This window comes from Bacillus pretiosus, from assembly GCF_051294775.1.
Classification (GTDB): domain Bacteria; phylum Bacillota; class Bacilli; order Bacillales; family Bacillaceae_G; genus Bacillus_A; species Bacillus_A wiedmannii.
Genome location: NZ_JBPPHF010000004.1, coordinates 57,672 through 288,357 on the forward strand (window position 1 = coordinate 57,672; position 230,686 = coordinate 288,357).

Consider the following 230,686-nt stretch of genomic DNA (forward strand, 5'->3'; position numbering starts at 1 on the left):
GATACACTTGTAATTTTGGAAAAGAAGTTGCCACAAGCAAGTTTTATGCGTGTCCATCGTAGTTTTATTGCAAATATTAATCATATTACGGAAATACAACCATGGTTCAATTCTACATATAATTTAATTATGAAAGAAGGATCAAAAGTACCTGTTAGCCGTACATATGCAAAAGAACTCAAAAAGCTACTTCGTATTTAAGAAGTAGCTTTTTGCATTTCATCTGCCTATTTTTGTAACTAATTTTGTATATTTGACGTTCCACTATGAAAACGCTTACAGTTTTGTTTTTATCTTATACAATAAAGGTACCAAATCGAAAGAGGTGGCCAAAATGAGTACGAACAAAGTATATAGTTTCTTATCACAAGCATTCATATTTTCAGCTATTATGTTAGTTTCTAATATTATTGCAACGCATTTACCAATTCCGATGCCTTCATCGGTGATCGGATTAGTTATTTTATTTAGCCTATTATGTTTAAAAGTTATTAAATTGGAACAAGTTGAATCACTCGGAACGGCTTTAACAGGTATTATCGGATTCCTTTTCGTTCCATCAGGTATTTCGGTTATTAATTCTCTCGGTGTAATGGGACAATATTTTGTACAAATTTTAACTGTAATTGTTGTCGCAACAATTATTTTACTCGCTGTAACAGGATTATTTGCACAATTTATTTTAGGAAAAGACGATAAAGAAATAGAAGATACGAAAGAATTGAAAGTAGTAAATAAAGGACGCAAGCACGGAAAAGTTGCGTAACCAATTTAGTATATATTGCTAGGAGGGAATGAACATGGCAAGCACAATGACTCCATATTTCGGAATCGTCGTTTCATTAATCGCATACGGAATCGGAACATTATTATTTAAGCATTCAAAAGGATTCTTCTTATTCACACCATTATTCGTAGCGATGGTATTAGGGATTGTCTTTCTAAAAGTAGGTAACTTTACTTTTGAAGAATATAATACTGGCGGAAAAATGATTAGCTTCTTCTTAGAACCAGCAACAATCGCGTTTGCAATTCCATTATATAAACAAGTGGATAAGTTAAAAAAATATTGGTGGCAAATTTTATCGGCTATCGTGGTTGGATCTATTTGCTCAGTAATTGTCGTGTTCATTGTTGCAAAAGCAATTGGTCTAGATACAGCAGTAATGAATTCAATGTTACCACAAGCAGCAACAACAGCAATTGCGTTACCGATCTCTGAAAGTATTGGTGGTATACCAGCAATTACATCGTTTGCAGTTATTTTTAACGCAGTTATTGTATACGCATTAGGAGCATTATTCTTAAAAACATTTAGAGTAAAGCATCCAATTGCAAAAGGTTTAGCACTTGGAACAGCAGGTCACGCATTAGGAGTGGCAGTAGGAATTGAAATGGGTGAAGTAGAGGCAGCTATGGCAAGTATTGCTGTAACAGTAGTTGGGGTTGTAACTGTAGTTGTCATACCGATGTTTATGCCATTCATTGGATAGTAAAACTTACTTAAAAAAACGAGAAAAGCAAGCTATTTGTAGGACAGATTTCTACTGATAGCTTGCTTTTTATGTTACAGTAGTGGTAAGACCTATGTTAATAAAATGTAAGTTTCCTTAAATCTTCATTAATACTGTGTAGAATACGTTTTGAATTAGGTCATTGTATTGTAAAATAAGAAGTAAGCTACTATAGGATCTGCTAAGAGAGATCTATAATAAGCTTATAAAAATCTTTATATGAATGAATAATTAAAGGTAGAGAAGAGAGAAAAAATCTACTTATTAACGTTTTACTTTATAGGACAGGAGAGAGTACTCGTCGATTATGCAAATAAAAAACCTGTTTCAAAGCAAAGGATTTCAGAGGTTTCTCGTATTAGTAATACTTGCTCTCGTGTTATACGGGCTGCAAAGTATGTTGAATTTAATTTTAATTACGTTTATTCTCACATATTTAATGGATCGATTCCAAAAGTTTATTTCTCGCAAATTAGATCATTTCATGCCCATTAACCGAAAAATTATTATAGCGTTTCTATATGTAATGTTAATTGGTGGAATTGCTATTACGCTATTTAAATATTTACCAGTATTGACGATACAAATTTCACAATTGATTTATCAATTTAACGTATTTTTAAGAAACCCACCGGATAGTGAATTAATTAAGTATGCAGTTAATGCTGTCAATCATATGGAACTTTCGAAATATGTAGGACAAGGCGTTGACATTTTGTATAAATCGATTACGAATGTTGGGAAATTTGGCCTTCAAGTGTTACTTTCTTTAATTTTAAGTTTATTTTTCTTATTGGAGAAAGCTCGGATCGTTGCTTTTACTGCAAAATTTAAAGAAAGCCGACTTGCAATTTTCTATACTGAAATTGAGTACTTCGGTAAGAAATTTGCACGTTCATTCGGAAAAGTAATCGAAGCACAATTTTTAATTGCAGTTGTTAACTGTGTTTTATCCGTTATTGCACTATGGATATTAGGATTCCCGCAATTATTAGGTTTAGCGTTAATGATCTTCTTACTCGGTTTAATTCCAGTAGCTGGGGTTATCATTTCGTTATTCCCGCTTTGTATGATTGCTTACAATATTGGCGGTATTATGTACGTTGTTTATATTTTAATTATCGTAACAGTAATTCATGCGCTTGAAAGTTACGTGTTAAATCCGAAGTTCATGTCGCAAAAAACAAACTTACCGATCTTCTATACATTTATGGTATTAATCTTCTCAGAACACTTCTTAGGTGTATGGGGATTAATTATCGGTATTCCAATTTTCATTTTCTTATTAGATGTCTTAGATGTGACAAGTGATGAAATGGAGAATGAAGCCAAAAAAATAAGGTGAAGTAAAGAAAAAGCATCGATGTTCGATGCTTTTTCTTTTATAACATGATGTTTTTTATGCCATACTGTAAGCAGAAGATAGAATAGGGGTGAAATAATGGCTGTAAATGAAAAGGTAGAGTTAGCTACATTTGCTGGAGGGTGCTTCTGGTGTATGGTTTCGCCATTTGAAGAGATGGAAGGAATTATAAAGGTTATTTCTGGTTATACAGGTGGTCATAAAGAGAGTCCAACATATAAAGAAGTATGTTCAGAAACGACGGGACATTATGAGGCAGTACAAATTACATTTGATGCAAATAAAATGCCATATGAAGAGTTATTAAATATATATTGGAGACAAATTGATCCGACTGATATAGGAGGACAATTTCACGATCGTGGACAGTCTTACGAAACAGTAATTTTTTATCACAATGAAGAACAACATAAAAAAGCAGAGGCTTCAAAAGAAGAGCTTGCAAAGAGTGGACGCTTTTCAAAACCAATTGCTACAAAAATATTACCAGCAGCTACGTTTTATCCAGCTGAAGACTATCACCAAGGATATCATAAGAAAAATACATTCCGCTATGAGTTATACCGTAAAGGATCGGGAAGAGATGCTTTTATTAAACAACATTGGCCAAAAGATAATACTCATTTAAAAGAAAAACTCAATGAGATGCAGTTTTATGTAACACAGGAAAATGGAACTGAGCCACCCTTTCAAAATGAATATTGGAATCATAAAGAAGAAGGACTTTATGTAGATATCGTCTCAGGTGAACCGCTATTTACTTCTTTAGATAAATTTGATAGCGGGTGTGGATGGCCTAGTTTTACAAAGCCAGTTATGTCAGCAAGTGTGAAAGAAAAAATGGATGTCAGTCATAATATGACGCGTACGGAAGTGAGAAGCAAAGAGGGAGATTCACATCTAGGCCATGTATTCCCGGATGGCCCAGGACCAAATGGTCTTCGTTACTGTATTAATTCCGCAGCCCTTCGATTTATCCGAAAAGAGGAATTAGAGAAAGAAGGATATGGTGATTTTCTAGTCGTATTTGGGAATAAAAAATAACCTCGCTAACTGCGAGGTTATTTTTTATTATTTTGCTTTTTTCTTTTTGAACTTGCTTAATACTTCATAAACGATTGGAACAATAAGAAGTGTTAATAACGTTGAACTTGTTAATCCACCAATTACTGTTACACCAAGTCCTTTAGAAATTAAGCCGCTACCTTCAAATCCTAATGCAAGTGGGATAAGAGCACCGATTGTTGCAATTGCAGTCATTAAAATAGGGCGAAGGCGTGTAGCACCAGCCTCTAATAAAGCTTCACGTGTTGATAGACCTTCATTTTCTTTATGAATAACACGGTCGATAAGCACGATTGCGTTTGTTACAACGATACCGATTAACATAAGTGCACCAATCATTGCAGAGACACTTAACGTTTCACCAGAGATTAATAAGGCAACAAGAGCTCCGATAATTGTGAATGGTAGCGAGAATAAAATTGCGAATGGTGCAAGGGCACCGCCAAACGTAACGACAAGAACGAAGTATACAATGGCAATCGCAGCTAACATCGCTAAGCCAAGTTGCTTGAATGATTCTTCAATATCTTTTGTAACACCGCCCATAGAAACATCTACACCGGAAGGAAGATCCATTTTATCTACTTCTTTTTGAACAGCGGCAGATGCTTTTGAAACGTCATCAGATGTTAGTTTTGCACTTACTTCTGCATAAACACGGCCATCGCGGTGTTTCACTGTATTCGAAGTTTCCCCTTCTTTTACAGTCATAACATCTTTCACAGCCACTTCAGTACCAAGTGGCGTTGTAATTTTACGATCTGTTAAGTCATCGATTGTTGCATAATTTTGTTTTTCAGCTTCGACATATACGTTGACATCTTTACCGTCTTTTTTAATTGTTGTAAGAACAGGTCGATCATGTTGATTAGAAAGTCCCATTCCGATTTGTGCAGCTGTTAGACCCATTTTACTTAGTTTTTCCTGATCTGCGACTAAAGTGTACTCTGCATACGTTTTTGCAATACTAGAGTCAATATCCTTTAAGTCTTTATTTTTCTTCATGATATTTTGAATATTTTTGACAATAGGTTTAATGTCTTCCGAGCTATCTCCGTAAACGTATAGTTTAATTTCATTACTACCGCCACTCGCTCCGAAGTCTTGGTTTTTCCATTCGCCTTTTCCAGACATCTTCTGTAAATCTTTAACGACTTGCTCTTTTTCTTTTTCGAAGTTTTTCGTGTCGTTATCATATTGCACGAAGAACATTGCTTGATTTGATTGACCAGGACTCATTGGGTTTTCGCCACCTAATGAGAATTGAATTGTTTTGACGTCTTTATTATCTTGGAAGTGCTTCTCAGCTTTCGTTGCAATTTTTTCAACATCTTCTAACGTTTGACCTGGTTCAGGGTTGTACGTTGTAATAATCATTTTTTCTTCTTCAGATGGTAAGAAACTTACACCGATAATTGGCACAAGTGCAAGACTACCAACTAATAGAAGGACAGCAATGCTTGATGTGATGATTTTATGATTTAAAGCCCATGCAAGTATGCGTTTATACCCGTTTGCTAATTTACTTGGTTTTTCTTCATGATGTACTTCTTTTTCCCTCATGCTCTCTTTTTTAAATAAAGAGTGAGCTAACATCGGCACGATTGTAACTGCTACTAGTAACGATGCTAATAAAGCGAAGACGATAGTTAAGGCAAATGGTAAGAACATTTCACCAATCATACCTTTTACTAGTCCAAGCGGTAAGAATACAGCAATTGTTACAATGGTAGAAGACATAATTGGGATAAACATTTCCTTCGTAGCTTCACGAATTAAATCTTTTCCGCGCAGTTTCTCTTCTGATAACGACATTCGTCGGTAAATATTTTCAATAACAACAATGGAATCATCAACAACGCGTCCAATAGCGACTGTCATTGCTCCAAGTGTCATAATATTAAGCGTAATATCCATTTGTTTTATGACTAATACAGCAATTAATAAAGAAAGTGGTATGGAAACGACAGAGATTAATGTTGTTCGGATATTTCTTAGGAACAGCATAATAATAACAATCGCAAATATAGCACCAAAAATAGCTTTGCTCAGCATTGTTTCTACTGATTTCTCAATCGGTGCACCTTGGTCGAATGTTGAAATAATCTCTAAGTCTTTATATTTTTTCTCAAGGTCTTTTACGTTATCTTTCACTGCATTTACAACATCAACAGTATTCGCGTCAGCAGCTTTCACAATTTGAATTCCAATTGCTTCTTTTCCATTTGTTCGAGAAATAGATTCTGCTTTTCCGACTTCTTTAATGTCAGCAATTTCATCTAATGTAACTGTCGGAATCCCGTTCATAGCCGCTGGATTCATTTGCGGTGTTTGTGTACCAGCTCCAGCGTTTTGACTACCTTGACCGCTCGGTGATGAAGGTATAGCTGGGATCTTTAATTCTTTCAATGCTTTCATTGTTGTAATATTTCCATCTACAACAACTGATTTTTCTGTGTCTTTAAATGTATATAAGCCAAGTGGTAAAGATACGTCCGATCCTTTAATTACATTTTTTACAGTATCTTCACTTAAACCTAATTCTTTCATCTTATCTTTCTTGAAGACAAGTTGTACTTCATCTACTTGTTGACCTGAAATTTGAACAGATGCGACCCCATCAAGTCCTTTTAATCCGGGAACAACATTTTTTTCTACATTTTCAGTTAAGGCAGATAAAGATTCATTTTTACTTGCTACGCTTAACGAAATAACTGGAAAGGCATTGAAGTTTACACGTGAAACTTTCGGGTCTTTTACACCTTCTGGGAGTTTCACATTTGTGAGAGCTTCTTTAATTTCTGTTTCAGCCTTTTCCATATTTTTATCAAAATCATATTCTATCTGAATAGAAGATGCGTTTTGATAAGATGATGAACTAACAACGTTTACACCACTTAAATTTTGTAGTTGCTCTTCCATCGGTTTTGAAACTTTGTCAGCTACTTCTTCTGGTGTAGCACCAGGATAAACCGTAGTTACTGTTACAACAGGTGTTGTAATATCAGGAATTGTTTCCAGCTTCATATTCAGCCCAGAATAAATACCTGCAATGGTAACAATAATGGTTAGTAGCCAAACTGCGAACTTATTTTTTAACGAGAAATTAATAATTTTGTTCATGTTTGCGCTCCCTTTGTATTGTATTGACCAACTGGTCAGTCTAATACATAATATAACTGACTGATTGGTCAGTCGTCAATGAAAAGGGATGGTATAATAAAGTGAAACTTTAATCAGTGGGGATTTTTTCATCACCACTGATTATTAGTTGAACCAATCGGGCTTTTACGGGCAGTTGAGCCCCCCACCTAACTTCTTTGCTTTCGCTGAATTTTGAGGCGGGGGGCTTACTGCCCGTTAATGCGGGATAAATTCATAATAAGATGCGAGATTAAATTTAGGAGAGACATGATATGAAAGAAAAAGAGCGCTTAATTATAGAGATGGCTATGAAGTTATTTGCGACTAAGGGTGTAAATGCGACATCAGTACAGGAAATTGTGACAGCTTGTGGCATATCTAAGGGAGCTTTCTATTTATACTTTAAATCGAAAGATGAGCTTTTATTAGCAACACTTCGATATTACTATGACAAGATTCAAAATAAAATGCTGGATATTGAAAATGAATCGTTATTGCCGCGTGAAAAATTTGCAAAGCAATTGCGTTGTCAGTTTAACGATATACAAAAGCATAAAGAATTTATTATTATGCATGCGAGGGAAAATGCTATACCTTTTAATAAAGAAGTAGAAGAGTTTATGATGAGGATGAAGTTAGAGTCTCACGCATTTTATCGGAATAGTTTATTGTCTATTTATGGTGAAAAGGTTATGCCTTATTTATTAGATTTAGTCATTATGGTAGAAGGCATATGCCGTGGATATTTAGAACTAATCATTTTACAAGCACCAGAAATTGACTTATCTTACGTTTCTGCTTTTATTTTGAAAAGAGTAGATGATTTAGTAGATGGATTGGTAGAATCTTCGGAAGAACCTGTGTTACATGAAGAAAAGCTTGGGAAATTTCTTTGCAAATCAGAGCTTATTAAGGAGCAGGTTAAGGAACACTTTTTAAAAGAAATTATTGTTTTTAAACGCACATTAGCTGATCAACTAGAAGATGAGGAATTGCTTGTTACATTAGATGTTTTGGAGGCAGAAATGAGATTGCAAAATCCAAGGATACCGGTCATTCAGGGAATGTTATCTAATTTAGAGATATATCCAAATTTAAAAGAATTTCGTTTGAGGATTATGGGGTATTACAATATAAAAAGGTAACAATGATGGTTTTCATTGTTACCTTTTTTATTATGCATTCACTTTTTCTTTTGTTTGTGTAGTCTCTTCTTGCTCAATATTGATTGTTTCTTTTACGATATAAATCGGACGGTTTTTACTCTCGTCATAAATACGAGCAATATATTGGCCAACGATTCCTAGACCAAGTAACTGAATACCGCTAAAGAATGTAATAGCAACCATAATAGATGCCCAACCTGTTTGCGTACCAGTGCCAATAATTTTTACAGTAATTGTATATAGTAAGACGATTATTGAAATAAGAACTGATAATAAGCCTAAAGTCATAACGATACGTAATGGTTTTGTTGAAAATGCAATAATGCCATCTGATGCAAATTTAATCATTTTCTTTAATGGATATTTTGTTTCACCAGCAAAGCGCTCATCGCGTTCATATTCAACATACGTTTGACGGAATCCAACCCAAGACATCATACCGCGGATGAAGCGATTTCGTTCAGTCATTTGATTGAAAACATCAGCTACTTTGCGATCGATGATTCGGAAATCACCAGTATCTTTTGGGATATCGATATCAGACATGTAGTTTAAGAATTTATAGAAATATTTAGCTGTTAAAAGTTTAAACCAAGTTTCACCTTTACGTTGTTTACGTTTCGCATAAACAACTTCATATCCTTCTTCCCATTTTGCAATAAGTTCAGGAATAACTTCAGGTGGATCTTGTAAGTCTGCATCGATAATTACAATAGCGTCACCTTTTGCAGCAGCAATACCAGCTGTAACGGCTATTTGGTGTCCAAAGTTACGTGCAAAATTAACGATTTTTGTACGGTAATCATTTGCTGCAATCTCAGATAAGATTTCCATTGTACGGTCTGTACTACCGTCGTTTACAAAGACAAACTCGTAATTAATATCATTTTGAAGCATAACGGACTTTAAACGGTTATAACATTCCTGTGCTACTTCTTCCTCGAAGTACATAGGAACTACAACCGAAATTAATTTTTGCATGTTGTATCCTCCGTATTTTTAATAAGTTGTTCAAGTTTAATTAGTAGCCTTTTCGGTTTGGTTGAATGTCCAAATTTTATTAAGGACAAAGTTTATAACCATTCCGACACCAATTGCGAAGATCTGTGCAATTAATGCATTAAAAGTAAGTTTATCTACTAATATAAATAAACATAATGTATTAAAAGCCAATACAATTAAATTTACAGTTAGAAATTTAAAGAACATTGACGTGCTTTTATTATTAGGTTTAAACACCCAATTTTTATTCCAATAGTAGCTATTGGCAACACCAATTAAATAGGCAATGGTATTCGCAATAAGGTAGTTCATCCCGAATTTTAATAATATCCAAAAGCTAATAATTGTAATGAGTGTATTAAAGATCCCTACTAAACCAAACTTTAAGAGTTTCTCCATAATAGTATCCTCAACTTTATAAAATATATAAATAAAACAGGAATGTAAAAAGGTTATTCGTACATAACAACTATCAATTATATCATAGTTTATGCTAATATGTTATAAGTTTTGGGTAGATATCATTTTAGGATATAAAATAAATCTGTTCATAATAAAAATGATTATTTTAAATTGGTATACTAGGAAATATAAAAGCAAACATGGAAATCATGATAATATTAATGTATAGTAGCTGGTAGTGTAATTTTTTTAGGAAATATAATGTTTTCCCATATAAATATGTTAAGGAGTGAGTTTTTTTGGAACGTTTTTCTGGATTGTTTTCAACCTTTTCTACACGTGCCATATACGGCATTTATAGCTTTTTCGTTGCAATATTAATTTTTGATTATTTTTCAGATACTCAAAAATATAATTATGTAATGATATTAGTTGGAGTTTTATTATTATGTACAATTGGAAACTTTATACTTAGCAGTGGATCGCTATACCTTGAAAGAGTAAATGAAAAAATATGTTTTTTTGTACTGCTAATTATTTGTGTAGCAGTGAAAACAGCGTGGATTCTTACATATAAGATTGATCCGATTGGTGATTATGAAGCCTTTTTTAATACGGCAAAAGCATTAGGTGACAACTTTGTTATTCATGATAGATATGTTGCATTATTTCCACATATTTTTGGGTATGCTTCATTCTTAAGTATCTTCCTGAAAATATTTGGGGCAAACTTTATGATTCCGCCAATTATTAATGTTGTTTTAACTACAATATCGATGGGATTAATATATTTTATAGCTAGAAGAATTGGTGGAGTGAGAACAGCGATAACAGCAAGTGTTTTATGGATTCTCTTGCCATCACAAACGATGTATAACATGTTTGCACTTTCAGAACCGTTGTATTGTACAATACTGTTATTAGCCTGGGCAATTATGATAATTGTTTATGATAAAATTGAAAATATAACGATTGCAAAGGTTCTTATGTATTCAATTCTAGTAGCTGCATTACTTGTATTAATAAATATGGCAAGACCAATTGCAGCAGTGCCAATTATAGCCCTAGCAATATGGATGTTTATTATAGATACAAAGCATATTGGGAATAAAAAGCTACTTATTAATAAGGTGGCATATGTAGGGGTTATCATTATTGGATACTTAATGATGTCTTCGGCGGTAAATCATTATGTAACATTACGTTTAGGTGAAGAGATAGCAACGGTGCCGGGATACAATATTCATGTAGGATTTAATAAGGGAGCTTCAGGAACATGGAATCCAGGAGATTCAGCATTACTATATCATTATAGTGGTCAACCAGGATGGAGTGCTCAGGACGTTCAAAAGCAAATGCTTGAAGAAGCGAAAAAGAGAATAAAAAACGATGATATAGATTTCGGGAAACTAATGTATGATAAATTTATTATCTTTTTAGGGAACGATGATCAAGCTGTTAAATATGCAGATCCAATTATGGATCATAAAGTACGATATACTATAATTTCTAATGTTTTCTATTACTTTTTACTAGCTACTTCACTGTTCGGGGCGTTAGTAGCTATAAAAAATAAAAATAAATCTTCACTTCTCATTATTTGTTTATACACGATTGGGCTAACAATGGCACAAATGATAGTAGAAGTAGCACCGAGATATCATTATTCGGCTACAATACCTATGATCTTTTTAGCTGCTTTTGGCATTAATCATATTTACAATAAAAAAAGGATATAAATAAAAAGGCATGAGCTCGGTATTGCATCGAGCTCATGCCTTTTTTATTTGGCCTTATCTTATATTTTTGTAGTCTTTCTTTTAGACATGAGACGATAAACTACATATAGTCCATAACTTTGAATGATTGTAAAGCTAGGGATGATAAAGTATCGGTATCTTGTTTGATATTCGATTAAGAAGTGAATCGTTATATAGCCAATTATTAATAATAAAAATAGTGTGTAATGTGTGTTGTTTTGCTTAGTTAGTATGAGATAAAAAGTTGCTAACGTGCCAAATAACATAGTTGTAATATATATAAATTTATCGTATGTCTTAAGGTCGTCTTGTAAGGTAACCATATCATTCTCTGTGTTACTTAGTGTTGCCAGACTCCATACTGGGGCGGAATCATAATCTGCCCACATAATCGTGAATTTATCACTAAATAAAGATAAAACCTTTTGTGGATCAGCTAGTCGCTCTTGAATCAATTTCTTCTCAACGGCTTCTCGTTCTTTTCCGAGCTCAAAGGACATAACATATTCTACATCTGCTGAAGAATATCCACCTCTTGTTTCATGATTAAGTCCTACGGTGAATTTCCAGAGAGGATCCCTGTTAGATAGCGGATATTGGGTAATTCCGGCAGATATAAATGAAGAACTTATAATGTAATGAACAAGGTAAAAAATGATGAAAATCCCAGACAATTTTTTTATAGAAGTTAAAATATCCTGTTTTGATTTTCCTAATATACCTTGTAAAAAGACATAAAGAGCTACTGCAATCAAAACTAAAGCGCCAAGTGGACGCATAATATCTCCTAAAGCTAGGGAGATCCCTATAAAAATCCACATATATTTATGGGTTAGGCCTTTTGTAATTAATAAATAAAACCCAAGATAAAATAGGAATGTGGCAATATGTTGATTCGTTAGTAATGAGCTCATTACAATGCTTGGGATATATAATGCATATAGTAATCCAGCCATTCTTCCAGACCATTCATTAAAAACATATGAAGTTATTTTGTAAATTAGCAAGGTTGTTCCTGTGCAATACATTATATTTAAAAGTTTTAGAAGGAAAGGCCCTTCACCGAATAAATTAATAATGAGAGCTTGGTACATTGTAAATCCAAGTTGATAAACCCATGAAGTATAATAGTCATCTTGTGCAAAACTAAAATCGCCTTTAGTAGCTTGAATAGCACTATTGTACATCACTGAAAAATCCGATTCGATAGGAGTTGGAACGTAGAGAACCCAAATTAATCGAACAGAAAAAGCTAAAACAATAAGTGAAACGGTAAATATAAATGTAGACATATACTTATTAGAAATATAGCCAATAAGCAAAAATAGAAGGCCTATTAGAATAATAATCGGGATGATAATAACGGAATGTGTGTCAGTTTTTTCTTGAATTACGACTATTGATTGCCACGTTATAGCAGCAGAAATAATTAGACATAGTACTAATAAGCACTTTACAAAAAATATATTAAGCTTTAGGGGGAATGTACGTTGCATTACTAAAAACTCCTTATCAAACTGTATGTTTATTTTAAAACGAAATCCCTTTACACGCTAAATAGCAGTGTAAAGGGATGTTTTTTAGGGGATTAAGAATTTTCTTGGGCCCATTTCTCTACATCCCAAGTTTTTGTTATCCACTCTTCATAAAAGTCTGGTTCGTGGCATACAAGAAGAATTGTTCCTTTGTATGCTTTCATCGCTTTTTTCAACTCTTCTTTTGCTGTAACATCAAGGTGGTTTGTTGGTTCATCAAAGAGTAGCCAGTTACTTTCTTCACCCATTAGTTTACATAAACGAACTTTTGCTTGTTCGCCACCGCTTAATTGATTCAGTGGACGAGAGATATGTTCGTTTTTTAAACCGCATTTCGCTAACATTGCACGTACTTGATGCTGGTCTAAGCTAGGGAATGTATTCCAAACATCATCAATGGGTGTTATATTATCAGCTTTTACTTCTTGCTCGAAGTATGATGGGTTTAAGAAGTCACCAAGACTTGTTTTTCCGCTTAATGGTTTAATCTTACCTAAAATCGTTTTTAACAGTGTTGACTTACCGACACCATTACATCCAACAATTGCAATTTTTTCACCGCGTTCAATTGTCATTGTTAATTTCGGTAATAACGGATGTGTATATCCAATCTCTACATTTTCCCCTTCGAAGACAAATCGACTACTTGCACGACTTTCTTTAAAGGAGAACTCAGGCTTAATAGCTGTTTCAGGACGATCGATACGTTCCATGCGATCAAGTTGTTTTTGACGGCTCTTTGCACGGCCTGTTGTTGAGTAACGGGCTTTATTTTTTGCAATAAAATCTTCTTGTTTTTTGATAAACTCTCGCTGCTTTTCATAAGCATTGATATGTTGATTTTTATTGATTTCTGCCAGCTCTAAGAATTTTTCATATGTTGCTGTATAACGCGTCATTTTTGTGAATTCTAGATGGAAAATAACATCGACACATTTATTCATAAATTCCGTATCATGGGAAATTAATAGGAATGCATGTGGATATTCTTTTAAATAACTTGTTAACCAATGGATATGTTCAACGTCTAAATAGTTGGTAGGCTCATCTAATAGTAATACTTCTGGTTGCTCAAGTAGTAACTTTGCAAGTAATACTTTTGTACGTTGTCCACCACTTAATGCCGCAACATCACGATCTAGACCAATTGCATCAATTCCAAGGCCGCGCGCTGCTTCTTCAATTTTAATATCTAATAAATAGAAGCCACCTGCTTCAAGGGCATCTTGAATTTCTGCCATTTGTTCAAGAAGTTCCTCTAATTCTTCTGGTGTAGCAGTTCCCATTTTTTCTGCAACTTCATTTAAAGCTTTTTCTTTTTCAAATAAAGGTAAAAATGCATCTGCTAATACGTCACGGATCGTGCGACCAGGTGTTAAAATCGTATGTTGATCTAAGTAACCGTAATTTGTACCAGGTGTCCATTCTACACGACCTTCGTCATGGATAAGCTGACCAGTAATTATATTCATAAATGTTGATTTACCAACACCGTTTGCTCCGACTAATCCAACGTGTTCTCCTGCGAGTAAGCGCATGGATACATCTCTAAATAATGTACGATCACCAAATGTATGGCCTAATTTTTCAACAGTTAATAAGCTCATAATGTCCTCCGTTCATTTCTAAATAGTGTCTTGAATCATGATACTAAATTCTTGGATATAATGCTATCATTTCAAAAATATATAATGTAACTGACAAGCAAGGTATGCGATTACAAAAGAATGATGGGTTGCTTTGCAAGAAATAAGCGATGCAAGAGAAATAAAAAAATAAGGTGTAACCATTTAATAAAAGTGGTTACACCTTATTTTTTTATTTTAAATATCCACGAACAATACCGCGTAAGCGATTTGCGTGGAATTTACGCTTATCATTAGAAATGTTTTGTGTCATACGGAATGTTGCGGCAGCGACAGCACGTATGAAATAAGGGAATCCATAGTGTAAGCGAATAACCCTACCAAAACCACCAGCATAAGAAATAGCACGTTTTAATGATTGTTCATTAATAATTTCCTCTTTTACAGGATGGTATACGAACAGATCTTTTCTAAATAAACCAGTGTAATTTTGTTTCATCCCACGTAGTACAAAGTCAGTTTCTTCACCAGCTCCATAAATCGTGCCAGAACCAACACCTAAATTTTCATCAAATGTACCTACAGCTTGTACAAATTGTTTTGTGAAGAATAGTGTGAAAGAAGGCCCCATGAATCCATACTTATTATTTAAAATAATGTCTGTATTCGGTGCGTGTATTAAAGAACCTGTACCTTCAACATTTGTAGTGTTTGTCGAGATGAAATGAACATCTTTATTAGAGTTGAAAGTTTCTAATATACTCTCTAAAACATTTGTTTCATAAATACAATCATCATCTGGAAAAGCGATGAAATCACCATCTGCTACTTTTAATCCTGCATTTCGAGCTCTCGATAGCCCTTTAATAGGTGTATAAATGTAGTTAATAGAAAATTTATCTTTATATTCATCAAATAAATCAGAGATTGGCGTATCATTTTGATCTACTACGATAAGTTCAAAGTTTTTGTAAGTTTGTTGTTCAAGTGATTTTAGTAAGTCAAGAATATCATCACGTCTGCCACAAGTAGCCATGATTAAAGAAAATTTCAAGTTTAACAGCTCCTTTTAGAGATTGCGTTTAAGCTTTTTTGAATCGTGCTAATATCTTTTCAAGTAGTGAAAAGAGAATTTCATCCTTTGTTATAAAGAGGATAAGGGCATACGTTAATCCACACGTTATTATGACTAGGATAACTTGTAGTATTTGTCCAGATACGATCATATCAATAACGAATGCTATGGGGACAAATGTTAGGGAATAAAATAGATATTTAAGTTTTTGTATATCAAATAACGTATAATTCACTTTTAATTTCTTTTTCACATAAATATATTCAAATGTGATTAAGAAGCAATTCGCAATTGTTGTTGTGAAAATTGCGGTTGTTGGTGTAAGTATATGGAAGAATATTAATGCAATATTGGATGCCAAGTTGATAAATCCACAAATGAATAAAAATCGCACTAAAATGCTTTCTTTCTTTTTCACATAAATAATTTGATTCGATAAGATGGACTCAATACCGACTGTAATCATATAGAAGGCGAAAACAATTAATGTATTACCAGCCTCAGCAAATTGTTGTCCACCGTAAATAACAACAGCTCCATGAGCAATGAGCATTAAACCAATCGCGGCAGGGAATAGGGTAATGAAATATACTTTTGAAATTTTATTTAGTAAAGACTCATATTCCATTTCAGACGCGTTTCCTGATAAATAAGACAGTCTTGGAACGGTTACTTGTACAACACTTAACATAAGTGTATTAATAATCATCATAATTTGAAAAGCCATTACGTAATATGCAACTTCTTCTTTTCCAACATATACCCCTAAAACAAGACGATCTAATTGAGTATATAAAATATTAGCATTTGAAAAAATCAAGACTAATAGTAACGGTTTTAAATGAGGAATAATTGTTAAGTCGGAAAAATCAAATTTCACTTGGCGTTTCACATATATAAAGCTAATAGAGTGGTTTAAAAATGTCGATAATACTAATAAACCAGCATATGTTTTGTAATCGTCAACCCCATGAATGAAAGAGAAAAGAAGTACGACATAGATTAATCGAACGATAACTGTTTTTTTAGTGATGAAGTCATAATTTTCATATGCCTCATTGAACCATTCCACATAAAACATGTTAGATATAAAATTAAAACCGAAAATAAGAAGAACAGGAAATAAACTTTCATGTCCGTATCCAATATAACTAAAGAGCACAAAGCCTGATAAAGCTAAAATACTAGTTGTGAAGTTAATTACATAGAGACTTGTAAATAACTTAGAAACTTTCTTTTTATCGTTTTTAATTAAGCTAATTTCACGTAAACCATATTGATATACACCAAATACGGCGAACACGAAGAAGTAATTGAAAAAAGTTTCAGCAATGTTAACGGTTCCGATTGAATTGGCCCCTAATGTTCGATATGCGTAAGGACCAACTAAAATTGGAAGTATAATATTAAACGTGTTGAGCAGTATTTTATAAAAAATATTTGAAGCAATTGATTTCTGCATAATTTCACCTTTCCATTAAAATAATCCAGTTTTTTCACTAGAGTTAATTCTCTCAATATAATGAAGTGTAAGGTGTTTTCTACACTGTTTACAAATCCTTAAATTGTTTGTTGACCACCCGTATAAGTGTACCCTACATAAACTTTGTAAAGCAACTGTTGATGGGATCGAACTGTATTATAAAGTGAAACTTTAATCAGTGGGGGGTTGTACAGTTCCTATTGATTATCAGCCCTCATCAATTGGGCGTTTACGGGCAACGGGGCTCCCGCCTAAAGTCTTTGCTCCACACGAATTTTGACACGGTAGTTTTACAGCCCGAAAATAGCGGGATAAATGAGATTTTATCAATTAGAAAAAGTTAATAGCGAACGGGTATGTATAAAAATATTACATAATATGTGTGAAAAGGAGTAATGGTTGTATGAAGGTGTGAAATTATTTATAAAAAATGAGCGAATATGTGATAGCTATTCGCTCAAAAGATGTTTTAATGGTGAAGGCCTATATACTCCAAGGTTTACTTAAAGTTAAAACTTCAGCCATTTCTTTGCTTTTTACACGCCCTTTTTTTCTACTTTCTGCACGCTCAGAACCAGTTGTGTGTAGCCAATGTTCTTCTTCCGTTTCAGGTAGTACTTGTGGGACAGATGAAGGTTTTCCATCTTTTAATGCAACGAATGTAATGAAACATGTTGCAGCTATTCTACGTTCGCCTGCTAATAAATTCTCTGCAATTACTTTTACGAACACTTCCATCGAAGATTTTCCTGTATAACATACGAATGCTTCGTAACAAACAGAATCTGCTTGGTGAATTGGAGTTAAAAAATCAACAGAATCGATAGATGCCGTTACGCAATGTTTACGGCTATGTCTTGCAGCTGCAATTGAAGCGATACTATCAATTTCCGCTAATAATTTTCCTCCGAAAAGTGTTTGATGATTATTTAAATCATTCGGAAAAACACGTGTTGTTTTAATTGCTTTGGATTCTCGCATGAATTTCTTTTCCATATGGTCAGCCCCTATTTTCTGTTTTCAATCAGAATGACATGTATTGTAAGTGGAGTACAAAAAATTAAAAATCAATAGATATTTAATGAAGTAAAGAATTCCAGAAGAGGGTTAGTAAAACTTCTGTATTTGTATTCATGTAACTGAAAGAAAATTTATTACTATATAAAGTGTAGTGTAAAAGAGGATTCGCTTACATTGCAAGTGAAAAAATTAGGACCCTGTATTTGTCATAGAAATTCCCTATCAGCTGTGTACCTATTCATGATAGAATCGTTTTGTTATGAATGGAAATAGAGGTGCAATGGACATATGAATCATATACAAACAAATTTTTCGTCTTTTTTTAGTAAAATAATGATTGGTGCGATGCTCGCATTTTTTGTTTATAGTTGTTGGTCAGCGTTTGAAACAAGTAAACAATTTTTTGGCGACAGTACAACAAGTGTAACAATTGTATTGGTTATTTTTGTTATTCTTATGTTGTTAGTGGCATCGATTTTACAGTATCGCTTTACAGAAAAACAATTTCTTGTTTTTCTTATGAGTACATCTATAATTGTGAGATTTAGTATGGTTCTATTTGTAGACGTTCCGATAATTGGTGATATGAAAGCCATGTTTGAGTCTGCAAAGCAGATTGCAATTGGTAATAACGTAGAGAGCATAGCGCAGTTACCTTTTATTATTTATGAATCAATAATTATTCGTGTATTTGGCGATACAGTATTCGCATTGCAGTTATTTAATATTTTATTTTGCACAGGGACTGCATTTTTCATTTATCGTATTGCAGCAATGGTTTTCGGAGAAGAAAGCGGCCGTATTGCGTCTGTATTTTACGCTTTATATATTCCGAATATATTTATGAGTTCCTTATTAACATCAGAATCGCTCGCAATATTTTTATTTTATTTGGCTTGCTACATACTTTTATATAAAGGTTTAGATCATCCTTATATGTGGGTACTTTCAGCAATTTTATTTGCATGCAGTAATATGATTTTCCCAATAGGATTATTTCTTCCTATTTTTATTGCTGTATATGTGTTGTTAATTGAACTCTTTCAATCAGCAATGAAGCAAAAAGTACTATTAAAGATGATAGGGATACTTATTCTATTTTATAGTGCTCATTTTGGTGTGAGTTATGGAATTCAGACAATGGGAATGTCACAATATACAATTTCAAATGAGACGTATGTTCAATCTGTTTTAATTGGAAAAAGTAAAAATGAGGAAAAAATAACAAAGAATCAAAACGTAACAGAGCATATTGATCAAAAGCTAAAAGAGATTGAAGAAGAAAGATTTAAACTTTTAAAGCCAGTAATTAATCAATTCTCAGGTGAGGGAATACATTCTATTCTATTTAAATGTGAAAAACTTATATATATAGCGGTAACATTATTTATGTCGATAGCTTTATTACACTTTCTTATTAAGAAACAACAAAACGAAGGATATATGTTGTTCGTTTTGTTAATTGGCGGATACGTATTGTTAAGGCTCTTCCAATTAGATATGGCATATTACAATCTTATTGTGCCAGCCTTGTTTATTTTGCAAAGCTTTGGTGTTTATATGAGTTATGTTTATTGTCAAAAAATATTCTTCAGAAAATAAAAAGAATCCAGTTTGGATTCTTTTTTTATGGATGGAAGATGAGGACTAAGAGTCAGCAGAGATGAAGAATCTCTACTGACATAAGCTTCACCCTATCTATTCAGTTCTAGTTGTAAACTATCAGCTGTTAGAGCCATTTTTGAGGAATCGTCTTGAATTCCTTTCATTACTTGTGAAATGGTTTCTAACTCATTTTCAATTTTTTTATTCTGTTCTTTCGAGTTAGACATGTCTTTTACAATTTCTTGGAAGTATTGATCTGTTGCAGACATACTATCCGTTCCTTCAGATACGAGGGAGCTAATTTGTTTCACTGAAGAAGAGACACGAACAATTTGTTCATTTGTTTTTTCAACGAGCTTTGTAACGTTGAATATAGATTCTTTCGTTTGCTCTGATAACTTGCGAATTTCTCCAGCTACAACAGAAAAGCCTTTGCCAAATTCCCCAGCACGTGCAGATTCAATAGCAGCATTTAGTGCGAGCAAATTTGTTTGCTCTGCAATTGATTTTACAATGTCTATAATCTCGTTAATTTTGTTAGAAATATCGAGAAGTTCATGAGTATCTGTAATAATCGTTTCCATGTTTGTTTGAATGTATTCCATTCGTTTATTCTGTTGATTTAATTGTTCTTTCCCTTTATTCGCTTTTTCTTCTGATGTTGTAGCTAATGATGTACCTGTTTTGGCAATTTCTACAATAGTTTCAGATTTAGCGGTTAACTGTTGAATAGAAGCACTCGTTTTTTCAGATACAGATGCTAGTTCTGTTGCAATATGCGTAATGGTCATAGCTGTTATTTCTTTTTCTTTTTCATGTTCTTTTTGCATTCTTTCATATTCAGATTCATAAGCCGCAATAACGAGCTCTTGTTCAAGGGTGAATAATTTGTTTATTACATTTATAGAATAAGAAAAATCGTCAATTGTTGTAATTTTTGTTTGCAAAATCTTCATGATAGAGCGGAATAATTCTTGATAAGCGGCAGTATACCATTTTCTATGTAAACCAATTTGTACATGTCTTTTGGCAATTCTAACACGTTGTTCAATAAAATCTTCGTGCATATCTCCGCTGAATAATTCCTTTATATGTGTTTTTAAAGTTTGCTTTAGTTTTGGAATAGAGCTATAACGTTCAATAATAGTAGTTAAATTAGGCTGCTTTGTAATATTGGCATAGAATTTTTCCGTAATCCAATCAATTTCTTCATAAATAAAGGGCTGTAGTACCTTTACGATTTGTAAATCTTCTTTTGAAATATGTAGCATATCCATTTGAATTTTCAGTTCAGAATTAGTAGGCACGTTAAAAGTGATTTTTTGATCCTTACTTAATTCAAGTATACTGGCGTTTGTTTTATTTGTATGTTTTTTAAAAAACCGAAGCATCGTTCTTCCCCCTGTGTATAAAGCGTTTTCATTTTTGGTTCTAATATAATTATATATTTTTATATACAATTACTCTATATTAGTGTGTAGAATAGTATATAAATTAAGAGAATTCTGTGTAGAATTCTCTTAATGGCCTTTATTAATTTTAGCATGTGTTTTAAAGAAAACAGGGAAATGTACATTATATATTACAGTGACAACACGAATAATAAATGTTACTAATAAACAAACATAGAAAGCTAGTACGTGTGCCCCCATTGCATATGTGATTAGGAAACTAATTGCTCCTAAGATAGAAGCGATTGCGTAAATCTCTTTTCGGAATACGTAGGGGATATCTTGAGCGCAAATGTCACGCAAAATACCGCCTCCAATACCTGTAATGACTCCCATTGAAACAACTAAAAATGAGGCGTCAACATGATGTGACATTGCTGCATTTGCACCAATAGCTGTAAAAACACCTAAGCCAACAGCATCAGAAAGCATAATAACGACTTGCAGTTTATTGATACGCTCAAAAAACATACAAGTAAATAATGCTGATAATACGCTTACGAAAAAGTAAATGGGTTTAACAAATGCGACAGGAGGCAGGTTACCGATCATAATATCACGAATAATACCGCCGCCGAGCGCTGTAGCTACAGCTAAACAAAGGACACCGAATAAATCTAAATCTTTTTTTAAACCAACTAATGTACCGGAAATAGCAGCGGCGATAATGCCAAGAAACGTAAATATGTCGATTAATAACATTGCTGTAATCCCTTCCTCCTAAAGATGTTCCAGAGAAAAAATATACACTAAAGTTATGTAAATAACAATGCATTTTCTTTACATGTAGAAAAAAAGAAAAAATGAGGAAAGAAAGCGCTTGAAAATGCAAATATGCTTTTTTCTATAAGGTAAGGCTGGGGAGAAATGTGAGGCGTTTAATTAAAAAATATATGTTATAATAAATATTTGAGATAAGAAAAAAATATTAACAGTATAGATTGAAATTAGGTAATAGTTATGGAGGTTCTAGATGTTAAGCGAAAATAGTAAAAGTAATAAATTTGAAAATTTTCTATTAATCTTTATTTTGTTGCAACCAATTTTAGATTTGCTCACGGCATTCTGTATAATGGTTTTAAAAATTGATACGACCATTGGAGTTATTACACGCTTATTCGTTATGTTCCTAAGCGGGATATATATTTTAATTCAAACGAAGAAACAAGGAAATATAAAATATATATTGTATATAATCTTAGTAGGAATAGTCTTCACCATCGGATTGGTAAATAACAAGCTTACAAAAGATCCTATGGTACTTACAGAGGAAATTAAGTTTATAGCAAAAGCATTATATCCGTTTGTTATGCTTACTTGTTATGTATTTGTATTTAAGTCTTTAAAAGAGAAAAGCCATTCAAATTCAAAAATGCGTGACTATGTTACGTATGCATCGCTAATTATAGGAGTAGTCATGGTAGCTTCGATTACTACTGGAACAGATTATAATAGTTATGAATGGGTAAAGTTAGGATCACGCGGTTGGTTTTATGCAGGTAACGAGCTAGGATCTATTTTAGCCATCATGTGTCCAATTGTTATTTTGTATTCAATTGAAAGAACAAAAAGTATAGGTAAAGCTTACTATTGGATTCCTTCAATTTTAGTTGTTTATTCACTATTTGCAATTGGGACAAAGGTTGGCGTAGGAGCAATCTTTGGATCAATGGCTATCGCAGTTGTTATGTGCTTTATTCAGGCATTTACACAGCGTAAAGATGGAAAGAAACATGCCTATTTATTAAATGGTTTTCTTGCAATAACTGTATTTGTAGGCATATTGGCATATACACCTTTTTCACCGTTTATGAAAAATATGGGATTCCATTTCCAATTAATTGAACAAGAACAGAGTGCGAAAAAGGAAGAGAAAAAGAAGGAGGAAGCTAAAGAGCACAAACCTCCTGTGACAGAGCAAGAAAAAGAGAAAGAAAAAGCAAAAGAAAAAGTAGCGGAGAAGAAAGAAGAAACGCAAGCTCTTATTTTTAGTGGGCGTCAATTATTTGAACAGATGTATAAAGATTTCTATAATGAAGCCCCAATGTCTCAAAAATTATTAGGAATGGGTTATGCTGGTAACTATAAAGAACAGCCGAAATTAATTGAACGTGACTTCCACGATTGGTTCTATTCTTTCGGAATCATAGGGTTCATTTTACTTGTAATTCCATTCTTATACTTTGGTATTAAATTTATTGCATGTATATTTACTAAATTTAAACAAATATTCACAGTGAAATATGCAATGATGATTGCAGCAATACTTCTCGGATTAGGTATCTCATTCATGGCTGGTCATATTTTAATTGCACCTGGAGTGAGTTTCTACTTAGTAATAATCATGGCATATTTAATAGTTGACTTGGAAATTGAATGATAGAAAAATAAAAGCTAGCATATGTTAGCTTTTATTTTGTTATAGTAAATAAAAAGAAAAAATGGGGGATGTAAGAAATGAAAGTGTTGCATATGAATGCTGGTGCAGAAGAAGGTGGGGGGAAAACACATATTATTTCACTTTTATCTCAATTTTCAAAGGAAGAAGTGGAATTAATGGTATTTGAAGAAGGTGCGATTGCTAGAGAGGCGAGAAACCTTGGTATTCAAGTGCATGTTTTTACCCAATCATCTCGGTACGACCTATCAATTCTTTCAAAAATAAAAGCATTTATTAATGAAAATCAATTTGACATTGTGCATACACATGGCGCACGAGCAAATTTCTATCTCTCCCTCTTGAAAAAAGGTATAAAAGCGAAATGGATAATGACTGTCCACAGTGATCCAACTTTGGATTTTATGAAGAGGGGATTAAAAGGATGGGTATTTACGAAGTTAAATTTACGTTCTTTCAGGAAGGTAGATTTATTCTTTGCAATTACGGAAAACTTTAAGAGAAACATAATAAAACTAGGTGTACCAGAAGAGAAGATTTGTACGGTTTATAATGGAATCGAGTATGATAATACTCCAGCAAAACCTTATGATAAAAGTGAATTTGGCATTGATGAAGGAGTATTTACAGCTGTTCAAGTAGCGCGTCTTCATCCTGTTAAAGGTCATGATATTTTATTTGAAGCGTTACAAAAAATTAAAATTCCAAATATAAAGGTGCTCTTGCTTGGTGATGGACCTATAGAAGCAGAATTAAAAGAGATGGTGAAACAAAAGGGCTTAGAGGATAAGGTGATTTTTCTAGGTTTTCGTACAGATTCAAAAGAATTATATGCATCTGCACACATTAATTTGTTAACCTCTTATAGCGAAAGCTTCCCTCTTGTTTTATTAGAGGCGGCTAATCAACGCTTAACATCTATTGCAACAAATGTAGGTGATATGAAAAAGTTAATAGTTGATGATACGTATGGATGGATTGTACCGATTGGTGATGCAGATTCGTTAGCAAACGCGTTAGAAAATGCTTATGAAAAATGGTTGAATGGTGAATTAGAAGCGATGGGAAATCGTTTATATAATCATGCATCTACTCATTTCTCGCTAAAGAATTTGTATGAAGATACTTATAATGCATATAAAAAACTTTTACTGAAATAGAGAGGATAGTTAATCATGGAAGTAAAAACGGTTGATATTCTAGGTGTTCCTTTTTCTACAATGACAATGGATGAAACGATCCAATATTTGAAGGGACAACTAGAATTGGAGCGAACTCATACTTTTCAGGTAGTAACAGCAAATCCTGAAATTGTTATGTGTGCAAAAAAGGATGAAACATTCCATAAAACATTATTAAATACAGATTTAATTACACCTGACGGTATTGGAGTTGTAAAAGCAAGTGGTATGTTAGGTACACCTGTAAAGGAACGTGTAGCAGGTTTTGATTTAATGTGTAATCTATTTGCAAAGTTATCAGAGGAGAATAAACCGGTATCTGTTTTCTTACTTGGTGCAAAACCGCATGTTGTACAAGCTGCAGCGGATCATTTAACGAAGACATATTCAGCTGTATCTATTGTGGGTACACAAGATGGGTACTTTAAACAAGAAGAAGAAGAGAGTATCGTTTCTCGCATTCAAGAAGCAAAACCAGATTTATTACTTGTCGCGCTTGGTTTCCCAAGACAAGAGAATTTTATCCAAACTAATAAGCATCGTTTAGAAACGAAGATGGCTGTTGGAGTGGGCGGAAGTTTAGATGTATGGGCTGGAGAGGTAAAACGTGCACCAAAATGGATTCAAGCGATTAACTTAGAGTGGTTTTATAGATTGTGTAGTAATCCAACGCGCTGGCGTCGTCAGTTAGTATTAGCGGAATTTTTAAAAGAAGTCATGCGTTCGAAAAAGTAGCGGAATATCGCTACTTTTTTATTTGGTCATTTTTAATAAAGTGAGGTTTTGCTCATCCACCACTGATGGTTAACCCTCACCAATTGGACGTTTAATGGCAGTTGGTCTTCAATTTAACCTTTTTGTTTCAGCTGAATTTTGAGGTAGGAGTCTTACTGCCCTCAAATAGTGTGATAAGTATTTTACTTTTGGGGAATGATGAAGGAGAATTTTTTGAACGAAAGTATTTTACTTATACAATTCACACATGTAAAATGATGTGTAAAGACAGCTGTGTAAGGAGGACTTCTTGTGGGCAAGGTGAAAGAAATTTCGAAGCGAAAGCTACTTGGTATAGCAGGGCTTGGATGGTTATTTGATGCAATGGATGTTGGAATGCTTTCATTTGTAATGGTAGCACTGCAAAAAGATTGGGGATTAAGTACGCAAGAAATGGGCTGGATAGGCAGCGTTAATTCGATTGGTATGGCAGTCGGAGCGCTCGTTTTTGGAATACTATCAGATAAAATAGGGCGGAAATCAGTCTTTATTATTACATTATTACTATTTTCTATCGGTAGTGGTTTAACTGCTTTAACGACGACACTTGCGATGTTCCTTGTTTTACGATTTTTAATTGGTATGGGGCTTGGCGGAGAGCTTCCAGTCGCATCTACATTAGTATCAGAGAGCGTTGAAGCGCATGAACGTGGCAAAATAGTTGTGCTATTAGAAAGCTTTTGGGCAGGTGGATGGCTAATTGCAGCCCTTATCTCGTATTTTGTTATTCCGAAATATGGTTGGGAAGTTGCAATGGTATTGAGCGCGGTTCCGGCACTATATGCTTTATATTTAAGATGGAATTTACCGGATTCCCCCAAATTTCAAAAGGCTGAAAAAAGACCATCTGTTATCGAAAATGTAAAGTTAGTTTGGTCTGGTGAATATCGTAAGGCAACAATTATGTTATGGATTCTATGGTTTTCTGTTGTCTTTTCTTACTACGGGATGTTCCTTTGGTTACCTAGTGTAATGGTATTAAAAGGATTTAGTTTAATAAAAAGTTTTCAGTACGTACTTATTATGACGTTAGCTCAATTGCCAGGATATTTCACGGCTGCTTGGTTTATTGAACGACTTGGTCGTAAGTTCGTTTTAGTTACGTATTTAATCGGTACAGCATGTAGTGCTTACTTGTTTGGAGTGGCAGAGTCATTAACGATATTAATCGTAGCAGGCATGTTACTATCCTTCTTTAATTTAGGTGCTTGGGGTGCATTATACGCTTATACACCGGAACAGTATCCAACGGTTATTCGTGGTACAGGTGCAGGGATGGCAGCAGCATTCGGTCGTATTGGTGGTATTCTTGGGCCGCTATTAGTAGGATATTTAGTTGCTTCACAGGCTTCACTATCACTAATATTTACGATTTTCTGTGGATCAATTTTAATTGGCGTAGTTGCTGTAATTGTACTTGGGCAAGAAACGAAGCAACGAGAATTAGTATAAGGTGAAAGTTTAATCGGTGAGGGATTTATCCCCACTGATTATTAGCCAGCACCAATTGTGTTTTTGGGGAAGTAACACTCATTTCTTCGCATTCGGTGGGTGTTACTTCCTACAAATAATGGAATGAAAGGGTAGGGGGAACCGTTGTGGTTTCCTTTTTTCTGTTTTTTTAGATAAATAATGGTATAGTAAGAAAAAGGGAATGTTTCTTATAAAAGCGAATGTATACAACAAGACATATGGACAAAAGAATTAGGTGGTTGAAGAAATGAAAATTTTACTGATCATGGAAGAAGCAGAAGAGCGAAGAAGTTTAGCTGAAAAATTTACTGAAAATATAAGGAATGTAGAATGTTTTGAAGCGAATACGGGAACAGAATCATTATTGATCATGAAAAAGCATACACCAGATTTTGTTTTCTTGAATTCAAAATTACTAGATGGAACTGGTTTTGAATATGCGAGTTTATTACGGGAAGTAAATTGTTATACGAAATTGATTTTTATGGGTGAAGATATAGAAGAGTCGATTACGGCATTTCGGTTTCAAGCATTTTATTATTTACTACGCCCATTTCGTGAGGAAGATTTGCAATTCCTTTTATATAGAATGTGTAAAGAGCAAGGCGAGAAAGCAAAGAGTTATTTGCGAAAACTACCGATAGAAGGTCAAGAGGGAATTCGGTATATTTTCCCTGAAGATATTGTATATGTAAGCAAAAATAAGGAAAACAAAACGGTTTCAATTTATACAACAAATAATCAGTATATTTCAACATATACACTTCAAGAGCTGGAAAATAAGCTAAATGTATATGATTTTTTACGTGTGCATAAAAGTTATTTAATTAATATGTCATATGTACAAGAACTAAAACCTTATTATAATGGCACATATAATCTGTATTTAGATAAATATGATGAGCAACCGATTCCAGTTAGTCGTAATTATGTGAAACGACTTCGAAATAAGATTGAATTATAGTAGGTAATGCGAATTTTTTAACATGATAAACTAAAAATCCTTCATGATAAGGAGGATTCAAATTAAATATTCAGAAAATTTAGTACAATCCCACTAAGCGATAGTATTGGGGGGATTGTATGTGAAAACATTGAAGTCGATTTTACTATGGGGAGTTATTGCAGCAGTAGGCGCAGGTGCTTTTGGTGTAATAGCTTTATCACAAGGTGAAACTATTAATGCCGTGTGGCTCTTAGTAGCTGCGGTATGTGTGTATGCAGTTGCTTACCGCTTTTATAGTAGATTTATAGCGAGAAAGGTATTTGGTTTAGATAATAATCGGCAAACGCCAGCCCATACATTAAACGATGGAAAAGATTATGTTCCGACAAATAAGTGGGTATTATTTGGGCACCATTTTGCAGCAATTGCTGGGGCAGGCCCTTTAGTAGGACCGATTTTGGCAGCGCAAATGGGATATTTACCAGGGACAATATGGATTATTGTTGGGGTAGTTGTCGCTGGAGCTGTACAAGATTTTGTAATTTTATTTGCTTCGATGAGACGGAATGGTAAATCTTTAGGAGAAATGATTAAAGATGAGATCGGTCCTGTTACAGGGCTTATTGCAATGATAGGCATTTTAGGCATTATGATTATTTTATTAGCGGTATTAGCATTAGTGGTAGTAAAGGCGCTTGTCGGAAGTCCTTGGGGAATGTTTACAATAGCAGCAACGATTCCTATTGCTATTTTAATGGGAGTGTACATGCGCTACATTAGGCCTGGCCGGGTTGGTGAAGGGTCAGTAATCGGAATTATTCTACTTATACTGTCTCTTATTGGGGGACAGTATGTAGCAGAGCATCCAACGCTTGCAAGCATGTTCACGTTTAGCGGTGAAACGATTGCTATTATGCTTATTGTATATGGATTTATCGCATCGGCCTTACCAGTTTGGATGCTTTTAGCACCACGTGATTATTTAAGCACATTTTTAAAAGTGGGAACAATTGTTGGATTAGCAATTGGTATTTTAATTGTAGCACCAGATTTACAAATGCCAGCAGTTTCGAAATTTATCGATGGAACAGGTCCTGTTTTCTCTGGAAACTTATTCCCGTTCTTATTTATTACAATTGCTTGTGGTGCGGTGTCTGGATTCCATGCTCTCGTTTCATCAGGTACGACACCAAAGATGATCGAACAAGAGGGACACGCACAGCCAATCGGTTATGGGGCAATGTTAATGGAATCATTTGTAGCTGCGATGGCGATGATTGCAGCTTGTGTATTAACACCAGGAACTTATTTTGCGATTAATAGTCCCGCAGCGCTTATCGGTACGGATGTCTCGCAGGCAGCTCAAGTTATTTCCTCATGGGGATTTGCTATTACACCAAATGAACTAAAAGATCTCGCTGTAAACGTTGGAGAGCAAACGATTTTATCACGCACAGGTGGTGCACCAACGTTAGCGATAGGTATGGCGTATATTTTCTCACAAGTAATAGGTGGAACAGCCATGATGGCCTTTTGGTATCATTTTGCAATCCTCTTTGAAGCTCTATTCATTTTAACAACAATTGATGCTGGAACGCGTGTAGGCCGATTTATGATTCAAGATATTTTAGGACATGTATATAAGCCATTTGGGAAAACGGATTCTACATTAGCGAATGTGATAGCTACAACGTTATGCGTATTAGGATGGGGTTATTTCTTATACCAAGGGGTAGTTGATCCGCTTGGTGGAATTAATACATTATGGCCACTTTTCGGTATTGCAAATCAAATGTTAGCAGGTATTGCATTATTACTTGGAACGACAATTTTGTTCAAAATGGGGAAAAAGGCATATGTTTGGGTGACACTTATTCCAACTGTCGGATTGCTTATTGTAACGATGACAGCGGGTTATCAAAAGCTATTTCATGAAAATCCTAAAATAGGATTTCTATCTCATGCAAAGGTGTTTCAGGGAGCATTAGATGAGGGGAAAGTGTTAGCACCAGCTAAAAATGTCGCTCAAATGAAACAAATTATTTTCAATGATTATATTGATGCAGCGCTTTGTGGAATTTTTATGATAGTTGTAATCGCTGTATTAATTTCTGCGATTCGAATTTGGATTCAAGTATTAAGAAATAAGCCGATGCCGCTAAAAGAGGCACCATATATTTCTAGAGATGAAAGTGAGTCGAGGAACTATTATGCTTAAACGACTACGGAAAGTATGGGGAAAAAGGAAACACTTTATTAGTTTACTCGTTGGGGTACCAAGCTATGAAACATATGTAGAGCATATGAAAAAGCATCATCCAGAAGAAGAAGTGGTATGTCAAAAACAGTTTTTTGCAGAAGCGCAAGAAGCTAGATTTAATGCAAAGGGTGGAAAGATATCAAGGTGTTGTTGAGGAAAAGGGCGAATTTTCGTCCTTTTTTATTTTTTGCTGTTTCACGTGGAACAGCAAAAAATAAATAAAAATCTTTGGGAATTATAGGTATTTCGTATACAATAAAATAAGGAAAGGGATAGATAGAAAAGTAGGGAGATTATTTTATGTTAAGGGACTTATTTGTAAACACAACAATTATTCTTTCCTTTATTTTTGTTGGAGGTCAGCTTTTAAGAGATAAACCGCTAAAAGAAGGGTTCTCTTTTTGGCAGAAATGTGTAGTAGGTATTCTTACTGGAATATTAAGTGTACTGTTGATGCATTTTGGTGTACATATTGAAGATATTATGTTGGATCTACGTTATTTAGCTGTTATTTTGGCAATTATAATTGGAGGTCCGATAGCTAGCAGTATAACAGTTACTATTATATTAATTACCCGATTATTTTTTACTGAGTACTCTTTAGCCTCTGAATTGGCTTGTTATACAATTGTATTGATAGGTTTTGGAATTATTTTCATTTGGCGGATGAAAGCTTCTATATTTAAAAGATGGATCTGGTTTAATGTATATAGTTTATCTATTTTAACGGTTCCACTTTCTATTTTATTTAAGGATATGTCTATAGTAGCATTATATTTAGTTTGTAGTGGTGTTGCAGCATATATCACATTTATAAGCGCAAATTATGTATTGCAATCCAATGAGTTATTTCAAACGATGAAGCAATACGCAACGATAGATGCACTGACAGGTTTAGGAAACGTAAGACAGTTTGATTTAGAGATGAATCGTCATATTGGTAATAAGCGTATGAAAAATGATTCACTTTGTTTACTACTTATAGATATTGATCACTTTAAGTGTGTAAATGATACGTATGGGCATCCTGCGGGAGATGAAGTATTAAAACAAATGGGGCATATTTTACGAGAAGTTTCAATGTTTCCAGATTTGGCTTTTCGAAAGGGTGGGGAAGAGTTTGCGCTTTTGATACCGCAGAAAGGATTAGCTTATGGAATGCGTATGGGGGAAAAAGTTCGCACGGCTGTTGAAAACCATCCATTTCAATTGCTAAATGGAACTAAAATAAAAATTACAGTTTCAGTAGGAATTTCAGTGTATGAAGAATCACCAGAGCGATTTATTCAAGCTGCTGATGATGCATTATATTACTCCAAAAGAAATGGTAGAAATCAGGTTAGTTCTGCATCTTAAAGATAAGATGACCAGAAGAGCTTATAAAAAACACCCACAGAGAGGAAATATATAAACTCTGTGGGTGTTTTCATTTATATGTTAGACAAGTTCTTTTGATGCAACGAATTTACGATATGCACCGTGATGTGTTGGGCCTACGTATTCGTTGATCTTGAATGAATAACGGATAGCAGCTGTGATAAATTCTTTAGCAGTTTTTACTGCTTCTTTCACAGTTTTTCCTTTTGCAAGTTCTGCTGTAATTGCAGCAGAATATGTGCAACCTGCGCCGTGTGTATTTGTCGTATCAATTTTTTCTGATTCTAGAAGATCGAATGTTTCTCCATCATATAGGACGTCGATTGCAGTTTCCGTACCAAGCTTGCTACCGCCTTTAATTAGGACGTATTTCGCACCTAAAGCGTGGATTTTTTTTGCTGCTTCTTTCATGTCTTCAAGAGAACTAATCTTTACGCCACTTAATTGGTAAGCTTCAAACAAGTTTGGTGTTACAACTAATGCCTTTGGAACAAGAACGTCACGTAAGCAATCGTTCGTTTCAGGATGTAATGCTTCATCAGCACCTTTACATACCATAACAGGGTCCACTACTACATTTTTGAAATTATGTTTTTCGATTGTTTCAGCAACCATTTCAATAATTTCTACTGATCCAAGCATACCTGTTTTTAAAGCATCTACTCCAACACCATCAATTGTCGTTTCTAATTGTGGTTTTAATGTAGAAGCTGGGATTGGGAATACGTTATGTGCCCAACCGTTATGTGGATCCATCGTTACGATTGTCGTAAGAGATGTCATTCCGTATACACCAAGTTCTTGGAATGTTTTTAAATCTGCTTGTATACCAGCACCGCCACTTGTGTCAGAACCAGCGATAGTAAGTGCTTTATTTAATGTCATTATGAAAGCCCCCTCAAGTGATATAATGAAAACTATGTTTTCACCATTATATCAATGTTACGAATAAGTACAAAGTGAAAAGTAGATGATTTACTTTAGGGGCGATTTAAAATCTTGTATGTAGGAGACGAATTATGTTTCAAGAGAATCGTACAAATGAATTAGTTATATTAAAAGAGATTGCAGAGACGTTGAACACCTCAAATGATACATATCATGTGCTGCAAGCTGTGTTGGAAAAACTGTTGAATGTAACAGGTTTAACGACAGGATGGATATTTCTTGCGGATGAAAATGGCAGATATACAAAATTAATTGATTATCAATTACCAGAGGGATTAAGATTTGAAAATAAACGACCGATGTGTGAGGGGAATTGTTGGTGTTTACACCGATTTGTGGAAGGGAAACTAGAGAAAGCCGTTAATATTATTGAATGTAAGAGAATTAATAATGCGATTGAATATAACTGGGGAGATACAGAAGGGATTGTGCATCATGCGACAGTGCCGCTAAAAGCGGGGGGAGATGAATTTGGCGTATTAAATGTGGCTAGTCCAGGTAAAACGCATTTTTCTGAAGAAGAGTTAGTGCTATTACAATCAGTTGCTTTCCAAATTGGAACAGCATTAAAACGTACAAAATTGTATGAAAATGAAAAGAGAAGGGCTCATTATTATGTAAAGTTAGACCGCTTTATTCAAGCTTTAAGGACGATTCATAAATTTAATGCATTGCCAGAGGAGATTGTAAAGCAAATAGGGAAGTTATTTTTATGGGAGCAAGTTGTATTCTTTATTAGAGAAGAAAATGAACTTGCTGTAAGAGCCTCATGTAAGATAGATGAGATACAAGAGGATTTGAAGTCAGCGGCACAGGAAGCTCTGAAAAAAGAAGAGCCTGTTTTGTTAAAGAGTCAGGTTGGGAATATCGTACATCCTAATCGTGCGGTTATTGCCATTCCCATACATATTCAAGATCATATATTTGGCGTACTAAGTGTAAGTTCGAATAATGGAGAATTTGATATAAATACGATAGATGTAGTACAGGCGTTAGCCAATCATATATCGTTAATGATAGAGAATTTAAGGTTAAATGAAAAGCGCCGAGAACTTGTACGACTGGAAGAACGTAATCGTTTAGCTAGAGATTTGCATGATTCTGTTTCACAAAAGTTGTTTTCATTAACTTTTATGACGAAAGGTGCCGAAGCCGTCTTAAAGGGGAAAAACGAAAAGGTAGATCAGTCTTTGCATGAGATACGTGAGTTATCGCAAGGTGCTTTAAAAGAAATGAGGACGTTAATTTGGCAACTACGTCCAGCGGGACTAGAGAAAGGACTATTACCAGCTTTAAAACAATATGGTGAAAGTTTGGGATTGAAAATTCGGGAACAAGTTACAGGTGTTCGTGATTTGCCACGCGTAGTAGAGGAAGCGCTATGGCGAATTGGACAAGAAGCTTTAAATAACGTAAGTAAACATGCGAATGTCAGAGAAGCGGCGATTTATTTCAAAGTGACGGAGAAGAATGTATCATTAGAAATAGTCGATCAAGGAAACGGCTTTGTAGAGAAGGATATAAAAGAGAAGAAATCACTCGGTATGACTACGATGCGCGAAAGAGTAGAATTAGTCGGTGGAACAATTAAAATTGTAAGTGATAAGAAAAGAACAAGTGTAAAAGTAAATGTACCATTATGATGTGAAAATGAGGGAAGTTTGTGAAAATAAAAGTATTGTTAGTTGATGATCATACAGTTGTTTTAAAAGGATTAGCATTTTTCTTAAGTACACAGGAAGATTTAGCGTTAGTTGGAGAAGCAAATAATGGGAAAGAAGCGTTAGTGAAAGTAGGGGAGACGAATCCTGATGTTGTATTAATGGATTTATATATGCCCGAAATGGATGGTGTCGAGGCGACGGCGTGCATCAAAAAAGAATATCCAAATGTGAAAGTAATTGTATTAACTAGCTTTTCTGATCAGGCGCATGTTTTACCAGCGTTAAGGGCGGGGGCAAGTGGGTATATTTTAAAAGATGTAGAACCCGATCAGCTTGTTGAAGCTATTCGAAGCGCATATAAAGGTAATATTCAATTACATCCAGATATAGCAAATACTCTTCTCTCTCAAACATTACCTGTGGAAGAAAAGGAAGAAGAACCTTCTATTCAAGTGGATGTGCTAACGGCGAGAGAAAATGAAGTGTTGCAGCTATTAGCGAAAGGAATGAGTAATAAAGAGGTCGCTTCTGTTTTAGTTATTACAGAAAAAACGGTAAAAGCTCATGTAAGTAGTATTTTGAGTAAGTTGAATTTATCTGATCGCACGCAAGCAGCATTATATGCAGTGAAAAATGGAATTGTATAAGACAAAAGTCGTAAGACCTAGTTCGCCTTTAGAAGGTGGACTTTTTTTATGGGAAAATACGTCTATGTGAGGACGAAATTGTCTTGATATAAAGATAAAATATGTTTGTAAGCAACAAAACAACAATTACAAGGGATACCTTTTTTGAAAGCATATAACAACAGAAGAGTGAGTACTAGGAGGAAAAACAATGGCAACAGTTTTATTTGTAAAAGCAAACAACCGCCCAGCGGAACAAGCAGTTAGTGTGAAATTATACGAGGCATTTTTAGCAAACTATAAAGAAGCACATCCAAATGATACAGTAGTAGAACTTGATTTATATAAAGAAGAATTACCATATGTAGGCGTAGATATGATTAATGGTACATTCAAAGCAGGTAAAGGATTTGATTTAACTGAAGAGGAAGCAAAAGCAGTAGCAGTTGCTGATAAGTATTTAAATCAATTTTTAGAAGCTGATAAAGTCGTTTTCGGTTTCCCATTATGGAACTTAACGATTCCAGCAGTGCTACACACATATATTGATTATTTAAACCGAGCTGGCAAAACGTTTAAATATACGCCAGAAGGTCCAGTTGGTCTAATTGGAGATAAGAAGATTGCATTATTAAACGCGCGCGGCGGCGTATATTCTGAAGGTCCAGCAACTGAAGTAGAAATGGCTGTTAAATATGTAGCAAGCATGATGGGCTTCTTCGGTGCAACAAATATGGAAACAGTAGTTATTGAAGGACATAACCAATTCCCAGATAAAGCAGAAGAAATCATTACAGCTGGTCTTGAAGAAGCAGCTAAAGTGGCAAGTAAATTTTAATTGAAAATAGAATCGTCACTCGAAAAAAGTAGCATTAACAGGTAAACGTTAATGCTACTTTTTTTATATTTTAAGTTCATCAGCCAGTTTTTCTAGTTGAATTCGATCTTGTATGTAATAGGTTCTTCCGTCTTTTTTTAAGTAATTTTGCTGGCAAAACTGGTTTAATACGTATAAAAGATGGCGGTAGCTGACATTTAAGTATTCCGAAGCCTCGGTATGTTTTTCTGTATAACTGTTATTTTGTTCTGTTAATAGAATAAACGCGGCTAATCGATTTTCGAACGGATAACTATTGTTTTTGGCGTAACTTTCTGTTCGACTAATTGTTTTTTCGCCGATAAATTTACATAGTTTCTGTAGAAAGATAGCATCTTGCAATAAAAGATGCTGACAATCTTTAAGAGGGAGCGCTAAGCACATACAATCTTCAATCACTTCCACCGTTTTCGTAACGGATTCAACGCCAATTAACCCTAATTCTCCAATGAACGAAGGTGCTTGAATAAAGTTAATTAAGGAGACCTTCCCGTTTTTGTGACTCATATATATTTTCGCTTTTCCGGAAATTAAGTAATAAAGATAAGGAACATCAACGCCTTCATTACATATCCTTTCTCTCTTTTGAAAGGAATGTAGTTCAGCATACGGTAAGACATTAAAAGAAAAAAGAGTATGGACGTTGTAAGTTTGCATGTAATGAGAGATTTCTTCGCTATTTTTGCTGACTTTCATATTTTCACCTCATGTTTAGTATGAGATATCTCCTATTATGTTTACAAGAAGGAATGATACGATTTACGTAAATTTGTTTTTGTAGAAAAGAGAGTGTGAAGGGCTTATGAAAAAATATAAAACATTGCTATTTGATGTAGATGATACATTGTTAGATTTTCAGAAGGCGGAGAAAATGGCGTTACGTATGTTGTTTGAAGAGAAAGGGATTCCTCTAACTAGCGAGGTTGAAGGGCACTATAAAAAAATTAATAAAAGTCTTTGGGATGCTTTTGAGGAAGGTGAAATGAACCGTGATGAAGTTGTAAATACGCGGTTTTCAATTTTGTTTAAAGAGTACGGGGAAGAAGTAGATGGAGTATTATTCGAAAATAATTATCGTAGCTACTTAGAAGAAGGAGACCAACTTATGCAAGGTGCGTTTGAATTTATAAGTCAAATTCAAAGTGAGTACGATTTATATATAGTGACAAACGGTATTTCTAAGACGCAAGATAAACGTTTACGTAATGCAGGATTACATGCCTTGTTTAAAGATATTTTCGTTTCTGAAGATACGGGATTCCAAAAGCCGATGAAAGAGTATTTTGATTATGTTTTTGAACGAATTCCTAATTTTTCCCCTGAAGAAGGGCTCATTATTGGGGATTCGTTAAGTGCTGATATGAAAGGTGGATATGTAGCGGGAATTGATACTTGTTGGTTTAATCCAGAAAAGAAATCAAATAATAGCGAGATTGTGCCAACATATGAAGTACAAAATTTTGAAGAGTTATACGCGTTATTGAAGCAACGTGTGTAATAAAAATAGGCAGTGGAACTTTTGTCCCTACTGCCTATTTTTATTCGTTTGCAGTTCGTTATTTTTAGGAAGTGGAAATGCATTACCAATCGCTGCCGCTCCAAGCATCGGTAATAGTAAATTGAGCGGGAAAAACATGAGTAATAGTAATGTTATAGCAATTGGTTTTCTTAATGCATAGCTTGAAATTGCTGTCGTGACGATGGCTACCGAAGCGATTGGATCTATCGGGATAATGGAAGCTATAGCATATCCGATACTAGATCCAGCAAATATAATTGGGAAAATATGTCCACCGCGCCAGCCTGCATTTAAACAAACGGCAGTAATACATAATTTTAAAACACCTGAAAGAAGTAATACCCAGAAGGACAAGTGACTCCATTCAACGACTAAATCTTTTAATTGGTGTTCTCCTGAGAATAACGTGTACGGGAGAAAAGTTCCTGTAATTCCTAATAAAATACCACCGATAATACCAAGTGATAGTTTGTATTCCCTGAAGGGATGGATTAATTTCTCTAATGTGAATTCAAATTTGAAATAAAAGAAACCAACTATAGCACCAATACTAGCAAGTGGTAGAAAGGCGATCCATTCATTAAGAGAAAGGGAACCTTCCCCAAAATCAACGATAAAGGATCCGCGATTATCGAATTTACTAAGTAATAAATAAACGGAAAAGCCAGCGAAAGTGGTAGCTAAATATACAATTGCTTTTTTTCCTTTAGAAAATTCGTTAATTTGCTCACCCTCATTTTCATTTGGAGCTAAATAACCGAATAATGGCGCGTTAAAAATTACACTTAAAGTAGCGCCAATTCCAACCTCTGTTAGTTCATTCATTCCTTTTAAGGCAAATGTAAAGCGATCCCCTACCCATGTACAAAGTCCACCGATAATTCCAACAAGTGCTGCTTCGGGACCTAAGCTAGCTCCAAATATTAAAACGATAATCGCAGTTAAAGTAGCTTTATGTACAAAACGGTATTCAATTCTACCAGTTTTTTTATATTCACCCATCACTTCCGGCATAAGACGTGGATATATGCCGAAGTATTTTTGGGTTAAACCAACGAGAATACCACCGATAGTTGTTACACAAATAGTGTAATACGGGGGAGAAGAGAAAATAGTAGGTAAGTATCCCCAAATAAAGTGAATGCCGATATTTATTGTAACTAAAAATAGCCAGACTGTAACTCCTACTATAGAGCCTAAAAGAATGCCGTATAGGACGAGTATATAGTGCATGTCCTTTGTGTTTGTCATGTTATACCTCCGTTATGTAAGTTTTAATGTCGAAAGGATTAAATATGCTACTGTGAAAGGAATATGTATAGTATCTTTTTGAGAGGTGGGCTTATTCAATATATTGAGGTCTCGTGAGAATTTGAAATGTATACAGTTAAACTACTTACTTAATTTTATATAGTAATCGTGGGTTTTAAAAGGTCTTTTTCAAATGGATATGGAATATATTTCTTTTGTTATGCATGTCAAATTCTTTGTATTTAATTTAGAACATTCAGAAAAACTGATTGACATTAGGAAATTATTGCTATAAAATCAACGGTAATTGCATAGTCTTATCAAGAAAAGGTGGAGGGACAGGCCCGATGAAACCTTGGCAACAGCCGTATAACGGAATTGTGCCAAATCCTGCAGGTAATAATCCTGAAAGATAAGAAAGAGCCTTTAGAGCGTGTTTTCAAACTGCTCCTTTCTTGTTTTCAGGAAAGGAGCAGTTTTTTATTTTGTATAAAAGAAAGGAGAATGAGAGATGGGAGAATCATGGGGAAAAGGAACAATTTGTGTGCAAGGTGGCTATACACCAAAGAATGGTGAACCGCGTGTTTTGCCACTTTATCAAAGTACAACGTATAAATACGATACTTCAGATGATTTAGCAGCGCTATTTAATTTAGAGGCAGAAGGATATATATATACGCGTATTGGAAATCCTACTTTAGCTGCATTTGAGCAAAAGTTAGCGGATTTAGAGGGTGGTGTAGGAGCTGTTGCAACGGCTTCTGGGCAGGCTGCTATTATGCTTGCTGTTTTAAATATTTGTAGTAGCGGAGACCACTTGCTTTGTTCTTCCACAGTTTATGGCGGAACGTTTAATTTATTTGGAGTGAGTTTGCGTAAGCTTGGTATTGACGTTACGTTCTTTAATCCGAATTTAAGTGCTGATGAAATTGTGGCCCTTGCTAATGATAAGACGAAACTTGTTTATGCAGAGTCGTTAGGAAATCCAGCGATGAACGTTTTAAATTTCAAAGAATTTTCAGATGCAGCGAAAGAGTTAGAAGTACCTTTTATCGTGGATAATACATTAGCAACTCCTTATTTATGCCAAGCATTTGAGCACGGAGCAAATATTATCGTTCATTCTACGACGAAATATATTGATGGTCATGCAAGCTCTTTAGGCGGCATTGTCATTGACGGGGGGAACTTTGATTGGACAAATGGGAAATATCCTGAACTTGTTGAACCGGATCCAAGTTATCACGGCGTAAGTTACGTTCAAAATTTTGGTGCAGCAGCGTATATTGTGAAGGCACGTGTTCAATTATTAAGAGACTATGGAAACTGTATGAGCCCATTCAATGCGTATATTAGCAATATCGGCTTAGAAACGCTACATTTAAGAATGGAGCGTCATAGTGAAAATGCTCTCGCAGTTGCTAAGTGGCTTGCTAACCATGAACGTATTGAATGGGTGAATTATCCGGGATTAGATAGTAATGAAAATTACTCGTTAGCACAAACGTATTTGAAAAAAGGTGCTAGTGGTGTTTTAACATTCGGTATTAAGGGCGGATTAGAAGCAGCGAAAGAATTTATCGCAAATGTAAAACTAGCAACTCTCGTAACGCATGTAGCGGATGCACGAACTTGTGTTATACATCCTGCTAGCACAACGCATAGACAATTAAGTGCTGAAGATCAGCGTCTAGCTGGCGTTACATCAGATTTAATTCGTTTATCGGTTGGTATAGAAGATGTTTCTGATATTATTGCAGATTTAGAAGCAGCGCTAGTCGGAGGCAAAGAACATGCCGATCATAATTGATAGAGATTTACCAGCTCGCAAAGTGTTGCAGAAGGAAAATATTTTTGTAATGACGAAGGAGCGAGCAGAAACACAAGATATCCGGGCATTGAAAATTGCTATCTTAAATTTAATGCCTACAAAGCAAGAAACAGAAGCGCAATTACTTCGTTTAATTGGCAACACACCGTTGCAATTAGATGTTCACTTACTTCATATGGAATCACATTTGTCTCGCAATGTAGCGCAGGACCATTTAACGAGTTTCTATAAAACATTTCGTGATATTGAGAATGAGAAATTTGATGGACTTATTATTACAGGAGCACCAGTTGAAACTCTTTCTTTTGAAGAGGTAGATTATTGGGAAGAGCTTAAACGTATTATGGAGTATTCAAAAAAGAATGTAACATCTACGCTTCATATTTGTTGGGGGGCACAGGCTGGCTTGTATCATCATTATGGTGTTCCAAAGTATCCTCTTAAGGAAAAAATGTTCGGTGTATTTGAACATGAAGTTCGTGAGCAACATGTGAAATTGTTACAAGGGTTTGATGAATTGTTTTTTGCCCCGCATTCTCGTCATACAGAAGTACGAGAGAGTGATATTAGAGAGGTGACAGACTTAACATTATTAGCAAATTCTGAGGAAGCGGGTGTTCACCTTGTCATTGGGCAAGAAGGAAGGCAAGTGTTTGCGCTCGGGCATAGTGAATATAGTTGTGATACGTTAAAGCAAGAATACGAACGGGACCGCCAAAAAGGGTTAAATATTGATGTGCCGAAAAATTATTTTAAGCATAATAATCCAGATGAGAAACCAATTGTAAGGTGGAGAAGCCATGGGAATCTATTATTCTCTAATTGGCTGAATTATTACGTGTATCAAGAAACCCCTTATGTATTATAAAAAAAGATTGTGTAACACGTGGCAACGTTTTCTTTGTAAAGATTAACTTATATTTTTCCGAATGTTCAAAAAACATTGTTTTTCAGATTTTTTACTCATATAATTTCATCTAAACACAATTTTTGAGGGGTGGACAGTATTATGAAAGAAATTCAAGTTGGTTTATTAGGTCTTGGGACAGTTGGTAGCGGTGTAGTTCGTATCATTACAGATCATCAAGAGCGACTTATCCACCAAGTAGGTTGTCCTGTAAAAGTAACGAAAGTACTAGTACAAAATATTGAAAAAGAGAGAGAAGTAGAGGTACCTTCTACTCTATTAACACAAGATGCAAATGAAATTTTAGATAATCCAAATATTGACGTTGTTATCGAAGTGATGGGTGGCATTGATGATGCAAAAGCATATATTTTGCAAGCCTTACAGAGCGGGAAGCATGTTGTGACTGCCAATAAAGATTTAATGGCGTTACATGGGGCGGAACTCTTAGCGGTAGCAAAAGATAATAAAGCAGATTTGTTTTATGAAGCAAGTGTAGCCGGAGGGATTCCGATTTTACGAAGTATCGTAGAAGGACTTTCTTCAGATCTTATTACGAAAGTAATGGGAATTGTAAATGGAACGACAAATTTTATTTTGACGAAAATGTCAGATGAAGGGAGAGCATATAACGACGTGTTAAAAGAAGCCCAACAACTTGGATTTGCAGAAGCAGATCCAACATCAGATGTGGAAGGTTTAGATGCAGCGAGAAAAATGACGATTTTGGCTACCCTTGGTTTTTCTACAAATGTAGAGCTTGGAGATGTGAAGGTAAAAGGGATTACTTCTATTACAGAAGAAGATATTGAATACAGTAAGAGTTTAGGATACACGATTAAATTAATCGGTCTTGCGAAGCGAGATGGTGAAAAATTAGAGGTGACGGTTGAACCGACACTACTTCCAAATACACATCCTCTTGCGGCCGTACAAAACGAATATAACGCTGTATATGTGTATGGTGAAGCGGTCGGAGAAACGATGTTTTATGGACCAGGTGCAGGGAGTTTACCGACAGCAACAGCTGTTGTTTCAGATTTAGTAGCTGTAATGCAAAATATTAGATTAGGTGTAAACGGAAATAGTGCGGTATCCCCGCAGTATAAAAAAGTATTAAAAGAGCGAGACGAAATTGTTGTGAAGAAATTTTTAAGACTTCATGTAAAAGATGAAATTGGTGTATTTGCAAAAATTACTTCATTATTCTCTGAGCGTGGCGTTAGCTTTGAAAAGATTATTCAAATGCCGCTTGAAGAGAAAGGGAAGGCTGAAATTGTAATTGTGACGCATCGTGCGTCTCTTGCTGATTATGATTATATTCTACATACGTTGCAAGGGTATGAAGAAATAGATTGTTTGAAAGCAAACTATCGAATTGAAGGGGATGCTAAGTAGTATCTCTTCTCATAAAACAGAAAGAGCCTGTTAAGCAGCTTGCTTAATAGGCTCTTTTCTATTTAAAATCTTCGTACCAATTTGAATAAATGCTTGGATAATCCAGCCTGTTGTAAAGGATAAGATGATTGTTCCAAAATAGATAGGTCCATCTAATAGGAAGCTTAATGTTAAAAATAAAAACGCTAACGAAATTTCTGTTCTTCTAAATGTCCATTTCTTTTTTTCAGCAACCGTTAAAACGAAAGCTTCTTGAGGTGCTGCGCAAAGGTTTGTAGAGACGTAAAGACCAATCCCAGCTCCAACGAATAGATTTCCGCAAATAAGTGTTATATATTTTGGAAGAGAACGGATAGCGTCCATAATAGTTGGAATGGAACCAATCCAATCAACAAAAAGAGAAATAAGAACCATCGTTACAATTGTACCAATTGTTATTTGTTTTTTATTCCAAAAGAGTACGATAAGAGTAAATGCAAAGTTAATCATGAAAATCCAAAAACCGATACTTATCCCGAAATTTTGATATAGTGCAATAAAGAAGGAATCATAAGGGCTAAGTCCAAAGGAAGTAATTGTCGTCATCATATTAATACCGATGGCGAGAGTGAGTAGACCGCCAATGAAAAATATATATTCTAATTTGAATCGAAGCATAGTTGTATATCCTTTCAAAATGTATTTGCTAGGAAAGGATATATTATGGAAAGCTTACCAGGTCAAGGGAGAATTTTTGCAGGGAAGGGGAAAATGAGATGACGAATATAAGGAAGATTGCTGAGCTTGCTGGGGTATCTGTTTCAACTGTTTCACGTGTACTAAATAATCATCCATATGTGAATGAACAGAAACGAAAAGAAATTTTAGCAATTATAGAAGAATTAAATTATACGCAAAATGTGAATGCAATTCATTTAGTGAAAGGAAAAACGAATGTAATTGGCGTTTTATTACCGCACGTAAATGATCAATATTATAGCGCTATTATCGAGGGAATATCAAAGGAAACAGCAAAGAATAATTATAATATGATGCTTTGTCAGACGAATTATAGTGAGGAAAGGGAATTAGAAATTTTAAATATGTTAAAAATGAAAAAACTTGATGGGGTTATTATATGTTCGCGAGCGAATAGTAAGGAAAAGCTTGAAGAATATACGAAATTCGGCCCTATTGTTATGTGCGAAGAAATCGACTCGAATTTCATTTCGAGTGTGCATCTTGATTACTATAAAGTGTTTTCGCGCGGAATGAAAAGCTTAATAGATGCGGGCCATACAAGTATTGGGTATTGCATTGGAAGAAGTAATAGCATTAATAGTCAGAGAAGAAAACAAGCATTTGAAGATTCGCTTCAACAGATTGCTGTAACACCGATAGAGGCTTGGAAGTTTAAAGGCTGTTTTACAGTGGAAGATGGGCGTAATGTGATTAGGGAATGGACACGTATGTCAGTAAAACCAACAGCGTTTCTTGTATCTTGCAACCATATTGCCGCGGGGATGGTAACGGAAGCGAAAAAACAAGGCATTCGTATTCCGGAAGATATTACGATTATCGGTTGTGATGATCAAGATGTGGCAGATATTTTAGGCATTACGACGATTTCGTATTGTAGTAAAAATGTTGGTGTGAAGGCATTTGAATTATTATATGAAAAGATTAATGATGAGCAAATCGATATAAGGCACGTAGAGTTATTGCCAGAATTAGTACATAGGGAAACAACATAATAGATAAGGTTTGAAAATCGCTTTTCAAAATTGCGTTTGGTATAATTATGGACAATCTATGAGGGCTAAAAGGGGTTTTGATATGAGATCAAAAGTAGTAAAAGTAATTCTACTCATTACAATTGCATCTTTCTGTTTATTTGCATATGGCTTTGTTTCAGGTGTAAATGATGTATTAAATCCGAAAGCTTCAAATTTAATTAAAAAGACCGATGTAGTGGCAAAAGAGAAAAAGAAAACGGGAACGTTACAAATCGTTAGTTTAGGTGATTCATTAACACGCGGTGTTGGTGATAAAGAAGGAATTGGCTATGTTGGACGGATGAAAGAAGATTTACAAAAAGATTATAAGCAAAAGATTGCATTAACAAACTTAGCTGTTAGTGGTGCAAAAATGCCCGACCTATTAAAACAAATTGAGAGTAGTGGCGCTCAATATTCAATTAAGCAAGCAGATGTAATCGTTTTAACAATTGGAGGAAATGATTTATTTCCAGGTTGGGAATCGCTTGAAAAGATAGATTTAGAAACATACCGTCCTGATACAGTGACGTTCCAAAATGAAGCAAAGAAAATAATAGAAGAAATTCGTAAGTTAAATACAGATAGCCCTATTTTTTGGCTTGGTTTATACAATCCTTTTGAAGATGTAGAAGATTTAAAAGGTTCTTCAAACATCGTTGTAGACTGGAATGCATCTTTAGAAAAATTAGCGATAAATAATAAAAATGTGTATATTACACCGACATTTGATTTATTCCAAAACCGTGGGAAAGATTTATTATACTCCGACCATTTCCATCCGAATGAAATAGGATATACATATATGGCGGACCGATTAGTTCAAAATGTTGCGAGTAAATTAAAACTAGAACAAGGAGGGGTAAAATGACGACGATACTTTCCGTACGTGACGTGAAGAAGGTAATTGGAAAGAAGACAATTGTAGAGAATATTTCCTTCGATGTAAAACAAGGGGAAGTGTTCGGCTTCCTAGGGCCGAATGGTGCCGGAAAAACAACTACAATTCGAATGTTAGTTGGATTGATTAAAGAAACAGAAGGCACGATTTCTATCGGCGGTTATTCTATTAAGGAAAATTTCAGAGAAGCGATGCGTCAAATTGGGAGTATCGTTGAAAACCCAGAACTGTATACCTATTTAACGGGATGGGAAAATTTAAAACAATTTGCCCGTATGTTAGGTGGTATATCAGATGAACGTATTATTGAAATTGCTCAAATGGTTCATTTAGATGAAAGAATTCACGATAAGGTAAAAACATACTCACTCGGTATGAAACAGCGTCTTGGTATTGCGCAAGCGCTTCTTGGAAATCCAAAATTGCTCATATTAGATGAGCCAACAAATGGTTTAGACCCAGCTGGGATTAGAGAACTTAGGGAATTTATACATAAGCTTGTGAAAGAAGAAAATATGAGTGTGTTTATTTCAAGTCATTTGCTAAGTGAAGTGCAAATGATATGTGATCGCGTTGCTATTATTCATAAAGGAAAGATGATAACAGTTGCCAAGGTTGAAGAGTTAATTAAAACAGCAAGTGATCGTGTAGAATGGATTGTTACACCGATTTCTAAGGCGAAAAATATGCTAGAAGATGCTGAGGAAGTAAGAGAAGTGAGTATAGAAGGTGATCGATTACTATGCCGCATGAATATCGCATCTATAAGTAATTGGAATAAACATTTTGTAGAAAACGGGATAGATGTACATAGCGTTAAGGAGCTTGTATTTACGCTAGAAGATTTATTTATTGAACTCACAAGGGGTGAGCAGCATGCGTGAATTTGCGAATCTAGTCTTAAATGAATCGGAAAAAATTTATCGTAAGAAACGTATTTTTGTTGTCATGCTTATTTTAGCAATCTTGATCCCACTTTTCGTGTATGCGCAGTATCGTGAAGTAGAAACGACACAAAAAAGGCTCGGTACGACGGATTGGAAAGTTTCATTACAACAACAAATTGTTGATTCTCAAAACCGCTTGAACAATTCTAGACTACCAGAAGAATGGCGTGATTGGCTAAAGGTAAGAGTGGAGCAGCAACAATATTATTTAGATCATGATATTAACCCGATGGCACCGGGCGCACCCACTTTTGTAAGGGCGTTTATTGAGCAAGGAATTACATTGTTTATTCCGCTTCTCGTAATGATTGTCGCTATCGATATTGTTTCAGGAGAGCGAAGTGATGGAACGATGAAGATGCTACTTACACGGCCGATTCGGCGCTGGAAAATACTTCTTAGTAAGTACGTGACGATGTTATTTTTCATTTCACTCATACTGCTTCTTGTAGGTTTGTTTGCTTACATATTATCTGGGCTTGTATTTGGATACTCGGGATGGAATTTGCCTGTTTTAACTGGGTTTGTTATTGATAAGGAAACGTTAAATACGAATTTTGTACATCTTATTCCGCAGTGGCAATACGTCTTGATGGCGTATGGGTTAGCTTGGTTTGTTGCTATCGTTGTCGGAACTATATCATTTATGGTTTCTGTTTTAATTCGAAATACACCAGCCGGTATGGGTGTTATGTTAGCCGCATTAATCGCAGGTGGCATTTTAAGCTCGTTTGCAACATCTTGGGAGGGTGCGAAATATATTTTTAGTGTGAATTTATCATTAACAGATTATCTATCAGGAAAATTACCTGCATTACAAGGCTTATCGATGGGGTTCTCTTTAATGAATTTAACGGTTTGGGCAGTTGTATCCCTTATTATTTCGTTTGTAGTATTTACAAAACAGGATATGGTGAATTAATTGGACGGGAAGTGAAAGCATGAAAAATGTTTTAAAAAATGATTGGGAGCCATTATTGGCACCAGAATTTGAGAAAGAATATTATCGTAAGCTGGCTGATTTTTTGAAAGAAGAGTACAGTACACATGTTGTTTATCCAAGGGTAGAAGATATTTTTAGCGCTCTAGAGTATACAAGTTATGAAAATACAAAGGTCGTTATTTTAGGGCAAGATCCATATCATGGACCGGATCAAGCACATGGTTTAAGCTTTTCAGTACAGCCCGGCATTAAAACGCCACCGTCATTGCTAAATATGTATAAAGAACTTCGAGATGAATATGGTTATGAAATCCCGAATAACGGTTATTTAGTAAAGTGGGCAGAGCAAGGGGTTTTATTATTAAATACGGTATTAACAGTTCGACAAGGTGAAGCCAATTCTCATAAGGGAAAAGGTTGGGAGTATTTCACAGATCGTGTAATTGAGCTATTAAATGAACGTGAAAAACCGGTTATTTTCATATTGTGGGGACGTCATGCACAGGCGAAGAAAAAGTTAATTACGAATACGAAGCATCATATTATCGAGTCTGTACATCCGAGCCCATTATCGGCAAGACGTGGTTTCTTTGGTAGTAAGCCATACTCTAAAGTAAATACGATTTTAGCTAATATGGGCGAGAGAGAAATTGATTGGGAAATTCCAAATTTGTAAATAAAAAAGGTAGTTAACAGTCGTTAACTACCTTTTTGTTATTATTGTTGTTCGTTCTTTAATTTTGCATCTAGTACAAAAGTACCGAATGGGATAACTGATGAAACAAATGCCCCAAGTGCCCATGCAATTGATTTGCGGTGTACGATTGTTACTTGAATTACCGCAAAGATAAATAGAATAAATAAAACACCATGAGCCATACCTGTAATTTTAACGGCTGTTGCAAATCCTGCAAAATATTTTAATGGCATTGCTACAAATAATAGTAATAGGAAAGAAATCCCCTCAATTAAGCCGATTGCTCTTAATCGTCCGATTGGTGTAGATAACATAAAGTAGCCTCCTTTAACGTATGCTTGTTTATAGTAAATTTGTATTCTTTTTCAAAATAAAATAGTCTATTTTGTTTCATTATATACAAAAAGAAAGTTTACACTACGAGAATAGTGCAAAGTTCAAAATATAGTCACAAAAACATGAGAATTTAAATAAAAACCTATTTGAAGTGTTTGACTTCAAATAGGTTTTATGGGTGAAAATATTAAACGAGCGCTTCTCTTTTTAATACAAATTTCTCTACAACTTTTGCAACACCATCGTTCATATTTGTATCTGTTACGTAGTTTGCAATTTCTTTAATATCATCTGGTGCATTGCCCATTGCAACACCAAGACCGGCGAATTCGATCATTGCCTGGTCGTTATAGCTATCGCCCATTGCGATAACTTCTTCACGCTTAATGCCTAGCTTTTGAATTAATTGGTTTAAGCTCGTTCCTTTTGTAACACCAGCTTCAGTAAATTCTAAGAAGAATGGTTTCGAACGCATAACGCTTAATTGACCTTCTAATTGTTTTTGTAGTTTCTTTTCTACTACAACAAGGCGTTCAGCTTCTTTATTCATTAATACTTTTACTACAGGCTCTTTAATAGCAGCTTTAAAGTCATCTACTACAACAATTGGCATACCAGTAATATCGCCCTCAATTTCAGTATAAGGATTATTTTCTTCCGTTACGATATCATCGCCAATGTAAGTATGAATCCATACATCTTCATTTTTACTAATTTCAAATAGGTTGTGAACGATTTCAGGAGATAGCGTACTACTAAAGATTTCTTCGTTTGTTTTACAGTTAATAATTTTTGCGCCATTAAAAGATAGAATGAAACTACCGTATTCTTCTAAACGAAGTTCTTTCGCTACATTGCGCATACCAAACGTTGGACGTCCAGAAGCAAGTACAACTTTTACACCTTGCTCTTGTGCAGTCATTAGAGCCTCTTTCGTACGAGGTGAAATGGTATGGTCGTCACGTAATAAAGTATCATCTAAGTCTAAAACAATCATTTTATAAGTCATATTGAAAATTCCTCTCTTTGTTGAAATAGAAATAAAGTTTTATGAAGATATTGGGGAATATATAGTAAGACATCGAACTTCTTTATGTGAAGCTAGGAGAAGTTCTGTATTTTTAGTATAAATTATCACGAGCACGTTGCCCATGATAATTTATACTGCTAATGCCCGATCGGTGAGAGCTAATCATTAGTAAAGATGAATAGCTCTCATTGATTAAAGTTGCACTTTATCATTATCGTAACAACTCTAAAGATAGAGTGCAATAATGGAAGTTTTCCAATTTACGATGGTTGTTTTTCTGTAGAACGAGAAAATAGTATTTCGAGCAAAATTGCCATTACAGATCCAAGAACAAGACCGTTACTTAAAAACGATGCTAGAAACGGCGGGAGTGTAGAAAATGCGCCTGCTGGAACAAACATAACTCCGACTCCTGTAAAGATTGAAAGACCTGCTACTTTAAATAACCGTTCTTTATCTTGTACTGTTTCGTATTCGCGAAAGGCAAGGCCAATCATGCTTGCAAATACAGGGTAAATGGCAGCATATCCGACTGCGACAGGTATCGCCGCAAAGAATGAAGTAATCTTTGGGAATATACTAACGAAAATAATAAAGCTTGACCCTAACATAAATGGGAGTCGTTTATAAATATTAGTCGTTGCAATAAATCCTGCTGATCCAGAAATCGCGACAGGTCCAATAGCTGAAAAAAGGCCTCCTAGCAATTGATTTATTCCTGTTATAATACCGGCTTGTTTGAAACGATCTGGTGCTGCATTCTTTTCATACTTAGAGACAATCCTTTGCACAACGCGAATACTTGCTAACATATTTGTTAGAAGTAATAGTGTAACGAAAACTACCGTAATTGCCATGTTCCATTCAATACGAGGCATTCCGAAAACAAATAGAGACGGAAAACGGATTATATCTGTCACAGGCGTTACTGGATTTGATAATCCGAAGCATGCGAATAATATCCAGCCGCAGACGATACTGAAAAGAACGGAATATTGTCCAATAATAGGTAGCTTCATGATGAAAAAGGATAGTAAAATAACAATGAGTGAAAGAATAAATACGTCAGCTTGTACCTCTGTATGTTGTCCGTCAAGACCGAACATTCCCTTTAAGAAGGACCCGCTAAGTTGCGCGACGAGAAGAAATAAATATGTTCCAATTACTGTCGGTGTAAAATAGCGCACTAGTTTATCGATGAGTCCAAAAACACTAAGAATAATACAAATGATACCACTTAATAGGAAGGCGTACTGAAGTACTTTAAGCGTTTCGTTGCTGGATCCAAATAATACGACACCTAAACTTGCATAAAGAGAGAAAATGCCCCACCAAAGGCCTGCAGGACCTTCTTGAATAGGAAGTTTATGCCCAAATATAGCTTGCAGTAGGCCGGCAAAGCCAAGAACAAATAATGTTCTTTGTACGAATGCAATAGCTTCAGCGCCATCGAGACCATAATTAGTTGCGACGCTAATTGGTACAATAAGGCTCCCAGCTAAAATAAATAGCGCCCATTGTAAGGCGGAAAGAAATGTTTTCATTATATCAACCTCTTTCATAGATTCCGTATCTAGTATATATGTATTTCATTTCCACTGGCAAAGATTGTAGATAGAGAAAAGAGTTGAAACACGATATGAATGCACGGAAGCAATTATGGATAGCAGTTATATGTATGACCTTTGTTGTAATTCTAGGAACGTTAGGATTTATGGCGATTGAAGAGATTAGTTTGTTTCAAGCATTTTGGATGACGATGATTACTGTATTAACTGTTGGGTACGGAGATGCCGTTCCTGTAACACAGGCAGGAAAAGTTTTTGCGCTTCTTATCATACCGGTTGGAGTCGGTATTGTTACGTATGCAATTGGTGTAGTGGCAGCTATGATTATTGAAGGGAATTTATTTCATGCAGTACGGAGGAAGAAGATGGATAAACAAATAGCACAGTTACAAAATCATATTATCGTATGTGGTTGTGGTAGAGTGGGGCTTCAAGTTGTACATGAATTGCAAGAAAAGAAAATTCCATTTGTCGTCGTGGATAAAGATGAAAGTATATTAGAGAAGGAAAAACTTTTGTATGTACACGGAGATGCAACGGAAGACCAAGTGTTACATCATGCGGGAATTTCAAAGGCAGCCGGTTTAGTTGCTATCGTAGCAAATGATGCTGAAAATGTATTTATTACATTAACGGCAAGAGGGCTAAACGATGCAATTAAAATTGTGGCAAGGGCGGAAAAACCGGAAACTGAAGACAAATTAAAGCGTGCTGGGGCAAATAAGGTGATTAATCCATCTAGCATGGCAGGAATTCATATTGCAAAAGGTATTGCGAATCCGCTAACAGTTCATTATATTGATACAGTACTATATGGCGTGGAACAGTCATTTGTAATTGAAGAAATTGCAGTCGGCAAAGGTTCTATTTTAGCTAGTAAATCGTTACTAGAGAGTGATGTGAGAAATCAATTTGATGTAACAATTTTAGCGATTTTGAGAAATGGGGATGTTATACATAATCCAACGGGGCAGGAAAAACTACGAGAACATGATATGATAATAGTGTTTGGTTCAGTAGAGAAGCTAGGACAATTTGAGAAAGAACTACAAAGTAAGAGGTGACAAGGAATGCAAATATCGAGCGATAAGATTTTAAATAAAATGGCGAATGAAATTGCAAAGGCAAAAAGCAGTGAAGGGCAACAATCAAAAGCGCATTTATTAGTTGTGCGAGCGTTATGTGATTTATTATTAGATGAACAAGCTGAGCCTTCTATGTATAGAGAACCTGAGATTCCATCACAAGTAATTGGATCTCAGCCTATGACGACAGTTCAACCAGTTATGCCGGTTTCTGGAGAACCTGTTTATATAAAAGAAGAAGGCGCAAACGGTAATTCTTTATTTGATTTTTAGAAGATAAATCGTTTGGCTTATATGAAAAAATTGCTTATGATGAAGGTAAAAAAAGGGGAATTAAGATGAAAATTTTCTTTTTACTAGGTTGTATTGCGGCAGGGCTATCTGTTGCGTTAGGGGCTTTTGGAGCACACGGTTTAGAAAATAAAGTTTCTGCAAAAATGTTAGAAGTTTGGAAAACAGGCGTTACATATCAAATGTTTCATGCCGGTGGACTATTCGTAGTTGCTTTATTGATGGATAAAATTCAATCATCACTTTTAACTACTGCTGGCTGGCTTATGGTAGCTGGAATTATTATGTTTTCAGGCAGTTTGTATGCATTAAGTACGACAGGTATTAAGTTCTTTGGCCCAATTACACCTCTTGGTGGCGTAGCGTTTATTGTGGCATGGATCTTAGTCGGAACTGCAGTTGTAAAAGGGTTATAAAAAACAAAAGCTGGCATATGCCAGCTTTTTTTTATGGTCTTGGAGCATAAGTTGCTTGTTGACTAGGTAAATACATAATTTCTTCTGGGAATTCTACATAATCTAAGTAAATCATTAGTAGTAAAAAACGTTTCCCTGATTGCGGTTCACTAATAACGATGTGATCACGTCCAGCTGCCTCAATAATACCTGTATAAGATTGTGTACCGAGTGAACTACCACGCTCATAAGTCATTACTACGGTTGCTTGCTTGCCTTTGTTCAAGCGAAGAATATTTTCAATATACGACTGTTCTAATGGTAACATGCCTTGAGAGACGGCATATTGAGCTTGCGCAGCTTGTTGTTGCATCGCTTGCTGTTGTTGCTGTTGCTGTGGGGTCATTTGTTGCTGTTGTGCATAAGTTCCAGATGGTTGATAAAAACCTGTTCCATAATACGGGTTTTGTTGCTGTGCCATTCAAAAATCCCTCCTCGTTTTCATTCCTTAATATACGCTAGGGCAATCCCCGGCAGATGGTTGGAAGAAGCAGTGCTTTTTAAAACGTCCAGAGTTTTGTTGGTCATACCAAGTTGGTGGGCAAGGACCTTCAGGTCTAAAAAACCATAAGGCGAAATTTGCAGGCCAAAAACGTTGTCCTTGAATCGTTCGCCTTGCTAATGCGATATCTTGTTCTCTTGCACGCTGATAAAAATACCCTTTTTGCGTTGCCTCAAAACCGCCAGGATTTTGATAAACCATTTGACGTAAATTACGTATTTTTTTAAAATCTAAACAATTTCCGCGGACACGATTTACCCCTACGTTTCCGACCATTAACATTCCTTGTTGTCCTTCTCCTTCGGCTTCAGCACGCATCAGTCTAGCTAATAACTTTACATCTTCTTCGTTATAAGCAATAACACCCATTATGTGTCACCTCTCTTTTTGGAATACCTTGTGGAAAGAGGTTTATTTCTAGATGAAGTGTGTAACGATTACTAGTTCATACGTATGAGAAAAAGGACTCAGATATGACAACCAAACGAAGTTTTACATGGAGAGAGGAAAATAAAAAAAGCTAGCGTGAGCTAGCTTTCCATCATTAAAATATTTTAGACCATAAGTTTGAGAAGAAATCTCCGATAGAGCGCATTGTTAATACGAACCAATTTGCCTTTTCAACTTCTTCTGTCGTTTTTGCAGTAACTTTCATACTTTTACTACCGTCTAAGAAACCATATTTATCAGTTGATTCTAAAGTAATTGAGCCTACTTTGGCATCTTTCTTAATAGGAGCAACTAAATGTCCATCTTCAGCAAGAGATTTATCTACTTCAGTCCCAATTTTATAAGGATCTTTGCTACCTTTTTTCGCAATTACTGTTATTTCTTTTTCCGGTGTAACAGTCACTTGATCTTCTTTCCCTTTTACTACAGAGATTGTATTATTTTTATCAACTTTTAACTTTTGTTTTTCGAAGTTATTAAACCCGTATTCGATTAATTCACGAGATTCTGTGAAGCGCTCGTCCATTGATTTTGTTTTAATAATAACTGAAATAAGACGTACATCACCACGTTTTGCTGTAATAGTGAATCCGTATCCAGCAGTATCAGAACTACCAGTTTTTAAACCATCTGTTCCTTCATAAGAGAAAGCGGCACCTGGTAACATCCAGTTCCAGTTTTCCATACGAATTGGTTTCGGATGATTATCTGGGAAGTTTCTAAATCTTTGTTTTGTATCCTCTAGCATTTCTGGATACTTTGTAATTATTGTTTTTGAAAGCATACCCATATCGCGAGCTGACATGGAATTTTCTCCATTCGGATCCGTTCCCTCAGGGTGTTTTCCTTTTAAGTCAGCGTTATTTAACCCAGTAGCGTTTACAAATTTATATTTCTTTAACCCTAGTTTTTTTGCATGTTCATTTGCAAGATTCAAGAAGTTCTTCTCACTTCCTGCAAGAAGTTCTGCTAAGGCAATACTAGATCCGTTTGCAGAGAAGATAACGATAGAATGATATAATTCTCTTACAGTATATTGACGTCCCTTTTCAAATGGAACGTTAGAGAATTCATTATTACGTGAAACTTCATAAGCATAATCAGAAATGTTTACCTTTGTATCCCAAGTAATTTTTCCTTCTTTAATTGCTTCTAATACGGCATAAACAACAATTAATTTTGACATACTAGCAATAGCTAGTAATTCATCTGGATTTTGTTCATGCAGTATTTTTCCTGTATCTGCATCAAATAGAAGTGCAGCGGCCGCCTCAATGTGTATTTTTTCTTCCGCATGGGATGTTGTTACTCCTAAGGAAGAAATTGACAATAAAAGCGCTAGTAAAATAGATAAGATTTTCTTTATATAGATTATCACCTTCGCATCGTTATTAGCATGTAGCTCGTACCATTTTAGCATAAATTTGGATATAGAAAGGTTACAATTTTGTAAGGAAATTGAAAAAAACTGTCGATTTTTGTTCAAATTTGCAGAGAAAAGAAGTTTTTTGAGGAGAAATATAGAGGGTAATAAAAAAAGGAACGAAATTCGTTCCTTTTTTACGATTTGCCCCGCTATTTGCCGGGCAGTAAGATCCCCCACCTAAAAATTAAGCGAAAGCAAAGAAGTTTGATGGGCGATCAACTGCTCGTAAAAGCCCAATTGGTGAAGGCTAATAATTAGTGGGGATGAACAAAACCCCCACTGATTAAAGTTTCACTTTATATGTGTAAAAATTTCTCTACCTTTTCGTCTGGTAAAATGTTTCCAACGAAAAATGTTCCGAATTCACCATAACGAGCACTTACTTCATCGAAGCGCATTTCATATATAAGTTTTTTAAATTGAAGAACATCGTCAGCGAATAATGTTACGCCCCACTCAAAGTCGTCGAATCCAACTGATCCTGAAATAACTTGGCGTACTTTACCTGCGTACTGGCGACCGATTTTACTATGACTGTACATCATTTTTTTACGTTCTTCCATAGGAAGCATGTACCAGTTGTCATCACCTTGGCGACGCTTATCCATTGGGTAGAAGCAAATGTGATTTGCTTTTGGTAGTTCTGGATATAAGCGAGCTAAGATTTGTGGGTTTTGATATGGATCTTCATCAGCTGGAAGGTAGTTGCTTAGTTCAACAACAGATACGTAAGAGTATGCAGGAACCATATATTCAGCTAATGTTGTTTTATTCAATTCTGTCTCAATTTCATTTAACTCTTCCATTGTTGGACGTAAAATCATAAGCATAATATCAGCTTTTTGGCCAACAACAGTATACATTGCATGACTACCTTTTTTCGCGGTAGATACTTCGTTCCATTTTTCAACGACATTTAAAAATTCAGACACAGCTTGTCCGCGTTCGTCGCTAGATAATGTTTTCCATGCAGCCCAATCAATAGAACGTAAATCATGTAAACAATACCAGCCATCTAACGTTGTTGTTGCTTCACTCATTCTATTCACCTCAGTTAATGATAGTTTTACACGTTAACTATAGCATATATAGTTTTAAAATCATCTATATAAAACCTTAGCGCATAAAATTGTCACATTTAAATTTACTTGAAAATAGGAGAAGATAAGGCTTAAAGGGGATTTATTTCTAGGCTGAATTTTATGAAAATATAATCATTTTAATTTTATCTATTTTTTGGGAGCTATAAGTTTAAAATATAGAGGAAAAGCAGTATTCTTAAAGATAGAGTTTTTTAACATATGTAGGAGGGTTTATTCGTGAGCAACTTATTTACAACAGTAAAAGAAAAAGTTCAAGGAAAAGGCATTTCTATCGTACTTCCTGAAGGAACTGATGAAAGAATTTTAGGCGCTGCAGAGCGTTTAGCAAAAGAAGAGTTAGTACAACCAATTTTAGTTGGTAATAAAGAAGAAATTAGCGCAAAAGCTGCTAGCATGAATTTAACATTAGCAGGCGTTGATATTTATGACCCAGCTACATACGAAGAAATGGATGCAATGGTAGCATCTTTCGTTGAACGCCGTAAAGGTAAAGCAACTGAAGAAGACGCTCGCAAAATCCTTAAAGACGAAAACTACTTCGGTACAATGCTTGTATACATGGGTAAAGCACATGGTTTAGTAAGTGGTGCAGCTCACTCTACAGCTGATACAGTTCGTCCAGCACTTCAAATCATTAAAACAAAACCAGGCGTTACAAAAACTTCTGGCGTATTTATCATGGTACGTGAAGAAGAGAAATATGTATTCGCTGATTGTGCAATTAACATTGCACCAAACAGCCAAGATTTAGCAGAAATTGGTATCGAGAGTGCGAAAACTGCTGAACTATTCGGTATTGATCCACGCGTTGCTATGTTAAGCTTCTCTACAAAAGGTTCTGCGAAATCTCCAGAAACAGAAAAAGTTGTAGAAGCAACTCGTATTGCAAAAGAAATGGCTCCTGAATTAACTTTAGATGGAGAATTCCAATTCGATGCTGCATTCGTACCGTCTGTAGCTGAGAAAAAAGCTCCAGGTTCTACAATTAAAGGTGATGCTAACGTATTCGTATTCCCAAGCTTAGAAGCTGGTAATATTGGCTACAAAATCGCTCAACGTTTAGGTAACTTCGAAGCAGTAGGACCAATCTTACAAGGTTTAAATATGCCTGTAAATGATCTATCTCGCGGATGTAACGAAGAAGAAGTGTACAAGTTAGCTTTAATTACAGCAGCTCAAGCACTTTAATTCTATAATGAATCGAAATAAAGACCGTCGCTATTATAGCGACGGTCTTTATTTTTCTAAGCCAAGTGCTTTATTGTTACGATCAATAATACGTTGTAAATTCGTCTCATATAAAGGTATTTCATCTATTGTTAATTGAGATGGTGTTAACTTTGGAGCGAATTGCTGCAGTGTTTTTAAAAGGCGCATCATTAAATCTTGTACTGTAATAGTTTCGCCAAGTAATTCTGAAAGTGAAGCCATCGTACTCGGTACAATTTCAGGATACGTAAAGCGTGTTTCTTCTCCTTGAATGGCTAGGTTGTAGAAATCACGAACGAGTGCGGCACGCTCAGAGCCACTTCCTGTAGCGCAGAGATAAATTTGGACAGCGACACCACCGCGAATACGGCGCTGTGAAATGCCAGCAAATTTTTGATTGCGAATACTTAAGTCATAGCTACCAGGACAGTAAGAACCAACAATTTCTTTTGCCTCGATTGTAACATCGTAATCGTTTAACATTTCCTTAATTAAATGCCACATTGTATCGTATCCAAGATCAATATCGATACCTTTTTCTGTCTCTTGGAATAAAAGTGATACGTTTAAAACACCTTCATCAAGTACGACTGCAAGTCCACCGGAATTACGAACGATAACATTGAAGTTGTTTTCTTGTAAAAAGGAAATACCTTCTTCCAAGTGTGGTAGGCGTGAATCTTGAATGCCAAGAACAATTGTATTGTGATGAACCCAAGAACGCATTGTTGCAGCTGATTGACCATTTCCAATGCTTGTGCACAGTGTGTCATCCATTGCGAATGACTGCAATGCATGGAATGTTGGTCCCAAACTAGACTGATCTACAATACGCCACTCTGGCTGAGATAAAATGGAACGGGAATTGCTCATATAACTAACCCCTTATCTTTAAAATGACAATCTCTATTATAGCAAAAAATGAAGAAGGGGGGGGTTCTCGCATATAAAGGGAAAGTTTAAAGATGAAAGACTAAAAAAGGATGCATTACATGCATCCTTTCTATTCTGCAATTTTTTCTAAATTACCGTTTCGATCCATTCGGAAAGATGTTTGAGAACGTTCTTCGTCATCCATGACTGCCAACTTACGAGCTCGGTTCATAATATTCATAAGTGTTTCGTAATCTTCTTGTACAGTATGAGATTGTTTTTCTAATTTTTCTAGTTTCTTTTCTAGTTCTTCATTTCGAAGGATTTGTGCTCTAATCTCTTGTTTCAATCTCGTATTCTCGTTTTCAAGAGCTGTCACTTTTATATTTGAAGATCCGACTGTTTGTAAAAAATAAATAACATCTTGCATTGTCATAGAGCTTTTTGTAGCAGGAACGGTAGTTTCTTTATATGGAATAGCTTCTTTATATTGTACAATTGATTCCTCTTGTACGAATTCTTCATAATCAGTTATCGAATCTGAAGCTGGTGGTGTATAAAGTAAACGTTTTTTCGCTTGTTCACCGCTTGCAGCGCGCATTTTATCTTTACGATGTTTTTTTGCTAGTTGAAGAGCTTGTTCATAACTATAGCGAACAACAGCATTCCAACGGAAACCACAGGCAGCCGATGTACGATTTAATTGATCACCCACTTCTTCAAATGCATTTAATTGAGTACTTCCTTCTCGAACGTGACGAAGTACAGTTTCAGCAAGTAATAAATCATCCTCATCCGTCCAAGCATCTTGTCTTACTTTCATAGATTCAACTCCCTTTCTTTTTATGAACTTCCTATTTTTATAATGGGCAAAAAAATGAGCTTTTATACAAAGCTTTTAAAAATATGGTAGATTTCGATGGAAAGTATAAATTTTGCCAAGAATGACGGAAGCTTCTGTAGGAGAACATATAGTAGCATTATATGAGGAAAGAGCGTCGCAAGGACACTTGCAACGAGCTTCAAAGAGCGGTAAAATACCATTTAGTGTTTATTTTTAAATGTACTTGAGAAAAGTTTAAAATAGAGGAAGTGTTATATAATGGGAAACGAATTTCGTGTGTGTGATGATTGTCAGGCAACGAACGTTAAAACGTTAATTCCAAAGTTAAAAAAAGTAGATTCATGTGCAAAAATTGAAGTTGCATGTCAGTCTTACTGTGGTCCTGGTCGTAAAAAATCATTTGCATTTGTAAATAACCGTCCAGTTGCAGCTCCAACAGAAGACGAATTAATTGTAAAAATTGAAGCAAAGTTAAATAAGTAAGAAAAAGAAGAGTGAACAGATTACTCTTCTTTTTTTATGCCCATACGAGGAATGAGTTATTCTACGAAAATACAATTGAGTAGATTAACATTCAATGAAGGAGGGGCATCATCTGTTCATTCAAATTTCAATTTATATAAATTTATATTTCAAAATAATGGTTGACAGTCTTTTGAAGCGATAGGTAGAATAGAAAGTGTGTGATTCTGATAATCATTATCAAGAAAAGGTCAATTAACCTAATTTTTTATTACTATTTGAGAATAAATTTCATTTCATTAAATATATGTTGTTGGTTAGGATGGTTGAGGTATGGAAGCGAGCGCAAGGAGTATAGAACAGCAAGATGTGAATGTTAAAGAGATTAAGAGCAGGCCGCTCGTTGCTTCTATTATTTTAGTAGCAGGTACATTTTTGTTAGCTTTAAGCATGGCAGTTTCTATTTCGTTTGGTGCTGCAGATATTAGTTTAAAGACTGTATGGCAAGCTGTGTTTCAGTTTGACGGTTCTATTACGCATCATAACGTAATTCAAGAACTTCGCATGCCTAGAGCAATAGGGGGCGTAGTTGCAGGTGCCTTTTTAGCAGTATCAGGGGCAATTATGCAAGGTATGACGCGAAATCCACTTGCTTCACCATCGTTAATGGGAATTACAGATGGAGCTGTATTTGGAATTGCAATTATGTACGCATTCTTCCCTAATTCACCTTATTTAATGTTCGTTATCGCATCTTTTATTGGGGCTGCGTTTGGAGCGAGCATTGTATATGGAATTGGGTCTTCTTCACCAGGTGGATTAACACCTGTGAAGTTAGCTTTAGCGGGTGCAGCAATTAGTGCTTTATTAGGGGCCATTTCATCTGGAATTGCGCTATATTTCAACCTTGCCCAAGAGGTGAGTATGTGGAATGCAGGCGGAGTTGCGGGAGTGAAATGGGAAAGTATTAATATGTTAGTACCAATTGGCCTTGTTTGTCTCTTTATTGCAATTATGATGTCGAGGTATATTACAATTTTAAGCTTCGGTGAAGAAATTGCGATTGGACTTGGTCAAAATACGACATTAATTAAATTTATCGGAACAGTACTTGTTCTTGTGTTAACAGGTTCTGCGGTTTCTATGGCAGGATCGGTTGGATTTGTTGGTCTTGTAATCCCGCACATGACTCGTTTCCTTGTAGGCTCAGACTATAGATGGGTTATTCCATGTTCTGCGGTCTTAGGTGGGCTGTTAATTGAATGTGCAGATATGTTATCTCGCGTTATTAATCCGCCGTTTGAAACGCCAATTGGAGCAATTACAGCGCTAATTGGGGTTCCATTCTTCCTCTACTTAGCACGTAACGAAGGGAGAGGGAAAATGTGAGGACAAGTGTCTTAACAAAAAAGAACGTTTCTGTTTTAACAATCTTAGTAGGATTAATCGTTACTGTATTTTTAGTAAGTTTAAATACAGGGACATTTAAAATACCGCCAATGGACGTATTAAAGTCATTGGTTGGACTTGGGGCTGAAGATCAGTCTGTTATTTTATTTGAATTCCGTATGCCGCGTATGGTCATTGCTATATTAGTCGGATCCGCTTTAGCGATGTCAGGTGCGATTTTGCAAGGATTATCACGAAATCCACTTGCTGATCCAGGTATTATCGGTATTAACGCTGGAGCGGGATTAACAGTTGTTATATTCGTCTACTTTTTCTTCGGAAAAGTTGGGACTGGTACATTTTTATCTGTATTTATCCTTCCATTCTTCGCTTTAGTTGGTGCAATATTAGCGGCGGTTATTATTTATTTACTAGCATGGAAAGACGGCGTTTCATCAACGAGATTAATACTTGTCGGTATCGCTGTTGCAGCCGGGTTTGGTGCTGTTAGTTTAATTTTTTCTATGAAGATGACATCTAACGATTTCCGTTTTGCTACGATTTGGTTAGCAGGAAGTCTATGGGGCACAGATTGGAAATTCGTACTAAGTGTACTTCCATGGATGGTTATTTTCTTGCCACTTGCTATTAGTAAGGCTCACATATTAAACGTAATGAACCTAGGCGACTCCACAGCAGTTGGCCTTGGTGTAAATGTAGAAAAAGAAAGACGTAAATTATTATTTATTGCAGTTTGTTTAGCTGGTGCATCTGTCGCTGTTGCCGGAGGAATTGGTTTTATCGGTTTAATGGCTCCGCATTTAGCTAGGCGCCTTGTTGGTGGTAAACATCAAATTATGCTGCCTACCGCTGCACTAATAGGGACGTTTTTACTCTTATTCGCAGACGTAATTTCAAGAAGTGTGTTAACAACTTCAGAAATACCGGTCGGTCTTGTTATTTCTGTAATTGGTGCACCATATTTCATATACTTACTTATGAGGACAAAATAAAGGGAGGCTTTTTGTATGGCAACTTTAGCAGTTGATGCGGTATCTGTTGGCTATAATGAAGGGTTAATTATTGATGGATTAACAGTTGAAATTCCGGAAGGGAAAATTACAACAATTATTGGACCAAATGGTTGTGGGAAGTCCACATTATTAAAAACAGCTTCTCGTATTTTGAAGGCGAAAAAAGGTACTGTTTATCTTGACGGAAAAGCAATCGAGAAACAGCCAACGAAAGAAATCGCAAAGAAAATGGCGATTTTACCACAGACTGCAGAAGTGCCAACTGGCCTTACTGTGTTTGAACTTGTTTCATATGGACGTTTTCCTCATCAAAAAGGATTTGGAACGTTGAAAGAAGAGGATTATCGTTACATTCATTGGGCACTTGAAGTGACGGGAATGACAGAATTCGCAAATCGTCCAGCAGAGGCGTTATCAGGCGGGCAACGTCAACGCGTATGGATTGCGATGGCTCTTGCACAAGGGACAGAATTACTCGTATTAGATGAACCGACAACGTACTTAGATATGGCTCATCAATTAGAAGTATTAAACTTATTGAAAAAGTTAAACGAAGAAGAAGGTAGAACGATTGTTATGGTTATCCATGACTTAAACCATGCTTCTCGTTTCTCAGATCATATGATTGCATTAAAAGCAGGTAAGTTAATGAAGCAAGGAACGCCAGACGAAGTGATGACGAGTGAAACACTTCGCAGTGTATTTGAGATTGAAGCTCAAATCGTTCCGTGTCCAGTAAACTGTAAACCAATTTGTTTAACATATGATTTAGCGATGATTAGTAATCAATTGCGTAAAAAAGCATAAGTAGATCCCCCTCGTAAAGAGGGGGGCTTCTAATGGACGTTGAGCTTCTTATTAGTAAATAGGAAGTTGAACACCCGTTAGAACGGGGCATAAGCAACAATTAATCAATATATATTTATTAATTGTTAATCTTGTTTCTTATAGTTCACTGTAACTTATAAGAGAAATACAGCTAGAAGGAGTGGGAACATGAAGAATTTTAAAATGGCGTTATTAGCAATGGTACTAGTCGTTACTTCTGTACTATTTGCAGCTTGTTCTAACAAAGAAGAGAAGAAAGCAGATGCGAAGGATGCGAAGACTGAAGAGCGCACTGTACAACACGCAAAAGGGGAAATTAAAATTCCTGCAAATCCAAAGAAAATTGCTGACCTTAGTGGTTCAACAGAAGAATTATTAATCTTTGGTATGAAACCAATTATTACTGCTAATACATCTCAAGAAAAGATTGATGCACATATTGAAAAGAAATTAAAAGACGTAAAACCAGTTGGTTCTGCTTGGGGCGATAAAATTAACATCGAAGCAGTAGCTGCTGCAAAACCAGACTTAATTCTTGTAAACAATCGTCAAGAAAAGATTTATGATCAATTATCTAAAATTGCACCAACAGTTATGTTAAAAACTCCATTAGACCAATGGCGTCCGAAATTCGAAGAAGTAGGTCAAATCTTCGGTAAAGAGAAAGAAACGAAAGAATGGTTCAAACAGTATGATGAAAAAGCAAGCAAATTACATGACAAAATCGTTGCGAAAACTGGCGATGCTAAATTTATGAAAATGGCTGCATATCCAAATGCTTTCCGCGTATACGGTGACTACGGTTACGGTAGCGTAATCTTTAATGATTTAAAATTACCAGCAGTTAAAGGTACACCAACGGATAAGCCACTAGTACAAGTACAAAAAGAAGCTTTAATCGATTACAACCCGGATTACTTATTCGTATTTACAACTGGTGACGGTTCTCAACGTCTAAAAGAATTCCAAGAAGAATCAATTTGGAAAAACATGAACGCTGTTAAAAACAACCACGTATTTACAATTAAAAACGAAGACGTAAACAAAGGTTACTTCCCTCTAGGTAAAGAAATGATCTTAGATGAAGTTGCTGAATTCGTTTTAGGGAAATAATGTATAAACAGAAATCACTTTTACTTCGGTAAAAGTGATTTTTTCTTTATATAAGGGCAATTAATATAGTCTTTCATTTCTTTCTGTTTCCTATTTCGTTTATAATATATAGTAAGAATGCAGTAAAGAAAGGGGGATGTCGGAAGGTGGTATATTTAAACGACAAACTCAGCGAAACAAAAGTGTTTAAAGACCCGGTACATAAATATGTGCACGTACGCGATCGTGTTATTTGGGATTTAATCGGAACGAAAGAATTTCAACGCTTGCGCCGTATTAAGCAGCTTGGAACGACATTTTTTACATTTCACGGTGCAGAGCATAGTCGCTTTACTCATTCGTTAGGTGTATATGAAATTATTCGTCGTATGATTGATGATGTGTTTGATGGCAGACCGAACTGGAATGCTGAAGATAGATTGTTATGTTTATGTGCGTCATTACTTCATGATGTCGGTCACGGTCCATTTTCTCACTCGTTTGAAAAAGTATTTTCATTAGATCATGAGAAATTTACGCAAAAGATTATCGTTGGAGATACGGAAATTAATCGCATATTAAGTCGTGTGGATAAAGACTTTCCGCAAAAGGTAGCCGATGTAATCGCCAAAACATCTACGAATAAATTAGCGATTAGCATGATTTCCAGTCAAATTGATGCAGATCGTATGGACTATTTATTAAGAGATGCGTATTTCACTGGCGTAAAGTATGGAAACTTTGATATGGAACGTATACTACGTGTCATGCGTCCATATGGGAATCAAGTAGTCATTAAAAATAGTGGTATGCATGCTGTTGAGCATTATATTATGAGTCGTTATCAAATGTATTGGCAAGTATATTTCCATCCGGTAACGCGCAGTGCCGAAGTTATTTTAACGAAGATTTTACACCGTGCAAAATCATTGCATGAGAAGTATTATACATTTAAAAATCATCCGGTTCATTTCTATTCTTTATTTGAAGAAGAAGTTACAGTAGAGGATTATTTAAAGTTAGACGAGAACGTTATGTATTATTACTTCCAAGTATGGCAAGACGAAGAAGATCCAATTTTAAGTGATTTATGCCGTCGTTTTATGAATCGAAATCTATTTAAATATGTAGAGTTTACAGATAAGCACGGTTTAGATAATTGGATGGAATTAAGTAGCTTATTTAAAAAGATTGGACTTGATCCAGAATACTATTTAGTAGTTGATTCAACGTCAGACTTACCGTATGACTTTTACCGTGCTGGTGAAGAAGAAGAACGTCTGCCAATCTTACTTCTTATGCCAAATGGAGAGCTTAGAGAGCTTTCGCGTGAATCGGATATTGTTGAGGCAATTACTGGTAAGAAGAGAAGGGATCAAAAACTATTCTATCCGCATGATTTAATCTATGAAGATGGAAGAAAAGGAAAATATAAAGAGAGAATCATCGAATTACTAGAAGGAAAAAAATAAGAAGCAGCTAAGAGCTGCTTCTTATGAAAGAACTTGAAATTATTTGTCGCTTAAGCGTTTTCCGCCAACTGCATAATGGTTTTTAGACATTTCTTCGATGAAAACAACGATGTTTTCTTCAGGAGCACCAGTTGTTTCGCTTACTGCTGCTGTTACTTTCTCAGCAAGAGCTTTCTTTTGTTCCTCTGTGCGTCCTTCTAGCATTTTCACTGTTACGTATGGCATATATAATCGCTCCTTTTATGTAAGTTACACTCTTATTATAGCGGATTATGGGGAAGAACAATCGAAAAAACAAATAATTTCTTTTTTTGACATATTGAAGAGGAGATGAATCATGGATCAGTTATTTAGATACCCATTGCAACAAATTCCGTTGGTAGCAATGGCCATTATTATTGCGTTATCAGTGCATGAATTTGCGCATGCATATGTTGCATATAAATTTGGAGACGATACAGCAAAGAAGCAAGGCCGTTTAACATTATCACCGATGGCGCACTTAGATCCTATTGGAATGATCGCTGTATTAATTCTTGGTTTTGGTTGGGCAAGACCTGTTCCTGTTAACCCATATAACTTTAAAAGGCCGCGTCTTGCAGGGATATTAGTTTCAATTGCAGGCCCAATTAGTAACTTAATTTTAAGTGCAATTGGTTTAATTATTTGGTATAGCCTATTAACATTTGGTGTATTAGATTCAATTCCATTTGCAGTAGCAGATACATTGGCTCAATTCTTCCGAATTTTTATTATGCTTAATATCGTATTACTTGTATTTAACTTATTGCCAATTCCGCCACTTGATGGGTATCGAGTTGTGGAAGATCTAGCACCAACGAATATTCGTGCGAAAATGACACAGTATGAAAAGTATGGAGCAATAGCGTTATTAATTCTTGTTATTACACCGCTTAGCAATTATACAATTCAACCTATTTTTAATGTTGTCATTCCATATGTATTTGTATTTTTAGACAGTATCATTGCGCCTATTTTTGGCCTTTTATAATCATTAAGTGAGGAGGAGTTTACATATGACAGAGAAAAAGAAAAAAATCGGTTTTAATATCGTGAAAAATGATTCAACAGATGGACATGGTGGTTTTGGTGTTGGAGCATTAAGTCTAGAAAACATTTCACCTGTATTTGTCGATGTACTAGAGAAAACAGCATTTGTTGATATCGGTGCAATGCATGCACGTAGTACAGTCGAAAAAGGTATTAAGTTTTTAACAAATAAAGATGAAGTTCCAAACGGAAAACCATTTTGGCTTGTGTGGGTAACGATTGAAAGAACGGCGACAGGTGCTTATTATGCAGGTGTAACAGCTTGTGAAATGACAGTTGACCGTGAAATTCGCCGCGGATATAAATCACTTCCAGAGCACGTAAACAAAATGGATAAATCAATGAAGCGCTATATTATGGTTGACCATATGGATGAATCATCTAAAAAAGTACTTGGTACATTCTTGAAAGAACATAATGAAGCGATTTGGAACGAATCTAGTGAAGAATTGCGCCGTGCATTATTAAGTGAATAAAAAATAGCTGACGGATGCCCGTCAGCTATTTTTTTTACCAAGGAAGATATTTTTTCCACCAACTTGTTTTCTTCTTTTCTTCAGTTGTCTTTTCAAATTCCTCTTTGTCATTGACATGATCCATACAATATTCAGTTGGTTCTGTACCTTTTGCGAAATACATTTTAACTGAAATGGGACAATTTTTTGTAGCGATTTTTCCGTTTTCAGGGTTAATATCGACTGCAACGACGTCACTTGGTTGTTTAAACTCTTTTTGAGGTTGTCCATCTAAGCCTTTTTCCATCGTATCGGTCCATATTTTTTTCGCATATCCTTGTTCTGCTACGTTTGAAATCGATTTAGGTTGATCATATCCAACCCATACACCCGTTACGATTTGCGGGGTAAATCCAATCATCCAACTATCTGTTTCAGTAGAACCGGATTTTCCGGCATATGTTCTTGATAGTTTAGATAACATCGATTGACCAGTTACAGCAGCATAGCTGCTCAGTTTTTTATTAAACATGCCCGTCATCATTTCTTCCATTACAAACGTTTTGCTTTTATCGAGAACTTGTTTACTCTCCAAATGAGCATCGTATAGCATGTTTCCTTCCTGGTCCATAATGCGGCGAATAAACATCGGTTTTACTTCTTTTCCGCCGTTTGCGAACATGCTATAAGCGTTAACCATTTCAATTGGTTTTACAGGAGATGTACCGAGAGCGAGAGACGGAACATCTTTTAATGCGGTAGTAATACCGAATTGCTTCGCTGTTTTTGTAAGAATGTCTTCGCCTAAAAATAAATTGGTCTTCACGGCATATACGTTATCAGAGACCGCAAGAGCTTGCGCCATTGTTACAAAATCGTCTGCATAATAGTCTTTATAGTTTTTCGGTTTATACTTTGAAACACCGTCACCTAAAGTGAACACAGTGTATTCGCTTTTTAAGCGCGTAGCAGGGGTGAATCCTCGTTCTAATGCCGCGTAATACAGGAATGGCTTAAACGTAGATCCAGGCTGTCGAGCGGCCTGTGTAGCCCTGTTAAATTGACTCGTATTATAATCAGTTCCACCAACAAGGGCAGCTACTTCACCTGTTTTTGGATTCATAGAGACGAGCGCGGTTTGTATGTTTGTTGTGTCAGGTATGTGATCTTTTACAGCTTGCTCTGCAACAGATTGTAATTTAGGGTCTAGTGTTGTATAAATACGCAGGCCACCCTTTTGTAAGGCTTGTTCATCTAATCCGATATCACGAAGAAGAGAAGCTTGTACAGCATCTTGGAAATAAGGTGCAATCTCTGCCACTTTTTTTGTATCTAATGAGGCAAAAGTTAGTGGCTCTTTTTTTGCTGACGTTGCTTGTTTCTTCGTAATGTAACCTTGTTCTACCATTTCGTCTAATATGAGAGATTGTCGTCCTTTCGCACGATCCTCTTTTAAAAAGGGAGAGTAGACACTAGGTCCTTTCGGGATACCTGCGAGCATACTAGCTTCCGCTAATGTTAATTCTTTTGCTGTTTTATCGAAATATAGACGAGACGCAGCTTCGATTCCGTAAGCACCATGCCCGTAATAAATTGTATTTAAATATCCTTCTAAAATATGATTTTTATTATAGTTCACTTCAAGGCGAATTGTGTACATCGCTTCTAATAGTTTACGTTTCCACGTTTTATCATGATCTAAGTATAGGTTACGAGCATACTGTTGTGTAATCGTACTAGCACCTTGGACCTTTGCCATCGCTTTTAAATCGGCAACAATAGCACCAGCAATACGTTTCATATCAAAGCCATGATGTTTGTAAAATCGTTGATCTTCGATAGAAAGTGTCGCCTCTTTTACATAAGGAGAAATTTCATTGAGAGATACATTGTAACGTTTTTGCATTTCATTACTTTGTCCGATAACAGTGTCATCATTAGCGTAAAAGACACTTGTTTGTGGGACAGCAACAGGAGGAGGTCCCATAATTTTTGCAACTATAATAATAACAAAAAAGGAAAAAACGAAAAAAAGAACAGAAGAAAACATTACGGTGAAGAAAAGACGTTTATATTTTTTAAGTTTCGGATTCATAGTTTGATCCATCTTTTTCAGCCCCTCAATACTAATACAAACATTATTGTATTAGTATTGAGGGTTTTCGGTTATTTTAAACAATGAAATTTCGAAAACAAAAAGCTCCTTCAATTAAGAAAGGAGCTCAAAGGCACGTGCTGGCCAATCGGTAATAATGACATCTACGCCATAGTCAATCATAGTTTGTAAATCTTTGTATTCGTTAATCGTATAAGGGCGGAAAACGTACCCTTGATCTTGTGCAAATTGAATAAATTCCTTTGTTAGTAATTGAAAGTTTGGATGTAAACCAGTTGCTTCTCTATTTTTTGCTTCAGCGATAGGATCAGCAAGTGGTGTATCATATAAAATTGCTCTTGGGATTTCAGGAGCTATTTCTGCTAATAATGAAACAGAGTCGTGGTTAAATGATGAGAATATAATTTGATTAGATAGATGGTATTCACGAACGAGAGCAACAGCTTTTTCTTCAATAGTTGGATAGTGGATAACATCTGTTTTCAACTCAATATTGAGCTGTAAATTTGTCGTAGATAACCAAATGAATACTTCACGTAACGTTGGGATTTTTGCTTCATGGAAAGAAGGGTCTTTATGGCTACCAGCATCTAAAGTTTGTAATTCCGCTACCGTTTTTTCAGAAACAAGACCTATGCCATTTGTTGTGCGATCTACTGTTTCATCGTGAATCACGACAAGTTCACCATCTTTTGATAGGTGGACATCAAGCTCAATGCCGTGGGCACCAATGCGTTCTGCTTCTTGGAAGGCAATCATCGTATTTTCTGGATGTGTTCCTTTTACCCCGCGGTGGGCGAAAATAAGTGGTTTATTCATACGGAAATCTCCTTATCGTTTCTTTTCTTTCATTATGAAACTGCTTTTGGAAAAATACAATTGAATGGGATAAACATTTACAAAAGTCTAACAGTTGCACAAAAGTTAACGTTAACGTAAAATGTAATAATCGAGTGAAAGGAGGAATAAACATGTATAAAATTGATGAAGTCACAAAGCAAGTTGGTTTAACAAAACGTACACTTCGTTATTATGAGGAAATTGGTTTAATTCATCCCCCTGAACGTAGTGAGGGGAACATTCGCCTGTATACGGACGAGGACATCGCCAGAATTAAAAGGATTGTAGCAGCGAAAGAAGTATTAGGGATTACACTTCAAGAAATGCAACATTTTTTATCGTTAAAAGAAAGAATGGAGCAAAGAAGAAATAGTGAGAATCCTCGTGACCGCGAAGTGATTCAAGAAATTAAAGAGATGCTTGAAAAACAAGTGCAAACGCTAGACGAGAAAATGGATCAAATGCAGCGTGTAAAGGCGGAACTCGAAGATAGCCTACATCGTGCAGCGACATTTTTAGAGAGTACAAAAGGAGAATGATCAAAATGGAGAGCAAACAAAAATTAGGGAGATTGATTACAGTGGTGGCTACCTTCCTTGCTTTTTCGGGTATAGGGGTAGTCGACCCAATCTTACCAAGTATTGCTGAGCAAATTGGTGCATCGCATTGGCAAGTAGAGATGTTATTTACAGCATATATTTTAACGATGGCAATTATGATGTTACCAGCTGGAATATTCGCATCAAGATTTGGTGATAAACGAATGATGACGATCGGTCTTGCGATTGTAACTGTATTTGCGTTTATATGCGGTATATCGCAAACGATTGCCCAATTATCTATTTTCCGCGCGGGGTGGGGATTAGGAAATGCGATGTTCTTCGCAACGGCGATGACATTATTGATTGCATTAAGTAAAGAAGTTCATGAAGCAGTAGGACTATATGAAGCAGCTATCGGTTTAGGGATGGCAGGCGGACCGTTATTAGGCGGGATATTAGGTGGACGTTCTTGGCGTTACCCATTTTTTGCGACGAGTATTTTAATTTTCTTAGCATTTATTTTAGTTTTCTTTTTTGTAAAAGAACCGGAGCGAAAAGTGAAACGTAAAGCGGCAGGCGTAGGGGAATTACTTAACCTGGTGAAATATAAACCGTTTATGCAAGGTGCGATTTCAGGAATGTTATACTACTACGGATTTTTCGTTGTGCTAGCATATTCACCACTTATTATGCATTTATCTGCTATTCAATTAGGGTTTGTATTTTGCGGATGGGGATTAGCGTTAGCTTACGGTTCTGCAATTTTGGCTCATAAGCTAGAAGGGAAATATGAACCGAAAGCATTGTTGAAAGGTAGTTTACTCGTATTTGCCCTTTTCTTAATCGCACTATTTTTCGTGAAAGTTATGTGGTTACAAATTGTATTAATTGTTCTATCGGGATTAGCATCTGGGTTAAATAATGCATTATTTACAAGTTATGTAATGGATATTTCACCTTATGAAAGATCTGTTACATCAGGTGTTTATAACTTCGTTCGTTGGTTAGGTGGCGCAATTGCTCCAATCTTATCAGGAATCATCGGCCACACTGTTTCACCGCAAAGTCCGTTTTTAGTCGGTGGAATTGTTGTGTTAGTCGGTTGTGTAATGATTTTAATTCCGGTTCGAAAGCCGGTAGAAGTAGAGACAAAAGCCCTTTCTTAAGAAAGGGTTTTCTTTCCTATTACAGGGCAATCCCTTTTCGTACATATGTTAGAACCCTCTGACTAAAATATATTTTCGGTATTTTTGTACTTTTAACTATACTTTTTGGATGTTTTGTTTTATTTTTGTTAGGGGACATTAATGATGTCCCTATTATAAATTTGCATTGAAAGGCGTGATTGTACGATGGAACTATGGTTCACTGAAAAACAAACAAAACATTTTGGGATTACGGCGCGTATTAACCGCACATTACATACGGAGCAAACAGAATTCCAAAAACTTGATATGGTTGAAACGGAAGAGTTCGGAAACATGCTTATTTTAGATGGCATGGTTATGACAACAGAAAAAGATGAGTTCGTTTATCATGAAATGGTAGCGCACGTACCTTTATTTACACATCCAAACCCTGAAAACGTATTAGTTGTAGGTGGTGGCGATGGCGGTGTTATTCGTGAAGTGTTAAAACACCCAAGCGTAAAGAAAGCAACTCTTGTTGAAATCGATGGAAAAGTAATTGAGTACTCTAAACAATACTTACCATCAATTGCAGGCGCACTAGATAATGAGCGTGTAGAAGTAAAAGTAGGAGACGGTTTCCTACACATTGCAGAAAGCGAAAATGAATATGACGTAATTATGGTAGATTCTACTGAGCCAGTAGGACCAGCAGTAAATCTATTTACAAAAGGCTTCTACGCTGGAATCTCTAAAGCGTTAAAAGAAGATGGTATTTTCGTTGCACAAACGGACAACCCTTGGTTCACACCAGAACTAATTACAACTGTGTTTAAAGACGTAAAGGAGATTTTCCCAATTACTCGTTTATACACAGCGAACATTCCAACTTACCCAAGTGGTCTTTGGACGTTCACAATTGGATCTAAAAAACATGATCCATTAGAAGTGAGTGAAGAGCGTTTCCACGAAATCGAAACGAAATACTACACAAAAGAATTACACAATGCAGCATTCGCATTACCGAAATTTGTTGGCGATTTAATTAAGTAAGAGCGTTAAATTGAAATAAATAAAGTGTAAGTGACTCATTTAAGGTGTTTGTCTAGAAGGCTTGAACATGCTAGTTACTTACACTGCTACAAATGAAGTAGTCTTCTTGTAAGAAAAAGAAGGCACAGGTAAATCGAGAAAGAGGAGTTATAGGCTCCAAATTTGAGAAATAATGAAAGGTTGGGATACCTTAAGTTCCACACAAGGAGGAAAAGAGTATGCGTTTTGATGAAGCTTATTCAGGTAAAGTATTTATTAAAAGTCATCCAAGTTTTGAAGAGTCAGAGGCAGTTATTTACGGGATGCCAATGGATTGGACAGTAAGCTACCGTCCAGGTTCTCGTTTTGGCCCTGCACGTATTCGTGAAGTGTCAATCGGTCTTGAAGAATATAGCCCATATTTAGATCGTGAACTAGAAGAGGTAAAATATTTTGATGCGGGTGATATTCCATTACCATTTGGAAATCCACAGCGTAGCATAGACATGATTGAAGAGTATGTATCAAAACTTTTAGATGCCGATAAGTTTCCACTAGGTCTCGGCGGTGAGCACTTAGTGTCTTGGCCAATTTTTAAGGCAATGGCAAAAAAATATCCGGATTTAGCAATCATCCATATGGATGCTCATACTGATTTACGTGAATCGTATGAAGGGGAGCCTTTATCCCACTCTACACCTATTCGTAAAGTGTGCGATTTAATTGGTCCGGAAAACGTATATTCTTTCGGTATTCGTTCTGGAATGAAGGAAGAATTCGAATGGGCAAAAGAAGTAGGTATGAACTTATATAAATTTGACGTATTAGAACCGTTAAAAGAAGTATTACCGAAACTTGCAGGACGCCCAGTTTATGTCACAATCGACATTGACGTATTAGACCCAGCTCACGCTCCAGGAACAGGAACGTTAGAAGCTGGAGGTATCACATCTAAAGAATTATTAGATTCCATCGTGGCAATTGCAAATTCAAATATAAATGTAGTTGGAGCAGACTTAGTAGAAGTAGCTCCTGTCTACGACCATAGTGATCAAACACCAGTCGCAGCAAGCAAATTCGTGCGGGAAATGCTGCTCGGTTGGGTGAAATAAAAGTGAAGCCGATTGTTTAGACCCGGTGACTAAGGTTCTTTCCTGCAAAAGGTGCTTTTTACCTTTTGGCAGGGAAGGTTCTTAGACGCAAGGGTCTAAGAGGCGTAACTAGATAGAAATAAAAGCGGAAGTGGCTCGTTTAGAATGTGAGGAAGAAGCGAAGCCACCGATCATTCTAGCCGCTATAGCTGGATAAAATAAGAGCCTCCTATATGAATAGGGAGCTCTTATTTTGTCGTTATGTGTCGGTAAGTCGATATATTAAAAAAATCGCTGATATAATTTCATTTACCGTTACACGACAAGAAAAAGAGCTACTCTCAAACAATGAGAATAGCTCTTTTCTTATGCAACTTTTTCTTCCGAAGTAATGCCGCGAATTTCATCAGCAGAACGAATTGGATATTTGCGGAATACGATTGATCCGATGTATCCAACAATAGTGGTAACGATTCCACACAGTACAGCAGCAATTGTTACTTTTACAACGTCATTAAATCCGAATAAGACAAGAAGTCCTGGGATTGGTGATGCTGTTCCTGGTGCATTATTAACGAGCTGGAAAAGAGATGTAATAATACCAGCAAGTGCACCGCCAACGAAGTTTGTCGCATAAATTGGAATTGGATTTGCTGAAACAACATCGGCTTGCGTTAAAGGCTCGATTGCTACAGCGATTGTGTCTTTCTTTGAGCAAATTTTTAGTCGCTTAAAGAAAATAAAGTTCATCGGGGCTGAGGCTGCTACGGCAAGACTACCAATTGCCATTGGTAAACCTGTTAATCCAAGCATTGCAGTTAGTGCCATAGAACTTAATGGAGAAGTAGAAATAACTGTTATTAATCCACCAAGCATAATACCCATAATGATAGGACTTTCTGTAGTTGCAACTGAAATCATAGAACCGATTTTACCGAGCGTTGCATTCACGAGCGGATCCATAAGCATGGCCATTCCGCGTGAGATTGGTGCGGCAATAAATAAAATTGCTAAAAACTCTACACCAGCCGGTAATTTCTTTTCGAGAAATTTCACGACGAAAGCGCAAACGTATCCAGCGAAAAATCCTGGTAAAATACCGAATCCGCTAGTAGCGATACCAATTAAAACAGCATATACGGGTGAAACACCGATTGCTAGTGCGACTAAAATTGCCGCTGCGACACCGCTCATACTACCAGAAGCTTCTCCTACTGATTGTAAAAAGTCATTATGAAACATCTCTCCACCGATATAACGGTGAAATGCTTCAATAAGAAAACTTGCGATTGCTGCATTAGCTAAAGCACCCATTGCTTTCATTCCGTAAGGAGCACGGTAACTAAAAAGTGTAAATAGACAAAGTACAACAAGTAATAGTGCTAAACCTTGCAAGATAGCCATTTGAAAACTGTCTCCTTTGATTTTTGTAATAAAAATTTGTATCATTCAATAATAATATAAAAGTTCATGAAACGGAAAAATTTTTTATTGGGAAATTGCTATAAGTTGAAAGACCCTTACAATAATGTAAGGAAAGTGTAAGACTTTTCAATAGAGTATGGTATGCCTTTTTCCGTATAATACAGGTATAGACATAAGATTAGTGAGAAAGAAGTGCAAACAGGAGGCGCATGTATGAAATTGGTAATTAAAGTTTTAGCTGTATTCGCCATTATTTTAGGTGGAACAGCGTACTATTTAAACACGAAAACAGAAGGTGTGCATGCTTTTGTAGACAACTTCTTTTCAAATAAAGAAATACAAGATTATTATGCGGTTATAAATAAAGGTGAGAAAAAAGACGGTGAATACTTGTATACATTTAAAGGGTATACAGAAGACGGAAAGTTACAAGTTGTGAAAAGAATGATGAACCGTGAATTGCATACGGGGGCGTTTATAAAAATTTATGCAAAAGGTATGCAAGGAAAAGGATGGGCTGAAATCCCAAAAGAATCAATTCCGCAAAAAGCGTTGGAAAAAATAGAAAAACCGTAAAAGGAGCGAATCGTTCGCTCCTTTTTTAGTGCGTTAAAATGGTAATAGCTGAATTCTCTTTATTAGAAATGATTTTTGCACGTCCACCAATTGGGAAAGTGAAAATCGGGGTTGTATGCCCGAAACTTGCGTTTGCAATGATAGGTATATGTGTAAGTTCAGGCTTTGAAGCAATCATTTCTTGAATGTCTTCTATCGTACATTCTGCACCTTTTTGCATCTTTCCTATAACGATGCCTTTTACATGTTCAAAGTCAGGTTGCTGCATAAGAGAATGTAAATAACGATCAAAAGTGTTAAGGGTAGCTTTTCCAGTTAAACTATCCTCCTCAAGAAATAATATTTTCCCCTGTAAGTTTGGCATATATGGTGTACCTTGTAGTAAATTCAATGTGCTCATATTACCACCGATAATCTCTCCAGTTGCTTCGCCTTCATGAATCGAAATATAACCTTCATTTGTAATGAATTCTCGATTTTCCTGATCTATATACCAAGAATCATCGCTCCACGTTTCAGATGGCAGGACTTCAATAGGCTTATTAGAAGTTAAGCATTGTAAAAAGTAATTAGTCGTATATTCGAGACCTTTCTTCATTCCAAATGAAGAGAAATGGGGTCCTGAATATGTAATAAGTCCTGTTTTTGTGTAAATTGCATTATTTAAAGCGGTAATATCAGAATAGCCACAGAAAAATTTCGAGTTTTTTCGAATTAAATCATAATCGAGATGTTTCAATAAACCATTAGAGTTGTATCCGCCAAGTGTTGTCAAAATGGCTTTTACATTAGGGTCTCTAAATGCCTCGTGAAGGTCTTGAACGCGTGAAGAAATAGAAGAGGAAGCAAATTGATCTATCTCATCAGCATATGTTGAGAATGTAACTTGAAAGCCCATGTCAGTTAATCTTTTTACAGCAAGCTTTCTGTTTTCAGTTGAGACAATACTTAAGCTGCAAGATGGTGAAATAACTCTAATTTCATCACCCTTTTTTAATTTTGTCGGTAGCACATAACTCACCTCTTTAAATGAAAGAATATTTAGATTTAAAAAATATTTTATCATATGAAATAAAGTGAAAGTGAATTATTTTTTGAAATGGAGTTTTCCTGATTTTTCAGCAGACAGACAGAGGTTTTTTTTGATATGATAGGAAAAGTGATTTATTATAAGTAGTATTTAATATCTATAACATTTGAAAGGTGTGCAAGACGTGGAGAAACAACTTGCAGGCTTGCCGGTACACGTTCATTTCGTAACAGAAATCCGTGAAGGGGCGAGGAAGGAAACCGTTGCTTTTGAAGCAAATGGTCAATACTATGTAAAAGGTCAAGGTACATATGTAACATTCCAAGAGCCGAACGAACAGGGCGAAGTGAAAACAATTATTAAAATTCAAGATGAACAAGTTCTCATTATGCGTTCAGGTGCTGTTTCAATGCGTCAAACGCATGTGAAAGGTGAATGGACAACTGGTACGTATACGAGTGAACTTGGTACGTTTGCATTGCAAACGAAAACTGATAACGTTCTTTTTAAATGGTCGGATGAAAAGAAAAAAGGACAACTCTTCTTAACGTACGCATTGCTTCTAAGTGAAGAAGAAGCTGGCAGATATACAATTACACTTAATTTGAAGGAGGCAAAATAATGAATTCTTTAGAACAAGTAAAAGGATTAATTAAAGAAGAAATTCAAGCTGCTGTATTAAAGGCAGAATTAGCGACAGAAGAACAGATTCCAAATGTTGTATTAGAATCTCCAAAAGATAAAACAAATGGTGACTTCTCTACAAATATGGCAATGCAACTTGCACGCGTTGCGAAAAAAGCACCTCGTATGATTGCAGAAGAATTAGTTGCAAACTTCGATAAAGCAAAAGCTTCTATTGAAAAAATTGAAATCGCAGGACCTGGTTTCATTAACTTCTACATGGATAATAGCTACTTAACAGACTTAATCCCAACAATCGTTAACGCTGGCGAAGCTTACGGTGAAACGAATACTGGTAAAGGTGAAAAAGTACAAATTGAGTTCGTATCTGCGAACCCAACAGGTGACCTTCACTTAGGACATGCACGTGGTGCGGCAGTAGGTGACACTTTATGTAACGTATTAGCAAAAGCAGGATACGATGTATCTCGTGAGTACTACATTAATGACGCTGGTAACCAAATTCATAACTTAGCTCTTTCTGTTGAAGCTCGTTACATGCAAGCTTTAGGCTTAGAGAAAGAAATGCCAGAAGACGGATACCATGGTGCGGACATCATTGGAATCGGTAAGCGTTTAGCTGAAGAGTTTGGCGATCGTTATGCAAAAGCTGATGCTGAAGAAAGCTATGAGTTCTATCGTTCATACGGTTTAAAATATGAGTTAGCAAAACTTCAAAAAGACTTAGAAAGCTTCCGTGTTAAGTTCGATGTATGGTTCTCAGAAACATCATTATACAAAAACGGAAAAATCGATGCTGCACTTGCAGTATTAAAAGAGCGTGACGAGATCTTTGAAGAAGGCGGTGCAACTTGGTTCCGTTCTATGACTTACGGTGACGACAAAAACCGTGTATTAATTAAAAACGACGGTTCTTACACATACTTAACGCCAGATATCGCTTACCATCGTGATAAATTAGAGCGTGGTTTCGATAAGTTAATCAACATTTGGGGTGCTGACCACCACGGTTACATTCCTCGTATGAAAGCGGCTATTCAAGCACTTGGTTACGATAAAGAAACACTTGAAGTAGAAATCATCCAAATGGTACAACTGTACCAAAATGGTGAAAAAATGAAGATGAGTAAGCGTACAGGTAAAGCAGTTACACTTCGTGAGCTTATGGAAGAAGTAGGCGTGGACGCAATGCGTTACTTCTTCGCAATGCGTAGCGGTGATTCTCATTTAGACTTCGATATGGACTTAGCTGTATCAAAATCTAATGAAAACCCAGTATACTATGCACAGTATGCTCATGCTCGCGTATGCAGTATTCTTCGTCAAGGTGAAGAGTTAGGATTAGCTGCAGGCGGAGACGTGAATTACAAGCTTGTTACTTCGGAGAAAGAAGTAGAGTTACTGAAAAAACTTGGTGAATTCCCAGCTGTAGTTGCGGATGCAGCGCAAAAACGTCTGCCACACCGCATTACAAGCTATGCATTTGAATTAGCAGCAGCATTACACAGCTTCTACAATGCAGAAAAAGTATTAAACCAAGACAACTTAGAATTAAGTAAAGCTCGCTATGAGTTAATGAAAGCAGTACGCACTACACTTCAAAATGCATTAGCAATCGTAGGAGTATCTGCACCAGAAAAAATGTAATAAAGAAAAGCGGAGCCGACTGTTTAGCCCCGAAGGCTAAGGTTCTTTCCCACAGAAGATGCTTTTTATCTTCTTGTGGGGAAGGTTCTTAGACAGAAGGGGCTAGGAGGCAGAGCTGGACAATAAAGAAAAGCAGAAGCGGCTCGTTCAGAATAGGAGGAAGGCGCGAAGCCACCGAGTATTCTAACCGATTTTTCGTTTTCAGTAAAAGGCAATCGCACGATGTTGTGATTGCCTTTTTGTATGGAGATAATAAAAAAATAAAATTTTATCAAACAAAAGGAGAATTTGCGTCGTCTTATATAAATGACAGGAGGTTTAAGATGGAAGAAAAGGTAGAAGAATTAATTGATATATATAAGCAGCAAATATATTCCTTATGCTATAAATTAGCGAAAACGAAAGAAGATGCAGAAGATATTTTTCAAGAGACTTGGATAAAAGTTTTTTCCTCTAGGCACCAGCTTTCTTGCGTGGAAAATTATAAAAAATGGATTACTACAATTTGTGTTCGTACGTTTTATGACTTTTATCGTAAGAAGAAAAGGTGGAAAGATCGCGTATTGGATTTGTTTCATAAAGAGGATGGTGGAGAAATCGATTTCGCAGATGAAGTGAATATATCAGAAGAATTTATTCAAAAAGTGGAATCGGAAATGATACGTGAAGTTATACAGCTATTGAATGAAAAATATAAAACCGTGCTCGTACTCTACTATTATGAACAATACTCTTATAAAGAAATGAGCGAAATATTAAATATACCGATTGGTACGGTGAAATACCGCCTTAATTATGCGAAGAAGCAAATGCGGGAACATTTGGAGGGGTTTGTTTATGACGGAAGATAAGTTTGATCAGAAGATAAGAAGCAGCTTAGCTGAAGACACGATTCCAAGCGGAGAGCTGATAAATAAAACGAAACAGAGCGTACGAAATGCTCGGAAATTAGAGAAAAGATGGGTTGTTTGTATTCATGCTATTTGGATTATTTTATTAACAGTTGTTATGGAGCAGTTTGTCACTCATTTGAATCATAAAGTCCCTATGTTGATAGCAAGTGTGATTATGATGCATCTATACGTTCCTATATATGTTGTCATACAGTCATTTTTAAAGAAGGAGTATAAATTACATGATAGAGTTCGCTAATCCATTTGTAGTATTTGAGATAGCTGGGATTACAATGCTTTTGACTTTTATAGCACTTTTAGTATGTGTAGCATCATGGGTGTATACAGATACGAAAACGCGTGGAATAAGTAAGTGGTGGAGTGTTATAGCGATTGTATTACCATTTTTTATTGGAGTTTTGTTATATATGATACGAAGAAGTAACAAGAAAATAGAAGGAGAACATACGATGAAGGCTATGAAAAAACAAAAGATAACATTAGTTGTCATATTTGCAAGTACGATGTTTGTATTACTGAGCGGCTTTGCTTTCGTTCAAACGTTAGATGATATGTGGAGAGCTGGTGATATATATTTAGAAAATGAGAAGCAAGGGGAGACCGGTTACGAGGCAAAATTCTCATCATGGGATATTACTGGGAAAGATATTGAACTTGAGTATGAAAAAGATACAGAATTAACATTTTCTTATGAGACAGATGCAAAACGTGGGAATTTATGCTTTAGCTTGTATGAAAGGCAAGGAGAAGGTATAAGAGAGTTAAAAGAGATCTGTGAATCGAAAAAAGGTACTTTCAAAGCTACATTAAAGGCAAATGAAAAGTATGTATTTAATATAAGTGGTGTAATGGTGAAAGATGGTTTTGTAAAAGTAAATTGGGAAATAAAATAAAGGGCCTTGAGAAAGGCCCTTTATTTTATTGGATTGTATACGTAACGGAAAAGCTAACAGGACTATAGTAAACGAAAGGTGCATGAAATTGAACATACATATTTCCATCTGTTTTTGCAGTAAAAATTCGGCCGTAACCATCAGAATATCGCCCGATAAGGTAATGACTTGAGTCATAAACACTGTAACTAGGAGTTTTACTGTTAGGTTGAATTGTTAGTTCCTGTCCTTTTTGAAGGAAAATAGGTTCTTGTTCAGAACTACTTCCAGTTTGTAAAGAATAAAATTTTGTAAAACTTTGTTCTTGAGTGGCAGCAGCGACTTTTGTTTCAGGAATAAAAGCGGTAGCGCCAGTAATTCCTGCTAAAGTTAAGGCACTGGCTAAAATCATTTTTTTCATAGTAGAAAAAGCCTCCTTATTAGTTGTAATCATTTTTGTTACACTTAATATTGTATAGGATAATGAGCAGGAGGGAATATGCTTTTATGCATATATATATTTTCTCAATAAAAGACCACCGATAAAAATCAGTGGTCTTTTAAATGATTAAGCAGCCTTCTGTTCAGTTTGAGCAACAGATTTTTGAAGTGTATTATAAACTCCTGTCCCGATAACTTCTAATGCCATTTTCATACGTTCAGGCGAAATGTTTTCTAACACATTATCTTGAGGCGTATGGTATACCTTCTCAATATGATAGATTAATGGATTCCAACTATCGACACCCATCCAAATAAATAGGGCGGCAGGAATACCAACTTCAGCAAATGGCACGTGATCACTAGAGCCGAATTTCCCTTGCAGTACGAGGTCATTATTTAATTGTTTACCTGCTTGTAAGGCTGCGTCTGTTACAAGGTTTGGAGAACCGTTAGGCGTCATAGCATATAAATTCTTTGCTTTATCGTAATTTGTTGCAACCATGTCTGCGTTAAAGACACCTAAAATTCGATCGCGTTCTTTTTGGGATAGACTATTAACGTAATAATCGGAGCCAAGTAAGCCAGTCTCTTCAGAACCAAAAGCAATAAAACGAATTTCTTTATCAGTTTCTACATTTTGAAAAGCACGAGCTAATTCTAATACTAATCCTGTACCAGAAGCATTATCGTTTGCTCCAGGTGCTCCAACGACACTATCATAGTGCGAACTTACAACGACGGCTTTTTCATTACCTGTGCTGTTTTTTGGTTTCTTTTTAGCGATGACATTAAGTGATGTTAAGTTAGATTCATGTCTCGCTTTTAGAGAAAGAAGAGTGGTCCCTTTTTTAGCGATTTCCTCTTTAAATGCATTTCCTTGTGCATAAGCAAGACCAAAGACAGGGATAGACTGCTTTTTCGTTAGGCGGGGATTGAAGGTTTGTCCATAATTTCCGCGTCCGCCAATTAAACTGTATAAAAGGACACCTTTTGCTCCTTTGCTAACAGCATTTTCAACTTGTTTATTATAGTCTGCAACTGTTGTTCCTCTTTCAAATAGAACAATTTTTCCGTTTACTTCATTGGGGATATCCTCTAATTTTGTTCCACCTTGAACAAAGATAAGAGGAGCTGTAACAGCTTCTGTAGAAATTAGTGCGTTAGGGGCAGCGCCGGCTTGCCAATTACGTTTTGTGGATAATGGTGATTCAATAAATCCAACGTATTGATCCGGTACTTGAAATGGTTGATATTCTACTTCATAGCCCATTGACTTAAGCTGCATACCAACGTAGCGAGAAGCCCATTCTTCTGATTTTGTCCCACCAGGGCGAGGACCAATTGTTTCGGATAAGAAACGGATGTGTTCGATAGCGCGGCTTGCATCAACTTGTTTTGTGATAGGTGAAGTCTGTGTGATTTCTGACGTGGAATCAGCTTTGGCTTGTCCAATTGGAGCTAAGCTAACAGCGAGTGATACAGCAAGCAAAGAGCTTACTATTTTTTGTTTCAAAGATTTTTTCATTTTTTCCTCTCCTATTCTTCTATTCTCTCTGACTGACAAAAGAAGACGGATAACGACTTTATTTTACCGTCATCTTCATTATTTTTCAATATTCTGACATTGAGAAATAAAAAAACGCTATATGCATATTTGCATATTTTTGATGGAGATATGTATGCTATCATTTTAAATGAAGGTTCGCTTTCTGCTTGGAAAGCTCCTACATTGCATGAATCTAGTGTACCCAAACTTTAGATTATGTAGAGAAAAGAATCCTATAGGATTTCTTTTCTCATGTTTGAATCATGTGATGATAAATATGTTTCCGCATTTCATACTTATTATCAGTGATATATGTAAGGCATCCATATGAAAATACGAGGCTGTTCAAAGGTTTTCCGTACTTTTGGGCAGCCTCACCCCGTTAAAAGGACGATACTCTATGTATCGTCCTTTTTTGGCATAAAAAAACACCTAATCAAATGTTCACTTGATTAGGTGTGAAAAACTATTAATAATATTTTTTTCGTTTTGTAGCTAAAATACTTAACAAACCAGCTAGTAGAAGTACGATGCCTACTGTTTGAGTAGGATCATTTTTGTGACCTGTATTTGGAAGTTCTTTACCCTTATTTCGGTCATCTTGCTGTTTGTTTATTTGTGTGTCAGGGTTTTCTTTTTCTAGTTCTTCAGAAGTTCCTTTACCATGTGTGTCAGGATTTCCTTTTTCTAGTTCTTCAGAAGTTTCTTTCCCTGTTTCCTCTTCTTTATTAGGAGGAGTAATTGGTTTATCATCTCCACCGGATGAAGAATCGATTTTTTTATTTGAAACTGTAATTTGTAGTGGTGCAGCTTGAGCTTTTTCAATTGTAAAGTTTATTGGTGATGCATCTAATTGATAGCCTTTAGGAGCCTTTGTTTCCACTAATTGATAATTACCAGGTTTCAAATCATTTACGATTAATTTACCATGCCCGTCTGTTTGTAAACCTTCTCGTACTACTTTTCCGTCGTGATCTAAAATATTGAAAATGGCACCTTCAAGTGTTCCATGGTGATCAATATCAATTTTAGTTAACTCCATTGAACCTGTTGTTAAACTATTTAAAGCTGTAACAGAAGTAACTTGAGATTGTCCTTTCGTAATTGTGAAAGGAATTGGCTTAGCACTTAAATCGTATCCAATAGGAGCCTTCGTTTCAACGAACTGATAGTCTCCCGGACGTAAATCAGAAACAGAAATTTTGCCATCTTTATCAGTAGTTAAATCAGAACGAACGTCGTGCCCGTTCATATCAACGATTTTAAATACTGCATCTTTAAGGACAGAACCGTCAAAGTCATCCACTTTAGAAAGTTCAACAGCGCCTTTCGTTAAGCTATTCGTAGCGGTAACGGAAGCGATTTTTTCTTGTCCTTTTTTAACTGTGAACTTAATAGGTGTTTCGTTTAAGTCATAGTGATTAGGAGCTTTTGTTTCGATAAACTCATAGTCTCCTGGTGGTAATTCATCCACAACTAAACGGCCGTTTTTATCAGTAGTTAAATCAGTACGGACATCGTGTCCATCCTTATTAACAATTTTAAATACCGCACCTTCCAGTGTTGTGTTTTCTTCAACATCGTCAACTTTAATTAACTCCACACTACCTTTCGTTAAGTTGTTCGTAGCTGTAACGAAGACATGTTTTGTTTGACTTCTTTCAATTGTGAACTTAATCGGCTCTTCATTTAAGTCATAATGTTTCGGAGCTTTCGTTTCAATAAATTGATAGTCTCCAGGTTGTAAGTCTTTAGCGATGATTTTTCCATCTTTATTGGTAACTAAATTCGTACGAATATCGTTACCGTTCATATCAGTAATTTTAAATACCGCACCTTCCAGTGTCTCTTTCGCATCTAGAGAGTCAACTTTCGTTAATTCCACGCCACCTTTAGTTAAGCCATTTTTAGCAGTAACGGAAACGTGAGCTGGTTGGCTTTTCTCGATAGTGAAAGGAATCGGTGTTTTATTTAAATCATAATCTTTAGGAGCTTTCGTTTCAACGAATTGATAATCTCCTGGTCGTAAATTAGAAGCAGAAACTTTCCCGTCTTTATCAGTAGTTAAATTCGTGCGAACAACTTTACCTTTCGCATCAATGATGTTAAACACTGCATCAGAAAGTTTTGTATCTGGATTTATATCATCCACTTTTATTAATTCTACAGCACCCTCAGTTAAGCTATTTGTAGCAGTAACTTGGAGCTTTTCTTTTTGGCTTTTCTTAATTGTAAACTTAATAGGTGTACTATCTAATTTATAGTGTTCAGGAGCTTTCGTTTCAACAAACTGATAGTCCCCAGGACGTAAATCAGAAACAGAAATTTTTCCATGTACATCTGTTGTAAGCTCAGTACGAATGTCGTTACCATTCATATCAGTAATTTTAAATACCGCATCTTTAAGAGCAGTATCATCTACATCATCCACTTTAGAAAGCGCTACCGCACCTTTTGTTAAACTATTTTTAGCAGTAACAGAAATCGGTTCAGCTTGTCCTTTTTCAATAGTGAAAGGAATCGGTTCTTTATTTAAATCGTAGTGTTTCGGAGCTTTCGTCTCGACGAATTGATATTCACCAGGACGTAAGTCAGAAACGCTAATTTTACCTTGTGAATTTGTAGTAAGATTCTTGCGGATTACAGTACCATTCATATCAACAATGTTAAATACTGCGTCTTCAAGAGTAGTACCATCGACGTCGTCCGTTTTAATAAGTTCAACGCCGCCTTTTGTTAAACTATTTTTCATAGTAACAGTAGCAATATCTTTCTGGCTTTTCTCAACTGTAACTACAATTGGCTTTTTGTCTAAATCATAATGTTTAGGAGCCGTTGTTTCGACAAATTGATACGTACCAGGACGTAAGTTTTCAACAATGATTTTTCCTTCACTGTTCGTTTTTAAATCCGTTTTAAGTACTTTCCCGTTTTGATCTAGTAAATTAAACACAGCATCGGCAAGTTTTGTTTGATCATTTAAATCATCAACTTTAATTAATTCGATACTACCTTGTTTTAAACTATTTTTAGCAGTTAAAGAAATAGTTTTTTTCTGTCCTTTTTCAATAGTGAATTTGATTGGTGTTTCATCTAAAACGTAATGCTTAGGAGCTTTCGTTTCGATAAATTGGTAATCACCAGGACGTAGGTCGTTAATTTCGATTATTCCTTGTTCATTTGTAACAAGGTCTTTATGAACTACATCACCGTTCATATTAACAATTTTAAATACTGCATCTTTAAGAACAGTGCCATCAACATCATCTACTTTAGAAAGTTTAACTGCACCCTTTGTTAAAGCATTTGTAGCAGTGACATGAAGAGTTTCAGTTTGGCTCTTTTTAATTGTAAATACGATAGGTTTTTTATCTAAATCGTAATGTTCAGGAGCAATTGTTTCAACGAATTGATACGTACCAGGACGTAGGTTTTCAACAACAATTTTACCTTCATCATTTGTTTTTAAGCCTTCTTCAACTAGCTCTCCGTCTGCATCTAATAAATTAAATACGGCGTTAGCAAGTTTTGTATTTATATCAATATCGTCAATCTTTGTTAGTTCAACGCTACCGTTTTTCAAAGCATTTTTGCCTGTAACATTGATCTCTTTCGTTTGACTTCTTTCAATTGTAAATGGAATTGTTGTTTCATCTAATACATAGTGCTCAGGAGCTTTTGTTTCAATGAACTGATAGTCTCCAGGGCGTAAATCAGAAACAGAAATTTTTCCGTTTTTATCTGTAACAAGATTCGTATGAACTTCCTTACCGTTCATATCAACAATTTTAAAGATTGCACCTTCAAGCATCGTACGATCGATGTCATCGATTTTTGTTAATGTTACTGCACCTTTCTTTAAACTATTAGTAGCGGTAACAGTAATATTCTCTTTTTGACTTTTTTCGATAGTGAACGGAATAGGGTCTTTGCTTAAGGTATAGTCTTTTGGAGCTTTTACTTCAACAAATTGATAGTCTCCAGGACGTAAATCAGAAACAGAAATTTTTCCGTTTTTATCAGTCGTTAAACCTTTTCGAATTACTTTTTTAGTATCATGAGCGTCAACAATTATAAATTCTGCACCTTCAAGAGTAGTGCCATCAACATCATCAACTTTTGTTAAAGTGACGCCACCTGTAAGTAAACTATTTTTTACAGTAACAGGGAGAGGAAGATCTTTCTTACTACCTTTTTTAATTGTGAACTTAATAGGTGTTTTGTCTAATTTATAATGTTCAGGGGCTTTTGTTTCGATAAATTGATAATCCCCTGGTGCTAAATCAGGAATAACTAATACTCCGTAATCATCTGTTGTTAAATCTTTCATAATTTCTTTGCCAGTTGCGTCTTGTAATGTGAATACAGCGCCGGCAAGAGCTTTCGCGCTCTCCACGTCATCTTCTTTAATTAATTTGACCTTTCCTCTCGTCAAACTATTTTTGAAAGTAATAGGGATGAGCTTTTGTTGGCTCTTTTCAATCGTAAATTCGATTGGTTCTTCATTTACATCGTAATAAGTAGGAGCCTTCGTCTCGATTAGCTTATAATTACCCGGACGTAAGTCTTGTACTACTAATTTACCGTCTTTATCAGTAGTAAGTTCCGTACGAACATCCTCACCTTTGTCATTAACAATTTTAAATACTGCACCTTCAAGGGTTTCCTTAGCATTTACAGAATCAACTTTTGTTAATTCAATACCGCCTTTTATTAAGCTATTAGTAGCTGTAACGTTAATAGCAGTCGCTTGGCTCTCCTTAATTGTAAATTCAATCGGTGTTTTATTTAAGGTATAATGCTCAGGAGCTTTCATTTCGATAAATTTATAGTTACCTGGACGTAAACCAGTAGCAATAATTTTACCTTCCTGATTCGTAACTAATTCTGTACGGACATCTTCATTTTTGTTATTAACAATTTTGAATACGGCGCCTGTAAGTACAGTGCCATCAGTATCATCGAGTTTTGTTAGTTCAACATCGCCTGGTAGTAGACCATTTTCAGCTGTAATAACAATCGGTGTTTTTTGACCTTTCTCAATTGTAAATTCAATTGGTGTTGATCGCAGTTCATAATGTTCAGGAGCTTTCGTTTCAATAAATTTGTATTTGCCTGGACGTAAGTCAGAAGCTTTAACAGTTCCGTTTGTATCGGTAGTTAATTCTGTACGAACGTCTTCGTTCTTATCATTCACGATTTTGAACATAGCTCCAGCAAGAGGAGTCTTTTTATCAAATTCGTCGACTTTTAATAGCTCAACAGCACCTGTTGTTAAACTGTTTTTTGCAGTAATTGAGATAATGCTTGTTTGACTTTTCTCGATTGTAAACGGAATTGGTTCTTTATTTAAGTCATAGTATTTAGGTGGTGTTGTTTCAATAAATTGATAATCACCAGGATCTAAATCTTTAACGGTCAAAGTTCCATCTTTTTCTGTTTTTAAGTTTGTACGGACATCTTCATTTTTGTCGTTAACAATTTTGAATACGGCACCTTCAAGGGTAGTGTCATCAATATCATCCACTTTTGTTAACGTAACGCCACCTTTAATTAAAGAGTTTTTTGCTGTAATAGAAGCGGCTGTAGTTTGGCTTTTTTCTATTTCAAATAGAATAGGCGTTTTGTCTAATTCATAATGCTCAGGAGCTTTTGTTTCGACAAACTGGTATTTACCCGGACGTAAATCTTTTGCTTCTATTTGTCCATGTTCATTTGTTGTTAATTTCTCATATCCAGGAATATTTTTTCCGTTGCGATCCTGAACAGTAAACTCTGCCCCTGCTAAAGTTTTATTATAATTATCCACTTTTGTTAAAAGAGCAGATCCTTTAGTTAAACTATTTGTCGCAGTTTGGTTTACTACTGTTGTTTGATCTTCAGAGATAGTAAACGGAATAAGTTTGCTATCTAATTGATAATGCTCAGGAGCCTTCGTTTCTTGTAAGTAGTAAGTTCCTGGTTTTAGTTTATCTATAATAATTTGTCCATTATTATTTGTTGTTAATTTTTCATGTTCTGGAATTATTTTTTTGTCTTTATCTAGTAGTGTGAAAACGGCGCCTTGTAGTGTTGCGTTTTTGTTCAGGTCATCAGATTTTGTTAAAACTACTTTCCCGACAAACTTCTTATTTGCAAGTTTATATGTTGTAGTCTCTTGTGTACCAAGTTCAACAATTTTCCCTTGTTTTAAATCCCAGCTAATTACATAGCCTTCAGGAGCATTTGTTTCTTTTAATAAATATTTATCGCGTTTTAAATTATTAAATTTAGCGATACCGTCTTTGTCTGTTGTAATTTTACGGATAACAGTTTTACCTGTACGATCGTATAAAGTAAATTCTGCCCCAGCTAATAGTACGTTCTTATTGTCGTTATCTACCTTTATAATTTCAAGGTTTCCACGACCTTTAGTAGCAGATCCTCCGCCTGAACCAGAAGACATTCTCACTTCAATCGTTTCAGTAGTTTCTGTGTTTTTAACTGTCAACTTATTGCCTGTGATTTTTGCTTTATTACTTACTTTTTCTTTATCGTCTGCATTAATAAGTGAGCGATATTCTAAAATATAAGCTCGATCAATTTTTTTCAAGAAGGCAATTTCGAAATGTTGCTTTCCGGTATTATTGTCTGTTGTTATTTTGAGTTTATAGTCTGTTCCTTCTTTTAATTCGTTTACTGTATCTTTTGTTAAATTTCCATATGGATCAACAGTTGTAGGATATAAGTGGAATGAATCTTCCACAATTACCTGATTTTCGGTGGGGTCATCTGTTACAACCGCATCTGCAATGGTTGATTGGCTTTCGTTAATTGCGATACTCCAATTAATATAGTTGTCGTCTTGCACAGCTTTTTTAGTAACGAAGCTGCCACCTTTATTTACTTGAGTGTCACCTGTAAGGGTGTTTACAATTTTAGAGCCATCGTTTAAATCTGCCTCGTTTTTGTAGGTGCCTTGGATAAGTTCACCATCAAGGCTTGTTTTAAAGATAATATAGTAAGGTGAATTAATTGATTGTTTGAAATGAACCTTTAGGGTGTTTTTATTTTTCTCTGTAGGTTCTTCAAGTTCATATTTCTCAGTTGGTACAGCATTACCAGGTTGTGCATTATCAGGATTTCCATTTAAAATCATATCGCGCACTTCAATGGATCCAGGCACTAACTTTTGTTTATCTTGTATTACGTCTATAACATAAGGATCTTTAATCTCAACATTATTATAGTTAAAGCCTATTATCCAAGTAATTTCCTTCGTTTGGGCGTTATAAGAACCGTATTTATAACCATTTGCCTTTGTGAAAGTATCAGGATCGAAATTAGCTTCAACTTTATTTGATTGTGGATTAGAATCCGTATCTATCCAAGATAGGTTACCTGTGTTTTTAAATGAAGTTTTACCACTTTCTAGCTTTGTATAATCAAAGTCTGTCGTATATTTTACGACTAATGTCTTTGTCATATTAGACTGATACGTACCTATAAGAGTAATTTTGAATCCTTTATCTGTTGTATCTAAAACATAGTCAGTCCCAGCTTGAAGGGTATAATTTCCGTCTTTAATTTCTAGTTTCTTATCTTTTAATTGTAATCCACCATGATCAAAGGTGTCCGTAATGATCGCGTTGTTTAATGGATAGTTGTTATTATTTACTATAATTGTCCAAGTTGTTGTTTTGTCTTTATAATTTGTTTCAGCTTTATTATTAGATTTAATAATATTTTGCTGCTTGAAGCTAGCTTCATTTTCTTTACTTGAATCATTATCAGCTGTAACTTTATTTTTTACTTTTCCATCTTCTATAACTTTATTAGTTGGCTTGGTTTTATAGGTAATCACATAAGCACTATTAATATCATCATTAAACTGTAAATCGAATCCATTCTTCTTGTTACTTACAGTGTAATTATTAACAGCGTCTCCTGTTACAAGCGTTCCTTTTTCATTATATGAAGCGTTTTTCACAACAATAGAATTTGCATCTAGTTCGTGTGTATCGTCAAAAATATCTTTTAAAATCGCATCAGCTTTTTTGATCTCTCTTTGATCACCATTGTAAGTAATTGTCCACTCAATTGTTTGCGTCTTTGGATCATATTTACTTGTTTTATTTAAGTGTGTACCACGAGAAACCGTTACAGTAGAGCTTGCGTTTTGTTGCTTTTGATTATCACTCGTTATCGTAACGTTATTTCGGAAACTTTTAATATTTTCATCAGTAATTTTTGTGGCATATTCGATTTGATATGCTTTATTGATAGAATCTTTGAAAGCAATCTCCAATTTTGAACCATCTGATGAAATAATATTGTAATCTGTTGGCTCAGCTTCTGCACCACGCGTTACATTCCCATTAACATCAACTTCTAAATAATAAACTTTAATAGAATCTTTATTTAAGCTTGTACCTTGTGGAATGTTATCTTTAAAAACAGCGTTTTTAAGGGTGTCTTTCGTTTTGTTCATTTCTACTTTCCAATTAATTTCATTTGTATTAATTGGTCTATCAGGTAACCCTTTTTTATTCGTAGCTGTTTGTACATTAGGCTTAAAGTCAACTGTAATAGAAACATCCTTATCTTTAATCGGGAAAGGAATTTCTTGTGTTGTTGTACCTTTAATTTCAGCTTTATTAAATTCTGTCTTTAATTGTAGGTTACCAGCAACATCTGGATGCTCTTCAACATAATCGTTGAATGTCATCGTGACTTTTCCATCTTTTGTAACAGTAAAATTACCAATTTGATTGTTTTCACTATCATATAAAGGACTGTTAATTGTATTGTAAATCTTAAAATGTTTAGGAAGATCAAAAATATAGTAATCTCCACTTTTCACATTCATTGATTTTAAAAGTTCCCATGTAAACTCAATATTGGCAGGGGAATCTGTACTTGGACGGTTATCCTCTGTAAATGGTTTTCCGTCTTTATCCGTCAGCTTTACACCGGTTAAAATGTTTGTTGTTATTTGCTTTGGACCTGAATTTGTATTCTCAGCAGGGTCGCTTGCTAGCTTTCGTTCTGGATTGTCAGTAGCAATTTTAGCTGCTGGGTTTTGTTCCGGATTATCGGTAACAGGTTTAGTTGCTGGGTTTTGTTCCGGATTATCGGTAACAGGTTTAGTTGCTGGGTTTTGTTCCGGATTATCAGTAACAGGTTTAGTTGCTGGGTTTTGTTCCGGATTATCAGTAACAGGTTTAGTTGCTGGGTTTTGTTCCGGATTATCAGTAACAGGTTTAGCTACTGGATCTTGCACTGGTTTATTAGTATCCTGTTTGGTGCCAGCTTCTTTAGAGTCTTCTACCTGAACAGGAACTGATATAGGCTGAACCATTGTTCCTAAAGGAAAAGCGATTTGAACTGATTTTTCCCCAGTTTTTAAAGTTGAGTTAAACACGGTATCAACTTTAATTTTTCCTTTAGCGTCTTTCAAATTTTCTACTTGATCATTAAATATTAATTTTAATTTATTATCTTTAGCTGTTATAAAATATTGACCAATATTTTTTTGATCTGTTACTAAATCCCCTTGCAAATCTTTAGGTACTTTTAATGCAAGTGGTATTTGAACTACTGCTGTATCATTTGCGTGTGCAACTTGTAGATCCTTTATTGACCAAGCGTATTCTACTTGAATGGTTGATCCTATCTTTACTAAGTTGTTAGGATTTTTTGCTTCGTCAATAATATGATTCGTTGCATCTTTCATTTCAACAGTGTCAAATAAGGAATCTCCTGTTAAGGTTTCCGCTCTTACTTGATTGTATGGAAAACTAGCAAGTTGCGAAAATAGTACGAATACAATTAAACATACATTGAAAAGTTTTTTCATTTTTCCTCCTCTGAACATTCATTTGTCCATTGGGGACTTATTCCACATGAACAAATGGAATATTAAAAGTATTTGTTATAAGCTATTTATTTTTGGTTATCCCTCCGTTTCTATACGCGTTCTCAGACAAACAGGATTATGTTCAAAGTAATATTATTTAACGTAAAACAAAATGTATATTTACACAGTTCTGTGGAAATATACACAATTCGACAAAAAATGTCGAAAAAAATACTGATATAAAGAATGATATCAGACCTTTATATGTGAGATAGTTTTCATGTATATCTAGTAAAAAAGAATGGTTATAAAGGTAAGTTTTACGATACATACTAACCAAGGTAGTGTATCCCTTTGTGAAGGCTTATTTTTGCCTTAAAGTTATGTGGAAATAAAAATCTAGATAGGGTTGGTTTTGGTCAGAATGAAGACAATATGTACTTTGAAATTAGTCATTTATTTTGTCTAAAGAGAGTTGTGCGATTAGTGGACCGAAGTTGAAAGATGATAGTTTCTTACATTGTTAGAGAAATATAAGGATTACAGAATATTCGACTAACACGTTACTACGGTCATTTTTGAGACTGTTTAAACAATAAGAAAGAAGGTGTTTTCCTCCTTAGTTACAATATCTTTTTAGTAAAGATAAGCTTAAGTAACCTCCGCTAAAGATTATATACTTAAATGATAAAGAGTTCAACAATAGTTCACATATTTTCCCAAAAATAAAAACGGCTGTTTTATGTGGAATAAATCTACAAAACAGCCGTTTTTGGTATTAGATTTCTGTTAAAATTATTGGTTCGCCGCGTGTTACGACAACAGTATGTTCACATTGTGCAACAAGGCTTTTATCAGGTGTAACAAATGTCCAACCATCATCGCCACGTTCGATAATGTGATCAGCCTTCATAGAAATGAATGGTTCTACAGCGATAACAAGACCGTCTTTTAGAAGCGCATTATCCATTGGGTCAAAGTAGCTTAAAATGTGGTTTGGTGCTTCGTGTAAGCTAAGACCAATACCGTGACCAGTTAAGTTTTGAATTACATTATATCCATTTTTATGTGCAAAGTTTGAAACAGCACGACCAATTTGGTTTTGTTTGGAACCAGCTTTCACCTTTTTCATTGCTGCCCAAAATGCATCAACCGCTGCTTGGCAAAGCTTTTCTTTTGCTTCATCTTCTCCAAGTACAAATGAAATACCTGTATCTGCATAATAGCCATCAAGTGCAGCAGATACGTCGACATTTACTAAGTCGCCTTCTTTTAATACGCGATCTCCTGGAATACCGTGAGCAACTTCTTCGTTTACACTGATGCAAGTTACACCTGGGAAATCATATTCTTTTTCAGGTGCAGAAATAGCACCATGCTCATCTAATACTTTTTTACCGATCAAATCAAGCTCTTTCGTTGTCATACCTGGCTTCGCTTCTTTTTTCATTTCTTCACGTGCAAGTGCAACGATGCGGCCGATTTTTCGTAAGCCTTCTAAATCTTGTTCATTACGAATAATCATGAAAACCACTGTCCTTCCTCGAATGTATATCTTACCCGATTGTATCATGTTTATTTTCGTCCTGCTACTCGCTTGCGGTATGTAGGTTGATTCCTCTCATAAGGAATACATGACAATTGTCATATTGATGTCATGACGCATCATACTGTTTCCTAAGTTTTCCAACACGTACAATGTAAATATAAGAAACAGCGGGGGTGGAGAGATGGAAAAGATTATAGAAGTAAATGGTGTTTCTAAAACATTTAAATATAAAAAGGCAGTAAATAACGTCTCATTTTATGTGAATAAAGGAGAAATTGTAGCATTACTTGGACCGAATGGTGCAGGGAAAACGACGACGATGTCGATGATGCTTGGATTAAAGGATCCGACGGAAGGAACTGTTTCTATATTTGGAAGGAGTCCCAAGCATAGAGATGTTCGTAATAGCCTCGGTGCGATGCTACAAGAAGTAAGTGTCATTGATAGCATTACAGTAGAAGAGGCAATTGAGTTATTCCATAGTTATTATACGAATCCGGTAGCGAAAGAAACGTTACTACAGTTATCAAATTTAGAATCGGAGCGAAAGCAAAGATGTGAGAAATTATCAGGTGGGCAAAAAAGAAGGTTAAACTTTGCACTCGCACTTGCAGGAAATCCTGATTTGTTATTTTTAGATGAGCCGACAGTTGGAATGGATATTACGTCTCGAAGAACGTTTTGGGAAACAATTCGAAAGTTAGCAAGTGAAGGGAAAACAATTATTTTAACAACGCACTATTTAGAAGAAGCGGATGCATTGGCGAATCGCATTTTATTATTTGCGAATGGAAAGATTATCGCAGATGGTACACCAGATGAGATGAAGGCGACGATTTCGCGAAAAACAATCAAGTTTTATTCGAAGGAAAGTATTCCTGCAAAATTACTAAAAGAATTACCAAACGTAACCGAAGTACAGTCAAACGAAGGGCACTTCACTTTAACAACTGGAGATACAGATGCAACTTTAAAAGCGATTTATCAAAAGAACTTACCTGTAACAGATGTTTCAGTTGAACGTGGAAGTCTTGATGAAGCATTTGAACAGTTTATCGCAAATCAGAAGGGGGAAATCGCATGAGAGCTTTATGGATGCAATGCAAAATAGAAATTTTACGTACGTTTCGCAATAAATTATTTATCTTTTTCTCATTATTAATGCCAGTTATGTTTTACTACATTTTCACAAATGTTGTTCAAGTGCCACAAAACGGAGATGCTTGGAAAGCGCATTATTTAATCTCAATGGCGACGTTTAGTATTGTAGGGACGGCACTTTTTAATTTCGGTGTAAGGATTTCTCAGGAAAAGGGGCAAGGATGGACACATTTGTTAAAAATTACACCACTTCCAGAGGGGGCATATATAACAGCCAAAATCATCGCTCAAACTGTAGTGAATGCTTTTTCAATCTTAGTTATCTTTATCGCAGGAATATTAATTAATCATGTTGAGTTAACAGTAGGGCAATGGATTGGCGCTGGATTATGGTTGTTGTTAGGTGTAACACCATTTTTAGCGTTAGGAACAGTAATAGGTTCTATTAAGAAGGCCGATGCAGCGGCGGGTTTAGCTAATATTTTAAATATGAGTCTAGCCGTAATTGGCGGGTTATGGATGCCGATCGAAGTATTCCCGAAAATATTAAGATCTATCGGTGAATGGACACCAACATATCATTTCGGAAGCGGTGCATGGGATATTGTAGCTGGAAAATCAGTTGGTTGGGAAAATATCGCGGTATTAGGAGGTTATTTCCTTATATTTGTTGTAGTATCAATATATATAAGAAAAAGACAGGAAGCGGTATAAATGATAGAGAAGAAAAGGATTGAGATTTTTCCGAAACAGATGGGTTTCTTCCCGTATATGTGGTTCGTGTATCTGTTATTTCCAATTTACCATTTAGTGCAGGCGTCAGGGTGGAAGCTTGTAATTGGAAGCGGTATGTTGATAGTTTTTATTATCACATACCGTCAGCTTTATTTTGTGCAGAGGACGTTCGTTTTTTGGGCATGTATTCAAATGGTACTTATCTTTTTATTTGCTTTATTTTACAATCCTTTCATGATATTCTTTGGCTTTTTCACCGCAAGTGCGATGGGATTTGCACCAAATAAGAAAGTGTTTCGAGTGCTATTGTGTTTGTTAGTTATAATGCTTGGGGCATTTTTATTTGTAAATATGAATCAACTAACAACTACAAGTTTAGTAAATATCGTTCCAATGTTTATTTTAATGCTTCTTACACCATTCGGAATGCGAAATTTTAATCAAAAAAAGATGTTAAGGAATCAGTTAGACGAAGCAAACGAACAAATTAAAGACTTAGTCAAACGTGAAGAGCGGCAAAGGATTGCAAGAGATCTTCATGATACGTTAGGACATACGTTATCACTCATTACTTTAAAAAGTCAGCTCGTGGAGAAGTTAATTGTTAAAAATCCGGAGCGTGCAAGTGCGGAAGCGAAGGAAATTACACAAACATCTCGTACCGCTTTAAAGCAGCTAAGGGAATTAATCTCTGACATGCGTATGATTACAGTGGAAGAAGAGCTTGAGCAAATAAAAGCAATCTTACAAGCTTCTACTATTGAATTAGAAATAAAACAAGAAACGAGTGCAAGTTCGTTATCACCCATTGAACAAAATATTTTAGGAATGTGTTTACGTGAGGCTGTGACGAATGTTGTAAAGCATAGTAAGGCGACGCGTTGCACAGTTTCTGTACTAGAATCACAAGGTGAATTAATTTTGACAGTAGAAGATAATGGAGTTGGTTTAGCAGATCAAAACCATGATGGAAATGGCATTCGTGGTATGAAAGAGCGCATCGCTCTTATTGACGGGTTTGTTGAACTGGGTACGATCAATCCAGGGACACTATTAATAGTAAAAGTACCAGTTGTCATTAGAACAGGAAAAGATGAGGTGAGGGCATGATTCGAATTATTATTGCAGAAGATCAGCGGATGCTTCGTGGTGCATTAGGGGCCCTACTTGATCTAGAAGATGATATTGAAGTAATTGGGCAAGCTGCCAATGGGGAAGAGGCGTTAAAACTAATTGAATCGCTAAAACCTGATGTAAGCATTATGGATATTGAAATGCCAATTCAAAGCGGATTAGATGTTGCGGAAACGTTACAGAAAGAAAAATCAGCATGCAAAGTAATGATTTTAACAACATTTGCGCGCCCTGGATATTTTGAACGAGCAATGAAAGCTGGCGTGCACGGATATTTATTAAAAGATAGCCCAAGTGAAGATTTAGCTGCAGCGATTCGTAATGTAATGAAAGGAAAGCGAGAGATTTCTCAAGATTTAATGTTCGGCTTATGGCAGGAGCAAAATCCGTTATCAGATCGTGAAAAAGAAGTATTGCTACTTGCGAAAGAAGGAAAGACGGCAAATGAAATTGCGAAGGCGCTCTATCTTTCGCCTGGTACAGTACGTAATTATATTTCTGAAGTATTAACGAAGCTTGATGCGAAAAATAGAATTGAGGCAATTACAATTGCGGAAGAAAAGGGATGGATATGAAAAGAAGTTTACCTATGAGTGGTAAACTTCTTTTTTCTTATAAACAAGTATTTCAATAGAGAGTTTCGTCGCAGTCGCATCGCTCAGAATTTGAAGTATATCGCGTAATTTAGATTTTACTTCATTTTTCGACAAAAAATTTGTTATAGTAAGATTAGGTTGTTGGTCTAAATTTTGGACAACTTTACCACTAACAGTTGTAATTACTCCATTTTTATCTACTTTTACAATAAGATCTTGAGCATATACTTTGTAATTTTTGTAAGTTTGTGCAAGGTGAACTTCGGTTTGATTTTCTTTTGTTTCTTTATTTGTAGGTTGGGAATCTACATTTTTTTCAGTAGTGACTTATTCTTGTTGAGCTTTAGCCCCGTTTACCTCACCCTTTAAATATTTTTTCGCAATATTCTCTTTCGTATCATTTTGAGGTTGTGTTAATTTCACAATTGTTAAACCAGGCTGAGCAATTTCAACTTTTACTTCACTTTTATCTAATTCTTGGGCGTGAATAGCTTCTGTTGATAAAGGACAAAGGAGACCGAACGTAATGAATGCACTGGCAAGTTTTCTATAATTCATCTATAAAACTCCTAATCTATTATTGTATGTGAGATGAATTGTATGAAGAATTTGCCGAATTTTATATATTATGCATTATTTCATATCAAAAATTGTCGAATGCACATTATTGTAGTGGTATGACAACTTAAAAAAATTAGATTGTTATAATGGGATGGTGAGTAAGTATGCACGCAGAAAAATTAGGAAGCGAAATAAAGAAAATTAGGGTAATGAGAGGGTTAACACAGAAACAACTCTCTGATAATGTTTGTCATCAATCGGAAGTGAGCCGAATTGAATCGGGCGCGGTATACCCAAGTATGGATATCTTGCAAGGTATCGCAGCAAAATTACAAGTTCCCATTATTCATTTTTATGAGGTACTCATTTATTCTGATATTGAGAGGAATAAGCAGTTAAAAGATCAAATTATTATGCTTTGTAAGCAAAAGAAATATAAAGAAATTTATAATAAAGTATGCAATGAGTTGAAAAAGGAAGAATATCATCCTGAGCTTCAGCAATTTCTCCAATGGCAATATTATGTAGCTGCTTACATATTGAAAAAAATCGATTACGAATATTGTATTTTAGAATTAAAGAAATTGCTCAATCAACAATTGACAGGAATAGATGTATATCAGAATCTTTATATTGAAAACGCAATTGCAAACATTTATGCTGAAAATGGCTATTTGAAGAAGGGTATTGATTTATTTGAAAATATATTAAAACAATTAGAGGCATTGCATGATAATAAAGAATTTGATGTGAAGGTGAGACATAATCATGCAAAAGCATTATACTCAGATAATCAATACGAAGAAGCGCTTTGTCACGCAAATAAAGCTATTGAACTATCGTGTCAAATTAATAGTATGACATTAATTGGACAGTTATACTTTCGAAAAGGTGAATGCCTAGCAAAGCTAGGGTGTGATAGAGCAGAAATTGAAGATGCTTATGAAAAAGCGTGCTTCTTTTTTGATATATTAGGAAACCATGCATTAAAAGAATCAATTATAAAAAAAATGAAGAAATAAAAAATACCTAAAAAACAAATATGCATAATTGCATAAGGTATGGATAAATTTTCATGATATATTTAAATAAAAAATGCGGGTGATGGAATATGAAGAAACTGCTTATTGGTAGTCTATTAACGTTAGCAATGGCATGGGGTATTTCACTAGGAGATACAGCTTTAGAAAAAAGTCAAATAATTTCTCATAATAATCAAGAGATACAATTAGCTGGAGAGATACCTTATGAATATTAAAAAAACAACCGTCTTACTTAGACGGTTGTTTTTTTGTGGAGTAACATCCAAACGTCTTTACTAGAAACAGGCTTGCTAATAAGGAATCCTTGAATGTGGTCACAGTTTTGTTCATATAAAAACTTCCATTGTTCTTCCGTCTCTACACCTTCTGCAATAACTTCTAAATTTAGTTCTTTAGATAGTGTAATGATGGAGGAGATAATCGCTGCCTCTAAAGGACTATTTGTAATTCCGCAAATAAACTCTCGAGCAATTTTTAATGTGTTGATTGGGTATTTTGTTAAATAAGCTAAAGAACTATAACCAGTTCCAAAGTCATCGATTGAAATTTGAATACCGAGATTTTGAAGCTGTTCTAGTTTGGAAATGACAGATTGATTTTGATTAATTGCGATACTTTCTGTGATTTCGATATCTAGTGCTTCTGATTTTAGTTCGGTTTCTTCTAACACTTTTGAAATAGTAGGGATTAAATCTGCATGGTTAAATTGAACAACAGATAAATTCACACCAACTTTTAAGTGAGAAAACCCTTGATTATGCCATCTTTTTGCCTCTAAGCAAGCCGTACGTAAAATCCAATTTCCAAGTTCAATAATAAATCCGGTTTCCTCCGCTAGAGGAATGAATTGGGCAGGAGACACGATGCCAAGTTTTGGGTGCTTCCAACGAATTAATGCTTCAAAACCGATAATTTGTTTTGTTTTCGTGCTTACTTGTGGCTGATATTCAAGGAAAAATTCATTTTGTTGTAATGCTTTTGCAAGTTCGCCTTCTAAGAATTGAATTTCATTTTGGGCGATACTCATTTCTTTTGAGAAGAAAACAAATCTGTTTTTCCCATTTGCTTTCGCGCGATACATAGCCATATCGGCATTTTTCATTAATTCAGTAACATCGGTTCCGTAATCAGGATACATGGCAATACCGATACTCGGTGTAATAGATAGTTCTTCGTCTTTAATGAAGAATGGTTTGTTTAAAATGGTTAAAATTTGTTCAGCTATAAAAGCAGCACTTTTTTCTGAGTACATATCTGGTAATAGAATTGTAAACTCATCTCCGCCTTGGCGAGCAACGATATCCTTCGAACGCAAGCAACTGCGTAACCTTTTTGCTACTTCAACTAATAATAAGTCTCCGACGTCGTGACCAAGTCTATCGTTAATTTTTTTGAATCGATCTAAGTCAAGGAACATGACGGCAACATCATTTGCGCTAGTTTGAGCTATATTTAAAATGTTTTTTAAATCTTTTTCAAACTTTCGGCGATTTGGTAATCCAGTAAGTGCATCATGAAAGGCTAAATGTTCTACTTGTTTTTGTTTTTCATATAAAGTTGTAATATCACGTGCTATGCCGAACATCCCAACAACTTCTTTGTTTATGAAAGTAGGGATGAGTGTAACGTGAAGGTAATAGTAGTAGCCTTCTTTTTCTTTTGTGCGAACTTCTAAAGTTTGTGGTCTACCTTCTTTTGTTATTTGTAAAGCTTTCTTTAGTAGATCATGGTCTTTTGAGTCAATAAAGTGTAGAAGAGAATAGCTTTCTACTTCACAATAGTAGGCAGTAAATAAGCTTTCACAAGCTGTATTAGATTGTTGGAAAATACCATCCATATTCAAAGAGAAAACGGCATCAGGATGATCTTCGAATAATGATTTATAGCGTTGTTCACTCTTTGATAACGCAGATGCACCCTCTTCTACTTTGCCTTCTAGTTGTGTAGTCAACTGTTCATATGTATCGATTAGTGCTTGATTATCTTTCCACATGTAAAGTTGTCGTAGGAATAATAAGATGAGTGATAATACTAGACCGATTAGCATGAACTTATCATCCCAAGGTTGAATAAGAATAAAGGAAAAAGTAATGATTATACTGAAATAGGGTAATATAAAGCGCACATAATCAAATCGATAATACTTTGTTTTCGTTTCATGCTGCATTGGTTTGTCCAAAATGTATAGTATGGAAGATAAACCAATTAATAAAATTGAAGCAGTATGTACTAAATAAGAGACTTCAGAAGAAGTTTTCATCCCCATGTTTAGTTGGAACAGATGTATATACCCGTACACAAGTATGATAGTAAAACCGATAATTAATGAAATTCTGCTAGCAGAATATTGTTCTCGTCTATATAGGCTAATAACGGCGTAAATTACTAATGCTTGTGCAATAAAGTATCCAATTAAAACCCAGTGATCTGTTTTTAACATACGAAAGCTTGAGAGGTCCAAAATAAAAGTTAAGGTAAAATAAATATTCATAATAACAATAAAGATGCTATCGAATGAAAATTGAGCAAGGCCTCTAATAGAGTAATGTTTTATGAATTTGATAGCAAACCCAGAAAAGAGCAAAATATATTGTATGATGAAAAAGGGCAATGCCTTATATGAGAATATGACTTGATCATATATAGAAAGTGAATGAAGGAATAAAGTTATTTCCATAGTTAGTCCGCATATGCAAGTGCAGAGTAATAAAACCCAAAATAATTTATCACTACGCTTCATTTTCTTAATAGCTTTATATAAGCAATAGCAAGAAAAGAGTGCAGCAAAACAAAATAAGAAGAGAATTCCAATTTCTTTTATATTCAAGTCCTTAGGGATAAGAAATATCCAAAGGGAAAATATAATTATATACATAGTGACAAAGTGTACATATTTTTTTTGATTAATCATATTATGGCTCCGTTTCAATAAAGTTGAATCGCAGGTGGAAAATGCTAATTCCAATCATAGCATATACAATAGGTTGTTTTTTACTATAAAAATTACTTTTTTTGAAAAAAATAGCTCAACATTACAATTTACCATTGTAATGTTGAGCTATTTACTCTTTTTATCCCTCTTATAGAGGATAATTCATGTATTAATTGCAGCATTGCTAAATCTTTCTGTTTACTTTCAATCATAATATCGAAATTATGGTTGATTTTTTTTGCAATGTGTAAGAAAGGCTTAATAAACTCTAAATCAATATATTCAGAGTGAGCCCTAAATTCTTTTTTTGATTTAGGGGAGGAAATGTGAACTTTAGGAGGGACATTTGTATGTGACCAAGTTTCAAAAATTGCAGGGAGTAACACTTCTAGCGGTTCCTCGCAAAGGTTTGCCATGTGATGATGATAATCAAATACGAATGGAATCTTTTCTTTTTGGCAAATCGATAAAGTTTCAGCAGTTGTATATGTTTTATCATCATTTTCAAGCGTCATTTGCTCTTTTATATGTGCAGGAAGTTTTTTTATGTTTTCATGGAAACGTCCAACTGCTTGTTCTTTATTTCCATAGGCACCACCTACATGGATGTTAATATAAGAAGAATCTGCAATTCCTATTGCATCTAATACTTTATAATGATAGGCCATATCTGTAATAGCGTTAGTTGTAATATGTGGCTTGTCGCTTGTAAATAGCGTAAATTGATTTGGATGAAAACTTACTCGTAAATTGTGTTCTTTAATTAATGCCCCAATTTTACGCCAAAGCGGTGTAAATGCACCGATATAATCAAACTCGACTTCGGGATGCGTTGCAAGTGGGACGATGGAAGAAGATAAGCGATATAATGGAATTTCATGCGCTATATTGTAATGAAGAATACGTATTGTATGCTCGAGATTTTGCCGTGTAACATCGTATAATTTATCTTCTCGTTCTTGTTTATTAAGCTTTTGAAAGCTTGTAAATGTCATCGTTTTAGCCGGAGAACAGTCCCAGAGTGCCATTGCATGTGAGACATATCCGAAACGCATAATCATAATGAATACATCTCCTTTATCCATTATCTTTCCTATAGAAAGAAAGCAAGTATCGTTCCTACCCATTCTTTTCCCCTATCAATAAGAGAATGCGGGCTAACATCTTTAAAGGAAAGTAATGACGCATTTTCTAGATCTTCATGGAATTTGTTTTTTACTGTTTGTATAAAATGTTTATCATATAAAAGGCAGTTGATTTCATGGTTAATATATAAACTTCTCATATCAAAGTTTGCAGTTCCAATATCACAAATATAATCATCGACTATAATAACTTTAGCGTGAAAAAAACCTTGTTGAAATGCGTAAATATTACACCCAGCTTGTATTAACTTTCGACAATATGGGAATTTTGCTTCGCGAACAAGGGCGTGATCCGCTTTTTCTGGAACGAGAACCGTGATTTGGACCCCACGTTTTCGCGCTTTTAATAATGCATTCATAATTTTCTTCCCAGGAATGAAATATGGTGTACCGATAAAGAGTTCTTTTTCCGCACTTTCGATTAAATGTAAAAATGTATTTTGCAAATAGGCACCATCAGTAGGGATAAAACGATGTAGAATGATTCCTGGTTGTTGCTTAGGAAAATAAAGAGGTGAATCTAATAAATTTTGGTTCGTATCGTCGAGCCAATCATGTGAAAATTGCTTTTGTAAATCTTGTATTCCCTCTCCTGTAAGGCGTAAATGATAATCGCGCCATAATCCTAATTTTTGATTATGCCCTAAATATTCTTCTCCAATATTAAACCCACCAATATAACCAATTTTCCCGTCAATAACTGTAATTTTTCTATGGTTTCTTTGATTTGCAGAAAAGAACGGAAAAGGAAATTTCACTTTATGACAAAATGAAAAAGAGACGCCGTGTTTTTGTAGGGAACGAATTGCCTCGTTTGATAAATAATGGCTTCCCAATCGATCGAGTAAAAGTCTTACTTCAATTCCTTCCTGTGCCTTATCGATAAGTAACTTTAAAAATTCACGACTGATTTTATCGTTTTTTACAATGAAGAATAAAACGTGCACATGGTGCTTTGCTTGTTGTATATCAGTAAATAAAGCATCATATAAATCTTGCCCGTATGTATAAAGGTGAAAATTACTTTGACGTAAAGGGAAAGTACGAGAGCGCACACGCTCTAAATGAAGAATCCTCCCATATAAAAGGTCAATTGTGATCCAAAGAGTAACGCATATTAACAAGAGAGATAAGAAGAACATAAGTGAATTCCCTCCTTTGCATTCTTTTCGCCTTCATTTTACTGGCTGCCCGGAAAATCCCGATTGGCTTCACCTTATCCCATATTAAGGGGCGGTAAGCCTCCTACTTAAAAATTAGGCTTACTTAAAGGAATCAGGCGAGAGGAAACAACCCCCTACGGATTAAAGTTTCACTTTATAGTTTCACCGAAATAAACAGCTTTATTAAAAAATATGTTGTTGTATAACAAAAAACTGTTGACTGAATGCTCACTCATTATATAATGAAGACAGGGGATAAAATTCAGAAAATTATATGTTTTTGAAGATTCTAAAAAAGAAAGAGAGCTTACAAAGAGAGGGGTAGCATAAAAATGAATAGCTTACTGATCATTAATTGGCTGGCTGCCATTGCTGTTATTGCTTATGCGGGATATTTGTTTGTGTATCTTATACGGACGAGGATGGCCTACATACAGTTAGGAAAAAAGATTGAATTTGACCGTCGTTTTAAAGAGCGTTGGGATCTCCTTAAGGTCAATGTTTTCGGTCAGAAAAAGCTGCTGAAAGATAAGAAGAGCGGCATTATTCACGTTATGTTCTTTTACGGATTTATTCTTGTCCAATTTGGAGCAATTGACTTCGTTTGGAAAGGACTCGCACCAGGATCACATCTTCCACTTGGACCACTATACCCTGCATTTACATTCTTCCAGGAAATTGTCACACTTGTTATTTTAATTGCAGTCTTTTGGGCTTTTCATAGACGTTATGTTGAGAAGCTAGTTCGTTTAAAACGTAATTTCAAATCAGGCCTTGTTCTTATCTTTATTGGTGGCTTAATGATTTCTGTGCTACTCGGTAATGGGATGGGAATTATATGGCACGTTGAGGAGCTTTCATGGAGTGAACCGATCGCTTCTGCAATCGCTTACGTTTTCTCGGGGATAAATGAAACCGCAGCCATTTCTGTGTTCTATTTCTCTTGGTGGGTGCATCTACTAATTTTGTTAACGTTTTTAGTGTATGTTCCACAATCAAAACACGCGCATTTAATTGCGGGACCAGTTAACGTTTTCTTCGGACGTCTTTCAAATCCAGGGAAACTTGAAAAGATTGACTTTGAAGATGAAACGCAAGAAACATTTGGTGTTGGTAAAATCGAAGACTTTAGACAAAATCAGCTTATTGATTTATACGCTTGCGTAGAGTGTGGTCGCTGTACAAATATGTGCCCGGCAACAGGGACAGGGAAAATGTTATCACCGATGGATTTAATTTTAAAACTTCGCGATCATTTAACTGATAAAGGAGCAGCAGTGACATCAAAAGCACCGTGGGTTCCAGTAGTTGCTTTTAATAATACACAAGGAAATCAGTTAGCGATGATGGCAGCTGGGAAAGGGCAACAAGAATCAGCAGCTACAACGCTTGCTTACGATCCGAGTTTAATCGGAGATGTTATTACAGAGGAAGAGATTTGGGCTTGTACAACGTGCCGTAACTGTGAAGATCAGTGTCCGGTTATGAATGAGCATGTTGACAAAATTATTGATTTACGCCGCTATCTCGTTCTAACAGAAGGAAAGATGGACGCGGAAGCGCAGCGTGCGATGACAAATATCGAGCGTCAAGGGAATCCGTGGGGACTGAATCGTAAAGAGCGTGAAACTTGGCGCCAAGGTGATGATGAAGTAACGGTTCCAACTGTAAAAGAAAAATCGAAAGCTGGCGAGGAGTTCGAATATTTATTCTGGGTTGGTTCAATGGGATCATATGATAATCGTAGTCAGAAGATTGCGATATCGTTTGCGAAGTTAATGAACGAAGCAGGCATTTCATTCGCGATACTTGGTAATAAAGAAAAGAATTCTGGAGATACACCGCGACGTCTTGGAAATGAATTTGTCTTCCAAGAGATGGCGACAAAGAATATCGAGGAATTTGAAAAAGCAGGAGTGAAGAAAATCGTTACGATTGATCCTCACGCTTATAACACATTTAAAAATGAGTATCCAGACTTTGGCTTGCAAGCAGAAGTCTATCATCATACAGAATTGTTAGCTCAGTGGGTGAAAGAAGGACGCTTAAAACCTGTTCACGCTATTGAGGAAACAGTTACGTACCATGATTCCTGTTACTTAGGAAGATACAACGAAGTATACGAAGCGCCACGCGATATTTTGAAAGCAATTCCTGGTGTGAATCTTGTAGAAATGGCACGTAACCGTGAAACCGGAATGTGCTGTGGCGCAGGTGGTGGCTTAATGTGGATGGAAGAGACAGCAGGTTCACGTATTAACGTTGCTCGTACAGAACAAGCACTAGCTGTGCAACCATCCATTATCGGTACAGGTTGTCCATATTGCTTAACGATGATTAGCGATGGGACGAAAGCGAAAGAAGTAGAAGAGAAGGTTCAAACTCTTGATGTAACAGAGATTTTAGAACGCTCTGTTATCGGACAGAAGAAAGAAGCGATGTAATCTGCAAGCATGAATACAACTTTAGAGAGAGGTGCAATCGTTGCACCTCTTCTCAACGTAAGAACACCGAGCGAGCGCTCGGTGCTAAAAAAAGAGATGGGGGAAATAGATATGAGTAAAACAGTTATTTTAAGTGCTGCAAGAACACCGGTTGGGAAATTTGGAGGATCTTTAAAAGACGTGAAGGCGACAGAACTTGGGGGAATTGCAATTAAAGCAGCGCTTGAGAGAGCAAATGTTTCTGCTAGTGATGTTGAGGAAGTTATATTTGGAACAGTTATTCAAGGGGGACAGGGGCAAATTCCATCGCGCCAAGCTGCGAGGGCTGCTGGAATCCCTTGGGAAGTACAGACGGAAACAGTGAATAAAGTTTGTGCATCAGGGCTTCGTGCGGTTACGTTAGCGGATCAAATTATTCGTACTGGCGATCAATCACTAATTGTAGCTGGCGGTATGGAGTCGATGAGTAACAGTCCTTACATTTTACGAGGTGCAAGATGGGGATACAGAATGGGGAACAACGAAATCATCGATTTAAACGTTGTTGACGGCTTGACATGCGCATTTTCAGGTATACACATGGGTGTTTATGGCGGAGAAGTTGCGAAGGAAGATGGAATCTCTCGCGAAGCGCAAGATGAATGGGCATATCGTAGCCATCAGCGTGCGGTTTCAGCGCATAAAGAAGGACGTTTTGAAGAGGAAATCGTGCCAGTAACGATTCCGCAAAGAAAAGGCGATCCTATTGTCGTTGAAAAAGATGAGGCGCCACGCGCGGATACAACGATTGAAAAATTAGCGAAATTAAAACCTGTATTTGATAAGACGTCGGCAGTGACAGCGGGTAATGCTCCTGGACTAAATGATGGCGGTGCTGCGCTCGTATTAATGAGCGAAGACAGAGCAAAGCAAGAAGGAAGAAAGCCATTAGCGACAATTTTGGCACACACAGCAATTGCAGTGGAGTCTAAAGATTTCCCAAGAACGCCAGGTTATGCAATTAACGAATTGTTGAAAAAAACAGGCAAGACAATTGAAGATATCGATTTATTCGAGATTAATGAAGCATTTGCAGCGGTAGCAATTGCAAGTACAGAGATTGCAGGAATTGACCCAGATAAATTGAATGTAAATGGCGGCGCAGTGGCAATGGGACATCCAATTGGAGCAAGTGGAGCGCGTATTATCGTTACACTTATCCACGCACTGAAGCAGCGCGGCGGCGGAATTGGAATTGCTTCTATTTGTAGCGGTGGCGGTCAAGGTGACGCAATTATGATTGAAGTTTGTTAATTTACGTGTAGGTGATTTTTGATTTATTAACAATTTATATTAAGGGGGAAGAAAGAATGGGTGTACAAAAAATAGTTGTAATTGGTGCAGGACAAATGGGTTCGGGAATCGCACAAGTATGTGCAATGGCAGGATATGATGTGAAGGTACAAGATTTAAAACAAGAGCAATTAGACAGAGGATTGGCTATTATTACGAAAAACTTAGCGCGTCAAGTAGAAAAAGGGCGCATGAAGGAAGAAGAAAAGGAAGCGACGTTAAATCGCCTTACAGTAACGCTTGATTTAGATTGTGTGAAGGAAGCGAATCTTGTTATTGAAGCGGCTGTTGAGAAAATGGACATTAAAAAGAAAATTTTCGCGAATCTAGATGAAATCGCTCCAGAACACGCAATTTTAGCGACGAATACGTCCTCTCTACCAATTACTGAAATTGCAGCAGTAACGAAACGCCCAGAAAAAGTAATTGGCATGCATTTTATGAATCCAGTTCCAGTTATGAAACTTGTTGAAATTATTCGTGGTTTAGCTACAGATGATGAGGTGTATGAAACAATTGAAGATATTACGAAAAAAATCGGGAAAGTGCCAGTCGAAGTAAATGATTTCCCAGGATTTGTATCGAACCGTATTTTATTACCGATGATTAACGAAGCGATCTATACGTTATATGAAGGTGTAGCGACGAAAGAAGCGATTGATGAAGTAATGAAACTAGGTATGAATCATCCGATGGGACCACTTACATTAGCTGATTTTATCGGTTTAGATACATGTTTATACATTATGGAAGTGTTGCATGAAGGATTAGGAGATAGTAAATATCGCCCATGTCCATTATTACGCAAGTATGTGAACGCAGGATGGTTAGGACGTAAAACAGGCCGTGGTTTCTACGTTTACGAATAAAGTCCTCCTTTTATTAAAATAGTGGTCTTACCAAATTATTAAAAAGATATATAGCAAACGGAGGCGGAGTACATGAACTTTCATTTTACTGAAGAGCAACAAATGATGAGGAAAATGGTTCGAGATTTTGCGCAGAAGGAAATAGCTCCCTTTGTTCCTAGTATGGAACAAGGGGTGTTCCCGAAAGAGATTTTGCAGAAGATGGGTGAGCTTGGACTAATGGGTATTCCAGCGCCTGCAAAATATGGCGGGGCAGAAATGGATTTTATTTCTTACATTTTAGCAATTGAGGAAATTTCAAAGGTAAGTGCAACGGTTGGTGTAATTTTAGCTGTACATACGTCAGTTGGAATGAACCCGATTTTATATTTTGGAACAGAAGAACAGAAACAGAAATATGTTTCTAAACTTGCGACTGGTGAATATTTAGGTGCATTTGCATTAACAGAACCAAATGCAGGATCAGATGCAGGGAGTTTGAAATCAAGAGCTGTAAAGAAAGGCGATCACTACATTATTAATGGATCGAAAGTATTTATTACAAATGGCGGTGAAGCAAGTACATACATTGTATTCGCTTCTACAAATCCAGAGGCAGGAAAAAGTGGGATTTCTGCATTTATAGTAGAGAAAGATACACCAGGCTTAGTTATCGGCAAAGATGAGCATAAAATGGGACTTCTTGGTTCTCACACGGTACAACTTACGTTTGAAGATATGAAAGTGCCGGCCGAGAATTTACTTGGTGAAGAAGGACAAGGATTTAAGGTGGCAATGGCGAATTTAGATGTTGGACGAATTGGAATCGGAGCGCAGGCATTAGGAATCGCGGAAGCGGCGCTTGCATGTGCGATTGATTATGCGAAAGAGCGTGAGCAATTCGGCAAGCCAATTGCGGCGCAGCAAGGAATCGGATTCAAACTTGCAGATATGGCGACTAGTGTAGAAGCAGCGCGATTACTTGTATACAGAGCGGCATCGCTAAGAGCGCAAGGATTACCATGCGGTAAAGAAGCTTCTATTGCGAAATTATTCGCTTCTAAGACGGCTGTTGAAGTTGCGATTGAAGCGGTGCAAGTATTTGGTGGTTACGGTTATACGAAAGACTATCCAGTAGAACGATTTTTCCGTGATGCGAAAATCACGCAAATATATGAAGGAACGAGTGAGATACAGAAACTTGTTATTAGTCGAGCTTTATAAAAGGACAAGGGGGAGACGGGAATGCATTTTAAACTATCAGAAGAACATGAAATGATAAGAAAAATGGTTCGGGATTTTGCTAAGAACGAAGTAGCACCGACGGCAGCTGAGCGTGATGAAGAAGAGAGATTTGATCGTGCACTATTTGATCAAATGGCAGAGCTTGGTTTAACCGGCATTCCGTGGCCTGAAGAATACGGCGGAATTGGAAGCGATTACTTAGCGTATGTAATTGCTATTGAAGAATTATCTCGTGTTTGTGCTTCAACAGGTGTAACGCTGTCTGCACACACTTCACTTGCTGGTTGGCCAATTTTTAAATTTGGAACGGAAGAACAAAAGCAAAAGTTTTTACGACCGATGGCAGAAGGAACGAAAATTGGTGCATACGGTTTAACGGAACCAAGTTCTGGTTCAGATGCTGGCGGAATGAGGACAACTGCGAAACGAGATGGAGACCATTACATTTTAAATGGATCGAAAATCTTTATTACAAATGGCGGTATTGCTGATATTTATGTTGTTTTTGCGTTAACTGATCCCGAATCGAAGCAGCGTGGTACGAGCGCGTTTATTGTGGAAAGTGATACACCAGGATTTTCAGTTGGGAAGAAGGAAAGCAAGTTAGGGATTCGCTCTTCACCAACAACTGAAATTATGTTCGAAGATTGCCGTATTCCTGTAGAGAACCTACTAGGGGAAGAGGGCCAAGGATTTAAAGTTGCGATGCAAACATTAGATGGCGGCCGTAATGGTATTGCAGCGCAAGCAGTCGGTATTGCGCAAGGGGCTTTAGATGCTTCTGTAGAGTATGCAAGAGAGCGTCATCAGTTTGGGAAACCTATTGCGGCGCAGCAAGGAATTGGCTTTAAACTTGCAGATATGGCAACGGATGTGGAGGCGGCACGTCTTCTAACATACCAAGCGGCTTGGCTTGAATCGGAAGGGCTTCCGTATGGGAAAGAGTCAGCGATGTCAAAAGTATTTGCAGGCGATACAGCGATGAAGGTGACGACTGAAGCGGTACAAGTATTTGGTGGTTACGGTTATACGAAAGATTATCCAGTAGAGCGTTATATGCGCGATGCAAAGATTACACAAATATATGAGGGAACACAAGAGATTCAAAGGCTTGTAATTTCTCGTATGTTAACGAAGTAGGAGCAAAGGCGTAGGTATTTTCCTACGCTTTTTCCTTCCAAAAAATAATAGAGAGAGGTGAAGGGGATGGTTAAACATAATGTACATGCGTCCGTGAAAGATGAAAAATTAGTTGCGTTAAGACGTGAACAAATGATTAAAGGTGCGGTGCAATTGTTTAAGCAAAAAGGGTTCCCACGTACAACAACGAGAGAGATCGCGAAGGCGGCTGGGTTTAGTATTGGAACACTTTATGAGTACATTCGTACAAAAGATGATGTTTTATATTTAGTTTGTGATAGTATTTATGAACATGTAAAAGAAAGATTAGAGGAAGTAGTGTGTACAGAGAAGGGAAGTATAGAAAGCTTAAAGATAGCGATAAAGAATTATTTTAAAGTGATGGATGAATTGCAAGAAGAAGTATTAATTATGTATCAAGAGGTACGTTTTTTACCGAAAGAATCACTCCCATATGTATTAGAAAAAGAGTTTCAAATGGTCGGAATGTTTGAGAATATTTTAGAGCAGTGTACAGAAAATGGGACATTTACATTAAATAAAAAAGAGATACAGCTTCTTGCACATAACATTTTCATACAAGGACAAATGTGGGGATTTAGACGTTGGGCCCTGCAAAAACTGTATACGCTTGAAGAATATACAGAAATGCAAATTAGGTATGTACTGCAAGGAGCGCATATGTTTCCGAAATAAGGAATAGACAAATTATAATTTTATTATCATATTAAAGTTTCCCGTTTTTTTTGTAGCATATTTGTGCGACTTTTGTTTATAATGAATAGTATGGATTTTTTTAAGCAGACCGTTATATATAAGGTTATATTTGAAGAAAGGAAGTGCCGCATAAGTGAATTTTAAGCAATATTCACCAGAAGAGCTAAAAGAATGTTCAATGATTGAAGTTGTACATAGCGTTTTAGGGGATAAAAGACAAGCAACGACATTCAACGAGTTGGTTCGAGAAATCGCTCAAGTGCTGGGACTATCTCAAGAGCAAGTTAATGCGAAACTCGCACAATTTTATACAGATTTAAACATCGATGGACGTTTCATTAATTTAGGAGAAAATCGTTGGGGACTACGTAGCTGGTACCCATATGAGCAAATTGATGAAGAAATCTTACCTCAGCCAAAACCGAAGAAGAAACGTAAAGTTGAAGAGGACGGTTTTGACGACTACATCGAAGAAGATGAAGACTTCGACGATGCAGACGCAAATGAAGAAGAGGTAGAAGATTTGGACAAGGTTCTTGAAGAAGAAGACGGAGACGACGATGATCTTGATGATTTAGATGAAGATGATGACGATGACTTCGCCGAAGAAGAACTTGAGTACGATGAAGCTGAAGCTGAAGAAGAAGAAGAGGAAGAACTGTAGTTCTTGACTTTTCATTATCGTCCATGTAGAATCATTTTTGGGCTCTTTAAAAAAGGACGATAATACTTTTAAAGTGTAAATATAAAAGAAAATTGCTCCCTACTTATTACTTTATGTGATGAGGGGAGCAATTTTCTTTTTTGTTTTTTGTTTAGAAAATAAAAAGAGTCTAACAATAAGATGGATACAGTGTTATCTACATACGTTGCGCTTTGCAACGGTGATTATATAACAGCAAAATAGGAGGGAGCTTTTTCATGACTAAGTATATTTTTGTAACAGGCGGTGTAGTATCGTCTTTAGGAAAAGGTATTACAGCAGCATCTCTTGGAAGACTTTTAAAAAATCGTGGTTTAAACGTAACGATTCAAAAGTTTGATCCATACATTAACGTAGACCCAGGGACTATGAGCCCATACCAACACGGTGAGGTATTCGTAACAGATGATGGTGCAGAAACTGATTTAGACCTTGGTCACTATGAGCGTTTCATTGACATCAACTTAAACAAATACAGCAACGTAACAACAGGTAAAATTTACTCTTCAGTTCTTCAAAAAGAGCGTCGTGGTGAATACCTAGGAGGAACAGTTCAGGTTATTCCTCACATTACTAACGAAATTAAAGAGCGTGTATACCGTTCTGGTCGCGAAACAAACGCGGACGTTGTTATTACAGAAATTGGTGGAACTGTTGGTGACATCGAGTCTCTACCATTCTTAGAAGCAATCCGTCAAATTAAGAGCGACATCGGTCGTGACAATGTAATGTACATTCACTGTACGTTAATCCCGTACTTAAAAGCAGCGGGTGAAATGAAAACAAAACCAACGCAACATAGCGTTAAAGAGCTTCGCAGCTTAGGTATTCAACCAAATATTATCGTTGTTCGTACAGAATTGCCTGTTTCTCAAGATATGAAAGACAAGCTTGCATTATTCTGTGACATTGATACAAAAGCAGTTATCGAAGCACGCGATGCAGATACTTTATATGCGGTTCCATTATCTCTTCAAGAACAAAATATGGACCAAATCGTTTGCGATCACTTAAAATTAGACAATCCAGCTGCAGATATGACAGAGTGGACTGCGCTAGTTAATAAAGTACGTAACCTTTCTAAGAAAACAAAAATTGCTCTTGTTGGTAAATACGTAGAGCTTCAAGATGCATATATTTCTGTTGTAGAAGCACTTCGTCATGCGGGTTATTCATTCGACACAGATGTAGAAGTGAAATGGGTAAACGCTGAGCACGTAACACCAGAGAACGTACAAGAATTAGTTGGTGACACAGATGGTATCCTTGTACCTGGTGGATTCGGCGATCGTGGTGTAGAAGGTAAAATCGTTGCAATTCAATATGCTCGTGAAAACAAAGTTCCATTCTTAGGAATTTGCCTAGGTATGCAACTTGCATCAATCGAATTCGCACGTAACGTATTAGGATTAGAAGGAGCTAACTCTTCTGAAATTAATCCTGACACACCTTATGCAATCATTGACTTATTACCAGAACAAAAAGATGTAGAAGACTTAGGTGGCACACTTCGTCTTGGTCTATACCCATGTAAGCTTGCTGAAGAAACAAATGCTTACAATGCTTACAACGAGCCGGTTGTATATGAGCGTCATCGTCATCGTTATGAGTTCAACAATCAATTCCGTCCGGATATGGAAAAAGCAGGATTTGTATTCTCTGGTACAAGCCCAGACGGTCGTCTAGTTGAAATCATTGAATTAAAAGACCACCCTTGGTTCGTGGCGGCACAGTTCCATCCAGAACTTGTATCTCGTCCAAACCGTCCACAACCATTGTTCCATGACTTCGTAAGTGCTTCTATTACGAATAAAGAGAGCAAGTAATAAAAAAAGCGCCTGAAATAGGGCGCTTTTTTTAATATTCATTTAACATTTCATCGATTGTAAATTTGATCCCATGATATGCAAATAAAGCTATCATTAAACTTGGGAATCCGTAGCGATTGCCTTCATCGTCTGGAATAAGGCCTTTTAACAGCTTAGTATCAATATGTACATCTGTATATTGTTCTAGTGATTCAGTACCTTCTTGAATAGCAGAGATGCCGACAATAGAGTGTCCATCAGCTTGAAGTTTTTTTGCCATTGCTACAACTTCTTCATCTGTTGAAAAACGGCTAATAAGAAGTACACGGTCTGCAGAAGTTACTTCTACTTCTTTACCATTTTCAAATAATCGTTTTGCTTGCTTCATTGGCTCAGTACCGAATAATGCTTCAGCGACAACGCCCTCCATTTCATTTGTACCATGTAAATAAATGAAACCGTCGCCGACTAATGCTTGAGCAAGTAGACGGGCGCTATCTTCTATATTCATTTCTTCTTTTTGAGAAACTCTGGAGAAATAACCACTTAATTGAGTTGAAAAAATTTTTAACATAATGTTACTCCCTTTCGTACGTGTTTACCGGCTTTCATTATAGTTTATTTTTTTAGAAAGGTGAAATCGAAGGGTAGCATAACAAAATAGGAAACGGTAAAATAAGAAAGAATAGGAAGGAATTTGCCAAAGAATAGCGAAAATTAATCGTTAAGATATAAGAAGCTTTAAATCTTGTATTTACACAGAAAGGTTGGGAGTTATGGAAGGTAAAATTTTAATCGTTGATGATCAATATGGCATTCGTGTGCTATTACATGAAGTGTTCCAAAAAGAAGGTTATCAGACATTCCAAGCAGCGAATGGATTTCAAGCTTTAGATATCGTGAAAAAAGATAATCCAGATTTAGTAGTGTTAGATATGAAAATTCCAGGTATGGATGGTATAGAGATTTTAAAACATGTAAAGGAAATTGATGAGAGTATTAAAGTAATTTTAATGACTGCTTACGGAGAGCTTGATATGATCCAAGAAGCGAAAGATTTAGGAGCTTTAATGCACTTTGCTAAACCGTTTGATATTGATGAGATTCGTCAAGCGGTGAGAGAACAGCTTGCTGTAGAGGCGTAAAAAATGAATTTTTTATAAAAAATATGGAAAAAAGCGTTTACATGGACTATTGAGCAGGTGAATACGGTTGAGTTTTTGAGTACAAGTTGTTATCCTATTGAGTGTAGAAAAAAGTCCGGTATGTAAATATACATATTTTACCTTATTCTGGTCATACTACCAGCGATAAGAACTTATCGGATACAAAAAACGTTTTTTAGGAGGATTCACCATGCCTTTAGTTTCTATGAAAGAAATGCTAAACACAGCACTAGAAGGAAAATACGCAGTTGGTCAATTCAACATGAACAACTTAGAGTGGACTCAAGCTATCTTAGCTGCTGCGGAAGAAGAAAAGTCTCCTGTAATCCTAGGTGTATCTGAGGGTGCAGCTCGTCATATGACTGGTTTCAAAACAGTTGTAGCTATGGTTAAAGCTTTAATCGAAGAAATGAACATCACTGTTCCTGTAGCGATTCACCTTGACCATGGTTCAAGCTTCGAAAAATGTAAAGAAGCAATCGATGCAGGTTTCACATCTGTAATGATCGACGCTTCTCACCACCCATTCGAAGAAAACGTTGAAACTACTAAAAAAGTAGTAGAATACGCACACGCTCGTAACGTATCTGTTGAAGCTGAGCTTGGAACAGTTGGCGGACAAGAAGACGACATCATCGCTGAAGGCGTAATTTACGCTGATCCAGCAGAGTGTAAGCACCTTGTTGAAGCAACAGGTATCGATTGCCTAGCTCCAGCTTTAGGTTCTGTACACGGTCCTTACAAAGGTGAGCCTAACTTAGGATTCGCTGAAATGGAACAAGTTCGTGACTTCACTGGCGTACCTTTAGTATTACACGGTGGTACTGGTATCCCAACTGCTGATATCGTAAAAGCTATTTCTTTAGGTACTTCAAAAATTAACGTAAACACTGAGAACCAAATTGAGTTTACAAAAGCTGTTCGTGAAGCATTAAGCAAAGACCAAGAAGTTTACGATCCTCGTAAATATATTGGACCTGGCCGCGACGCTATTAAAGCAACTGTTGCTGGTAAAATGCGTGAATTCGGTTCTAACGGTAAAGCGTAAGAATAAAATTCCGTTTTGGAAACCGTCTAGTCTTTTAGACGGTTTCCTTTCGTTGTATAATGAAAGCGTGAACAAGTCGAAAGATTTTTATCATTTTGTTTTTGAAATAGAAAATAATGTGCATAGTCCTATTAATAAATGTGATAATGTATCTAAATTGATAATGTAAATTCGATGAATAGTTAATCTTTATCTATTCGTACTACGGGAGAAATGAAGATAATGGTTTCCTATTTATTGAGTGTTAGGGTGGAAAGAGTGATTGAGATTCTTAAGGGGAGCTTTCTATAAGGATATAGAAAGTAAATACATTCACAAGAAGGGAGCTCAATATGGAAAAATTGCTAATTGAAGGCGGAAGAGCTTTAAATGGAACAATTCGAGTGAGTGGTGCAAAGAACAGCGCCGTTGCACTAATTCCAGCGACAATTTTAGCAGATACTCCAGTAACTATTGGTGGTGTCCCTAATATTTCGGATGTGAAAATGTTAGGAGACTTGCTAGAGGAGATTGGAGGAAGAGTAGCTTATGGACAGGAGGAAGAGATGATAGTCGATCCTTCTAACATGGTTGCAATGCCTTTACCGAATGGAAAAGTGAAAAAATTGCGTGCTTCTTATTATTTAATGGGTGCGATGCTTGGCCGTTTTAAAAAAGCTGTTATTGGGCTTCCAGGTGGATGTCATTTAGGACCGAGGCCTATTGATCAGCATATTAAAGGATTTGAAGCGTTAGGTGCACATGTTACGAATGAACAGGGTGCGATTTATTTAAGAGCAGATGAATTGCGCGGGGCACGTATTTATTTAGATGTTGTTAGTGTAGGAGCTACAATTAATATTATGCTAGCAGCTGTGCGAGCGAAAGGTAGAACTGTTATTGAAAACGCAGCGAAAGAACCAGAGATTATTGATGTAGCTACATTGTTAACAAGCATGGGTGCACGCATTAAAGGTGCGGGCACAGATGTAATCCGAATTGATGGTGTGGATTCACTGCACGGTTGTCACCATACGATCATTCCGGATCGTATTGAAGCGGGTACGTATATGATTTTAGGAGCTGCATCAGGAGGAGAAATAACGGTTGATAATGTGATTCCTCAGCATTTAGAGTCAGTTACAGCGAAGTTAAGAGAAGCTGGTGTCCAAGTTGAAACGAACGATGACCAAATTACAGTGAACGGTAATAGAAGGTTAAAAGTAGTTGATATAAAAACTCTTGTATATCCAGGATTCCCAACAGATTTACAACAACCATTTACAACGCTTTTAACAAAGGCGCACGGAACGGGTGTTGTAACGGATACGATTTACGGCGCACGCTTTAAACACATTGATGAATTACGTCGTATGAATGCACAAATTAAAGTGGAAGGTCGTTCGGCAATTGTAACTGGTCCTGTTTTATTGCAAGGTGCAAAAGTGAAAGCAAGTGATTTGCGAGCTGGAGCGGCTCTTGTTATTGCAGGGTTAATGGCGGATGGAATTACAGAAGTAACCGGACTTGAGCATATTGATCGAGGTTATGAAAATATAGTAGACAAGCTTAAAGGTCTTGGCGCAAATATTTGGCGAGAACAAATGACAAGCCAAGAAATTGAAGAGATGAAGAACGCATAAGTGATACTTCCGCAAGGGGGAAGCGAAGCATCACTACTTGCGGAAGTATACTTTGTAGAGAAACACGGTTCACAAAATACGGCAGAAATATAAAGACTTAAAGGAGAGGGATTATCGTGGAAAGAAGTTTATCTATGGAGTTAGTACGTGTAACAGAGGCTGCAGCATTATCATCAGCGCGTTGGATGGGGCGCGGGAAAAAGGATGAGGCAGACGGTGCAGCAACATCAGCTATGCGTGATGTATTTGATACAATCCCGATGAAAGGTACAGTTGTAATTGGTGAAGGCGAGATGGACGAAGCACCAATGCTGTATATCGGAGAGAAATTAGGTACAGGATATGGACCACGTGTAGACGTTGCGGTTGATCCTTTAGAAGGGACAAACATCGTAGCAGCTGGTGGATGGAATGCTCTTGCTGTTATTGCAATTGCAGATCATGGTAATTTGTTACATGCTCCTGACATGTACATGGATAAAATCGCGGTTGGCCCAGAAGCGGTTGGGGCGGTCGATATTGATGCGCCTATTATCGATAACTTACGTGCGGTTGCGAAAGCGAAAAATAAAGATATTGAAGATGTTGTAGCGACAGTTTTAAACCGTCCACGTCATCAAGCGATTATCGAAGAAATTCGTAAAGCTGGTGCTCGTATTAAATTAATTAACGATGGCGATGTGGCTGGAGCAATTAACACTGCATTTGATCGCACAGGTGTAGATATTTTATTCGGCTCTGGTGGAGCACCTGAGGGTGTATTAGCAGCAGTTGCATTAAAATGTTTAGGTGGAGAAATCCACGGAAAGCTTCTGCCTCAAAATGAAGCTGAATTAGCTCGTTGTAAAAAAATGGGTATTGAAGATATAAATCGTATCCTTCGCATGGAAGACTTAGTAAAAGGTGACGATGCAATCTTTGCGGCAACAGGCGTAACAGACGGAGAACTATTACGCGGCGTTCAATTTAAAGGTAGCGTAGGAACAACACAATCCCTTGTTATGCGTGCAAAATCAGGCACAGTACGCTTCGTAGACGGACGTCATAGCTTGAATAAAAAACCGAACTTGGTTATTAAATAAAAAGTGCAAGCGGCTCGTTCAGAATCGCAGGGCATTGGAACTCTCGACCTTGAAGCGCTTTTTGCTTCGAGCGAGAGAGTGAAATGACCGGAGATTCTAGCCGCTGGAACTGGATTGAGTAAAAGGCTTAAGTGGCTCGTTCAGAATCGCAGGGCATTGTAGCTCCTGACCATACTAGCTACTGGAACTAGGTTAAATAAAAGCGAAGACAAATTTTCTTGTCTTCGCTTCTTGTATTTGTGTTTCAACGTATTGATTAAAACTAGATAAAAGGGTTACAATAGTGAATATTACCCTACTTGAACTTATTGCCTTTCATTATTAATTATTTGCCTTCCGTATTTTTTCCCTTTACCCATGTGAAAAGAGAATAACGTTAAAGTGTGGTGTCTGAATGAATTTGTCAATTGCAGCATTAGAAAACATGAAATTAAAAGAGTTATACGAGCTTGCGAAAGAATTTAAGATTTCGTATTATAGCAAATTAACGAAAAAAGAGTTAATCTTCGCTATCCTAAAAGCTCGAGCAGAAAAAGAAGGTTTCTTCTTCATGGAAGGCGTATTAGAAATTATTCAATCAGAAGGATTTGGATTCCTACGTCCTATCAACTATTCTCCAAGCTCAGAAGATATTTATATCTCAGCTTCGCAAATTCGTCGTTTCGATTTACGTAATGGAGACAAGGTTTCTGGTAAAGTACGACCTCCGAAAGAAAATGAACGCTATTTTGGATTATTACAAGTTGAAGCTGTAAACGGAGATGATCCAGAGTCAGCAAAAGAGCGTGTGCATTTCCCTGCATTAACACCATTATACCCAGATCGCCAAATGAAATTGGAAACGGAACCGAAAAAGTTACCGACACGCATCATGGATTTAATCGCACCAGTTGGATTTGGACAACGTGGTTTAATTGTCGCGCCTCCAAAGGCTGGTAAAACAAGTCTATTAAAAGAAATCGCACACAGTGTTACAACAAATCACCCGGAAGCTGAATTAATTGTACTTTTAATTGATGAGCGTCCAGAGGAAGTAACAGACATTGAACGTTCTGTTAAAGGAGATGTTGTAAGCTCTACTTTTGATGAAGTGCCAGAAAATCATATTAAAGTAGCGGAACTTGTGTTAGAACGTGCAATGCGTCTTGTAGAGCACAAAAAAGATGTTATCATTTTAATGGATAGTATTACCCGTTTAGCGCGAGCTTACAACCTTGTTATTCCGCCAAGTGGTAGAACATTATCGGGTGGTATCGACCCAGCTGCCTTCCATAGACCGAAGCGTTTCTTTGGAGCTGCACGTAATATTGAAGAAGGCGGTAGCTTAACGATTTTAGCAACAGCGCTTGTTGATACAGGATCTCGTATGGACGATGTAATTTACGAAGAATTTAAAGGAACTGGAAATATGGAACTTCACTTAGATCGTTCATTAGCTGAGCGTCGTATCTTCCCGGCAATTGATATTCGCCGTTCTGGTACACGTAAAGAAGATCTATTAATTCCGAAAGAACATTTAGACAAGCTATGGGGTATTCGTAAAACAATGCGTGATACACCAGACTTTGTCGAAGGTTTCTTACGTAAACTTCGTCAAACAAAGACAAATGAAGAATTTTTACAAAACATTGTTGCAGACTCAAAAAGATATGTAACAACTAAGTAAAGGGAAAAGATTGGGACTCGCTTATTTTGTGGTAAGCGAGTTTTTTATGTTTTTTAAGTGAATATTAGAGAGAGTAATATATGGGAAAAATTTTATTTTTTGAGATGAAAATTATATTTGGGTCGAGAGTTTGAAGTGTCCTGGATTCTGAACGAGCCGGTTGCGCTTTTAATTATATCTAGCTCCAGCGGCTAGAATCTCCGGCCATTTCGCTCTCTCGGTCGAAGCAAAAAGCGCTTCTTGGTCGAGAGCTCCAATGTCCTGCGATTCTGAACGAGCCGGTTGCGCTTTTAAATTTTAAAAAGACAAAAACAGGTAGTTGCAAAATGGAGTTAGCCTTGTTATAATTTCATCATATGTGTTTCATCAATATAGTTGTGCAAGCAGCTGAAGATGAAAAACTCTGTTTCGAAAATGATTCAGGGCGGAAGGAGATGAAAAGAATGAAAGCAGGAATCCATCCAAATTACAATAAAGTTGTATTTATGGACACGAACACAGGCTTCAAATTCTTAAGCGGGTCTACTAAAGGCTCTAGCGAAACTGTTGAGTGGGAAGATGGTAACACTTATCCATTACTAAAAATTGAGATCAGTTCTGATTCTCACCCATTCTACACTGGACGTCAGAAGTTTGCTACTGCAGACGGACGTGTTGACCGCTTCAATAAGAAATACGGTATCAAGTAATAAAGAACATAAAACAGGCAAGTGTATGTATTCGCTTGTCTGTTTTTTTTGCAAAAATATTAAACCTTTACCCTACTTTGGATTAGGAAAGTAGATGAAAGGAGAGCTCAATGTACTTAATGAATCAAAATGGTTGGATTGAAGTGATTTGCGGGAGTATGTTTTCTGGAAAATCAGAAGAGCTCATCCGCCGTATACGACGTACGCAATTTGCGAAACAACATGCGATTGTATTTAAACCATGTATTGATAATCGTTATAGTGAAGAAGATGTTGTATCACATAATGGATTAAAGGTTAAAGCAGTTCCTGTTTCAGCTTCAAAAGATATATTTAACCATGTAGCAGAAGAAATGGATGTTATTGCAATCGATGAGGTACAATTTTTTGATGGGGACATTGTGGAAGTGGTGCAAGTATTGGCAAATCGTGGCTATCGTGTCATTGTAGCTGGATTAGACCAAGATTTCCGTGGTCTACCATTTGGACAAGTTCCTCAGCTGATGGCGATTGCTGAACATGTAACTAAGTTGCAGGCAGTGTGTTCTGCATGCGGATCTCCTGCAAGTCGTACGCAACGTTTAATCGATGGAGAACCAGCGGCATTTGATGATCCAATTATTTTAGTTGGGGCTTCAGAATCGTATGAACCACGTTGTCGTCATTGTCATGCAGTACCTACAAAACAAAGATAAATGAAACTCGCTATGTAGAGCGGGTTTTTTTCGAAAATAGATGAAGATTGGTGGCCGGCTCTTCGTACAGCTAAGAACTTTAGGCAGTCAGAGCTGAGCAAGCCGCTTACGCTTTTAAATATTATCTAGCTCCAGCGGCTAGAATCTCCGGCCATTTCACTCTCTCGCTCGAAGCAAAGAGCGCTTCAAGGTCGAGAGTTCCAAATAGCCTGCGATTCTGAGCAAGCCGCTTACGCTTTTAAATATAATTTGCGTTTTTTTGATTAAGTACCATATACTATTTGTATTAGATACTAGGATGTAGAGGTGAATGGTGTGTTAGATCGTTTGCAGGCTGTAGAAGATCGTTATGAGAAGTTAAATGAATTGTTAAGTGATCCAGAGGTTATTAGCGATACGAATAAGCTTCGTGAGTATTCAAAGGAACAATCTGATATGCAGGAAACGGTAGAGGTGTACCGTGAGTATAAAGATGTTCGTGAGCAATTAAGAGATGCAAAAGCAATGTTAGAAGATAAGTTAGACGCTGATATGCGTGACATGGTAAAAGAAGAGGTTTCTGAATTAGAAGGGCAAGATAAAGAATTGTCAGAGCGTCTGAAAATTTTACTTGTTCCAAAAGACCCTAATGATGATAAAAACGTTATCGTTGAGGTTCGTGGTGCTGCTGGTGGTGACGAGGCCGCTTTATTTGCTGGTGATTTATATCGTATGTATAGCCGTTATGCTGAGGTACAAGGTTGGAAAACTGAAATTATCGAAGCGAGCTATACAGAGTTAGGTGGATATAAAGAGATTATCTTTATGATTAACGGTAAAGGTGCGTTCGCGAAGCTGAAATTCGAGAATGGTGCTCACCGTGTACAACGTGTTCCTGAAACGGAATCGGGTGGACGTATTCATACATCTACAGCAACTGTAGCTGTATTACCAGAGGCAGAAGAAGTAGAAATTAGTATTCATGAAAAAGATGTTCGTGTTGATACGTTTGCTTCTAGTGGTCCTGGTGGACAAAGTGTTAATACAACGATGTCAGCGGTACGTTTAACGCATTTACCGACTGGTGTAGTTGTATCGTGTCAGGATGAGAAATCACAAATCAAGAATAAAGAAAAAGCGATGAAAGTATTACGCGCACGTGTTTATGATAAGTTTAGACAAGAAGCGCAAGCTGAGTATGATCAAAACCGTAAACAAGCTGTTGGTACGGGTGATCGTTCAGAGCGTATTCGTACGTATAATTTCCCGCAAAACCGCGTTACAGACCATCGAATCGGTTTAACGATTCAAAAGCTAGATCAAATCTTACAAGGTAAGTTAGATGATTTCATCAATGCCTTAGTGATGGAAGATCAGGCTCAAAAGATGGAGGCAGCTGAGTAATGCGTGTCTATGAAGCCCTGAAATGGGCTTCTTCTTTTTTACAGGAAAATGGACGAGATGAAAATGCGGGAGAACTTGTCCTTTGTCATGTATTAAAGACGAACAGAACCGGAATGCTCATGAATATGCGTGAAGAAATAACTGTGGAACAAGAAACGAGTTTTACGGAGTTTATTCACAAGCATGTAGAAGGTATTCCTATTCAATATATGATTGGTTATGAAATGTTTTATGGACGGTCGTTCTTTGTGAATGAAGAAGTATTAATACCCAGACCGGAAACAGAAGAGCTTATAGTGGGAGTGTTAGAAAGAATCGAGCGTCATTTTGGCGATGAGAAACTACATGTGGCGGACATTGGTACAGGTAGTGGAGCGATTTCTATTACGCTTGCTTTAGAAAATAAAAATCTTCATGTGTATACGGTAGATATTGCACAAGAGTCGATTGAAGTTGCAAAAGAAAATGCAAAAACTTTGGGCGCAGAAGTAACGTTCTATCATGGTGATTTATTGTCACCATTTTATAAAACAGGTCAAAAGTTAGATGTTGTTGTTTCAAACCCTCCATATATACCGGAAGAGGATTGGCGTGGCCTTTCTCCTGTGGTGAAAGAGCATGAGCCAAGGAGAGCACTTGTTGGCGGTGAAGACGGATTAGATTTCTATCGCCGTTTTATGGAAGAGTTGCCGAATGTGTTGCAGAAGAAAGCAATTGTGGCATTTGAAATTGGAGTAGGGCAAGGTGAGGATGTAAAAGGGTTGTTACAACAAGCTTTTCCACATGCTCATGTTGAGGTTGTTTTTGATATTAATGGAAAAGATCGTATGGTATTTGCAGAGATGGAGTAAGGTTCACACCTTACTCTATTTTTTTGCGGAAAAATTTATATAGATTTTGAATTTAATAGTTTAGAAAGATGAAAGTCTGTCCACACTGTTTGTAGAAGGGACGGTGGAGGAAATGAAAAAACAAGTTATTGCTTATCTTCTTCTATTATTAATTGGTGCACAGTTGCTTGTGCAGTTTGGATATATGAAAGCTGATGCGAAAGGGCCTTCAGTTATTCCGAAAGAGGCCGTTCGATTACGGATTTTAGCAAATAGTGATTCAGATAAAGATCAGGCTTTAAAGCGCAAAGTGCGTGATGAAGTAAAAGCACAAATTGATGGATGGGTAGCAGATTTAACTTCATTTGAAGAGGCACGTAAAGTCATTCAAAGTCATATTCCAAAAATCGAAAAAACAGTGGCAAATACGTTGAAAAAAGAAGGAAGTAAAGATTCATTTCAAGTGAAATTTAGTAAGAATGTAAAGTTCCCTACAAAGGTATATGGTAATTTTATTTATCCAGCAGGGGAATATGAGGCGGTATTGATTACAATTGGGGAAGGTGAAGGGGCAAACTGGTGGTGTGTATTATTTCCACCGATGTGTTTCTTAGATTTTTCAAGTGGTACAGCTGTAAGGAAGGAAGAACATGTTGTGAAGGCTGAATCTCCTGAAGAGGGGGAAGTTAAGGAGCAAGATGAGGAAGTAGTGGATGTACCAGAGAAGAAAGAGGATAAGGTGAATGAAAAGAAGGTTGTAAAGCAGGAAGTCGCAAAAAAAGTAACAGCTTCTGAAAAGAAAATAGTAAAAAATGAAACGAAAGTAGAAGAACAACCTGTAAGTAAAGAAGAAACAAAAACTGTGGAAAAAGTGGAGAAACCTGTGGAACAAAAGCAAGAAAAACAAAATGAGTATGTAAAAGTAGAGGAGGAAGAAGAAAAGCCAGAAGTTAAGTTATTTATTGTAGAAGCTTTTACATCTTTATTCTCTAAATAGTACTATTAGTAGGTCCCTTCTCATATATAACAAAGAGGAGGGATTTACTATGAAGAAAGTATATTTTGCTACGAAAGCAGATGTGGAAAGATTGCATTCTTTTTTCGGACAAGCTAATAAAAAAGATGATAAAATAAATGAGTTGTACGCGCAATTTATGATTTTGGAAGAGGCGGAAGAAATACGGGCTGTCATTGGATATGAACAAAGTGAAGAACACGCACTGATTCGTTCTTGTTTATTCACACCTAATGTGGATAAACAGACTTTCTTATATTTTTTTGAAATGTTTTTGCAGTATATGAACGAAAAAAATATTCGACAATTGTACTTACTAACAAATCATCCACAATCTATAACAATCTTTCAGTTTTTTGACTTTGTTACTATAGAGAAAGAAAACGTACCAGAGGGAATTCGACAGTTAGAACACTTTTGTAAAAATATAAAAGAGCCAAATGCAATAATACTAAATTGTCAGCTATTCACAAAGTTATCCACGGATTAATTAGGTTTATCCACATTTTGTGGATAAACCTTGTTTGTCTTTTGGATAAATCTCATAGTAAACTAAAAATAGACAAGTATTTCAGGGTAGAAAAGGACGTGGGAAAAAATGCATACAAATATGTGGGTTGTGGATAATGTTGTGGAAAGAAAAAAATATTATCCACAGTTACAAGAAGCAGCAAAATTATTAAGGGAAAATGAGGCGATTGCCTTCCCTACAGAAACGGTATATGGACTAGGTGCAAACGCGATGAATGATGAAGCAATCGCGAAAATTTTTGAAGCGAAAGGAAGACCGAGTGATAATCCACTTATTGTCCACATCGGTACAAAATCACAGTTAGATGGGATTGTGAAAGAAATCCCGCCAGTTGCAGAGAAGTTAATGGAGCATTTTTGGCCAGGCCCATTAACAATTATTTTACCTAGAAAAGAAGGGATTTCAGAGAAGGTGACGGCAGGACTTAATACGGTTGGAGTAAGAATGCCTGATCATCCAGTAGCGCTTGCTCTTATTGAAGAGGCAAATGTGCCTGTTGCAGCACCGAGTGCGAATCGCTCTGGGCGCCCAAGTCCGACACTAGCTTCTCACGTATATGAAGATTTAAATGAGAAAATTGCAGGTATTGTAGACGGTGGTGCGACGGGAGTAGGTGTTGAATCGACTGTAATTGATTGTACGAGCGAGGTTCCAACGATATTACGCCCAGGTGGGATTACGAAAGAACAATTAGAAGCGGTAATTGGTACTGTTTCTTTAGATCCGGCTTTAAAGGACGAGAAGGAAAAACCGAAATCACCTGGAATGAAATATACACATTATGCACCGAAAGCGCCGCTTAGTATTGTTGAGGGCTCACGTGAATTTATTCAGCTTATTGTGGATAAGAAAAAGGAAGAAGGATTTAAAGTAGGTGTATTAACGACGGAAGAATATCAGCATGTATATAGCGCGGATGTTGTATTATCTTGTGGTGTTCGAAGCGATTTAGCTAGCGTTGCGACTAAATTATATGATGTACTTAGAACGTTTGATGCAAGTGAAGTGGATGTTATTTTTAGTGAATCATTCCCGAATGAAGGAATAGGGAATGCCATTATGAATCGCTTAACGAAAGCGGCAGGCCATCAGGTTATTACTGAATCGTAAGGTACGATTAGCAAACCGAATATTTCTCCTCGGATAAGCATATTTTGAAGTAGCACGTCCGAGGAGGGACATGAATGACGTTTGAACAGCTAATACCTTTAATAATTATGGCATTCGCTTTAGGGATGGATGCGTTCTCGGTGAGTCTTGGTATGGGGATGATGACCTTAAAGTTAAGACAAATCCTGTATATCGGTATGACTATAGGGATATTTCATATTATCATGCCATTTATAGGGATGGTATTAGGTCGTTTTTTATCAGAACAGTATGGAGACATTGCACATTTTGCAGGTGCTATTTTATTAATTGGACTAGGATTCTATATTGTGTATTCATCTATTTTGGAGAATGAAGATACTAGAACGGCCCCTATTGGAATTAGTTTATTCGTATTTGCATTTGGCGTTAGTATAGATAGTTTTTCAGTAGGCCTTAGTCTTGGTATTTACGGGGCGCAGACAATTATTACGATATTACTTTTTGGATTTGTTAGTATGTTATTAGCGTGGATTGGTTTATTAATTGGTAGACATGCAAAAGATATGCTCGGCACATATGGCGAGATAGTAGGTGGTATCATTCTCGTTGGATTTGGATTATATCTCCTTTTTCCTATATAATTTTAAATAGGAGGGAGTTATGAATAAATTATTGGAATGGTATATTCGATTTTTAACTTTTTTTCCTAGGTGGTTAAGACGGCTTGTTATTTGGGGTATTATTTTGCAAATTTCACTTTTAGGTTGGATGAAGTTAATTCGCGAATGGTAAAATAGCTCCTTTCTGTGCATAGTTTTATTTATACTATACTGATTGCGCCAAAAAATTATAGATATAGAAAGGATGAGATGAATGACGAGATTGAAGCAAGTTTTTGGTATTATTATTAGTTTTTTTGTTTTTTGGTTTAGTATGCTCGGTGTACAAATGTTTGCTGAGTTTTTAGATATTGAGTCATTGAAGTTTGTTGCGGGAAAAACGGAGGCAGCGCGTGCCTTTTATTCTCCGTATCCGTTTATAATCGTTTTTCTTATTACATTGCTTTCCCTATATTTCTTAGTAATTAAGCTTGGGAAACCGAAAAAAGAGAAAGTATCTACTTTAGAGGAAAAAAAGGAAGAATTACAATGATAAAATCCCTTGCTAAATAGCAGGGGATTTTATGTTTGAGTGATGGAAGTAATTGAGTTACATTCGCTCTCTCGCTCGAAGCAAAAAGCGCTTCAAGGTCGAGAGCTCCAATGCCCTGCGATTCTGAACGAGCCGCCTCCGCTTTTAGATATATCCAGTTCCAGCGGCCAGCTCTTCGCATCTAACAACCTCCCGCACTAAAGGTAAAAAGCACCTTTTGTGCGAGAGAACCTTAGCCGGTCAGAGCTAAGCGGGCCACTTCCACTTTTAGATAGGCCTTACCAATTCGAATTGTTCTCCTAGTTTTGCGTAGTTGTGTCCTGCTAGACGGCTTACTGGTTTTAGTCCTTCTGCATGAATGCGGCCGTTTTCGTATAGGTGTTCTGCGACGTGGAAACGAACGACGCGTCCGATTAGTAGATCGCAAGCTGGTGAGTCTTCTGTTCCGCCAAGAGGGATTGCGCGTTCTAGTACGCACTCCATTCGAATATTTGCTTCTTTTACACCTGGAACGGAGATAACATCACTTTCAATTGGTGTTAGTTTTGCTAGTTCAATTTCGCTTTCATTTGGCGGGAGGTTAGCCGCTGTTTCGTTAATTGCTTCTACGTAAGATTCATCAGAAATATGTACGACAAACTCACCCTTTTCGATTGCGTTTCGAGAAGTATCTTTCGGTGTTCCTGCTTTTCGTTGTACAGAAACTGAGATAAGTGGTGGATTAGCAGCGACAATATTGAAATAGCTATACGGTGCTCCGTTTAATACGCCGTCTTTTGTTACAGAAGTAACGAATGCGACAGGGCGTGGAATGATACTTCCCGTTAATAATTTGTAATTCTCTTTTTCCGTTTGTTCATTTGGATTAATGGATAACATGCGTAAAATCCCCTTTCTAAATATGACGACTTATTGTTTGTTTACAAGATGTTAGTGGAAAACTCCTGCTGAAAATAATATTTTTATTACATAAAAAGAACTTACTTCATTGTGATTGAAGTAAGTTCCGTCTAAATAATCTCGAATTCAAGATAAAAATTATAATAAAACGTATGCCCCAGGTCCGATTAAAGCTACTCCGACAGCAACAGCGATTAACATTAAATTGTATTCATATCCGTTTTGTGTTACCCAGTAACCATTTTTTCCGTGAACAGTGAAGATTGCCATTAACATTGTTCCAACGATAAATAATGAACCAATTGCAGTGAAAATACCTGATGCGAATAAGAAGCCACCTAATAATTCAGTTGCGCCAGCCATAAATGCCATGAATACACCAGGACGTAAACCGATTGACTCCATCCAGCCGCCTGTTCCTTTTAAACCGTAACCGCCGAACCAACCAAATAGTTTTTGAGCACCATGACCCATGAATGTAATACCTATAATAAGACGAATAATAAGAAGACCGATATCCATCATTTCAAAAAAACCTCCTAAAAGTTATTAACTTATCTTATGTAAGTAATAATAAAATAGTTACTTACTTTAGTCAAGTGGGTTTCGAAAAAAGTTTGAAAATAATTTTACAAATTAGCGACAAAAAGCAAAATGTAGTAAAGACCTCTAGACAAGTTGGGTAAAAAAAGAGAAAATATAAGTAGAAGTTAACTTCTTATTGTTATTCAGACAATCAGAATTGACTGGAATTTTGCAAAGAGCTACAATAAGAGTCTATTAGTAATGACGTAATTTATTTCGAAAGCGTTTTTACAGTATAATATTCGAAGTATGAAGTCTTACATGTATCCCGAGTTTTACTAGGGATTGCCCTATAAACTTTTAGGTAAATTATGAGGAGGACTATCCTATGTTTAAAAAATTATTCGGTTTTGGTTCAAAAACAAATGAAGAAACAATCGTAGCTCCATTAACTGGAGCAGTGAAAAATATTGAAGAAGTACCAGATCCAGTATTCGCTGGTCGTATGATGGGTGAAGGTGTTGCAATCGATCCTACTGAAGGTCTAGTTGTATCTCCAGTTGATGGTGAAATCGTACAATTATTCCACACAAAACATGCTGTAGGAATTAAAGCGAAAAACGGTACAGAAATTTTAATCCACGTTGGATTAGAAACTGTAAAAATGGAAGGCGAAGGTTTCGAAGCTCACGTTTCTGAAGGCCAAGCTGTAAAAGCTGGAGATAAATTAATCTCATTCGACTTAGAATTAATCCGTGAAAAAGCGAAAAGTACAATTACTCCAATCGTTATTACAAACACAGATGCAGCTGAGTCTATTAAAACAACTGTAGGCGTAACAGCTACAAAAGGTTCAACAGAAGTAATGAAAGTTAAAATGAAATAATTATTGTATAAGAGGAATCCGTTTCATATGAAATGGATTCCTTCTTTTGTTTTGTAGTACGCTTGCTATGTATGTTAAAATACTCTAGGCACTTGGAAATAGGGTTTCACATATATGTGGATAAGGCGCATTTTTCTTAGAAAAAATATAAGAGAAATGCGCCTTTCGTATATTCACATTTCTTTTGTTCTATTCTTATGTACGTTATGATGAAAGATAGGAAAAAGAAGAAAAGGGGTGGGTTTGGATGGAACGAGTGTTATTTATTTGCACTGGAAATACATGCCGTAGCCCGATGGCTGAGGCGTTACTTCGTCATCATGGAGAAGGGAAGTTTGAAGTGCAATCTGCTGGTGTTTTCGCCTATCCTGGAAGTGATGCGTCGATATATGCAAAGGAAGCTTTAGCTGAAAAGGGAATTACAATCGATCATGCTTCACAACAGATAAATGAAGCTTTGATTGATTGGGCAGATATTGTAGTAACAATGACGGAAAACCATAAGCAAATTGTACTTGGGCATTATCCGAGTGTTGAAAAGAAAGTGGATACATTATATGGAGTAACTGAGGGGATAAGTAAGGATATTTCAGATCCATTTGGCGGTTCACTTTCTATTTATAAAGAAACGTTAGAAGAGATGGAAAAACTTGTACAAACTTTACTGAAAAAACATTCAGAAGGTTGATGTTTCGTGTATAATACGATATTGGAGATTACTTCGTTCCGTTAAGGTAACGAGTGAGAAATGAAGATAATTGATTGAAACTTTGGAGGGGTAAAAATGAAAGTAGTAGTAGCATCTGATCACGGCGGTATGAATATCCGTAAAGAACTTGTAAGTTTATTAGAAGAGTTAAATATTGAATATATTGATTTAGGTTGTGAATGTGAAGCTGGTTCTGTTGATTACCCTGATTTTGCGTTTCCAGCAGCGGAAATGGTAGCGAATGGCGAGGTAGATCGTGGTATTTTAGTTTGTGGGACAGGCATCGGTATGTCAATTGCAGCAAACAAAGTAAATGGTATTCGTTGTGCATTAGTTCATGATACTTTCAGTGCGAAAGCAACGAGAGAGCATAATGATACGAACATGTTAGCAATGGGCGAGCGTGTAATTGGTGCAGGTCTAGCACGTGACATCGCAAAAATTTGGTTAACAACTGACTATGAAGGTGGTCGTCACGAAAACCGCGTAGGAAAAATTAAAACATACGAAACAAAGTAATAGATTCTAACTAGAAGTAGTATGAAATATAATTTGGTGAACCAACCTGTGAAAGGAAGAGGCGTAATGACAGAAATCGTAAAGGTAAGAGAACAGTTACAAATTTCGCTTGCTGATTTCCAAGAACAAGCTTCATTACAAAGTGGACAAATTTTTGTAGTGGGGTGTAGCACGAGCGAAGTGCTAGGAGAAAGAATTGGGACATCAGGAACGATGGAAGTAGCAGAGGCGATTTTTTCTGAGTTAAAACAATTTCAAGAACAAACAGGTATTGAGTTGGCGTTTCAATGTTGCGAGCATTTAAACCGTGCTTTAGTAGTTGAGAGAGAGTTGGCGATGAAATATCAATTTGAAATTGTAACAGTTACGCCTGTTAGATCAGCAGGTGGTGCATTAGCAACATATGCGTATCACAATTTGAAAGATCCGGTAGTAATTGAGTTTATTAAAGCAGATGCAGGAATGGATATTGGTGATACATTTATCGGTATGCATTTAAAGCATGTAGCTGTTCCGGTTCGTACAGGTGTGAAGGAAATTGGAAGTGCGCATGTAACGATGGCCACGACACGTGGAAAACTAATTGGTGGAGCACGTGCTGTTTATGCGGCGAAGGAAGAGACTATAACTTGCCGTTAGACATGAAAAATTATAAAGTCGCATAATAGCCTTATATCGAAAGATAAAAGGTATGTAGTCTGACTTTATAATAGAAGAAAGAAAAGACCGGTTTTCGGTCTTTTTTTTCTTTTATGATATAGAAAGTCATGTTAGAATGTAGTTGAAAACATGAAGGTTCGAAAGAATTACAACCTGAATTTTCGTTTTTTCTGAATAAATGAGAAAAAACTATTGGGAATCGATGTAATTCGTTCAGAAAAGGGGGATTTTGGTGGATCATTTAAAACGTCAAGATGAAAAGGTATTTGCTGCAATTGAGGCAGAACTAGGAAGACAGCGTTCAAAGATTGAGTTAATTGCTTCGGAAAACTTCGTAAGTGAAGCAGTAATGGAGGCGCAAGGTTCTGTTTTAACGAATAAGTATGCTGAGGGATATCCTGGAAAACGTTACTATGGTGGCTGTGAGCACGTAGACGTAGTGGAAGATATCGCACGTGACCGCGCGAAAGAAATTTTTGGTGCAGAGCATGTAAATGTTCAACCACATTCTGGTGCACAAGCGAACATGGCAGTATACTTTACGATTTTAGAGCAAGGCGATACAGTACTTGGTATGAATTTATCTCATGGTGGTCACTTAACACACGGAAGCCCTGTTAACTTCAGTGGAGTACAATATAATTTCGTAGAATATGGCGTGGATGCTGAATCTCACCGTATTAATTACGATGATGTATTAGCAAAAGCGAAAGAACATAAACCAAAATTAATCGTTGCAGGTGCAAGTGCATATCCTCGTGTTATCGATTTCAAACGATTCCGTGAGATTGCAGATGAAGTGGGTGCATACTTTATGGTTGATATGGCACATATCGCTGGTTTAGTAGCTGCTGGTTTACATCCAAACCCAGTACCACACGCGCATTTCGTTACAACGACAACACATAAAACATTACGTGGTCCACGTGGTGGTATGATTTTATGTGAAGAGCAATTTGCAAAACAAATTGATAAATCAATCTTCCCTGGTATTCAAGGTGGTCCACTTATGCACGTAATCGCTGCAAAAGCTGTTGCATTTGGTGAGACACTACAAGATGATTTTAAAACATATGCACAAAATATCATTAATAATGCGAATCGCTTAGCTGAAGGTCTTCAAAAAGAAGGACTTACACTTGTTTCTGGTGGAACAGACAATCATTTAATCCTGATTGATGTTCGTAACTTAGAAATCACAGGTAAAGTAGCAGAGCACGTGTTAGATGAAGTTGGTATTACAGTGAACAAAAATACAATTCCATTTGAAACAGCAAGCCCATTTGTAACAAGCGGTGTACGTATCGGTACGGCAGCTGTAACATCTCGTGGTTTCGGTTTAGAAGAAATGGATGAAATTGCGTCACTTATTGCTTACACATTAAAAAATCATGAAAATGAAGCTGCATTAGAAGAAGCAAGTAAGCGTGTAGAAGCGTTAACGAGCAAATTCCCAATGTACACAGACCTATAATAGATTAAAGAAGACTGCTGAGACGTAATTGTTTTGGCAGTTTTTTTTTTGGACATATATTGTTCGTTAAGTATGTATACAAATGATGAATAAATTTTGGCGATATAATGAAGGATACAGCTCCCATAATTGGTAAAGATACTAGATAGATTCATCGTAAAATCATGATTTTGCCAAATTTGCCCTTGAATATTAGTAGCGTTTTCTTTACAATCGTAAATAGTGTAAAAAAGCGTGCAAACGCATGAATATCATCTAAAGGAGAGATTCACATGGGAAAACTGTATGTATTTGATCACCCGTTAATTCAACATAAGATTACATATATTCGCGATAAGAATACAGGTACGAAAGATTTTCGTGAATTAGTGGACGAAGTAGCAAGTTTAATGGCTTTCGAAATTACTCGCGATCTTCCACTTAAAGACATTGAAATTGAAACACCTGTAAGCAAAGCGACAACAAAAGTGATCGCTGGTAAAAAGCTTGGTTTAATTCCGATTTTACGTGCAGGTTTAGGAATGGTTGATGGAATTCTGAAATTAATTCCAGCAGCAAAAGTAGGACACGTTGGTTTATACCGTGACCCTAAAACGTTACAACCGGTAGAATACTATGTGAAACTTCCAACGGATGTAGAAGAACGTGACTTTATCGTACTAGATCCGATGCTAGCAACAGGTGGTTCTGCAGCTGAAGCAATTAACTCTCTGAAAAAGCGCGGTGCAAAACAAATTAAATTAATGTGTATCGTTGCAGCTCCAGAAGGAGTAAAAGTAGTACAAGAAGAACATCCTGATGTTGATATTTATGTAGCAGCATTAGATGAGAAATTAAATGATCACGGATATGTAGTACCAGGTCTTGGTGATGCTGGTGACCGTTTATTCGGAACGAAGTAAGACAACTGACGAGAGGGGATTCCCTCTCGTTTTTTTGTACTATGATGAGGTAGGGGAGGGGGGATAAATATACATAGTATATACAACATAAGTTGAATACACACCACATATAATATAGAAGTCTTACGTCTAAAGAGCACTATATTATGGAAGGAAAGCGTTATATCGTAAAAATATAATAGTGACAAACTTGTGAACATTTCCTTCTATTATAATGAGAAAACTGCTAGAAATTGCATATCTCTAACCAGTATTTAGAAGGGGAACGTTTTCATTTTTGGGAGGAAATGACTAATACTCAAATTTTTTGATTTTTTACGATTTCTCGTTGACACTGTTAATACCCTATTGTATGCTAACAACGGGGATAGATGGTAGGGCTTTCAGTGACAAAAATACATCTATTCCGTGACGAAAATGTAAACTTTTTAATTTGTATAGGATTTATGCAAAAAAATGAGTTATTATTAACACATCGTGAATGAGGGTTACATATTGGAGGGATGAATCCTTGCAAAAAAACGATCGCAGCCATATAAAAGCTTATGCTTTAATGTCAGGTATTCTTGCTCAGTTAGTCGGTTCTATTCTTATTGGAATCTTTGGTGGGCAGTGGATTGATAGTAAGGTTGGAACGTTTCCATTGTTTCTTATTATAGGGTTATTACTCGGATTAGGAACAGGGATATACGCAATGATTCGACTCATTCGACATTACTATTCGGGAGAGCAATGATGATAGACGTACATGGACTTGTCCAAAGACAAAAGAAATATATGTACTACTTGCTTGCGCTTCTAGTGCTAGGATGGGGATTCACCTCTTACAAGGATGTATTTCTTGGGCTGATTATCGGAACGATTTTCAGTTTTCTTAGTTTGCGCATCATTGCACGTAGAACAGACAAGCTGTTGGATCGCGTAACAAATGGAGAAAACGTGAAGTTTAAGGCGACAGCGGTAAGTACATATTCGAGATTCGCCACGATTGGATTATTAATTTTATTTGCAGCCAAATATCAAGAGTTAATCGCGATGTGGGGCCTAGGTGTAGGATTGCTGACAGGATACCTTGTCATGATCATAGATTTTCTTTATTTAGAGTATAAGAGCAGGGAAGAGAGGTGAATTACTAGTGGAACACGGTAAATTAGTTAAATTTCTAGGTTTAACGTTCGATTTGTCATCAGTTATGATGGTTACTGTAGCAGCAGTTATAGTTTTCTTAATCGCTGTTATCGGAACTCGCAGTTTAGCCCTTCGCCCAACCGGGATGCAAAACTTCATGGAATGGGTGTTTGACTTCGTGAAAGGGATTATCAATAGTACGATGGACTGGAAAACAGGTGGACGTTTCTTAACGCTTGGCGTTACGCTTATCATGTTTATCATCGTATCGAACTTCCTTGGTTTACCATTCATGTATTCAACAGTTGAGGCTGGCGAACATATTGCATGGTGGAGATCACCAACGTCTGATCCAGCAGTTACATTAACATTAGCCGTGATGGTAGTTACCCTCACCCATTATTATGGAATTAAGATGAAGGGTACGAAAGAATACGTAAAAGGTTATTTCCAGCCTATGAAATTCTTATTCCCATTAAAGGTTATTGAGGAGTTTGCTAACACATTAACGTTAGGTCTTCGTTTATTCGGTAACATTTATGCAGGTGAGATCTTATTAGGATTACTTGCTAAGTTAGGCGGGGCATCATTCCTTGGAGCATTAGGTGCGCTTGTACCAATGTTAGCATGGATGGGATTCAGTGTATTCGTTGGATCAATCCAGTCATTTATTTTCGTTATGTTAACGATGGTTTATATGGCTCATAAAGTAAGCCATGACCATTAATATAATTTAAGTAAGAAAAAATTTATTTTTTTATAATACAAAGGAGGACAAATTAAATGAGTTTAGGTGTAATCGCAGCTGCAATTGCAATTGGTTTATCAGCATTAGGTGCAGGTATTGGTAACGGTCTTATCGTATCACGTACAATCGAAGGTGTTGCTCGTCAACCAGAATTAAAAGGCGCGCTTCAAACAATTATGTTCATCGGGGTTGCTTTAGTTGAGGCACTTCCAATCATCGGTGTAGTTATTGCATTCATCGTAATGAACAAATAAGGGAGACTCCCCTTACATAGATGGCGAAGAGTGTTTTTCCGAACTTTCTTCGCCATTGCTTTATGAACGAAACGTATGTCTTTTTTTTTCATATGATCAATTTAGATATTTTGAAGGGAGTGAATCCTTGTGCCAACTTTATTATTAGGGGCTTCCATTCCATTTGGAACGATTGCTTATACATTGTTCATTTTCTTACTTCTATTAGTAATGCTACGCAAATTCGCGTGGGGCCCTTTAATGGGAATTATGAAAGAACGTGAAGAGCATGTTACTAATGAAATCGACGCTGCAGAAAGAAGTAACGCTGAAGCGAAGAAATTAGTAGAAGAACAACGTGAAATGTTAAAACAATCGCGTGTTGAAGCACAAGAGTTAATCGAAAGAGCGAAAAAACAAGCTGTAGATCAAAAAGATGTTATTGTTGCTGCTGCGAAAGAAGAAGCAGAATCAATTAAAGCATCTGCTGTACAAGAAATTCAACGCGAAAAAGAGCAAGCGATTGCTGCTTTACAAGAACAAGTCGCTTCTTTATCTGTTCAAATTGCTTCTAAAGTAATTGAAAAAGAGTTAAAAGAAGAAGATCAAGTTAAGTTAATTCGCGATTATATTAAAGAAGTAGGAGAAGCGCGATGAGCAATGGGATTGTAGCAAAACGTTATGCTGTCGCTCTTTTTAAAATTGCAAAAGAAAAACACGTATTAGAAATGTTTGAAGAGGAATTACGCCTTGTACAAAACGTTTATGTAAAGAACGGAGAACTACATAGCTTTTTAACGCAACCGAACATTTCAAAAGAGCAGAAGAAAACGTTTCTTGCGAACGTATTCGGATCTGTTTCTGAATCTATTTTAAATACGTTATATATTTTAATTGATAACAAACGCATTGATATCTTACCTGAAATTGCAGATGAATATGTTGTTCTTGCTAATGAAGAACGTAACGTAGCCGACGCAACTGTATATTCTACTCGTCTTCTATCAGAAGAAGAGAAGCTTAACATTGCAGAAGCATTTGCAAAGAGAACGGGAAAAGATGCAATTCGCGTAAAAAATGTTGTAGATGAAGATTTACTAGGCGGCATTAAAGTACGTATTGGAAATCGCATTTACGACGGAAGCTTGCAAGGAAAATTAGCACGTATTCAGCGTGAATTAATGAAGAATAGATAGGGGTGAAGCACATGAGCATCAGAGCTGAAGAAATTAGCGCACTGATAAAGCAACAAATCGAGAACTATCAGTCTGAAATCGAAGTTAGTGATGTTGGTACAGTTATCCAAGTTGGTGACGGTATTGCGCGTGCTCATGGTCTTGATAACGTTATGGCTGGTGAACTTGTAGAGTTCTCTAACGGCGTTATGGGACTAGCACAAAACTTAGAGGAAAACAACGTAGGTATCATTATTTTAGGACCTTACACAGAAATTCGTGAAGGTGACGAAGTTCGTCGTACTGGTCGCATCATGCAAGTACCAGTAGGAAAAGAACTAATCGGTCGTGTTGTAAACCCATTAGGTCAACCAGTTGATGGTTTAGGCCCAATCAATACAACAAACACTCGTCCAATCGAAAGTCCAGCACCAGGTGTAATGGATCGTAAATCTGTTCATGAGCCACTTCAAACAGGTATTAAAGCGATCGATGCTCTTGTACCAATTGGCCGTGGTCAACGTGAGTTAATCATTGGTGACCGTCAAACAGGTAAAACAGCAGTTGCACTTGATACAATCATTAACCAAAAAGATGAAGATATGATTTGTATCTATGTAGCTATCGGACAAAAAGAATCAACTGTACGTAACGTAGTAGAAACACTACGTAAGCACGGTGCATTAGATTACACAATCGTTGTAACTGCATCAGCTTCTCAACCAGCTCCATTATTATACTTAGCTGCTTATGCTGGTGTAACAATGGGTGAAGAGTTCATGTACAATGGTAAACACGTATTAGTAGTATATGATGACTTATCAAAACAAGCAGCGGCTTACCGTGAGCTTTCATTACTATTACGTCGTCCTCCAGGTCGTGAAGCATATCCAGGGGATGTATTCTACTTACATTCTCGCTTATTAGAGCGTGCAGCAAAATTAAGTGATGCAAGAGGCGGCGGTTCTTTAACTGCACTACCTTTCATCGAAACACAAGCAGGGGACGTATCAGCTTACATCCCAACAAACGTAATTTCTATTACGGATGGACAAATCTTCTTACAATCTGACCTATTCTTCTCTGGCGTACGTCCAGCAATCGATGCGGGTACTTCTGTATCTCGTGTAGGTGGATCTGCTCAGATTAAAGCAATGAGTAAAGTATCAGGTACACTTCGTCTTGACCTTGCATCTTACCGTGAGTTAGAAGCGTTCGCTCAGTTCGGTTCTGACCTTGATAAAGCAACTCAAGCGAAACTAAACCGTGGTGCTCGTACTGTTGAGGTATTAAAACAAGGATTACACAAACCATTACGTGTAGAGAAACAAGTTATCATTCTTTACGCTTTAACACGTGGATTCCTAGATGATATCCCAGTAGTAGATATCACTCGTTTTGAAGAAGAATTCCATGCTTGGTTAGATTCTAATGCGACTGACTTATTAGAAGAAATCCGCACAACTAAGAAACTTGCGGATGACGACAAATTTGCAGCAGCAATTAATGGATTTAAAAAAGTATTTGTAGCTTCTGAATAATAAAAGCGGAAGCGGCTCGTTCTGAATGTGAGGGGGATGGAGCTTCTGACGAAGAGGCGGTTTTTGCCTCATAGGAAGAAGTGAAGCCACCGAGCATTCAAGCCGCTGGAGCTAGATAGTATATATATAAGGCATCTCAAGTTTTGAGATTGCTGACGGTTATGTAAAGGAAAAGAGTAGGTGCACCTATTCTTTTCCTTCAATCATGAGCAAGAATATCTTGCAACGTAGATTAGGAAGAGAATTCTTACTAATCGTGCCAACTTCCGGAAAAAAGGTGGTGAAAACCTGTGGCATCTTTACGCGATATAAAAGCGAAGATTAACTCGACAAAGAAAACGAGTCAAATTACGAAAGCGATGGAGATGGTATCTGCATCTAAGTTAAACCGTGCAGAGCAAAATGCTAAATCTTTCGTTCCGTATATGGAAAAGATTCAAGAAGTAGTAGCGAGCATTGCGCAAGGAAGTAAAGGAATTAATCATCCGATGCTAAATGCGCGTCCTGTAAAGCGTACAGGGTACATCGTTATTACATCTGATCGCGGACTAGCAGGTGGTTATAACAGTAACGTATTACGTACAGTAAGTAACGTAATTCGTGAACGTCATAATATGGATTCAAACCAATATTCAATTATTGTGCTTGGCCGACTAGGACGTGATTATTTAAAACGTCGCGGTTTTAATATCATTGATGAAGTAGTTGGACTATCTGACCACCCATCATTTACTGATATTAAAGATCTTGCTTCTCGAGCAATTGCGATGTTTGCAGATGGTGCTTATGATGAGCTGTATATTTACTACAACCATTACGTAAGTAAAATTTCACAAGAAGTAACGGAAAATAAAATTTTACCGCTTACTGATGTGGCGTCTGACAAACCGACGACAGCTTATGAATTCGAACCTTCTGAAGAAGAAATTTTAAAAGTACTATTGCCACAATACGCAGAAAGCTTAGTGTACGGTGCATTACTAGACGGTAAAGCAAGTGAACACGCAGCGCGTATGACAGCAATGAAGAGTGCTACAGACAACGCAATGGAAGTTATCGATTCACTTACACTTTCATTCAACCGTGCGCGTCAGGCAGCGATTACGCAAGAAATTACGGAAATCGTTGGTGGAGCAGCAGCGTTAGAGTAGTAATAAAAAGCGTAGGCGGTTCGTTCAGAATGAGAGGGGGATGGAGCTTTTGACCTAGAGGCGATTTGTGCCTCGTAGGAAAAAGCGAAGCCACCGAACATTCTAACCGCCGGAGCTAGATTCAGTAAAAAGTGGAAGCGGCTCGTCCAGAACAAGAGGGCATTGGAGCTTCCTGACAAAGAGGCGTTCTTTGCCTCGCAGGAAGGCGCGAAATGACCGACTGTTCTAGCCGCTGGAACTAGATTCAATAAAAAGCGTAGGCGGCTCTTTCAAAAGAGTTGCGTAAGCTATAAACCAATAAAAAATGAAAAGCTAACTGCTCGTAGCAAGTTGGCTAATTAAAAGAAAGCTAGGAGGGAACCCGATGAATAAAGGGCGCGTTACGCAAATCATGGGTCCGGTTGTAGACGTTAAGTTTGATGGCGGAAAGCTACCAGAAATCTACAACGCCCTTACGGTAAAACAAAGCAACGAAAACGGAACAAGCATTAACTTAACATTTGAAGTTGCACTTCATTTAGGTGATGATACAGTTCGTACAGTTGCAATGTCTTCCACAGACGGACTTGTTCGTGGTACAGAAGTAGAAGATACTGGTAAAGCAATCTCTGTACCAGTTGGTGATGCAACACTTGGTCGCGTATTTAACGTATTAGGTGATGCAATTGACTTAGATGGTGAGGTTCCTGCCGATGTACGCCGTGATCCAATTCACCGTCAAGCACCTGCATTCGAAGAATTATCTACTAAAGTAGAAATTCTTGAAACTGGTATTAAAGTAGTAGACTTACTTGCTCCTTACATTAAGGGTGGTAAGATCGGTCTATTCGGTGGTGCCGGTGTAGGTAAAACTGTATTAATTCAGGAATTAATTAACAACATCGCACAAGAACACGGTGGTATCTCTGTATTCGCTGGTGTAGGTGAGCGTACTCGTGAGGGTAACGATTTATACCACGAAATGAGCGATTCTGGCGTAATTAAGAAAACTGCGATGGTATTCGGACAAATGAATGAGCCACCTGGAGCACGTCAACGTGTTGCATTAACAGGTTTAACAATGGCTGAACATTTCCGTGATGAGCAAGGACAAGACGTACTATTGTTCATCGATAACATCTTCCGTTTCACGCAAGCAGGTTCTGAAGTATCTGCCCTTCTTGGTCGTATGCCATCTGCGGTAGGTTACCAACCGACACTTGCAACAGAAATGGGTCAATTACAAGAGCGTATTACATCTACAAATAAAGGGTCTATCACGTCTATCCAAGCGGTATATGTACCAGCCGATGACTATACGGATCCAGCACCAGCTACAACGTTCGCTCACTTAGATGCAACAACAAACTTAGAGCGTCGTTTAACACAAATGGGTATTTACCCAGCCGTAGATCCATTAGCATCTACATCTCGTGCACTTTCTCCAGAAATCGTAGGAGAAGAGCATTATGAAGTAGCTCGTCAAGTACAGCAAACTTTACAGCGTTATAAAGAGCTTCAAGATATCATTGCTATCTTAGGTATGGATGAGTTATCTGAAGAAGATAAGTTAGTTGTACATCGTGCTCGTCGTATTCAATTCTTCTTATCTCAAAACTTCCACGTAGCTGAGCAGTTTACAGGTCAAAAAGGTTCTTACGTACCTGTAAAAAATACAGTTAGCGGATTTAAAGAAATTCTAGAAGGAAAATATGATGACCTTCCAGAAGATGCATTCCGTCTTGTAGGTGGTATTGAAGAAGTTATTGAAAACGCGAAGAAAATGATGGCGTAAGGCCTTAGGAGGGACGAATTATGAAGACATTTCCAGTCAGTATTGTAACTCCTGATGGACCGGTTTACGAAAAAGAAGTAGAAATGGTAAGCGTAAAAGCAGAGAGTGGGGAAATGGGGATCTTACCAGGTCACATTCCAACTGTTGCACCATTAAAAATTAGTGCAGTTCGTCTGAAACATGGTGGACACACTGATTATGTAGCAGTAAGCGGTGGCTTTATCGAAGTTCGTCCAGATAAAGTAACTGTATTATCATCATCTGCTGAAGAAGCAAACCATATCGATATCCATCGTGCAAATGAAGCGAAGCGTCGCGCTGAGCAACGTATGCAAGATAAACAAGCACATGTTGACTTTAGACGTGCAGAAATGGCATTACAACGTGCTGTGAACCGTTTAAACGTTTCCGATATGAAATAAAAAATCCGTAAAGGCTTTGCCTTTACGGATTTTTTTGTGTAGTTCATGGATAATTTTACAAAAATGGTATAATTATATTGATGCTTGTATAAGTAGAGAATGTACAACAATTTATAAAGGGGATGAATAAATGATCGGTGAAATGAAACGAGAAGCGTTGCACTCTTTAAAGGGAAAATGGGGACTAGGTGTTGGATCAACGATTTTATATTTTATTTTAAGTTATGTTGTTTCAATGGCTGTAATGCTTATACTTTTAATTCCAGGAGTTATTATATTTTTACTATTTGCTGGTTTAACAGGTTCACTTGAAGAGGAAACAATATCAATTGGAGCAGGTATTACATTTGGTATTTTTTATTGCATCATAATAATTTTGAGTAACGCATCGTATGGAATTACATCATACGGTTATACAAATGTATTTTTACAGATGAGTAAACGAGAAGGTGTTAAAGTAGATCACTTATTCGAAGGGTTTCGTGGCTTTAAAAGAATGATGAAAACGATGTGGGCAATGCTTGCGATTTTGTTATATACAGGTACATGGATTCCAATGTTGCTAGTAGCCTTATTCGCATTTTTCGGTGAAGAAGGAAATACGTCGTTTACTATCGCTTTCTTTGTACTATTAGCTATTTCAATCGTTGTTATGATTGTGATGTATTTTTCTTATGCGATGACGTACTATGTAATGATTGAAAATGCAGAGTATAGTGTGTCACGAGCAATGAAAGAAAGTAAACATCTTATGAAGGGACATAAGTTAGATTTATTTCTTTTATGGCTCAGTTTTATAGGATGGGGTATTTTAGCGATTTTAACACTTGGAATAGGTTTTCTTTGGCTTAGCCCGTATATGAGTACAACGACAGCGCATTTTTATCGCTATCTTTCAAAAGATGAATTGTAGTAGGAACATGCTATACTAATAGAGTTATTACGTATAGGAGGAACAATATGATTAGTGATTTAAAAGGAGAAGCGCTAGATTCATTAGAAGGGAAATGGGGATTAGCTGTCGGGGCAACATTACTGATTTCGATTCTTATTTCAGCTTTTAGTTTTAGTATTGATTTCATTTTCTTTCAATTTTGGGATTGGAAAGAAGTAAATAACTCACTTTCAGTAGACGTTATTACAATATTGATGGTAGGTCCATTAACGCTAGGTGGTTATCATTTAGCACTACATATCATTCGTGAAAAAGAAGCGAGTATTGGGCATATATTCAGATGGTTTACAGAAGGAAGTAAGTTTATAAAGTCATTTTTATTATATATAGTAGTGAACATTTATATTTTCTTATGGTTTTTATTATTTATTATTCCAGGCATTATTAAATCATTTTCTTATGCGATGACGTACTTTATAATAAATGATCATCCTGAGTATTCCATAAATCAAGCTATTACAGAAAGTCGTCGTATGATGAATGGACATAAGATGGAGTATTTCATTTTATGTTTAAGCTTTATTGGTTGGTTTATATTAAGTTGTATTACACTCGGGATTGGATTCCTATGGCTAATTCCATATTTTTATACGACGTCAGCAGCTTTTTATGAAGAAATTGCAGAGGAGTATTACGAGAAAACAATTCCGACACTATAAAAACACCCAGTATGAGCTATTGGTTCATACTGGGTGTTTTTTGTAGAAATTTTATAAATTGATGACTAGTAAGTGGTTTACTGAAATAGTAACCTTGCATATATTTACAGTTGTTCTTTTGTAGAAACTTAAGTTGTTTTTCTGTTTCAATTCCTTCAGCAACGACAGAGAGGTTTAAAGTATTTGCAAGGGAAAGGATAGTGGAAACGATAGCTCTTTCCTCAGGTCGATGATCGGCTAGTTGTGTAAATTCTCTCGGTACTTTTAACGTATCGATAGGGAAAATTGATAAATAAGCGAGAGAAGAATAGCCGGTACCGAAGTCATCAATGGACGTTTGAATACCATATTCCTTTAATTGTTTTAGTCTTGATAATGTTTCTTTTTCATCAATCATTGCAATTCGTTCTGTTAGCTCAAGTGTTACATGCTTTGAATCGACTTTAATGTCTGTTAGTATTTGTGAAATGTTGTTGATTAAATTCTCTTGCTGAAACTCTTTTGCGGATAAGTTCACACTTATTTTTAAATCTGTGTAGCCGAAAGTATGCCATATTTTTAACTGGCGACAAGATTCTTTTAATACCCAATGACCGAGCGGAACGACTTGTGGCGTCTCTTCTACAATTGGAATGAACTCACATGGCGGAATGTCACCTAGGAGTGGGTGTTTCCAGCGTAGTAATGCTTCAGCACCAATAATCTTTTTCGTCGTAATATCAATTTGTGGTTGATAGACGAGATAAAACTCTTCGTTTACTAAAGCGAGTGGTAAATCTTTTTCAATTCGAGCTTTTCGTTCCATTTTTTTATACAATTCTTTCGTGTATAGGGAGCTACCATTTTTTCCTTTATTTTTTGCTTCGTACATGGCCATATCAGCATGCTGTAAAATGGATAATGGATCTTCACCTGCTTCAGGATATATTGCAATCCCGATGCTCGGTGAGATTTGTAAATGTTGACTTTCAATTTCGAATGGTTCGTTCATGGCTGCTACAATCGTATCAGCTATTTTTTTCACATCAGGTCTTTTTTTATAATTTTCGATAAGGATTGTGAACTCATCCCCGGCTAGCCGGGCGAGCTTCATATTTGGTGTCGATAGTCTTTCTAGTCTTTTTGCTACGGCAATTAATAGAAGGTCTCCTACCCTATGACCGAGGGTATCATTAATAACCTTAAAGCGGTCTAGGTCGAGAAACATAACAGCAAAAGGCCTTTTTGATATTTCGGATCGAGCAATTGCTTGTTCTACATATTGATGAAATGCACGGCGATTTGCAAGCTCTGTTAAAGTATCATGATATGCTAGAAAATTAATCTGTTCTTGTTGTTGTTTGCTTTCCGTAATATCTTTAATCATTAAATAAACACCAGAAATATGATCCTTTAAAAAGATAGGAACTGCTGTAACATGCAAGTAGTAAATATCCCTATTCTTATGATATGCCCGTACTTCTAAAGAAATAGATTTCCCTTTTTTTACTCGATGAAAGGCATTAATGATTTCTTCCAAATCTTCTTCATACGTAAGTGAATAGTATGGTTGCTTTAATAATTCATTCGTTTGATAACCGAGTAAAGTAGTACCAGCGTTGTTCACGTTGAGAAAATTACCGTACAAGTCTAATGTGAAAATTGGATCTGGATGGTGCTCGTATAAAGATTTAAACATCTGTTGGTTATGATATAGTTCATTTTTTTGTTCTACTAAATCTTCTGTACGTAGTTCAATTTGTTTTTCGAGTTCTGAGTTGAATTGCATTTGAGCTAGTAATAATATTTTATTTTGTTTTCGAACTAAACTATGGCGTATGAGAACGAAGGAGAAAGTTATTATAAGCCCGATTACTACAATAGGTGCAAAAACATATTCAACTAGTATAAAAACAATAAGCATTACTACAGAAATATAAGGTAATGACAATCTGATCGATTCCCCAAGTTTAGGTGTTAATAGTACTTGCTCTTGTCTTTCAGGTTCTTTTGTATGCAGAATACAGGCGATTGCTACTAGTACTAAAGTTACTTGATAGAGAGGAGTAACTGTAAACATAGAATACTCGGGTATGAAGTATTTGATATAAGCATAAATCGCATCTGTAGTAGCATATAAAATTAAAGCACTGCCAAGAAGCGCACCAACTTTTTTGGATAATAAGGATAATGGCTTGAATAACAGATTGATTCCTATGAGAAGAAAGAGCAAATCGGCCATTGGATAGGTAAGTTGAACAAATATGTCGATATAGGATGTTGAAGAAACGTGAATGGTGCGTTCAATAAGTAAGTAGTAACTTAAAGTGAATTGTGCTGTAACAATAATACAAATATCACATATCATAAAAAGCTTTTCTAATAAATCGCGGTTATAGATGATTTCATATAGAAACGCAAATGCAAAGGTAATTAAAAAAAGTAAGTAAAAAAAATCGGACGGATCAACGAATGTATAATAGTCCTTTAAAATTAAACGTTGATAGGCAACGACCATATCACCAATGAAATAAGAGAGAGTTCCAACAGATAAAATGGTCCAAAATAAACGAGGTAACCCTTCTTTCCTATTTGAAAAATAAAGTATATAACTACAAGCGATAATATCAATGAATAAGGTACTCATTCCAATTAATATTTGAAAAGGAAATGAGTATTCATATAGAAAGGGCATTGCCACGTAATGAATCGCTATAGATAACAATATAATGCTTATAAGAATACTTACATGTGTTTGTTTTTTCATTTATCTCACCCACGGTATATACATATAAATTCCTCTTTTTATTTTTTATTGATTCTTGAAACATATATATAATTTCTATACTTATTTTACACAGGTATAGCGAGTTATAAAAATAGATTTTAATAATTCTCGTTTCGGTCCCCAATATATCGACATAGGAATTTGAAGTTTGCTATAATGATTAAAATAGTTGCATTATTTAGAAAAATTTAAAAATAATAATTACTGCAGCTAGGACATATTGTTTACTAAGTGAACTTGTTCTTAATTCAGGGGGGAGGGTTTCACAATGGCAAGTGTATATGAAAATAGTTATATGATCGTTTTGATTTTCTTGCTATTAGGTATATTGCTGCCGGTAGTGGCTCTTACATTAGGAAAGATGCTGCGTCCAAACAAACCAAGTGCAGCGAAAGCGACGACGTATGAGAGTGGGATTGAGCCTTTTCATGATGCAAATATTCGGTTTCATGCTCGTTATTATATTTTTGCTTTATTGTTTGTCATCTTTGATATAGAAACTTTATTTTTATATCCATGGGCTGTTGCATATGACAAGCTCGGTTTATTTGCACTGATTGAAATGCTCATCTTTGTTGTAATGTTGCTAGTTGGATTAGCGTATGCTTGGAAAAAGAAGGTGTTACAATGGTTATAAATTTTGAGGAATTACATCCAAATGAGCGGGCGGAATTAGAACGAAATATCTTTTTTTCTACATTGGAGCAGTTAAAAGGATGGGCACGAAGCAATTCTTTATGGCCGATGACATTCGGACTGGCATGCTGTGCAATTGAAATGATGGGAGTAGGTTCATCACATTACGATTTAGATCGATTTGGGTCATTTTTTCGGACATCGCCAAGGCAATCGGACGTTATGATTGTGTCGGGAACAGTAACGAAGAAGATGGCTCCTATTGTTCGGCGTTTATACGATCAAATGCCCGAACCAAAATGGGTTATTGCAATGGGATCTTGTGCGACAGCAGGTGGCCCATATGTAAATTCGTACGCTGTTGTGAAAGGTGTGGATCAAATTGTACCAGTGGATGTGTATATTCCGGGTTGTCCACCCAATCCTGCTGCTTTAATTTATGGAATTAATAAATTAAAAGAAAAAATTCGTTACGAGGCAAAGACGGGAAAGCAGGTGACGAATAAATGAGTGATCCAAATAAAGACCTAGAGGATTTGAAAAGAGAAGCGGCTAGGCATGCGAAAGAAGAGGCGAGAAAGCGTCTCGTTGCGAAACATGATGCGGAAATAAGTAAACTTGAGGAAGAAAATCGAGAAAAAGAGAAAGCGCTACCAAAAAGTGACGGTATGACTGTGGAAGAAGTAAAACGACGTGCATCCGCCGCGGCAAAAGCAAAAGCGGCAGCATTAGCGAAGCAAAAAAGAGAAGGAACAGAAGAAGTAACGGAAGAAGAAAAGGCCAAAGCGAAGGCGAAGGCATCCGCCGCGGCAAAAGCAAAAGCGGCGGCATTAGCGAAGCAAAAAAGAGAAGGAACAGAAGAAGTAACGGAAGAAGAAAAGGCCAAAGCGAAAGCGAAGGCATCCGCCGCGGCAAAAGCAAAAGCGGCAGCATTAGCAAAGCAAAAAAGAGAAGGAACAGAAGAAGTAACGGAAGAGGAAAAGACCAAAGTGAAAGCGAAGGCCGTGGCGGCAGCAAAGGCGAAGACAAGGGGCGCTGAAGGTAAAGCAGAAGAGGAGCCGAAGCAGGAAGAGCCATCCGTGAATCAGCCGTATTTAAATCAGTATGTTGAATTTATTAAGGGGGAAAAAGGAGAGGATACATTAGTAGATTCCTACATTAATAAACTTTCAAAAGACGTGCCGACTCTTGTTGTGGATCCCGCAAAATATTATGAAGTGATGGAATTACTGCGATTCCATGAAGGACTTGCTTTTGATTATATGTCAGAGCTACATGCGACGGATTTTGTGACACATATGGAAGTATATGTTCATTTATTTTCATATGGAAAGAAACAGTCAGTAGCGGTGAAGGTGAAGTTGGATAGGGAAGCACCAGAAGTAGAGTCGGTTGCAGCGCTTTGGAAAGGAGCGGACTGGCCAGAGCGAGAAGCGTATGATTTGCTCGGCATTGTATTTAAGGGACATCCGAATTTATCACGTATTTTAATGCCTGATGATTGGATAGGGTATCCGCTTAGGAAAGATTATGAACCGTATGATGTGGAGGTGTAGCTTATGATCCGTACGGAAGAAATGCTTTTGAATGTAGGGCCTCAGCATCCGAGTACGCATGGTGTGTTCAGGCTTGTTATTAAGATTGACGGGGAAATTATTAAAGAAGCTACACCAGTTATTGGATATTTGCATCGCGGGACCGAAAAGATTGCCGAGAGCTTACAGTATACGCAAATTATCCCTTATACAGATCGAATGGACTATTTATCGGCCATGACGAATAACTACGTCATTTGCCATGCTGTCGAGACGATGATGGGGCTTGAAATCCCGGAGCGGGCCGAATACTTACGAGTACTTGCAATGGAGCTTGGAAGGATTGCGAGCCACCTCGTTTGGTGGGGGACAAATCTTCTGGATATAGGAGCGGTCAGCCCGTTTTTATACGCGTTTCGTGAACGAGAGATGATTATAAATTTATTAAACGAATTATGCGGTGCCCGTCTTACTTTTAACTATATGAGAGTCGGGGGTGTAAAGTGGGATGCGCCGGACGGTTGGATTGAAAAAGTGGAAGAGTTTGTTCCGTATATGCGAGAGCAATTGGCAGGTTATCATGATCTCGTTAGCGGTAATGAGATTTTCTTAAATCGCGTAAAAGGCGTTGGTATATATAGCGCAGAAGAAGCGATTTCGTATTCTTTAAGCGGAGCGAATTTGCGGTGTACCGGAGTAAACTGGGATCTTCGCAAGGATGAACCGTACTCCATTTATGATCGTTTTGATTTCGATATTCCTGTTGGGAGTGTGGGAGATGCTTGGGATCGTTACGTTTGCCGCATGCAAGAGATTGAGGAGTCATTAAAAATTGTTGAGCAAGCTGTCCAACAATTCCCGAAAGACGGAGCTGTGCTAGCGAAAGTGCCGAAAATCATTAAGGCGCCTAAAGGGGAAGCGTTCGTCCGTATAGAATCGCCGAGAGGAGAGATTGGTTGCTATATTGCTAGTGATGGAAAGAAAGAGCCGTACCGCTTGAAGTTTCGCAGGCCGTCTTTTTACAATTTGCAAATTTTACCGAAGTTATTGAAAGGTGAAAACATCGCCAATTTAATTACGATTTTAGGTGGAGTTGATATTGTACTTGGGGAGGTTGATGGCTAATGATTGAAACGCTCTTACAATCACCTTCAAGCTGGACGAATTTCTTCATTTTTTTCGGATTAGCGGTGCTTCTATTATTTGCAGTCCTTGGCTTCGTTACATATGGTATTTTGGCAGAACGGAAAGTGATGGGTTTTATGCAAGGGCGGATTGGCCCAAACCAAGTTGGGGGCCGATTCGGCTTACTGCAAACGGTAGCTGATGTTTTAAAACTATTGCTGAAAGAAGATAGTATTCCGAAAGCGGCAGATAAACCGTTGTTTATATTAGCGCCTGTCATTGCATTCGCACCGGCATTTATGGTGCTTGCAGTCATCCCGTTTACTGATAAATTTCAGTTCGCGGATATTGGCGTAGGCTTACTGTATTACATTGCTGTTTCTGGCATTACGACGATTGGTGTCGTAACCGGAGGGTGGGCATCAAATAATAAATATTCCCTTTTAGGAGGGATGCGTGCGGCAGCGCAAATGATTTCTTATGAAATTCCGCTTGTAATGAGTGTAATTGGCGTCGTTTTGTTAGCTGGTAGCCTGAATTTAAATGAAATTGTAGCAGCGCAGGAGAATGTTTGGTACATTTTCGTGCAGCCAATCGGTTTCGTCGTTTTCTTAATCGCAGCGGTAGCAGAGTTAAATAGGACGCCGTTTGATTTACCAGAAGCAGAGTCGGAACTTGTTTCTGGATATCATACGGAATACTCAGGGTTTCGCTGGGCGTTTTTCATGCTTTCAGAGTACGTATATTTCTTCGGAATGGCATCTTTAATTACAGTGCTCTTTTTAGGCGGATGGAATCCAGTTATGTTCCTTGGGTTTATCCCAGGAGCTGTATGGTTTGCTTTGAAATTTAGCAGTGTAGTCTTTCTATTAATTTGGTTCCGCGTTACGTTTCCGCGTATAAGAGGTGACCAGTTAATGGAGTTTGGCTGGAAAGTATTATTGCCAATTGCACTTGCGAATATTTTCTTAACGGCATTGATTAAGGAGTTATTCTTCTAATCTATGAAGGGGGTGCCAGTAAGAGATGAAAGGACTATTTAAAGGATTAAAATATACATTAAGCAATTTGAGTAAGAAGAAGGTGACTTACGATTATCCGAATCAACCATTGCCGCTGCCAGACCGCTTTCGAGGCATTCAAAAGTTTTATCCGGAAAAGTGTATTGTTTGTAACCAATGCTCCAACATTTGTCCGACAGACTGTATTCAGTTAACAGGAAAAAAACATCCGGATCCTACGAAAAAAGGAAAAATTATCGACACGTATGATATTAATTTTGAAATTTGTATTCTGTGTGATTTATGTACAGAAGTTTGTCCGACAGAGGCGATTGTTATGACAAATAACTTTGAGCTCGCGGAATATTCACGTGATGATTTATTTAAAAATTTGCAGTGGCTTGACGAAAACGACGAAAACGTCAGGAAGGAGAATAAAGCATGAATGGCGAGTTTGTAGCATTCTTCATACTATCCTTGTCTGCAATTATCGGCGGTGTTCTTATGTTGAACTTAACGAAAGTCATGCATATGATGCTAGCTCTCGTTCTGACATTTCTTAGTATCGCAGGTTTGTACTTTCTTTTATCGGCCGAATTTATCGGAGTTGCACAAATTTTACTTTACTCCGGTGCGATTACAATTATTATGATTTTTGGCATTATGTTAACGCAACATAACGCAGAAAATGAATCGCGTCTTACTCTTCGAAAATGGATTATCTTCTTTGCGGTTGTAGCATTTGGGGCAGTTATGTATTTCGCTGTTAACAATATTGATTTTGCAAATGAAAGCACACAAGGAAGTTTACCTCTCCATGAAAAAAACACACTTCAAATCGGTACACTTCTCTATTCGAAATATATTATTCCATTTGAGTTAACCTCAGTTATTTTACTTGTAGCACTTGTTGGCGCGATTATACTTGCGAAGAAGGATGAGAAAGAGGAGGATTCCAATGAGTAGCGTTCCAGCTTCTGCATATTTAACGCTTGCGATTATTTTGTTTTGCATCGGTTTGTTTGGAGCTTTAACGAAGCGAAATACAGTGATTGTATTAGTTTGTATTGAATTAATGCTTAACGCGGCCAATTTAAATTTAGTCGCGTTTAGTAAATTAGGTTTGTTCCCAAATTTAACAGGGCAAATTTTCTCTCTGTTTACGATGGCTGTAGCAGCAGCGGAGGCGGCGGTAGGACTCGCCATTTTAATTGCTTTGTATCGTAATCGTACGACGGTTCATGTAGATGAAATGGATACGCTCAAAGGATAACATTGTGACCGAAAAGGGGGAAGGAAACAATGATCGATTATGCATGGCTCATACCGCTTTTCCCGCTTGTTTCGTTTTTTTTATTACTTATATTCGGGAAGAAAATTAGAGAAGGAAGCAGTGTACTTAGTATTTTCCTCGTCTTTCTCTCCTTTATATTTGCGGTACTTGTATTAGTAGAACGGTTTTCGAAAGTAGGATTGAAGCATAAGTGGGTATGGCTTAGAACGGGAGATATTGATATATCATTTGGCTTTGAAGTGACTGCATTAGGGGCTTTAATGCTGTTTATCGTTACACTTGTGAGTTTACTTGTACATGTGTATTCGAAAGGTTATATGAAAGGTGATGAAAGATTACCAACCTTTTATGCCTATTTAGGGCTCTTCACATTTGCAATGCTCGGGCTCGTTATATCACCGAATTTATTACAGCTTTATATATTTTGGGAGTTAGTCGGCCTTGGTTCATTTTTACTCATCGGTTTTTATTTCTTTAAAGAAGAAGCGAAGGCTGCTGCGAAAAAGGCTTTTATTATGACTCGTATTGGAGATATTGGTTTATTTATTGGGATGATCTTAATTTTCTGGCATGCAGGTAGTTTTGAATATGAAGCAATATTTAGGGCGATTCATACGGGGGATCTTACCCCTACGATGATTACAATAACAGCGATATTAATTTTTATCGGGGCGATGGGGAAGTCAGGTCAGTTCCCGCTTCATACGTGGTTACCAGATGCAATGGAGGGGCCGACGCCTGTTTCGGCACTTATTCATGCAGCGACGATGGTCGCAGCTGGCGTATATTTAGTGGCGACGATGTTTCCACTATTTTCAGCAAGTGCAGTGGCGATGCAGACGGTGGCAATCGTTGGAGCTTTCACTGCGATCTTTGCGGCTTCTATCGGTCTTGTACAAACGGACATAAAGAGAGTGCTTGCTTATTCTACAGTTAGTCAGCTCGGGTATATGATGCTTGCGTTAGGGTCTGCTGGTTATGTAGCTGGTGTTTTCCATTTAACGACACACGCTTTTTTTAAAGCGCTACTATTTTTGGCGGCAGGAAGTGTCATTCATGCAGTGCATACGCAAGACATTAATAAAATGGGCGGTTTACAGAAGAAGATGAAAGTAACGGGTGCACTATTTTTAATCGGTACACTTGCAATTAGTGGGGTGCCACTCCTTTCTGGTTTCTTTAGTAAAGATGAAATTTTAGCGGTGACTTGGATGAATGGCAATTACGTTTTATTCATATTAGCAGTAATTGCAGCATTTTTAACAGCATTCTACATGTTCCGGCTCTACTTCCTTGTTTTTACTGGGGAAGCAAAGACAAAGGAAGATGTGCATGAATCGCCCCGCATTATGACGTATCCGATGATTGTTCTCGGGGTCCTTGCAGTAGTGGCAGGTTATATAAACACACCGTGGTTTGGGACGTTTCTCGGGGATTGGCTTACGAAAGATGTAGCATTTAAAGTGCGAGAGGCACACGGACCAGTTTGGATTATGATTGTTGCGACGCTCGTTTCCTTGGCTGGGATTGCTCTCGCATATTTCATATATGGTAAGAAATCTATTTCTAGAGGTTGGGCTGGTGGCGATGGAACACCTCTTTATAACCTTTTGAAAGAAAAATATTATGTGGATGAACTATACAATATGACGGTGCTCCCTATTACGAAGGGAATCGCCCATGTGCTTCGCTTATTTGAGGTGTATGTAGTCGAAGGAATTGCCGTTTTAATAGGGAGTCTAATTAAAGGGCTAAGCGGACTCGGTTCTAGACTCCAAAACGGAAATGTACAAGTGTACGGCACTGTAACAGCTGTTTCGCTTGCAGTACTCGTCATTATTTTGCTCTATACGGGAGGGGATTTACGATGAATGATTTGTTATTAACGTTCTTCATTTTTTCCCCGCTTTTAGGAATTCTCTTACTTGTATTAACGCCAAAAAAAGAATCGCGTACTGTGCGAGCGCTTGGTTTATTTGGGACGGCGCTTCCATTTGGAATTGCTATCGTCCTCGCTTGTACATATGCTTCTGGAAAGAGTTTGTCGCTATTCGATGAAAAAGTGAAATGGATTAAATTTGGGGATTTTGCAGCGGTGGATAAAAGATGGTTTTCCATTTATTACGAGCTCGGCATTGATGGTTTATCGCTCGTTATGATGGTGCTGACAGCCCTTCTAGCGATGCTTGCAGCAATTGCGGCATTTACTATTAAAAGAAACTTGAAAGCCTTTTATATGCTGCTACTCATGTTAGAAATAGGGATGCTCGGCGTCTTCGCTGCTCAAAATTTAATGTTGTTCTTTATCTTCTTTGAAATTACGTTGCCTCCAATGTTTTTATTAATTGGAAAGTGGGGGAAATTGTCGAGTGAAAAGGCTGCTTATAGTTATTTAATATATAACGGTATTGGCTCCGCTATTTTACTCATCGTTTTCTCAGTTTTATTTGCAAAAACAGGTACAACAAATATTACAGAGCTTAAAGAAATATTAACGAGTGTAGGTGCTGGGGGAGGAATGGCTGTCTCAAGCGGCTTACAGTTCGGTTTGTTTCTTGCCATAATGATTGCCTTTGCGATTAAACTACCCGTTTTCCCGCTACATCGCTGGATGGTCAATGTGCATGTTGAAGCGCATCCGGCTGTAGTTATGCTTCATGCGGGCGTTTTACTGAAGATTGGGGCATACGGTATGATTCGTTTCGGAAAGGGGCTATTCCCGGAATACTTTCGCGAGTTTGCAACGCTTATTGCGATTTTAGGAGTCATTAATTTATTGTACGGAGCCTTCTTAGCGCTCATTCAAACGGACTTTCGGAAGGTGCTTGCTTACTCTAGTATTTCGCATATGGGCATCGTATTAATGGGCCTTGCGGCGTTAAATGCACCAGGTACACAAGGGGCACTATTCCAAGTTGTGTCTCACGGTTTAATTGCAGCCTTACTCTTTTTCTTACTTGGCGTTATAGAACAGCGCTTTGGAACTTCGGACATTACAGCGCTTGGCGGACTCGCAAAAAGTGTCCCGGTACTTAGCGGCTTCTTCTTAGCGGGAGGAATGGCATCGCTTGGATTGCCAGGAATGTCTGGATTTGTTAGCGAGTTTCTTGCTTTTCTCGGTTTATTCCAAGGGGAGCCAGTCATTGCTGCAGTCGGTGTACTTGGCATCATTTTAACCGCCGTATACGTATTGAGAGCGACACTTCAAGTAACATTTGGTAAGAAAGAGTGGGAGGCGAAAGCTGATATACACGGTTGGGAGTATGTGCCTATATTGCTACTTATCTTCTGCATTATTGCAATTGGAGTAATGCCAGAAATACTAGGGGATCCGCTTCAAAATACATTGAAAACATTGGGGGTGAAGTAGGATGGATATGAATACGTTACTTAGCTTATCATGGCATCTCATGGTGCCAGAATTCATTATTCTCGGAGCTGCCATCCTTCTTTCCATATGTGATTTGTTTTTTAAGTTGAATCATAGATATGTAGCGCTTAGTGCAATCGCAGCCGTCATATTAGCAATCGTGTCGTTAATCACGCTATACGATGAACCGACAGGAGATATTCTAAATGGATCGTTTGTGTTAGATGGGTTTTCAAAAGGGTTTAAAACGTTGTTATTAGGCGGAGCGGCCCTCATCTTATGCACCGCCATGAGCGATGATAAGAAGAATCCAATTGAAGATAAGGGAGAATATTATTACTTATTTTTAATGGCACTTCTTGGGGCTATGTTTATGGCTTCTAGTGTTGACTTCATTACACTTTTCGTCGGTTTAGAATTGCTTTCACTTTCTTCATATATTTTAGTAGGAATACGAAAAAGGAACCGTGCGTCAAACGAAGCGGCCATGAAATATGTCATTAATGGAGGTATTGGCACGGCAATTACGCTCTTTGGAATGAGTTATTTATACGGTATTACAGGATCAACTAATATCGTGGACATGCAAAAAGTATTCGCAGGGGAGCTTGCTGGTGGTATTCAGTTATTGTTAGCTCTCGCATTTCTACTATTACTCATTGGACTCTCGTTTAAAATTGCGACAGTGCCGTTTCATATGTGGGCACCAGATGTGTATGAGGGAGCGGCTACGCCTGTTACTGCTTTTCTCGGGACGATTTCTAAAATTGCTGGATTCTTACTCATTATTCGTCTGTTTCTCATGGTTTTTGCAAGTGTATCGGTGCAAGGAGACATGCAATCTTTATACGGACGTATGAGCATATACATTGCAGTACTAGCGAGTATTACGATGATTATTGGAAACGTAGTAGCGTTAAAGCAATATAACGTAAAACGCCTATTTGCCTATTCGGGAATCGCACATGCGGGGTATTTACTCGTTCCGCTTGTCGCATTATCGCCATTTACGATGGATAGCATGTGGTTTTACATGCTTGCGTATATGCTGATGAATATAGGCGCATTTGCGATTATCCACGGCTTAATCTTACAAAGCGACAAAGAAAATATCACCATTTTCACTGGATTATATAAAAGGTCGCCATTTACAGCGATAGTAATGACGATTTTTATTTTATCGTTGGCCGGGATACCAGGAACAGCTGGTTTCATCGGGAAAATTAACATCTTTTTAGGTGCACTGCATGTAGAGCCAGCTCATTACGTACTAGCTTCTATTATGATGGGGACTACAGTCATCTCATTCGTATATTATTTCCGTATTCTACAGCAAATGTTTTTCCGGACGGGAGAAGTGGAAGAGAAAATTCGTTTGCCATTGAATATAAAGGTTGTTATGAGCCTTTGTGCAATCTCGATTGTAATACTAGGGATTATGCCGATGATTGGATACAATTTCTTTTATGAATATTTTCCATTAATGAAGGATTTCTTCTTCTTAGGGAACGTGGTACAATAGTGAAAATAAAAGGTGTGGAGTTGTTACTCTGCGCTTTTTATTTTGTGTGAATTACAATTGAAAATGCATGTAGGTATATGTTTTTTGAGAGCAAATTACGATGTGAAATGTAAGATGTTTATTTGTATTTGAAAAAGTGTGGCTCCTACTTATCATGGTATCGTTTTTATAGTATTTCGTAAGTAGTAGCTGGGTAAAAAGGGGTCGATTTTTTGGCACATCTTTTAGGGCAACAAGCACTGATTGCCATTGTTTCGCATTTATTGTTTATTACCATTACGTGGTGGGCTTTACAAGGTGTTCACATTGAGCGTTTAATGAAGTCTGGAAAAGTGATGCAGACGCGAGTGTTACTCATCCTAATTACAATTGCAATTGGGACATCTGTAAGTAACTTTTTCCTTGATTATTTAGGCTATTCAAAGAGTTTAACGTATTTAGTAAAGTAAGTGTATAGAACCTCATATCTCCGTTAACAATGGGGATAGGAGGGGATGAAATTGAAGCTTAAAGCCATTCTTATTGTTATGATAAGTGTTGTTTTATTTTTGGTTGGATATAGAGAGATGAAACCGATCAGCGATGAACAGAAAATGGAGAGCATGATTGCAACTTTAGAGAAAAATGATGCTAAAGTAGAGAAGTGGTCATGGTTAGCGCGAGAAACAAAAACAATTTCTAATATACATACGTTTCAAAAGTTGTTAAACGATGTGAAGGACAAGGCGAATATTCAAAAGTGGGAATTAGAGCAATCTCCAGATGGATATAAAGCTACATCCTATAAAAAGTTTTCTTCTTATGAAGAACGAGTAGTAGTAACATGGAGTAAGGAAAATACTAAAGAAAACACTTTCATTATTTTTGAAGTAAGCGGGGCGAAATGGGACCCGAAGTACATTCAGAAAACAAATAAAATTTTTAGTGAAAAACCTATAATTTACACTTGTGTTCAAGGTGTACTGAATGATAAGATTGAAGGTGTTTTGCAAAATAAAACCAATCAGTTTTTGAAAGATCTTTCAGCAAGAGCGATCGAACAGATAGAAGAAAGAGCATTTGTGTCAGTCTCCGCATACAATAAAAAGTGGGATGACGCTCTTTCAACAAATAGAGAGAAAATAAATGTGCAAATAGCAATACGTTCTACAGACAACAAAGATACAATTGTGGTTGGCACACCGATCATAACTTCTGAGTATTGAGTGAATAGATACTGAAAAAAGGACACGGAGGGGAATAATTTGGAAAAGATCATCGTCCGTGGCGGAAAGCGGTTAAACGGCACAGTGCGTGTTGAGGGCGCAAAAAATGCTGTATTACCTATAATCGCTGCAGCCCTATTAGCGAGTGATGGAAAGAATGTACTATCTGAAGTACCAGTTTTGTCTGATGTATACACAATTAATGAGGTATTACGTCATTTAAATGCTGAAGTCGTATTTGAAAATAACCAAGTAACAATCGATGCTTCTAAAGAACTAAACATTGAAGCACCATTTGAATATGTACGTAAAATGCGTGCATCTGTTCAAGTAATGGGACCATTACTTGCACGTAACGGCCGTGCTCGTATTGCACTTCCTGGTGGATGTGCAATTGGTTCACGTCCAATTGACCAACATTTAAAAGGCTTCGAAGCAATGGGAGCAAAAGTACAGGTTGGTAATGGTTTTGTTGAGGCATACGTTGAGGGAGAACTAAAAGGAGCTAAAATTTATTTAGACTTCCCAAGCGTGGGCGCGACAGAAAACATTATGTCTGCAGCTACATTAGCAAAAGGGACAACAATCCTTGAAAACGCAGCGAAAGAACCAGAAATCGTTGACTTAGCTAACTTCTTAAATGCGATGGGAGCGAAAGTACGCGGAGCTGGAACTGGAACGATCCGTATCGAAGGCGTTGATAAATTATATGGTGGAAACCACTCTATTATTCCTGACCGTATTGAAGCGGGAACATTCATGGTTGCAGCGGCAATTACTGGTGGAGACATCTTAATTGAAAATGCTGTACCTGAACATTTACGCTCAATTACAGCGAAAATGGAAGAAATGGGTGTTAAAGTTATTGAGGAAAATGAAGGTGTACGTGTTATCGGCCCAGATAAGTTAAAAGCGGTTGATATTAAAACTATGCCTCACCCAGGTTTCCCAACAGACATGCAATCACAAATGATGGCATTATTACTACAAGCTGATGGAACAAGTATGATTACAGAAACGGTATTCGAAAACCGCTTTATGCACGTTGAAGAATTCCGTCGTATGAATGCTGATATTAAAATCGAAGGTCGTTCTGTTATTATGAACGGTCCAAACAGCTTACAAGGTGCTGAAGTAGGCGCAACTGATTTACGTGCTGCTGCTGCATTAATCTTAGCTGGTTTAGTATCTGAAGGTTACACTCGTGTAACTGAGTTAAAGCATCTTGACCGTGGTTATGTAGATTTCCATAAGAAATTAGCTGCATTAGGTGCAACTATTGAACGTGTAAACGAAAAAGTAGAAGAAGTGAAAGAACAAGAAGTTTCTGATCTTCACGCTTAATTGAAATAGTCTCTACGTCTTTTGACGTAGGGACTATTTTTTTGGGTTATTACTGTTATAGTCAATAAATTCTATACTTATGCACGTACCAGCAAAAAATATTTAGAAAATTTTCATTTTAGCTAGTTCCCCTTAAGTATGTTCTAAAAAAAAGAGTTGTTCCATAAGAATGAATGGAGGAAAGCTTTTGGATATTGGGGGAAATAAGATGAAATTTTCAAAGCCACTTTTTATCACAGTAGCGCTTCTCATAGCGCTCGTTATCATTGTACCTGCTGCTCTTGTTATTCCGTTTGCGAAAGCAAAAGTAGGGGAAGAAGCAGCTTCTAAAACTCCTCCAGCGATAGAAAGTATACCAGCTCCAGGGAAAGTGGATACAGCGGTTCAAGTTGCTGTATATCGTGATCGGCAAAAGAAGGTAGAAACATTACCTATGGAGGAGTATGTGACCGGTGTAGTAGCTTCTGAGATGAATGCCAGTTTTGAAATAGAGGCGCTAAAGGCGCAGGCATTAGCAGCGAGAACATTTGTGGTACAGCGTATGCTAAGCGGAGGTAAGAAAAACAATGCGGACGTGACCGATACGGTGAAAGATCAAGTGTACAAAAGTAAAGAAGAATTGAAGAAACAATGGGGCAATAACTACGAAAATAATTTGAAGAAAATCGAAGAAGCCGTTTCGAAAACCGCAGGACAAGTTTTAACGTATGATGGAAAACCAATCTCAGCATCCTTCTTCTCAACGAGTAATGGCCGGACAGAAAATGCAGCTGATTATTGGGGAAATGATTATCCGTACTTAAAGAGCGTAGATAGTCCGTGGGATCAAGCCTCTCCAAAATTTACGAGCGAGCAAACCTTTACAGTAGCTGACTTTCAAAAGCGTCTCGGTGTGAAAGTACTAGCAGACGGAAAAGTTGGTGATATTAAAGGACGTACAGAAGGAAAACGTGTAAAAGACGTAGCGTTTCAAGGTAAAACATTAACTGGAAGAGATGTGCGTGACAAATTAGATTTACGCTCTTCTGACTTCACATGGAAACAAGAAGGGGATAAAATCGTCGTTACAACGAAGGGATTCGGTCACGGCGTTGGCATGAGCCAATACGGAGCAAATGGCATGGCGGCGGAAGGTAAGAAATATACAGATATCGTTGCTCATTATTATAAGGGTGTCGAAATAAAGTCGATGAATGATTATGAAGGAAAGTTGATGGTGAAGAAGTAGGGGGAAAAGAGGCCGTTCCAAGAGTTATATTGGGACGGTTTTCTTTTGTTAGTGGATAGGTTAATAGATATATTAAAAAAATCGTCAATGTTCAGTGGTGACAGAACTCTGTTTAAAGGGCCCATGGATCGCTGGAAGCTATTATAAGGATGAACGTACAGAAGAATCAATGAAAGACGGTTGGCTCTATACAGGAGACATTGTCACGGTTGATTCGGAAGGATGTATTAAGATTGCTGATCGTACGAAAGACTGGATTAAAAGTGGAGGCGAATGGATTTCTTCCGTAGATTTAGAAAATGCTTTAGTGTCGCACGATAAAGTGTTAGAAGCATCTGTTGTGGCGGTGCTGCATGAAAAACGTCCCGTTTACTTGCGTTGTACTAAAAGTGGGACAAGCAGTAGAAAGAGAAGATCTGTATGCTTTACTAAAAGCAGAATTTCCGAAAACATCTGTAGGGAAATTCTTAAAGAGAGCGCTGCGTGATCAGCTCAAGACGTATGTAGAGCAAAACTAGAGAAGAAGGCTATCCTTTCATTTGGATAGCCTTCTTTTTATGATACTTCATAAAATATCTAAATTTTCCATTAATTGTTTGGTATAATAGGATAAAAAGTATTTGGGGGAGACAGAATGGCGTTATTGGAGTTGAGACAATTAGGGAAGACGAACCAGTTACCGGCAGTTGAACTGAAGGTTGAGAAGGGACAATGCGTTGTTTTGCAATGTAATAACCATACAGCTAAAGTATTGCACCGCATCATTATTGGTGAGGAAGAAGCTTCAACTGGCAACGTGCTATTTGAGGGAGAATCGATTGGAAAGAAAAATTATTCCCGCATCGGTTTTTGTTTTTTGAAAGATGAAGCATACGTACGTTTGAAGGTAAAGGAATACTTCAAGTTCTTAATAGGGCTTTATGAATCAAAAATGAGCACGGAAGAAGTAGTGCAATATGTCGGCCTCTTAGATAAATTAAACGTTAAAATAGAAAAACTATCATTTTCAGAGAAACGTCGCCTTCATATCGGGCGTGTTATGATTCATAATCCAGACTTAGTTATTTTGGAAGAACCAGAGCAAAATGTAGATACAGAGAGTACGATTATTATTCGAAAAGCGATTATGGCAATGAAGGAGAAAGGAAAGGCGATTTTTATAACGTCATCCTTTCTATCGGACGCCCTTTCGTTAACAGAAGATGTATACATATTAAACAATGATGGTGTGAAGAAAATAGAAATCGAACAAGAAGAAATTGAAGAGGTGGATGAAGAAAAGGTTGTTCAAATGATTCCGCAAATGAAACTTGAAAGAATTCCAGCGAAAGTGAACGATAAAATCATTTTACTTGATCCGATGGAAATTCATTTTATTGAAACGCAAAACGGAGTGACACATATCCATGTGCGCGAAGGTGATTTCGTATGTGCATTAACATTAAGTGAACTAGAAGCGAGATTAACAGGGTTCGGGTTCTTTAGATGTCATCGCTCGTACCTTGTGAATTTACAAAGAGTACGAGAAGTCATTACGTGGACTCGTAACAGTTTCAGCTTAATTTTGGATGATGAAAGAAAAAGTTCAATCCCGCTTTCAAAAGGACGAATGGATGAATTAAAAGGTGTGATTGGGCTATAAAAATTGCTCCAATAAGCTTAAAATACGATTCATTCACCGGTAAAAATACTCCTTTTACCGGTATTTTACTGCGTAACCCTTTTGTTTTTCATATGATTGAGTCAAGAAAAGCGAAACAAACAAACGAAAAGCGCTAAAGCGACTTTCATCTATAAAAGAAAAAACAAAGGGGATGACGAGATGACATTGGCAATTGAAATGAAAGATGTAATGAAAAGTTTCAACGAAAAAACGGCACTTCGAAATGTAAATATTGAAGTGAAGCAAGGAGAAATTTTTGGATTCCTCGGGCCGAGTGGATCTGGAAAAACAACAACAGTAAAGATTTTAACTTCTCAATTGCTGCATAGCGTTGGAACAGTGAGGGTACTAGGTAAAGATATTACCGGACCAAGCAGCATCGACTATAAACGAATTGGTATTTTAACAGACAATAGCGGCTTATACGAAAGACTTAGCATTTATGATAACTTACTATTATTTTGTGACTTATACGATTGCAAAAAAGAGCGGATTGATGAAGTGTTAGCGCAAGTGAACTTATTAGATGATAAGAAAACATTAGTAAAGAAACTATCAAAAGGAATGAAGCAGCGCGTTACACTAGCTAGAGCAATCCTTCATAAACCAGATATTCTCTTCTTAGATGAACCAACATCTGCACTCGATCCAGTTAACGTACAAAACATTCATAAAATCTTAAAAGACTTAAATAAAGAAGGAACGACGATTTTCTTAACGACGCACAACATGGATGAAGCAGAAACGCTTTGTAACCGCATTGCCTTTCTGTGTGGCGGAGAAATTGTAGCGCTTGATACACCGGAGAACCTTCGCTTACAATACGCGAAAGATCAAATACAAGTCGTGTTAAAGGATAAGAAGAAAGAAACGGTACAAAAAGATGAATTAGGTGCAAAACGTATTTCAGAGTGGATGAAAAAAGGAGAACTATTATCCATTCATTCTTATGAGCCAACGTTAGGCGATATCTTTATTGAAGTTACTGGGAGGGGATTATAATGACATTTTCAATGAGACGTGTATCAGCTATTTTTAGAAAAGAAGTACAGGATTTTAAGACAAATTCACAAGTTTTGTTAATGGCATCTTTACCAATTATATTTGCACTTATATTTAGCCGATTTGGAGAAGGACAGGCAGGAGTTGGCATTATTACTTTAATGTCCTTTCTATTTGTAGCAGGGTTTGTTCAATCAATGGTAATTGCAGAAGAGAAAGAAAAACATACGTTACGTGTGTTAATGCTATCACCAGCTTCTTCTGTTGAAGTTCTTCTTGGGAAAAGTATATTAACAGCATGTTTAACGTTAGGTATTTCCATTGTAAACTTATTCATCTTAGATCAATTAAGTGGCAATCTCTTATTGCTAGCATTTATTTTCTTATGTGGAACAATTCTATTCATTTTAATTGGAACAGTGATTGGATTATTAGCTGAGTCTGTCCCGCAAACATCACTAATTGGAATGCCAATATTAATGACGATGTATTTAGCTGTACAATTTGAGCCAATGGTTGAAAATAAAGTAATTAAGACGATGATTAGTTATCTTCCAACATCTCATCTTGAAAAAGCGATTAAAAGCTTAGTGGAGGGTGCTGGGTTTAGTAGTATTAGTGGGCATATGCTAAATGTTGGAGTGTGGCTCGTTATTTCATTTATTGCATGTTTAATCGTATATAAAAAGAAACAATTGGACTAAAAACTGAGCCGAAAGTGCTCAGTTTTTTATTTTTTCTATCATTTCCTCGGAAATTTTACAATTCTTATACATATTTTTACAGATTTTGTCGAAAAGTAATTAGTTATAGGTTGTATAGGATACGTGAATATTGTTCAAAATGATTGCTGAGGTGATGATGGAATGCGAGGAAGAAATAATAAAAAGTCGCAAAAGGTAGTACATTTATTTCAAAAAAGATGGGTGTTTCCAGCACTGTACATTGCTTGTGCAGCGGTAATTTTAATGGTTGCGCTATGGTTCCAGGGGGCTAATCCGAAGAAGACTCCGAACCAAGATCAAGCAACACCGTATACACAATCGGAAGATCCAGCAGTACCAGTAACGAAATCTTCAGAAGTAGTGAAAATGCCAGCTGCCGCTAATGCGGAAGTAGTCGTACAGAAGAAATTCTATGAAGATGCAGCAACTGAGGCGGAACAAGAAAAAGCACTTGTCTTTTATAACAACACATATTCCCCGAACAAAGGAATCGACATTGCTGCGAAGAATGGAAAAGAATTCGATGTAGCTGCTGCTTTAAGTGGTACAGTAACGAAAGCTGAAAAAGATTCACTTCTTGGTTATGTTGTAACAGTTGATAGCGGAAATGGTGTAGCAGTTTCTTATCAAAGCTTAGGCAGTGTGAAAGTAGAAAAAGGTGCACGAGTTGCACAAGGTGAAGTATTAGGAAAATCCGGTCTAAGTGCAATGAATAAAGAAGCAGGTTCTCACGTTCACTTTGAAGTACGTAAAGACAACGTGGCTGTGAACCCTGAGCGCTACTTAAATAAGTCAGTAGCAGAAATTAAAGCTGATGCGGGTGCTGCAAAAGCAACGAATGCTTCTGGTAAAAAGGCTGATGAAAAATCTCAAAAAGAAGAGAAGTCAACAAGCACGAAACCAGAAAGTAAAACAGAAGATAAGTCTCAAAAAGAAGAAAAATCAACAAGCGGTTCGACTAGTGACAAAAAAGAAGAGCCGAAGAAAGAAGAAAAATCAACAAATGGTTCTACAGAATCATCTAACAGTTCTTCTTCACAAGAATAAGAAAGTGAAAAAATCAGTTCTCACTAGAGAGCTGATTTTTTTACTTTTACCCCGCATTAATGGGCAGTAAGACCCCTACTTCAAAATTCAGTGAAAGCTAAGAAGTTAGGCCTGGGGTCAACTGCCCGTAAAAGCCCGATTGGTGAAGGCTAAGAATCAGTGGGAAATGGCGCCCACTGATTAAAGTTTCACTTTATATAAAAATACTCAATTTCGAGAAAAAAGTTGCAATAACAAGGAAATATGACGAGATTCTCGAATATATATTACAAACAGGAGGGGATACTGTGTCAATTTTATTTGTTCTGTCGACTGCTATTATTTTATTGTTTGTTTTATTCACTTTATATTATTATATTGCCGGTAAGAAAGAGGTTCCCCACCATCAATTGTTAGAAGAAGAGTTGGAACGAGAAGAATGACACCTTATATACAAGGTGTCATTTTTTTCGCCAAAATAGTCACTGTTAACGTATTTCTCACAAAAAAACGTAATTTTTCTTAACTTAGTCCGCAAAAATAGTGAACATGTAGCATATATCAGTAGTGCGGGCAATACAATGGTATAAACCAAAGCAAAGAGAGTGTTTGAGGTGAGAAATCGTGAATCATTTCATTATAAATCCAAGAATGTTTAACGCTTACAAACAGCACTCACACTTACTTCTTAGTCGTATGCAGCGAGGCTCATTTCACACTTCTCACATCCAATTTAGGGAGGCGAGTGGTGTGCACGATTACATCAAAGAGAGAACTATCAAGATTGGTAAGTATATCGTGGAGACAAGAAAGACAGTGCGTGTCATTGCAAAGGAATTTGGGGTATCAAAGAGTACAGTCCATAAAGATTTAACGGAACGTCTACCAGAAATTAATCCAGAGCTCGCAAATGAAGTGAAAGAAATTCTTGATTATCATAAGTCTATTCGTCATTTAAGAGGCGGAGAAGCAACAAAACAAAAGTATAGAAAAGAAGATGTAGAAAAGCCGGTCCGTCAATAAATATGCGATCGCAAACATTCCGTTTCAATTCGGTAATATTTTTCAGAAGAATTCTTTTTGCGAATATTACGTTTCTGTTAAATTTATGATAAAATCAGAAATTAGGTGTAAAAGAATTCGGGTGTAACCTGATTTTGAATATCGAGGAGGAAATGACGGGAATGTTTGCGCGAGATATCGGAATTGACCTAGGTACGGCTAATGTATTAATTCATGTTAAAGGCAAAGGTATTGTATTAAATGAGCCATCTGTTGTGGCAATTGATCGTAACACAGGTAAAGTATTAGCAGTAGGTGAAGAAGCAAGAAGTATGGTGGGACGTACACCTGGTAATATTGTAGCAATTCGTCCGCTTAAAGATGGTGTAATCGCAGATTTCGAAATTACAGAAGCAATGTTAAAGTATTTCATTAACAAATTGGACGTGAAGAGCTTCTTTTCAAAACCTCGCATTTTAATTTGTTGTCCAACAAATATCACATCAGTAGAACAAAAAGCAATTCGTGAGGCTGCTGAACGTTCAGGTGGTAAAACAGTATTTTTAGAAGAAGAACCAAAAGTAGCCGCAGTTGGTGCTGGTATGGAAATCTTCCAACCAAGCGGTAACATGGTTGTTGATATTGGTGGAGGTACAACAGATATTGCTGTACTATCTATGGGTGATATTGTTACCTCTTCCTCTATCAAAATGGCTGGCGATAAGTTTGATATGGAGATCTTAAACTACGTTAAACGTAAGTATAAGCTATTAATTGGAGAACGTACTTCAGAAAATATTAAAATTAAAGTTGGTACAGTATTCCCAGGTGCACGTAGCGAAGAGCTTGAAATTCGCGGACGTGACATGGTAACGGGCTTACCACGTACAATTACAGTATGCTCTGAAGAAATTACAGAAGCACTAAAAGAAGACGCGGCTATCATTGTACAAGCTGCAAAAGGCGTATTAGAGCGCACGCCACCAGAACTATCTGCGGACATCATCGACCGCGGTGTTATTCTAACGGGCGGTGGAGCTTTACTACACGGTATCGACATGCTTCTAGCAGAAGAACTAAAAGTACCAGTATTAATTGCTGAAAACCCAATGCAATGTGTTGCTGTTGGTACAGGTATTATGTTAGAGAATATCGATAAATTACCAAAGCGTGCTTTACGATAAAGTGAAACTTTAATAAGTGGGGGTATCCCCCACTTATTATTAGCTCGCAAATAGTAGGAAAAATGAGAAGAACTAAGGTGTTAACCGAAGTTCTTTTTTGTTTTTTTATTCTTTCATTTTTTTATTTTATTTTGATTTATTGAGAAAATAGAAGAAAAATAAAGAAAAACGAAGGAAATAGGTAAAATATTCATATATATGGTTAAATTTAATATTTCCTTATTTGAAAACGTTTATAATATAATGAGTCGAATACGACATTAAGGCAAATCATGTTCAAATACATATTGCCTTTCCCTAATTTGGGCATACACTCTTTTCTACCTCCGTGTCAGTTGCTGGAATATGCAACTATTTTAAGAGAATAGAGTGTGTGCATTTTTTTATATATAAAGCTGAAAAGATATTAAAGTTTCACTTTATAATGACAAACAATAAACAAAATGGGATAATAAACAATATGTCCAAGTGGTAAGACCAATATTACAAAAGGGGCGATTGTTATATGCTAAATATAGAACAAATTAAAGAAATCATTCCTCACCGCTATCCATTTTTACTTGTTGATAAAATATTAGAAGTAGATGAAGGAAAAAGAGCGGTTGGAATTAAAAATGTATCCGCAAACGAAGAATTCTTTAACGGGCACTTTCCTGACTATGCAGTTATGCCCGGTGTACTTATTGTAGAAGCATTAGCACAAGTTGGAGCAGTTGCGGTATTAAAGAAAGAAGAAAACCGCGGAAGACTTGCTTTCTTCGCGGGTATCGACAATTGCCGCTTTAAAAAACAAGTACGTCCAGGTGATCAACTTCGTCTAGAAGTAGAAATGACACGTGTACGTGGTCCGATCGGTAAAGGAAAAGCAATCGCAACAGTAGATGGTGAAGTTGCATGTGAAGCTGAAATTACATTTGCGATTGGTGATAAAAAAGAATAACAGAAATAAAAAAATCTTCTTGTGAAAATACAAGGAGATTTTTTATTTCCAATATATATTGGTGTAATTGTTAAAATGCAAACTAGTCAGAAGATTACTTGTGTATAGAAAATAATTACCATATAATTACTTTATTGTTTATTTGAAAAATAGGATAAATGATAAGAATAGAAAAGAAGGAAAGTCATTGTCATATTGTAAAGGCGTTCATATAAGACAAAGTAGAATGATATTGATTAAGATGAGATGTAGGGAAATCAGTGATACAAAATATTAATTAGACGTATGAAATCGAGCATAGAGAGAGAAAAAGGAGAAATGTCGCATTTCACAAAAGGAGACTATGAATATGTTCGGAAGAAAGAAAAGAAAACCATTACGACAATTAATTACGCATAAAGAGCCTAAATCACGTGTTGCAGAACAATATCGTAACATTCGTACAAATATTGAATTTACATCTGTAGATAATCATGTTCGTTCTATTATTGTTACCTCGGCAGATCCAGGCGACGGAAAAACAACGACAATCGCAAACTTAGCAGTTGTTTTCGGGCAACAAGGAAAGAAAGTCTTATTAATCGGAGCTGACTTGCGTAAGCCAACGATTCAAAACTTATTTGCCATTCACAATTCAAATGGATTAACGAACTTATTATCAGGACAAGCGAAACTGATGCAATGTATTCAAAAAACAGATATAGAGAATGTATACTTAATGGCGGCAGGTCCAATCCCGCCAAACCCAGCTGAACTATTAGGTAGCCGGATAATGGACGAGACATTACTAGAAGCATATAACATGTTTGATATTATTCTAATCGACACACCACCGGTTCTTGCGGTTACCGATGCACAAATACTAGCGAACAAATGCGATGGAATCGTACTAGTCGTACGCAGTGAAAAAACAGAAAAAGATAAAATTGTAAAAGCGAAGCAAATATTAGACAAAGCGTCCGGTAAATTACTTGGTGTCGTCTTAAACGATAAAAGAGAAGAAAAAGAACAATATGGATATTATTAGAAAATAATGTATAGAATAGTAAATGGGAAAGCTGATAAATATTTTTATCAGCTTTTTTTGAATCTTTATAAAATTCTTTATTGAATTATATGAAAAAAATGATACAATAGAAATTTTGGAAATTCGTTGGAATGTGTTGTCATATTTAAGATTATTTTGTAAGATTATATTTGCTTGATGTCAATAAATGTAGAACTAAAATATTCAAAATAAAAAATGTAAGATTTATATGTTATAATTTTTCTTATGTGCAAATTTTAGAAAGTTGGAGGAACTTATGGAAGAAACAATTAGTTTGAAAGAGTTATTTCATATTTTAAAAAAACGTTTAGCGATGATCCTCGTAATCGCCTTTGGTGCTGCTATAGTAAGTGCTATCATTAGCTTCTTCTTCATGACACCAATCTATCAATCTTCGACGCAAATTCTTGTGAATCAGAAGAAGCAAGAGGGAGCAGCAATTCAATACAATGAGGTACAAACAAATATTCAGTTAACAAATACATACAAAGTTATAATTAAAAGTCCTGTTATTTTGGATCAAGTGAAAGAAAAATTAGGTTTGAACATAACAACACAAGAATTAAACAAAAAAATCGAAGTGGCTAATGAAAAAGATTCACAAGTTGTAGCGGTAACTGCGCAAGATAAAGATCCGAAATTAGCTCGTGATATTGCTAACACAACTGCAGAAGTATTTAAAGGTGAAGTTGCAAAAATTATGAACGTTGATAACGTAACAGTACTATCTAAAGCAGAAGTCGCAGAAAATCAATCTCCAATTAAACCACGACCAATGTTAAATGTAGTAATTGCTTTCGTTGTTGGTTTAATGGCTGCAGTTGGTCTTGCATTCTTACTAGAATACTTAGATAACACAGTAAAAAAAGAAGAAGATGTAGAAAGTTTACTTGGCTTACCAGTGTTAGGTATTGTAGCTCGTATGGATGAAGAAACAATGAACGTGAAATCACACGCTCCATCATCAAGAAAAGTGAGGGGACAAACAATTGGCTCTTAATTTATTTAAAAAGAAAAAGAATCATCGTCAACGTCGTCAATTAATTGCTCATCAACAACCGAAATCACCAATTTCAGAACAATATCGTAATATTCGAACGAATATTGAATTTGCAGCTGTTGATACGAATTTACATTCATTAATGGTAACGTCTGCGAACCCAAGTGAAGGTAAAACGACAACGACAGCGAATATGTCAGTCGTGTTTGCTCAGCAAGGAAAGAAAGTATTATTAATTGATGCAGATATGCGTAAACCGGCAATGCATCAAATGTTCCAAGTGGATAATATTTTCGGGTTAACGAACGTATTAACACATAGTGAACGTTTAGAAAAATGTGTACAAACAACATCAGTTGATAATTTACACTTTTTAGCTTGTGGTCCGATTCCGCCAAATCCAGCAGAATTATTAGGATCAAAATCAATGCAAGAACTTCTTGCACAAGCATACAGTATGTACGATTTAGTCATTTTTGATTTACCGCCAATTTTAGCTGTTACAGATGCCCAAATTATGGCAAATGTATGTGATGCTTCTATTCTTGTCGTTCGTAGTGAATCGACAGAAAAAGAAGCTGCAGTAAAAGCAAAAGGTTTATTAGAATCAGCGAAAGGTAAACTGTTAGGCGTTGTTCTGAATGATCGTGAACGTGAACAAAGCTTATATTATTACTACGGTGCAAATTAATTGAAAGGGTGAGATATGAGAAGAACATATCTCCTTTTTTCCCTTGAATATGAGATGTCTCATATTCAAGGGAAAAAAGATTTATATGAGAGAGGGAGGATGAAACAAATGATAGATTTACATTGTCACATTTTACCTGGTATCGATGACGGTGCACAGACAGTAACAGATAGTTTAGTGATGGCACAAAAGGCAATAGAGGAAGGTATTCATACAATTGTCGCAACACCACACCATCAAAATGGAAAATATATAAATGAACGTACCTCAATTCTTCATCAAGTAAAACAACTAAATGATGAACTGCAACAACATAATATTCCACTTACCATTTTACCGGGGCAAGAGGTCAGGTTATATGGTGACATATTAGAAGACTATGAAGCTGGTAAAATCGTTACTTTAAATGAAACAAACAAATACATATTCATTGAATTTCCATCTAATCATGTACCTCGTTATGCAGAACAACTATTTTATGAACTACGTGTAAAAGGAATGATTCCAATTATCGTTCATCCCGAACGTAATGCCGAGTTAATCGAGAGGCCAGATAAGTTATATAACCTTGTCAATAAAGGTGCATTAACACAAGTAACGGCAGGCAGTTTACTAGGTAAGTTTGGTAAAAAAATTAAAAAGTTTTCACTACAGCTTGTGGAACATAATTTAACTCATATGATCGCATCAGATGCACATAATACAACGTCAAGAGGATTCCATTTAGCAGAAAGCTATGAATTAGTTGAGAAAGAATTCGGAATGAACGTTATGAGCGACTTAAAAGAAAATCCGTATTTAATAATTAGCGGGAAAGCAATTTATAAAGAAGATCCGGAACAAATTCGTCGTAAAAAATTGTTCGGTATTTTTTAAATAAAGAACTGGTGATGTCTCCTAACCGTTATCAACGGAGGCACTCGGTCGTGCTGTGGGTAGAAATTTTTTTATTTCGAACCTACCTTAGACGCTTGTCGTCGGGAGTATGACGTGAGGTTGGGTTAGATGCCCATCATTTATTTGTAATAGAAACTCTACCTATGGAGTTATAGCAATGACTCTATAGGTAGGGTTTTTGTTATTGTTACATATGAATAAAAGGATGTAGGGGGAATAGAATTGAAAAAAGTAAGAAAAGCAATTATTCCAGCAGCTGGTCTGGGAACGAGATTTTTACCAGCAACGAAAGCGATGCCGAAAGAAATGTTACCAATCGTCGATAAACCGACAATTCAATACATAGTAGAAGAAGCAATAGAATCTGGAATTGAAGACATTATTATTGTTACTGGAAAAGGAAAACGTGCGATTGAAGATCATTTTGATCATTCCTTTGAATTAGAACAAAACCTTTTAGAAAAAGGAAAGCATGAAATACTTGAGAAAGTACAAGCTTCATCAAAAATTAATATTCATTACATAAGACAAAAAGAGCCGAAAGGACTTGGGCACGCAGTATGGTGCGCACGTAAATTTATTGGAAGTGAGCCATTTGCAGTATTACTTGGTGATGATATTGTACAAGCAAAAACACCATGTTTACGTCAATTAATGGATCAATACGAAGAAACACAATCGTCAGTTATCGGTGTACAAACAGTGCCAGAAAACGAAACACATCGTTACGGTATTATCGATCCAATTGAACAAAATGACCGTCGTTATCAAGTGCGTCAGTTTGTTGAAAAGCCAGCAGAAGGTACAGCACCATCAAATTTAGCGATTATGGGTCGTTACATATTAACACCTGAAATTTTTGCGTTCCTCGAAAATCAAGAAACAGGAGCAGGTGGAGAAATTCAATTGACAGATGCAATTCAACACTTAAACGAAATTCAACGAGTATTTGCGTATGACTTCGAAGGTATTCGTTATGATGTTGGAGAGAAGTTTGGGTTTATTAAAACGACAATTGAGATGGCGCTTCAACATGATGAATTAAAGGGTGAATTAATGAAATATATGAATGAACTTGTGAAAAAAGAAAATGTATATTTGTAAAGTGAGGTGCAAGAATTTTGACCTTGTTAAAATTATCTGATGGGGATGAAACGAAGCTAAATAGTAGAAAAATAGATGTGGAAACGGTAAATGCTCGTAAAGGATATTTAGTGGTTAAACGTTGCATAGATTTTATGGGATCTTTATGTGGATTGTTGTTGTTATTCCCTCTCTTCTTAATTGTAGCCTTAATCATTAAATATGAGGATCCTAAAGGACCGGTGTTTTTTAAACAAGTTCGTATCGGGAAAGATGGAAAAGAGTTCTATATATATAAGTTCCGCTCAATGGTTACAGATGCTGAGGATAAATTGAAAGATTTATTGGAACATAATGAAGTTTCAGGTGCCATGTTTAAAATGAAAAAAGATCCTAGGGTAACACATTTCGGTCACTTTATTCGTAAAACTAGCATTGATGAACTTCCTCAGTTAATTAATGTACTAAAAGGTGAAATGAGCCTCGTTGGACCGAGGCCACCATTGCCACGTGAAGTAAAACAATATACAGATCATGATAAGCAAAGACTGCTTGTACTACCTGGATGCACCGGGTTGTGGCAAGTAAGTGGGAGAAATGATCTTGGTTTTAAGGAAATGGTTGAATTGGATTTAGAGTATATAAATAAACAAAGTATCGGGACAGACATTCAAATTATATTAAAAACAGTAACTATTCTTTTCACATCAAAAGGGGCTTATTAATATAAAAAAAATTAGTTCAAAGATAAGTGTGTTTTGAATGTTATTTAAGAGGTCTAATTATGAAGTTAAATAGTATGGCAGTAAAAAACATTGCTCAAATGGGCGTAATTCAATTGGTTAATTATCTATTTCCGTTAATAACGGTCCCTTATTTACTAAGGACAATTGGAATATCAAATTACGGTATACTTTCTGTTGAGATAGCAGTGGCACAAATATTATTGATTATTTCTGACTATGGATTTGCATTTACAGCAACACAGAAAATAGCAATAAAAGAAAAAGTGGATAATGATTTAGCAAGCGCAATTTATATTGTTAAATGCTTAATGGGGATAATTGTTTTTATAGCAGTTAGTATAATTATATATGTATTTTCTGCGGATACTAAGACAATCATACTTCACTTTGGATTCTTCGGCTTTTTCTTCTTCCAGTCATTAATACCCAACTGGTTGTTTAGGGGTTTAAATAAACTCATGTATATATCGATATTAACAGTAATGTCAAAATTATTTACGTTAGTATTGATGTTGTTATTAATTAAAAGTGAGAGTGATTATTACTTACTAGGGATTGTATATGCTGTGCCAACCATAATTATATGTGTAATTGCTCAAATAGTGGTGATTAAATTAGGGGTTAAAATTCAGAGGGTTAGTATTAGGAGAATACTTTCAGAAATAGAAGAGGGGAAAGATATATTTCTTTCTAATATCATTGGGGTATTATATACGACCTTGAATACGATAGTGGTGGCATTCTTTGGCGGTAGTTATGCAGCTGGGATATATGCGACTTGTGAGAAAGTAGTTGGTTTAGTTAACAGTGTCACAAATGCAATTTCACAAGCGGTATATCCAATTGTGTGTAAGGAAATAGCTAAGAAAAAAAATAAAATAGAACAGTTTAAAGTGTCTTTAAAATATTTTGGATGGTGGCCGGTTTGTACCTTTATTGGTGGAATAATCTTACTTGTATTAGCTCCGTTTATTTTGGCTCTAATTACGGGAGAGAAAGTGACCGATAATCAAATATTAACACTTCGAATTATGAGTTTTATTCCATTTTTAATTAGTCTAGGCCATTTATTAGGGATACAAACTTTAATTCCATTAAATGATAAAGCATCTGTTAGAATCGCTGTAACTTACGGAGCAATAGTGAATTTATCATTGGGAGTTTTATTATCCTGGTTATACGAGGCGCCAGGAACAGCTGCAGCAATACTTTTATGTGAACTTGTAGTTGTAGGAAAAGAGTTGAAATTTATAAAAACACACATAAGCTCTAAAGAAGGAGAAAAATGATTTGAGTGAATTTAACTTGTTTGCAATTATTGTTATTTACAATAGAAAAATTACAGATGCACCAACATATAATGAACTGAAAAAAATAACGTCCATTCGAGAGAATTTGTTTGAAAATATATTTATCTTTGATAACTCAACAGACAAAGAAGTAAGAGAATGGAATAAGAGATTAGTAAATAGTCAAAATGAGAAAGTAATGCAGTATGTTACAGAAAATGAAAATGTTGGTTTAGCTCATGCTTATAATTCTATATTGAAAAAAATTAACGAGGAATCTCCAAAAAAGAATAATTGGTTTTTGGTGACAGATCAAGATACCGATATTACATTGGAATTTTTAGATGCTTTTTGTGAAAATATTTATGATAACCCTGCAATTGGTGCGTATGTACCAAGAATATTTGGAAAATCACATATGATTTCTCCTTTAAAAGTCAATAGAACATTTTGGGGTGATAGTTTTGATTTACCAGCAGCAGAGCCAAATGGTCTTTTGAATGATCGATATACTGCTATTAATAGTTGCTCAATTTTTAACGTAAATGCTTTAAATAAAATAGGTGGATTTAGTGAGAAGTTTCCTATAGATTATTTAGATCATCATACTTATCATCAATTATGGAAAAATCACTATTCTTGCTACTGTTTGGATGTGGAGATTAAACATGATCTATCATTCGAGTCTTTTAGAGAAGTTAAATACGATCGATATAAAAACTTTTTGATTAGTCAAAGTAATTATATTACAGAGGTTGAACAAGATAATAAAATTAATCTTATTAAAGCTAGTATACATTCTGGTCGAAGACATACAGTTAGGACTTTAAGAAATGGGAGATTAATTTATTTTTGTAAAGGCTGGTATTTAAAGCTGAAGATGTTAGTACGAGCATTGAAAAAATAAAGGAGATAGTAAGAAATGGAGTTAATCTCAAATTCATCTGTGAATGTAGTGATAGTAACCTATGGTGAAAGATGGGGATTTTTAAAACCGATTTTAGCCAAGTTAGAAAGATTTGATGAAATTAATAGTATTATTTTAGTTGATAATGGGGTTCCTTATGATTTGAATGTGAAATTGAAAGGATTTAATAAAATTAAAACAGTTCATTTTCAAAATAATGAAGGTTCTGCAACAGGATTTAATGCCGGAATTAATAAGGCGCTTCAAGAAGAAGGAAATTTTATTTGGCTTTTAGATGATGATAATCTGCCAAATGATGATGCATTAGAAAAACTAAAAAAAATGCAAGTAGAGTTAGATGATGAAAAGATTATATTAAGCTCTTTTCGTAATGATAGATTAGAATTATTAAATTCAGGAGGACAAAGTTTTACACGCAATTCTTTTTTTGAATTCAATATATTGAAGAAAATATTTAAAAAATCAAAAAGATACAGTAAAAAGGATACAGGGTATCCAAATTTACTAGCATGTGAAGCAGTTCCTTATGGTGGCTTATTTTTGAATAAAACTATTATGGAGCAAGTAGACTTACCTACGAAAGAGTATTACTTATATTGTGATGACATTGATTTTACTTATAGAATGACTAATCAGGGTTATGCAATATATTGTGTTACCGATAGTGTGATTGTTGATTTAGAAAGCTCATGGTATAGAAAAGAGAAAGTACCAATGTTTCAAGGAATATTTAGAACCAATGAATTAACTAGAGGATTATATTCAATTCGTAATAGAGTATACTTTGAAAAAAATTATATAGCAGATTCAATAATGGCTTATTATGTAAACATATTTATATATATGTGTTTCGTGTTTATCAAGTATATGCCTAAAAATGTTAATGGTCTAAAAAGGTATATAATATTATTAAAAGCTATTAATAAAGGTAGAAAAGGAGTATTGGGGAAAGAGAAGGATTGGTAATACTTTATTTCCCAAAAAAGTATGAAAAAACTTGAAAAAAATTTCACATATTTATACGTCACTTTACTTTTAATTATTGCAGGCAATACAACTATTACTCAAATGTTTTTATTTACCGGGGAAAGAAAATTTGGAGTTTTATCGAAAGAGCGTATAGTCTTATTGTTATATGTAATTACGGTAATTATCGGGATATTAGTTTCAAAAAAAAGCTTGCAAATTACATTTTCAAAAGTAAAAGCTTTTTATATTCTATTCGCATTTTTAATATCTAGTTTTATACTATCTTTTGTGAATTTATCCGAAGGTTTTGAGAAGATGACAGAAGTTTTCTTCTCTTATTATTGGGTTACTTTATTTGTAATTATACTGGGTATGAATATTAACTTTATGGAAGAAAAATATGTGAAAAGAGCCTTTTCTATGTTTTTCTTTATTCAATGTATACTTGGTATCATGCAATATACCTTTAATAAACCGTTTGTGTTCACTACTTTTAACGGAGAGCCGGTATTGAATACAATCTATTATTTAAATGGTATAAGTTCTGCAAGTGATATTTTATACTCAATGGGGGCACAAGTAAGGGCTTTTGGTTTAACGGATAGTGGGTTAACGTTGGGGTTATTTTCTTTAGCTTTATTTAGTTGTTATTTTTATAATCTATCTTCCTCAAATGGGAGAGAAAAAATGAGAGCTATTTTAATAATGTTAGTTTCATTAATTTGTGCATACATGACGATTACAAGAAATATTTATGTGACAGGTCTGTTTTTATTGTTGGTGTTATTATTCTTAAATAAGATTTCTTCAAAAAAAATCTTATTTGTAAAAACAATGTATGTTCTTTTGGTTATAGGAAATTTTTTATATGTATCATTTGCAGAAGAGCTTTTTGAATTTATTGCTCAAGTAATACCTGAGTTTAATATAGAAACATTATTTAGTCGATTAATAGGGTATCAGCAAGTTTTTAATAAGGTTAAATTTGATGTTTCTCATATACTATTTGGATCAGGTATAGTACCTTCACGTCAATTATATATAGATAATGACTTCTTATATACATATGCTAATATTGGCCTAGTTAGTTATGTACTAATGCAGATAATATATATGTATATATTATTTAAAGGGTTAAACGGCCTAAGGGCAAAAACGTATGATTCTGGATTTTTAAAAGGATTATTAATCTTTCTAGTAACATATCCTTTTGCGAGTTGGATTAGTACTGTTATTTATGTTTACTTTATTCTGGCTATTTTAGCGTATGTAATTATGAAAAATGAAGACAAAAAATTAAATACGTAAATGACTTTTAATGAGGTAAAAAAATGAACGAGAGTATTTTTAAAAACAAATATTTAAAATTGAAATATATTCCATATATAATTTTAGCCTTTTTAATAAATGGATTTATAAAGTTATTAAAATTAAAAAAGCAAAAGATTATTTTAATAGGTGGGCATTGTGGAGAAAAATACGGAGATAATTCAGCTGAAATTCATAAATATTTACTAAGGAAATACCCAGAGTTTAAAATTTATTGGATGATAAATAAAGAGGTAAATCCAGAAGTAGTGAATATAGAAGGAACTGTAATAAAAATAGGTGGGATAAAGAATTACCTTGCGTATTTAAATTGTGATGTTTGTTATTTTAGTCATTCATTAAGTACAGATATTGCGCCAGTAATTGATAAAATCTTGCCTGAAAGAAATAAACCTATTAGGGTACACCTTAGCCATGGAGTAGAGGGATTAAAAAGGAACATTTACCCCGAAAGAATAGAAAATGTAGATTTTTATATATGTAGCTCTGAAAATGAAAAGGAAATCAAGCAGACTGAATGGGGTATAGCTGAGAACAAACTAATTGTCACTGGGGTACCTAGGTACGACAGGTTATATCGTTCAAAAAATATAATTCCTCAAAAAAGTATCTTATACTTACCAACTTGGCGTGAGTGGTTATATGAAATGGAAGAAGAAGAATTTATGCAATCAGAGTTTGTTAGTAAAATTCAAAGGGTAATTAATGATGTAAAATTGAATCAGATATTAATTGAGGCTGGTTTTAGGTTGGAAGTTTTACTTCATCCGTTTATGCAAAAAAAAATACCTTTACTTCAAGAAAATAACATTAATTCGAATATTGTAATTTTAGGAGGAGATGAAGATATTTCCGATAAAATTGTAACTTCTTCGTTATTAATTACTGATTATTCAAGCGTGAGCTGGGATTTTCTTTATATGCGCAAAAATATTATCTTTTTCCAATTTGATCAAGAAAAATATTTAAATGAACGAGGTGCATATATGGATTTTAAAAAAGAACTCTTTGGTGAGGTAGTATTTTCAGTTGATGATTTAATTCAAAATATAAAGCAGCTATTGAATGATAGGTTGGAATATAATGATGAAATTATTAACTTTCAACGTGAGAAATTTTTCACCTTTTTTGATGATAAAAATTGTGAACGCGTAATTCAGCATACTCTAAATGTGGATTAGACAGTGAAGAGATTTATATAGAACACTGAAGGAACACTTGGAGTAATTTAATAATAGATTCTAATTTAATTGAATATATGGAGGCATAACGATGAAAGGTATTATTTTAGCAGGTGGAAGTGGGACAAGATTATATCCATTAACAATGGTAACAAGTAAACAATTGTTACCTATATACGATAAACCAATGATTTATTATCCCCTATCTACACTGATGTTAGCGGGAATTCGTGAAATTTTAATTATTTCAACACCAGAGGATACACCACGTTTTGAAGCTTTGTTAGGAGATGGATCTCAATTTGGTATTTCTCTTCAATATAAAGTACAACCAAGTCCAGATGGATTAGCACAAGCATTTATTATTGGTGAAGAATTTATTGGTGATGATTCTGTAGCAATGGTGCTAGGGGACAACATTTATTATGGTAGCGGAATGCGCAAAATGTTACAGCGTGCAGCTCAGAAAGAAAGTGGAGCTACAGTGTTTGGTTATCATGTACATGATCCAGAGCGTTTTGGTGTAGTTGAATTCGATGAGAACGGGAAAGTATTGAGTGTAGAAGAAAAACCGAAAGAGCCAAAATCAAATTACGCAATTACTGGTTTATATTTCTATGATAATCGTGTAGTTGAAATTGCGAAAAATGTTAAACCATCGGCACGTGGAGAATTAGAAATTACATCTATAAATGAAGCATATTTAAATAATGGTGAGTTAGAAGTTGAATTATTAGGCCGTGGTTACACATGGTTAGATACAGGTACACATCAAAGTCTTGTGGATGCAACAAACTTTGTCAAAACAGTTGAAGACCATCAAGGAATTAAAATCGCAGCACTTGAAGAAATTGGCTTTATTAATGGTTGGATTAATAAAGAAACTTTAATTGAATCCGGTGATCAGTGCTCTAAAAATGGCTATGGTCAATATTTATTAAAAGTAGCAAACGGTAGTATTAAATACTAATTTGGAGTGAATGTAATGAAAGTTTTAGATACAAACTTATTAGGTGTTAAAGTAATTGAGCCAAAAGTATTTGGAGATCATCGTGGTTGGTTTATGGAAACTTATAGCGATAAGGCAATGAAAGAAGCTGGAATTGATCTGCAATTTGTACAAGACAATCAGTCCTTTTCTGCAACAAAAGGAACACTTCGTGGTTTACACTATCAGTTAAATCCTAAAGCACAAACTAAGCTTGTACGTTGTACACGTGGATCAATCTTTGATGTAGCGGTCGACATTCGTAAGGGAAGTCCTACATACGGTCAATGGTTCGGTATTGAGCTAAGTGCAGAAAATAAAAAACAGCTATTAGTTCCAAAAGGATTTGCACATGGATTTATGACATTAACAGATGATGTTGAGGTTCAGTATAAAGTTGATGAATTATATGCTCCGGAATGTGATCGAGGCATTGTTTGGAACGACGCTGAAATTGGTGTTGAGTGGCCAATGGAAATTCAACCAGTGCTATCTGAAAAAGACGAAAAAGCACCTTCATTAAAAGAAGCAGAAACTAACTTTGTATACGGGGAGTAAAAAAAATGAAAATTTTAGTAACCGGTTATAATGGTCAGCTTGGATATGACGTAGTAAAACGTGGAGAGAAGCAAGGACTAGAAATGCAAGGTATTGGAATAGAAGATTTAGATATTACAAACGAAGCTGCGGTTTATGAATTTGTAGATAAAGTAAAACCAGATGCAATTATTCATTGTGCAGCATATACGGCTGTTGATAAATCTGAAGATGATAAAGAACTTTGTTGGAATGTGAATGTAGAAGGTACAAAATACCTTGCTACAGCAGCAAAAAAATTAAATGCTAAATTTATTTATATTAGTACGGATTATGTATTTGATGGAGAAGGAACGCATGCATTTGTAGAAACTGACGCACCTAATCCGGTTGGATACTATGGTTTAACAAAGTATGAGGGAGAAAAGATAGTTAGAAGCTTAATAGATAACAACTTTATTGTGCGTATTTCATGGGTATTCGGTATTAATGGAAATAACTTTATTAAAACAATGCTTCGTTTAGGCGAAACACGTAATGAACTGAACGTTGTGGGAGATCAAATAGGGTCACCAACTTACACATATGACTTAGCTCGTTTATTAGTTGATATGGTTGTAACAGAGAAATATGGTACATATCATGCTACAAATGAAGGTTTCTGCAGTTGGGCTGAATTTGCACAAGGAATTTTTGAGATTGCAGGACAAGATGTAAAAGTAAATAGTATTACAACAGAAGAGTATCCTACTCGCGCAGTACGTCCTAAAAATTCACGTATGTCGAAGCAGAAATTAATTGATAATGGATTTGAGCCATTACAAGATTGGAAGAAAGCAACAAAACATTATATTACACAATTACAACAAGAGGTGAAATAAGTTGGAAAAAAAGAAAGTATTAGTTACAGGTGGCGCAGGCTTTATTGGGGGTAATTTTGTTCAGTATATGGTAAATAAATATCCTCAATATCATATCATTAATTTAGATGTACTTACATATGCTGGAGATTTAACAAAGCATAAAGATATTGAGGGTAAAGATAACTATTCATTTGCTAAAGTTGATATCGTAGACCGTCAAGCGGTAAACCAACTATTTGAACAAGAAAAATTCGATTATGTTGTTCATTTTGCTGCAGAGAGCCATGTTGATCGTTCAATTACTGAACCTGAAGTATTTATTAGCACAAATGTATTGGGGACACAAGTGTTATTAGATGCAGCAAAGGCGTATGGCATTACTAAATTTGTTCACGTATCAACAGACGAAGTATACGGCGAATTAGATTTTGATCCAACTACATTCTTCACAGAAGATACACCTTTACAACCAAATAGCCCATATAGTGCGAGTAAGGCTTCTTCTGACCTATTAGTTCGAGCGTATCATGAGACATTCGGTTTACCAATTAACATTACACGCTGCTCAAACAATTATGGACCATTCCATTTCCCAGAAAAATTAATTCCATTAACAATTTCACGTGTATTAAATGATGAAAAGGTTCCTGTATATGGGGACGGTAAAAATATTCGCGACTGGTTACACGTTATTGATCATTGTGCTGCAATTGATTTAGTTATGCATGAGGGTGCAAATGGAGAGGTTTATAATGTTGGTGGGCATAATGAGCGTACAAATTTAGAAGTAGTAAAAACTATTATTAGTACACTTGGCAAATCGGAAGAACTAATCGAGTTTGTTCAAGATCGACTAGGTCACGATAAGCGCTACGCAATTGACCCAACAAAACTAGAGAAATTAGGTTGGAAACCAACTTACACATTTGAAACGGGAATTGCTCAAACAATCCAGTGGTATTTAGATAATGAAGAATGGTGGAAAGCAATTGTATCGGGTGAATACAAGAGCTATTTTGCGAAACAATATACAAATCTATAAGCAATAGAGGCTATTAATATTAAGTATCATTTAATAGAATGATTTTGAGGTGAAGGTGATAGATTTTATTACCTTCATTTTTTTTGTAAATAATAACATGGAAAATTTATAATCCCATGGCGAAACTAAGGAGAGAACAAATTGAAAATATTGCATATTTCACTGGGATTACCCCCGTATCGCACAGGTGGGTTAACAAAATACTCAGTAGATTTAATGCATTCACAAGGACAAGAGCATCAAGTATTTCTTTTGTATCCGGGAAAATTCACTTTTTCGAAAAGGACAGCTATTAAGAAAAATAAACCATATGGAAGTATATCGGTATATGAATTAGTTAACCCTTTACCGATTCCTTTATTAAATGGAATTAATCAGCCTGAACATTTTATGAAGGAAATAGATCATAAGGTATATGAGGAATTTTTAATAGAATTAAAACCAGAGGTAATTCATGTACATACCTTGATGGGGATACACAAAGAATTTTTTGAAACGGCAAAGAAATTAGATATAAAAATTGTATTTACTACACATGATTATTTTGGTCTTTGTCCAAAAGTAAATTTGATGGACTCAAAAGGTAACATTTGTAATGATTTTGATGATGGGAAAAGCTGTATAGAATGTAATGTGAATGCATTAAGTCTTCCGATGGTTCATGTGATGCAATCGTATCCATATCGTTATTTAAAAGATAGTAGTATCGTAAAATCACTTAGAAAAATTAAAAAGAATCAGACTAAAAATAATACTGTAGCTACTAGGGTAGAACGAGAGATTGAAGAAATAGATGTGAATTTAGCGACGTATTATATAGAATTACGCGATTATTATTTAACAATATTCAAATTGATAGATTACTTCCATTTCAATAGTTCTATAGCAAAAGAGCAATTCGAAAAATATCTTGATGTGAATGGGAAGATAGTCTCTATTAGTCATCAAGATATTTCTGATTATCGTCAAGAGCGTAAAGTTAAACAAAGAGGAAATGAAGTAGTTAGATTAGGATATTTAGGACCCATAGATACCTATAAAGGATTTTATTCTTTAAAGAATCAATTGGATTCTTTAAAGGAAAAGGGATATACTAATTGGCATTTAGGAGTTTATGGTGATTTTGTAAATGATCCAGACACATATAATCCTAAATACTATACCTTTTATGGTCGTTATAATTATAATCAGTTAAAAGATATTTTTAATGAAGTTGATTTGTTAATCATCCCTAGTATTTGGAAAGAAACTTTTGGATTTATTGGTTTAGAAGCACAATCGTATGGTGTTCCAATTATGGTCTCTGAATATGTTGGTTTCAAGGACTTAGTACAAGATGGAGAAACTGGCTTTATATATAAAGTAAATAAGCATGATTTTATTGATAAATTATCAATGATTCTTGACGACACTTCATTGTTAGATTATATAAATGAAAACCTATTGAAATTGGATTTTCCTCATTTAATGGAGCAACATACTAAAGAAATAATAAACCTGTATCAAGAGGTAAGAGCGGGAGAAGAATAGATGAAACACGTATTTATTATTGGATCGAAAGGAATTCCAGCAAAGTATGGGGGATTTGAAACATTTGTAGAGTATTTAACAGAACGTAAGAAAAGTGAAGATATTCAGTATCATGTATCTTGCTTAGCGGATAACAATGAAGAATTTCAGCATAATAAGGCGAGATGCTTCAACGTGAAGACCCCTGAAATTGGGAGTGCGAAAGCTGTAGCGTATGATATATTGAGTTTAAGAGAGTGTATTAGTTATATTAAAAAAAATAATCTTAAAAACTGTATTGTATATATACTCGCATGTCGTATTGGTCCGTTTTTCTCTTTCTATAAAAGGAAGTTAGAAAAAATGGGTGTTCAAGTTTTTGTAAATCCAGATGGTCACGAATGGAAAAGAAGTAAATGGAGTCCGGCTATTAGAACTTATTGGAAAATATCTGAAAATCTAATGGTAAAGCATGCTGATTTACTGGTATGTGATTCTAAGGGTATTGAATCTTATATCCAAAAGGATTATAAAAAGCATGAACCAAAGACAACATTTATTGCCTATGGTGCGGATGTTACAACTTCTTCTTTAAAAGAAGATGACAGCACATTAATTGAATGGTATAAGAAACATGATGTAGCTGTGAATGAATATTATTTAGTAGTTGGTCGTTTTGTTCCAGAGAATAACTATGAATTAATGGTTCGTGAATTTATGAAATCCAATTCTAAAAAGGATTTTGTTATTATTTCTAATGTTGAAGAAAATCAATTTTATCAAGAATTATTAGCAAAAACGAAGTTTAATAAGGATTCACGTATTAAATTCGTTGGTACTGTATATGACCAAGATTTGTTAAGGAAAATTCGTGAAGATGCATTTGCTTATTTCCATGGACATGAAGTGGGTGGGACAAACCCATCATTATTAGAGGCGTTAGCGTCTACGAAGTTGAATCTGCTTTTGGATGTAGTGTTCAATAAAGAGGTTGGCGAAGAAGGTGCGGTTTATTTCTCTAAAGAAGAAGGTGCTTTAGCTAATTTAATTCAAGAAGTAGAGGCTTATTCTGAAGATGAAATTGATAAGTTAAGTAACAAAGCTAAAGATCGAATTATTCATGAATATTCGTGGGAGAAAATAGTGAATGATTATGAGGATTTGTTTTTAAATTCTTGATATATAAACATGTATGCCCTCTATTAATGAAATATTAGAGTAGCATTTAGTTTACAAGTCATTTACAAGTTATGTGTATATCCGTATAGTATTATATGGAATGAAATTTATAATGTTGAAATTGTTACCCGAAAGAAGGAAAAACGATGAAGAAAAAGATTCTATTTTGGATTCTAGGTATCATTGGTGTTCTTGTTATTGCTGGTGGTGTATATGCATATACTGTATATTCTAATGTGTCTAATGCGTTAAATACAGTGCATAAGCCTTTGGATCGTGATAAGTCCGATAAGCGAGATAAGAAAGTAGAGATTGCAGATAATAAACCTATATCTATTTTATTAATGGGTGTAGACCAAGAAGATAATGGAACAGGTAGATCAGATTCACTTATGTTATTTACTTTAAATCCAAAAACAAAATCTATGAAAATTACAAGTATTCCACGTGATTCTTATACAGAAATTGTTGGTAAAGGTAAAAAAGATAAAATCAACCACGCTTATGCTTTCGGTGGCATTGATATGTCTGTAAAAACAGTAGAGAATTTTCTTAATGTACCAGTTGATCATTACATCGAAGTAAACATGGCTGGGTTCAAAGATATTGTAGATGCTGTTGGCGGTGTTGATGTTAATAACGATTTGGAGTTTACATCGAGAAATCAGCATTTTGCTAAAGGTAATATCCATTTAAATGGTGAAACAGCATTAAAGTATACTCGCATGCGTTATGAAGATCCACGCGGTGACTTCGGTCGTCAAATGCGCCAACGCCAAGTCATTCAAGCTGTAATTAAAAAAGGTGCAAGTGTATCTTCTTTAGCAAATTATGGTGATGTATTAAAAGCAATTGAGAAAAATGTTAAAACAAGTTTAACGCAAGATCAAATGTTTGATATTCAAAAGAACTATAAAGATTGCATGGAGAATAGTGAAGAAATTCAAATTCCAGGTGACGGTCACAAAGCTGCTGATGGTATTTGGTACTACTACGTTCCAGATGCAGCGAAACAAGATATTACGAATAAGTTAAGAGCGCATCTTGAAGTGACTAAGTAATATGTAATAACCCAACTCCTTTGGTAGGAGTTGGGTTTATTTTTGCATGGATTTATATTAATATTATATATTGTGAGATTAATAGATGAGGTGAATCGATGAATAAGAAAGCAGTACTTGTCCTAGTTATTTTTGTATTGTTTGTCGCTTCGGTTGTGAGCGGTAAATTGTACTGGAATAAGAAGATTGCGAATGCGACGGGACAGACGAGTGAAGTAACGAAAACGAAGTCTGAAGTGAAAGATAGCGGAGCGAAGAAAGCAGAGAAAAAACAAGATGCGAAGTCATCTTTTAATGAAGCATATGCGAAGAATTTACCAGATGAAGTGAAAGAGAAGTTAAAGAAAGCTGCTGAGGATAAAAAGGTGGTAAACCTTGTTATTGTTGGTGATGAAGCTTCTTCATCTGAAAAAGATGCTTGGGCAGCTAAGTTAACGGCTAATTTAGAAACTGCTTACGGTAAAGGGTTATGGAATGTGACAGTAAAGGAATATAAGGGTGAAAGTACAGACGAGTTAATCACAAATAAACGTGATAAAGAGATTGCGAAAGAAAATCCAGATGTGATTTTATTTGAGCCACCGTTTATTACTGACAATGGTAAAACTGGTAATGGAAACTCTGTTGCGAGTACACAGAAGTTTGTGCAAGCACTTTCTACTAGTGCAAAGGGTGCTACGATTATGATTCAACCACCAAACCCAGTGTATGGTGCGAAGAATTATCCGAAGGCGATTGAGGCGTTAAAGCAATTTGCGACGCAAAATGGTTATACATATGTGGATCATTGGGGAGCATGGCCTGATGCAGCAACGAAGTCTATCCTGCCATATTTAACAGAAGAATTCGGTTTCCCAAGTGCTAAAGGACATGAAGTTTGGGCACAATATGTAACGGATTATTTCGTTGCTAAGTAATAAAGGTACACAAAAGGTATACGAGCAATCGTATACCTTTTATAATAAGTAAGTGAATAAGAAATCCTAATATATGTAGGAGGAAGACAATGAATTCAATTCTAATCTGCGGTGGAGCTGGTTATATCGGTTCTCACGCTGTGAAAAAATTAGTAGACGAAGGTTTATCTGTAGTAGTAGTAGATAACTTACAAACTGGTCATGAGGATGCAATTACGGAAGGTGCGAAGTTTTATAATGGCGACCTTCGTGATAAAGCATTTTTAAGAGATGTTTTTAAACAAGAGAATATTGAGGCGGTTATGCATTTCGCAGCTGATTCTTTAGTTGGAGTTAGTATGGAGAAGCCTCTTCAATATTATAATAACAATGTGTATGGTGCACTTTGCTTATTAGAGGTAATGGATGAGTTTAAGGTAGATAAGTTTATTTTCTCTTCTACTGCGGCGACGTATGGTGAGGTAGATGTAGACCTTATTACTGAGGAAACGATGACAAATCCAACGAATACGTATGGAGAAACGAAGTTAGCAATCGAGAAGATGCTTCATTGGTATAGCCAAGCTTCTAATTTACGTTATAAGATTTTCAGATACTTTAACGTGGCTGGTGCAACTCCAAATGGTATTATTGGGGAAGATCACCGCCCAGAGACGCATTTAATTCCTCTTGTACTGCAAGTGGCGTTAGGTCAACGTGAGAAGATTATGATGTTTGGTGATGATTATAATACACCAGATGGTACTTGTATCCGTGATTATATTCATGTTGAAGATTTAGTGGCAGCTCACTTCTTAGGACTTAAAGACCTACAGAACGGCGGAGAGAGTGATTTCTATAACTTAGGAAATGGTAATGGTTTCAGTGTAAAAGAAATCGTTGATGCAGTTCGTGAAGTTACAAATCATGAAATTCTTGCTGAAGTAGCGCCACGTCGTGCGGGAGATCCAGCACGTTTAGTTGCTTCTTCTCAGAAAGCGAAAGAGAAGCTAGGATGGGATCCTCAGTATGTAAATGTGAAGACAATCATTGAGCATGCTTGGAATTGGCATCAGAAGCAACCTAATGGGTATGCTAAATAAAATATAATAAGTGAAAGAGAGGGTATTGTCGTTCAACATATGTTCGACAATACCCTCTCTTTTTTTATAGGATTTTTGCTATACTAAACTGTACTATAATACGGGATGGAAGGAGGAGAATAATGAAAATACTTGTAGTTGATGATGAATCGAGTATTCGTAATTTGATTCGGATGCAGTTGGAGATGGAAGGGTATGAAGTGCTCACGGCGGCTGATGGAAGAGAAGCTTTAGAGAAATGGAATGAAGGACCGGATGTATTAATTTTGGATGTTATGCTACCAGATACAGATGGGTATGAGTTGCTTCGCTTGTTCCGTGAGAAGAATAGGGATATTCCAGTGCTCATGTTAACTGCAAAGAGTCAGATGAATGATAAATTGCTTGGTCTGCAGCTTGGTGCGGATGATTATGTGACGAAGCCATTTAATTATGCGGAGCTTATTCTTCGGGTCAAGAATATGACGCGGCGTGTGAAGAAGGCAGAGGTAACGGTAAGTCATGAAGTAATTGGGGCAGGAGAGATAACGATTTGTCCTAAGGAAAGAAAAGTGCATGTTAGTGGACAAGAAATTCAGTTAACGTACCGAGAGTTTAATTTATGTCAGTTGTTTGTTTCCAATCCGCAGCGTGTATTTATGAGAGATGAGTTACTTGAGAAAGTATGGGGATTTGAGTATATCGGAAATACGAGAGCGGTTGATATTATGGTGCAAAGACTGCGGAAGAAGCTAGGGAATAGCGGGGAATATATTAAGACAATTTATGGCGTTGGCTATAAACTAGATTGTTAAGTGGTGATGGTATGTCTTTAAAAAGAAATATGGTGTTTGGAATAGTGGGACTGTTAATCCCGATTTTTGTTCTTTTGTACGCAGTTGTTTATATTACGTTAGAAAAGAATATGTATCATAACGCGGCAAATTCTTTAGAGAAGTTAAGTGTAGAAGCACAAATTTATACGATGAATTATTTAGAGAAGGAAGCAGAGGTAGAGACGCTCGGTCCGAATTCACTTTTAATTGCTTCGTATTTAGCGAAGCGCATGGATGTCCGTGTACAGATGATTGGGAAGAATGGAGATGTTGTTGCGGATACGCAAAAAGGAGCGCTTCTTCATCGGAACATTGATATTGAAAGTTCTTTGAAGGGGAAGAAGTCTTATGTTTTTGAAGAGGGAGATCCAGCTCCAATTCTTTTGTTTTCAAGCCCAGTTTATTATGGAAACGATGTCATCGGAAGTGTTCGTTTTATAAATGAGTTAACGGGTGAGAAGGAAGTTTTAACAAATGTTGGCTGGACGTTCTTAATGACGTCTCTTTGTCTCGTAGCTGCAGGTATTTTCTTTGCAATTCGTTTGGCAAAGTCTCTTCATAAGCCGATTGATCAGTTAAGACAAATGGCAAAGCGGCTTGCGAATGGGGATTATAAAAGTAAGATTGAGCTAAATGAATATGTGGAAATTGCTCAGCTTTCAGCATCTTTTAATGCGATGGCTGATGGAATTGAGCTGCATATTAAGCAATTGAAAGAGGAGAAAGAGAAGCAGAAAGATTTCTTAGACCGCATTACGCATGAGCTAAAAACACCGTTAACGGCGATTATTGGCTATGTGGATTTAATTCCGAAGTTAAAGGCGAAGGAAGATGTAAAAGAGAGCCTGCGATATGTGGCTGTAGAGAGTGAGCGTTTATTATCACTTGTAGAGGAATTGCTTAAGTCTTCAAAGTACGGGAAGAGTACGTTTGAAGTGTCACCTACAGTTGTGAATGTAAAGGAATTAGCAGAAGAAGCAGTTTCAATTGTGAAACCTCGTCTGCAGAAATTTGAGATTGAAGTGATAAATGAGTTAACAGATGTACATGTTGTTGCGGATTTCGATAAGACGAAACAGATTTTCTTAAACGTGCTGGATAATGCGATAAAATATAGCGATGCTACACAAATTCGTATGAATGTAATTGTAAATGAACGTGAGGCGAAGGTTTTTGTTCATGATGATGGCATTGGTATAGATGAATGTGTGCTTGCAGAGTGGAATGAATCGTCAGAAGGTAAAGTCCTGCCTTCTAGTTACGGGAATGGTTACGGTTTGTATATTTGTCAGGAGATTATGAATAAGCAGGGCGGAAGTATGCGAATTGAGAGTAGTGAAGAGATTGGTACTACAATATTTATTACATTTTTGCTTCCGAGACGGATGGAAGACATAAAAAACTTGAAAGCGGTTAAATGATACATTTATGAAACAATTATGCGGTATTTTCGAAACAACGTTTTTTTATCTTGGAGGTAGGCAGAAATGAAAAGGCTATCATTTCAAATTCTTATGTTTGTTCTTTGTATAATTGTTTCTCTTATTTTGTTTTATGTGATGGAGAAGCAAATATATAATCGAATCACAATAGTGAATGACAAACAAACTGTTTTACAAAGAGTGAATGAATCCCTGCCTACCGAAATGAAGGTTAGGCATGAAAAGTGGGGAGAAATTGTTATAACGGATGAAGTTCGTTTGCATACGATTGTTTCATTCTTTGACCGAATTCAAATAGAACCGAGAGAAGCTAAGAATCAAGAACAAGTATTTACTGGAGAAGTAACGTACTTGAATGGACATAAACGTACTTTTGCAGTAGGTGACTTGTTCCAGTACGGGGCTGATATGTACGGAAAGAATGGTACGGACCCAATGATTTCAGCATTTCAAACGTATTTGTTAAGCCTGTATTACACACCAGAACGTATTAGTGATTTTTTTGCGTCAGCGCAGGATGTCATAGTACGCCAAGGTGATGTAGAACGTGCGATGAATCTTACGCACATACTTGATTCGATTCGGTACGCAAAGCAAATTACAGATTACGGAGAAATACAGAAATTATTACAATCACAGAATGAACCGATTGCTTATATTACCGCTTATAAAACAGGGAAGCGTATAAAGAATGAGCGGGAAGACATTCTTACTATTTCTGTATATCCATCTTACTTTGTTGTGCAATATCTCGGCGATAATAACGGGAATGTTATGTATATGAAAAGCTCCCTCGCAAATTTATTTGTAAAGGAGAATGTGTCATGAGAAAGATAGCCTTTTTCTTCTTTTTGCTAGTAATTGGAGGAGCGATGTCTAGTTGCTCTCGAGATACAACCTCTATTAAATATAATAAAAGTGGTCTCCCTATTTTGGATGATCGTCATCTTGTTGCGTATGTAGCGGCACGTGAGGAAGTTGGTGAGGCTTTGCTTTCATCATTTTGTAAATCACGCGGCTGTACGTATGAATTTATTCGTCTTTCGACAGAAGAGCTTCTTCGGAGGGTAGAAGAGGAAGCTGGAAATCCGAAAGCGGATATTATTATTGGCGGTACGGTAGACGCGCATCAAATGATGAAGCAAAAAAATCTATCTATTCCTGTTATGAGTCAGCATGCGAACCGTATTTCAAAAACTGTTAAAGATAAAGACGGTTATTGGTACGGTTATGAAGTGGAGAAGCTGGCAATTGCGATCAATAAAGAGCGGTGGAATGAAGAAATAGCACCGCTTGGATTTCCTTATCCATCAAGGTGGCAAGATTTATTAAATCCAGTATATAAGGGGAAAATTGTAATGCCAGATCCAAATGTCTCAGGAACAGCATATACGTTTTTTCAATCACTTATTGATACTTTAGGTGAAGTGGAAGCGAAGGAATATGTGAAGAACCTTGCAGGACAAGTTGGTGAAGTAACGGTGAATGGTTACATACCAGTGGAACTTGTTGCGAGCGGTGAGTATATGATAGGCATCAATTTCATGGGAGATCAGAGAATGCTTCAAAAACGAGGCTTTCCAATTGTAAGTATTGTACCTGAGCAAACAGGGTTATCTGTTAATGCGATTTCGAAACTAAAACGTGCACCGAATGGTATTATTGCGGATTTATTTATTGATTATTGTTTATCAGAAGAAGCGGGTCACATTTTAGAAAAAGTTTCGTTTGGCGTACCAACGATGTTTGCGAAGAACGAGAAAGAAATAGAAGGACAGCCGGTTAGAAGAACAAACCAAAATATATCAAATAGCGGAATAATCGAGATATGGAATAGACAGCGTCTCTCTCAGAAGTGAGAAAAGGAGACGGAAATATATGTTTAAATGGCTCAAGCCAGCACCTGCAATTGAAAGATTGCCAGCGGATATGATTGATCGAGTATACAAATTATTACGTATTCGTGTATTGATGGGAATTTCAGTTGGGTATGCTGCTTATTATTTAGTTCGTAGTAACTTTACGTTATCAAGTACGTATTTAGTACAAGAATATGGATTTAGTACAGCTGAAATTGGACTACTAGGTTCAATCATGGCAATTGTTTATGGATTTAGTAAGTTCTTTATGGGTAATTTGTCAGATAAAGCTTTCGCCCAGCGCTTTATCGCAGTCGGTTTATTCTTATCAGGGCTTGTAAATATTTGTTTCGGTTTTGCATCGTCATTTGGAATGATTGTTACACTACTTGTTCTAAATGGTATTGTACAAGGTATGGGAGCACCACCTTGTAGTATCGTTATGACGAAATGGTTCTCGAAGAAAGAACGCGGTACGAAAACAGGTATTTGGAATATTTCACATAACGTTGGCGGAATGCTCGTACCACCACTTGTCGGAATTGGTGTAGCTATTTTTGGTGAAAATCATTGGCAAGGCGGCGTGTTTATTTTCCCAGCGATTATCGCAATGGTAATCTCAGTTCTTGTTTGGATTAATGCGAAGGATACACCAGAATCAGAAGGTCTTCCTCCAATTGATGAATATCGTAATGACTATGAAAATCTTGAAAAAGCAGATAATGCTAACAAGATGTCACCAAAAGAAATTTTAATGAAATATGTAGTGAAAAATAAATTTGTATGGTTCTTATGTATTGCGAATGCATTTGTTTATTTAATTCGCTTCGGTGTTATTAACTGGGTTCCACTTTATTTAACGACGGTTAAAGGTTTCTCAAAAAATGAAGCACACGCAGCGTACGCAATCTTTGAAGGTATGGCAATTCCAAGTTCATTAATCGTTGGTCTTTTAAGTGATAAATTATTTAAAGGAAAACGTATGCCATTATGTATCATTAGTATGGTCGGAGTTGTTATTGGTACGTTTGTATATTGGCAAGCAACTAGCATACTTGTTGTAAGTATTGCAGTTTCTATTATCGGTTGCTTAATTTATGTGCCACAGTTCTTAATCGGTTTAAGTGCGATGGAATTAGTACCGAAATTTGCAGTAGGTACGACAGTTGGTATGTGTGGTCTGTTCGGTTATGTAGGCGGAAGTCTTGTAGCAAACGCAGCAATCGGTGTTATTGTTGACCGTTCTGGCTGGGACGGTTGCTTCATCTTACTATTAACAGGTGCAATTTTATCAACAATCTTCTTGTTCATCGTTCAACGTGGACATGAGGGGAAAAAAACTAAAGTAGCGTAATATTTTGTTTGAAAAGCTATCCAATTATCATTTTGGATGGCTTTTCTTATATTAATATAATCTTTCCTTAAATCTATCTTAAAAGACAAGATGTCATATTTCTAATCATTGGAATTTTTGTTACAATATAAATGGATGTGTAAAACTTTGTAAAAAGAATGTAATAATATGTAATCTGTTTTCGGAAAGTTTTATACAATTCTTACATTAAACTATTAAGTTATAAAAGGAGAGAGAATATGGTACCAAATACGGTTCGTACTCCAAACAAGAAGAAGAAATGGATTATCATCGGGGTTATTGCACTAATTGTTATTGTAGCAGCAGTTAATATTTTTATTATGCAAGGTAAGAAGAAGGGGGCATCAACATCTGCTGATGCTGTGAGCTTTGAGAAGGTAACGGAGCGAAAGCTTAATAATACGAAGTTAATTTCTGGTCAGGTGAAACCAGGGAATATTGAAAGTTTCTATGCGGATCCGACTAAAGGAAAAGTGAAAGATATTGCAGTGAAAGAAGGACAAGAGGTAGAGAAAGGTACGAAGTTATTCTCTTATGATAATGAAGAGATTAACTTGCAAATGAAGCAAGCTGAGCTTGATCAAAAGATGGCAGATATGCGTTATGATCAAGGAAAGAAGAAAATTGATTCGTTGAAGAAAGAAATTAAGAAGGCAAAGGATAGCGGAGCTGGGAAAGAAGTAACAGATCCGATGGATGAGCAAGTAAGTGAGTTAGAGATGGCGCAAAAGACAACTGATCTTGAGAAAGAAAAAGGGAAGTTGCAGAAAGAAGAGTTAAGTAAAAAGCAGAAAGAGCTTACGATTTATAGTAATTTTACTGGTGTCGTTCAAAAGTTAGATAAAGATGCGGCGCAAAGTTCATCTCAAGCGTTAGGTGGTCAAGGGAAAGCATTTTTACAAGTGGCGTCTAAAGATCCATTCCAAGTTCAAGGGACGTTAACTGAGCTTCAGAAGTCACAAATTCAACCAGATCAAACATTTACTGTCACTGCGAAAGCAAATAGTAAGAAGAAGTGGACAGGTAAAATTACAGAGGTAAGTGAATTCCCAACGAGTGCAGAGATGGCTCAAGCTGGTGGTATGGGTGAAGCGACTCAAAATATGTCCCAATATACATATAAAGCAAGTCTTGATAGTCAAGATGGTTTATCTCCAGGTTATCACGTTTCTCTGCAAGTAAGTTTAGAGAATAAGACGATGATTGCTGTTCCAACTAAGAGCATTGTAGAAAAAGGCGATGATGCATTTGTTTATGTTGAGGAGAAAGGGAAGCTTCGTAAACAAAATGTGAAAAAAGGTTCTACTGATGGAGATTGGACAGAGATTGTTGAAGGCGCAAAAGTGGGGCAAAAGGTGGTTAAAAATCCTTCCGACGACGTGTATGACGGAATGGAAGTGAAAGAGAAATGATTACGTTAAATAATATTGCTAAAACGTATTATCAAGGAAAATTGGCAGTGCCGATTTTGCACGGTATTAGTTTAACGATTCAAAGCGGTGAGTTCGTTTCGATTATGGGACCGTCTGGTTCTGGTAAATCAACGCTTATGAATATTATCGGTTGTTTAGATCGTCCAACAGAAGGCGAATATATGCTGAATGATGTGAATATCTTAACAGCAGACGAGTCAAAGCTTGCTTTAATTCGTAATGAATATATTGGATTTGTGTTTCAGCACTTTAATTTGCTTCCGCGTCTTTCGGCAGTCGAAAATGTTGAACTTCCGCTCGTATACGGTGGTGTGAAGAAAGCAGAGCGTCGTCAAAGGGCTCTGGAAGCGCTTGGTAAAGTCGGTTTGTCAGATAGGGTTCATCATTTGCCGAATGAATTATCAGGTGGACAGAAGCAGCGTGTAGCGATTGCAAGGTCGATTGCGAATAATCCAACGTTCATTATGGCTGATGAGCCTACTGGTGCGCTTGATACGAAGTCTGGTGAGCAAGTTATGGATATTTTCACAAAGCTTAATGCAGAAGGTACAACGATTGTTATGGTTACGCATGAAGAGGAAGTAGCAGCGTATTCTTCCCGCCGCATTGTACTGCGAGACGGGAAAATTACAGAAGATAGAAGGTGTGCGGTATGAGTTTACTAGATAGTATAAAAATTGCCCTATCTTCTATTTTAGCTCATAAACTGCGTTCAGCTCTTACGATGCTCGGTATTATTATCGGTGTTGGTTCTATTATTACTGTCGTTGCAATTGGGCAAGGCGGGGAAGCGATGCTGAAGTCGAAATTCGCAGGTTCTGGTGGTAATAACCTTATGCCAATTCAATTTAAACCAGATATGAATGATGAGTTTGCTATAGGCGGATTTGAAATACCAAAGTTAACAGAAGAGGATATTATGGAAGTAAAACAAGTGAAAGATGTTTCACATGTTATTACGACAAATTCGACAACAGAGATATTGGATGTAAATGATAAAAAAGCAAATCTGAATGTTATTGGTCTTGATAATGAATATTTTGCGGTTAATAAAGTAAAGATCGTAAAGGGACGTACTTTAGGTGAATCAGATATTTCTCATGCAAATAACGTTGTGATGATTAGTACAAAAACAGAAGAGACGTTATTTAAGGACGTAAACCCAGTTGGACAAATTATTGAGATGAAGGGGCAGCCAATGCAAATTATTGGTGTGTATACATCTGATAATGAGTTTATGGGATTTGAAATGGAAGAAGCGTTAATCCCCCTTACATTATGGCCTGTTTTATTCGGAACAGATGATATTCAAAATATCGCAATTCAAGCTAAAAATGTAGACGATTTAGAAGCAGCTGGGAAACAAGCTGTTGATGTGTTAAATAGTCGTAAACCAAGTGAAATTCCAGGTAAATATGAACTGGTGAATTTAAAAGAGTTACAAGAAAATGTTTCTAAAGTCACTAGCATCATGACGATGATCATCGGCGGTATCGCTGGTATTTCATTAGTCGTTGGCGGTATCGGTGTTATGAACATTATGCTTGTATCTGTAACGGAGCGTACGCGCGAAATTGGGATACGTAAAGCGCTTGGGGCAACACGTAGTAAAATTTTATTGCAATTTTTAATTGAAGCAGTCATGTTAACGCTTCTAGGTGGTTTAATCGGAATTGGTCTTGGATATGGCGGGGCATATATTGTTTCCACATTTGCGAAATGGCCACCACTCGTTTCGTGGGAGGTTGTTGTTGGAGGCGTACTGTTCTCTATGACACTTGGTATTATCTTTGGATTAATTCCAGCGAATAAAGCTGCGAAGTTAGATCCAATTGAAGCATTACGTTATGAATAAGTTAGTAGTGTAGTAGAGAGTGGGCTCTCTACTATACATTACCGTTCTAGTGGGCGGTTCGTAGCCTCTATGTGAGGAAGTGAACCGCCCGTTAGAACGGGTTATATAAATAGAAGGAGGCGTTATAATGGAAGCGAATATTAATACGCAAGATGTAGGTTCTAAAAAGCCATCGCTATTAGGGATGATTACATCTCCAGGTGAACAGTTTGAGAGAATGAAGACTAGTAATGCAGTTTGGGGTGCGTTTTGGATACTTGTTTTACTAGCTGGATTGGTTGGTGGATTTGCAGCTTATGTATATTCTCTAACACCTGAAGCTATTAAGCTTAATAAGGAATTAGGTGTTACTGTTTCAGCTGGAATGACATATGGTATGGGATTCGGTGTAGGTGCTCTTGGTATGGGGTTTAGTTTCCTATTGGGTGCTGTGGTGTATAAAGTGTTAATGATGTTTATGAGCAATGATACTTCTTATAAGAAATTATTGGCGATTACTGTATATTCAAGTGTTATTTCATTAATTGGTTTATTAATCAATACGATTTTGGCATATATTTTAGGTGGATCAGGTCAGGAAATGTATACCGGCTTAGGGCCAGTTTTTGCCTCAAGTAGTGGTGTTGTAAAAGGTATTGTAAGTAAATTTGAGGTGTTTACAATTTGGGGATACGTAGTTACATGGCTAGGTCTTCAAATTACAGCAGGTTTAACTAAAAAGCAGGCAACAATTATTACTATTGTTTTCTTTGTCTTAGCTCTTGGATTAGGCGCTTTACAAGGAATGTTCCAATAATAGTGGTACTTTAAGTCGCTAGAAAGAAATGCAGCAATTATAAAAGTAATTGCTGCATTTTTGTTATAAGGAGTAGATACATATGTTTAAGAGGTTATTAGCAAATTTTTTGTTCATGTTAGTTGTATTATTGTTAGCGGTAGAATATATGCCGAATAAGAATCCTTATATATTTGTTGGCGTTATAAGTTGTATTTTAGCTACAGGTTTATATGCAATCGATAGATCTTTCAAACGTATAACTACAGAATAGTATAAATCGAAAATGTATAAAAAAAAGATTCCTTCTCACTTATAGAAGGAATCTTTTTTATTTTTACCCTTATTTCAAATACGACCAGCAGAATTTCAAATTCTACTTCGTGTAATTTCAAATTTCGGCGGTCGTATTTAAAATTACTCACAGTGAAATCGCTTCTTTATTTTTATATTGTGGAGGTACCGGCGGAATAACAAAGAGGTATACCTTTTAGAAACAGGTACTGTGTGAAGCCAGCGACTTTTACAGAGACAGTTGTTTTGTATGAAGGAATGATTGTAAATCAAATAAAGAAGCTAGGTATTTATCAAGATCATGAAGAGTATTATCAATGTGGTTTAATTGGTCTTTGGCATGCTTATGAAAGATTTGATGCGGAGAAAGGAAGTTTTCCTGCATATGCAGTTGTAACGGTGCGTGGTTATATATTGGAAAGGTTGAAGAAAGAGTCTGCCTTGCAAGAAAGGAATGTTTACGTAGGTGAATATGAGGAGATTTTTACGTTTGAAGATGCTGAAATAAGAGCAAAGGATTTTATGAGTGTATTAGATGAGAAGGAGAAGTATATTATTTTCGAACGTTTTTTTGTAGGGAAGACGATGGGGGAAATCGCTAGCGAGATGGAAATGACTTATTATCAAGTGAGGTGGGTGTATCGGCAAGCACTTGAGAAAATGCGAAATAGCTTAAGAGGATAAATAGGATTATAAGAATGGAAGGCAAGGGATATTGCTTTCCATTCTACTTATTCTGTTAAGGTAGTAAATGTAATAAGAGGTTTTTAAATTGTAGTGAATCTTGCATGTTCATACGTGATAATACGTATCCAGCTTTTAATAATTGTTGTTTTAACTTATGGGGACTGATATGTATTGTTGTAGTAGTGCCATTTGAAAAATGAATGTTAGCTTTTTTGCTCTTTTTGAAAAATTCTATGTCATCTATATGGTTATAAAATAGCCATATACAGTTTGGAGAAGAAGGAGATTCTGTCGGGAAAGCACAAATATATTCTCGATGATTAATTGGAATTGGGACATTTTGTTTGAATTTAAAGTTTGTTTGGACTGCATTACGTCTACCTTGATAAGTAGAGTGAACATTGGTTAGACAAGATTGCTTGATGAGTTGGAGAGCAGTTTGACAGGAGTAAAGATGGTTCCCGCTACTGTCGATAATTTTGGTGCGATAATAAGGGTGCTTGTAAGGTTCCAGCATCATTGTAGAATTAGAAATAATAATATCATTTTCTTCATTCATAAATTTGATTCCTCCCTTATAAATGATAGTAATACCAAATATAATTATATACGAATTAAGTAAATTAATTATTAATATTCTGTTTCATATTGTAAATTTTGACTATTCGTTTACAATCAATAGATGTTAGTCTTTCTAATTTGCATCGCTTGTACATATATATGAAAATAGAAAAGAGTAGGCGGTGAGATAGTATGAAGAAAAAGTATATTATTATGGCTCTAGTTGTTGTTCTTCTAGTATATTTAGCAAATAGTAATCCGAGTAAAGGTGAATATACGGATTGGGCAGCGAAGCAGTTTATGAAACGTAATGATGTAAGTAAGAAGCTAGACGAAGTTCAAAAGGAAAATGAAGAAGGTCTCCTTGGCGATTTAGCATCGGCTGGTAAGAAGTTGGCGAAAAAATATGTTGAGCCACAAGTTGGATTATTAATCGAGAATTATACAAAGCGAAATGATTATATTTTCTTCTCAACATATACGACCGAGTTTGATATAGGCGGAGAACATTATAAATATGTATGCGTCGGTTTTTCAAAAATCTTTATTCCGATTGAAATGCCGAAGAAAAAAGACGAATCTGCAAAATGATGCAGATTCGTCTTTTTGTTTATAAGTTAATTGGAACTTCAGATACATTCTTTTCTACGAGACGGGCTCCTTTTTTTCGGGTATTTTCATTAATTGATGAAAATACAGATGAGGCAAGGATGGTATCCATTACTTGATTTACGACTTGTGCATCGACGGGTGTGATAGGTTTCTCGATAGAAAAAACAACTGTTTTTCCATCTTCTTTCGCAAAAATTAATTCTAGTACTTGCATATGTTATTTCCTCCTTTTTATTTATCCGGCTATATTGCGGGCAGGGTGATTGGTGTTGGTTCATACTTAGCGGGGGATGAACACCCCCCACTAAGTAAATTTTAACCTTATAGGGTAGAAAGATCTGATGTGCTAACAAGCTGTATAGCGTGAAGCGGTGATGCTTGTAAAGAAGCAAGAGCACGTGCTACGTTTTGTACTTGCTCTAAGTTTGCGTTTGTTTTAACACGCTTAAATTGTTTTTGCTTAAAAGCTGTTTTTCCGTTCTGATCTAATCCATTGTTTAAGACAAGACGTAAAGTTAAGTCCGTTACGATTGTTTCGACTGCCATGTTTATCACCCCCTTTCACTTTATAAATAGGGTGCAAATGTCATGTTTTGGCGTGAAATTTATTCTTTTTTTTGGTACGCTTAAAAGACTAAGAGAGGGGCTTCGGAAGAATGAAACGTAAATGGTTATTTTGGATTCCTGTTTTACTATGGATGGGGTTGATTTTCTATTCCTCGGCACAACCATATAAAAAGCAGGATATGCGCTCGGATATTGAACAATATGTAAATGTTGAGTTTGTGAAAGAGCATTTTTCATGGGTATCTATCGATTATGGCGGTGGTACACCTGTTAGCATTGCAAATAAAGGTGTAGGCGGATTTATTGAGTTTTTCCTTCGTAAAGGTGCGCATTTTATGGTGTTCTTTATGCTTGGCTCATTGACGTATTACGCTTTTCATCGATCAGGTTATTCGAGGAAAAGATGTTTTATATATGCTCTTCTTTTCGTTGCGGGATATGCAACATTTGATGAAATTCATCAATGGACTACGGGAGATCGTACACCGATGTGGCAAGATTCATTACTGGATACGTGCGGCGGATTAACAGGAATTATAATAAGCAATTGGTTTTGGAATAGAAAAAGGAGCTAATCTTTTGAGATTAGCTCCTTTTGTTTATCCCGCGTTAACGGACAGTAAAACTCCCACCTCAAAATTCAGTTGGAGCAAAGAAGTTAGGTGGGAGATCAACTGTCCGTAAACGTCCGATTGGTTCAACTAATAATCAGTGGGGATGAACAAAACCCCCACTGATTAAAGTTTCACTTTATACACCAAGTAATTCTTTTAGTTCATCTGTAGATAGTTCGGTCATCCAACTATCGGTTGTAATGACAGCGTTGTTTAATGATTGTTTTCTTTCTAACATTTCATCAATTTTCTCTTCAAGTGTCCCCGTTGTAATAAGTTTATGAACGTGAACGAAGCGTTTTTGACCAATACGATATGCGCGGTCTGTTGCTTGGTTTTCTACAGCTGGGTTCCACCAACGGTCGTAGTGAATGACATGGTTGGCAGCGGTTAAGTTTAAGCCAGTTCCACCTGCTTTTAACGATAAGATGAAAATGTCATACGTTCCGTTTTGGAACTGCTCGATCATTTTGTCACGTTCCTTCTTCGGTACACTACCGTTTAAGAAGAGGACGCGCTGACCGAAATGTTCTTCTAACACATTTTTTAGCATGTTCCCCATACCGATGTATTGTGTGAAGATTAAACAACTTTCATTTTGATCTTTTATATTTTCAATTAGTTCCATTAGCGTGCTCGTTTTCATGGAACGTTCGATGATGTCTTTTGGTTCTGTTTCTTTTAAATAAAGAGCAGGATGGTTACAAATTTGTTTAAGTTTGTTCAGCATGAGTAATATAAATCCGCGTCTTTCAATCCCGCTTAATCCTTCTACATTTTGCAATGTATCTTGAACAAGTTGTTCATATAAGGAAGCTTGTTCACCAGTAAGTGGACAGTACGCTTTCTGTTCTTGTTTATCTGGTAAGTTTAATGCGACTGTTTGATCTTTTTTCGTACGACGCAGTAAAAATGGTGAGATAAATCGTTGAACTTGTTGGATTTTTCCTTCGTCACGATCTTTTTCAATAGGTGAGACGAAGCGGCGCTGGAATTGTCCTAAGCTGCCAAGATATCCGTGATTAATGAAGTCAAAAATAGACCAAAGCTCGGAAAGTCGGTTTTCCATCGGTGTACCGGTTAAAGCGATTTTGTGAGTTGCTTGCAAGTTTCGTACTGCTTTCGACTGCTTCGTATGTGGGTTTTTAATATTTTGTGCTTCATCCAAAATAACAGCATCCCAGCATAACGTACTAAGTTCTTCTTCATCAAGCTGAGCTAATGCATAAGATGTTAATACAACATCTGCTGATTGAAGGAAGTCTTTAAATGATTCACCTTTCGCTCGGTTACTTCCATAATGTAACTGAACACGTAAATTTGGTGCGAAACGCTCAAATTCTTTTTGCCAATTACCAAGAACAGATGTCGGTGCTACGATTAAAGCAGGGCCTGTTTGGAGATTGTTCTCTTTTATATATAGTAAGTAAGTGATCGTTTGAATACTTTTTCCAAGTCCCATGTCGTCAGCTAATAATGCTCCGAATCCAAGCGTTCTTAAATATAATAACCATTCAATGCCATGTTGTTGATACGGACGGAGTGTTGCGTTTAGTGCAGAAGGGACATCTACTTTTGGAATATCTCCAATGTGCAGTAGTTTTTGGAATAGTTCTTCATAATATCCATCTAGCTCGATTTCAATATCGGTAAATGGACTATCTTCTTCTACAATTTCCGTTTCAGCAGTGTTTGATAAATGTTGCTGAAGGACATCTTTCATTTCTAGTCCATATTTATCGGCACGGTTCATAAGCTTTCGTACTTCTTCAATAAAGGCTGGATCCAGTCTCATCCATTGACCATTTATATTGAATAACCGTTTGTTTTGTTCAACGAGTTCGAAAAATTCGCTTTCGGATAAATCAATGCCGTTCGTTGAAATGCGCCAGTCAAAGTTAACGAGTGTATTCATGCCGAAGAAAGATTGCGTTTGCGTGGCATTTTGCTTCAGCTGCACACGTAATTTTGGTTTTGTCGCTTTTAAATTTTGCCACCAGGATGGCAGTAAAATCGTAATACCTGCAGCGAGTAATTCGTTACTTGCTTCTGTTAAGAAGTTCCACGCTTCTGTTTCAAAGAGCTCAGTTCGGAATGTATCGCCTTCTTTTAACCACGGCACGAGCTTACTGAATCCTTCTTGTGTTTCAAGAATGCGTTCTTCATAATCGTGCCATCGTTTTGGTAAAGAATCGATACTTTCATATACATATATGCGATGTGCCCCGCGCTTTGGTGTAACAATTGTCTCAAGCTTCCACATTTCAAATTCTTCTTGCGGCTCTTGTAGCCGTAGTCCAATTGTAAAGGGAAGGTCATCTTCAATGTAACCAATTTTTCGAAGCCAATCTTCTTCATGTAGTGCTGCATCCAATTGTCTTTTCGTAAAGTCGTAATGTTCATAAAGTCTCTTGGCATCTTCCCATCCGTCGTTTGAACGGTTATCTTGTAATATGCTTTCATTTACCGCCGCCGAGAAAAGAGATGCCAATGTGTCATCTTCAATTGGGGTATTTTGCACTTTCCAAGATGGTTGTTTGGGCCAACGCTCCATATCAGGTACGAAGCTACCGCTTGTGAAGACATCCCATAATTCGTTCGCATCTTTCGTAAGTGCTGTAATAGGGCCATTCATTTGAATATGGGCAAAGGAGTTCATCGGTTTATTAGCGATGTATTCAAATGCTTGTGCGTTTGTTAGCATAACACCTTGTTTTCCTTCAAAGGTCGCTTCCTTTAGAAACGTGCCGTAGAAGGAAGTGGAGTGCCATGTAAATGCATTTCGTTTCCAACTTGTTACGGATAATGGAGTACCGCTGTCATTTTCTCCCCAAAGGAACCAACCTTGACTAACGTGCTGGAGCCTAATTGTTACTTCAGTTTGATTGATCATCGATTAATTTTCCTTTCCGTAATTCCTCTTGTAGTGCACGAAGACGTGAATGTAAGTTTGCGATGTGAATAATGAAAGCATCCCATTCATCAGTACGCTTTAATCGTTTATATAATGTACGTAATTTCTTTAAGTAACGAACTGCACGTCTATATGATTTGCGGTTTCGCTCTTCAATGGCCTCGGTAGCAGCAAGGTGATAAAGAGGAAGGGCTGCTTCTGGTGCTTCCTTTTCAATATCTTTCAGTGGCTCTTTCAAAAGTTCAATTGCTTCAAACCCATGTAAGAGCTGAAGTTCTGCCCATGTACGATATTGCTTTTTCGCGAGTACGTATTGCTCATAGTTTGCGAAACTATATGGTAATAGCTCTTGCAAAATCATTTCGAGTCCGGCTTGTTCATTTGTATGGGTTGCATACGTTTCATACATGATGACAAATAAGCGAACGATATCTTTTATGAAAATCGTATTTTCGTGCTCATGTATCGTTTTCTTCACTTGTTTATACGTAAAGGAAAGCCAGTTTTTCGCACGATCCCACTGCATTGTATTTAATAGCTCTTCTAACCAATAGAAGTACAGACTTACAACAGAAGCAGGCTGTTTCTTTAGTAAGTCCATAGCTAATAGGTCTTCGTCATTTAAAAAGAGTAGATGAGAAGATGCTAATGCTTTGGAAAGTGGATTGATTTTCGTATCGATTCGCTTTTCTTCTTCTTGCAGTTTCTCTTTATTGTGTAAGAGTTCACTCCATATGTGACGATAAATAAAAAATCTTTCTTGCGTATAGGCGTCGGTGGAGAAGAATACTTCGTGAACGAGACGAGCTGTTTCTTGCAAAATTGCTTCAGACTCTGAAGGAATCGCTTCTGTTTGTAAGTCCCGAACGATGGATTCCACTTTATCTACAAATAAGCGAACGACGTTAACAGGCTGGTGATAAGAATACGTTTTATTTGCTTCGAAGTCCTGAATTTCTTCTAATAATTTTTGAAAGCAATAAAGCGCTGCGTGTAGCCTGAACAACTCATGTATCGCAACGATACGCGGAGCTTTCCGCTCGAGTTTCGTATAGAAGTCTGTAAAAATACTCATAAGAAAATACATTTGTTTATAAGTAAGCCGAGCTTGTTCTTTTTTAAATGTTTCATATTCGTTGTCAAAATACGATTGCCAACTTTTATAATCCGTTTCTTCAAACGCTGATGATTGCAATACTTGTCTTGCAGTTCGAATAGGAGGAAGGGAAGGTTTCGTATTATTTTTAAATAAAGTTAATACATCTCCTACTTGCCCGAAACTAGATGCTGCAGATAGTAAAACAGCGAGCATATGCTCACATTGCGTTGGTGCAAAGCAATCGCAATAGCTTTCAGCGACGTTACGAATCGGGATATGGACGCTATATACGCTGCCTGCAGCATCTACAGTTCCTGACAGCGTATAACCATCAAAGTCAACGTTGTAGACAACACCACTACGATATAGGTGCCGAGCTGTAGCGACATGTTCCTGATCAGCTGTTTGCTGTGGATCTAGTCCTTGAACGAACTCATTCGCAATCATCATAATTTCATCTTTCGTAATTGAGTGTTGCAGCATAATATTCCTCCGTACACATATTTCTTTCCTTTACCATTATAAACAAAAAATGCTCAAAACAGAAAAAATGAAATTTGGATTACATAAATTGAAAATCATGGTAATATATATAGTGTTAATTTTGTATATTACTATATATGCATAGGAGGAGAAATAGTTTGTCAGATTTACAGACGAAGTTAGGCAGTGGAATGAATAAGTTACAAGAAGGAATTGAGCAAGGGAAGATGAAGTTACAAGTTGCGCAAGAAATCGCTCAACTGAAAAAAGAAATGCAAGTGCAAATGCAGAAAAAGGCAGAGGTTCTATTAGAGATTGGACAACGAGTCTACGTTCAATTAAGAGGAAACGGAGTAGATGAAGCGAGCCTACAAGAAATGATTGCTCCAGTTCAAGAATTTGATGTAGCTATTTATCAAGCAAGAAAACGCATTGTTGAACTGCAAAAGCAACAAGGCGAGAAAGCTACATGTGAATGTGGTGGACCTTTATCAATAAATGATAAGTTTTGTGGTTCGTGTGGAAAGCCTAATCCAATGTTAGCGATAGAACATGAAGGTGAAACGACAAATTGTATTTCATGTAATGAACATATCGATCAAAACTCTACTTACTGTCCGGTTTGTGGGATTAAGCAAAGTGGGGAGTGAATTAGATGTATTGTCGCACATGTGGAAATCAACATGGTGAAGAGGTAAACTATTGCCCTAACGAAGGAAGTATGGAGATTGCAGGAGCTATAGAGGCAGTAACGTTAGAACAAGATACTGCAAAATACTGCAAAGGTTGTGGCAGTGAAAATGCTCAGCAAAATTTATATTGCCAAAAGTGTGGGCATTCTTTATTTATTGTGAAGAAAAAGGAACAATCTATCAAATTGCCTACAATGGACGGTACGCCTGAAGTTAAATTTACAGCAGATAAAGCTGTTTTAAAAACAGGTTTTATTGGTGGGGCTGTTGCAAGTATTCTCATGTTAATTGCTGGTTGGATTGGTAGTGTATTATTTGCTTCTATATTAAGTGAGATGTTTAGTAAATTTACGAAAGAATTAGAAATGTTGCCAAGCTTTTATTCGAGTGCAACTTCTACGATGTTAAGTTATCATTTACTTGGTTTTACAGCTAGCGACGATAGCGGATTGATATTTTCTTTATCATGGCATACTCCATTTACATTACTATTAATCATTCCATTTATGATTTTCGCTGGTACAGGAATTTGGTTAGGAAAGCAGCGTGTTGCAAAAACGATTAAGGATCAAATCTTTATAGCAGCAACAGTTGGTATTATTTATGGTGTCTTTTTATTCATTATAAGTTTAATAGCATCACAATCTTTCGCAATTCCATTTTCAGAAGCAGGTAAGATTACGGTTGGCTATTCAGCGATTAAGAGTTTACTGAGTGGTTTTGTATGTGGGACATTATTTACCTTAATAGGATTTATTGCTCATACAAGCAAAAATAATATGGCAGCAGCATTTCAAGAGTTAATGCCATATGGAGCGTCTGTTTATTACGGTATTTCAGCCATGATAAAAGGACTTTTAGTAACAGCAGTAGTAGTTTGTATTATGGCGTTAGTAAATAAGGAAGACAGTATTGAACCATTAAAAGAAATAACAACTTTAAAATCTGAAAGTACATTATTAGCATTAGAGTTAACACCTCAATTATGGAGTATGGCTCATTTTGCTCCGTTAGAAGTATCAAGTCCAGCACTTAGTAAGGAGTTTACTGGAATTGGTAAGAAATCAAAATCATCTGAGAGCACATTATCGTTTTCATTTATATCAGGTATCTCTGTAAATGGCGTAGTGGTTAGAGATATAATGATTTCAAAAGGAGCAAGTCAGGAAAGCCTTGCTGAATTTGATGAAGTGAATAACGTATTCCATTACGGTTTATTACTGCTTATTATTCCATTGTTCCTTATGTTTAGAGCGGGAAGAAAGTTAGCTGAATTATCGACTGCCAATATGTATATTACATTAGCAGTATGCAGTGGTTCTTACACAATTATGATGATTGTAATGAATATGATTTCTAAGTTCCAAATTGATGTTTCAGGGACTGTAACAAGTTTGTTTGGAACAAGTGGAACGGTATTATCTATGCAAAATTCATTTGTATATTTAACTTTGTGTAGTTTTATTGTGACATATGTAGCAGCATTTGTTGGAATGAAGTTAGCTAAAAAATAGGAGGAGAGCACGTTGAAGTTTTGTGGAACATGTAAAAAGAACGTTGCAGACCATTTGAACTTTTGTCCTGAGTGTGGGAGTAAAGTAGAAGTAATCGTCGATAACGCTGCCGCTTCATATACAGAAGTACAAAGCGAGACACAACCAGTGAAAAGTAAGAAAAATTTATTTTTAATTATTGGTTTCGCCATTATTATTATTTTATTATTTGGGGCATATAAATTTGGAGCATATAAGTTTTCAAAAGAAAAGCAAATAAATGTAATGATTGAAGCATTCCAAAAGAAAGATATTAATGCAATTGATGAGTTTGTGAAAGCAAATGATTCAAGCTTAAAGATTAAGACAGAGGATATTAAAGCGTACATGCGTTACTTAAAAGAGAACCCTTCTTACAATAAACAATTATTGTCTTATTTACAGAAAGAGACAGTAGATCAAAAGTTAACAAAGGATAAAAATGCGTTTAAAGATGGGGAAATTGTAGCAGAGGGAAAAGAGTGGTTCTTATATCCAAAGTATAAGTTTAGCATGAAATCTTATTATATGAGTGTTAGTACAACTGCAAAGAATGCAGAAATATATGTGAATGATAAAAAAGAAACAGAACTTTCTAGTGATAAAACTTCGAAAGAGTTAGGTCCATACTTCCCAGGTACGTATGTTGTCAAGGCAACAGCGAAGAAAGAACTTACTGAATTAGAAACAGAGAAAGAAGTAGATTTAGCAGATGAACAGAGCGAGAAAGTGAATGTAGATTTATCGCTTGAAGGAAAGTATGTAAGCATTTCTTCTGATGAAAATGATGCAACCGTATTTGTAAATGGTAAAAAACGTGGGAAATTAAGTTATGGTAATTATAAACTGGGTCCTGTATCCACAGATGAAACAGTAGAAGTACATTTAGAGAAAACTACTGATTTTGGTGTAATAAAATCTGAAAGTGTTAAAATTGGAGACCAAAGCACGTATTACTTAAAATTCCCGAAAGAAACTTCAAGCTCAGCAGTTGGTGATTTTGTACGAAATCACATTTATAATAACGTACGTGCGATTTCATTAAATGATTTTAGTCTAATTGAAAATAATTATGATAAGAGCGGGAAATCGTATAAGGAAGACCGTGATTATATACAATATCTACACAAAAAGGGAATTACTGAAGATTTATTAACAATGGAAATTCGTAATGTAGAGCATCAAAGTGATACGAAATATAAAGTAACGACATATGAAGAGTACCATATTCGTTATGGTGATGGATCTGTGAAGTTCAAAAGTTTTAATAATGAACATATCGTTACTGTTAATGGAAATGGAAAGATATTGTACCATTCTCTTGGAGCGAATAATACGCTTAAGTCAGAGGAAGTATCTGGTCCGAACCGTTAATAAAAAAGACTATCTCATATAATTGAGATAGTCTTTTTTCGATTAGGAGCGCGTTTCCTTTAATATCGCTTGCACATATGGATCATGTAATATTTGTTCTATAATTGGTAACATGTTTTGTTCGAATGGAATATCGATAGGAAATGGTTTTTGTGAGCCGGGTTTGATTCCATATTGGACAATTTTGTAGTGTGTATTTTCTTCAAAGCTGAGCACAATTAATTTATATCGATTGTCATCGCCAGCGAGTGAAAAGTCAATGGAAGTAGCGTCGTATGTTACTTCATCTTTATATATATACGGTTTTGGTGTACCGATCCAGTCTACTTTTGCTTGTACATTCATGAACATAACCTCCTTATAGTTATTATAAAAAAATAAAAGCCAGCTCTCAACAAAGAGAACCGGCTTTAGCAGTCATTGGTTATTTTAAAATTTTCACTTTAACAGTTTTGCGTCCCCATTTTTGAGCAGCGCTATCTGATCCAAGTAGAATGTCGATACGGTTACCTTTAATTGCACCGCCAGTATCTCCAGCGATAGCTTCTCCGTAACCTTCAACCCATACTTTAGATCCTAATGGAATTACTTTCGGGTCAACAGCGATCATTTTCATGTTTGGGTTCGCTGTTAAGTCATGACCCATTGCAGTTAATACACGGCCACCGTATGTGCCACCGTTTTCGCTCGGATGAGCTGTATATGCTGTAGCTACAACTGTTAACTCACGACCACCAGAAGGTGTGCTAGTTTCAGCAGCTTTCACAGCAGGCTTAGCAGCTAGTTTTGCTTGTGCTGCAGGTGCTTGCGCTTTAGCTGGTGCTACAGTTTTAGCAGGAGCAGGTTGTTCTTGTTTTTCAATAACAGGTGCTGTACCTGTTAAGAAAGGAACGTGAACATAAGCTGTTTTCCCGTTATATTCAAATTGTAACCACTCATTTTGTACTTGGTTCGTTGTTTCGATCATATCGTCTTTCTTCAACGTTCCAAGAATTTCTGAGTTTGTGTTCGCTTCAGCACGTACGTTTAATACGTTAGCTGTTACGTAGTAGATGCTTTTTGTAAACTCTGTACTTACGAATGCGTCTTTACCATCTAAAGTGATTTTTGACCATCCGTTCTCTGTATTTTGAACATCTATTTTATTCCCGTTTAGTAATTTACCGACAACTTTTGATTCCGTAGTAGGGTTTTCGCGTACATTTAGTACGTCTGTTGTTACAACAGTTTCTGCATTAGCAGATGATGTGAAAATCCCAAGACCAAAAACTGCTGCTGTTGCTATTCCAATTAATTTTTTCATGATAGCCTCCATTGCGTTTGTTTTCGTGTCCTCATTATAGCAACAGATTTTTTCGGATTTCAGGAAAACACACAATTACAAACCATTCGTAATCAGTCGTTAACATCCTGTAATATAGCAAAAAATATAAGAAAGCGTTTTTCATTCTATATGATTAGTAGGTTTCTACTTATATTCAAAATATTTAATACAACATATTGTTTTCGGCGTAAATAAAAATATTACAGGAGCATTACATAATGTTTACTAAACGATTACATTCCTTGAGTATTTTACCGTTTTATGGGTAATATAGTTATATAAACATAAACATTTCGTTTGTGAAACTATAAACACGTGCTATATACTAGCAAAAAAACCGCATAATTGTTACAAACAGAAAGGGTTGCAAGGAAGAAAAATGCCCTTTTTTACATCTGTAACACATCCTTTTTTGGGAAAACACATTCCCATCCGCATTTTTCTCACACAATTTGACAGCAGTATTTCGATCTTGTAGCTCTCGCAGAGAAAAAAGATTATACGGAAGGTAAGGCTGTCCATAAGAATTCGAATTGGTGAAGGTGAAAGTAAGAAAATCACCGTGAAATTATAGTTTTCTATCCGATTTTACATATCGGAATTTATGTTATTTACAAAAGTGAAACCTACGAAGGGGGATTTGATGAGGAAACTGACAAAAACATTCATCGTATCATTAACATTATGTATTGCATTTACAATTTGGGGGATTATTCCCGAATCTATTATTGGAAAAGGTAGCCTAGGAAATGTAACGACTGCGATTCAAACGGTATTGGTTAGTAAGTTTGGATGGTTCTATATTATTTCTGTTTCTATTATTTTAGGTGTGTCTATCTTTTTAATTGTTTCGAAATACGGTTCTATTCGTTTAGGTAAAGATGATGATGAACCTGATTATAGTTATATGACATGGTTTGCTATGCTATTTAGCGCTGGTATGGGTATCGGTTTAGTTTTCTGGGGCGTTGCTGAACCATTAAACCATTTGTACGCACCTCCGTTTGGAGAAGGTACAACTGAGGAAAGTGCGCGCCTTGCATTACGTTTTTCATTTTTCCATTGGGGATTACATCCGTGGGGACTATATGCATTTGTAGCGCTGTGTATTGCTTACTTTACTTTTAGAAAAGGAAAAGCAAGTACGATTAGTGCGACAGTAGGTCCGTTATTCAAAGGCGGGGAACATGGACGTATTGCTCATTCATTTGATGTGTTAGCTGTTTTCGCAACTGTGTTTGGTGTCGCAACATCATTAGGTCTTGGTGCGAAACAAATTGCTGGTGGTGTTAGTTATTTAACATCTATCCCGAATTCATTGCCGACACAGTTAGTTATTATTGCAATCGTAACCGTGTTATTTATGTTATCTGCGCAAACAGGTCTTGATAAAGGAATTAAATATTTAAGTAATGCGAATATTATTTTGGCGTTTGCACTTATGATTATTGTATTATTTGCAGGTCCAACAAACTTTATTATGAATTACTTCACTTCAACAATCGGTTCTTATATTCAGGAATTGCCAAGCATGAGCTTCCGCTTAAGTCCATTAGATGAAGGCGGAAACCAATGGATTCAGTCGTGGACAATTTTCTATTGGGCATGGTGGATTGCATGGTCACCATTCGTAGGTACATTTATTGCTCGTGTTTCACGAGGACGTACGATTCGTGAGTTCGTTATCGGTGTGTTACTCGTACCGACTGTAATCGGTGCGCTTTGGTTCTCTGTTTTCGGCGGGACTGGTATTCATATGGAACTGTTTGGTGATGCACATATCTTTGAAAAAATTAAAGAGATGGGAACAGAAGTAGGGTTATTCGCTATGTTTGATCAGATGGGAAGCTTTGGATCGGCTTTATCTGTTCTAGCTATTCTTCTTATTTCTACATTCTTTATTACATCTGCAGATTCTGCGACATTCGTTTTAGGAATGTTAACGACACATGGTAGTTTAAATCCACCAAACCGCATTAAAATGATCTGGGGTATCGTTCTAGCAGCGTTAGCTTCTATCTTATTATATGTAGGGGGATTAGAAGCCTTACAAACGGCAGCTATCATTGCAGCATTCCCATTCGTCTTCGTTATTTTCTTTATGATGGCAGCATTGTTTAAAGAGTTACAAAAAGAAGGGCGTATGAAGCGTCATAAATAATAGAAGGAAAAAGAGCTGATTTTGTATCAGCTCTTTTTTATATAGAAGGAATTCTAATTGCAAGTCAGGGAAATAAAATACTTTACTATGTGAGTAGTATGCCTTTTATACGAAGAAAAATCGATACACTTCGACAATGTTCGATATCTTGCAGATTCTATTTGTATTTTTGACAAAAAATTGTCGGAAATGTGTTGTCACGTTTATGTATATGTGCTATATTATTTTCTGTAAGCGATTTCAAATAGTTTTAAAGCGCATTCAAGGGGGACATCTAGAATAATGAAACGTTACGAAAGAAAGTGGAAGCATATTTGTTTGAAACGTGTGGCACATCGTAGTGTCCAAGAAAGCACGGAACCTAAGACTGAAACGCGCAAAGAACAGCAGGAGAAGCAATTGGTTCTACAAAAATAGCAATCACTTTTTCGTATATAAATGAAGGTCAATCGTTCGTTGGGGGATGGACGTGAAATTACTTTCAGCTAAGGGGTATTGTCTGATATATATAATTTATACGGCAATAAATCAGCACAGAGCATACGGCGCTCTGTGCTGATTTTTATTTTGTAAATAAAAATCAGTGGGAGAACTCCCACTGATTAAAGTTTTACTTTTCTTTTTTGAATCGAACTGTTTTATCCCAGCCAATGACTTGTTTCTTGCTCTTTGCACGTAAGTATAAAATTAAGCTGCGAATGAATAAGTACGTAAAGAGCTGTGCGTACGTAAAGTACATGATAACACTAATAAAAATATTAGTTGGTGTAAAGGTTCGTTCCACACTCTGGGCACTAAATAATTGAGAAATATATGTAATATATGCGACATACCACATAAATAGTAGCGGAATGCTATATTGAATTTGGAATATCCCGAGTAACCCAATTACAAACCAAACGTTCGAGATGATTAAGAATAGCCAAAATACAACATACACTAAAACTTGTTGTAAGGAATGGACGAGAAGTTTTCCTTTAAAGAAACTTAAGGAAGAAAACATTTTTTCTAAAATGTACAAGTTCCCTTGGAGCCAACGTGTACGCTGCTTAATAAGGATTTTTAAATGCTCAGGTTCTTGTTCCCATGTAATCGATTCTGGAACGATCGGTAAGAGATAGCCTTTTTGTGTAATTCGTAATGTTAATTCAGCGTCTTCTGCAATTGCATACGGGTCATAGCCGCCAAGTTCTTCTAATGCAGAGCGACGAAGAAGCATATTTGTTCCTGTTAGTGAACCTGTTTGGAATAGTAACCAGCGTCCTGATTGCATAAGGAGCTGGAAGATTTGAAATTCTAATGAAATCATTCGTGTTAGCCAGTTTCTGTTTTCATTTACAGTACGAACGTGACCAACAGCTCCAACAGCATCCTCGGTTGTTTCAGCGTGTTCTACAAGCATTCGCAGTGCATGTGGTTCAGGCTGGTTATCTGCATCATACACACAGAAGTATTCACCATCTGAAATACTAAGACCATAGTTTAATACACGCGATTTCCCTTTTGGTTCACCCGCCGGAACACGAATGTGACGAATATGAGCATAAGCTTTGTCAAAATCGTCACCAATTTCAGGTGTCTCATCTTGAGAGTTATCGTTTAATAAATAAACAGTTAGTTTACCTGGATATTCAATCTTTGCCATCGCCTCTAAAGTATCTTTAATAACGACCCCTTCATTGTGGGCTGGTATTAAAATGTCGACGCTTGGATAATGTTCTAGCGTACGATCTTTTCGTTTACTATTTCGGTGAACTAAACCTGCGAGTGTTAAGAAAGAATAGTAAACAAGTAAGGCAGAGAATAGAAAGGCTGTAAAGATAAGTATATACTTAATCGAAAATGTGATACTAATCCAAAAAACGAGTACGCAAAACAGAAGGAATAAAAGCAGTATAACGAGTGTCATCATAATAACGTCTTTCCTTTGTTCCCAATTTGCTCGCGTGAAATTTGTATATCTTGGATCGCTTCAGCAGCAAGCCATTGCTCCATTTTTGGCTTTAGACGGTTCATTACAATGTCAGCACCGGCTTCATTTGTGTTTTGTAATAAAATAACTAGCTTATTATTATCGTATTCAGCAGCAAGATCAAAGTCATCTCTTATCGTTTCAACTAATAATGAAGCTACACGGTTCATAACACTTTCCTTCGTATATTTACTAAAGGAATTGAAATCAAAGTTAATAATAATACCCGTTTCATTACGACGATTCATTGCAGTGATTAATAATGCTTGTCGTCTTTCGAATTCTTGTCTTGTTAATAATTTTGATTCTCCAATGTATTGTTCTAACGTTCTCACACGTTTGGTTAATTCTTGATTTTCATGAATAACCTTCTTTAATAAATGAGTTGAGATATATACGATGAAGAAGTTTGCTGCCATTAGGAAGTGAGTAATAATGTATTCCCATTGTTCCGATGTACTCCATAAGTAAAGCCATGCTTGGTAGAACAGATAGAATACCGAAGTAATGGTTCCTAATATAAAAAGAACAAATGCGGTTTTATCAGTCAATAATAGAAATAGTACATTAACAATTACATATATAATTGTAAAAATGAGAGCATGCTCATATTGCGTTACATGTACAGTTGTAAAATAAAATAAAATTTGTAAAATCCACATAGAGAGGACTTTATAGAAGTTATTTTTCACAAAACTTTCCTCCTTAAAGGTAATTCATGCAAGGATACTTGTAGTATGCACAATTATTAAGAAATAGACCGGATGACTAGATTCTTTTGGAGAGAGCAACAACAAGTAGTATCTCTCTTTTGCAAGAAAAAATAAACAGACTTACTAATTATAGTATCATAATGTTCTTATATTTAAGCATAAAGTATTTAATATATATCGAAAAAATATACAACATATAATAAAAAGCCCCCTCTTTAGAAAGAGGAGACTTTGCATCATTTTATCCGACTTTAATGGGCAGTAAGACCCCCACCTCAAAATTCAGCGAAAGCAAAGAAGTTAGGTGAGGATCAACTGCCCATAAAAGTCCGATTGGTTCAACTAATAATCAGTGGGGGATGAAGAAAACCCCCACTGATTAAAGTTTCACTTTATAGGAACATCATACCTGCAACTGCTGCATTTAAGAAGTTTGCTAATGTACCAGCGATAACTGCTTTAATCCCTAACTGTGCAATTTGTTTACGGCGAGTAGGAGCTAACGTTCCTGTTACACCTAATTGAATTGCGATAGAAGAGAAGTTTGCGAATCCACAGATTGCGAATGTTAAAATTAAATTTGTTTTTGCAGAGAACTCTGCCATGTGTGGTCCTAAGTTTGCGTATGCAACGAATTCGTTGATTGCAAGTTTTTGACCGATAAAGCTTGCTGCTTGTATAGCTTCACCAGGAGAAACCCCGATTAAGATAGCAAATGGTGATAGTAAGTAACCGAAGATTAAATCAAGGCTAAGTTTAATATCAAACCAAGAACCAACCCATCCTAATAAGCCATTTAATAAAGCGATTAATGCGATGAAAGCCATTAACATTGCTGCTACGTTAATAACAAGTTGCATACCTTCAGATGCACCACGTGCTGCTGCGTCAATAACGTTTGCATCTTCACGTTCTGTAGAAAGTTCAACGTTATTATCTACTTTTTCTGTTTCTGGCATAATTAGTTTCGCGATTAATAAACTTGATGGAGCTGCCATAATTGCTGCTGCTAATAAGTGTTCTAACGGAATACCCATTGCTGCATAGCCGACAAGAACTGATCCGGCAACAGCTGTCATACCGCTTACCATAATAGTGAAGAATTCACTATTTGTTAAACGTGCTAAGTAAGGTTTAATTAAGATTGGAGCTTCAGTTTGTCCTAAAAATACAGTTGTTACTGAGTTTAAACTTTCTGCTTTAGAAGTTCCAAGAAGTTTACTTAACGCGCCACCAACGACACTAACAAATCTCTGCATAATACCGAAATGATATAAGATTGCAACTAATGAACTAATAAATACGATTGGAAGTAGTGCTTGAATGAAGAAAACAAATCCCCAAGGGCCTTTTGCGTTGACTAAATCCCCAGCAACGAACTTAATTCCCTCGTAAGAAAAATTAATTAATCCTTGAACGCCATCTGCAGCGTATTTTAAACCTGCTTTTCCGGCATCCCATCGTAATACGATAAATGAAAATGACATTTGTAATGCTAGCGCGATTAAAATTGTGCGCCAATTAATAGCTTTGCGGTTGGAAGATAGTAAGAAAGCAATTGCTAATACTCCAATCACGCCGCCAATTCCCCATAAAAGATTCATGCAGTGTATGCTCCTTCCTCATAGTAAAAAAAGTGTATAAACCAGTTGTCTATACGTTTACGAATATAACATCTTAAGTAACTTATCATAATGGACATCGGAGGTCAAACGTCTAACGAAAAGTTTAAATAAAAAGAAAATTCTTTAAAAAAACACATATAAAATGATTAAACATGAAATAGGTTATGTTTTTTATGTAAAAATATACATTATGATAACGTTATGGAGTGTTTTTGTAGAATATAGTGTATGAAATAGGGAAATAGATACATTATTTTTTCGGGGATATAGGTGACATATATTAAAAAGAGCCTTCTAGTAATCTAGAAGGCTCTAAAAATATAACTTAAGGTGCTTTTGTGTATCCTAAGAAATGGCTCTTCCAATAAGAGTTACTCAATGAAGCGATTGCTACACCTTTATCTCCAGCTTGGATAAAGGATCCGCCTCCAAGGTAAATACCCATATGAGAAGGACCTGCTTTATAAGTATCTTTGAAATAAATTAAGTCACCTGGTTGTGGATTTGAAGTTTGTGGTAGGCTACCCCAATATCCTGCAACACTTTGACGACTAATGTTATGACCAAATTTCTTAAATACGTGGTAGATGTAACCACTGCAGTCAACACCAGTAGCAGAAGTACCACCCCAAACGTATGGTACGCCTTGCATTCCTTTTGCATATGCAAGTATGGAAGAACTATCACCACTATTATTGCCTGTATTATTGTTGTTATTGTTTTGATTGTTATTTTGGTTGTTGTTAGGCTTATTATCTACCGCGCCACCAACTGGTGTTTTAGAAAGGTAACGTGTTCCGATGTAACCAGTTTGACCGTTGTAGTTAATTTTGCTCCATCCAGAGTTTTCAGAGATTACTTGAACCTTCTGTCCTTGTGGAAGTGCCCCTATGATTCTATAATTTGTACCTTCGCCGCTACGTACGTTTAGTGCAGAAGCATTAATGTAGTAGTCACCAATTGCACCTTGATCAGGTTGTTTCGGTTGTTCAGGAGTAGCAGAGCCACCTTTAACGAATTTTACAAACTCGCTACTAACGAAGCCTGTTTTTCCTTGATAGTTTACTTTAAACCAACCGTTTTCAGATCCAACTACGTTTAATGTAGTACCATTTAACACGCCACCAATTACACTATGGTAAGCAGCAGGGCCTGTACGAACGCGTAGAGATGTTGCGTTAACAACGTAAGTACCGCCAGTTTGAACAGTTACATTATTGTTTTGTTCTTGTTTGTTATCTTGGTTGTTTCCTTGTGTAACGTTGTCGTTAGAACCGCCTTTTGTTACGTAGTCTTTGCTTACGTAAGCAGTTTGTCCTGCATAATTGATTTTGAACCAATCTTGAACTTCTCCAACAACTTGCACAACTTGTCCTTTTGTAACAGAAGCTACAGTTGTATGAGAAGTGCTAGGACCTGTACGAACACGAAGGGAAGATACATTTACTGTATAGTTTCCGCTTGCTGGTTTTACAGATTCTTGGTTGTTATTATTTGTATTGTTGTTTGAAGAACCTGCATTAGAAGAAACGCCAGATACGAATTCGCCACTTACATAACCTACTTGTCCATTATGGTTGATTTTCACCCAACCATTTTCTTGGCCGACAACGTTTAACGTTTGTCCTGCATATACACGCCCAGAAACAGAACTAGAAGTGTTAGGAGCTGTACGCACACGTAATACATCGGCAGTAACTTTATTGTTCCCACCTGTTGTACTTACATTAGAATTGCTTGCTCCATTTTTTGATACAAATTCGCCACTAACAAATCCTGTTTTTCCATTAATGTTAATTTTGAACCAACCATTTTCTTCGCCAATCACATTTAATGATTGACCGTTATAAACACGCGAGATGATGTCGTGAGAAGTACTTGATCCTGCACGAACATGTAATACGCTAGTGTTTACCGTATAAGATGAGCTGTTTGATGCGGAAGCTTGGACAGTTTGTGTAGCAGCTTTTTGTGTATTTTGTTCAGGGGCAGCTTGAACACTATCAAGTGTAGGTGCTGCTCCTCCTGCTACAGACACTGCCGCAAGACCGGCAAGGTATTTTTTCATAATTTGTCGATTCCTTTCTGTCTGTAATGTAGTGAAGAAATATTTACCAACTGTTAAAAATTCTAAAGAGCATGTCGATTACTGTCAAGACTTATGCGGGAATCTGAATATGACAAAAAGATTACAAGAAAAAAATCAAGGCATAAATTACACCTTGATTTCCATTTAAATACATATATTGAATGTAGAAAGGTTAGAAATTATTCGCGTTTAAGAAGATGACATATTGGATTGTAACAAGCTTTGAGAAAAGGATCTTTGCAACATTTTTGTGATAGGGCCAACTTGACCATCTTGGATGGCAGTTCCATCAAGGTGAGTCATCGGCAAAATTTCAATCGTCGTTCCTGTAAAGAAACATTCATCCGCTTGATAAACATCGCGAATGCTAAACAGTTCTTCTTTTACTGGAATGCGAAGGGTTTTCGCTAAAGAAAGGACATACTGACGAATGATGCCATTTAAAATAAGGTGATTGGCTGGATGTGTGTAGAGAGTTCCGTTTTTTATGAGAAAGAAATTAGAACAGCTTCCCTCAGTTACAGTACCATTTCGTACGAAAAGAGCCTCTTTACAACCTTTACGTTCAGCTTTCGTAGCGGCTAATACATTGGGTAATAAATTTAATGATTTGATATCACAGCGTAGCCAGCGGGTATCTGGTTCTGATATAGCACGTACACCATATTCAATCCATAACGCGGGTCTTTCTTTCTTCGTAATATAGGCATAGATTGTCGGCGGGACGTCATATGAGAATGTGTGGGTACGAGCTTGTACACCACGAGATACTTGTAAATAAATCGTTCCATCTTCGTAGAAATTATTATTTTCAATTAGTTTGTAAAGCAGGATAATAAGTTCTGCCTTTGAGAAAGGGAGTGATAATTCTATTTCTTCCATGGAGCGATATAATCTTGTGATATGCGGATCTAATAAGTGAAAGTTTCCTTTATATAGGCGAATAACTTCGTAGACACCATCTCCAAACTGCAAGCCTCTTTCTTCAAGTTCTATGTACGTTTTTTGTTTCGTTGTATCAATAACTGCATCATTCCAAAGTACAAATCTTTCATATGCCAATTTCCGTCCCATCCTTTCATAAGTGCATAAGTAAAGTGAAGCTTTCATTCATTTGGAATAAAAACCACTATAGTAATTTTTATGTGAGTACTTCTTTACATATGACGTATATGTATTTGTAAATGGTAGAGAAGTAGTAGTGATTTATAGCATTTTGTATATACAAATTCGAAAATGAGAAATAAGAATCCTGCTTTTGAATAAAAAAAAGCAACATTCTTATGGAATGCTGCACAAGGAGGGTAGCTATCTTTCATAGGGACATCGTCTTATTGAATGTTTTGTGTATGGTAACAAAACATATTGAAAGACAATTATAAGAAAGTAGAAATAAACGATTCATATATTTCTTTAAGGGATCTTATTACAGATGAGAGATAAGAAATATATAGAACCTTGCTTACATATTTTATTATAGAGATGTTTCGTTAATCCTATGTGAATATTTGGTAAAGGTTATGTAATGTTAAAGTTAATGAATATAAGTGATTGTATGGAGAAATATAAAAAAAGAGGCTGAGATTACTCAGCGCTCTTCTTTTCTTCTTTAATAGCTGTCTTTACTTCACCGGTTTTGGTCTTATTACTTTCAGAGAAGCGAAGTAAGTCACCTTCAATGATTTTGTCAGACATGTTCAATTCATTTTGGGCACGATCAATGAGTGGTTGAGATTCTTCTTTTGGTAATTGTACAACTTCGCTAGTAGTACGGTCGTAGAATGTACTGTTCGTGTACATGTACTTATCTGTAACGAAGCTACCGTCACGAAGAACAACGAATCCCTTATTATCAGGTGAGAATACATCATGACCGAATTGAACTTGATTCGTAGAATCTACACCAAGTAAGTTTAGAATTGTTGGTTTAATGTCAATTTCACCAGTTGGTTTTGAAATTGTTTTACCTTCTTTTTGACCTGGAACGTGAATAAACATCGGTGTTTTTTGTAAGTTCATATGGTCAAATGCAGTGATTTCTTCTTTTCCTAAGAACTGTGCCATTGCACGGTTATGGTTTTCAGAAATACCGTAGTGATCACCGTAGAATACGATAACTGAGTTGTCGTAAATGCCTTCTGCTTTTAGACGCTCAATAAAGTGTTTCATTGCTTCGTCTAAATAGCGAGCAGTTACCATGTAACGGTCAAATACGCCATCACCAGAATTGTATTCATCGATTAATTTCGTGCTGTCATCATAAGTGAATGGGTAATGGTTTGTTAAAGTAAGGAAGCGAGTATAGAACGGTTGCTTCACTTCTTTTAACATATCGATAGATTGATCGAAGTATTCGATATCTTTTAATCCCCAATTTAATTTCGTTTCTGGCGTAATCTTGTAGTCAAGCTCGTTGTAGTAACGATCATAACCAAGTGCCGGATACATAATGTTACGGTTCCAGAATGTTGCGTTGTTCGCGTGGAATACTGATGTATGGTATCCTTGCTCACGTAAAATTTCTGGAGTTGCTGTATATTCGTTATTACCGTGTGTGAAGAATACAGCACCACGGTCTAGTGGATACATGGAAGTATCTACTAAGAATTCAGCATCAGATGTTTTTCCTTGCCCAGTTTGGTGGAAGAAGTTATCAAAGTAATAACTTTCTTTCGTAAATTGGTTTAAGAATGGTGTAACTTCTTGTCCGTTAACTGTTGCACCAATTAAGAATGTTTGTAATGACTCAAGAGAGACAACAATTACGTTTTTCCCTTTTGCCGTACCAAACATATTTGGATCTGGTTTGCTTTGCGTTGTTTTTACGTAGTTCTCTGTTTCCTGTAATTTACTACCGTCAGCAAAAGCTTTTTGTGAACTTGATTTTGCTTGTAAGCCAAGATCATACACTTGGTGTACATATAAACCTAAGTTTTTAACAAGCATAACGCGGTCGAATGAACGTGTTAATAGTTCGGGACGTTCAGCTTCTGCAAGTCCTAAGTTTGCGAAGAAAATAGCAACTGTTGACACGAAGTATAGGGAACGCATTGGGCGTGCTACACGTTCTGTCGGTGCAAAATTCTTCATCTTCTTCAATAAAATGAAGAATACAATAATATCAGCAAATGCAAGGATAATTTTGTAGTTAAACAATTCTTTCACACTAGAACCTAAACTTCCGAAGTTAGATGTTTGTCCTAGTACTGGTAAAGTAACGAAGTCATTGTAGAATCCGTAGAACATTACGTTACCAACAAGAACGATTGTTAAAACAAAATTAATTCCAAGTGCTATATAGTTACGTTTTTTCCCTTTTGCAAATAATGCAAGACCAACAAGCAGTAATGATGCTGCTAATGGGCTAAGGAATAAAATGAATTCTTGCATGAAAGATTCAAGTTTTAAATCAAAGCTTGTGCGTGTAATAAGGTACGTCTTCAGCCATAAAGCTAAAGCTACGAATACAGTGAAACGCACATTTTGAAATTGTGATTTCAAGGTTTCTTTCATTCATTTCCACCCTTTCTCTATCAGGCTTGGTCGATTTTGGAGCGAAAAATGCTAAAATAAAAAATACATAGTTTTCTTGGCCATAATTAGAGGTTCTATATTCACCCATATACGACTATAACTATGCATACCCTTTTGGTTTCTTGTGCTGCTCATAAGCATAACGTCATTTCTGTATTATACAACAAAATTCATTTCTGAGAAACACTATAACATTTTACATTTTTTGTATGAGATTTGTCACTACCAGAGAAAACTGTAACATTCGTTTATATGTCCGTCAACTAGAAAATATAACAAAGGTAGAGCAGAATGTTCAGTGAAAGTGAAAATTTTCTTGTTGAGAAATAAGAAATGACAATGGGTGAGTGGTTATCTAGAAACCTATTATATGAAGGGAAGTATGTAAAAATTAACGAACACTTGTTCTTTTTCGGTTTGTTTGTTACAATGAAAGTTCATTGATAAATTATGTGTAATTTTGATGAACTTTTACTGACAACATATTGCAGCTTATTTCTTTAAAAAAATAGGGAGGCTTTTACATGGAACAAAAATTTTCAGTTGAAGCGTTTTGGAAGAAAGCAAAACATGTTGCAAAGCAAGCGGGACAGTCGGTCATTTATGCAAGTTTATTATTGTTTTATGTTTTGCAAAGACCTGATGTTCCAAAGCGAGTGAAAATTATTGTGATTGGAGCACTTGCTTATTTTATTGCACCAATTGATGCCATCCCAGATTTCATTGCTGGAGTTGGTTATACAGATGATTTAGGGGCGTTAATGGCTGCTCTATTACAAGCGTCGTTATACGTCAATGAAGAGGTGAAAGATAAGGCACGAGTGAAGTTGGCAGAATGGTTTGGTTCGGATATAGACACATCCTTTATCGATCAGAAATTAGATCAATAGGTGAGAACTGTCATATGGTGACAGGGCGAACGTAAGCGAGGAAGTGCATTATGCCATCAGGAAGAACGCATACGAAAATAAACTTAATATCCCTTCCGGTTGTTTTGTTTATGCTCTTTTCGTATGGATTAACAAACTTGGATTTTTTATTAACTTTTGCAATTGGCTTTTTAGTAGGTACTTCATTTTTAACGCCGGATTTAGATACATATAGTAATGCGTATAATAAATGGGGGTTCCTACGTATATTTTGGTATCCGTATAAGAAGGTCATGCCGCATCGATCCTTCTTTACACATACAATTATACTTGGTGATGTGATTCGTATTGCATACATGTTAATTGTGTTTTCTCCGTTTTTATTCCTATTAAATGTAATCGCGCTCGATGGGAATTTAATAGAAATTGCGAAGGAACATGAGGTTGAAATTGTAACGTTCATAATGGGAATTATTGTAGCAAGTACGCTTCACATTATAGCGGATAAAGTGAATACGCGCCGCAAAAAAATGATGAGAAAAAAGAAGAAACGCAGAAGATAAAAAAACCGTCCCAAAAGGTATTTTGGGACGGTTTTTTTCTTATTAAAAGATTGTCGTATCGCCGATAAAATTTCATTTATTATGATGCGTACTGTTTTAATCAAACGTTTGTTTAAACTTAAGCTTTCAGCACTTTAATACCTTTTACGATGTTCCAAATGAAGTAGTATAAGCTAATAATGCCGCAAATACATAAGACAATCATTGCTCCAATGCCAAGTGTTACGTCTGGTTGATTCGATCCGATACCCATAATTCCTAGAATAATAAATCCAATAAATGACGCGATGCTTGGAATGATGTGTGTCCATAGAGCTCGTTTTGCGTGCGGTTTCGTTTCAGAATCGCCCACAATCCACACAATGATAGGGAATAAGATAGGGGCAAATAATACACTAAAGTATGATAAAGCTGCTAATATTTTGTTTCCGTTCATATATATCACCTCATAAATAATATCCGTTTTTATACCTTTATTATGCAGGAAATGTAGCGAGCTTCCTATCGATGAACATTACAAGAACGTGACGTTTTTGTAAGATTCTTATGATAAATAATAAAATTTTCAAAAAAATCTTTTTTAATGAAAATTGTTGTGATAAAATTAATGAAAACGTTTTCTTTGGCGTTTTTTTATTTTAGGTTTAAAGGTATGATGACCTGATAGTCTATTGATGAGGTTATTCTATTTAAAAGGGGATTCTTTAGGGGGAGAGAACAATGAACACATGGACACAAGTTTATGATCCGTTCGGAAACATTTGGATTTCGGCAGCGGTCGCACTTATTCCGATTATCTTTTTTTTCTTAGCTTTAGCAGTTTTCCGCATGAAGGGGTATGTGGCAGGATTAATTACAGTCGTACTTACAATTTTAGTTGCGTTATTCGCTTATAAGATGCCGTTCACGATGGCGATGGCAGCGACGGGATATGGTTTCTTATACGGACTATGGCCAATTGCTTGGATTATCATTATGTCGGTATTTTTATATAAAATATCTGTGAAAACAGGTCAATTCGATGTGATTCGTGCATCTGTATTATCCATTACGAATGACCATCGTTTACTCGTTATTTTAATCGGTTTTTCATTTGGAGCATTTTTGGAAGGGGCAGCAGGATTTGGTGCACCAGTAGCGATTACCGCAGCGCTTCTTGCAGGTCTTGGGTTAAATCCTTTATATGCAGCGGGTTTGTGTTTAATTGCAAATACGGCACCAGTAGCGTTCGGAGCGATGGGAATTCCGATTACAGTTGCTGGACAAGTAACAGGTATTGATCCGCATAAAATTGGACAAATGGCTGGGCATCAATTACCGTTCTTATCATTATTTGTTCCGTTCTTTATCGTATTTTTAATGGATGGATTTAAAGGAGTAAGACAAACATGGCCGGCTCTATTTGTAGCAGGTAGCTCATTTGCAATTACGCAGTTCATTACAGCGACGTTCTTAGGGCCAGAACTTCCGGATATTACGTCAGCACTTGTAAGTTTAGTGAGTCTATCGCTATTCTTAAAAGTTTGGCAGCCGAAAGAAATCTATCAGTCTAAAGAAGCAAATAGTGAGGTAGCAGCAACGGCGATATCTATGCCGAAACTAACGGTAGGAAAAGTAGTAAAAGCATGGTCTCCATTCATTATTTTAACTGTGATGGTAGTCATTTGGAGCCAAAGTTTCTTTAAAGCGTTATTTGCTCCAGGCGGTGCTTTGGAAAGCCTTGTGTTTAAGTTTGAAGTTCCAGGCTTACACAATTTAGTAATGAAAGCAGAGCCAATTGTAAATAAACCGACGCCTTATGAAGCAATCTTGAAATTAGATATTTTATCAGCGACGGGAACAGCAATTTTAATTGCTTGTATCATTTCTATCTTTATTTTGAAAATGAGTGCAAAAGATGCAGTAGTAACATTTAAAGAAACGATAAATGAGCTTAAGATGCCAATTCTATCTATCGGATTCGTATTAGGATTCGCGTTTATCGCAAACTATTCTGGTCTATCTTCTACATTAGCATTAGCACTTGCAGGAACTGGCGGACTATTCCCGTTCTTCTCACCATTCCTAGGCTGGATCGGTGTATTTTTAACAGGATCCGATACGTCAGCGAATGCACTGTTCTCGAATTTACAAGCGATTACAGCGCAGCAAGTCGGTGTATCTGAAGTACTTCTCGTTGCAGCAAATACAACGGGCGGTGTAACAGGAAAAATGATTTCTCCGCAATCGATTGCAATTGCTTGTGCGGCAGTTGGACTTGCTGGAAAAGAATCAGATTTATTCCGCTTTACAGTGAAGCATAGTTTATTCTTCGTAATTATTGTTGGTATTATGACGTATGTACAGGCATATTATTTAACGTGGATGATTCCATAAACAACAAAAGAAATAAACTTTGCATTTTTCAGATTATCGTGTATGATGGGAAAGTATTGAAAATTAAATCAGTGATAAACTAGGGGTGCCTAACGTATGCGTAGGCTGAGAGAGAAGCGTGTGAACTTCTTAACCCTTTGGACCTGATCTGGCTCGTACCAGCGTAGGGAAGTTAACGGCTTTACATAATGATGTCTTTATGAGCCAGGTCCTTATTTTTTTATGGACCTGGCTCTTTTTATTTTGGCATACGCTGGCCATATCTTGTCCTTGTCACGTACAGGGGGGCAACAAAGGTTATGAAACAGTCTGTTTCAGCTGAGCAAATTGAATTGAAATCGAGTTTACCAGGAAGTAAGAAAGTGTATGTGGATGGACCACGCGCGGGTATGAAAGTGCCGATGCGCGAGATTGAACAAAGCGAAACGAACGGTATTCCGAATCCGCCAATTCGTGTATATGATACGAGCGGTCCTTATACAGATCCTGCGTATAAAGTGGAACTGGAAAAGGGATTGCAGGCGCCGCGCCACTCTTGGATCCTGGAGCGCGGAGATGTAGAAGCATACGAAGGGCGCGAAGTAAAACCAGAGGATGACGGTGTGAAAGTGGCTTTGAAACATACGCCTGTTTTCCCGCAAATGGATCGTCAGCCGCTTAGAGCAAAGCAAGGTGGAAATGTTACGCAAATGCATTATGCACGTAAGGGTATCATTACGTCTGAGATGGAATATGTTGCGATTCGTGAAGGAGTAGAACCTGAGTTTGTTCGTAAGGAAATCGCGGAAGGTCGTGCCATTTTACCAGCGAATATTAACCATCCGGAAGCAGAACCGATGATTATCGGCCGTAACTTTCACGTGAAGGTCAATGCAAATATCGGAAACTCTGCTGTATCTTCTTCAATTGCAGAAGAAGTAGAGAAGATGACGTGGGCAACGCGTTGGGGTGCGGATACGATTATGGATTTATCTACAGGTAAAAATATTCATACGACGCGTGAGTGGATTATTCGTAACGCGCCTGTACCAGTTGGAACTGTACCGATTTATCAAGCGCTGGAAAAAGTAAATGGAATTGCAGAAGATTTAACGTGGGAAGTGTATCGTGATACGTTAATTGAGCAGGCGGAGCAAGGTGTGGATTACTTTACGATTCACGCGGGCGTATTACTTCGTTACATTCCGATTACTGCAAAGCGTACGACAGGTATCGTTTCACGTGGTGGTTCAATTATGGCACAGTGGTGTTTATTCCATCATAAAGAAAACTTCTTATACACTCATTTTGAAGAGATATGTGAAATTATGAAGCAGTACGACGTTTCGTTCTCTCTTGGAGATGGATTACGTCCAGGTTCGATTGCAGATGCAAATGACGAAGCACAGTTTTCTGAGCTTGAAACACTTGGTGAATTAACGAAGATTGCTTGGAAACATGATGTGCAAGTGATGATTGAAGGACCTGGGCATGTACCGATGCATTTAATTAAAGAGAATATGGAGAAAGAGCTTGATATTTGTCAGGGCGCGCCGTTCTATACACTTGGGCCGTTAACGACAGATATTGCACCAGGTTATGACCATATTACATCGGCAATTGGAGCGGCGATGATTGGCTGGTTTGGCACGGCGATGCTTTGTTATGTAACACCGAAAGAACATTTAGGTTTACCGAATAAAGATGATGTTCGCACGGGGGTTATTACGTACAAAATTGCTGCACATGCAGCTGATCTTGCGAAAGGGCACAAAACGGCTCATCAGCGTGATGATGCACTTTCAAAAGCTCGCTTTGAATTCCGTTGGCGCGATCAATTTAATTTATCTTTAGACCCTGAACGTGCGATGGAATATCACGATGAAACATTGCCAGCAGAAGGCGCGAAAACGGCTCATTTCTGTTCAATGTGTGGACCGAAGTTTTGTAGTATGAGAATTTCACATGATATTCGTGAATATGCGAAAGACAATGATTTAGAAACGACAGAAGCAATTGAAAAAGGGATGAAAGAGAAAGCGAAAGAATTTAAAGACACTGGTAGTCATTTATACCAATAACACGTTACACCTCTTTACTTGATTGATCTGTAGTACCTAACTTAAATATAGAAGAAGCCCCCTTTGCTAAGACGGTAGCAAAGGGGGCTTCTATTTTCTATAAGGCGAAGAATAATTGTACCCAGTAGTATAAGAGGAATAATGTGACGGCTGTTGTGAGTGGGATTACGATGAGAGATACGCTTAAATAATCTTTCCATTTCACTTTAATTTTATTTTGTCTTAGGATATACATCCAAATGAGGGAAGCTAGCGTACCGATTGGTAATAATAGTGAACCGATGTCACTACCAATGATATTTGCGAGATAGATAGTTTTTAATGTGACTGGATCTAGGCCCATTTCTGTTAATGTAATGGTACCAATCATAAGTGCAGGGTGATTATTAAAGACGTTAGAGAGGATAGATACAAGTCCGCCCATTGCAAAGCTAGCATAGAGTAGATGTTGACTTACAACTGGTTCAAGCCAATTTA

216 protein-coding genes, 3 pseudogenes and 2 riboswitches (2 of these 221 only partly in view) are annotated in these 230,686 nt (G+C 36.4%); of the genes and pseudogenes, 163 read left to right on the forward strand and 56 right to left on the reverse strand.

What is annotated here, in order from left to right; translation table 11 throughout:
• The 5 genes from ACSG5Z_RS20575 to msrB form a co-directional block, all read left to right on the forward strand.
• Positions 1–201 carry the end of a LytR/AlgR family response regulator transcription factor gene (locus ACSG5Z_RS20575; protein WP_048542820.1) on the forward strand. 540 nt of this gene lie to the left of the window's left edge, so only the last 201 of its 741 coding nucleotides appear in the window; its start codon lies off the left edge, out of view; the stop codon is at positions 199–201.
• Between the two features lie 133 nt (positions 202–334).
• The gene (lrgA, locus tag ACSG5Z_RS20580; protein WP_435712037.1) at positions 335–766 is read left to right on the forward strand and encodes an antiholin-like murein hydrolase modulator LrgA; all 432 of its coding nucleotides are present in this window, start codon (positions 335–337) and stop codon (positions 764–766) included.
• 34 nt (positions 767–800) lie between these two features.
• Positions 801–1,493 carry an antiholin-like protein LrgB gene (gene lrgB, locus ACSG5Z_RS20585; protein ID WP_000168869.1) on the forward strand — a complete coding sequence of 231 codons (693 nt, stop codon included), beginning with the start codon at positions 801–803 and terminating at the stop codon, positions 1,491–1,493.
• A 328-nt stretch (positions 1,494–1,821) separates the two neighbouring features.
• Positions 1,822–2,859 carry an AI-2E family transporter gene (locus ACSG5Z_RS20590; protein ID WP_098145791.1) on the forward strand — a complete coding sequence of 346 codons (1,038 nt, stop codon included), beginning with the start codon at positions 1,822–1,824 and terminating at the stop codon, positions 2,857–2,859.
• A 96-nt stretch (positions 2,860–2,955) separates the two neighbouring features.
• Positions 2,956–3,921: a peptide-methionine (R)-S-oxide reductase MsrB gene (gene msrB / locus ACSG5Z_RS20595; protein ID WP_087981886.1), complete on the forward strand. Its 966-nt coding sequence runs from the start codon at positions 2,956–2,958 to the stop codon at positions 3,919–3,921.
• Between the two features lie 27 nt (positions 3,922–3,948).
• Here the strand turns inward: msrB and ACSG5Z_RS20600 are convergent, their stop codons facing one another.
• Positions 3,949–7,065, reverse strand: coding sequence for an efflux RND transporter permease subunit (locus ACSG5Z_RS20600; protein ID WP_435712038.1), 3,117 nt, complete (start codon positions 7,063–7,065; stop codon positions 3,949–3,951).
• A 293-nt stretch (positions 7,066–7,358) separates the two neighbouring features.
• Here ACSG5Z_RS20600 and ACSG5Z_RS20605 point away from each other — a divergent pair, with 293 nt between their 5' ends.
• Positions 7,359–8,231: a TetR/AcrR family transcriptional regulator gene (locus ACSG5Z_RS20605; protein WP_087981890.1), complete on the forward strand. Its 873-nt coding sequence runs from the start codon at positions 7,359–7,361 to the stop codon at positions 8,229–8,231.
• A gap of 30 nt (positions 8,232–8,261) precedes the next feature.
• Here ACSG5Z_RS20605 and ACSG5Z_RS20610 read toward each other — a convergent pair whose 3' ends face one another.
• Together ACSG5Z_RS20610 and ACSG5Z_RS20615 are read right to left on the reverse strand one after the other, a co-directional pair.
• Positions 8,262–9,233: a glycosyltransferase family 2 protein gene (locus ACSG5Z_RS20610; RefSeq protein ID WP_001170707.1), complete on the reverse strand. Its 972-nt coding sequence runs from the start codon at positions 9,231–9,233 to the stop codon at positions 8,262–8,264.
• A 36-nt stretch (positions 9,234–9,269) separates the two neighbouring features.
• A complete protein-coding gene (locus tag ACSG5Z_RS20615) occupies positions 9,270–9,653 on the reverse strand; it encodes a GtrA family protein (protein WP_000413281.1) in 384 nt (127 codons plus the stop codon).
• A 302-nt stretch (positions 9,654–9,955) separates the two neighbouring features.
• Between ACSG5Z_RS20615 and ACSG5Z_RS20620 the strand changes: the two genes are divergently transcribed.
• Positions 9,956–11,395 (forward strand): glycosyltransferase family 39 protein, encoded by a 1,440-nt coding sequence (locus ACSG5Z_RS20620; RefSeq protein WP_088065071.1) that lies wholly within the window; start codon positions 9,956–9,958, stop codon positions 11,393–11,395.
• Between the two features lie 59 nt (positions 11,396–11,454).
• On the opposite strand, the gene ACSG5Z_RS20625 is transcribed toward ACSG5Z_RS20620, so the two are convergent.
• From ACSG5Z_RS20625 to ACSG5Z_RS20645, 5 genes are all read right to left on the reverse strand, one after another.
• Complete coding sequence (locus ACSG5Z_RS20625; protein ID WP_435712039.1) at positions 11,455–12,912, reverse strand: ArnT family glycosyltransferase; 1,458 nt, start codon at positions 12,910–12,912, stop codon at positions 11,455–11,457.
• 92 nt (positions 12,913–13,004) lie between these two features.
• Complete coding sequence (locus ACSG5Z_RS20630; RefSeq protein WP_087981892.1) at positions 13,005–14,558, reverse strand: ABC-F family ATP-binding cassette domain-containing protein; 1,554 nt, start codon at positions 14,556–14,558, stop codon at positions 13,005–13,007.
• Positions 14,559–14,769: 211 nt separating this feature from the next.
• Entirely contained in the window at positions 14,770–15,591 is an 822-nt protein-coding gene (locus tag ACSG5Z_RS20635; RefSeq protein ID WP_435712040.1) for a glycosyltransferase family 2 protein, read from the reverse strand.
• Between the two features lie 28 nt (positions 15,592–15,619).
• The gene (locus tag ACSG5Z_RS20640) at positions 15,620–17,074 is read right to left on the reverse strand and encodes an oligosaccharide flippase family protein (RefSeq protein ID WP_087981894.1); all 1,455 of its coding nucleotides are present in this window, start codon (positions 17,072–17,074) and stop codon (positions 15,620–15,622) included.
• 504 nt (positions 17,075–17,578) lie between these two features.
• Positions 17,579–18,091 (reverse strand): acyl-CoA thioesterase, encoded by a 513-nt coding sequence (locus tag ACSG5Z_RS20645; protein ID WP_000412135.1) that lies wholly within the window; start codon positions 18,089–18,091, stop codon positions 17,579–17,581.
• 312 nt (positions 18,092–18,403) lie between these two features.
• On the opposite strand from ACSG5Z_RS20645, the gene ACSG5Z_RS20650 reads away from it, so the two are divergent.
• A complete protein-coding gene (locus ACSG5Z_RS20650; protein WP_435712041.1) occupies positions 18,404–19,717 on the forward strand; it encodes an ArnT family glycosyltransferase in 1,314 nt (437 codons plus the stop codon).
• Between the two features lie 92 nt (positions 19,718–19,809).
• On the opposite strand, the gene ACSG5Z_RS20655 is transcribed toward ACSG5Z_RS20650, so the two are convergent.
• From ACSG5Z_RS20655 to ACSG5Z_RS20665, 3 genes and pseudogenes are all read right to left on the reverse strand, one after another.
• On the reverse strand, positions 19,810–20,550 hold the full coding sequence (locus ACSG5Z_RS20655) for a methyl-accepting chemotaxis protein (protein WP_371399406.1): 741 nt from the start codon (positions 20,548–20,550) through the stop codon (positions 19,810–19,812).
• 63 nt (positions 20,551–20,613) lie between these two features.
• Positions 20,614–21,111: pseudogene (locus ACSG5Z_RS20660) on the reverse strand (protoglobin family protein); the annotation flags it as partial.
• A gap of 129 nt (positions 21,112–21,240) precedes the next feature.
• A complete protein-coding gene (locus ACSG5Z_RS20665) occupies positions 21,241–21,873 on the reverse strand; it encodes a trimeric intracellular cation channel family protein (protein ID WP_000924376.1) in 633 nt (210 codons plus the stop codon).
• 271 nt (positions 21,874–22,144) lie between these two features.
• On the opposite strand from ACSG5Z_RS20665, the gene ACSG5Z_RS20670 reads away from it, so the two are divergent.
• The 8 genes from ACSG5Z_RS20670 (at position 22,145) to ACSG5Z_RS20705 (ending at position 31,559) form a co-directional block, all read left to right on the forward strand.
• Positions 22,145–23,551 (forward strand): O-antigen ligase family protein, encoded by a 1,407-nt coding sequence (locus ACSG5Z_RS20670; protein ID WP_088065068.1) that lies wholly within the window; start codon positions 22,145–22,147, stop codon positions 23,549–23,551.
• A gap of 77 nt (positions 23,552–23,628) precedes the next feature.
• On the forward strand, positions 23,629–24,729 hold the full coding sequence (locus ACSG5Z_RS20675; RefSeq protein ID WP_088065067.1) for a glycosyltransferase family 4 protein: 1,101 nt from the start codon (positions 23,629–23,631) through the stop codon (positions 24,727–24,729).
• Positions 24,730–24,744: 15 nt separating this feature from the next.
• Positions 24,745–25,485, forward strand: coding sequence for a WecB/TagA/CpsF family glycosyltransferase (locus tag ACSG5Z_RS20680; protein ID WP_046955475.1), 741 nt, complete (start codon positions 24,745–24,747; stop codon positions 25,483–25,485).
• 291 nt (positions 25,486–25,776) lie between these two features.
• Complete coding sequence (locus ACSG5Z_RS20685; RefSeq protein WP_087981899.1) at positions 25,777–26,976, forward strand: MFS transporter; 1,200 nt, start codon at positions 25,777–25,779, stop codon at positions 26,974–26,976.
• Positions 26,977–27,244: 268 nt separating this feature from the next.
• Positions 27,245–27,961 carry a LytR/AlgR family response regulator transcription factor gene (locus tag ACSG5Z_RS20690; RefSeq protein ID WP_048542790.1) on the forward strand — a complete coding sequence of 239 codons (717 nt, stop codon included), beginning with the start codon at positions 27,245–27,247 and terminating at the stop codon, positions 27,959–27,961.
• Positions 27,962–28,082: 121 nt separating this feature from the next.
• Positions 28,083–30,161, forward strand: a complete 2,079-nt coding sequence (gene cstA, locus ACSG5Z_RS20695; protein WP_000854302.1) for a carbon starvation protein CstA — start codon at positions 28,083–28,085, stop codon at positions 30,159–30,161.
• Positions 30,154–30,357: a YbdD/YjiX family protein gene (locus tag ACSG5Z_RS20700; protein WP_000919820.1), complete on the forward strand. Its 204-nt coding sequence runs from the start codon at positions 30,154–30,156 to the stop codon at positions 30,355–30,357. Before cstA ends, ACSG5Z_RS20700 begins: the two co-directional genes overlap by 8 nt.
• A 146-nt stretch (positions 30,358–30,503) precedes the next feature.
• Positions 30,504–31,559 carry a GGDEF domain-containing protein gene (locus ACSG5Z_RS20705; RefSeq protein ID WP_098145810.1) on the forward strand — a complete coding sequence of 352 codons (1,056 nt, stop codon included), beginning with the start codon at positions 30,504–30,506 and terminating at the stop codon, positions 31,557–31,559.
• An 81-nt stretch (positions 31,560–31,640) separates the two neighbouring features.
• On the opposite strand, the gene pdxK is transcribed toward ACSG5Z_RS20705, so the two are convergent.
• Positions 31,641–32,465, reverse strand: a complete 825-nt coding sequence (gene pdxK, locus ACSG5Z_RS20710; RefSeq protein ID WP_087981903.1) for a pyridoxine/pyridoxal/pyridoxamine kinase — start codon at positions 32,463–32,465, stop codon at positions 31,641–31,643.
• 134 nt (positions 32,466–32,599) lie between these two features.
• Between pdxK and ACSG5Z_RS20715 the strand changes: the two genes are divergently transcribed.
• The 3 genes from ACSG5Z_RS20715 (at position 32,600) to ACSG5Z_RS20725 (ending at position 35,656) form a co-directional block, all read left to right on the forward strand.
• A complete protein-coding gene (locus ACSG5Z_RS20715; RefSeq protein ID WP_061671883.1) occupies positions 32,600–34,171 on the forward strand; it encodes a GAF domain-containing sensor histidine kinase in 1,572 nt (523 codons plus the stop codon).
• Between the two features lie 20 nt (positions 34,172–34,191).
• Positions 34,192–34,839, forward strand: a complete 648-nt coding sequence (locus ACSG5Z_RS20720) for a response regulator (protein WP_088065061.1) — start codon at positions 34,192–34,194, stop codon at positions 34,837–34,839.
• 190 nt (positions 34,840–35,029) lie between these two features.
• Positions 35,030–35,656: an FMN-dependent NADH-azoreductase gene (locus ACSG5Z_RS20725; RefSeq protein ID WP_000246728.1), complete on the forward strand. Its 627-nt coding sequence runs from the start codon at positions 35,030–35,032 to the stop codon at positions 35,654–35,656.
• A 63-nt stretch (positions 35,657–35,719) separates the two neighbouring features.
• Here ACSG5Z_RS20725 and ACSG5Z_RS20730 read toward each other — a convergent pair whose 3' ends face one another.
• Complete coding sequence (locus ACSG5Z_RS20730) at positions 35,720–36,391, reverse strand: transcriptional regulator YeiL (RefSeq protein ID WP_098145817.1); 672 nt, start codon at positions 36,389–36,391, stop codon at positions 35,720–35,722.
• A gap of 106 nt (positions 36,392–36,497) precedes the next feature.
• Here ACSG5Z_RS20730 and ACSG5Z_RS20735 point away from each other — a divergent pair, with 106 nt between their 5' ends.
• Entirely contained in the window at positions 36,498–37,193 is a 696-nt protein-coding gene (locus ACSG5Z_RS20735) for a YjjG family noncanonical pyrimidine nucleotidase (RefSeq protein ID WP_048542774.1), read from the forward strand.
• 27 nt (positions 37,194–37,220) lie between these two features.
• Here the strand turns inward: ACSG5Z_RS20735 and ACSG5Z_RS20740 are convergent, their stop codons facing one another.
• The gene (locus ACSG5Z_RS20740; protein WP_435712042.1) at positions 37,221–38,465 is read right to left on the reverse strand and encodes a chloride channel protein; all 1,245 of its coding nucleotides are present in this window, start codon (positions 38,463–38,465) and stop codon (positions 37,221–37,223) included.
• 314 nt (positions 38,466–38,779) lie between these two features.
• Positions 38,780–38,884: riboswitch (SAM riboswitch) on the forward strand.
• Between the two features lie 92 nt (positions 38,885–38,976).
• Between ACSG5Z_RS20740 and ACSG5Z_RS20745 the strand changes: the two genes are divergently transcribed.
• From ACSG5Z_RS20745 to ACSG5Z_RS20755, 3 genes are all read left to right on the forward strand, one after another.
• Positions 38,977–40,275, forward strand: coding sequence for a bifunctional O-acetylhomoserine aminocarboxypropyltransferase/cysteine synthase (locus tag ACSG5Z_RS20745; RefSeq protein ID WP_000504750.1), 1,299 nt, complete (start codon positions 38,977–38,979; stop codon positions 40,273–40,275).
• Positions 40,259–41,164: a homoserine O-acetyltransferase MetA gene (gene metA / locus ACSG5Z_RS20750; RefSeq protein ID WP_137011120.1), complete on the forward strand. Its 906-nt coding sequence runs from the start codon at positions 40,259–40,261 to the stop codon at positions 41,162–41,164. The genes ACSG5Z_RS20745 and metA overlap by 17 nt, the downstream gene beginning before the upstream one ends.
• A gap of 141 nt (positions 41,165–41,305) precedes the next feature.
• Positions 41,306–42,601, forward strand: a complete 1,296-nt coding sequence (locus ACSG5Z_RS20755) for a homoserine dehydrogenase (protein WP_060487940.1) — start codon at positions 41,306–41,308, stop codon at positions 42,599–42,601.
• A 30-nt stretch (positions 42,602–42,631) separates the two neighbouring features.
• On the opposite strand, the gene ACSG5Z_RS20760 is transcribed toward ACSG5Z_RS20755, so the two are convergent.
• Positions 42,632–43,258, reverse strand: a complete 627-nt coding sequence (locus tag ACSG5Z_RS20760) for a YczE/YyaS/YitT family protein (protein ID WP_088065058.1) — start codon at positions 43,256–43,258, stop codon at positions 42,632–42,634.
• A gap of 98 nt (positions 43,259–43,356) precedes the next feature.
• Here ACSG5Z_RS20760 and ACSG5Z_RS20765 point away from each other — a divergent pair, with 98 nt between their 5' ends.
• Genes ACSG5Z_RS20765 through ACSG5Z_RS20785 form a run of 5 tightly spaced genes read left to right on the forward strand, consistent with a single transcriptional unit; the run spans position 43,357 to position 47,822 of the window.
• Positions 43,357–44,334, forward strand: a complete 978-nt coding sequence (locus tag ACSG5Z_RS20765; RefSeq protein ID WP_435712043.1) for a LacI family DNA-binding transcriptional regulator — start codon at positions 43,357–43,359, stop codon at positions 44,332–44,334.
• Between the two features lie 10 nt (positions 44,335–44,344).
• Complete coding sequence (locus ACSG5Z_RS20770) at positions 44,345–45,226, forward strand: SGNH/GDSL hydrolase family protein (RefSeq protein ID WP_435712044.1); 882 nt, start codon at positions 44,345–44,347, stop codon at positions 45,224–45,226.
• Complete coding sequence (locus tag ACSG5Z_RS20775; RefSeq protein ID WP_088608211.1) at positions 45,223–46,140, forward strand: ABC transporter ATP-binding protein; 918 nt, start codon at positions 45,223–45,225, stop codon at positions 46,138–46,140. Before ACSG5Z_RS20770 ends, ACSG5Z_RS20775 begins: the two co-directional genes overlap by 4 nt.
• Positions 46,133–47,125 carry a DUF2705 family protein gene (locus tag ACSG5Z_RS20780; protein WP_048542758.1) on the forward strand — a complete coding sequence of 331 codons (993 nt, stop codon included), beginning with the start codon at positions 46,133–46,135 and terminating at the stop codon, positions 47,123–47,125. Before ACSG5Z_RS20775 ends, ACSG5Z_RS20780 begins: the two co-directional genes overlap by 8 nt.
• A 19-nt stretch (positions 47,126–47,144) precedes the next feature.
• Positions 47,145–47,822 carry a uracil-DNA glycosylase gene (locus tag ACSG5Z_RS20785; RefSeq protein ID WP_088065053.1) on the forward strand — a complete coding sequence of 226 codons (678 nt, stop codon included), beginning with the start codon at positions 47,145–47,147 and terminating at the stop codon, positions 47,820–47,822.
• A gap of 41 nt (positions 47,823–47,863) precedes the next feature.
• Here the strand turns inward: ACSG5Z_RS20785 and ACSG5Z_RS20790 are convergent, their stop codons facing one another.
• The 3 genes from ACSG5Z_RS20790 to ACSG5Z_RS20800 all read right to left on the reverse strand — a co-directional run bounded on the left by ACSG5Z_RS20790 (position 47,864) and on the right by ACSG5Z_RS20800 (position 50,753).
• Positions 47,864–48,157, reverse strand: coding sequence for a DUF3817 domain-containing protein (locus ACSG5Z_RS20790; protein WP_000953389.1), 294 nt, complete (start codon positions 48,155–48,157; stop codon positions 47,864–47,866).
• A 209-nt stretch (positions 48,158–48,366) separates the two neighbouring features.
• Complete coding sequence (locus ACSG5Z_RS20795; protein WP_046958575.1) at positions 48,367–49,188, reverse strand: Cof-type HAD-IIB family hydrolase; 822 nt, start codon at positions 49,186–49,188, stop codon at positions 48,367–48,369.
• Between the two features lie 281 nt (positions 49,189–49,469).
• Positions 49,470–50,753: a purine/pyrimidine permease gene (locus tag ACSG5Z_RS20800; protein ID WP_046955487.1), complete on the reverse strand. Its 1,284-nt coding sequence runs from the start codon at positions 50,751–50,753 to the stop codon at positions 49,470–49,472.
• Positions 50,754–50,848: 95 nt separating this feature from the next.
• On the opposite strand from ACSG5Z_RS20800, the gene ACSG5Z_RS20805 reads away from it, so the two are divergent.
• The 3 genes from ACSG5Z_RS20805 (at position 50,849) to ACSG5Z_RS20815 (ending at position 52,569) form a co-directional block, all read left to right on the forward strand.
• A complete protein-coding gene (locus tag ACSG5Z_RS20805) occupies positions 50,849–51,841 on the forward strand; it encodes a potassium channel family protein (RefSeq protein ID WP_137034927.1) in 993 nt (330 codons plus the stop codon).
• 6 nt (positions 51,842–51,847) lie between these two features.
• A complete protein-coding gene (locus tag ACSG5Z_RS20810; protein ID WP_001167358.1) occupies positions 51,848–52,135 on the forward strand; it encodes a YwdI family protein in 288 nt (95 codons plus the stop codon).
• Positions 52,136–52,200: 65 nt separating this feature from the next.
• Positions 52,201–52,569 (forward strand): DUF423 domain-containing protein, encoded by a 369-nt coding sequence (locus ACSG5Z_RS20815; RefSeq protein ID WP_000688322.1) that lies wholly within the window; start codon positions 52,201–52,203, stop codon positions 52,567–52,569.
• Between the two features lie 31 nt (positions 52,570–52,600).
• On the opposite strand, the gene gerQ is transcribed toward ACSG5Z_RS20815, so the two are convergent.
• The 4 genes from gerQ to hemQ form a co-directional block, all read right to left on the reverse strand.
• Positions 52,601–53,029 carry a spore coat protein GerQ gene (gerQ, locus tag ACSG5Z_RS20820; RefSeq protein ID WP_000068635.1) on the reverse strand — a complete coding sequence of 143 codons (429 nt, stop codon included), beginning with the start codon at positions 53,027–53,029 and terminating at the stop codon, positions 52,601–52,603.
• A gap of 27 nt (positions 53,030–53,056) precedes the next feature.
• Positions 53,057–53,479, reverse strand: a complete 423-nt coding sequence (cwlJ, locus tag ACSG5Z_RS20825) for a cell wall hydrolase CwlJ (protein WP_000538157.1) — start codon at positions 53,477–53,479, stop codon at positions 53,057–53,059.
• 175 nt (positions 53,480–53,654) lie between these two features.
• On the reverse strand, positions 53,655–54,926 hold the full coding sequence (locus tag ACSG5Z_RS20830; protein ID WP_262748787.1) for a serine hydrolase: 1,272 nt from the start codon (positions 54,924–54,926) through the stop codon (positions 53,655–53,657).
• A gap of 356 nt (positions 54,927–55,282) precedes the next feature.
• The gene (gene hemQ, locus ACSG5Z_RS20835) at positions 55,283–56,026 is read right to left on the reverse strand and encodes a hydrogen peroxide-dependent heme synthase (RefSeq protein WP_001287602.1); all 744 of its coding nucleotides are present in this window, start codon (positions 56,024–56,026) and stop codon (positions 55,283–55,285) included.
• Between the two features lie 279 nt (positions 56,027–56,305).
• Between hemQ and pta the strand changes: the two genes are divergently transcribed.
• A complete protein-coding gene (pta, locus tag ACSG5Z_RS20840; protein WP_000067226.1) occupies positions 56,306–57,277 on the forward strand; it encodes a phosphate acetyltransferase in 972 nt (323 codons plus the stop codon).
• 48 nt (positions 57,278–57,325) lie between these two features.
• Here the strand turns inward: pta and lipL are convergent, their stop codons facing one another.
• Both lipL and ACSG5Z_RS20850 read right to left on the reverse strand, forming a co-directional pair.
• Positions 57,326–58,171 (reverse strand): octanoyl-[GcvH]:protein N-octanoyltransferase, encoded by an 846-nt coding sequence (gene lipL / locus ACSG5Z_RS20845; RefSeq protein WP_046955490.1) that lies wholly within the window; start codon positions 58,169–58,171, stop codon positions 57,326–57,328.
• Between the two features lie 130 nt (positions 58,172–58,301).
• On the reverse strand, positions 58,302–58,994 hold the full coding sequence (locus tag ACSG5Z_RS20850) for an RsfA family transcriptional regulator (protein WP_087981931.1): 693 nt from the start codon (positions 58,992–58,994) through the stop codon (positions 58,302–58,304).
• Positions 58,995–59,273: 279 nt separating this feature from the next.
• Here ACSG5Z_RS20850 and ACSG5Z_RS20855 point away from each other — a divergent pair, with 279 nt between their 5' ends.
• The 6 genes from ACSG5Z_RS20855 to ACSG5Z_RS20880 all read left to right on the forward strand — a co-directional run bounded on the left by ACSG5Z_RS20855 (position 59,274) and on the right by ACSG5Z_RS20880 (position 65,292).
• Positions 59,274–59,498 (forward strand): YuzB family protein, encoded by a 225-nt coding sequence (locus tag ACSG5Z_RS20855; protein WP_073517724.1) that lies wholly within the window; start codon positions 59,274–59,276, stop codon positions 59,496–59,498.
• A gap of 312 nt (positions 59,499–59,810) precedes the next feature.
• Positions 59,811–60,866 (forward strand): FecCD family ABC transporter permease, encoded by a 1,056-nt coding sequence (locus tag ACSG5Z_RS20860; protein WP_087983732.1) that lies wholly within the window; start codon positions 59,811–59,813, stop codon positions 60,864–60,866.
• A complete protein-coding gene (locus ACSG5Z_RS20865; RefSeq protein WP_001260777.1) occupies positions 60,863–61,879 on the forward strand; it encodes a FecCD family ABC transporter permease in 1,017 nt (338 codons plus the stop codon). The genes ACSG5Z_RS20860 and ACSG5Z_RS20865 overlap by 4 nt, the downstream gene beginning before the upstream one ends.
• A 15-nt stretch (positions 61,880–61,894) precedes the next feature.
• A complete protein-coding gene (locus ACSG5Z_RS20870; protein WP_000212064.1) occupies positions 61,895–62,707 on the forward strand; it encodes an ABC transporter ATP-binding protein in 813 nt (270 codons plus the stop codon).
• 189 nt (positions 62,708–62,896) lie between these two features.
• Positions 62,897–63,841 carry an ABC transporter substrate-binding protein gene (locus tag ACSG5Z_RS20875; RefSeq protein ID WP_087983731.1) on the forward strand — a complete coding sequence of 315 codons (945 nt, stop codon included), beginning with the start codon at positions 62,897–62,899 and terminating at the stop codon, positions 63,839–63,841.
• Between the two features lie 146 nt (positions 63,842–63,987).
• Positions 63,988–65,292: an HD domain-containing protein gene (locus ACSG5Z_RS20880; RefSeq protein WP_000262747.1), complete on the forward strand. Its 1,305-nt coding sequence runs from the start codon at positions 63,988–63,990 to the stop codon at positions 65,290–65,292.
• Positions 65,293–65,331: 39 nt separating this feature from the next.
• On the opposite strand, the gene thmT is transcribed toward ACSG5Z_RS20880, so the two are convergent.
• Complete coding sequence (gene thmT, locus ACSG5Z_RS20885; RefSeq protein ID WP_001147171.1) at positions 65,332–65,517, reverse strand: 2-hydroxymuconate tautomerase; 186 nt, start codon at positions 65,515–65,517, stop codon at positions 65,332–65,334.
• Between the two features lie 112 nt (positions 65,518–65,629).
• On the opposite strand from thmT, the gene ACSG5Z_RS20890 reads away from it, so the two are divergent.
• The gene (locus tag ACSG5Z_RS20890) at positions 65,630–66,304 is read left to right on the forward strand and encodes a site-2 protease family protein (RefSeq protein WP_000372469.1); all 675 of its coding nucleotides are present in this window, start codon (positions 65,630–65,632) and stop codon (positions 66,302–66,304) included.
• A gap of 25 nt (positions 66,305–66,329) precedes the next feature.
• Complete coding sequence (locus ACSG5Z_RS20895; RefSeq protein ID WP_087983730.1) at positions 66,330–66,839, forward strand: YwhD family protein; 510 nt, start codon at positions 66,330–66,332, stop codon at positions 66,837–66,839.
• Between the two features lie 34 nt (positions 66,840–66,873).
• Here the strand turns inward: ACSG5Z_RS20895 and ACSG5Z_RS20900 are convergent, their stop codons facing one another.
• Positions 66,874–68,925: a transglycosylase domain-containing protein gene (locus ACSG5Z_RS20900; protein WP_435712045.1), complete on the reverse strand. Its 2,052-nt coding sequence runs from the start codon at positions 68,923–68,925 to the stop codon at positions 66,874–66,876.
• A gap of 102 nt (positions 68,926–69,027) precedes the next feature.
• Positions 69,028–69,753, reverse strand: a complete 726-nt coding sequence (locus ACSG5Z_RS20905) for a glycerophosphodiester phosphodiesterase (protein ID WP_097890098.1) — start codon at positions 69,751–69,753, stop codon at positions 69,028–69,030.
• A gap of 152 nt (positions 69,754–69,905) precedes the next feature.
• Between ACSG5Z_RS20905 and ACSG5Z_RS20910 the strand changes: the two genes are divergently transcribed.
• The 4 genes from ACSG5Z_RS20910 to speB all read left to right on the forward strand — a co-directional run bounded on the left by ACSG5Z_RS20910 (position 69,906) and on the right by speB (position 73,587).
• Positions 69,906–70,313 (forward strand): MerR family transcriptional regulator, encoded by a 408-nt coding sequence (locus ACSG5Z_RS20910; RefSeq protein WP_435712046.1) that lies wholly within the window; start codon positions 69,906–69,908, stop codon positions 70,311–70,313.
• Positions 70,314–70,318: 5 nt separating this feature from the next.
• Positions 70,319–71,482: an MFS transporter gene (locus tag ACSG5Z_RS20915; RefSeq protein ID WP_435712047.1), complete on the forward strand. Its 1,164-nt coding sequence runs from the start codon at positions 70,319–70,321 to the stop codon at positions 71,480–71,482.
• A 186-nt stretch (positions 71,483–71,668) separates the two neighbouring features.
• On the forward strand, positions 71,669–72,496 hold the full coding sequence (gene speE, locus ACSG5Z_RS20920; protein WP_000424696.1) for a polyamine aminopropyltransferase: 828 nt from the start codon (positions 71,669–71,671) through the stop codon (positions 72,494–72,496).
• Between the two features lie 218 nt (positions 72,497–72,714).
• Positions 72,715–73,587 carry an agmatinase gene (gene speB / locus ACSG5Z_RS20925; RefSeq protein ID WP_001209823.1) on the forward strand — a complete coding sequence of 291 codons (873 nt, stop codon included), beginning with the start codon at positions 72,715–72,717 and terminating at the stop codon, positions 73,585–73,587.
• Between the two features lie 345 nt (positions 73,588–73,932).
• Here the strand turns inward: speB and ACSG5Z_RS20930 are convergent, their stop codons facing one another.
• The gene (locus ACSG5Z_RS20930; protein ID WP_000996323.1) at positions 73,933–74,970 is read right to left on the reverse strand and encodes a PTS sugar transporter subunit IIC; all 1,038 of its coding nucleotides are present in this window, start codon (positions 74,968–74,970) and stop codon (positions 73,933–73,935) included.
• 234 nt (positions 74,971–75,204) lie between these two features.
• On the opposite strand from ACSG5Z_RS20930, the gene ACSG5Z_RS20935 reads away from it, so the two are divergent.
• Positions 75,205–75,567 (forward strand): YxeA family protein, encoded by a 363-nt coding sequence (locus ACSG5Z_RS20935; protein WP_000779928.1) that lies wholly within the window; start codon positions 75,205–75,207, stop codon positions 75,565–75,567.
• A gap of 25 nt (positions 75,568–75,592) precedes the next feature.
• Here the strand turns inward: ACSG5Z_RS20935 and ACSG5Z_RS20940 are convergent, their stop codons facing one another.
• Positions 75,593–76,579, reverse strand: coding sequence for a S66 family peptidase (locus ACSG5Z_RS20940; protein ID WP_199695846.1), 987 nt, complete (start codon positions 76,577–76,579; stop codon positions 75,593–75,595).
• 202 nt (positions 76,580–76,781) lie between these two features.
• Here ACSG5Z_RS20940 and ACSG5Z_RS20945 point away from each other — a divergent pair, with 202 nt between their 5' ends.
• From ACSG5Z_RS20945 to ACSG5Z_RS20965, 5 genes are all read left to right on the forward strand, one after another.
• Positions 76,782–77,219: a YwiB family protein gene (locus tag ACSG5Z_RS20945; protein WP_435712048.1), complete on the forward strand. Its 438-nt coding sequence runs from the start codon at positions 76,782–76,784 to the stop codon at positions 77,217–77,219.
• Positions 77,219–78,889 carry an arginine--tRNA ligase gene (gene argS / locus ACSG5Z_RS20950; RefSeq protein ID WP_001086442.1) on the forward strand — a complete coding sequence of 557 codons (1,671 nt, stop codon included), beginning with the start codon at positions 77,219–77,221 and terminating at the stop codon, positions 78,887–78,889. Before ACSG5Z_RS20945 ends, argS begins: the two co-directional genes overlap by 1 nt.
• A gap of 323 nt (positions 78,890–79,212) precedes the next feature.
• Entirely contained in the window at positions 79,213–79,740 is a 528-nt protein-coding gene (locus tag ACSG5Z_RS20955; protein WP_088065044.1) for an RNA polymerase sigma factor, read from the forward strand.
• The gene (locus ACSG5Z_RS20960) at positions 79,727–80,041 is read left to right on the forward strand and encodes an anti-sigma factor (RefSeq protein WP_087983725.1); all 315 of its coding nucleotides are present in this window, start codon (positions 79,727–79,729) and stop codon (positions 80,039–80,041) included. Before ACSG5Z_RS20955 ends, ACSG5Z_RS20960 begins: the two co-directional genes overlap by 14 nt.
• Entirely contained in the window at positions 80,025–80,696 is a 672-nt protein-coding gene (locus ACSG5Z_RS20965) for an anti-sigma factor (protein WP_435712049.1), read from the forward strand. The genes ACSG5Z_RS20960 and ACSG5Z_RS20965 overlap by 17 nt, the downstream gene beginning before the upstream one ends.
• Before the next feature lie 25 nt (positions 80,697–80,721).
• Here the strand turns inward: ACSG5Z_RS20965 and ACSG5Z_RS20970 are convergent, their stop codons facing one another.
• From ACSG5Z_RS20970 to map, 4 genes are all read right to left on the reverse strand, one after another.
• On the reverse strand, positions 80,722–81,096 hold the full coding sequence (locus ACSG5Z_RS20970; protein ID WP_435712050.1) for a hypothetical protein: 375 nt from the start codon (positions 81,094–81,096) through the stop codon (positions 80,722–80,724).
• A 147-nt stretch (positions 81,097–81,243) separates the two neighbouring features.
• Entirely contained in the window at positions 81,244–82,644 is a 1,401-nt protein-coding gene (locus tag ACSG5Z_RS20975; protein ID WP_000749138.1) for a M28 family metallopeptidase, read from the reverse strand.
• A gap of 490 nt (positions 82,645–83,134) precedes the next feature.
• Positions 83,135–92,503 (reverse strand): SpaA isopeptide-forming pilin-related protein, encoded by a 9,369-nt coding sequence (locus tag ACSG5Z_RS20980; RefSeq protein ID WP_435712051.1) that lies wholly within the window; start codon positions 92,501–92,503, stop codon positions 83,135–83,137.
• 778 nt (positions 92,504–93,281) lie between these two features.
• Positions 93,282–94,076: a type I methionyl aminopeptidase gene (map, locus tag ACSG5Z_RS20985; protein ID WP_002096176.1), complete on the reverse strand. Its 795-nt coding sequence runs from the start codon at positions 94,074–94,076 to the stop codon at positions 93,282–93,284.
• Between the two features lie 157 nt (positions 94,077–94,233).
• Between map and ACSG5Z_RS20990 the strand changes: the two genes are divergently transcribed.
• From ACSG5Z_RS20990 to ACSG5Z_RS21005, 4 genes are read left to right on the forward strand one after another with little or no spacing between them, the layout of a single operon-like run.
• Entirely contained in the window at positions 94,234–95,136 is a 903-nt protein-coding gene (locus ACSG5Z_RS20990; protein WP_435712052.1) for an ABC transporter ATP-binding protein, read from the forward strand.
• Positions 95,133–95,867, forward strand: a complete 735-nt coding sequence (locus ACSG5Z_RS20995) for an ABC transporter permease (RefSeq protein ID WP_435712053.1) — start codon at positions 95,133–95,135, stop codon at positions 95,865–95,867. Before ACSG5Z_RS20990 ends, ACSG5Z_RS20995 begins: the two co-directional genes overlap by 4 nt.
• Positions 95,868–96,998: a sensor histidine kinase gene (locus ACSG5Z_RS21000; protein ID WP_435712054.1), complete on the forward strand. Its 1,131-nt coding sequence runs from the start codon at positions 95,868–95,870 to the stop codon at positions 96,996–96,998.
• Entirely contained in the window at positions 96,995–97,597 is a 603-nt protein-coding gene (locus ACSG5Z_RS21005) for a response regulator transcription factor (RefSeq protein ID WP_000619263.1), read from the forward strand. The genes ACSG5Z_RS21000 and ACSG5Z_RS21005 overlap by 4 nt, the downstream gene beginning before the upstream one ends.
• Positions 97,598–97,612: 15 nt before the next feature.
• On the opposite strand, the pseudogene ACSG5Z_RS21010 reads toward ACSG5Z_RS21005, so the two are convergent.
• Positions 97,613–98,176, reverse strand: a pseudogene (locus tag ACSG5Z_RS21010) (M4 family metallopeptidase); the annotation flags it as partial.
• A 167-nt stretch (positions 98,177–98,343) separates the two neighbouring features.
• Here ACSG5Z_RS21010 and ACSG5Z_RS21015 point away from each other — a divergent pair.
• Together ACSG5Z_RS21015 and ACSG5Z_RS21020 are read left to right on the forward strand one after the other, a co-directional pair.
• Positions 98,344–99,201: a helix-turn-helix domain-containing protein gene (locus ACSG5Z_RS21015; protein WP_060487964.1), complete on the forward strand. Its 858-nt coding sequence runs from the start codon at positions 98,344–98,346 to the stop codon at positions 99,199–99,201.
• An 89-nt stretch (positions 99,202–99,290) separates the two neighbouring features.
• Positions 99,291–99,437 (forward strand): quorum-sensing peptide PapR, encoded by a 147-nt coding sequence (locus ACSG5Z_RS21020; RefSeq protein ID WP_060487965.1) that lies wholly within the window; start codon positions 99,291–99,293, stop codon positions 99,435–99,437.
• A 17-nt stretch (positions 99,438–99,454) separates the two neighbouring features.
• Here the strand turns inward: ACSG5Z_RS21020 and ACSG5Z_RS21025 are convergent, their stop codons facing one another.
• The 3 genes from ACSG5Z_RS21025 to cls form a co-directional block, all read right to left on the reverse strand.
• Positions 99,455–102,133, reverse strand: coding sequence for a DUF4084 domain-containing protein (locus ACSG5Z_RS21025; RefSeq protein WP_435712055.1), 2,679 nt, complete (start codon positions 102,131–102,133; stop codon positions 99,455–99,457).
• 128 nt (positions 102,134–102,261) lie between these two features.
• Positions 102,262–103,215, reverse strand: coding sequence for a UV DNA damage repair endonuclease UvsE (uvsE, locus tag ACSG5Z_RS21030; protein ID WP_141499253.1), 954 nt, complete (start codon positions 103,213–103,215; stop codon positions 102,262–102,264).
• 32 nt (positions 103,216–103,247) lie between these two features.
• Positions 103,248–104,441 carry a cardiolipin synthase gene (gene cls / locus ACSG5Z_RS21035; RefSeq protein ID WP_435712056.1) on the reverse strand — a complete coding sequence of 398 codons (1,194 nt, stop codon included), beginning with the start codon at positions 104,439–104,441 and terminating at the stop codon, positions 103,248–103,250.
• A 353-nt stretch (positions 104,442–104,794) separates the two neighbouring features.
• Here cls and ACSG5Z_RS21040 point away from each other — a divergent pair, with 353 nt between their 5' ends.
• From ACSG5Z_RS21040 to pyrG, 8 genes are all read left to right on the forward strand, one after another.
• The gene (locus tag ACSG5Z_RS21040) at positions 104,795–106,906 is read left to right on the forward strand and encodes a (Fe-S)-binding protein (protein ID WP_435712057.1); all 2,112 of its coding nucleotides are present in this window, start codon (positions 104,795–104,797) and stop codon (positions 106,904–106,906) included.
• A 9-nt stretch (positions 106,907–106,915) separates the two neighbouring features.
• Positions 106,916–108,199 (forward strand): acetyl-CoA C-acetyltransferase, encoded by a 1,284-nt coding sequence (locus tag ACSG5Z_RS21045; RefSeq protein WP_435712058.1) that lies wholly within the window; start codon positions 106,916–106,918, stop codon positions 108,197–108,199.
• A gap of 56 nt (positions 108,200–108,255) precedes the next feature.
• Complete coding sequence (locus tag ACSG5Z_RS21050) at positions 108,256–109,107, forward strand: 3-hydroxybutyryl-CoA dehydrogenase (protein WP_435712059.1); 852 nt, start codon at positions 108,256–108,258, stop codon at positions 109,105–109,107.
• Between the two features lie 72 nt (positions 109,108–109,179).
• Entirely contained in the window at positions 109,180–110,310 is a 1,131-nt protein-coding gene (locus ACSG5Z_RS21055; protein ID WP_435712060.1) for an acyl-CoA dehydrogenase, read from the forward strand.
• A gap of 21 nt (positions 110,311–110,331) precedes the next feature.
• Positions 110,332–111,471, forward strand: a complete 1,140-nt coding sequence (gene acdA / locus ACSG5Z_RS21060) for an acyl-CoA dehydrogenase AcdA (protein ID WP_000545531.1) — start codon at positions 110,332–110,334, stop codon at positions 111,469–111,471.
• Between the two features lie 66 nt (positions 111,472–111,537).
• The gene (locus ACSG5Z_RS21065) at positions 111,538–112,167 is read left to right on the forward strand and encodes a TetR/AcrR family transcriptional regulator (protein WP_048542708.1); all 630 of its coding nucleotides are present in this window, start codon (positions 111,538–111,540) and stop codon (positions 112,165–112,167) included.
• 154 nt (positions 112,168–112,321) lie between these two features.
• On the forward strand, positions 112,322–112,852 hold the full coding sequence (gene rpoE / locus ACSG5Z_RS21070) for a DNA-directed RNA polymerase subunit delta (protein ID WP_048542705.1): 531 nt from the start codon (positions 112,322–112,324) through the stop codon (positions 112,850–112,852).
• A 257-nt stretch (positions 112,853–113,109) separates the two neighbouring features.
• Positions 113,110–114,717: a CTP synthase gene (gene pyrG, locus ACSG5Z_RS21075; protein WP_000170450.1), complete on the forward strand. Its 1,608-nt coding sequence runs from the start codon at positions 113,110–113,112 to the stop codon at positions 114,715–114,717.
• Positions 114,718–114,748: 31 nt separating this feature from the next.
• Here pyrG and ACSG5Z_RS21080 read toward each other — a convergent pair whose 3' ends face one another.
• Positions 114,749–115,273, reverse strand: coding sequence for a DUF2529 domain-containing protein (locus tag ACSG5Z_RS21080; RefSeq protein ID WP_088064869.1), 525 nt, complete (start codon positions 115,271–115,273; stop codon positions 114,749–114,751).
• A 202-nt stretch (positions 115,274–115,475) separates the two neighbouring features.
• On the opposite strand from ACSG5Z_RS21080, the gene spo0F reads away from it, so the two are divergent.
• The 15 genes from spo0F to ACSG5Z_RS21155 all read left to right on the forward strand — a co-directional run bounded on the left by spo0F (position 115,476) and on the right by ACSG5Z_RS21155 (position 128,671).
• Positions 115,476–115,844: a sporulation initiation phosphotransferase Spo0F gene (gene spo0F / locus ACSG5Z_RS21085; protein ID WP_000398593.1), complete on the forward strand. Its 369-nt coding sequence runs from the start codon at positions 115,476–115,478 to the stop codon at positions 115,842–115,844.
• A 211-nt stretch (positions 115,845–116,055) separates the two neighbouring features.
• Positions 116,056–116,913, forward strand: coding sequence for a class II fructose-bisphosphate aldolase (locus tag ACSG5Z_RS21090; protein ID WP_001131858.1), 858 nt, complete (start codon positions 116,056–116,058; stop codon positions 116,911–116,913).
• A 332-nt stretch (positions 116,914–117,245) separates the two neighbouring features.
• The gene (gene murA, locus ACSG5Z_RS21095) at positions 117,246–118,535 is read left to right on the forward strand and encodes a UDP-N-acetylglucosamine 1-carboxyvinyltransferase (RefSeq protein WP_000413258.1); all 1,290 of its coding nucleotides are present in this window, start codon (positions 117,246–117,248) and stop codon (positions 118,533–118,535) included.
• A 116-nt stretch (positions 118,536–118,651) separates the two neighbouring features.
• Entirely contained in the window at positions 118,652–119,617 is a 966-nt protein-coding gene (gene glpX / locus ACSG5Z_RS21100; RefSeq protein ID WP_000442336.1) for a class II fructose-bisphosphatase, read from the forward strand.
• A 394-nt stretch (positions 119,618–120,011) separates the two neighbouring features.
• Entirely contained in the window at positions 120,012–121,283 is a 1,272-nt protein-coding gene (gene rho, locus ACSG5Z_RS21105; protein ID WP_001053898.1) for a transcription termination factor Rho, read from the forward strand.
• A 443-nt stretch (positions 121,284–121,726) separates the two neighbouring features.
• A complete protein-coding gene (locus tag ACSG5Z_RS21110) occupies positions 121,727–121,972 on the forward strand; it encodes a type B 50S ribosomal protein L31 (RefSeq protein ID WP_000643447.1) in 246 nt (81 codons plus the stop codon).
• 110 nt (positions 121,973–122,082) lie between these two features.
• On the forward strand, positions 122,083–122,667 hold the full coding sequence (locus ACSG5Z_RS21115; RefSeq protein ID WP_000281084.1) for a thymidine kinase: 585 nt from the start codon (positions 122,083–122,085) through the stop codon (positions 122,665–122,667).
• A gap of 315 nt (positions 122,668–122,982) precedes the next feature.
• The gene (prfA, locus tag ACSG5Z_RS21120; RefSeq protein WP_002096180.1) at positions 122,983–124,050 is read left to right on the forward strand and encodes a peptide chain release factor 1; all 1,068 of its coding nucleotides are present in this window, start codon (positions 122,983–122,985) and stop codon (positions 124,048–124,050) included.
• On the forward strand, positions 124,050–124,901 hold the full coding sequence (gene prmC, locus ACSG5Z_RS21125) for a peptide chain release factor N(5)-glutamine methyltransferase (RefSeq protein ID WP_149212938.1): 852 nt from the start codon (positions 124,050–124,052) through the stop codon (positions 124,899–124,901). Before prfA ends, prmC begins: the two co-directional genes overlap by 1 nt.
• A 112-nt stretch (positions 124,902–125,013) precedes the next feature.
• Positions 125,014–125,877 (forward strand): stage II sporulation protein R, encoded by an 864-nt coding sequence (spoIIR, locus tag ACSG5Z_RS21130; protein WP_435712061.1) that lies wholly within the window; start codon positions 125,014–125,016, stop codon positions 125,875–125,877.
• 49 nt (positions 125,878–125,926) lie between these two features.
• Complete coding sequence (locus ACSG5Z_RS21135; RefSeq protein ID WP_000758432.1) at positions 125,927–126,385, forward strand: GNAT family N-acetyltransferase; 459 nt, start codon at positions 125,927–125,929, stop codon at positions 126,383–126,385.
• A 108-nt stretch (positions 126,386–126,493) separates the two neighbouring features.
• Entirely contained in the window at positions 126,494–127,537 is a 1,044-nt protein-coding gene (locus ACSG5Z_RS21140) for an L-threonylcarbamoyladenylate synthase (RefSeq protein ID WP_048560279.1), read from the forward strand.
• Positions 127,538–127,611: 74 nt separating this feature from the next.
• On the forward strand, positions 127,612–128,160 hold the full coding sequence (locus ACSG5Z_RS21145) for a manganese efflux pump MntP (RefSeq protein ID WP_435712062.1): 549 nt from the start codon (positions 127,612–127,614) through the stop codon (positions 128,158–128,160).
• 19 nt (positions 128,161–128,179) lie between these two features.
• Entirely contained in the window at positions 128,180–128,311 is a 132-nt protein-coding gene (locus ACSG5Z_RS21150) for a hypothetical protein (RefSeq protein WP_256933053.1), read from the forward strand.
• An 81-nt stretch (positions 128,312–128,392) separates the two neighbouring features.
• A complete protein-coding gene (locus ACSG5Z_RS21155) occupies positions 128,393–128,671 on the forward strand; it encodes a DUF3935 domain-containing protein (RefSeq protein ID WP_048542692.1) in 279 nt (92 codons plus the stop codon).
• 267 nt (positions 128,672–128,938) lie between these two features.
• Here ACSG5Z_RS21155 and ACSG5Z_RS21160 read toward each other — a convergent pair whose 3' ends face one another.
• Together ACSG5Z_RS21160 and ACSG5Z_RS21165 are read right to left on the reverse strand one after the other, a co-directional pair.
• Positions 128,939–129,550 carry a flavin reductase family protein gene (locus ACSG5Z_RS21160; RefSeq protein WP_073517195.1) on the reverse strand — a complete coding sequence of 204 codons (612 nt, stop codon included), beginning with the start codon at positions 129,548–129,550 and terminating at the stop codon, positions 128,939–128,941.
• 159 nt (positions 129,551–129,709) lie between these two features.
• On the reverse strand, positions 129,710–130,096 hold the full coding sequence (locus tag ACSG5Z_RS21165; protein WP_087985979.1) for a DoxX family protein: 387 nt from the start codon (positions 130,094–130,096) through the stop codon (positions 129,710–129,712).
• 388 nt (positions 130,097–130,484) lie between these two features.
• On the opposite strand from ACSG5Z_RS21165, the gene ACSG5Z_RS21170 reads away from it, so the two are divergent.
• From ACSG5Z_RS21170 to ACSG5Z_RS21260, 19 genes are all read left to right on the forward strand, one after another.
• The gene (locus ACSG5Z_RS21170) at positions 130,485–130,982 is read left to right on the forward strand and encodes a PTS sugar transporter subunit IIA (protein ID WP_435712063.1); all 498 of its coding nucleotides are present in this window, start codon (positions 130,485–130,487) and stop codon (positions 130,980–130,982) included.
• A 247-nt stretch (positions 130,983–131,229) separates the two neighbouring features.
• On the forward strand, positions 131,230–131,670 hold the full coding sequence (locus ACSG5Z_RS21175) for a low molecular weight protein arginine phosphatase (protein WP_048542685.1): 441 nt from the start codon (positions 131,230–131,232) through the stop codon (positions 131,668–131,670).
• A 96-nt stretch (positions 131,671–131,766) separates the two neighbouring features.
• Complete coding sequence (rpiB, locus tag ACSG5Z_RS21180) at positions 131,767–132,210, forward strand: ribose 5-phosphate isomerase B (protein WP_000869917.1); 444 nt, start codon at positions 131,767–131,769, stop codon at positions 132,208–132,210.
• 21 nt (positions 132,211–132,231) lie between these two features.
• Positions 132,232–132,849 (forward strand): TIGR01440 family protein, encoded by a 618-nt coding sequence (locus tag ACSG5Z_RS21185; protein ID WP_095205689.1) that lies wholly within the window; start codon positions 132,232–132,234, stop codon positions 132,847–132,849.
• Positions 132,850–133,102: 253 nt separating this feature from the next.
• Positions 133,103–134,344 (forward strand): serine hydroxymethyltransferase, encoded by a 1,242-nt coding sequence (gene glyA, locus ACSG5Z_RS21190; protein WP_000349796.1) that lies wholly within the window; start codon positions 133,103–133,105, stop codon positions 134,342–134,344.
• Between the two features lie 272 nt (positions 134,345–134,616).
• Positions 134,617–135,246 carry a uracil phosphoribosyltransferase gene (upp, locus tag ACSG5Z_RS21195; protein ID WP_000517539.1) on the forward strand — a complete coding sequence of 210 codons (630 nt, stop codon included), beginning with the start codon at positions 134,617–134,619 and terminating at the stop codon, positions 135,244–135,246.
• Positions 135,247–135,617: 371 nt separating this feature from the next.
• Complete coding sequence (locus ACSG5Z_RS21200; protein WP_048542683.1) at positions 135,618–135,731, forward strand: DUF4024 domain-containing protein; 114 nt, start codon at positions 135,618–135,620, stop codon at positions 135,729–135,731.
• 26 nt (positions 135,732–135,757) lie between these two features.
• On the forward strand, positions 135,758–135,982 hold the full coding sequence (locus ACSG5Z_RS21205; RefSeq protein WP_001171220.1) for an AtpZ/AtpI family protein: 225 nt from the start codon (positions 135,758–135,760) through the stop codon (positions 135,980–135,982).
• Positions 135,982–136,374 carry an ATP synthase subunit I gene (locus ACSG5Z_RS21210; protein WP_000567600.1) on the forward strand — a complete coding sequence of 131 codons (393 nt, stop codon included), beginning with the start codon at positions 135,982–135,984 and terminating at the stop codon, positions 136,372–136,374. Before ACSG5Z_RS21205 ends, ACSG5Z_RS21210 begins: the two co-directional genes overlap by 1 nt.
• 7 nt (positions 136,375–136,381) lie before the next feature.
• Positions 136,382–137,101, forward strand: a complete 720-nt coding sequence (gene atpB / locus ACSG5Z_RS21215; protein WP_048542682.1) for a F0F1 ATP synthase subunit A — start codon at positions 136,382–136,384, stop codon at positions 137,099–137,101.
• A 56-nt stretch (positions 137,102–137,157) separates the two neighbouring features.
• Entirely contained in the window at positions 137,158–137,376 is a 219-nt protein-coding gene (atpE, locus tag ACSG5Z_RS21220) for a F0F1 ATP synthase subunit C (RefSeq protein ID WP_000052064.1), read from the forward strand.
• Between the two features lie 129 nt (positions 137,377–137,505).
• Entirely contained in the window at positions 137,506–138,012 is a 507-nt protein-coding gene (atpF, locus tag ACSG5Z_RS21225) for a F0F1 ATP synthase subunit B (protein WP_001142625.1), read from the forward strand.
• Entirely contained in the window at positions 138,009–138,551 is a 543-nt protein-coding gene (gene atpH / locus ACSG5Z_RS21230; RefSeq protein ID WP_000064683.1) for a F0F1 ATP synthase subunit delta, read from the forward strand. The genes atpF and atpH overlap by 4 nt, the downstream gene beginning before the upstream one ends.
• An 11-nt stretch (positions 138,552–138,562) precedes the next feature.
• The gene (gene atpA / locus ACSG5Z_RS21235) at positions 138,563–140,071 is read left to right on the forward strand and encodes a F0F1 ATP synthase subunit alpha (RefSeq protein ID WP_000027511.1); all 1,509 of its coding nucleotides are present in this window, start codon (positions 138,563–138,565) and stop codon (positions 140,069–140,071) included.
• 290 nt (positions 140,072–140,361) lie between these two features.
• Positions 140,362–141,222, forward strand: coding sequence for a F0F1 ATP synthase subunit gamma (gene atpG, locus ACSG5Z_RS21240; RefSeq protein WP_000157696.1), 861 nt, complete (start codon positions 140,362–140,364; stop codon positions 141,220–141,222).
• Positions 141,223–141,586: 364 nt separating this feature from the next.
• Positions 141,587–142,996, forward strand: coding sequence for a F0F1 ATP synthase subunit beta (gene atpD / locus ACSG5Z_RS21245; protein WP_001032603.1), 1,410 nt, complete (start codon positions 141,587–141,589; stop codon positions 142,994–142,996).
• Positions 142,997–143,016: 20 nt separating this feature from the next.
• Positions 143,017–143,418: a F0F1 ATP synthase subunit epsilon gene (gene atpC, locus ACSG5Z_RS21250; RefSeq protein ID WP_000847206.1), complete on the forward strand. Its 402-nt coding sequence runs from the start codon at positions 143,017–143,019 to the stop codon at positions 143,416–143,418.
• Between the two features lie 130 nt (positions 143,419–143,548).
• Positions 143,549–144,331: a DUF975 family protein gene (locus ACSG5Z_RS21255; protein ID WP_137011079.1), complete on the forward strand. Its 783-nt coding sequence runs from the start codon at positions 143,549–143,551 to the stop codon at positions 144,329–144,331.
• Between the two features lie 47 nt (positions 144,332–144,378).
• Positions 144,379–145,032, forward strand: a complete 654-nt coding sequence (locus ACSG5Z_RS21260; protein ID WP_048542679.1) for a DUF975 family protein — start codon at positions 144,379–144,381, stop codon at positions 145,030–145,032.
• Between the two features lie 16 nt (positions 145,033–145,048).
• Here the strand turns inward: ACSG5Z_RS21260 and ACSG5Z_RS21265 are convergent, their stop codons facing one another.
• Entirely contained in the window at positions 145,049–147,778 is a 2,730-nt protein-coding gene (locus ACSG5Z_RS21265) for a putative bifunctional diguanylate cyclase/phosphodiesterase (protein ID WP_137011075.1), read from the reverse strand.
• Positions 147,779–148,067: 289 nt separating this feature from the next.
• Between ACSG5Z_RS21265 and nuoA the strand changes: the two genes are divergently transcribed.
• From nuoA to ACSG5Z_RS21540, 55 genes and pseudogenes are all read left to right on the forward strand, one after another.
• Positions 148,068–148,436 carry an NADH-quinone oxidoreductase subunit NuoA gene (nuoA, locus tag ACSG5Z_RS21270; RefSeq protein WP_426707071.1) on the forward strand — a complete coding sequence of 123 codons (369 nt, stop codon included), beginning with the start codon at positions 148,068–148,070 and terminating at the stop codon, positions 148,434–148,436.
• Positions 148,427–148,945 carry an NADH-quinone oxidoreductase subunit NuoB gene (gene nuoB / locus ACSG5Z_RS21275; protein WP_000236331.1) on the forward strand — a complete coding sequence of 173 codons (519 nt, stop codon included), beginning with the start codon at positions 148,427–148,429 and terminating at the stop codon, positions 148,943–148,945. Before nuoA ends, nuoB begins: the two co-directional genes overlap by 10 nt.
• Positions 148,942–149,991, forward strand: a complete 1,050-nt coding sequence (locus ACSG5Z_RS21280; protein WP_435712064.1) for an NADH-quinone oxidoreductase subunit C — start codon at positions 148,942–148,944, stop codon at positions 149,989–149,991. The genes nuoB and ACSG5Z_RS21280 overlap by 4 nt, the downstream gene beginning before the upstream one ends.
• A gap of 3 nt (positions 149,992–149,994) precedes the next feature.
• Positions 149,995–151,095: an NADH-quinone oxidoreductase subunit NuoD gene (gene nuoD, locus ACSG5Z_RS21285; protein WP_000621434.1), complete on the forward strand. Its 1,101-nt coding sequence runs from the start codon at positions 149,995–149,997 to the stop codon at positions 151,093–151,095.
• A complete protein-coding gene (gene nuoH / locus ACSG5Z_RS21290; RefSeq protein WP_000573437.1) occupies positions 151,095–152,096 on the forward strand; it encodes an NADH-quinone oxidoreductase subunit NuoH in 1,002 nt (333 codons plus the stop codon). Before nuoD ends, nuoH begins: the two co-directional genes overlap by 1 nt.
• 25 nt (positions 152,097–152,121) lie before the next feature.
• A complete protein-coding gene (gene nuoI, locus ACSG5Z_RS21295) occupies positions 152,122–152,541 on the forward strand; it encodes an NADH-quinone oxidoreductase subunit NuoI (RefSeq protein ID WP_000677191.1) in 420 nt (139 codons plus the stop codon).
• Positions 152,538–153,062, forward strand: coding sequence for an NADH-quinone oxidoreductase subunit J (locus ACSG5Z_RS21300; RefSeq protein WP_001012824.1), 525 nt, complete (start codon positions 152,538–152,540; stop codon positions 153,060–153,062). The genes nuoI and ACSG5Z_RS21300 overlap by 4 nt, the downstream gene beginning before the upstream one ends.
• The gene (gene nuoK / locus ACSG5Z_RS21305) at positions 153,055–153,369 is read left to right on the forward strand and encodes an NADH-quinone oxidoreductase subunit NuoK (protein WP_000100078.1); all 315 of its coding nucleotides are present in this window, start codon (positions 153,055–153,057) and stop codon (positions 153,367–153,369) included. The genes ACSG5Z_RS21300 and nuoK overlap by 8 nt, the downstream gene beginning before the upstream one ends.
• 29 nt (positions 153,370–153,398) lie before the next feature.
• Entirely contained in the window at positions 153,399–155,261 is a 1,863-nt protein-coding gene (gene nuoL, locus ACSG5Z_RS21310; RefSeq protein WP_435712065.1) for an NADH-quinone oxidoreductase subunit L, read from the forward strand.
• Positions 155,258–156,760, forward strand: coding sequence for an NADH-quinone oxidoreductase subunit M (locus tag ACSG5Z_RS21315; protein ID WP_435712066.1), 1,503 nt, complete (start codon positions 155,258–155,260; stop codon positions 156,758–156,760). Before nuoL ends, ACSG5Z_RS21315 begins: the two co-directional genes overlap by 4 nt.
• Before the next feature lie 7 nt (positions 156,761–156,767).
• Positions 156,768–158,282, forward strand: a complete 1,515-nt coding sequence (nuoN, locus tag ACSG5Z_RS21320; protein WP_435712206.1) for an NADH-quinone oxidoreductase subunit NuoN — start codon at positions 156,768–156,770, stop codon at positions 158,280–158,282.
• 212 nt (positions 158,283–158,494) lie between these two features.
• Positions 158,495–158,731 carry a DUF1146 family protein gene (locus ACSG5Z_RS21325; RefSeq protein WP_000940744.1) on the forward strand — a complete coding sequence of 79 codons (237 nt, stop codon included), beginning with the start codon at positions 158,495–158,497 and terminating at the stop codon, positions 158,729–158,731.
• 51 nt (positions 158,732–158,782) lie between these two features.
• Positions 158,783–159,487, forward strand: coding sequence for a YwmB family TATA-box binding protein (locus ACSG5Z_RS21330; RefSeq protein ID WP_370513119.1), 705 nt, complete (start codon positions 158,783–158,785; stop codon positions 159,485–159,487).
• A 39-nt stretch (positions 159,488–159,526) separates the two neighbouring features.
• Positions 159,527–160,831 carry a UDP-N-acetylglucosamine 1-carboxyvinyltransferase gene (gene murA / locus ACSG5Z_RS21335; RefSeq protein ID WP_000411269.1) on the forward strand — a complete coding sequence of 435 codons (1,305 nt, stop codon included), beginning with the start codon at positions 159,527–159,529 and terminating at the stop codon, positions 160,829–160,831.
• 208 nt (positions 160,832–161,039) lie between these two features.
• The gene (gene spoIID / locus ACSG5Z_RS21340; RefSeq protein ID WP_172553495.1) at positions 161,040–162,059 is read left to right on the forward strand and encodes a stage II sporulation protein D; all 1,020 of its coding nucleotides are present in this window, start codon (positions 161,040–161,042) and stop codon (positions 162,057–162,059) included.
• A gap of 103 nt (positions 162,060–162,162) precedes the next feature.
• Positions 162,163–162,577 (forward strand): annotated as a pseudogene (locus ACSG5Z_RS21345) (AMP-binding enzyme); the annotation flags it as partial.
• A gap of 116 nt (positions 162,578–162,693) precedes the next feature.
• Positions 162,694–163,701 carry a LytTR family transcriptional regulator DNA-binding domain-containing protein gene (locus ACSG5Z_RS21350; protein WP_435712067.1) on the forward strand — a complete coding sequence of 336 codons (1,008 nt, stop codon included), beginning with the start codon at positions 162,694–162,696 and terminating at the stop codon, positions 163,699–163,701.
• 180 nt (positions 163,702–163,881) lie between these two features.
• Positions 163,882–164,724, forward strand: coding sequence for an ABC transporter ATP-binding protein (locus ACSG5Z_RS21355; RefSeq protein ID WP_000170848.1), 843 nt, complete (start codon positions 163,882–163,884; stop codon positions 164,722–164,724).
• Complete coding sequence (locus ACSG5Z_RS21360; RefSeq protein ID WP_435712068.1) at positions 164,724–165,428, forward strand: ABC transporter permease; 705 nt, start codon at positions 164,724–164,726, stop codon at positions 165,426–165,428. Before ACSG5Z_RS21355 ends, ACSG5Z_RS21360 begins: the two co-directional genes overlap by 1 nt.
• A gap of 162 nt (positions 165,429–165,590) precedes the next feature.
• The gene (gene spoIIQ / locus ACSG5Z_RS21365; protein WP_088064856.1) at positions 165,591–166,496 is read left to right on the forward strand and encodes a stage II sporulation protein SpoIIQ; all 906 of its coding nucleotides are present in this window, start codon (positions 165,591–165,593) and stop codon (positions 166,494–166,496) included.
• Between the two features lie 287 nt (positions 166,497–166,783).
• The gene (locus tag ACSG5Z_RS21370) at positions 166,784–166,918 is read left to right on the forward strand and encodes an ABC transporter ATP-binding protein (protein WP_087985966.1); all 135 of its coding nucleotides are present in this window, start codon (positions 166,784–166,786) and stop codon (positions 166,916–166,918) included.
• Positions 166,919–167,225: 307 nt separating this feature from the next.
• Complete coding sequence (spoIIID, locus tag ACSG5Z_RS21375) at positions 167,226–167,498, forward strand: sporulation transcriptional regulator SpoIIID (RefSeq protein WP_000544012.1); 273 nt, start codon at positions 167,226–167,228, stop codon at positions 167,496–167,498.
• Positions 167,499–167,659: 161 nt separating this feature from the next.
• Entirely contained in the window at positions 167,660–168,661 is a 1,002-nt protein-coding gene (locus ACSG5Z_RS21380) for a rod shape-determining protein (protein WP_000457990.1), read from the forward strand.
• Positions 168,662–169,166: 505 nt separating this feature from the next.
• Positions 169,167–169,601 carry a 3-hydroxyacyl-ACP dehydratase FabZ gene (gene fabZ / locus ACSG5Z_RS21385; protein WP_000931959.1) on the forward strand — a complete coding sequence of 145 codons (435 nt, stop codon included), beginning with the start codon at positions 169,167–169,169 and terminating at the stop codon, positions 169,599–169,601.
• A gap of 349 nt (positions 169,602–169,950) precedes the next feature.
• Positions 169,951–170,628, forward strand: a complete 678-nt coding sequence (locus ACSG5Z_RS21390) for a CpsD/CapB family tyrosine-protein kinase (RefSeq protein ID WP_141558985.1) — start codon at positions 169,951–169,953, stop codon at positions 170,626–170,628.
• A 277-nt stretch (positions 170,629–170,905) separates the two neighbouring features.
• The gene (locus ACSG5Z_RS21395) at positions 170,906–171,649 is read left to right on the forward strand and encodes a YveK family protein (RefSeq protein WP_098146019.1); all 744 of its coding nucleotides are present in this window, start codon (positions 170,906–170,908) and stop codon (positions 171,647–171,649) included.
• Complete coding sequence (locus ACSG5Z_RS21400) at positions 171,639–172,340, forward strand: CpsD/CapB family tyrosine-protein kinase (protein ID WP_098146016.1); 702 nt, start codon at positions 171,639–171,641, stop codon at positions 172,338–172,340. The genes ACSG5Z_RS21395 and ACSG5Z_RS21400 overlap by 11 nt, the downstream gene beginning before the upstream one ends.
• A 108-nt stretch (positions 172,341–172,448) precedes the next feature.
• The gene (locus ACSG5Z_RS21405) at positions 172,449–173,216 is read left to right on the forward strand and encodes a tyrosine-protein phosphatase (RefSeq protein WP_098962323.1); all 768 of its coding nucleotides are present in this window, start codon (positions 172,449–172,451) and stop codon (positions 173,214–173,216) included.
• 243 nt (positions 173,217–173,459) lie between these two features.
• Entirely contained in the window at positions 173,460–174,341 is an 882-nt protein-coding gene (galU, locus tag ACSG5Z_RS21410; protein ID WP_098146010.1) for a UTP--glucose-1-phosphate uridylyltransferase GalU, read from the forward strand.
• 17 nt (positions 174,342–174,358) lie between these two features.
• Positions 174,359–175,045: a sugar transferase gene (locus ACSG5Z_RS21415; protein ID WP_098146008.1), complete on the forward strand. Its 687-nt coding sequence runs from the start codon at positions 174,359–174,361 to the stop codon at positions 175,043–175,045.
• A gap of 59 nt (positions 175,046–175,104) precedes the next feature.
• Positions 175,105–176,355 (forward strand): oligosaccharide flippase family protein, encoded by a 1,251-nt coding sequence (locus ACSG5Z_RS21420; protein WP_098537782.1) that lies wholly within the window; start codon positions 175,105–175,107, stop codon positions 176,353–176,355.
• Position 176,356: 1 nt separating this feature from the next.
• A complete protein-coding gene (locus ACSG5Z_RS21425; protein WP_098146004.1) occupies positions 176,357–177,262 on the forward strand; it encodes a glycosyltransferase in 906 nt (301 codons plus the stop codon).
• Positions 177,263–177,277: 15 nt separating this feature from the next.
• Entirely contained in the window at positions 177,278–178,249 is a 972-nt protein-coding gene (locus ACSG5Z_RS21430; protein ID WP_098146002.1) for a glycosyltransferase, read from the forward strand.
• A 21-nt stretch (positions 178,250–178,270) separates the two neighbouring features.
• The gene (locus ACSG5Z_RS21435) at positions 178,271–179,560 is read left to right on the forward strand and encodes a hypothetical protein (protein ID WP_098146000.1); all 1,290 of its coding nucleotides are present in this window, start codon (positions 178,271–178,273) and stop codon (positions 179,558–179,560) included.
• A gap of 23 nt (positions 179,561–179,583) precedes the next feature.
• A complete protein-coding gene (locus ACSG5Z_RS21440) occupies positions 179,584–180,762 on the forward strand; it encodes a CDP-glycerol glycerophosphotransferase family protein (protein WP_435712069.1) in 1,179 nt (392 codons plus the stop codon).
• 91 nt (positions 180,763–180,853) lie between these two features.
• Positions 180,854–181,732 carry a glucose-1-phosphate thymidylyltransferase RfbA gene (gene rfbA, locus ACSG5Z_RS21445; RefSeq protein WP_087983260.1) on the forward strand — a complete coding sequence of 293 codons (879 nt, stop codon included), beginning with the start codon at positions 180,854–180,856 and terminating at the stop codon, positions 181,730–181,732.
• A 15-nt stretch (positions 181,733–181,747) separates the two neighbouring features.
• On the forward strand, positions 181,748–182,308 hold the full coding sequence (gene rfbC, locus ACSG5Z_RS21450) for a dTDP-4-dehydrorhamnose 3,5-epimerase (RefSeq protein WP_030029423.1): 561 nt from the start codon (positions 181,748–181,750) through the stop codon (positions 182,306–182,308).
• 5 nt (positions 182,309–182,313) lie between these two features.
• Positions 182,314–183,168 (forward strand): dTDP-4-dehydrorhamnose reductase, encoded by an 855-nt coding sequence (rfbD, locus tag ACSG5Z_RS21455; protein ID WP_097907714.1) that lies wholly within the window; start codon positions 182,314–182,316, stop codon positions 183,166–183,168.
• A gap of 1 nt (position 183,169) precedes the next feature.
• Positions 183,170–184,192 (forward strand): dTDP-glucose 4,6-dehydratase, encoded by a 1,023-nt coding sequence (gene rfbB / locus ACSG5Z_RS21460; RefSeq protein WP_087983256.1) that lies wholly within the window; start codon positions 183,170–183,172, stop codon positions 184,190–184,192.
• 141 nt (positions 184,193–184,333) lie between these two features.
• Complete coding sequence (locus ACSG5Z_RS21465; RefSeq protein ID WP_137035387.1) at positions 184,334–185,722, forward strand: glycosyltransferase; 1,389 nt, start codon at positions 184,334–184,336, stop codon at positions 185,720–185,722.
• Positions 185,723–186,880 carry a beta 1-4 rhamnosyltransferase Cps2T gene (gene cps2T, locus ACSG5Z_RS21470; protein ID WP_097907712.1) on the forward strand — a complete coding sequence of 386 codons (1,158 nt, stop codon included), beginning with the start codon at positions 185,723–185,725 and terminating at the stop codon, positions 186,878–186,880.
• A gap of 146 nt (positions 186,881–187,026) precedes the next feature.
• Positions 187,027–187,941, forward strand: a complete 915-nt coding sequence (gene tagU / locus ACSG5Z_RS21475) for a polyisoprenyl-teichoic acid--peptidoglycan teichoic acid transferase TagU (protein ID WP_087985949.1) — start codon at positions 187,027–187,029, stop codon at positions 187,939–187,941.
• A gap of 98 nt (positions 187,942–188,039) precedes the next feature.
• Positions 188,040–188,858 carry an SGNH/GDSL hydrolase family protein gene (locus ACSG5Z_RS21480; protein ID WP_426934159.1) on the forward strand — a complete coding sequence of 273 codons (819 nt, stop codon included), beginning with the start codon at positions 188,040–188,042 and terminating at the stop codon, positions 188,856–188,858.
• Between the two features lie 89 nt (positions 188,859–188,947).
• Positions 188,948–189,940, forward strand: coding sequence for a UDP-glucose 4-epimerase GalE (gene galE, locus ACSG5Z_RS21485; protein WP_435712070.1), 993 nt, complete (start codon positions 188,948–188,950; stop codon positions 189,938–189,940).
• 122 nt (positions 189,941–190,062) lie between these two features.
• The gene (locus tag ACSG5Z_RS21490; RefSeq protein ID WP_064476140.1) at positions 190,063–190,734 is read left to right on the forward strand and encodes a response regulator transcription factor; all 672 of its coding nucleotides are present in this window, start codon (positions 190,063–190,065) and stop codon (positions 190,732–190,734) included.
• 11 nt (positions 190,735–190,745) lie between these two features.
• Positions 190,746–192,176, forward strand: a complete 1,431-nt coding sequence (locus ACSG5Z_RS21495) for a HAMP domain-containing sensor histidine kinase (protein ID WP_435712071.1) — start codon at positions 190,746–190,748, stop codon at positions 192,174–192,176.
• A 66-nt stretch (positions 192,177–192,242) separates the two neighbouring features.
• Positions 192,243–193,025 carry a DUF3919 family protein gene (locus ACSG5Z_RS21500; RefSeq protein WP_000826638.1) on the forward strand — a complete coding sequence of 261 codons (783 nt, stop codon included), beginning with the start codon at positions 192,243–192,245 and terminating at the stop codon, positions 193,023–193,025.
• A complete protein-coding gene (locus tag ACSG5Z_RS21505; protein ID WP_435712072.1) occupies positions 193,022–194,056 on the forward strand; it encodes an ABC transporter substrate-binding protein in 1,035 nt (344 codons plus the stop codon). Before ACSG5Z_RS21500 ends, ACSG5Z_RS21505 begins: the two co-directional genes overlap by 4 nt.
• 19 nt (positions 194,057–194,075) lie before the next feature.
• Positions 194,076–195,410: an MFS transporter gene (locus ACSG5Z_RS21510; protein ID WP_046955541.1), complete on the forward strand. Its 1,335-nt coding sequence runs from the start codon at positions 194,076–194,078 to the stop codon at positions 195,408–195,410.
• Between the two features lie 239 nt (positions 195,411–195,649).
• Entirely contained in the window at positions 195,650–196,843 is a 1,194-nt protein-coding gene (locus ACSG5Z_RS21515) for an efflux RND transporter periplasmic adaptor subunit (RefSeq protein WP_088064836.1), read from the forward strand.
• Entirely contained in the window at positions 196,840–197,520 is a 681-nt protein-coding gene (locus ACSG5Z_RS21520) for an ABC transporter ATP-binding protein (protein WP_000631628.1), read from the forward strand. The genes ACSG5Z_RS21515 and ACSG5Z_RS21520 overlap by 4 nt, the downstream gene beginning before the upstream one ends.
• Positions 197,517–198,719 (forward strand): ABC transporter permease, encoded by a 1,203-nt coding sequence (locus ACSG5Z_RS21525; RefSeq protein WP_137011282.1) that lies wholly within the window; start codon positions 197,517–197,519, stop codon positions 198,717–198,719. Before ACSG5Z_RS21520 ends, ACSG5Z_RS21525 begins: the two co-directional genes overlap by 4 nt.
• A 127-nt stretch (positions 198,720–198,846) precedes the next feature.
• Positions 198,847–199,515: a YknW family membrane protein gene (gene yknW / locus ACSG5Z_RS21530; RefSeq protein ID WP_060488003.1), complete on the forward strand. Its 669-nt coding sequence runs from the start codon at positions 198,847–198,849 to the stop codon at positions 199,513–199,515.
• An 82-nt stretch (positions 199,516–199,597) separates the two neighbouring features.
• Positions 199,598–199,768, forward strand: a complete 171-nt coding sequence (locus tag ACSG5Z_RS21535) for a hypothetical protein (RefSeq protein WP_435712073.1) — start codon at positions 199,598–199,600, stop codon at positions 199,766–199,768.
• A gap of 233 nt (positions 199,769–200,001) precedes the next feature.
• Positions 200,002–200,472 (forward strand): sigma-70 family RNA polymerase sigma factor, encoded by a 471-nt coding sequence (locus ACSG5Z_RS21540; RefSeq protein WP_087985940.1) that lies wholly within the window; start codon positions 200,002–200,004, stop codon positions 200,470–200,472.
• Positions 200,473–200,527: 55 nt separating this feature from the next.
• Here the strand turns inward: ACSG5Z_RS21540 and ACSG5Z_RS21545 are convergent, their stop codons facing one another.
• Entirely contained in the window at positions 200,528–201,034 is a 507-nt protein-coding gene (locus tag ACSG5Z_RS21545) for a competence protein ComK (protein ID WP_048542596.1), read from the reverse strand.
• Positions 201,035–201,228: 194 nt separating this feature from the next.
• Between ACSG5Z_RS21545 and ACSG5Z_RS21550 the strand changes: the two genes are divergently transcribed.
• On the forward strand, positions 201,229–201,627 hold the full coding sequence (locus ACSG5Z_RS21550; RefSeq protein WP_000731403.1) for a DUF4359 domain-containing protein: 399 nt from the start codon (positions 201,229–201,231) through the stop codon (positions 201,625–201,627).
• A gap of 19 nt (positions 201,628–201,646) precedes the next feature.
• On the opposite strand, the gene ACSG5Z_RS21555 is transcribed toward ACSG5Z_RS21550, so the two are convergent.
• Together ACSG5Z_RS21555 and ACSG5Z_RS21560 are read right to left on the reverse strand one after the other, a co-directional pair.
• Entirely contained in the window at positions 201,647–201,862 is a 216-nt protein-coding gene (locus ACSG5Z_RS21555; RefSeq protein ID WP_001197599.1) for a DUF2922 domain-containing protein, read from the reverse strand.
• A gap of 107 nt (positions 201,863–201,969) precedes the next feature.
• Positions 201,970–202,194, reverse strand: coding sequence for a DUF1659 domain-containing protein (locus ACSG5Z_RS21560; RefSeq protein ID WP_087985939.1), 225 nt, complete (start codon positions 202,192–202,194; stop codon positions 201,970–201,972).
• A gap of 110 nt (positions 202,195–202,304) precedes the next feature.
• On the opposite strand from ACSG5Z_RS21560, the gene ACSG5Z_RS21565 reads away from it, so the two are divergent.
• Positions 202,305–202,790, forward strand: coding sequence for a VanZ family protein (locus tag ACSG5Z_RS21565; RefSeq protein WP_087985938.1), 486 nt, complete (start codon positions 202,305–202,307; stop codon positions 202,788–202,790).
• Between the two features lie 175 nt (positions 202,791–202,965).
• Here ACSG5Z_RS21565 and ACSG5Z_RS21570 read toward each other — a convergent pair whose 3' ends face one another.
• On the reverse strand, positions 202,966–205,722 hold the full coding sequence (locus ACSG5Z_RS21570; RefSeq protein ID WP_435712074.1) for a DEAD/DEAH box helicase: 2,757 nt from the start codon (positions 205,720–205,722) through the stop codon (positions 202,966–202,968).
• Positions 205,706–207,325 (reverse strand): SWIM zinc finger family protein, encoded by a 1,620-nt coding sequence (locus tag ACSG5Z_RS21575; RefSeq protein ID WP_087985936.1) that lies wholly within the window; start codon positions 207,323–207,325, stop codon positions 205,706–205,708. The genes ACSG5Z_RS21570 and ACSG5Z_RS21575 overlap by 17 nt, the downstream gene beginning before the upstream one ends.
• Positions 207,326–207,483: 158 nt before the next feature.
• Between ACSG5Z_RS21575 and ACSG5Z_RS21580 the strand changes: the two genes are divergently transcribed.
• Genes ACSG5Z_RS21580 through ACSG5Z_RS21590 form a run of 3 tightly spaced genes read left to right on the forward strand, consistent with a single transcriptional unit; the run spans position 207,484 to position 210,923 of the window.
• Positions 207,484–207,975, forward strand: a complete 492-nt coding sequence (locus ACSG5Z_RS21580) for a zinc ribbon domain-containing protein (RefSeq protein WP_087985935.1) — start codon at positions 207,484–207,486, stop codon at positions 207,973–207,975.
• Between the two features lie 5 nt (positions 207,976–207,980).
• Entirely contained in the window at positions 207,981–209,531 is a 1,551-nt protein-coding gene (locus ACSG5Z_RS21585) for a zinc ribbon domain-containing protein (RefSeq protein ID WP_435712075.1), read from the forward strand.
• Positions 209,532–209,543: 12 nt separating this feature from the next.
• Positions 209,544–210,923 carry a zinc ribbon domain-containing protein gene (locus tag ACSG5Z_RS21590; RefSeq protein WP_435712076.1) on the forward strand — a complete coding sequence of 460 codons (1,380 nt, stop codon included), beginning with the start codon at positions 209,544–209,546 and terminating at the stop codon, positions 210,921–210,923.
• 42 nt (positions 210,924–210,965) lie between these two features.
• On the opposite strand, the gene ACSG5Z_RS21595 is transcribed toward ACSG5Z_RS21590, so the two are convergent.
• Both ACSG5Z_RS21595 and ACSG5Z_RS21600 read right to left on the reverse strand, forming a co-directional pair.
• Positions 210,966–211,268 carry a DUF3910 family protein gene (locus tag ACSG5Z_RS21595; RefSeq protein WP_046955548.1) on the reverse strand — a complete coding sequence of 101 codons (303 nt, stop codon included), beginning with the start codon at positions 211,266–211,268 and terminating at the stop codon, positions 210,966–210,968.
• Between the two features lie 79 nt (positions 211,269–211,347).
• Complete coding sequence (locus ACSG5Z_RS21600; protein ID WP_435712077.1) at positions 211,348–212,226, reverse strand: cell wall-binding protein EntA; 879 nt, start codon at positions 212,224–212,226, stop codon at positions 211,348–211,350.
• A gap of 664 nt (positions 212,227–212,890) precedes the next feature.
• Between ACSG5Z_RS21600 and opuD the strand changes: the two genes are divergently transcribed.
• A complete protein-coding gene (opuD, locus tag ACSG5Z_RS21605) occupies positions 212,891–214,408 on the forward strand; it encodes a glycine betaine transporter OpuD (protein WP_137013104.1) in 1,518 nt (505 codons plus the stop codon).
• Positions 214,409–215,018: 610 nt separating this feature from the next.
• On the opposite strand, the gene ACSG5Z_RS21610 is transcribed toward opuD, so the two are convergent.
• The 6 genes from ACSG5Z_RS21610 to ACSG5Z_RS21635 all read right to left on the reverse strand — a co-directional run bounded on the left by ACSG5Z_RS21610 (position 215,019) and on the right by ACSG5Z_RS21635 (position 224,320).
• A complete protein-coding gene (locus tag ACSG5Z_RS21610; RefSeq protein ID WP_088064826.1) occupies positions 215,019–216,320 on the reverse strand; it encodes a glycosyltransferase family 2 protein in 1,302 nt (433 codons plus the stop codon).
• On the reverse strand, positions 216,317–217,072 hold the full coding sequence (locus tag ACSG5Z_RS21615; RefSeq protein ID WP_137013106.1) for a PleD family two-component system response regulator: 756 nt from the start codon (positions 217,070–217,072) through the stop codon (positions 216,317–216,319). The genes ACSG5Z_RS21610 and ACSG5Z_RS21615 overlap by 4 nt, the downstream gene beginning before the upstream one ends.
• Before the next feature lie 413 nt (positions 217,073–217,485).
• Positions 217,486–218,697, reverse strand: a complete 1,212-nt coding sequence (locus ACSG5Z_RS21620) for a NupC/NupG family nucleoside CNT transporter (RefSeq protein ID WP_001051033.1) — start codon at positions 218,695–218,697, stop codon at positions 217,486–217,488.
• Positions 218,698–219,043: 346 nt separating this feature from the next.
• Positions 219,044–220,786, reverse strand: coding sequence for a C40 family peptidase (locus ACSG5Z_RS21625; protein ID WP_088064823.1), 1,743 nt, complete (start codon positions 220,784–220,786; stop codon positions 219,044–219,046).
• 210 nt (positions 220,787–220,996) lie between these two features.
• Complete coding sequence (locus ACSG5Z_RS21630; RefSeq protein WP_002008975.1) at positions 220,997–221,881, reverse strand: D-amino-acid transaminase; 885 nt, start codon at positions 221,879–221,881, stop codon at positions 220,997–220,999.
• A gap of 510 nt (positions 221,882–222,391) precedes the next feature.
• The gene (locus ACSG5Z_RS21635; protein WP_060488013.1) at positions 222,392–224,320 is read right to left on the reverse strand and encodes an LTA synthase family protein; all 1,929 of its coding nucleotides are present in this window, start codon (positions 224,318–224,320) and stop codon (positions 222,392–222,394) included.
• A gap of 545 nt (positions 224,321–224,865) precedes the next feature.
• Between ACSG5Z_RS21635 and ACSG5Z_RS21640 the strand changes: the two genes are divergently transcribed.
• Both ACSG5Z_RS21640 and ACSG5Z_RS21645 read left to right on the forward strand, forming a co-directional pair.
• The gene (locus tag ACSG5Z_RS21640) at positions 224,866–225,231 is read left to right on the forward strand and encodes a YkvA family protein (RefSeq protein WP_000435500.1); all 366 of its coding nucleotides are present in this window, start codon (positions 224,866–224,868) and stop codon (positions 225,229–225,231) included.
• A 50-nt stretch (positions 225,232–225,281) separates the two neighbouring features.
• On the forward strand, positions 225,282–225,773 hold the full coding sequence (locus tag ACSG5Z_RS21645) for a metal-binding protein (RefSeq protein WP_075309741.1): 492 nt from the start codon (positions 225,282–225,284) through the stop codon (positions 225,771–225,773).
• A 118-nt stretch (positions 225,774–225,891) separates the two neighbouring features.
• Here ACSG5Z_RS21645 and ACSG5Z_RS21650 read toward each other — a convergent pair whose 3' ends face one another.
• Positions 225,892–226,209 carry a magnetosome magnetite crystal formation protein family gene (locus ACSG5Z_RS21650; RefSeq protein ID WP_087983179.1) on the reverse strand — a complete coding sequence of 106 codons (318 nt, stop codon included), beginning with the start codon at positions 226,207–226,209 and terminating at the stop codon, positions 225,892–225,894.
• A gap of 284 nt (positions 226,210–226,493) precedes the next feature.
• On the opposite strand from ACSG5Z_RS21650, the gene lldP reads away from it, so the two are divergent.
• Positions 226,494–228,149 (forward strand): L-lactate permease, encoded by a 1,656-nt coding sequence (gene lldP, locus ACSG5Z_RS21655; RefSeq protein ID WP_088064819.1) that lies wholly within the window; start codon positions 226,494–226,496, stop codon positions 228,147–228,149.
• Positions 228,150–228,220: 71 nt separating this feature from the next.
• Positions 228,221–228,336, forward strand: a riboswitch (TPP riboswitch).
• A 112-nt stretch (positions 228,337–228,448) separates the two neighbouring features.
• Positions 228,449–230,209: a phosphomethylpyrimidine synthase ThiC gene (gene thiC / locus ACSG5Z_RS21660; protein ID WP_000814449.1), complete on the forward strand. Its 1,761-nt coding sequence runs from the start codon at positions 228,449–228,451 to the stop codon at positions 230,207–230,209.
• A 97-nt stretch (positions 230,210–230,306) separates the two neighbouring features.
• Here thiC and ACSG5Z_RS21665 read toward each other — a convergent pair whose 3' ends face one another.
• Positions 230,307–230,686, reverse strand: partial view of an arsenic transporter gene (locus ACSG5Z_RS21665; protein ID WP_088064818.1) — the 3' portion only. It continues 979 nt past the right edge of the window; 380 of the gene's 1,359 nt are visible here — the last part of the coding sequence; the start codon falls outside the window, past its right edge; its stop codon occupies positions 230,307–230,309.

Coding starts and splice junctions, on each gene's coding strand:
- lrgA (WP_435712037.1), top strand. CDS start 335: ATGAGTACGAACAAAGTATATAGTTTCTTATCACAAGCATTCATATTT.
- lrgB (WP_000168869.1), top strand. CDS start 801: ATGGCAAGCACAATGACTCCATATTTCGGAATCGTCGTTTCATTAATC.
- ACSG5Z_RS20590 (WP_098145791.1), top strand. CDS start 1,822: ATGCAAATAAAAAACCTGTTTCAAAGCAAAGGATTTCAGAGGTTTCTC.
- msrB (WP_087981886.1), top strand. CDS start 2,956: ATGGCTGTAAATGAAAAGGTAGAGTTAGCTACATTTGCTGGAGGGTGC.
- ACSG5Z_RS20600 (WP_435712038.1), bottom strand. CDS start 7,065: ATGAACAAAATTATTAATTTCTCGTTAAAAAATAAGTTCGCAGTTTGG.
- ACSG5Z_RS20605 (WP_087981890.1), top strand. CDS start 7,359: ATGAAAGAAAAAGAGCGCTTAATTATAGAGATGGCTATGAAGTTATTT.
- ACSG5Z_RS20610 (WP_001170707.1), bottom strand. CDS start 9,233: ATGCAAAAATTAATTTCGGTTGTAGTTCCTATGTACTTCGAGGAAGAA.
- ACSG5Z_RS20615 (WP_000413281.1), bottom strand. CDS start 9,653: ATGGAGAAACTCTTAAAGTTTGGTTTAGTAGGGATCTTTAATACACTC.
- ACSG5Z_RS20625 (WP_435712039.1), bottom strand. CDS start 12,912: ATGCAACGTACATTCCCCCTAAAGCTTAATATATTTTTTGTAAAGTGC.
- ACSG5Z_RS20630 (WP_087981892.1), bottom strand. CDS start 14,558: ATGAGCTTATTAACTGTTGAAAAATTAGGCCATACATTTGGTGATCGT.
- ACSG5Z_RS20640 (WP_087981894.1), bottom strand. CDS start 17,074: ATGCAGAAATCAATTGCTTCAAATATTTTTTATAAAATACTGCTCAAC.
- ACSG5Z_RS20645 (WP_000412135.1), bottom strand. CDS start 18,091: ATGGAAAAGAAATTCATGCGAGAATCCAAAGCAATTAAAACAACACGT.
- ACSG5Z_RS20650 (WP_435712041.1), top strand. CDS start 18,404: ATGAATCATATACAAACAAATTTTTCGTCTTTTTTTAGTAAAATAATG.
- ACSG5Z_RS20655 (WP_371399406.1), bottom strand. CDS start 20,550: ATGCAAAAAGAACATGAAAAAGAAAAAGAAATAACAGCTATGACCATT.
- ACSG5Z_RS20665 (WP_000924376.1), bottom strand. CDS start 21,873: ATGTTATTAATCGACATATTTACGTTTCTTGGCATTATCGCCGCTGCT.
- ACSG5Z_RS20670 (WP_088065068.1), top strand. CDS start 22,145: ATGTTAAGCGAAAATAGTAAAAGTAATAAATTTGAAAATTTTCTATTA.
- ACSG5Z_RS20675 (WP_088065067.1), top strand. CDS start 23,629: ATGAAAGTGTTGCATATGAATGCTGGTGCAGAAGAAGGTGGGGGGAAA.
- ACSG5Z_RS20680 (WP_046955475.1), top strand. CDS start 24,745: ATGGAAGTAAAAACGGTTGATATTCTAGGTGTTCCTTTTTCTACAATG.
- ACSG5Z_RS20690 (WP_048542790.1), top strand. CDS start 27,245: ATGAAAATTTTACTGATCATGGAAGAAGCAGAAGAGCGAAGAAGTTTA.
- ACSG5Z_RS20700 (WP_000919820.1), top strand. CDS start 30,154: ATGCTTAAACGACTACGGAAAGTATGGGGAAAAAGGAAACACTTTATT.
- ACSG5Z_RS20705 (WP_098145810.1), top strand. CDS start 30,504: ATGTTAAGGGACTTATTTGTAAACACAACAATTATTCTTTCCTTTATT.
- pdxK (WP_087981903.1), bottom strand. CDS start 32,465: ATGACATTAAATAAAGCACTTACTATCGCTGGTTCTGACACAAGTGGC.
- ACSG5Z_RS20715 (WP_061671883.1), top strand. CDS start 32,600: ATGTTTCAAGAGAATCGTACAAATGAATTAGTTATATTAAAAGAGATT.
- ACSG5Z_RS20725 (WP_000246728.1), top strand. CDS start 35,030: ATGGCAACAGTTTTATTTGTAAAAGCAAACAACCGCCCAGCGGAACAA.
- ACSG5Z_RS20730 (WP_098145817.1), bottom strand. CDS start 36,391: ATGAAAGTCAGCAAAAATAGCGAAGAAATCTCTCATTACATGCAAACT.
- ACSG5Z_RS20735 (WP_048542774.1), top strand. CDS start 36,498: ATGAAAAAATATAAAACATTGCTATTTGATGTAGATGATACATTGTTA.
- ACSG5Z_RS20740 (WP_435712042.1), bottom strand. CDS start 38,465: ATGACAAACACAAAGGACATGCACTATATACTCGTCCTATACGGCATT.
- ACSG5Z_RS20745 (WP_000504750.1), top strand. CDS start 38,977: ATGGGAGAATCATGGGGAAAAGGAACAATTTGTGTGCAAGGTGGCTAT.
- metA (WP_137011120.1), top strand. CDS start 40,259: ATGCCGATCATAATTGATAGAGATTTACCAGCTCGCAAAGTGTTGCAG.
- ACSG5Z_RS20755 (WP_060487940.1), top strand. CDS start 41,306: ATGAAAGAAATTCAAGTTGGTTTATTAGGTCTTGGGACAGTTGGTAGC.
- ACSG5Z_RS20760 (WP_088065058.1), bottom strand. CDS start 43,258: ATGCTTCGATTCAAATTAGAATATATATTTTTCATTGGCGGTCTACTC.
- ACSG5Z_RS20765 (WP_435712043.1), top strand. CDS start 43,357: ATGACGAATATAAGGAAGATTGCTGAGCTTGCTGGGGTATCTGTTTCA.
- ACSG5Z_RS20775 (WP_088608211.1), top strand. CDS start 45,223: ATGACGACGATACTTTCCGTACGTGACGTGAAGAAGGTAATTGGAAAG.
- ACSG5Z_RS20780 (WP_048542758.1), top strand. CDS start 46,133: ATGCGTGAATTTGCGAATCTAGTCTTAAATGAATCGGAAAAAATTTAT.
- ACSG5Z_RS20785 (WP_088065053.1), top strand. CDS start 47,145: ATGAAAAATGTTTTAAAAAATGATTGGGAGCCATTATTGGCACCAGAA.
- ACSG5Z_RS20790 (WP_000953389.1), bottom strand. CDS start 48,157: ATGTTATCTACACCAATCGGACGATTAAGAGCAATCGGCTTAATTGAG.
- ACSG5Z_RS20795 (WP_046958575.1), bottom strand. CDS start 49,188: ATGACTTATAAAATGATTGTTTTAGACTTAGATGATACTTTATTACGT.
- ACSG5Z_RS20800 (WP_046955487.1), bottom strand. CDS start 50,753: ATGAAAACATTTCTTTCCGCCTTACAATGGGCGCTATTTATTTTAGCT.
- ACSG5Z_RS20805 (WP_137034927.1), top strand. CDS start 50,849: ATGAATGCACGGAAGCAATTATGGATAGCAGTTATATGTATGACCTTT.
- ACSG5Z_RS20810 (WP_001167358.1), top strand. CDS start 51,848: ATGCAAATATCGAGCGATAAGATTTTAAATAAAATGGCGAATGAAATT.
- ACSG5Z_RS20815 (WP_000688322.1), top strand. CDS start 52,201: ATGAAAATTTTCTTTTTACTAGGTTGTATTGCGGCAGGGCTATCTGTT.
- gerQ (WP_000068635.1), bottom strand. CDS start 53,029: ATGGCACAGCAACAAAACCCGTATTATGGAACAGGTTTTTATCAACCA.
- cwlJ (WP_000538157.1), bottom strand. CDS start 53,479: ATGGGTGTTATTGCTTATAACGAAGAAGATGTAAAGTTATTAGCTAGA.
- hemQ (WP_001287602.1), bottom strand. CDS start 56,026: ATGAGTGAAGCAACAACAACGTTAGATGGCTGGTATTGTTTACATGAT.
- lipL (WP_046955490.1), bottom strand. CDS start 58,171: ATGAGCAATTCCCGTTCCATTTTATCTCAGCCAGAGTGGCGTATTGTA.
- ACSG5Z_RS20850 (WP_087981931.1), bottom strand. CDS start 58,994: ATGAAAGTAAGACAAGATGCTTGGACGGATGAGGATGATTTATTACTT.
- ACSG5Z_RS20855 (WP_073517724.1), top strand. CDS start 59,274: ATGGGAAACGAATTTCGTGTGTGTGATGATTGTCAGGCAACGAACGTT.
- ACSG5Z_RS20860 (WP_087983732.1), top strand. CDS start 59,811: ATGGAAGCGAGCGCAAGGAGTATAGAACAGCAAGATGTGAATGTTAAA.
- ACSG5Z_RS20870 (WP_000212064.1), top strand. CDS start 61,895: ATGGCAACTTTAGCAGTTGATGCGGTATCTGTTGGCTATAATGAAGGG.
- ACSG5Z_RS20875 (WP_087983731.1), top strand. CDS start 62,897: ATGAAGAATTTTAAAATGGCGTTATTAGCAATGGTACTAGTCGTTACT.
- thmT (WP_001147171.1), bottom strand. CDS start 65,517: ATGCCATACGTAACAGTGAAAATGCTAGAAGGACGCACAGAGGAACAA.
- ACSG5Z_RS20890 (WP_000372469.1), top strand. CDS start 65,630: ATGGATCAGTTATTTAGATACCCATTGCAACAAATTCCGTTGGTAGCA.
- ACSG5Z_RS20895 (WP_087983730.1), top strand. CDS start 66,330: ATGACAGAGAAAAAGAAAAAAATCGGTTTTAATATCGTGAAAAATGAT.
- ACSG5Z_RS20900 (WP_435712045.1), bottom strand. CDS start 68,925: ATGGATCAAACTATGAATCCGAAACTTAAAAAATATAAACGTCTTTTC.
- ACSG5Z_RS20905 (WP_097890098.1), bottom strand. CDS start 69,753: ATGAATAAACCACTTATTTTCGCCCACCGCGGGGTAAAAGGAACACAT.
- ACSG5Z_RS20910 (WP_435712046.1), top strand. CDS start 69,906: ATGTATAAAATTGATGAAGTCACAAAGCAAGTTGGTTTAACAAAACGT.
- ACSG5Z_RS20915 (WP_435712047.1), top strand. CDS start 70,319: ATGGAGAGCAAACAAAAATTAGGGAGATTGATTACAGTGGTGGCTACC.
- speE (WP_000424696.1), top strand. CDS start 71,669: ATGGAACTATGGTTCACTGAAAAACAAACAAAACATTTTGGGATTACG.
- speB (WP_001209823.1), top strand. CDS start 72,715: ATGCGTTTTGATGAAGCTTATTCAGGTAAAGTATTTATTAAAAGTCAT.
- ACSG5Z_RS20930 (WP_000996323.1), bottom strand. CDS start 74,970: ATGGCTATCTTGCAAGGTTTAGCACTATTACTTGTTGTACTTTGTCTA.
- ACSG5Z_RS20935 (WP_000779928.1), top strand. CDS start 75,205: ATGAAATTGGTAATTAAAGTTTTAGCTGTATTCGCCATTATTTTAGGT.
- argS (WP_001086442.1), top strand. CDS start 77,219: ATGAATTCTTTAGAACAAGTAAAAGGATTAATTAAAGAAGAAATTCAA.
- ACSG5Z_RS20955 (WP_088065044.1), top strand. CDS start 79,213: ATGGAAGAAAAGGTAGAAGAATTAATTGATATATATAAGCAGCAAATA.
- ACSG5Z_RS20960 (WP_087983725.1), top strand. CDS start 79,727: ATGACGGAAGATAAGTTTGATCAGAAGATAAGAAGCAGCTTAGCTGAA.
- ACSG5Z_RS20965 (WP_435712049.1), top strand. CDS start 80,025: ATGATAGAGTTCGCTAATCCATTTGTAGTATTTGAGATAGCTGGGATT.
- ACSG5Z_RS20970 (WP_435712050.1), bottom strand. CDS start 81,096: ATGAAAAAAATGATTTTAGCCAGTGCCTTAACTTTAGCAGGAATTACT.
- ACSG5Z_RS20975 (WP_000749138.1), bottom strand. CDS start 82,644: ATGAAAAAATCTTTGAAACAAAAAATAGTAAGCTCTTTGCTTGCTGTA.
- ACSG5Z_RS20980 (WP_435712051.1), bottom strand. CDS start 92,503: ATGAAAAAACTTTTCAATGTATGTTTAATTGTATTCGTACTATTTTCG.
- map (WP_002096176.1), bottom strand. CDS start 94,076: ATGATACAATCGGGTAAGATATACATTCGAGGAAGGACAGTGGTTTTC.
- ACSG5Z_RS20990 (WP_435712052.1), top strand. CDS start 94,234: ATGGAAAAGATTATAGAAGTAAATGGTGTTTCTAAAACATTTAAATAT.
- ACSG5Z_RS20995 (WP_435712053.1), top strand. CDS start 95,133: ATGAGAGCTTTATGGATGCAATGCAAAATAGAAATTTTACGTACGTTT.
- ACSG5Z_RS21000 (WP_435712054.1), top strand. CDS start 95,868: ATGATAGAGAAGAAAAGGATTGAGATTTTTCCGAAACAGATGGGTTTC.
- ACSG5Z_RS21005 (WP_000619263.1), top strand. CDS start 96,995: ATGATTCGAATTATTATTGCAGAAGATCAGCGGATGCTTCGTGGTGCA.
- ACSG5Z_RS21015 (WP_060487964.1), top strand. CDS start 98,344: ATGCACGCAGAAAAATTAGGAAGCGAAATAAAGAAAATTAGGGTAATG.
- ACSG5Z_RS21020 (WP_060487965.1), top strand. CDS start 99,291: ATGAAGAAACTGCTTATTGGTAGTCTATTAACGTTAGCAATGGCATGG.
- ACSG5Z_RS21025 (WP_435712055.1), bottom strand. CDS start 102,133: ATGATTAATCAAAAAAAATATGTACACTTTGTCACTATGTATATAATT.
- uvsE (WP_141499253.1), bottom strand. CDS start 103,215: ATGATTATGCGTTTCGGATATGTCTCACATGCAATGGCACTCTGGGAC.
- cls (WP_435712056.1), bottom strand. CDS start 104,441: ATGTTCTTCTTATCTCTCTTGTTAATATGCGTTACTCTTTGGATCACA.
- ACSG5Z_RS21040 (WP_435712057.1), top strand. CDS start 104,795: ATGAATAGCTTACTGATCATTAATTGGCTGGCTGCCATTGCTGTTATT.
- ACSG5Z_RS21045 (WP_435712058.1), top strand. CDS start 106,916: ATGAATACAACTTTAGAGAGAGGTGCAATCGTTGCACCTCTTCTCAAC.
- ACSG5Z_RS21050 (WP_435712059.1), top strand. CDS start 108,256: ATGGGTGTACAAAAAATAGTTGTAATTGGTGCAGGACAAATGGGTTCG.
- ACSG5Z_RS21055 (WP_435712060.1), top strand. CDS start 109,180: ATGAACTTTCATTTTACTGAAGAGCAACAAATGATGAGGAAAATGGTT.
- acdA (WP_000545531.1), top strand. CDS start 110,332: ATGCATTTTAAACTATCAGAAGAACATGAAATGATAAGAAAAATGGTT.
- ACSG5Z_RS21065 (WP_048542708.1), top strand. CDS start 111,538: ATGGTTAAACATAATGTACATGCGTCCGTGAAAGATGAAAAATTAGTT.
- pyrG (WP_000170450.1), top strand. CDS start 113,110: ATGACTAAGTATATTTTTGTAACAGGCGGTGTAGTATCGTCTTTAGGA.
- ACSG5Z_RS21080 (WP_088064869.1), bottom strand. CDS start 115,273: ATGTTAAAAATTTTTTCAACTCAATTAAGTGGTTATTTCTCCAGAGTT.
- spo0F (WP_000398593.1), top strand. CDS start 115,476: ATGGAAGGTAAAATTTTAATCGTTGATGATCAATATGGCATTCGTGTG.
- ACSG5Z_RS21090 (WP_001131858.1), top strand. CDS start 116,056: ATGCCTTTAGTTTCTATGAAAGAAATGCTAAACACAGCACTAGAAGGA.
- murA (WP_000413258.1), top strand. CDS start 117,246: ATGGAAAAATTGCTAATTGAAGGCGGAAGAGCTTTAAATGGAACAATT.
- rho (WP_001053898.1), top strand. CDS start 120,012: ATGAATTTGTCAATTGCAGCATTAGAAAACATGAAATTAAAAGAGTTA.
- ACSG5Z_RS21110 (WP_000643447.1), top strand. CDS start 121,727: ATGAAAGCAGGAATCCATCCAAATTACAATAAAGTTGTATTTATGGAC.
- ACSG5Z_RS21115 (WP_000281084.1), top strand. CDS start 122,083: ATGTACTTAATGAATCAAAATGGTTGGATTGAAGTGATTTGCGGGAGT.
- prmC (WP_149212938.1), top strand. CDS start 124,050: ATGCGTGTCTATGAAGCCCTGAAATGGGCTTCTTCTTTTTTACAGGAA.
- spoIIR (WP_435712061.1), top strand. CDS start 125,014: ATGAAAAAACAAGTTATTGCTTATCTTCTTCTATTATTAATTGGTGCA.
- ACSG5Z_RS21135 (WP_000758432.1), top strand. CDS start 125,927: ATGAAGAAAGTATATTTTGCTACGAAAGCAGATGTGGAAAGATTGCAT.
- ACSG5Z_RS21140 (WP_048560279.1), top strand. CDS start 126,494: ATGCATACAAATATGTGGGTTGTGGATAATGTTGTGGAAAGAAAAAAA.
- ACSG5Z_RS21145 (WP_435712062.1), top strand. CDS start 127,612: ATGACGTTTGAACAGCTAATACCTTTAATAATTATGGCATTCGCTTTA.
- ACSG5Z_RS21150 (WP_256933053.1), top strand. CDS start 128,180: ATGAATAAATTATTGGAATGGTATATTCGATTTTTAACTTTTTTTCCT.
- ACSG5Z_RS21155 (WP_048542692.1), top strand. CDS start 128,393: ATGACGAGATTGAAGCAAGTTTTTGGTATTATTATTAGTTTTTTTGTT.
- ACSG5Z_RS21160 (WP_073517195.1), bottom strand. CDS start 129,550: ATGTTATCCATTAATCCAAATGAACAAACGGAAAAAGAGAATTACAAA.
- ACSG5Z_RS21165 (WP_087985979.1), bottom strand. CDS start 130,096: ATGATGGATATCGGTCTTCTTATTATTCGTCTTATTATAGGTATTACA.
- ACSG5Z_RS21170 (WP_435712063.1), top strand. CDS start 130,485: ATGTTTAAAAAATTATTCGGTTTTGGTTCAAAAACAAATGAAGAAACA.
- ACSG5Z_RS21175 (WP_048542685.1), top strand. CDS start 131,230: ATGGAACGAGTGTTATTTATTTGCACTGGAAATACATGCCGTAGCCCG.
- rpiB (WP_000869917.1), top strand. CDS start 131,767: ATGAAAGTAGTAGTAGCATCTGATCACGGCGGTATGAATATCCGTAAA.
- ACSG5Z_RS21185 (WP_095205689.1), top strand. CDS start 132,232: ATGAAATATAATTTGGTGAACCAACCTGTGAAAGGAAGAGGCGTAATG.
- upp (WP_000517539.1), top strand. CDS start 134,617: ATGGGAAAACTGTATGTATTTGATCACCCGTTAATTCAACATAAGATT.
- ACSG5Z_RS21200 (WP_048542683.1), top strand. CDS start 135,618: ATGGTAGGGCTTTCAGTGACAAAAATACATCTATTCCGTGACGAAAAT.
- ACSG5Z_RS21210 (WP_000567600.1), top strand. CDS start 135,982: ATGATAGACGTACATGGACTTGTCCAAAGACAAAAGAAATATATGTAC.
- atpE (WP_000052064.1), top strand. CDS start 137,158: ATGAGTTTAGGTGTAATCGCAGCTGCAATTGCAATTGGTTTATCAGCA.
- atpH (WP_000064683.1), top strand. CDS start 138,009: ATGAGCAATGGGATTGTAGCAAAACGTTATGCTGTCGCTCTTTTTAAA.
- atpA (WP_000027511.1), top strand. CDS start 138,563: ATGAGCATCAGAGCTGAAGAAATTAGCGCACTGATAAAGCAACAAATC.
- atpD (WP_001032603.1), top strand. CDS start 141,587: ATGAATAAAGGGCGCGTTACGCAAATCATGGGTCCGGTTGTAGACGTT.
- atpC (WP_000847206.1), top strand. CDS start 143,017: ATGAAGACATTTCCAGTCAGTATTGTAACTCCTGATGGACCGGTTTAC.
- ACSG5Z_RS21255 (WP_137011079.1), top strand. CDS start 143,549: ATGATCGGTGAAATGAAACGAGAAGCGTTGCACTCTTTAAAGGGAAAA.
- ACSG5Z_RS21260 (WP_048542679.1), top strand. CDS start 144,379: ATGATTAGTGATTTAAAAGGAGAAGCGCTAGATTCATTAGAAGGGAAA.
- ACSG5Z_RS21265 (WP_137011075.1), bottom strand. CDS start 147,778: ATGAAAAAACAAACACATGTAAGTATTCTTATAAGCATTATATTGTTA.
- nuoA (WP_426707071.1), top strand. CDS start 148,068: ATGGCAAGTGTATATGAAAATAGTTATATGATCGTTTTGATTTTCTTG.
- nuoB (WP_000236331.1), top strand. CDS start 148,427: ATGGTTATAAATTTTGAGGAATTACATCCAAATGAGCGGGCGGAATTA.
- ACSG5Z_RS21280 (WP_435712064.1), top strand. CDS start 148,942: ATGAGTGATCCAAATAAAGACCTAGAGGATTTGAAAAGAGAAGCGGCT.
- nuoD (WP_000621434.1), top strand. CDS start 149,995: ATGATCCGTACGGAAGAAATGCTTTTGAATGTAGGGCCTCAGCATCCG.
- nuoH (WP_000573437.1), top strand. CDS start 151,095: ATGATTGAAACGCTCTTACAATCACCTTCAAGCTGGACGAATTTCTTC.
- nuoI (WP_000677191.1), top strand. CDS start 152,122: ATGAAAGGACTATTTAAAGGATTAAAATATACATTAAGCAATTTGAGT.
- ACSG5Z_RS21300 (WP_001012824.1), top strand. CDS start 152,538: ATGAATGGCGAGTTTGTAGCATTCTTCATACTATCCTTGTCTGCAATT.
- nuoK (WP_000100078.1), top strand. CDS start 153,055: ATGAGTAGCGTTCCAGCTTCTGCATATTTAACGCTTGCGATTATTTTG.
- nuoL (WP_435712065.1), top strand. CDS start 153,399: ATGATCGATTATGCATGGCTCATACCGCTTTTCCCGCTTGTTTCGTTT.
- ACSG5Z_RS21315 (WP_435712066.1), top strand. CDS start 155,258: ATGAATGATTTGTTATTAACGTTCTTCATTTTTTCCCCGCTTTTAGGA.
- nuoN (WP_435712206.1), top strand. CDS start 156,768: ATGAATACGTTACTTAGCTTATCATGGCATCTCATGGTGCCAGAATTC.
- spoIID (WP_172553495.1), top strand. CDS start 161,040: ATGAAATTTTCAAAGCCACTTTTTATCACAGTAGCGCTTCTCATAGCG.
- ACSG5Z_RS21350 (WP_435712067.1), top strand. CDS start 162,694: ATGGCGTTATTGGAGTTGAGACAATTAGGGAAGACGAACCAGTTACCG.
- ACSG5Z_RS21355 (WP_000170848.1), top strand. CDS start 163,882: ATGACATTGGCAATTGAAATGAAAGATGTAATGAAAAGTTTCAACGAA.
- ACSG5Z_RS21360 (WP_435712068.1), top strand. CDS start 164,724: ATGACATTTTCAATGAGACGTGTATCAGCTATTTTTAGAAAAGAAGTA.
- spoIIQ (WP_088064856.1), top strand. CDS start 165,591: ATGCGAGGAAGAAATAATAAAAAGTCGCAAAAGGTAGTACATTTATTT.
- ACSG5Z_RS21380 (WP_000457990.1), top strand. CDS start 167,660: ATGTTTGCGCGAGATATCGGAATTGACCTAGGTACGGCTAATGTATTA.
- fabZ (WP_000931959.1), top strand. CDS start 169,167: ATGCTAAATATAGAACAAATTAAAGAAATCATTCCTCACCGCTATCCA.
- ACSG5Z_RS21390 (WP_141558985.1), top strand. CDS start 169,951: ATGTTCGGAAGAAAGAAAAGAAAACCATTACGACAATTAATTACGCAT.
- ACSG5Z_RS21395 (WP_098146019.1), top strand. CDS start 170,906: ATGGAAGAAACAATTAGTTTGAAAGAGTTATTTCATATTTTAAAAAAA.
- ACSG5Z_RS21405 (WP_098962323.1), top strand. CDS start 172,449: ATGATAGATTTACATTGTCACATTTTACCTGGTATCGATGACGGTGCA.
- ACSG5Z_RS21420 (WP_098537782.1), top strand. CDS start 175,105: ATGAAGTTAAATAGTATGGCAGTAAAAAACATTGCTCAAATGGGCGTA.
- ACSG5Z_RS21430 (WP_098146002.1), top strand. CDS start 177,278: ATGGAGTTAATCTCAAATTCATCTGTGAATGTAGTGATAGTAACCTAT.
- ACSG5Z_RS21435 (WP_098146000.1), top strand. CDS start 178,271: ATGAAAAAACTTGAAAAAAATTTCACATATTTATACGTCACTTTACTT.
- ACSG5Z_RS21440 (WP_435712069.1), top strand. CDS start 179,584: ATGAACGAGAGTATTTTTAAAAACAAATATTTAAAATTGAAATATATT.
- rfbA (WP_087983260.1), top strand. CDS start 180,854: ATGAAAGGTATTATTTTAGCAGGTGGAAGTGGGACAAGATTATATCCA.
- rfbC (WP_030029423.1), top strand. CDS start 181,748: ATGAAAGTTTTAGATACAAACTTATTAGGTGTTAAAGTAATTGAGCCA.
- rfbD (WP_097907714.1), top strand. CDS start 182,314: ATGAAAATTTTAGTAACCGGTTATAATGGTCAGCTTGGATATGACGTA.
- cps2T (WP_097907712.1), top strand. CDS start 185,723: ATGAAACACGTATTTATTATTGGATCGAAAGGAATTCCAGCAAAGTAT.
- tagU (WP_087985949.1), top strand. CDS start 187,027: ATGAAGAAAAAGATTCTATTTTGGATTCTAGGTATCATTGGTGTTCTT.
- ACSG5Z_RS21480 (WP_426934159.1), top strand. CDS start 188,040: ATGAATAAGAAAGCAGTACTTGTCCTAGTTATTTTTGTATTGTTTGTC.
- galE (WP_435712070.1), top strand. CDS start 188,948: ATGAATTCAATTCTAATCTGCGGTGGAGCTGGTTATATCGGTTCTCAC.
- ACSG5Z_RS21490 (WP_064476140.1), top strand. CDS start 190,063: ATGAAAATACTTGTAGTTGATGATGAATCGAGTATTCGTAATTTGATT.
- ACSG5Z_RS21495 (WP_435712071.1), top strand. CDS start 190,746: ATGTCTTTAAAAAGAAATATGGTGTTTGGAATAGTGGGACTGTTAATC.
- ACSG5Z_RS21500 (WP_000826638.1), top strand. CDS start 192,243: ATGAAAAGGCTATCATTTCAAATTCTTATGTTTGTTCTTTGTATAATT.
- ACSG5Z_RS21505 (WP_435712072.1), top strand. CDS start 193,022: ATGAGAAAGATAGCCTTTTTCTTCTTTTTGCTAGTAATTGGAGGAGCG.
- ACSG5Z_RS21510 (WP_046955541.1), top strand. CDS start 194,076: ATGTTTAAATGGCTCAAGCCAGCACCTGCAATTGAAAGATTGCCAGCG.
- ACSG5Z_RS21515 (WP_088064836.1), top strand. CDS start 195,650: ATGGTACCAAATACGGTTCGTACTCCAAACAAGAAGAAGAAATGGATT.
- ACSG5Z_RS21520 (WP_000631628.1), top strand. CDS start 196,840: ATGATTACGTTAAATAATATTGCTAAAACGTATTATCAAGGAAAATTG.
- ACSG5Z_RS21525 (WP_137011282.1), top strand. CDS start 197,517: ATGAGTTTACTAGATAGTATAAAAATTGCCCTATCTTCTATTTTAGCT.
- yknW (WP_060488003.1), top strand. CDS start 198,847: ATGGAAGCGAATATTAATACGCAAGATGTAGGTTCTAAAAAGCCATCG.
- ACSG5Z_RS21535 (WP_435712073.1), top strand. CDS start 199,598: ATGTTTAAGAGGTTATTAGCAAATTTTTTGTTCATGTTAGTTGTATTA.
- ACSG5Z_RS21545 (WP_048542596.1), bottom strand. CDS start 201,034: ATGAATGAAGAAAATGATATTATTATTTCTAATTCTACAATGATGCTG.
- ACSG5Z_RS21550 (WP_000731403.1), top strand. CDS start 201,229: ATGAAGAAAAAGTATATTATTATGGCTCTAGTTGTTGTTCTTCTAGTA.
- ACSG5Z_RS21555 (WP_001197599.1), bottom strand. CDS start 201,862: ATGCAAGTACTAGAATTAATTTTTGCGAAAGAAGATGGAAAAACAGTT.
- ACSG5Z_RS21560 (WP_087985939.1), bottom strand. CDS start 202,194: ATGGCAGTCGAAACAATCGTAACGGACTTAACTTTACGTCTTGTCTTA.
- ACSG5Z_RS21565 (WP_087985938.1), top strand. CDS start 202,305: ATGAAACGTAAATGGTTATTTTGGATTCCTGTTTTACTATGGATGGGG.
- ACSG5Z_RS21570 (WP_435712074.1), bottom strand. CDS start 205,722: ATGATCAATCAAACTGAAGTAACAATTAGGCTCCAGCACGTTAGTCAA.
- ACSG5Z_RS21575 (WP_087985936.1), bottom strand. CDS start 207,325: ATGCTGCAACACTCAATTACGAAAGATGAAATTATGATGATTGCGAAT.
- ACSG5Z_RS21585 (WP_435712075.1), top strand. CDS start 207,981: ATGTATTGTCGCACATGTGGAAATCAACATGGTGAAGAGGTAAACTAT.
- ACSG5Z_RS21595 (WP_046955548.1), bottom strand. CDS start 211,268: ATGAATGTACAAGCAAAAGTAGACTGGATCGGTACACCAAAACCGTAT.
- ACSG5Z_RS21600 (WP_435712077.1), bottom strand. CDS start 212,226: ATGAAAAAATTAATTGGAATAGCAACAGCAGCAGTTTTTGGTCTTGGG.
- opuD (WP_137013104.1), top strand. CDS start 212,891: ATGAGGAAACTGACAAAAACATTCATCGTATCATTAACATTATGTATT.
- ACSG5Z_RS21610 (WP_088064826.1), bottom strand. CDS start 216,320: ATGATGACACTCGTTATACTGCTTTTATTCCTTCTGTTTTGCGTACTC.
- ACSG5Z_RS21620 (WP_001051033.1), bottom strand. CDS start 218,697: ATGAATCTTTTATGGGGAATTGGCGGCGTGATTGGAGTATTAGCAATT.
- ACSG5Z_RS21625 (WP_088064823.1), bottom strand. CDS start 220,786: ATGAAAAAATACCTTGCCGGTCTTGCGGCAGTGTCTGTAGCAGGAGGA.
- ACSG5Z_RS21630 (WP_002008975.1), bottom strand. CDS start 221,881: ATGGGACGGAAATTGGCATATGAAAGATTTGTACTTTGGAATGATGCA.
- ACSG5Z_RS21635 (WP_060488013.1), bottom strand. CDS start 224,320: ATGAAAGAAACCTTGAAATCACAATTTCAAAATGTGCGTTTCACTGTA.
- ACSG5Z_RS21640 (WP_000435500.1), top strand. CDS start 224,866: ATGGAACAAAAATTTTCAGTTGAAGCGTTTTGGAAGAAAGCAAAACAT.
- ACSG5Z_RS21645 (WP_075309741.1), top strand. CDS start 225,282: ATGCCATCAGGAAGAACGCATACGAAAATAAACTTAATATCCCTTCCG.
- ACSG5Z_RS21650 (WP_087983179.1), bottom strand. CDS start 226,209: ATGAACGGAAACAAAATATTAGCAGCTTTATCATACTTTAGTGTATTA.
- lldP (WP_088064819.1), top strand. CDS start 226,494: ATGAACACATGGACACAAGTTTATGATCCGTTCGGAAACATTTGGATT.
- thiC (WP_000814449.1), top strand. CDS start 228,449: ATGAAACAGTCTGTTTCAGCTGAGCAAATTGAATTGAAATCGAGTTTA.